Source organism: Gordonia prachuapensis (assembly GCF_036350515.1).
Classification (GTDB): domain Bacteria; phylum Actinomycetota; class Actinomycetes; order Mycobacteriales; family Mycobacteriaceae; genus Gordonia; species Gordonia prachuapensis.
Genome location: NZ_JAZDUE010000005.1, coordinates 1 through 230686, shown reverse-complemented (window position 1 = coordinate 230686; position 230686 = coordinate 1). Strand labels below are relative to the sequence as shown.

195 protein-coding genes, 4 tRNA genes, 1 pseudogene and 1 riboswitch (1 of these 201 cut by a window edge) are annotated in these 230686 nt (G+C 68.1%); of the genes and pseudogenes, 74 read left to right on the top strand and 126 right to left on the bottom strand.

Annotated elements, in window-relative coordinates; genetic code table 11:
• The 5 genes from V1Y59_RS08100 to V1Y59_RS08080 form a co-directional block, all read right to left on the bottom strand.
• Positions 1-161, bottom strand: partial view of a VWA domain-containing protein gene (locus V1Y59_RS08100; RefSeq protein WP_330504296.1) — the 5' end (the start) only. Its footprint begins 814 nt before the window's first position; only the first 161 of its 975 coding nucleotides appear in the window; its start codon is at positions 159-161; the stop codon falls past the left edge of the window.
• A gap of 7 nt (positions 162-168) precedes the next feature.
• Complete coding sequence (locus tag V1Y59_RS08095) at positions 169-1107, bottom strand: DUF58 domain-containing protein (protein ID WP_330504295.1); 939 nt, start codon at positions 1105-1107, stop codon at positions 169-171.
• A complete protein-coding gene (locus V1Y59_RS08090) occupies positions 1094-2287 on the bottom strand; it encodes an AAA family ATPase (protein ID WP_431309127.1) in 1194 nt (397 codons plus the stop codon). The genes V1Y59_RS08095 and V1Y59_RS08090 overlap by 14 nt, the downstream gene beginning before the upstream one ends.
• A gap of 317 nt (positions 2288-2604) precedes the next feature.
• A complete protein-coding gene (locus V1Y59_RS08085; RefSeq protein WP_330504293.1) occupies positions 2605-4113 on the bottom strand; it encodes an NlpC/P60 family protein in 1509 nt (502 codons plus the stop codon).
• A gap of 364 nt (positions 4114-4477) precedes the next feature.
• Positions 4478-5104: an Rv1476 family membrane protein gene (locus V1Y59_RS08080; protein WP_330504292.1), complete on the bottom strand. Its 627-nt coding sequence runs from the start codon at positions 5102-5104 to the stop codon at positions 4478-4480.
• Positions 5105-5505: 401 nt separating this feature from the next.
• On the opposite strand from V1Y59_RS08080, the gene V1Y59_RS08075 reads away from it, so the two are divergent.
• From V1Y59_RS08075 to V1Y59_RS08055, 5 genes are all read left to right on the top strand, one after another.
• A complete protein-coding gene (locus V1Y59_RS08075) occupies positions 5506-8322 on the top strand; it encodes an aconitate hydratase (RefSeq protein WP_330504291.1) in 2817 nt (938 codons plus the stop codon).
• Between the two features lie 34 nt (positions 8323-8356).
• Positions 8357-8923, top strand: a complete 567-nt coding sequence (locus V1Y59_RS08070) for a TetR/AcrR family transcriptional regulator (RefSeq protein ID WP_330504290.1) — start codon at positions 8357-8359, stop codon at positions 8921-8923.
• 75 nt (positions 8924-8998) lie between these two features.
• The gene (locus tag V1Y59_RS08065; RefSeq protein ID WP_330504289.1) at positions 8999-10600 is read left to right on the top strand and encodes a GMC oxidoreductase; all 1602 of its coding nucleotides are present in this window, start codon (positions 8999-9001) and stop codon (positions 10598-10600) included.
• Positions 10601-10699: 99 nt separating this feature from the next.
• Positions 10700-12313 (top strand): GMC oxidoreductase, encoded by a 1614-nt coding sequence (locus tag V1Y59_RS08060; RefSeq protein WP_330504288.1) that lies wholly within the window; start codon positions 10700-10702, stop codon positions 12311-12313.
• 112 nt (positions 12314-12425) lie between these two features.
• On the top strand, positions 12426-13973 hold the full coding sequence (locus V1Y59_RS08055; protein ID WP_330504287.1) for an acyl-CoA synthetase: 1548 nt from the start codon (positions 12426-12428) through the stop codon (positions 13971-13973).
• Here V1Y59_RS08055 and V1Y59_RS08050 read toward each other — a convergent pair whose 3' ends face one another.
• Entirely contained in the window at positions 13974-15602 is a 1629-nt protein-coding gene (locus V1Y59_RS08050; protein ID WP_330504286.1) for an ABC-F family ATP-binding cassette domain-containing protein, read from the bottom strand. It lies immediately after the preceding gene.
• An 84-nt stretch (positions 15603-15686) separates the two neighbouring features.
• Between V1Y59_RS08050 and V1Y59_RS08045 the strand changes: the two genes are divergently transcribed.
• The 6 genes from V1Y59_RS08045 to V1Y59_RS08020 all read left to right on the top strand — a co-directional run bounded on the left by V1Y59_RS08045 (position 15687) and on the right by V1Y59_RS08020 (position 23138).
• Positions 15687-16487, top strand: coding sequence for an SDR family oxidoreductase (locus tag V1Y59_RS08045; protein WP_330504285.1), 801 nt, complete (start codon positions 15687-15689; stop codon positions 16485-16487).
• 30 nt (positions 16488-16517) lie between these two features.
• Positions 16518-17657, top strand: a complete 1140-nt coding sequence (locus tag V1Y59_RS08040; RefSeq protein WP_330504284.1) for a lycopene cyclase family protein — start codon at positions 16518-16520, stop codon at positions 17655-17657.
• A 67-nt stretch (positions 17658-17724) separates the two neighbouring features.
• On the top strand, positions 17725-19791 hold the full coding sequence (locus tag V1Y59_RS08035; protein WP_330504283.1) for a glycosyltransferase family 2 protein: 2067 nt from the start codon (positions 17725-17727) through the stop codon (positions 19789-19791).
• A complete protein-coding gene (locus V1Y59_RS08030) occupies positions 19788-22034 on the top strand; it encodes a hypothetical protein (RefSeq protein ID WP_330504282.1) in 2247 nt (748 codons plus the stop codon). The genes V1Y59_RS08035 and V1Y59_RS08030 overlap by 4 nt, the downstream gene beginning before the upstream one ends.
• Position 22035: 1 nt before the next feature.
• Positions 22036-22224, top strand: a complete 189-nt coding sequence (locus tag V1Y59_RS08025) for a hypothetical protein (protein ID WP_330504281.1) — start codon at positions 22036-22038, stop codon at positions 22222-22224.
• Positions 22221-23138, top strand: a complete 918-nt coding sequence (locus V1Y59_RS08020; protein ID WP_330504280.1) for a glycoside hydrolase family 16 protein — start codon at positions 22221-22223, stop codon at positions 23136-23138. The genes V1Y59_RS08025 and V1Y59_RS08020 overlap by 4 nt, the downstream gene beginning before the upstream one ends.
• Before the next feature lies 1 nt (position 23139).
• On the opposite strand, the gene V1Y59_RS08015 is transcribed toward V1Y59_RS08020, so the two are convergent.
• Both V1Y59_RS08015 and V1Y59_RS08010 read right to left on the bottom strand, forming a co-directional pair.
• Entirely contained in the window at positions 23140-24423 is a 1284-nt protein-coding gene (locus V1Y59_RS08015) for a lipopolysaccharide biosynthesis protein (protein ID WP_330504279.1), read from the bottom strand.
• Positions 24420-25289 carry a glycosyltransferase family 2 protein gene (locus tag V1Y59_RS08010; RefSeq protein WP_431309126.1) on the bottom strand — a complete coding sequence of 290 codons (870 nt, stop codon included), beginning with the start codon at positions 25287-25289 and terminating at the stop codon, positions 24420-24422. Before V1Y59_RS08010 ends, V1Y59_RS08015 begins: the two co-directional genes overlap by 4 nt.
• 208 nt (positions 25290-25497) lie before the next feature.
• Between V1Y59_RS08010 and V1Y59_RS08005 the strand changes: the two genes are divergently transcribed.
• Genes V1Y59_RS08005 through V1Y59_RS07995 form a run of 3 tightly spaced genes read left to right on the top strand, consistent with a single transcriptional unit; the run spans position 25498 to position 30154 of the window.
• The gene (locus V1Y59_RS08005; protein WP_330504277.1) at positions 25498-27996 is read left to right on the top strand and encodes an AMP-binding protein; all 2499 of its coding nucleotides are present in this window, start codon (positions 25498-25500) and stop codon (positions 27994-27996) included.
• A complete protein-coding gene (locus V1Y59_RS08000) occupies positions 27993-28880 on the top strand; it encodes a beta-1,6-N-acetylglucosaminyltransferase (protein ID WP_330504276.1) in 888 nt (295 codons plus the stop codon). Before V1Y59_RS08005 ends, V1Y59_RS08000 begins: the two co-directional genes overlap by 4 nt.
• Positions 28874-30154, top strand: coding sequence for a lipopolysaccharide biosynthesis protein (locus tag V1Y59_RS07995; protein WP_330504275.1), 1281 nt, complete (start codon positions 28874-28876; stop codon positions 30152-30154). Before V1Y59_RS08000 ends, V1Y59_RS07995 begins: the two co-directional genes overlap by 7 nt.
• 19 nt (positions 30155-30173) lie before the next feature.
• Here the strand turns inward: V1Y59_RS07995 and V1Y59_RS07990 are convergent, their stop codons facing one another.
• The 4 genes from V1Y59_RS07990 to V1Y59_RS07975 all read right to left on the bottom strand — a co-directional run bounded on the left by V1Y59_RS07990 (position 30174) and on the right by V1Y59_RS07975 (position 33052).
• Positions 30174-31058, bottom strand: coding sequence for a glycosyltransferase family 2 protein (locus tag V1Y59_RS07990; RefSeq protein WP_330504273.1), 885 nt, complete (start codon positions 31056-31058; stop codon positions 30174-30176).
• 115 nt (positions 31059-31173) lie between these two features.
• Positions 31174-31335 carry a hypothetical protein gene (locus V1Y59_RS07985; protein ID WP_330504272.1) on the bottom strand — a complete coding sequence of 54 codons (162 nt, stop codon included), beginning with the start codon at positions 31333-31335 and terminating at the stop codon, positions 31174-31176.
• A 79-nt stretch (positions 31336-31414) separates the two neighbouring features.
• The gene (locus V1Y59_RS07980; RefSeq protein ID WP_488803373.1) at positions 31415-32467 is read right to left on the bottom strand and encodes a glycosyltransferase family 2 protein; all 1053 of its coding nucleotides are present in this window, start codon (positions 32465-32467) and stop codon (positions 31415-31417) included.
• 117 nt (positions 32468-32584) lie between these two features.
• Positions 32585-33052 (bottom strand): DnaJ family domain-containing protein, encoded by a 468-nt coding sequence (locus V1Y59_RS07975; RefSeq protein ID WP_330504269.1) that lies wholly within the window; start codon positions 33050-33052, stop codon positions 32585-32587.
• Between the two features lie 177 nt (positions 33053-33229).
• On the opposite strand from V1Y59_RS07975, the gene V1Y59_RS07970 reads away from it, so the two are divergent.
• Positions 33230-33856: an eCIS core domain-containing protein gene (locus tag V1Y59_RS07970; RefSeq protein WP_330504268.1), complete on the top strand. Its 627-nt coding sequence runs from the start codon at positions 33230-33232 to the stop codon at positions 33854-33856.
• A gap of 90 nt (positions 33857-33946) precedes the next feature.
• Here V1Y59_RS07970 and V1Y59_RS07965 read toward each other — a convergent pair whose 3' ends face one another.
• Positions 33947-34288 carry a hypothetical protein gene (locus V1Y59_RS07965; RefSeq protein ID WP_330504267.1) on the bottom strand — a complete coding sequence of 114 codons (342 nt, stop codon included), beginning with the start codon at positions 34286-34288 and terminating at the stop codon, positions 33947-33949.
• Between the two features lie 277 nt (positions 34289-34565).
• Here V1Y59_RS07965 and V1Y59_RS07960 point away from each other — a divergent pair, with 277 nt between their 5' ends.
• A complete protein-coding gene (locus tag V1Y59_RS07960; protein WP_330504266.1) occupies positions 34566-37817 on the top strand; it encodes a phage tail protein in 3252 nt (1083 codons plus the stop codon).
• Positions 37818-37837: 20 nt separating this feature from the next.
• Here the strand turns inward: V1Y59_RS07960 and V1Y59_RS07955 are convergent, their stop codons facing one another.
• The 7 genes from V1Y59_RS07955 to V1Y59_RS07925 all read right to left on the bottom strand — a co-directional run bounded on the left by V1Y59_RS07955 (position 37838) and on the right by V1Y59_RS07925 (position 44358).
• Positions 37838-38194, bottom strand: a complete 357-nt coding sequence (locus V1Y59_RS07955) for a metal-sulfur cluster assembly factor (RefSeq protein ID WP_330432055.1) — start codon at positions 38192-38194, stop codon at positions 37838-37840.
• Positions 38191-38646, bottom strand: a complete 456-nt coding sequence (gene sufU / locus V1Y59_RS07950; RefSeq protein ID WP_330504265.1) for a Fe-S cluster assembly sulfur transfer protein SufU — start codon at positions 38644-38646, stop codon at positions 38191-38193. The genes V1Y59_RS07955 and sufU overlap by 4 nt, the downstream gene beginning before the upstream one ends.
• Positions 38646-39926, bottom strand: coding sequence for a cysteine desulfurase (locus V1Y59_RS07945; protein WP_330504264.1), 1281 nt, complete (start codon positions 39924-39926; stop codon positions 38646-38648). The genes sufU and V1Y59_RS07945 overlap by 1 nt, the downstream gene beginning before the upstream one ends.
• Before the next feature lie 22 nt (positions 39927-39948).
• Positions 39949-40722: a Fe-S cluster assembly ATPase SufC gene (sufC, locus tag V1Y59_RS07940; RefSeq protein WP_330504263.1), complete on the bottom strand. Its 774-nt coding sequence runs from the start codon at positions 40720-40722 to the stop codon at positions 39949-39951.
• Between the two features lie 143 nt (positions 40723-40865).
• A complete protein-coding gene (gene sufD, locus V1Y59_RS07935) occupies positions 40866-42083 on the bottom strand; it encodes a Fe-S cluster assembly protein SufD (RefSeq protein WP_330504262.1) in 1218 nt (405 codons plus the stop codon).
• Entirely contained in the window at positions 42083-43546 is a 1464-nt protein-coding gene (sufB, locus tag V1Y59_RS07930) for a Fe-S cluster assembly protein SufB (RefSeq protein ID WP_330504261.1), read from the bottom strand. Before sufB ends, sufD begins: the two co-directional genes overlap by 1 nt.
• Positions 43543-44358 carry a helix-turn-helix transcriptional regulator gene (locus V1Y59_RS07925; protein ID WP_330432061.1) on the bottom strand — a complete coding sequence of 272 codons (816 nt, stop codon included), beginning with the start codon at positions 44356-44358 and terminating at the stop codon, positions 43543-43545. Before V1Y59_RS07925 ends, sufB begins: the two co-directional genes overlap by 4 nt.
• A 186-nt stretch (positions 44359-44544) precedes the next feature.
• Here V1Y59_RS07925 and mptB point away from each other — a divergent pair, with 186 nt between their 5' ends.
• The 4 genes from mptB (at position 44545) to V1Y59_RS07905 (ending at position 49246) form a co-directional block, all read left to right on the top strand.
• Positions 44545-46335, top strand: coding sequence for a polyprenol phosphomannose-dependent alpha 1,6 mannosyltransferase MptB (gene mptB / locus V1Y59_RS07920; RefSeq protein WP_330504351.1), 1791 nt, complete (start codon positions 44545-44547; stop codon positions 46333-46335).
• A 144-nt stretch (positions 46336-46479) separates the two neighbouring features.
• Entirely contained in the window at positions 46480-47418 is a 939-nt protein-coding gene (locus tag V1Y59_RS07915; RefSeq protein ID WP_330504260.1) for an ABC transporter ATP-binding protein, read from the top strand.
• A complete protein-coding gene (locus tag V1Y59_RS07910) occupies positions 47415-48209 on the top strand; it encodes an ABC transporter permease (protein WP_330504259.1) in 795 nt (264 codons plus the stop codon). The genes V1Y59_RS07915 and V1Y59_RS07910 overlap by 4 nt, the downstream gene beginning before the upstream one ends.
• Positions 48206-49246 carry a COX15/CtaA family protein gene (locus V1Y59_RS07905; RefSeq protein WP_330504258.1) on the top strand — a complete coding sequence of 347 codons (1041 nt, stop codon included), beginning with the start codon at positions 48206-48208 and terminating at the stop codon, positions 49244-49246. The genes V1Y59_RS07910 and V1Y59_RS07905 overlap by 4 nt, the downstream gene beginning before the upstream one ends.
• Before the next feature lie 32 nt (positions 49247-49278).
• On the opposite strand, the gene V1Y59_RS07900 is transcribed toward V1Y59_RS07905, so the two are convergent.
• Positions 49279-49656, bottom strand: coding sequence for a hypothetical protein (locus tag V1Y59_RS07900; protein WP_330504257.1), 378 nt, complete (start codon positions 49654-49656; stop codon positions 49279-49281).
• A gap of 99 nt (positions 49657-49755) precedes the next feature.
• On the opposite strand from V1Y59_RS07900, the gene V1Y59_RS07895 reads away from it, so the two are divergent.
• On the top strand, positions 49756-50724 hold the full coding sequence (locus V1Y59_RS07895) for a quinone oxidoreductase family protein (protein WP_330504256.1): 969 nt from the start codon (positions 49756-49758) through the stop codon (positions 50722-50724).
• Positions 50725-50766: 42 nt separating this feature from the next.
• On the opposite strand, the gene V1Y59_RS07890 is transcribed toward V1Y59_RS07895, so the two are convergent.
• Complete coding sequence (locus tag V1Y59_RS07890) at positions 50767-51693, bottom strand: heme o synthase (protein WP_431309130.1); 927 nt, start codon at positions 51691-51693, stop codon at positions 50767-50769.
• A gap of 496 nt (positions 51694-52189) precedes the next feature.
• Between V1Y59_RS07890 and tkt the strand changes: the two genes are divergently transcribed.
• From tkt to pgl, 5 genes are read left to right on the top strand one after another with little or no spacing between them, the layout of a single operon-like run.
• On the top strand, positions 52190-54286 hold the full coding sequence (gene tkt / locus V1Y59_RS07885) for a transketolase (protein ID WP_330504255.1): 2097 nt from the start codon (positions 52190-52192) through the stop codon (positions 54284-54286).
• Positions 54287-54290: 4 nt separating this feature from the next.
• Positions 54291-55409, top strand: coding sequence for a transaldolase (tal, locus tag V1Y59_RS07880; RefSeq protein WP_330504254.1), 1119 nt, complete (start codon positions 54291-54293; stop codon positions 55407-55409).
• A 5-nt stretch (positions 55410-55414) separates the two neighbouring features.
• Positions 55415-56953, top strand: coding sequence for a glucose-6-phosphate dehydrogenase (gene zwf / locus V1Y59_RS07875; protein ID WP_330504253.1), 1539 nt, complete (start codon positions 55415-55417; stop codon positions 56951-56953).
• Positions 56954-56990: 37 nt separating this feature from the next.
• Positions 56991-57908 (top strand): glucose-6-phosphate dehydrogenase assembly protein OpcA, encoded by a 918-nt coding sequence (locus tag V1Y59_RS07870; protein WP_330504252.1) that lies wholly within the window; start codon positions 56991-56993, stop codon positions 57906-57908.
• The gene (gene pgl, locus V1Y59_RS07865) at positions 57908-58642 is read left to right on the top strand and encodes a 6-phosphogluconolactonase (protein ID WP_330504250.1); all 735 of its coding nucleotides are present in this window, start codon (positions 57908-57910) and stop codon (positions 58640-58642) included. Before V1Y59_RS07870 ends, pgl begins: the two co-directional genes overlap by 1 nt.
• Before the next feature lies 1 nt (position 58643).
• Here pgl and V1Y59_RS07860 read toward each other — a convergent pair whose 3' ends face one another.
• The 24 genes from V1Y59_RS07860 to mihF all read right to left on the bottom strand — a co-directional run bounded on the left by V1Y59_RS07860 (position 58644) and on the right by mihF (position 85129).
• On the bottom strand, positions 58644-59408 hold the full coding sequence (locus tag V1Y59_RS07860; RefSeq protein WP_330504249.1) for an NAD(P)H-dependent oxidoreductase: 765 nt from the start codon (positions 59406-59408) through the stop codon (positions 58644-58646).
• 94 nt (positions 59409-59502) lie between these two features.
• Complete coding sequence (ppc, locus tag V1Y59_RS07855) at positions 59503-62355, bottom strand: phosphoenolpyruvate carboxylase (protein ID WP_330504248.1); 2853 nt, start codon at positions 62353-62355, stop codon at positions 59503-59505.
• 125 nt (positions 62356-62480) lie between these two features.
• Positions 62481-62714: a preprotein translocase subunit SecG gene (secG, locus tag V1Y59_RS07850; RefSeq protein WP_330504247.1), complete on the bottom strand. Its 234-nt coding sequence runs from the start codon at positions 62712-62714 to the stop codon at positions 62481-62483.
• A gap of 311 nt (positions 62715-63025) precedes the next feature.
• Positions 63026-63814 carry a triose-phosphate isomerase gene (gene tpiA / locus V1Y59_RS07845; RefSeq protein WP_330504246.1) on the bottom strand — a complete coding sequence of 263 codons (789 nt, stop codon included), beginning with the start codon at positions 63812-63814 and terminating at the stop codon, positions 63026-63028.
• Complete coding sequence (locus V1Y59_RS07840) at positions 63814-65025, bottom strand: phosphoglycerate kinase (RefSeq protein WP_330504245.1); 1212 nt, start codon at positions 65023-65025, stop codon at positions 63814-63816. The genes tpiA and V1Y59_RS07840 overlap by 1 nt, the downstream gene beginning before the upstream one ends.
• Positions 65026-65056: 31 nt before the next feature.
• Entirely contained in the window at positions 65057-66076 is a 1020-nt protein-coding gene (gap, locus tag V1Y59_RS07835; protein ID WP_330432077.1) for a type I glyceraldehyde-3-phosphate dehydrogenase, read from the bottom strand.
• Between the two features lie 159 nt (positions 66077-66235).
• Positions 66236-67213 carry a DNA-binding protein WhiA gene (gene whiA, locus V1Y59_RS07830; protein WP_330432494.1) on the bottom strand — a complete coding sequence of 326 codons (978 nt, stop codon included), beginning with the start codon at positions 67211-67213 and terminating at the stop codon, positions 66236-66238.
• Positions 67214-67448: 235 nt separating this feature from the next.
• Positions 67449-68465, bottom strand: a complete 1017-nt coding sequence (locus V1Y59_RS07825) for a gluconeogenesis factor YvcK family protein (RefSeq protein ID WP_330504349.1) — start codon at positions 68463-68465, stop codon at positions 67449-67451.
• A gap of 29 nt (positions 68466-68494) precedes the next feature.
• Positions 68495-69430, bottom strand: coding sequence for an RNase adapter RapZ (rapZ, locus tag V1Y59_RS07820; protein WP_431309125.1), 936 nt, complete (start codon positions 69428-69430; stop codon positions 68495-68497).
• Complete coding sequence (gene uvrC / locus V1Y59_RS07815) at positions 69427-71469, bottom strand: excinuclease ABC subunit UvrC (protein ID WP_330504244.1); 2043 nt, start codon at positions 71467-71469, stop codon at positions 69427-69429. Before uvrC ends, rapZ begins: the two co-directional genes overlap by 4 nt.
• A 21-nt stretch (positions 71470-71490) precedes the next feature.
• Positions 71491-71961 carry a PH domain-containing protein gene (locus V1Y59_RS07810; RefSeq protein WP_330504347.1) on the bottom strand — a complete coding sequence of 157 codons (471 nt, stop codon included), beginning with the start codon at positions 71959-71961 and terminating at the stop codon, positions 71491-71493.
• A gap of 47 nt (positions 71962-72008) precedes the next feature.
• Complete coding sequence (gene ribH / locus V1Y59_RS07805) at positions 72009-72497, bottom strand: 6,7-dimethyl-8-ribityllumazine synthase (protein ID WP_330504243.1); 489 nt, start codon at positions 72495-72497, stop codon at positions 72009-72011.
• Positions 72494-73792 (bottom strand): bifunctional 3,4-dihydroxy-2-butanone-4-phosphate synthase/GTP cyclohydrolase II, encoded by a 1299-nt coding sequence (locus V1Y59_RS07800; protein ID WP_330504242.1) that lies wholly within the window; start codon positions 73790-73792, stop codon positions 72494-72496. The genes ribH and V1Y59_RS07800 overlap by 4 nt, the downstream gene beginning before the upstream one ends.
• A gap of 35 nt (positions 73793-73827) precedes the next feature.
• Positions 73828-74499: a riboflavin synthase gene (locus V1Y59_RS07795; protein ID WP_330504241.1), complete on the bottom strand. Its 672-nt coding sequence runs from the start codon at positions 74497-74499 to the stop codon at positions 73828-73830.
• A gap of 65 nt (positions 74500-74564) precedes the next feature.
• A riboswitch (FMN riboswitch) is annotated at positions 74565-74719 on the bottom strand.
• 104 nt (positions 74720-74823) lie between these two features.
• The gene (gene ribD, locus V1Y59_RS07790) at positions 74824-75813 is read right to left on the bottom strand and encodes a bifunctional diaminohydroxyphosphoribosylaminopyrimidine deaminase/5-amino-6-(5-phosphoribosylamino)uracil reductase RibD (protein ID WP_330504346.1); all 990 of its coding nucleotides are present in this window, start codon (positions 75811-75813) and stop codon (positions 74824-74826) included.
• A gap of 65 nt (positions 75814-75878) precedes the next feature.
• Complete coding sequence (gene rpe / locus V1Y59_RS07785; RefSeq protein ID WP_330504240.1) at positions 75879-76577, bottom strand: ribulose-phosphate 3-epimerase; 699 nt, start codon at positions 76575-76577, stop codon at positions 75879-75881.
• Positions 76578-76626: 49 nt separating this feature from the next.
• Entirely contained in the window at positions 76627-77988 is a 1362-nt protein-coding gene (locus V1Y59_RS07780; protein ID WP_330504239.1) for an RsmB/NOP family class I SAM-dependent RNA methyltransferase, read from the bottom strand.
• A gap of 27 nt (positions 77989-78015) precedes the next feature.
• A complete protein-coding gene (gene fmt, locus V1Y59_RS07775) occupies positions 78016-78957 on the bottom strand; it encodes a methionyl-tRNA formyltransferase (protein ID WP_330504238.1) in 942 nt (313 codons plus the stop codon).
• A gap of 37 nt (positions 78958-78994) precedes the next feature.
• Positions 78995-80935 (bottom strand): primosomal protein N', encoded by a 1941-nt coding sequence (locus V1Y59_RS07770; RefSeq protein WP_330504345.1) that lies wholly within the window; start codon positions 80933-80935, stop codon positions 78995-78997.
• Positions 80936-81020: 85 nt separating this feature from the next.
• Entirely contained in the window at positions 81021-82232 is a 1212-nt protein-coding gene (gene metK, locus V1Y59_RS07765) for a methionine adenosyltransferase (protein ID WP_330432088.1), read from the bottom strand.
• 222 nt (positions 82233-82454) lie between these two features.
• Complete coding sequence (coaBC, locus tag V1Y59_RS07760) at positions 82455-83729, bottom strand: bifunctional phosphopantothenoylcysteine decarboxylase/phosphopantothenate--cysteine ligase CoaBC (RefSeq protein WP_330504237.1); 1275 nt, start codon at positions 83727-83729, stop codon at positions 82455-82457.
• 18 nt (positions 83730-83747) lie between these two features.
• Positions 83748-84047 (bottom strand): DNA-directed RNA polymerase subunit omega, encoded by a 300-nt coding sequence (gene rpoZ / locus V1Y59_RS07755; RefSeq protein ID WP_330432090.1) that lies wholly within the window; start codon positions 84045-84047, stop codon positions 83748-83750.
• Between the two features lie 65 nt (positions 84048-84112).
• A complete protein-coding gene (gene gmk / locus V1Y59_RS07750; RefSeq protein WP_330504236.1) occupies positions 84113-84769 on the bottom strand; it encodes a guanylate kinase in 657 nt (218 codons plus the stop codon).
• 45 nt (positions 84770-84814) lie between these two features.
• Positions 84815-85129, bottom strand: coding sequence for an integration host factor, actinobacterial type (mihF, locus tag V1Y59_RS07745; RefSeq protein WP_160902413.1), 315 nt, complete (start codon positions 85127-85129; stop codon positions 84815-84817).
• A 593-nt stretch (positions 85130-85722) separates the two neighbouring features.
• Here mihF and V1Y59_RS07740 point away from each other — a divergent pair.
• The 4 genes from V1Y59_RS07740 (at position 85723) to V1Y59_RS07725 (ending at position 89495) form a co-directional block, all read left to right on the top strand.
• Positions 85723-86019 (top strand): hypothetical protein, encoded by a 297-nt coding sequence (locus V1Y59_RS07740; RefSeq protein WP_330504235.1) that lies wholly within the window; start codon positions 85723-85725, stop codon positions 86017-86019.
• Positions 86019-87227: a DUF6973 domain-containing protein gene (locus V1Y59_RS07735; RefSeq protein WP_330504234.1), complete on the top strand. Its 1209-nt coding sequence runs from the start codon at positions 86019-86021 to the stop codon at positions 87225-87227. The genes V1Y59_RS07740 and V1Y59_RS07735 overlap by 1 nt, the downstream gene beginning before the upstream one ends.
• A gap of 43 nt (positions 87228-87270) precedes the next feature.
• Entirely contained in the window at positions 87271-87783 is a 513-nt protein-coding gene (locus V1Y59_RS07730; protein WP_330432094.1) for a hypothetical protein, read from the top strand.
• Between the two features lie 152 nt (positions 87784-87935).
• Positions 87936-89495: an MFS transporter gene (locus V1Y59_RS07725; RefSeq protein ID WP_330504233.1), complete on the top strand. Its 1560-nt coding sequence runs from the start codon at positions 87936-87938 to the stop codon at positions 89493-89495.
• Here V1Y59_RS07725 and pyrF read toward each other — a convergent pair.
• From pyrF to V1Y59_RS07675, 10 genes are all read right to left on the bottom strand, one after another.
• A complete protein-coding gene (pyrF, locus tag V1Y59_RS07720; protein WP_330504232.1) occupies positions 89459-90292 on the bottom strand; it encodes an orotidine-5'-phosphate decarboxylase in 834 nt (277 codons plus the stop codon). The two genes, V1Y59_RS07725 and pyrF, sit on opposite strands and share 37 nt — an antisense overlap.
• The gene (gene carB / locus V1Y59_RS07715) at positions 90292-93624 is read right to left on the bottom strand and encodes a carbamoyl-phosphate synthase large subunit (RefSeq protein WP_330504231.1); all 3333 of its coding nucleotides are present in this window, start codon (positions 93622-93624) and stop codon (positions 90292-90294) included. The genes pyrF and carB overlap by 1 nt, the downstream gene beginning before the upstream one ends.
• Positions 93624-94793 carry a glutamine-hydrolyzing carbamoyl-phosphate synthase small subunit gene (carA, locus tag V1Y59_RS07710; protein WP_330432098.1) on the bottom strand — a complete coding sequence of 390 codons (1170 nt, stop codon included), beginning with the start codon at positions 94791-94793 and terminating at the stop codon, positions 93624-93626. The genes carB and carA overlap by 1 nt, the downstream gene beginning before the upstream one ends.
• Positions 94790-95329: a PH-like domain-containing protein gene (locus V1Y59_RS07705; RefSeq protein WP_431309129.1), complete on the bottom strand. Its 540-nt coding sequence runs from the start codon at positions 95327-95329 to the stop codon at positions 94790-94792. The genes carA and V1Y59_RS07705 overlap by 4 nt, the downstream gene beginning before the upstream one ends.
• Before the next feature lie 5 nt (positions 95330-95334).
• The gene (locus V1Y59_RS07700) at positions 95335-96645 is read right to left on the bottom strand and encodes a dihydroorotase (RefSeq protein WP_330504229.1); all 1311 of its coding nucleotides are present in this window, start codon (positions 96643-96645) and stop codon (positions 95335-95337) included.
• A 31-nt stretch (positions 96646-96676) separates the two neighbouring features.
• Positions 96677-97621 (bottom strand): aspartate carbamoyltransferase catalytic subunit, encoded by a 945-nt coding sequence (locus V1Y59_RS07695; RefSeq protein WP_330504228.1) that lies wholly within the window; start codon positions 97619-97621, stop codon positions 96677-96679.
• Complete coding sequence (gene pyrR / locus V1Y59_RS07690; RefSeq protein ID WP_330504227.1) at positions 97621-98241, bottom strand: bifunctional pyr operon transcriptional regulator/uracil phosphoribosyltransferase PyrR; 621 nt, start codon at positions 98239-98241, stop codon at positions 97621-97623. The genes V1Y59_RS07695 and pyrR overlap by 1 nt, the downstream gene beginning before the upstream one ends.
• A gap of 171 nt (positions 98242-98412) precedes the next feature.
• Positions 98413-98880: a transcription antitermination factor NusB gene (gene nusB / locus V1Y59_RS07685; protein WP_330504226.1), complete on the bottom strand. Its 468-nt coding sequence runs from the start codon at positions 98878-98880 to the stop codon at positions 98413-98415.
• Positions 98881-98891: 11 nt separating this feature from the next.
• The gene (gene efp, locus V1Y59_RS07680) at positions 98892-99455 is read right to left on the bottom strand and encodes an elongation factor P (RefSeq protein ID WP_330432104.1); all 564 of its coding nucleotides are present in this window, start codon (positions 99453-99455) and stop codon (positions 98892-98894) included.
• Between the two features lie 48 nt (positions 99456-99503).
• Complete coding sequence (locus V1Y59_RS07675) at positions 99504-100640, bottom strand: aminopeptidase P family protein (protein ID WP_330504225.1); 1137 nt, start codon at positions 100638-100640, stop codon at positions 99504-99506.
• 109 nt (positions 100641-100749) lie between these two features.
• On the opposite strand from V1Y59_RS07675, the gene V1Y59_RS07670 reads away from it, so the two are divergent.
• Positions 100750-101241 carry a B-4DMT family transporter gene (locus tag V1Y59_RS07670; protein ID WP_330504224.1) on the top strand — a complete coding sequence of 164 codons (492 nt, stop codon included), beginning with the start codon at positions 100750-100752 and terminating at the stop codon, positions 101239-101241.
• 187 nt (positions 101242-101428) lie between these two features.
• On the opposite strand, the gene aroB is transcribed toward V1Y59_RS07670, so the two are convergent.
• The 14 genes from aroB to aspS all read right to left on the bottom strand — a co-directional run bounded on the left by aroB (position 101429) and on the right by aspS (position 122627).
• The gene (gene aroB / locus V1Y59_RS07665) at positions 101429-102535 is read right to left on the bottom strand and encodes a 3-dehydroquinate synthase (RefSeq protein WP_330432107.1); all 1107 of its coding nucleotides are present in this window, start codon (positions 102533-102535) and stop codon (positions 101429-101431) included.
• A gap of 28 nt (positions 102536-102563) precedes the next feature.
• A complete protein-coding gene (locus V1Y59_RS07660; RefSeq protein ID WP_330504223.1) occupies positions 102564-103118 on the bottom strand; it encodes a shikimate kinase in 555 nt (184 codons plus the stop codon).
• Positions 103115-104323, bottom strand: coding sequence for a chorismate synthase (aroC, locus tag V1Y59_RS07655; protein ID WP_330504222.1), 1209 nt, complete (start codon positions 104321-104323; stop codon positions 103115-103117). The genes V1Y59_RS07660 and aroC overlap by 4 nt, the downstream gene beginning before the upstream one ends.
• Before the next feature lie 76 nt (positions 104324-104399).
• Complete coding sequence (locus V1Y59_RS07650; RefSeq protein ID WP_330504221.1) at positions 104400-104783, bottom strand: prepilin peptidase; 384 nt, start codon at positions 104781-104783, stop codon at positions 104400-104402.
• Between the two features lie 105 nt (positions 104784-104888).
• Entirely contained in the window at positions 104889-105716 is an 828-nt protein-coding gene (locus V1Y59_RS07645) for a shikimate dehydrogenase (RefSeq protein ID WP_330504220.1), read from the bottom strand.
• A gap of 4 nt (positions 105717-105720) precedes the next feature.
• Positions 105721-107433: an endolytic transglycosylase MltG gene (locus V1Y59_RS07640; protein ID WP_330504219.1), complete on the bottom strand. Its 1713-nt coding sequence runs from the start codon at positions 107431-107433 to the stop codon at positions 105721-105723.
• Positions 107434-107533: 100 nt separating this feature from the next.
• On the bottom strand, positions 107534-107965 hold the full coding sequence (gene ruvX, locus V1Y59_RS07635) for a Holliday junction resolvase RuvX (protein ID WP_330504218.1): 432 nt from the start codon (positions 107963-107965) through the stop codon (positions 107534-107536).
• A complete protein-coding gene (gene alaS, locus V1Y59_RS07630; protein ID WP_330504217.1) occupies positions 107962-110634 on the bottom strand; it encodes an alanine--tRNA ligase in 2673 nt (890 codons plus the stop codon). Before alaS ends, ruvX begins: the two co-directional genes overlap by 4 nt.
• 89 nt (positions 110635-110723) lie before the next feature.
• Positions 110724-112175: a replication-associated recombination protein A gene (locus V1Y59_RS07625; RefSeq protein WP_330504216.1), complete on the bottom strand. Its 1452-nt coding sequence runs from the start codon at positions 112173-112175 to the stop codon at positions 110724-110726.
• A 7-nt stretch (positions 112176-112182) separates the two neighbouring features.
• Positions 112183-113343, bottom strand: a complete 1161-nt coding sequence (locus tag V1Y59_RS07620) for a hypothetical protein (protein ID WP_330504215.1) — start codon at positions 113341-113343, stop codon at positions 112183-112185.
• Between the two features lie 194 nt (positions 113344-113537).
• Positions 113538-114458, bottom strand: coding sequence for a transglutaminase family protein (locus tag V1Y59_RS07615; RefSeq protein WP_330504344.1), 921 nt, complete (start codon positions 114456-114458; stop codon positions 113538-113540).
• A gap of 32 nt (positions 114459-114490) precedes the next feature.
• Positions 114491-117256, bottom strand: a complete 2766-nt coding sequence (locus tag V1Y59_RS07610) for a circularly permuted type 2 ATP-grasp protein (protein ID WP_431309124.1) — start codon at positions 117254-117256, stop codon at positions 114491-114493.
• Entirely contained in the window at positions 117253-120723 is a 3471-nt protein-coding gene (locus tag V1Y59_RS07605) for a transglutaminase family protein (protein WP_330504214.1), read from the bottom strand. Before V1Y59_RS07605 ends, V1Y59_RS07610 begins: the two co-directional genes overlap by 4 nt.
• 86 nt (positions 120724-120809) lie before the next feature.
• A complete protein-coding gene (gene aspS / locus V1Y59_RS07600; RefSeq protein ID WP_330504213.1) occupies positions 120810-122627 on the bottom strand; it encodes an aspartate--tRNA ligase in 1818 nt (605 codons plus the stop codon).
• Between the two features lie 159 nt (positions 122628-122786).
• Here aspS and ypfJ point away from each other — a divergent pair, with 159 nt between their 5' ends.
• Positions 122787-123653, top strand: coding sequence for a KPN_02809 family neutral zinc metallopeptidase (gene ypfJ / locus V1Y59_RS07595; protein WP_330504212.1), 867 nt, complete (start codon positions 122787-122789; stop codon positions 123651-123653).
• Positions 123650-125326, top strand: coding sequence for a DUF885 domain-containing protein (locus tag V1Y59_RS07590; RefSeq protein ID WP_330504211.1), 1677 nt, complete (start codon positions 123650-123652; stop codon positions 125324-125326). Before ypfJ ends, V1Y59_RS07590 begins: the two co-directional genes overlap by 4 nt.
• Before the next feature lie 6 nt (positions 125327-125332).
• On the opposite strand, the gene V1Y59_RS07585 is transcribed toward V1Y59_RS07590, so the two are convergent.
• From V1Y59_RS07585 to V1Y59_RS07575, 3 genes are all read right to left on the bottom strand, one after another.
• A complete protein-coding gene (locus V1Y59_RS07585) occupies positions 125333-127189 on the bottom strand; it encodes an HNH endonuclease signature motif containing protein (RefSeq protein ID WP_330504210.1) in 1857 nt (618 codons plus the stop codon).
• 671 nt (positions 127190-127860) lie between these two features.
• Positions 127861-129126: a histidine--tRNA ligase gene (gene hisS / locus V1Y59_RS07580; protein ID WP_330504209.1), complete on the bottom strand. Its 1266-nt coding sequence runs from the start codon at positions 129124-129126 to the stop codon at positions 127861-127863.
• Positions 129123-129863, bottom strand: a complete 741-nt coding sequence (locus V1Y59_RS07575; protein WP_330504208.1) for an MBL fold metallo-hydrolase — start codon at positions 129861-129863, stop codon at positions 129123-129125. The genes hisS and V1Y59_RS07575 overlap by 4 nt, the downstream gene beginning before the upstream one ends.
• Positions 129864-130067: 204 nt before the next feature.
• Between V1Y59_RS07575 and V1Y59_RS07570 the strand changes: the two genes are divergently transcribed.
• Positions 130068-131003 carry a peptidylprolyl isomerase gene (locus tag V1Y59_RS07570; RefSeq protein ID WP_330504207.1) on the top strand — a complete coding sequence of 312 codons (936 nt, stop codon included), beginning with the start codon at positions 130068-130070 and terminating at the stop codon, positions 131001-131003.
• A gap of 201 nt (positions 131004-131204) precedes the next feature.
• On the opposite strand, the gene V1Y59_RS07565 is transcribed toward V1Y59_RS07570, so the two are convergent.
• The 9 genes from V1Y59_RS07565 to ruvC all read right to left on the bottom strand — a co-directional run bounded on the left by V1Y59_RS07565 (position 131205) and on the right by ruvC (position 141996).
• Complete coding sequence (locus V1Y59_RS07565; protein ID WP_330504206.1) at positions 131205-133691, bottom strand: RelA/SpoT family protein; 2487 nt, start codon at positions 133689-133691, stop codon at positions 131205-131207.
• A 116-nt stretch (positions 133692-133807) separates the two neighbouring features.
• A complete protein-coding gene (locus V1Y59_RS07560) occupies positions 133808-134401 on the bottom strand; it encodes an adenine phosphoribosyltransferase (RefSeq protein ID WP_330504205.1) in 594 nt (197 codons plus the stop codon).
• Positions 134391-136052, bottom strand: a complete 1662-nt coding sequence (locus V1Y59_RS07555) for an ABC transporter substrate-binding protein (RefSeq protein WP_330504342.1) — start codon at positions 136050-136052, stop codon at positions 134391-134393. Before V1Y59_RS07555 ends, V1Y59_RS07560 begins: the two co-directional genes overlap by 11 nt.
• 64 nt (positions 136053-136116) lie before the next feature.
• On the bottom strand, positions 136117-137349 hold the full coding sequence (gene secF / locus V1Y59_RS07550; RefSeq protein ID WP_330504204.1) for a protein translocase subunit SecF: 1233 nt from the start codon (positions 137347-137349) through the stop codon (positions 136117-136119).
• Positions 137346-138977, bottom strand: coding sequence for a protein translocase subunit SecD (gene secD, locus V1Y59_RS07545; RefSeq protein WP_330504203.1), 1632 nt, complete (start codon positions 138975-138977; stop codon positions 137346-137348). Before secD ends, secF begins: the two co-directional genes overlap by 4 nt.
• 169 nt (positions 138978-139146) lie before the next feature.
• Complete coding sequence (gene yajC, locus V1Y59_RS07540; RefSeq protein WP_330504202.1) at positions 139147-139563, bottom strand: preprotein translocase subunit YajC; 417 nt, start codon at positions 139561-139563, stop codon at positions 139147-139149.
• 155 nt (positions 139564-139718) lie between these two features.
• Positions 139719-140810 (bottom strand): Holliday junction branch migration DNA helicase RuvB, encoded by a 1092-nt coding sequence (gene ruvB, locus V1Y59_RS07535; RefSeq protein WP_330504201.1) that lies wholly within the window; start codon positions 140808-140810, stop codon positions 139719-139721.
• Positions 140807-141409: a Holliday junction branch migration protein RuvA gene (ruvA, locus tag V1Y59_RS07530; protein ID WP_330432131.1), complete on the bottom strand. Its 603-nt coding sequence runs from the start codon at positions 141407-141409 to the stop codon at positions 140807-140809. The genes ruvB and ruvA overlap by 4 nt, the downstream gene beginning before the upstream one ends.
• Complete coding sequence (ruvC, locus tag V1Y59_RS07525) at positions 141406-141996, bottom strand: crossover junction endodeoxyribonuclease RuvC (protein ID WP_330504200.1); 591 nt, start codon at positions 141994-141996, stop codon at positions 141406-141408. The genes ruvA and ruvC overlap by 4 nt, the downstream gene beginning before the upstream one ends.
• A 130-nt stretch (positions 141997-142126) precedes the next feature.
• Between ruvC and V1Y59_RS07520 the strand changes: the two genes are divergently transcribed.
• Complete coding sequence (locus V1Y59_RS07520; protein WP_330504199.1) at positions 142127-142747, top strand: nucleoside/nucleotide kinase family protein; 621 nt, start codon at positions 142127-142129, stop codon at positions 142745-142747.
• Positions 142748-142774: 27 nt separating this feature from the next.
• Here the strand turns inward: V1Y59_RS07520 and V1Y59_RS07515 are convergent, their stop codons facing one another.
• From V1Y59_RS07515 to thrS, 12 genes are all read right to left on the bottom strand, one after another.
• On the bottom strand, positions 142775-143527 hold the full coding sequence (locus V1Y59_RS07515) for a YebC/PmpR family DNA-binding transcriptional regulator (protein WP_330432134.1): 753 nt from the start codon (positions 143525-143527) through the stop codon (positions 142775-142777).
• Positions 143528-143623: 96 nt separating this feature from the next.
• Complete coding sequence (pdxT, locus tag V1Y59_RS07510) at positions 143624-144253, bottom strand: pyridoxal 5'-phosphate synthase glutaminase subunit PdxT (RefSeq protein WP_330504198.1); 630 nt, start codon at positions 144251-144253, stop codon at positions 143624-143626.
• On the bottom strand, positions 144250-145107 hold the full coding sequence (locus V1Y59_RS07505) for an acyl-CoA thioesterase (protein ID WP_330504196.1): 858 nt from the start codon (positions 145105-145107) through the stop codon (positions 144250-144252). Before V1Y59_RS07505 ends, pdxT begins: the two co-directional genes overlap by 4 nt.
• A 54-nt stretch (positions 145108-145161) precedes the next feature.
• Entirely contained in the window at positions 145162-145719 is a 558-nt protein-coding gene (locus V1Y59_RS07500; RefSeq protein ID WP_330504194.1) for a helix-turn-helix transcriptional regulator, read from the bottom strand.
• Between the two features lie 82 nt (positions 145720-145801).
• Positions 145802-146626 (bottom strand): PP2C family protein-serine/threonine phosphatase, encoded by an 825-nt coding sequence (locus V1Y59_RS07495; RefSeq protein WP_330504193.1) that lies wholly within the window; start codon positions 146624-146626, stop codon positions 145802-145804.
• A gap of 26 nt (positions 146627-146652) precedes the next feature.
• Positions 146653-147606, bottom strand: coding sequence for a pyridoxal 5'-phosphate synthase lyase subunit PdxS (pdxS, locus tag V1Y59_RS07490; RefSeq protein WP_330504192.1), 954 nt, complete (start codon positions 147604-147606; stop codon positions 146653-146655).
• A gap of 81 nt (positions 147607-147687) precedes the next feature.
• Complete coding sequence (locus V1Y59_RS07485) at positions 147688-148224, bottom strand: LemA family protein (protein WP_330504191.1); 537 nt, start codon at positions 148222-148224, stop codon at positions 147688-147690.
• Between the two features lie 40 nt (positions 148225-148264).
• Positions 148265-149389 carry a glycosyltransferase family 4 protein gene (locus V1Y59_RS07480; protein ID WP_330504190.1) on the bottom strand — a complete coding sequence of 375 codons (1125 nt, stop codon included), beginning with the start codon at positions 149387-149389 and terminating at the stop codon, positions 148265-148267.
• Positions 149386-150336: a phosphatidylinositol mannoside acyltransferase gene (locus tag V1Y59_RS07475; RefSeq protein WP_330504189.1), complete on the bottom strand. Its 951-nt coding sequence runs from the start codon at positions 150334-150336 to the stop codon at positions 149386-149388. Before V1Y59_RS07475 ends, V1Y59_RS07480 begins: the two co-directional genes overlap by 4 nt.
• A 28-nt stretch (positions 150337-150364) precedes the next feature.
• A complete protein-coding gene (pgsA, locus tag V1Y59_RS07470; protein WP_330504188.1) occupies positions 150365-151093 on the bottom strand; it encodes a phosphatidylinositol phosphate synthase in 729 nt (242 codons plus the stop codon).
• 34 nt (positions 151094-151127) lie between these two features.
• The gene (locus V1Y59_RS07465) at positions 151128-151706 is read right to left on the bottom strand and encodes an ATP adenylyltransferase (RefSeq protein WP_330504187.1); all 579 of its coding nucleotides are present in this window, start codon (positions 151704-151706) and stop codon (positions 151128-151130) included.
• Positions 151699-153777 carry a threonine--tRNA ligase gene (thrS, locus tag V1Y59_RS07460; protein WP_330504186.1) on the bottom strand — a complete coding sequence of 693 codons (2079 nt, stop codon included), beginning with the start codon at positions 153775-153777 and terminating at the stop codon, positions 151699-151701. The genes V1Y59_RS07465 and thrS overlap by 8 nt, the downstream gene beginning before the upstream one ends.
• Before the next feature lie 370 nt (positions 153778-154147).
• Here thrS and V1Y59_RS07455 point away from each other — a divergent pair, with 370 nt between their 5' ends.
• Entirely contained in the window at positions 154148-156271 is a 2124-nt protein-coding gene (locus tag V1Y59_RS07455; protein ID WP_330504185.1) for an FUSC family protein, read from the top strand.
• A gap of 12 nt (positions 156272-156283) precedes the next feature.
• Here V1Y59_RS07455 and V1Y59_RS07450 read toward each other — a convergent pair whose 3' ends face one another.
• Together V1Y59_RS07450 and V1Y59_RS07445 are read right to left on the bottom strand one after the other, a co-directional pair.
• A complete protein-coding gene (locus V1Y59_RS07450; RefSeq protein WP_330504340.1) occupies positions 156284-156700 on the bottom strand; it encodes a TIGR02611 family protein in 417 nt (138 codons plus the stop codon).
• Positions 156701-156742: 42 nt separating this feature from the next.
• Positions 156743-158149, bottom strand: coding sequence for a glycosyltransferase 87 family protein (locus V1Y59_RS07445; RefSeq protein WP_330504184.1), 1407 nt, complete (start codon positions 158147-158149; stop codon positions 156743-156745).
• A 151-nt stretch (positions 158150-158300) separates the two neighbouring features.
• On the opposite strand from V1Y59_RS07445, the gene V1Y59_RS07440 reads away from it, so the two are divergent.
• Positions 158301-158891, top strand: coding sequence for a TetR/AcrR family transcriptional regulator (locus tag V1Y59_RS07440; protein WP_330504183.1), 591 nt, complete (start codon positions 158301-158303; stop codon positions 158889-158891).
• Positions 158888-160159 (top strand): glycosyltransferase, encoded by a 1272-nt coding sequence (locus V1Y59_RS07435; protein ID WP_330504182.1) that lies wholly within the window; start codon positions 158888-158890, stop codon positions 160157-160159. Before V1Y59_RS07440 ends, V1Y59_RS07435 begins: the two co-directional genes overlap by 4 nt.
• Before the next feature lie 58 nt (positions 160160-160217).
• Here the strand turns inward: V1Y59_RS07435 and V1Y59_RS07430 are convergent, their stop codons facing one another.
• Positions 160218-160901: a hypothetical protein gene (locus tag V1Y59_RS07430; RefSeq protein WP_330504181.1), complete on the bottom strand. Its 684-nt coding sequence runs from the start codon at positions 160899-160901 to the stop codon at positions 160218-160220.
• 136 nt (positions 160902-161037) lie between these two features.
• Between V1Y59_RS07430 and V1Y59_RS07425 the strand changes: the two genes are divergently transcribed.
• A complete protein-coding gene (locus V1Y59_RS07425; RefSeq protein WP_330504180.1) occupies positions 161038-162579 on the top strand; it encodes an adenylate/guanylate cyclase domain-containing protein in 1542 nt (513 codons plus the stop codon).
• A 45-nt stretch (positions 162580-162624) separates the two neighbouring features.
• Here V1Y59_RS07425 and V1Y59_RS07420 read toward each other — a convergent pair whose 3' ends face one another.
• The 3 genes from V1Y59_RS07420 to V1Y59_RS07410 form a co-directional block, all read right to left on the bottom strand.
• A complete protein-coding gene (locus tag V1Y59_RS07420) occupies positions 162625-164778 on the bottom strand; it encodes an acyl-CoA dehydrogenase family protein (RefSeq protein ID WP_330504179.1) in 2154 nt (717 codons plus the stop codon).
• A 102-nt stretch (positions 164779-164880) separates the two neighbouring features.
• Complete coding sequence (locus V1Y59_RS07415) at positions 164881-166305, bottom strand: carboxylesterase/lipase family protein (RefSeq protein WP_431309123.1); 1425 nt, start codon at positions 166303-166305, stop codon at positions 164881-164883.
• Positions 166306-166369: 64 nt separating this feature from the next.
• Positions 166370-166444: transfer RNA gene (locus V1Y59_RS07410), tRNA-Val, on the bottom strand.
• Between the two features lie 232 nt (positions 166445-166676).
• Between V1Y59_RS07410 and V1Y59_RS07405 the strand changes: the two genes are divergently transcribed.
• From V1Y59_RS07405 to V1Y59_RS07385, 5 genes are all read left to right on the top strand, one after another.
• A tRNA-Gly gene (locus tag V1Y59_RS07405) sits at positions 166677-166749 on the top strand.
• 22 nt (positions 166750-166771) lie between these two features.
• Positions 166772-166845, top strand: a tRNA-Cys gene (locus tag V1Y59_RS07400).
• 16 nt (positions 166846-166861) lie between these two features.
• A tRNA-Val gene (locus tag V1Y59_RS07395) sits at positions 166862-166936 on the top strand.
• 120 nt (positions 166937-167056) lie between these two features.
• Positions 167057-167314 (top strand): hypothetical protein, encoded by a 258-nt coding sequence (locus tag V1Y59_RS07390; RefSeq protein ID WP_330504177.1) that lies wholly within the window; start codon positions 167057-167059, stop codon positions 167312-167314.
• Positions 167315-167489: 175 nt separating this feature from the next.
• Positions 167490-168395 carry a cyclase family protein gene (locus V1Y59_RS07385; protein WP_330504339.1) on the top strand — a complete coding sequence of 302 codons (906 nt, stop codon included), beginning with the start codon at positions 167490-167492 and terminating at the stop codon, positions 168393-168395.
• Positions 168396-168400: 5 nt separating this feature from the next.
• Here the strand turns inward: V1Y59_RS07385 and V1Y59_RS07380 are convergent, their stop codons facing one another.
• Complete coding sequence (locus tag V1Y59_RS07380) at positions 168401-169063, bottom strand: TetR/AcrR family transcriptional regulator (RefSeq protein ID WP_330504338.1); 663 nt, start codon at positions 169061-169063, stop codon at positions 168401-168403.
• Between the two features lie 37 nt (positions 169064-169100).
• On the opposite strand from V1Y59_RS07380, the gene V1Y59_RS07375 reads away from it, so the two are divergent.
• Genes V1Y59_RS07375 through V1Y59_RS07365 form a run of 3 tightly spaced genes read left to right on the top strand, consistent with a single transcriptional unit; the run spans position 169101 to position 170956 of the window.
• A complete protein-coding gene (locus V1Y59_RS07375; protein ID WP_330504176.1) occupies positions 169101-169667 on the top strand; it encodes a VOC family protein in 567 nt (188 codons plus the stop codon).
• Between the two features lie 46 nt (positions 169668-169713).
• A complete protein-coding gene (locus V1Y59_RS07370; protein ID WP_330504175.1) occupies positions 169714-170352 on the top strand; it encodes a carboxymuconolactone decarboxylase family protein in 639 nt (212 codons plus the stop codon).
• A gap of 43 nt (positions 170353-170395) precedes the next feature.
• A complete protein-coding gene (locus V1Y59_RS07365; RefSeq protein WP_330504174.1) occupies positions 170396-170956 on the top strand; it encodes a GNAT family N-acetyltransferase in 561 nt (186 codons plus the stop codon).
• A gap of 4 nt (positions 170957-170960) precedes the next feature.
• Here V1Y59_RS07365 and zapE read toward each other — a convergent pair whose 3' ends face one another.
• Complete coding sequence (gene zapE / locus V1Y59_RS07360) at positions 170961-171974, bottom strand: cell division protein ZapE (protein WP_330432157.1); 1014 nt, start codon at positions 171972-171974, stop codon at positions 170961-170963.
• A gap of 37 nt (positions 171975-172011) precedes the next feature.
• Here zapE and V1Y59_RS07355 point away from each other — a divergent pair, with 37 nt between their 5' ends.
• The 4 genes from V1Y59_RS07355 (at position 172012) to msrB (ending at position 176283) form a co-directional block, all read left to right on the top strand.
• Positions 172012-172803 carry a dihydrofolate reductase family protein gene (locus tag V1Y59_RS07355; RefSeq protein WP_330504173.1) on the top strand — a complete coding sequence of 264 codons (792 nt, stop codon included), beginning with the start codon at positions 172012-172014 and terminating at the stop codon, positions 172801-172803.
• A gap of 71 nt (positions 172804-172874) precedes the next feature.
• Complete coding sequence (locus V1Y59_RS07350) at positions 172875-174476, top strand: alpha/beta hydrolase (protein ID WP_330504172.1); 1602 nt, start codon at positions 172875-172877, stop codon at positions 174474-174476.
• 71 nt (positions 174477-174547) lie between these two features.
• Positions 174548-175843 carry a glycosyltransferase family 87 protein gene (locus V1Y59_RS07345; RefSeq protein WP_330504171.1) on the top strand — a complete coding sequence of 432 codons (1296 nt, stop codon included), beginning with the start codon at positions 174548-174550 and terminating at the stop codon, positions 175841-175843.
• Complete coding sequence (gene msrB, locus V1Y59_RS07340) at positions 175840-176283, top strand: peptide-methionine (R)-S-oxide reductase MsrB (RefSeq protein WP_330504170.1); 444 nt, start codon at positions 175840-175842, stop codon at positions 176281-176283. The genes V1Y59_RS07345 and msrB overlap by 4 nt, the downstream gene beginning before the upstream one ends.
• 680 nt (positions 176284-176963) lie before the next feature.
• Here the strand turns inward: msrB and hemQ are convergent.
• The 3 genes from hemQ to hemE are packed head-to-tail and all read right to left on the bottom strand — an operon-like array spanning position 176964 to position 180172.
• Positions 176964-177659, bottom strand: a complete 696-nt coding sequence (gene hemQ, locus V1Y59_RS07335) for a hydrogen peroxide-dependent heme synthase (protein WP_330504169.1) — start codon at positions 177657-177659, stop codon at positions 176964-176966.
• 51 nt (positions 177660-177710) lie between these two features.
• The gene (locus tag V1Y59_RS07330) at positions 177711-179105 is read right to left on the bottom strand and encodes a protoporphyrinogen oxidase (protein WP_330504168.1); all 1395 of its coding nucleotides are present in this window, start codon (positions 179103-179105) and stop codon (positions 177711-177713) included.
• Positions 179105-180172: a uroporphyrinogen decarboxylase gene (gene hemE, locus V1Y59_RS07325; protein WP_330504167.1), complete on the bottom strand. Its 1068-nt coding sequence runs from the start codon at positions 180170-180172 to the stop codon at positions 179105-179107. Before hemE ends, V1Y59_RS07330 begins: the two co-directional genes overlap by 1 nt.
• A gap of 68 nt (positions 180173-180240) precedes the next feature.
• On the opposite strand from hemE, the gene V1Y59_RS07320 reads away from it, so the two are divergent.
• Together V1Y59_RS07320 and V1Y59_RS07315 are read left to right on the top strand one after the other, a co-directional pair.
• A complete protein-coding gene (locus tag V1Y59_RS07320; protein WP_330504166.1) occupies positions 180241-180861 on the top strand; it encodes a DUF3000 domain-containing protein in 621 nt (206 codons plus the stop codon).
• Positions 180862-180879: 18 nt separating this feature from the next.
• Entirely contained in the window at positions 180880-182154 is a 1275-nt protein-coding gene (locus tag V1Y59_RS07315; RefSeq protein WP_330504165.1) for a ribonuclease D, read from the top strand.
• Positions 182155-182178: 24 nt separating this feature from the next.
• On the opposite strand, the gene dxs is transcribed toward V1Y59_RS07315, so the two are convergent.
• The 3 genes from dxs to V1Y59_RS07300 all read right to left on the bottom strand — a co-directional run bounded on the left by dxs (position 182179) and on the right by V1Y59_RS07300 (position 187661).
• A complete protein-coding gene (gene dxs / locus V1Y59_RS07310; protein WP_330504164.1) occupies positions 182179-184143 on the bottom strand; it encodes a 1-deoxy-D-xylulose-5-phosphate synthase in 1965 nt (654 codons plus the stop codon).
• Positions 184144-184317: 174 nt separating this feature from the next.
• Positions 184318-185652, bottom strand: a complete 1335-nt coding sequence (locus V1Y59_RS07305; RefSeq protein WP_330504163.1) for a class I SAM-dependent RNA methyltransferase — start codon at positions 185650-185652, stop codon at positions 184318-184320.
• Positions 185649-187661 carry an APC family permease gene (locus V1Y59_RS07300; protein ID WP_330504162.1) on the bottom strand — a complete coding sequence of 671 codons (2013 nt, stop codon included), beginning with the start codon at positions 187659-187661 and terminating at the stop codon, positions 185649-185651. Before V1Y59_RS07300 ends, V1Y59_RS07305 begins: the two co-directional genes overlap by 4 nt.
• A 259-nt stretch (positions 187662-187920) precedes the next feature.
• On the opposite strand from V1Y59_RS07300, the gene V1Y59_RS07295 reads away from it, so the two are divergent.
• A complete protein-coding gene (locus V1Y59_RS07295) occupies positions 187921-188586 on the top strand; it encodes a potassium channel family protein (RefSeq protein WP_330504161.1) in 666 nt (221 codons plus the stop codon).
• Between the two features lie 19 nt (positions 188587-188605).
• Entirely contained in the window at positions 188606-189268 is a 663-nt protein-coding gene (locus V1Y59_RS07290; protein ID WP_330504160.1) for a potassium channel family protein, read from the top strand.
• 63 nt (positions 189269-189331) lie between these two features.
• On the opposite strand, the gene V1Y59_RS07285 is transcribed toward V1Y59_RS07290, so the two are convergent.
• Both V1Y59_RS07285 and V1Y59_RS07280 read right to left on the bottom strand, forming a co-directional pair.
• Entirely contained in the window at positions 189332-190078 is a 747-nt protein-coding gene (locus V1Y59_RS07285; RefSeq protein WP_431309122.1) for a DUF3159 domain-containing protein, read from the bottom strand.
• Positions 190075-190452 carry an OB-fold nucleic acid binding domain-containing protein gene (locus V1Y59_RS07280; protein WP_330432173.1) on the bottom strand — a complete coding sequence of 126 codons (378 nt, stop codon included), beginning with the start codon at positions 190450-190452 and terminating at the stop codon, positions 190075-190077. Before V1Y59_RS07280 ends, V1Y59_RS07285 begins: the two co-directional genes overlap by 4 nt.
• A gap of 183 nt (positions 190453-190635) precedes the next feature.
• Here V1Y59_RS07280 and V1Y59_RS07275 point away from each other — a divergent pair, with 183 nt between their 5' ends.
• Positions 190636-191295 carry an alpha/beta hydrolase gene (locus V1Y59_RS07275; RefSeq protein ID WP_330504159.1) on the top strand — a complete coding sequence of 220 codons (660 nt, stop codon included), beginning with the start codon at positions 190636-190638 and terminating at the stop codon, positions 191293-191295.
• Positions 191296-191308: 13 nt separating this feature from the next.
• Here the strand turns inward: V1Y59_RS07275 and V1Y59_RS07270 are convergent, their stop codons facing one another.
• Both V1Y59_RS07270 and dut read right to left on the bottom strand, forming a co-directional pair.
• Entirely contained in the window at positions 191309-192073 is a 765-nt protein-coding gene (locus V1Y59_RS07270) for a DUF3710 domain-containing protein (RefSeq protein WP_330504158.1), read from the bottom strand.
• A 73-nt stretch (positions 192074-192146) separates the two neighbouring features.
• Entirely contained in the window at positions 192147-192611 is a 465-nt protein-coding gene (gene dut / locus V1Y59_RS07265; protein ID WP_330504336.1) for a dUTP diphosphatase, read from the bottom strand.
• A gap of 106 nt (positions 192612-192717) precedes the next feature.
• Here dut and V1Y59_RS07260 point away from each other — a divergent pair, with 106 nt between their 5' ends.
• Complete coding sequence (locus tag V1Y59_RS07260) at positions 192718-193305, top strand: DUF3093 domain-containing protein (protein ID WP_330504157.1); 588 nt, start codon at positions 192718-192720, stop codon at positions 193303-193305.
• A 152-nt stretch (positions 193306-193457) separates the two neighbouring features.
• On the opposite strand, the gene V1Y59_RS07255 is transcribed toward V1Y59_RS07260, so the two are convergent.
• A complete protein-coding gene (locus V1Y59_RS07255; protein ID WP_330432178.1) occupies positions 193458-193757 on the bottom strand; it encodes a DUF4193 domain-containing protein in 300 nt (99 codons plus the stop codon).
• Between the two features lie 410 nt (positions 193758-194167).
• On the opposite strand from V1Y59_RS07255, the gene cei reads away from it, so the two are divergent.
• On the top strand, positions 194168-194869 hold the full coding sequence (gene cei, locus V1Y59_RS07250; protein ID WP_330504156.1) for an envelope integrity protein Cei: 702 nt from the start codon (positions 194168-194170) through the stop codon (positions 194867-194869).
• Positions 194870-194883: 14 nt separating this feature from the next.
• Here cei and V1Y59_RS07245 read toward each other — a convergent pair whose 3' ends face one another.
• The gene (locus V1Y59_RS07245) at positions 194884-195789 is read right to left on the bottom strand and encodes an inositol monophosphatase family protein (protein WP_330504155.1); all 906 of its coding nucleotides are present in this window, start codon (positions 195787-195789) and stop codon (positions 194884-194886) included.
• Positions 195790-195957: 168 nt separating this feature from the next.
• Here V1Y59_RS07245 and ppgK point away from each other — a divergent pair, with 168 nt between their 5' ends.
• On the top strand, positions 195958-196737 hold the full coding sequence (gene ppgK / locus V1Y59_RS07240) for a polyphosphate--glucose phosphotransferase (protein ID WP_330504154.1): 780 nt from the start codon (positions 195958-195960) through the stop codon (positions 196735-196737).
• Between the two features lie 203 nt (positions 196738-196940).
• The gene (locus V1Y59_RS07235; RefSeq protein WP_330504153.1) at positions 196941-198380 is read left to right on the top strand and encodes an RNA polymerase sigma factor; all 1440 of its coding nucleotides are present in this window, start codon (positions 196941-196943) and stop codon (positions 198378-198380) included.
• Between the two features lie 127 nt (positions 198381-198507).
• Here the strand turns inward: V1Y59_RS07235 and V1Y59_RS07230 are convergent, their stop codons facing one another.
• Complete coding sequence (locus V1Y59_RS07230) at positions 198508-198870, bottom strand: DUF952 domain-containing protein (protein ID WP_330504335.1); 363 nt, start codon at positions 198868-198870, stop codon at positions 198508-198510.
• A gap of 297 nt (positions 198871-199167) precedes the next feature.
• On the opposite strand from V1Y59_RS07230, the gene V1Y59_RS07225 reads away from it, so the two are divergent.
• Together V1Y59_RS07225 and V1Y59_RS07220 are read left to right on the top strand one after the other, a co-directional pair.
• Positions 199168-200136, top strand: a complete 969-nt coding sequence (locus V1Y59_RS07225; RefSeq protein ID WP_330504152.1) for a sulfite exporter TauE/SafE family protein — start codon at positions 199168-199170, stop codon at positions 200134-200136.
• 247 nt (positions 200137-200383) lie between these two features.
• Positions 200384-200587: a DUF7455 domain-containing protein gene (locus tag V1Y59_RS07220; RefSeq protein ID WP_160902505.1), complete on the top strand. Its 204-nt coding sequence runs from the start codon at positions 200384-200386 to the stop codon at positions 200585-200587.
• Positions 200588-200827: 240 nt separating this feature from the next.
• On the opposite strand, the gene V1Y59_RS07215 is transcribed toward V1Y59_RS07220, so the two are convergent.
• A complete protein-coding gene (locus V1Y59_RS07215) occupies positions 200828-202570 on the bottom strand; it encodes a DEAD/DEAH box helicase (protein WP_330504151.1) in 1743 nt (580 codons plus the stop codon).
• A 502-nt stretch (positions 202571-203072) separates the two neighbouring features.
• Here V1Y59_RS07215 and V1Y59_RS07210 point away from each other — a divergent pair.
• Positions 203073-204275 carry a YihY/virulence factor BrkB family protein gene (locus tag V1Y59_RS07210; protein WP_330504150.1) on the top strand — a complete coding sequence of 401 codons (1203 nt, stop codon included), beginning with the start codon at positions 203073-203075 and terminating at the stop codon, positions 204273-204275.
• A gap of 40 nt (positions 204276-204315) precedes the next feature.
• On the opposite strand, the gene V1Y59_RS07205 is transcribed toward V1Y59_RS07210, so the two are convergent.
• Positions 204316-204585: a DUF3039 domain-containing protein gene (locus V1Y59_RS07205; RefSeq protein ID WP_330504149.1), complete on the bottom strand. Its 270-nt coding sequence runs from the start codon at positions 204583-204585 to the stop codon at positions 204316-204318.
• Between the two features lie 132 nt (positions 204586-204717).
• On the opposite strand from V1Y59_RS07205, the gene V1Y59_RS07200 reads away from it, so the two are divergent.
• Both V1Y59_RS07200 and V1Y59_RS07195 read left to right on the top strand, forming a co-directional pair.
• Complete coding sequence (locus V1Y59_RS07200) at positions 204718-205143, top strand: DUF3099 domain-containing protein (RefSeq protein WP_330504148.1); 426 nt, start codon at positions 204718-204720, stop codon at positions 205141-205143.
• A 157-nt stretch (positions 205144-205300) separates the two neighbouring features.
• Positions 205301-206320: a sigma-70 family RNA polymerase sigma factor gene (locus tag V1Y59_RS07195; protein ID WP_330504147.1), complete on the top strand. Its 1020-nt coding sequence runs from the start codon at positions 205301-205303 to the stop codon at positions 206318-206320.
• 44 nt (positions 206321-206364) lie between these two features.
• Here the strand turns inward: V1Y59_RS07195 and V1Y59_RS07190 are convergent, their stop codons facing one another.
• Together V1Y59_RS07190 and V1Y59_RS07185 are read right to left on the bottom strand one after the other, a co-directional pair.
• Positions 206365-209208, bottom strand: a complete 2844-nt coding sequence (locus tag V1Y59_RS07190; RefSeq protein ID WP_330504334.1) for a bifunctional acetate--CoA ligase family protein/GNAT family N-acetyltransferase — start codon at positions 209206-209208, stop codon at positions 206365-206367.
• A gap of 19 nt (positions 209209-209227) precedes the next feature.
• Positions 209228-210493 carry an acetoin utilization protein AcuC gene (locus V1Y59_RS07185; RefSeq protein ID WP_330504146.1) on the bottom strand — a complete coding sequence of 422 codons (1266 nt, stop codon included), beginning with the start codon at positions 210491-210493 and terminating at the stop codon, positions 209228-209230.
• Positions 210494-210654: 161 nt separating this feature from the next.
• Between V1Y59_RS07185 and V1Y59_RS07180 the strand changes: the two genes are divergently transcribed.
• Positions 210655-211338, top strand: coding sequence for an iron-dependent transcriptional repressor DtxR (locus V1Y59_RS07180; protein ID WP_330504333.1), 684 nt, complete (start codon positions 210655-210657; stop codon positions 211336-211338).
• A gap of 18 nt (positions 211339-211356) precedes the next feature.
• Here the strand turns inward: V1Y59_RS07180 and V1Y59_RS07175 are convergent, their stop codons facing one another.
• On the bottom strand, positions 211357-212460 hold the full coding sequence (locus V1Y59_RS07175; RefSeq protein WP_330504145.1) for a DUF4192 domain-containing protein: 1104 nt from the start codon (positions 212458-212460) through the stop codon (positions 211357-211359).
• Between the two features lie 107 nt (positions 212461-212567).
• Positions 212568-213164 (bottom strand): hypothetical protein, encoded by a 597-nt coding sequence (locus V1Y59_RS07170; protein ID WP_330504144.1) that lies wholly within the window; start codon positions 213162-213164, stop codon positions 212568-212570.
• A gap of 396 nt (positions 213165-213560) precedes the next feature.
• Here V1Y59_RS07170 and V1Y59_RS07165 point away from each other — a divergent pair, with 396 nt between their 5' ends.
• Complete coding sequence (locus V1Y59_RS07165; protein ID WP_330504143.1) at positions 213561-214538, top strand: proteasome assembly chaperone family protein; 978 nt, start codon at positions 213561-213563, stop codon at positions 214536-214538.
• Between the two features lie 41 nt (positions 214539-214579).
• Complete coding sequence (locus V1Y59_RS07160; protein WP_330504332.1) at positions 214580-216688, top strand: DEAD/DEAH box helicase; 2109 nt, start codon at positions 214580-214582, stop codon at positions 216686-216688.
• A 36-nt stretch (positions 216689-216724) separates the two neighbouring features.
• On the opposite strand, the gene V1Y59_RS07155 is transcribed toward V1Y59_RS07160, so the two are convergent.
• Positions 216725-217954, bottom strand: a complete 1230-nt coding sequence (locus tag V1Y59_RS07155) for an aminotransferase family protein (RefSeq protein WP_330504142.1) — start codon at positions 217952-217954, stop codon at positions 216725-216727.
• Positions 217955-218063: 109 nt separating this feature from the next.
• Here V1Y59_RS07155 and hrpA point away from each other — a divergent pair, with 109 nt between their 5' ends.
• Positions 218064-221972: an ATP-dependent RNA helicase HrpA gene (hrpA, locus tag V1Y59_RS07150; RefSeq protein ID WP_330504141.1), complete on the top strand. Its 3909-nt coding sequence runs from the start codon at positions 218064-218066 to the stop codon at positions 221970-221972.
• A gap of 21 nt (positions 221973-221993) precedes the next feature.
• Here hrpA and nrdR read toward each other — a convergent pair whose 3' ends face one another.
• Together nrdR and V1Y59_RS07140 are read right to left on the bottom strand one after the other, a co-directional pair.
• Positions 221994-222476 (bottom strand): transcriptional regulator NrdR, encoded by a 483-nt coding sequence (gene nrdR, locus V1Y59_RS07145; RefSeq protein WP_330504331.1) that lies wholly within the window; start codon positions 222474-222476, stop codon positions 221994-221996.
• Positions 222477-222579: 103 nt separating this feature from the next.
• Positions 222580-223209, bottom strand: coding sequence for a LysM peptidoglycan-binding domain-containing protein (locus V1Y59_RS07140; protein WP_330504140.1), 630 nt, complete (start codon positions 223207-223209; stop codon positions 222580-222582).
• A gap of 287 nt (positions 223210-223496) precedes the next feature.
• On the opposite strand from V1Y59_RS07140, the gene lexA reads away from it, so the two are divergent.
• A complete protein-coding gene (gene lexA, locus V1Y59_RS07135; protein ID WP_330504139.1) occupies positions 223497-224264 on the top strand; it encodes a transcriptional repressor LexA in 768 nt (255 codons plus the stop codon).
• 15 nt (positions 224265-224279) lie between these two features.
• On the opposite strand, the gene ptsP is transcribed toward lexA, so the two are convergent.
• Complete coding sequence (ptsP, locus tag V1Y59_RS07130) at positions 224280-225950, bottom strand: phosphoenolpyruvate--protein phosphotransferase (protein ID WP_330504138.1); 1671 nt, start codon at positions 225948-225950, stop codon at positions 224280-224282.
• Positions 225951-226121: 171 nt separating this feature from the next.
• On the opposite strand from ptsP, the gene V1Y59_RS07125 reads away from it, so the two are divergent.
• Genes V1Y59_RS07125 through V1Y59_RS07110 form a run of 4 tightly spaced genes read left to right on the top strand, consistent with a single transcriptional unit; the run spans position 226122 to position 230416 of the window.
• Positions 226122-226892, top strand: coding sequence for a DeoR/GlpR family DNA-binding transcription regulator (locus V1Y59_RS07125; RefSeq protein WP_330504137.1), 771 nt, complete (start codon positions 226122-226124; stop codon positions 226890-226892).
• A 52-nt stretch (positions 226893-226944) separates the two neighbouring features.
• Positions 226945-227970, top strand: a complete 1026-nt coding sequence (locus V1Y59_RS07120; RefSeq protein ID WP_330504136.1) for a 1-phosphofructokinase family hexose kinase — start codon at positions 226945-226947, stop codon at positions 227968-227970.
• A gap of 54 nt (positions 227971-228024) precedes the next feature.
• Positions 228025-230103, top strand: a complete 2079-nt coding sequence (locus tag V1Y59_RS07115) for a PTS fructose transporter subunit IIABC (RefSeq protein WP_330504135.1) — start codon at positions 228025-228027, stop codon at positions 230101-230103.
• Between the two features lie 52 nt (positions 230104-230155).
• Positions 230156-230416 carry an HPr family phosphocarrier protein gene (locus tag V1Y59_RS07110; protein ID WP_330504134.1) on the top strand — a complete coding sequence of 87 codons (261 nt, stop codon included), beginning with the start codon at positions 230156-230158 and terminating at the stop codon, positions 230414-230416.
• A gap of 70 nt (positions 230417-230486) precedes the next feature.
• On the opposite strand, the pseudogene V1Y59_RS07105 reads toward V1Y59_RS07110, so the two are convergent.
• A pseudogene (locus V1Y59_RS07105) lies at positions 230487-230686 on the bottom strand (IS110 family transposase); the annotation flags it as partial.

The window sequence follows — 230686 nt, the reverse complement described above, 5'->3', positions numbered from 1 at the left end:
AAGCGGTTGCGCTGTTCCGGCGCAACCCGGTTCAGCAGGTCGAGGTTGGCGAACCTGAGCGCCCGCTTGCGTCGCAGACGCTGGACGTAGATGTAGGCGGCGGCCAGGCCGGCCACGACCAGGAGCAGCAGGAGCCACCATGGGCTCGCGAGGAATGACACTCGCCGCTCACCCGACCCCGGCGGCCAGGCCGCGCCGACGCTGCGCGACGAACTTGACGGTGTCGGTGATCCAGTCCCGATCGGTGCGCAGACCCAGCACCGGGCCACCGCAACTGCGAATGGTCCGATGCACCTTCGCCTGATGGTCCCGCGCCGCGGCAGCGAAGTCGCGCCGGACCGCGGGAGTGATGGTGATGTCGCGTACTTCACCGGATTCCGCGTCGGCGAGACTCACCTCACCGACATCGGGCAGCGTGAGGTCACGCGGATCGAGTACCTCCACCGCGAGCAGTTCATGGTGGGCGCCGATCGCGCGCAACGACCGTTCCCAGTCGATCGGACCGAGGAAGTCGCTGATCACCACGGCCAATCCGCGCCTGCGCTGAGGTCGGCGCAGTGCCTCGATGCCCGCATGAAGATCTCCCCGAACGCCGGTCGAGGACCGAGCGGTGGTGGCGATCGCCTTGAGGAGATTCTGGGCGTGGGCGCGACCGCCACGAGCCGGCACACGAACCAGTCGGTCGCCGGTGACCACGATGGCGCCGTGCCGGTTTCCCCCGCCCGAGGTGAGATGAACGAGCGCGGCCGCGGCCGCCACCGCCAGGTCACGCTTCGTGCAATCGACGGTGCCGAAGTCGAGGCTCGCCGACGCGTCCACGACGAGCCAGGTCTCCAGTTCGCGGTCGGCGATCATCTGCCGGACGTGTGGCTGTGTGGTGCGCGCGGTGACCGACCACTCCATCCGTCGGATGTCGTCGCCGGGCTGATAGGCACGTGCCTCCCCCGGCTCGGACCCGGGTCCGGGGATCAGTCCGAGGTGCTCACCCTGCAGGACGCCGTCGAGCTTGCGACGCACGGTCAGCTCCAGCGTCTTCAACGCCGCCGTGAGCTGTGGCTCGGAGAGCAGCCCTGCGCCCAGCGACGGCAGATCCTTATTGGCCGGCATACCGAGGTGTCGTCTGATTCGCCGTCGTCTGGTTCACCTGGGTCTGGTTCACCGGGGCGCCGTTCTGACCCGGATACTGTTGCGGCGCCTGCACATTCGGCTGAGGCTGACCGGGGGCCGCACCGGGGTGTCCGCCCGCCGCGACCGGCTGCGCCCCGACCTGCGGCAGGCCCACGGTCTGCAGCACCCGGGTGATCACCTGATCGGCGTCGACCTCGTCGGCGAGCGCGTCGTAGCTCAGGACGAGACGATGACGAAGCACGTCCGGGATGATCTCGACGACGTCCTGTGGGATCACGTAGTCGCGTCCCCGGACGAGCGCCAGCGCCCGCGCGGCCGCGACGATGCCGAGGGTCGCGCGAGGCGACGCCCCATAGGACAGCCATGCGGCGACGTCGGACATGCCGAGTTCGGCGGGACGACGGGTCGCGTTGATGACGCGGACGACATAGTCGACCAACGCGTGGTGGACGAAGACATTGGCCGCGGTGCGCTGCAGTCGGATCATCGTCTCCGGGTCGAGCACCGGGGTCGCCGACGGCGGTACGTTACCCATCCGGTAGACGATCTCGCGCTCCTCCTCGACCGACGGGTAGTCGACGAGCACCTTGAACAGGAACCGGTCACGCTGCGCCTCCGGCAGCGGATACACGCCTTCGTTCTCGATCGGGTTCTGGGTGGCCATGACCAGGAACGGTTCCGGCATCGGGTAGGTGGTGCCACCGATCGAGACGTGACGCTCGGCCATCACCTCGAGCAGCGCGGACTGCACCTTCGCCGGGGCACGGTTGATCTCGTCGGCGAGCAGGAAGTTCGCGACCACCGGACCGAGCTCGGTGTCGAACTCCTCCTTGCCCTGGCGGTAGATGCGCGTGCCGATGAGGTCGGTCGGGACAAGGTCCGGGGTGAACTGAACACGGGAGAACGAACCCCCGACGACCGTCGCGAAGGTCTCCACCGCCAGCGTCTTCGCCACACCCGGGACACCCTCGAGCAGGATGTGCCCACGGGCGAGCAGACCGACGAGGATGCGTTCGACGAGCTGATCCTGCCCGACGATGACCCGTTTGACCTCGTAGATCGCCCGCTCGAGCAGTTTGACGTCACTGTCGGACAACATGACCGATCCGTCTGGGCCGGCTCCGCCCGCGGATTCGGCCGGGGGATGCGAAGAGGTCAAGCGGGTGCTCCTGTTCCGTCGACGTGCTGCGCAGGTCGGTTGTGCGTCAGCGGTGTCTGGGCGGCCTGTCGCTGCCAGCGTAGTCGCGTTCTCTGAAAAGCGGCCAAGAAGGGTCCCGCGTTGCGAACCGCGACGTGGCCGGTAGGTGCCCACACTATTTCGGGTAACGCGGGTCGTCTACGGTCACGCAGCTCGACTCGGTTGACGCTGGCCGTCGACAACCCGCGTGACCCGAACCGGCCCGCGTGACCAGAGCCGAACCGCGCACCGAGCAGAACCGCGCGGCCTGCGACGTGGCCCCGACATGGGCGACCCGATCAGAGCAGACGAACGACGTTGGGCATCGCGCCAGCGGTCCGCAACGGCGACACCTTGACCACGTCTCCCGATTGCGGGGCCTCGATCATCTTGTTGTCACCGAGGTACAGCGCGACATGCTGACTGGCGTTCGGACCGTAGAAGATCATGTCCCCACGACGCATCTGCGACAGCGGGAACTGTGGCCCCGACGTGTACTGATAGCCGGTGTAGTGCGGCAGTTCGATGCCGACCCCCGCGAACGCGTAGATCATCAGCCCCGAGCAGTCGTAACCGATCTTGTTGTAGTCACCGTGGCTGTCGGCGACACCGCCGTCGCGGATGCCGCGGGTCGGGCCGTTCGCGTCACCGCCTCCCCAGGCGTAGGGCACGTTCAGCTGCGACAGCGCCCGATTGACCACGATCTCCACGGCCTGCGGCCCCCGCAGGCCGGGGCGGACCATGCCGCCACCACCGCCGGAACTGCCGAACAACGACCCGAGACTGCCACTGCCGATCGCCGAACTCAGCGAATCGGGGCCGCTGCCGGTCATGTCGGTGCCCCCGACACCGAGTTCGTCGAGCAGTTCGGAATGGGGCAGTTGCTGCTGACCGACGAGACCGGCGAGGACCTGCTGTCCGACGTCGAGTGCGAGCTTCGCCGCCGCCTGCGCCGCCACGGCGAGCGCCTGATTGTCCCCGCCGGCGCCCGGCGCGGTGCCCGGGGGCGCGGCAGGTACCCCGGACGAGTCCGGGAACAGGTTCGCGAGCAGCTCCCCCGCCGACGGCCCCTCGGCCTGACGTTTGGGTACGACGCCGCGCAGCTTGTCCAACGAGGCCTGCACCTTGTCGCGCTTCTGGATCAGGGAGGAACGACGCTCCTGCTCCGATGCCACCGCGGACCGTGCCTGCGCGACCGCGGCCAGCGCGTCGTCCTTGCGGGTCGCGGCGCTCTGGGTGGCGAAGGCCGCCTGCCGCTGCGTCGCCTGGACGGCGGCGACACGATTGGCCTGCTGATTACGGGCGACGGTGAGACGCTCGATGGTGTCGCGCTGTTGTTTGCCGAGTCGGTCGATGACCGTCATGCGGTCGAGCACGGAGCCGGGGTCGTCGGAGGACACGTACTCCGCCATCGAGCTGCGCGCGCTGCCCTGCCGGTAGACGTCGCGGGCGAAGGTGTCGAACTCCTCCTGGGCCTGGGCGACCTTGCGTCGGGCCTCGGACAGCGAGCGCTTGGCCGACTTGGCCGCGACGGTGGCGAGTTGCTCAGCGGCCACCGAGTTCTGGTAGTCGACGAGGGCCCGGTTGACGTTCTCCTGCCGGACCGCGACCGCACTGTCGAGGTCCGCGATGTTCTGGTTCGCCTCCGCGATCTGATTGATCAGACCCGACACGCGCGAGGGCTGTCCGTTCTTCGGGGCCGCCTGGGCCTGTCCCACGCCCACCGCCCCCAGGACGCCGATGACCAAGAGCGCACAGAGCCGGGATCGCAGATTTCCGCGACCCGCTCCGACCGTAGCTCGCCTCACCAGTTCTCCCTCGTCGTTCGCGGCGTGCCCCGCCACGTCCGCACCGTGACGGTGTCGGTGCCGTCCGAACCCCCGAGACCCCAATTCGCGACTGCACCATGCATCACTTGTGGTGCCCTCCATCACTTGGACACCACACGCGACAACAGAACCGTACGTCACATCGAACACATCGGAAATCAGTAGTCACGAATTACATTGGCGTGATTACCAGGCAAAATGCCGTGAACTGGACGAAAGGCAACAGCGGGATCAAGGTCTCGAATTCGCAACGAAGGCGAATCTCGGGCGCGCCACATCCGGCGGGGCGCCGCGCTCCGTGTATCTGCGTCCGGAGGCCGCCGCCGACGATGCGGCGACGACCCTACGGGAGGTCGCGCGAGAGGTCGGTCGTCCCCGAACCGGCGGCAGACGTCCCGGCGGCAGATCCCGGCGCCGACGACCCGGCGTCCGGCGTGTCCGCGCGGTCGCCCGAGCGCGACCGGCGGGTCGATCGCAACCGGGCCAGAGCCGCACCCACGACGACCACGACGATCAGCGCGAGGCTGATGACGGTCCAGTTCAGCGACGGCTCGTTCATCTGGTCCCACATCTGCCGGGCGGCCAGCGGCGGGTTGGTGAGCGTGAGGTTGTCGGTGGCCTCTTCCTGCTGGACCCGACTGAAGTACGGGGAGGAGCTGCCCACGGATTGGGGTCCGAGCACGATCACGGTGCCGCCGACCTCGGACTGCACCTCGGTCGCGATGTCGCGGTAGTACTCGAACTTGATCGGCCGCTCGATCACCACGAAGCTGACCTCGTGGCCGTCCGCCTCGGCGTCGGCGACCACCGCACGAAGGCCCTCGACCTGGCCGGCGGGCGCGGCGACACCGTCGTCGCGGACATCGGCGAGTATCGCCGGCATGTCGATGTCCTCCGGGATGAGCGACGGCAACGGCAGTCCCATCGAGGGAAGGGCCAGCACCTGCTGTGTCGTCGCACCCGGACTCATCTGGCCATCCTCACATCATTCCGCACCGACTCCCGGCAACGGGTCGCGATGCGTGTCACGGGGTCACCGGCGAGGTTTCGCGAGCATTAAATTCACACTGACACCAGCAGCTCGGCAAACCTCCTGCAGCACCGTACGACAGAATGGACGAGTCCGGAGAATCGCGGGTCCGTGTCACAGCCCGGATGAACACGATGCGTCAGGCGGTTTGTTAACAGTACGTGCGTACTGTTAATATCGTGGGTGTCGTCACCGGTCGGCGAACAGCGCCCCCGCTGGTCGATCACACGGGCGGTGACAGCGATCGCAGCGAGATCACACGTTGCTGTAACCACCGACGCAGCCCGTCGGAGAAGCAGGCCGGCGCAGCCCGCCGGCACGTTGAGGAGAGTGGACAAGACGTGAGTATCGATTCCTTTGGCGCCCGCGGAACCCTTGAGGTGGGCGACAATTCGTACGAGATCTATCGACTGGGCGCCGTCGAGGGCACAGAGAAACTCCCTTACGCGTTGAAGGTCCTCGCCGAGAACCTGCTCCGCACCGAGGACGGCGCGAACATCACCAAGCAGCACATCGAGGCGATTGCGAACTGGGATCCGAGCGCCGATCCGAGCATCGAGATCCAGTTCACGCCCGCACGCGTGATCATGCAGGACTTCACCGGCGTGCCGTGCATCGTGGACCTCGCAACCATGCGCGACGCCGTCAAGGAACTCGGCGGCGACCCGGACAAGGTGAACCCGCTCGCCCCCGCCGAGATGGTCATCGACCACTCGGTGATCATCGAGGCGTTCGGCAACGCGCAGGCCTTCGAGCGCAACGTCGAGATCGAGTACCAGCGCAACGAAGAGCGCTACAAGTTCCTCCGCTGGGGCCAGGGCGCCTTCGACGACTTCCGCGTCGTCCCGCCGGGCACCGGCATCGTGCACCAGGTCAACATCGAGCACCTCGCGCGCTCGGTCATGGTGCGTGACGGTGTGGCGTATCCGGACACCTGCATCGGCACCGACTCGCACACCACCATGGAGAACGGTCTCGGCGTGCTCGGCTGGGGCGTCGGCGGTATCGAGGCCGAGGCCGCGATGCTGGGCCAGCCCGTCTCGATGCTGATCCCGCGTGTCGTCGGCTTCAAGCTGACCGGTGCCACCAAGCCCGGCGTCACCGCCACCGACGTGGTTCTCACCATCACCGACATGCTGCGCAAGCACGGCGTGGTCGGCAAGTTCGTCGAGTTCTACGGAAACGGCGTCGCCGAGGTGCCGCTGGCCAACCGCGCCACGATCGGCAACATGAGCCCCGAGTTCGGCTCGACCTGCGCGATGTTCCCGATCGACTCCGAGACCGTCAACTACCTCAAGCTGACCGGTCGCTCGCAGGAGACCCTGGACCTCGTCGAGGCCTACGCCAAGGAACAGGGCATGTGGCTGGAGAAGGATGCGGCCGAGGCGCAGTACTCCGAGTACATGGAGCTCGACCTGTCGACGGTCGTCCCGTCCATCGCCGGCCCGAAGCGTCCGCAGGACCGCATCGAGCTCTGGGATGCCAAGAACGCGTTCCGCAAGGACATCCACAACTACGTCGAAGAGGGCAACACCCCCGCCCACAACGGGGTCGACGAGGCCAACGAGGAGAGCTTCCCCGCCTCGGACGCACCGTCGGTGAGTCCCGACGCGGCCAAGCTGTCGTTCGCCGACGACGACGAACCCGCCCACAACGCATCGAAGGGCGCCGAGGGGCGCCCGTCGAAGCCGGTCAAGGTCTCCTCGCCCGAGCGCGGCGACATGGTTCTCGATCACGGCATCGTCACCATCGCGTCCATCACCAGCTGCACCAACACCTCGAACCCGTCGGTGATGCTCGGCGCCGGCCTGCTGGCGAAGAAGGCCGTGGAGAAGGGCCTCACCTCCAAGCCGTGGGTCAAGACCTCCATGGCCCCGGGTTCGCAGGTCGTGACCGGCTACTACGACAAGGCCGGACTGTGGCCGTACCTGGAGAAGCTGGGCTTCTTCCTCGTCGGCTACGGCTGCACCACCTGCATCGGCAACTCCGGTCCGCTGCCGGAGGAGATCAGCAAGGCGATCAACGACAACGACCTCACCGCCACCGCGGTGCTCTCGGGTAACCGCAACTTCGAGGGTCGCATCAATCCCGACGTCAAGATGAACTACTTGGCGTCACCGCCGCTGGTCATCGCCTACGCGCTGGCCGGCACCATGGACTTCGACTTCGAGACCGATCCGCTCGGTACCGATGCCGACGGCAACGAGGTGTTCCTGAAGGACATCTGGCCGTCGAACGAGGAGATCCAGGAGACGATCGGGTCGTCGATCTCGGCCGAGCAGTACGCCGCCGACTACGCCGACGTCTTCAAGGGTGACGAGCGGTGGCGCAACCTGCCCACCCCGGACGGCAAGGTCTTCGAGTGGGACGACGAGTCCACCTATGTCCGTAAGCCTCCGTACTTCGAGGGCATGCAGTCCGAGCCGGCACCGGTCGCCGATATCAAGGGCGCACGGGTACTCGCCAAGCTGGGTGATTCGGTGACCACCGACCACATCTCCCCCGCATCGACGATCAAGCCGGGTACGCCCGCCGCGCAGTATCTCGACTCGCACGGCGTGGCCCGCAAGGACTACAACTCGCTGGGCGCCCGCCGCGGCAACCACGAGGTGATGATCCGGTCGACGTTCGGCAACATCCGGCTCGCCAACCAGCTCGTGGACGTCACCGGTGGGTACACCCGCGACTTCACCCAGGAGGGCGGCCCGCAGTCGTTCATCTACGACGCCGCGCAGAACTACGCCGAGCAGGGCACCCCGCTGGTGGTGCTCGGCGGCAAGGAGTACGGCACCGGCTCGTCGCGAGACTGGGCGGCCAAGGGGACCCGTCTGCTGGGCGTCAAGGCGGTCATCACCGAGAGCTTCGAGCGCATCCACCGCTCGAACCTGATCGGTATGGGCGTCATCCCGCTGCAGTTCCCCGAGGGTGAGTCGCACAAGTCGCTGGGCCTCGACGGCACCGAGACGTTCGACATCAGCGGCATCGAGGAGCTCAACAACGGCAAGACGCCGAAAACCGTGCACGTCACCGCGACCAAGGAGGACGGCGCGAAGGTCGAGTTCGACGCCGTGGTTCGCATCGACACGCCCGGCGAGGCCGATTACTACCGCAACGGAGGCATCCTGCAGTTCGTGCTGCGGAACATGATCAAGAGCTGACACCCCAGCTTCGACGAGACAGGGAGCACGCTCAGTGCCCAAGGTCAGTGATGACCGGCTGGCCGCGCGTCGTCGGGAGATTCTCGACGGCGCGCGGCATTGCTTCGCCGAGTACGGCTACGACGGCGCGACCGTCAAGCGGATCGAGGAGTCGACGGGCCTGTCGAGGGGCGCGATCTTCCATCATTTCCGCGACAAGGAAGCGCTGTTCCTGGCGCTCGCCCAGGAAGATGCCGAGCGGATGGCCGACGTCGCCGCCGAGCAGGGCCTCGTGCAGGTCATGCGTGACATGCTCGCGCGCCCACAGGATTTCGACTGGCTCGGGACCCGTCTGGAGATCGCCCGCAAGCTGCGCACCGACACCTCGTTTCGGACCGCGTGGCTGGCGCACTCCGCCGACGTCGAGGCGGCCACCCTCCGGCGACTCGAACGTGGCCGACAAGCCGGCCGACTCCGCGACGATGTCGACACCGACGTCCTGGTGAAGTACCTCGACCTGGTCCTCGATGGACTGATCACCCGGCTGGCGTCGGGACAACCCACCGACGATCTGCACGCGGTCCTGGACCTGGTGGAGGAGTCGGTCCGCGTCGAGCGCTGATCTTCGCGCACCAGGCGCTTCGCTCCCCTATCGGAAGAGGTCGTCCGCTCGTACGATGAGCGGGTGGACCGTGCGATGTCGGGACGCACAGACATCACCCGCAGGACTTTGCTGCAGGGTGCTGCGGGCGTGGGTGCGCTCGGCGCAATCGCCGCGGTCTCCGCGCCCGGCAGTGCCGCGCCGTCCGCTTCGGCCATCGTCGTCGGCAGCGGATTCGGTGGTGCCGTTGCAGCTCTCCGACTCGGTCAGGCCGGAATCCGCACCATCGTCTTCGAACGGGGCCGTCGCTGGCCGATCCGCCCGGACGGCAACACTTTCGCCACGTTCACGAGCCCGGACAAGCGGGCCGCCTGGTTCAGTCCCACGGCCGGCATCTCCGGCATCATCCAGGTGCCGGTCGAGCCCTATCCGGGCGTGCTGGAGAAGGTGCAGGGCAACGGACTCGAGGCCGTGTACGGCGCCGGGGTCGGTGGCGGATCACTGGTCTTCGGCGCCTTCTCCGCGCAGCCGGACAAGGCCGACTTCGACCTGGTCTTCCCGGCTGGGACGAACTACGACGAGCTGGCGGCCACCTACTTCCCGCGGGCGCGGCGGATGATCCGTGCGGCGCCGTTGCCACCGGACATCCTCGCCCATCCGAACTATGTCGGTGCCCGATCCTGGATCACCACCGTCGACCGCTACGGGGTGGAACCGACATTCATCGACTACGCGGTGGACTGGGACATCGTCCGCCGCGAACTCGCCGGTGCCGCCCCGCCCGGGATCAGCGTCGGCGACTTGTCGTATGGCGTGAACAGCGGCGCCAAGACATCGGTCGACCACAACTACCTGCCGGCCGCCGAGGCCACCGGTAACGTGTCCATCCGGCCGATGCACGAGGTGTTCGAGATCCGCACCCGCAGTCGGCGACCCGGCTTCGTCGTGCGCGCGCGGGTCATCGACGACCAGCGACGGACGCTGCGGATCGTCACCGCGGAGGCGGACTACCTGTTCATGGCGGCGGGTTCGTTCCACACGACCTCGCTGCTGGTCCGCGCCCGCGCGCAGGGACACCTCCCGCGCCTCTCGCCGCGTATCGGGGACGGGTACGGGGTGAACGGAGATTTCGTCATCCTGCGAACCCCGCTTCGCGATGCGTACGGACCCATCCAGGGCGGGCCCGGCTACGGGCGGATCCGTGAGGATCGACTGCCCGGCGGGCCGGCAGCGATCGTCTATCAGGCCAGTCCGCTGCCGTCCCCTTTCGGCGGCGCCGCCACGACGCACCTCATCCAGGTGCATACCGACGAGCGCGGGACCATCGACTACGACCACTCGACGGGCGGAACACGGATGAACTATCCGTTCCCCGAGGGCACGAGCGTCCTCGACCGGCGTGCCACGGCTTTCGCCGGCCATTTCCATCACATGACCGAGGCGCGGCACGGCTATCCGCAGTTCGGCGTCCCTGTCTACAGCCGAGCATTCGGATTCGGTTCGGGCAGTACGTATCACGCGCTCGGTGGAGTTGTGGTCGGCCAGGCCGCGACCCCCGACGGCGCGGTTCGCGGCTACGACAACCTCTACGTCGTGGACGGCTCGTTCGCGCCGGGCGCGGTCGGCCTCGTCAATCCGTCGCTGACCATCCTGGCCATGGCGGAGCGCACCATGGACCGGTTCCTCGCTTCACGCTGATGCCCGACACGGTGACCACACCCAGGCACAAGGTGATCCAGATCACCCACAGTCCGGTAGGGTTGCCTAACCTAATTTAGGGCGGCTAACGTCCTGCGCGTGAACTCCGACATCCTGCGCACCTCGCCCTTGTCCCGACGAACCCTGATCCGATCGGCGGTCGGCCTCGGGGCGCTCGGAACGGTCGGAGCCGTCAACGTTCGTCCCGCCCACGCGGCGCCGGGCGGCAAGACCGCCATCGTGATCGGGACCGGATTCGGCGGATCGGTGGCGGCGTTACGCCTCGGGCAGGCCGGCTTCACGACGACCGTGTTCGAGCGTGGGCGCCGATGGCCCATCCGACCGGACGGTGACACATTCGCGACGTTCACGCAAACCGACGGCCGCGCAGCATGGTTCAGCGACAGCGTGGGAATCAACTCCACCATCGGCATTCCGGTGGACCACTACCCCGGCATCCTCGACCGGATCAAGGGCAACGGCATCGACGCCGTGTACGGAACCGGCGTGGGTGGCGGATCCCTCGCCTTCGGCGCCTTCACGCCCGTGCCCCGCAAGGAGGACTTCGAGCACGTGTTCCCGGGCCGTGCCGGATACGACGAGCTTGCCTCCACCTACTATCCGCGGGCGACGAAGATGCTCAACGCCTCCGAGCTCCCGGCCGACATCATGGCGCACCCTCGCTACATCGGGACCCGGTCCTGGCGAGAAACCGTGCGCCGGTACGGCAAAGAGCCGGTGAGCTTCAACTATGCGATCGACTGGGACATCGTCCGGGCGGAGCTCGACGGCAGGGTGAAACCCTCCATCATCACCGGCGAACTGGGCTACGGCGTCAACAGCGGCGCCAAGAACTCGACCGACCGCAACTACCTTCCGGCGGCCGAACGAACCGGGAACGTCACGATCAAACCGATGCACGAGGTCTTCGAGATCCGACCACGGGTGCGTCGCCCGGGGTTCGTCGTCAAGGCCCGCGTGATCGACTACGAGTACCGCACGGTCCGAGTGGTCACAGCCGAGGCCGATCACCTCTTCCTCGGTGCCGGTTCGTTCCACACGACTCGGCTGCTGGTCGAGGCGCGCGCCAAGGGCACCCTGCCGAAACTCTCGCCGCGGATCGGTGACGGATTCGGGGCCAACGGCGATTTCCTCACCGCCCGAACAGCTCTCAGCGACGACTACGGAGACATCCAGGGCGGACCCGGATTCGGTCGGCTCTACGAGGACGATCTCCCCGGCGGCCCGGCCTCCATCGTCTACCACTCCACACCGTTGCCGTCGCCGCTCGGCAAGGCCGCGACCACCAATCTGATCCAGGTTCACAGCGACGAACGCGGCACCATCGACTTCGATCACGCGTCGCGCACCGCCGAGATCAACTACCCGTTCCCGGAGGGAAGCAACCTCGACAGGCGCGGGATCGCATTCGCCGAAAGGTTCCGTCAGCGAGCGGAGACCCGGCATGGACGTCCCGGAGGCATCCCGATCTACTCGCGGGCAGCCGGCTTCGGGTCGGCCAGCACCTACCACGGTCTCGGCGGGGTGGTCATGGGCCGGGCGGCGGAGATGGACGGCGCGGTGCGCGGATATGACAACCTCTACGTCGTGGACGGATCGTTCGTCCCCGGTGCCGTCGGTCTCGTGAACCCGTCGTTGACCATCACCGCGCTGGCCGAGCGCACGATGGACAGATTCGTCGCGTCCCACTGACACCGGTTCCGCGACCGGCGTGGTCGTCGTGCGGTACTGTGAGCCAGGACACCGATCGATCGATCGGTAATACGGTTCGAAGTGCCGTCTATCTGTCAGAGGAGTACGAACGTTGTTCCCTGGAGTCTTCGCCAAGTCCACCCCGGACAAGCCCGCCGTCATCCGCGCCGCGACCGGTGAGCAGCTGACCTACCGCGAGTTGGACGAGAACTCGACCCGGATCGCCAACCACCTCGAGACACTCGGGCTCCGTCCGGGCGACACCATCGCGATGATCTCGCCCAACGACCTGCACATGTTCGAGGTCTACTGGGCCGCGCTGCGCAGCGGGCTCTACGTGACGGCGATCAACCATCACCTGACCGCTGTCGAGACCAACTACATCCTCGACGACTGCAACGCGCAGGTCGTGTTCGCGAGCGCGGCCGTCGCCGATGCCGTCGCGGAGACGACGTCGATCGCGGCACTGACGCAGGCGGGTCATCGGATCGCCTGGGGCGGCCGGCTCGACGGGTTCGATGACTACGACGAGGTGTTGGCGTCGGCTTCCGACGCGCCACGCACCGACCAGCCGCGCGGTACCGACATGCTCTATTCCTCGGGCACCACCGGACGCCCCAAGGGGATCCAGACGCCCCTGCCGCAGGGCCAGGTCGACGAGATCCCGGACACCTACACCGCGATCTTCGCCCCGATGTACGGATTCGACACCGAGACCGTGTACCTGTCCCCTGCTCCGCTGTATCATGCTGCGCCGCTTCGCTATTGCGGGACGACCAATTCTGTCGGCGGCACGGTGGTCTTCCTCGATCGCTTCGAGCCGGAGACCGCCCTGGGGGCGATCGAACAGTATCGGGCCACCCACAGCCAGTGGGTGCCGACGATGTTCATCCGGATGCTCAAGCTGCCCGAGGAGATCCGCGGAAAGTACGACGTCAGCAGCATGAAACTCGCCGTACACGCCGCCGCCCCGTGCCCGGTGGAGGTCAAGCGCGCGATGATCGAATGGTGGGGCCCGGTGATCCACGAGTACTACGCGTCCACGGAGGCTGCCGGCGCCACGTTCATCGGTCCGCAGGAAGCGCTGGATCACCCTGGTTCGGTCGGGAAGCCGCTGCTCGGGATCGTTCGCGTCTGCGACGAGGACGGCGCCGAACTGCCCACCGGCGAAGTGGGGCTCGTGTACTTCGAACGTGAGGAAGTGCCCTTCCAGTACCACAACGACCCCGAGAAGACCCGGAAGGCACAGCATCCCGAGCACGAGAACTGGTCCACCACAGGCGATGTCGGCTATGTCGACGACGAGGGCTATCTGTACCTCACCGATCGCAAGGCATTCATGATCATCTCCGGCGGTGTCAACATCTATCCGCAGGAGGCGGAGAACGTGTTGATCAACCATCCGGCCGTGTTCGACGTGGCGGTCATCGGTGTTCCGGACGACGACCTCGGCGAGGTCGCCAAGGCCTGTGTACAGCTCGCACCCGAGTACACGGCGTCGCCGCAGCTGGCCGACGAACTGCTCGACTACACGAAGGAGTCGATCGCCGCGTACAAGGCGCCACGTTCGGTGGACTTCGTCGGCGATCTGCCGCGCACTCCGACCGGCAAGCTGGTGAAAGGCGAACTGCGCAAGCAGTACTGGCCGCAGAAGGTCTGATCAGGCGAGTTCGATGAGTTCCTGATACTCGTCGGACCAGTGGTCCTCGGTACCGTCGGGAAGCAGGATCACGCGCTGCGGATCCAGTGCGGCGGCCGCGCCGGGATCGTGGGTCACCAACACCACGGCACCGGTGTAGCTGCGCAGCGCATCGAGAACCTGTTCGCGCGAGATCGGGTCGAGGTTGTTGGTGGGCTCGTCGAGGAGCAGTACGTTGGCCGCCGACGACACCAGCCCGGCCAGGGTGAGCCGGGTCTTCTCGCCGCCCGACAACGTGCCGGCCGGCTGGTCGAGCTGAGCACCGCTGAACATGAACGCGCCCAGCAGTCCTCGAAGATCCTGCTCCCCCGCGTCCGGCGCGGCATGACGGATGTTCTCCCACACCGTCGACATGTCGTCGAGCGTGTCGTGCTCCTGCGCGAAGTAGCCGACCTTGAGGCCGTAGCCGGGCTCCAGGGCGCCGCGGTCGGGCTTCTCGACCCCGGCGAGCAACTTGAGCAACGTCGTCTTGCCCGCGCCGTTGAGACCGAGAACCACCACTCGGCTGCCCTTGTCGATCGCCAGATCGACGCCGGTGAAGATCTCTAGTGACCCATACGTTTTCGTGAGACCACTGGCCATCAGCGGGGTCTTGCCGCACGTCGCGGGCTCCGGGAAACGGATGCGCGCCGTGCGATCGGCCACGCGCTCCTCGTCGAGCGCGTCGATCATCCGGTCGGCGCGTTTGAGCATGTTCTGCGCCGCGGTGGCCTTCGTCGCCTTGGCCCCGAGTTTCGCCGCCTGCGCACGCAACGCGCTCGCCTTCTTCTCGGCGTTGGCACGTTCACGCTTCCGCCGCTGCTCGTCGGTGGCCCGCGCATCGAGATAACGCTTCCAGCCCATGTTGTAGACATCGGCCTCGCCGCGGACCGCGTCGAGGAACCAGACCCGGTTCACCACGTCGGCCAGGAGGTCGACGTCGTGGCTGATCACCACCAGACCGCCCTCGTGGTTCTGCAGGAAACCACGAAGCCAGGTGATGGAGTCGGCGTCGAGGTGGTTGGTCGGCTCGTCGAGCAGAAGTGTGGTGTCCGACTTCCCGGAACCGTCGGACGCGGCGAAGAGGATGCGCGCCAGCTCGATGCGACGTCGCTGCCCGCCGGACAGCGTACGCAGCGGCTGGCCCAGTACGCGGTCGGGCAGGCCGAGGCTGTGGCAGATGCGGGCCGCCTCGGACTCGGCCATGTAGCCGCCGAGGGACGAGAACCGTTCTTCGAGTTGGCCGTATTTGCGGACCGCCTTGTCACGGATGCGATCGTCGGCGGCCTCGGCCATCAGGGCCTGTTGTTTCTCCATCTGCCGCAGAATCGAGTCGAGGCCCCGCGCCGACAGGACACGGTCCTTGGCGAGGACGTCGAGGTCGCCTTCCTTCGGGTCCTGCGGAAGGTAGCCGAGCTCTCCGCTGCGGATGATCTCCCCCGCGTAGGGGTCGGTCTCGCCCGCCAGAATCCGGAGTGTCGTCGTCTTGCCGGCGCCATTGCGGCCGACAAGTCCGATCCGGTCACCCGGCTGGATACGCAGCGCATCTCCGGGCGCCGCCAGCAGGGTCCGCGCGCCCGCTCGAACTTCCAGGTCGGTCGCGGTGATCACGGCGAATCAGTCTACCCGGCAGACGCCAGCGGATTTCCCGGCTGACCCGGCCCCAACCGGTGACCCGGCGGATACGGTGAGGGCGTGAGTGAACCGCAACGCACCTCGACACTGATCTCCCCGTCCGCCGACCTGACCGGCAAGACCGCCGTGGTGACCGGCGCCAGTCGCGGAATCGGCCTGGCCATCGCCACCGAACTGGCCCGACGCGGCGCGTCGGTCGTCATCACCGCCCGCAAACCCGAGCCCCTGGCGTCCGCTGCCGACGAGATCCGGGCAGCGGTCGAGGGAGCCACGGTCGTGGCGGCACCCGGCAATGCCGGTGACGAATCTCACCGCGCGGCGGCCGTCGCCGAGGCCGTCGCACTCGGCGGCATCGACATCCTGGTGAACAACACCGGCATCAACCCCATCATGGGTCCGTTGATGGATGCCGACCTCAATGCGGTCCGCAAGATCTTCGACGTCAACGTCGCCGGCACCCTCGGGTTCATCCAGGAGGCCTATCGGGCCGGGATGCGCGACACGGGCGGCTCGATCGTCAACATCTCCTCGGTGGCGGGACTCCGATCCACCGGTGCGATCGCCGCGTACGGGGCGTCGAAGGCGGCACTGATCCGGCTCACCGAAGAGCTCGCATGGGAACTCGGACCACGAATCCGGGTGAACGCGATCGCCCCGTCAGTCGTGCGGACGCAGTTCGCGTCCGGGCTGATCGCCGGTGAGAACGAGTCACGTGTGGCCGCCGGGTACCCCATGGACCGCATCGGCGAACCAGAGGACGTGGCGCGGGCCGTGGCCTTCCTGGCCGGCGACGAGTCGGCCTGGATCACCGGTGAGACCCTGCGTGTCGACGGCGGCATGATGGCGACCGGCGGCGCATGACCGGCTGCGGCGCATGACTTCTGACCGCAGGTGACCCGGCGCGTCACGGTTCTGGGGGCGGGGCCGGCGGGACGCGGCGTCGCCCATCGCATGATGGTCGCCGGCCTCGCCGTGACGGTTGTCGAGGCCCACCCGGACCGGGCATGGCACGCGACCTACGCCTGCTGGAGCGACGAGCTCCCGGCATGGCTGGATCCGACGGCAATCGGCGCCCAGGTCGACTCGGTACACGTGATCGGCACGACCGCCGTCGAGGTGGACCGCGGCTACACCGTGTGCGACACAGCGGCGTTGCAACGCACCCTCACCCTCGACGACGCGCACGTCGTCCAGGGACGCGTCGTCGCAGTCGACGGCGAGCGTGTCCGACTGGCCGACGGAACATCCGTCACCGGTGACGTGGTGATCGACTGCCGCGGCACCGCGATCAGAGACGCGCCGCGGCAGACCGCGTTCGGGATCGTCGTCGACGCGGCCACCGCCGAGAGATACCTGGACGGCGCGGCCGCGGTGATCATGGATTGGCGTGCCGGTCGGATTGTGAACCGCGACGAACTCCCGAGCTTTCTCTACGCCGTCCCGCTCGGCCACGGCGAGTTCCTCCTCGAGGAGACGTGCCTGGCCGGGCATCCGGCGCTGCCTCTCGACGAACTCGAACGGCGACTGTACCGCCGCCTCGGTTCTCTCGCGGACGGCGCACGTCGCACCGAACGCGTGACCTTTCCGCTCATCGCGTCCGGCCGGCGGCCGTGGCGACTCCGGCCGTTCCCGTTCGGCGCCGCCGGCGGATTCGTCCATCCGACGACGGGCTACAGCGTCGCCGCCGCACTGCGCACCGCCGATGACCTGGTCGGCGCGGTACTCGATGGCGCAGACCCCGCCCGTCGGGTCTGGTCGTCGTCTGCCCGTGCCGTCTATGAACTCCGGCTGCGCGGGCTGGGTGTGCTGCTGCGTCTGGACCCGGTCCAGACCACACGGTTCTTCGAAGCGTTCTTCGCGATGCCGGTCGCCCGACAGCGCAGCTACCTGAGCCACCGCGACGATCTGGCGGGAACACTCGCCGCCATGACCCGGGTATTCGCTCGCCTCGACACCTCGATGCGAGCGACCGTTGCGCGCGCGAGCGCGGCGTCGCCGAGCGCGAGCATCCCCGGTTGGGATGCCAACTGAGCGTCACCTACACTAGGTTAGCCTTGCCTCACACGGGGCTGTTCTTATCTTTCAGAGGAGACGATCGGTGCCCCCTCCCGCCGCCGGCGCCCACGGTCCCGTCACACCGCAGACTTCCGCCACCTGCGCTGGTTCGGTCAGTCTTTGCGTCGTGATCTGCTGCTACACCACCGAACGCTGGGACATCGCCTCGCGCGGGATGGACGCGGTCGCCCGTCAGCTCGGTGCCGACGACCGGCTGATCGTCGTTGTCGACCACAACGAGGACCTCCGCCGGCGCCTGGAGCGGCGATTCGACGGCGATGCCACCCCCGCGTTGCGCGCCGATCAGATCGTGATCGCCGACAACACGTTCGCGAACGGTTTGTCGGGCGCACGCAACGCGGGTTTGGCACTCGCGACCGAGGATGTCGTCGTGTTTCTCGACGACGACGCCGTCGCCAGGCCCGACGCACTGTCGGAGGTCCGGGCCGCCTTCGCCGACGACACGACCCTCGCGATCGGCGGCGGCGTGCACGCGGACTGGGCCGGCGCCACGCCCGGCTGGTTTCCCGACGAGTTCGGTTGGGTCGTCGGCTGCGACTATCGCGGGATCGCCGCCGACGGAGCCGAGATCCGCAACCCGATCGGCGCCGCCATGGCGGCACGCCGAGCCGAACTCACCAAGATCGGCGGCTTCGACAGCGAACTCGGCAGAGTCGGCTCCGTGCCCGCGGGCTGCGAGGAGACGCTGATGGGCATCGAGCTGGGCCGGGCGTTTCCCGACGGACACATCCTGCGACGGAGTGCGTTCGGCGTCGACCATCGCGTCCCGGAGAACCGGGCCGACCTCCGCTATTTCCTCTCTCGGTGCCGCCACGAGGGGCAGTCGAAAGCGGTGCTCAGCAAGCTGGCAGGGCCGTCCAGCGCGTTGTCGGCCGAGGTCACGTTCCTTGCGACCACCGTGACGACGGGCATCGCCCGCTACCTCGGCCAGCTGGTCCGCGGAGACCTGACGGCAGCTGCGCGCCTGGCGATGCTGCTCGTCGGGGTCGCGATGACGGTGCTCGGCACCGCAGTCGGGAGCGTGACCGGCCGCGCGTCGAAGGCGACCGAGCCGGCCACTCCCCCGAGTGATCCGGTGTCCGTCGACGATCTCGTCTCCGTCGTCATCCCGACAGTGGGCCGGGACTTCCTGCCGTCCACGGTGCACGCCGTCCTGGCCCAGGACCACCCGAACCTTCAAGTCATCGTCGTCGACAATCGTCCGGAGCGGGGAGATGCGCGCATGCTGGTGTCCGGCATCACCGACGCCCGCCTTCGTGTGGTCGATCAGCCGCACCCGGGTGTGTCCGCCGCCCGCAACGCGGGTATCGCCGCCGCGAATGGTCGGGTGATCGCGTTCACCGACGACGACGCCATCCCGGACATCGACTGGGTGACCCGGATCGTGCAGACCTTCGCCGCCGACACCACGGGCACCCTCGGCGTGGTCAGCGGCCGGGTGTTCACCGCCGGGTCGACCAACGAGATCCAGGGCTGGTTCGAGGCGACCGGCATGTTCGACAAGGGCCCCGACCCCACCGTGTGGTCCATGAATCCCGCGGCAGCGCATCAGGTCCTCGGCGACGAGGGACCCACGGGCGTCTTCTTCCCCTACGTCGCGGGACAATTCGGGTCCGGCAACAACATGGCCTTCACTCGGGAGGCGCTGGAGTCCATCGGCGGCTTCGACGAACGACTCGGAACCGGCACACCGTCAAGGGGTGGCGAAGATCTCGACAGCTTCCGAGCCGCGATCCTCGCCGGATGGACGATCTGCTACCGCCCCGAGATGATCGTGCGGCATCATCACCGGGACACCATGGCCGCGCTCCGTGCCCAGTGCTACGGATATGGCACCGGCATGGCGGCGTCGTTGACGAAGGTTCTGGGATCGCGTCATGCGCTCGGTGTCCTCAAGTGCATGCCCCTGGGTTTGTGGCTGGTGTTCTCCCCCAAATCGTCCCGCAACGAGATCTTCCCGGACGCCTGGCCCCGGCATCTGCGCGTGATCGAGCAGTTGGGCTACCTCGCGGGCCCGCTGCTCTACCTGCGAACCCACGCACGGTTGCGCAACCGACGCCGGTGCAGCACACCGAGCGGAAAGCCGTGAGCCTCACGGTTTCCGATCGCGCCGACGCACCGGTCAAGGAGTCGCCGATCGCCTACGGCTGGTCGCCGCGCTTCGGATTGACCTTCAGTGTCGTTCTCGCCTGCGCGTCACTCGTCCTCACGCTCCTGCAAGCGGCGGCCCCCGACGGCCTCCCGCCCACCGCGATCAGGGTCGTGGTGGTCGTCGCAGCGGTACTGTTCCTGCCGGGCATCCCGCTCGTCGTGGCGCTCCGCATCCCGGGGAGGGCGCTGAGCACCGTCCTCGCGGTCTCGGTGTCGGTGTCGGTCAATGCCCTTGCGACACAGGTGAGCATCGTCGCCGAGTGGTGGAGCCCGCTGCGCACTCAGACCGTTCTTCTCGCCGCCAGCCTGGTGGCCTGCGCGCTCGCGCGTCGCACGGTCGCCGACCGCACCGTCACGGGTCGCACCGGACTGGGTCGCGGCAGCTGGACCGGCCGGCGGGGCGTCGAGTTGCTCGTCCTGGCCGTCGCCGTGGTGCTGTTCGTCGCGAGTGCACGACAGATCGACGTGCTCGACGCCGGCCGATTCGGGGTCATCACCGAAGTCGGTCCGTGGTACGTCCTCGGACTCATCCTGATCGCCGGTGTCGTCGTGTCGGCGCTGCGCGCTCGGCGACTGGACACCGTCGTGCTCAGCGCCGCGACCACTGTCATCATCACCTACAACACGATGCTGGTCGGAATGGCGACCGGGCACACCTCGATCCCGACGTCCTTCGTGCACCGAGGCTTCATCGCGACGCTCGCCGAATCACATCACCTGCCGGCACAGATCGATGCGCGCTTCAGTTGGGCGGGCTTCTTCTCGTTGAGCGCGCACGTACAGACCCTCACCGGCCTGCCCGACATCACGGACCTGATGGTGTGGGCACCGTTGGTGTCCGGGGTGATCTTGTCGTTCGGGCTCTACGCCGTCGCCATCGCGATCACCGGGCGGGCACGGATCGCTTGGCTCGCGGTGTTCCTCTATCACGGCACGAACTGGTACCAGCAGGACTATTTCGCACCACAGGCGATGGCGATGATCGGTTACACGGCGATCATCGCGACGCTGTTCTGGCAGTTGCGCAGAGCTCCGCTCCCGCCCCTCGACGGCACCACCCGCATCGCACGTGTCCGTCAGTCCCTCGCCCGCACGCCGGGTCTCGTGCCCGGCTTCGGGCCCGGCCGGACCCTGGCCATCGGCGCCGTACTGCTGTTGATCATCACCGCCAACACGGTGTCACACCAGATGACACCCATGCTGACCATTCTCGCTCTGGCCGCGTTCGCCGCCGCGGGCGCAACTCGCTACCGAACCCTCTGGCTGGCAGCAGGTCTCATCTTCGCCGCGTGGTTCACCTACGGCGCGACGGATTACTGGTGGGGCCACCTGCCGGCGGTCGTCAGCGAGATCGGCCAGGTCGGGCAGTCGGTGAACGCCGGCGTCGGCGACCGTCTCAGCGGCGACCCCGTCTATCAACGCATGCAATACCTGCGGATGGCCGCGTCCGGCGGTTTTGTCCTGCTGGCGTTCTTCGGGTGGTGCGTGTGGCGTCGCAAGCGCGCCTGGGCGGTCGGCGGCCTGGTCTGCGCGGCGCCGTTCGTCCTGGTGTTCCTGCAGAGCTACGGCGGCGAGATGATCATCCGCGCATTCCTCCTCGCCTCCCCGACCGTTGCGCCGTTCGCCGCACTCGCGCTCGCGCTGATCGCCCCGCGGGTGCGCTCGTGGTATCGACCGGCCGCGGTGACGGTGGCCGTCGTCGCAGTCACGCTGGTCGGATTGGTGGAGACCACCAACCGCGGCCTCAACACCGCCTTCGAGGCGTCGACGCGCGACGAGGTGGTCGTGACCGATGTGCTCGTCGATCAGGCGCCCCCCGAGACTCGGGTCATGAGTTTCGGTTACGCACCGCAGAGCGTGGGCGTCCGACGCATCCTGGATCCGAACGGTCCCGAGTTCTTCTCTGTCGACAGCTACTCGTGCCTCGACGACCTGTCCGTGTGCTCGACAGAGCGGATGCCCGACTACATCTACATCCCTCGTCAGGGCCTGCAGATGATGGCGCTGCAGTACGGGGTGTCGCTGTCCGAAGTGCACGACGAGATCGACGCGATCATCGCCTCCGGTGATTACATGACGGATGTCAGCACACCGTCGGTGACGGTCCTGCGGCACACCACCGCACCGTCGATCGACTATTCCGACGTCCTCGGCGCCAACTACGAACGCGAATGGAACTGACATGCCGACCTTCTTCTTCGTCACCGCGGGTCTGCTCCTGCTGTGCGCAGATCTCTTGCGCGAGTTCGAGGTCGGCTCAGCGGGAACAATCGGCCGCAGTGCCGCGGCGCACCGGCTGACGATCGCGGTGGCGGTCTGTACCGTGATCACCGCCTACTTCACCCTCATGCGACTCTCCGAGGCACTGTGACCCCACTGCGACCGCAGCGGCTTCTGCGTGCCGCCCTGGTGACGGTGGTCGCCGCGGTGTCCGGTGCGTGCACCACCATGTCATCGGCGGACGACCGCCCTGGCGAACCCGAGCCCACGTCGACCTGCGTGGCCCCGGGCGCGGTCAGCGGTGTCGGCGCTCCCTCCTCGGCCGGTCCGGCCTGGCAGCAGACATTCGTCGACGAGTTCCACAGGTGCGCGCTCGGTGACGACTGGGGAACCTATTCGGGCAGTCCGGGCGGCAATCCGGTCGGCGAGTGGGATGGGTCGATGGTGTCGGTGGTCGACGGGACGTTGCGCCTCGGTGCGGAGCGCACGTCCTCCGGATGGGTCACCGGCGGGGTCTCCAACTATCCGGTGACACAGACCTACGGTCGATGGGAGGTGCGGATGCGCGCCGACCGCAGCGCCGACCTGTCGTATCACCTGCTGCTCTGGCCGAAGAACGAACAGTGGCCACCCGAGATCGATTTCGCGGAGTCGGTGTCGCCGGAGCGAACCGAGATGTCGGCGTTCGTGCACTGGAAGCAGGACGGGGAGAACCGAAAGGCGAACGCCGACACCGACGGCCGTTTCGCCCAGTGGCACACCGTCGGGGTCGAATGGCTTCCCGGGCTCATCCGGTACCTGCTCGACGGCAAGGTCTGGGCGGAGGTGCGGTCGTCGACGATGGTGCCGAGCACACCGATGTGGCTGGGCATGCAGGTCGAGGCCGGAGCATGTGAGCGCCGTGAGGACTGGGGAATGTCACCGTGCGCCAACGACGAACCGCGGCCACAGAGCGCTGCGGTCGAGATCGACTGGGTGGCCGTCTATCGACCGAGTGCGGACTTCGCCGCCCACGCCGGCGAGTACTTCCTCCCGACACCGGGAGCGATCCAGATCAGCGACTGAATCAGCTGTGCTGCACCTGATCCTGATCCTGGTCGGCCCACCGGCGGTCCCGGCCGCTCAGAATGCGGATCAACGGGATCGCCACCACCACCGTCGTCAATCCCTCGGCGACGATGAGGCCCCACCCGGCCCCCTGCAGTCCGTGGCGCGAGATCCACACCGTGCACAACGTGAGCATGACCGTGGCATTGAGAACTTGGACGAGCAGAGCCGGCAACAGTTTCCGGCGAACCCGGCAGATCGCCGTGAAGGCGAGTCCGGCCACGGCAAGTGGCAGCGCGAGGGCCGCCAGTCGCATCAGTGGTGTTCCCGCGCTTGCGTACCCGGGCCCCGCGAGCTGCAGCAGAAACGGCCCGACGGTGAGAAGGCCGATCGACGAGACCCCGGCGACCAACGCGAGGATCCCGACGAACCGACGGGTCAACGACACGACGTCGCCCGGTTGTGCCGACGCGGCCGCCACGTAGGGCCCCATCAGCATGGTCATCAACACGATCACGGCGCTCACCAAGGACCAGACGATGGCGAAGTACGCGTTCTCCTCGGCGCCGACCAGACCGATCACCACGGGCGGCAGAATCAACGGGGTGAGCGCGGTGGCGACGTAGATGCCGAAGTTCCCGGCGATGAACCGTCGCTGATCCGACCACGGTGGCATGGTCACACTGTCGGTGGGTGGTGTCTGCGCCGCGACCAGCAGTGCGCGCCGGATGACCACCCACAGGACGACTGCCAGGACGATCGCGGTGAGCACCCAGCTCAAGATCATCCCGAGTCGCCCGGCGACCGACGCGACCCCGGCAGCCACGAGCAGCTTCAGCACGGCGTGTGCGATGTTCTTGCGCGCCGCCCAGTCGGCGCGCTGCATTGCGATCGATACGTGGTCGAGCAGGGCGAAGCCCGACAGGACGACGACCACCACCGGGAACAGCGCCATCTGAGCGGACGTGGCGAACATCTCGTCGGTCGGCCCAACCACCAAGAAGCCCAGCGAGAGAACGGCTCCGACCGTCGCGCCGACGACGAGGCCCCGCGTGGGCAGGCTCAGGCTCTGCGCACCTGCGACCGGGAGAAATCTCTCGAAGTAGGCGCCCAGGCCGAGATTGCCGAACGCCGACAACACCGTAGCGGTGGTGATCACTGCCGCCGCAGCGCCCACTTCCGTCGCCGGGTAGAGCCGGCCCATGACGATCCAGTACACGAGCCCCACACCGGCGGTGACCACACCGGAGACCGCAAGGGCCAGTGAGTTGCGCTCGATCCCAGGAGCGGCGGACGTCCTCACCCGGCGAGTTCGTCGGCCGGTTCGACCGTCACACCACTGCCGGCCCGAACCCCATGGCGCTGCGCCGACGAATGGGCCCTCCAGTGCTGCCATTCCTGATTGATGGTGCGCAACACCCGCATTCCGTCGCTGTAGGCGTTGAGATTGCTGCGTCCGTGCAGACGCGGGCCCTCGAAACTGCCGACCTCGGTGATCGCGAGTCCGGCCGTTGCCATCCGGACGTTGATGACCGTCTCGATCTCGAAACCGTCACCCCATTGCGCGCGCCGGTATCTGGTGGGTGGGAGTTCCATGCATTCGGCGTGACGTGCCCAGAATGCATTGTAGCCGTAGCAGAGATCGCTGAACTCGGTGCGGAAGACCGCGTTGACGATGCCGTTGAGCACCTTGTTCCCCGCGCGGCGCAGAGCGGTGATGTCGGTGCTGCCGCCGGCACCGACGAATCGGCTTCCCTTCGCCAGATCGGCACCGTCGACGAGCGCCTGCACGAACAACGGGATCTCGGCCGGATCGGTGGATCCGTCGGCGTCGATCATCACGATGATGTCGCCGGTGCAGTGCTCGACACCGCAGGCGATCGCATTACCTTTGCCGGAGCGTGTCTGCGTGACGAACGTCGCGTCCGGCCACAGTCGACGTGCCACGGCCACCGTGTCGTCTGCGGAGTTTCCATCCACGAAGACGATCTGGTCGACCGCGTCGTCGGGCATCCGGAAGGCCACGTATGGCAGGTTCTTGGCTTCGTTCATCGCCGGGATGACGACCGACACCGTCGGCCGTGGTTTCGTCGGATCCGTGACCGAAGGATTGTTCGTCGTCCCGGTCGCTGGAAATGCTCCCGATGCATCACCGTGCGTATCGTGCATCGCTGCCCCATCATCGCCTGTAGAAGTCGCTATGCGACCGTCGTCGACGGCCGCATGAATAAGGTAACCCTTACCAAACTTTCCGTCCACAGCAGGGTGCGACGGTGGGCCGCCATCAGCGCCCGGGAGCCGCCCTCCGGTCGCTCTATGTAACACTAGGCTAACCTAACCAACCGCTCGTCGAGGGGCGCAGACGCAGGAGAGCACGATGATTCCGCCGACGCATGTCCTCCGCGACCGCTGGTCCACCGTCATCGCCGCGAACGGTGAGCGCGTGGCAGTGGACTCCGGGTCGGCGGCGTTGTCCTACACCGAGTTCGGTCGGCAGGTGGAGTCGCTGGGTGATCGACTCACAGACATCTCTGCGGGCCGTCCGGTGGCCGTGGTGCTTGACGGCTCGACCACCTCCGTGTCGGCGCTGCTCGCCGTCCTGATGTCCGGCCACCCCGCGGTGCCCATCGATGCCGCGTTGCCTCGCGATCGGATGATGACGATGGTCGAGGCGGTGTCGGCATGCCCGTTTCCCGGTCTCGACACGAGCATTCCGGCTGTCGATGCCGGATCGGACGGGTTTCCCACAGCGCCCGACTGCCTGATGATCGCTTTCACGTCGGGCACGACCGGACGGCCCAAGGCCGTGCTCCATCCGGTGGATCTCTGGCTCAACCAGATCGACGAGCTCGGTCACGAGCTGGGTCTGCGGCCGGGACACCGTGCCGCTCAGGCGCTTCCGGTCGGCTACGGCGGTGGCCTCGACATCACCCTCAGCACACTGTTCAACGGCGCCACGCTGTACCTCGTCGATCCCCGCCACGACGGGGTAACCGACACACTCCACCGGGTGGCCCGGTCCGCGCCTGATTCGCTGCATCTCACGCCGGCCCTGTTGCGGGCCATCTGCGCGCAGCCCGAGGCCGGTCCCGCCCTGCGCTCGATCGAGACGATCGCTACCTGCGGCGAGGCCGTCGATCCGGCCGATATCGCTGCGCTGCGGTCGCTCGCCCCATCCACGACCTACATCAACCGGTCCGGTTCGTCGGAGACGGGCAACCTCGCGTGCAACGTCTTCGCCCCCGCGCGTGTGGTGCCGTCCGGTCCGGTCATCGCGGGTCGCCCGGCACGCCACAAGGCGGTGCGGATCGTCGACGACAGCGGGGTCGCCCTGCCCGACGGCGAGATCGGACGCGTCGAGGTCACCTCCGGACACATCGCGCTGGGCTACTGGATCGATGGCCGGGTGCAGGCGTTCGGAGACGTCGGCGATGGGCGACGTCGACACGTCCTCGGTGACCGAGGTGTGCTCCGAGACGGCGAACTGCATCTCGTCGGCCGCTCCGACGACACGGTGAAGGTGCGGGGATACCGGGTCGACACTGCCGAGATCATCACCGCTGCAAGGGCTGTGGTCGGCATCACCGACGCCGCGGTGACCGTCCACCCGGATCGGGGCGCCGGTGAGATCGTCGCCTACCTCGCCGCCGGCGACGATCGACCCCCGTCGGTCGCCGACATCCGCAGGTCGCTGGCCGCGACGTTGCCGGCGTGGATGCAGCCGACACATCTCGTGGTGGTGCCCGCACTCCCCCGCACCCGAAACGGCAAGGTCGACCGCGCGGCCCTGCCCGAACCGGTTCAGCGCCCGGCGCGAGTCGCTCCGGCGAGTCGGACCGAGCGGCTGCTGGTGCCGATGTGCGAGGATCTGCTGTCGCTCGACGACATCGGCGTGACCGACGACTTCCTGGCACTCGGTGGAGACTCGCTGACCGCGGTCGAACTCGTCCGCCGCATCGACGACACGTTCGGCGTCCGGCTGTCCCCATCGGCCGTGTTCACAGGTGGCGACCTCCGGTCGCTGGCCGAGCAGATCGACGCGGTCACACCACCCGAGCACGTCGATGTCCTGGTGGAACTGTCACAACCTTCCGGTGCAGCACGGAATGTCCCGATCGTCTTCGCATTCGCCGGCGCCGGCGAGGCCGCACTCGCCCTGGCGCCGCTCGCGCGGCGCCTCCCCGCCCACCGGGTCGTCGGGCTGCAAGCCCATGCCCTGGAGACCCGCGGCGTGCCCGATTGGACACTGACGGCCGCTGCGCGGCGTTGCGTCCGCCACATCACGGCCATCGATCCCACCGGGCCGTATGTGTTCGTCGGCCACTCGATCGGCGGTGTGATCGCGATGGAGGCAGCACGGATTCTCACCGACTCCGGACGGCAGGTCGAGCACGTGGTCTGCCTCGACACCATTCTGAGCGGGCCGCTGAGGCGCAGGTCATCGGTGCAGTTCTCGACTTCGAACGTCTCGGCCGCCGGTTCCCGGAGCGGTGACGCACCTGTGCGATCCGATGTCGCTGTCTCCGAGCCGACTCCTCGGTTGTCGGTGTGGTCCACGCGTGCGGCGCTGCTGACCGCCGGGTGGCGGCCACGCCCGGCCGAAGAGCAATGGGCGCTGTTCCACGAGCTCGGGCGTCGTTCGGCGATGATGCATCGGCTTCGTCGATTCGATGGTCACCTGACCGCGATCCTCGCCGAGGACAACCCCGATCCGAGCGAGTGGTGGCGCGACGTCGCGCCGAACTGTGCCGCCGTGCATCGGGTCGGCGGCGACCACAACGGTATGTTGCGAGCTCCGCACGTCGACCGCACCGCCGAGCTGGTGCGTTCGGTCCTGGCCGACGTCGGCGCGCGACCCAGTGGACTCATCGCATGAGCTGGCCGACGTCGGCCGACACACCGCGGTTCGCGGTGTACATCCTGGCCCACGACAAGCCGTGGCTCTTCGCCGATCTCGTGCACTCGCTCCAGCACGAGCAGATCGACGTGTTCGTGCACATCGACGCCGGCGTCGACCAGCGGCCATTCGAGCGGGCGCTCCGGTCTGGCTCTGCTGCGCACTTCGTGCCGGCGTCGCGGCGGGTCCGAGTTCAATGGGGAGGCTTCAGCCAGCTCGACGCCACTTTCGCACTCCTCGATCTGGCGACGGCGAATGACAAACGGTATCACCGCCATTCGCTGTTCTCGGGTACCGATGTCCTCCTCCGTCCGATGTCGGATCTGATCGCGACATGGGCGGACGACCGCGAACTGATCCGAATCGACCGGCGGATCGGCGACGCTACCGACCCGATGGCAGCGAAGGTGTTGCGGCTGCATTTCCCGGATCACCCACAGCTTGATCGGCTACGACTCTCGGGCCGGATACCCCGGCGACTGAACACGACGGTCCCGCTCTACCAGGGGTCGCAGTGGTGGTCGCTCACCGATGGCGCGCTCGGCGCGGCACGAGCGGTGATCGCCGAGAACCCGAGATGGCTTCGACAGCATCGCCTCTCGCTGTGCCCGGACGAGTTCGTCCTTCACTCGGCGTTGATGAGTACGGCCTTCGGCGCGAAGGTGGAGCAGAACTACGCCGGCCTCTCCGGGGAGCCGGACCGGACGGTACACGGCCAGCACTTCATCGACTGGTCGGATCCCGAGGGGATTCGCCCTCCCGAACTCACCGCCCAGTCGCTGGCACAGGCACTGGCCGGCCCGGCGATGTTCGCGCGCAAGGCGGGCCCGGACTGGACCTGGCGGGCGGAACCCGCGTGTTGAGCCGGACACGCTTCGCCGGAAATCGGTTGGTGGTCAACGCGGGTGCGCTGATGATCTCCTCCCTGGCCACCGGATTGTTGGGTCTCGTGTACTGGGTGGTGGCCGGCCGCTGCTTCCCGGCCGCCGATGTCGGGCAGGCCTCGGCGGTTATCAGCACGGCGACCGCGCTGGCGTCGCTGTCGTGCCTGTCGCTGGGCGGCGCGTTCCAGCGCTTCCTGCCGATCGCCGGCGGGCGGTCGTCCGGATACGTCGTGGGTGGATACCTGGTCGTCGGTGCCGCAGCCGCAGCCCTCGGGTCGGGGTTCGTCCTCTTCGGGTTCGGTGACCGCATCCTGTTGTCGTCGACGGAGCGGGTCACGTTTCCGCTGGTCGTGGTCGTCTTCGCCATCTACGCGTTGACCGATCCGATCCTCACCGGCCTCCGGCAGGCACCGGCGGTGGCCGTCAAGAACGTCACCCTGTCGGTCGTGAAGATCGTCCCTCTGTTTCTCTTGGGCGGGACCGCCTCGGCGCTGTCGATCACAGGGTCCTGGACGATCTTGGCGGGGATTGTCACGGTCGTCTTCGTGATCCACGCGCTCCGACGCGCGGCCGGGCATCGTGGGGAGAGCAGCAGCGAGCTGCCCGCTCCCCGGGAGATGCTGGCCTTCCAGGGCGCGTTCTTCACCATGATGCTGGTCAGTTCGACGATTCCGTTGGTCTTGCCGCTCCTCGTCGTCAACCAACTCGGCACGACGGAGAACGCCTACTTCAATCTGGCATGGACGATGTGCACGGCGGCCGGGCTGCTACGCAGCGCGGTCGGCTCGGCGTTCGTCGTGGAGGCATCACAGCCGAACGCCCGGCGACCTGAGTTGCTGCGCAATCTCCGCCGCATGCTGATCGGGGTCACCTCGGTCACCGTCGCCGGAATCGCCCTCGGCGGGCCCTTCGTCCTGTTGATCGCGGGCCGCGAGTACTTCGAGTCGGCCGGATGGTTGATGGTCATCATGGCCGGGACCGCAGTCATCGAGACCATCGTCGTGACGTACTTCCTGATCGCGCAGCTACAACGCCGGATGCGGCTGATGCTGGTCACCCAGATCGTGATGGTGGCCCTCACGGTCGGCGGCACCGTGGCGCTCATCGGCCCACTCGGGCTCACCGGCGTGGGTGTGGCGTCGCTGCTCTCGTCGGGCGTCGCACTGATCATCGTGATCCGCCCGCTGGTCAACGGTGTCCGGGAAATGATGAGCGAGGCTCGCGAACCGACCGCTCAGGTGGTCGTCGGCTGATCGGCCGTGCGCCAGTTGGTCAGCTCTTCGCCGCCGACAGCGCGGCCTCGACGACCCGCCGACCGGTGAACCGAGCGGTCTGGATACCGGGGCGTCGCCGCAACGCTTGTGCGGCCGCCCCGGCGGTGACCAGGGTCGCCCGGGCGACCCCATCAGTCTCGGGCCACATGATCTTCCGCACCACATCGTCGGAGAGCGGCGGCATCCCGATGCGCGCGGCATACCGTGCCGCGACCCGGAGGTGGACCGAGCGCTGTACATCGACATGCCGTGAACTGACCTGATCGTCGTGCATGCGGTAGCGATAACCCACCATCGGCACATTGCCCAGTTCCCCGTACGCCGCGAGTCGGGTGAAGAACTCGTAGTCCTCCGCGTGCGGGAAGTCGGGGTCGAATCGCAGCCTCGCGGTCTCGACCACTGTGCGGCGCAACACAACCGAAGCTCCGCAGTGACAGCTCCCCAGCAATAACCGCTCCCGACAACCGCGGTCCGTGCGGGGCAACCGGACCCGGCCGGTGACAGCGCCGAACATCTCGTAGTCGGTGCCGCAGGCCACCGCGCCCGGCCGGTCCTCGAGCCACCGCACCTGCGCCGCGATCCGGCCCGGCACCGACAGATCGTCGGCGTCCATGCGCGCCAAATAGGTCCCTCGCGCCTCGCCCAAGCCGGTGTTGAGAGCGGCGACCAGCCCGGAGTTCGGCTGACTCACCACTCGGATCCGTTCGTCTTGGAGGGAGGTCAGTTCCGCGACGGACTCGTCGGTCGACCCGTCGTCGACCACGAGCAACTCGAGGTCGTCCACCGGCTCGGCGAGAATCGAGCGAGCGGCATCGGCGACGTAACCAGCCGCGTTGTACACCGGCATCAGCACGGTGACCTGCGGATTTCGTCTCGACGGCATAGCGCAGGTCCACCTCGCTCACGACGATCAGATACAGAACTTAGGATAGACTAAGTCGCTCTGATCGATGGCTACGGGTTGGCCCTACGGAACGGCCCTGCGCGGCGAACGTGCGTCAGTGACGCTGGTCTGGGCTGACCGGCGCCATGACCTCCGACTCGTCGTCGACGTGGTCATGCGGGGTCGCGGGATACTCCTCGTCACCGGTGTCGACTTCGATCGACTGTTCGAGGAAGTCGGCGTCGTCGGCCGACGGGATCGGATCGTTGACGGTCATCGCGCACCTCTTTCGAAACTCGCGTTGTTCCGTGCCAGACCAGCCTAGCAACAGTCGGCGTATCCCTCATCCGCCCTGTTCATCGCCAACGGAGGATCTCGGAATACAGTGCGGGCGCGTATTTCACGCCGACACCGAACACCACCTCGCGGTAGTGCCGCCCGCGGAACAGGACAGGGATGTCGCGCAGATCGATCGTCCGCCGTACCCGAGTGATCGCCTCGCGGGTCAGGGGCGACCGGCGGCCGGTGGCGTGCTGCTCGCGCATCGCGAGGTAAGCGATCGATGTCAGCACCTCTCGGTACCGGAATCCGGTGAATTCGAGTGACCACTGCGCGGTGAGCCCGGCGTCCGCGATCAACTCGCAGATCTCCGCCTCGACCGCGAAGAGGTCGAATGTCGCCGGCGACAGCGCGGTGGAGATGGAACCTTCTCGATAGAGGTAGTGATACAGCGGAGCATTGACCATGGCGACCTTGTCGGACGACAGCGCGACCCGGAGGCTGGTCGCGATGTCCTCATACGCCTGATCCTCGGCCCAGGGACGGTCCCCCAACACATTCCGCCGGAAGAGCTTGGTGCACGCGTACCCCTTGGCACGGCCCGTGACGAGTTCGCGGGCGTACTCGACCCCAGTGACTATCGGCCCCGGGATGGGCGCCTCGTCGACCTGCAACAGACGACCTTCCGGGTCGACCCGTCGGGTTCGTGTCACCGCGAACTCGGCTCCGGCAGCCTCGAGCGCATCGTGCAGTACTTCCACGAACTCCGCTTCCACCCAGTCGTCGCTGTCGAGGAACCACACGAGATCTGTGGTCAGCGCCGCCAGTCCCGAGTTGCGGGCGCGGCCGAGACCTCCGTTACGGGGTTGGGTGACCAGCGTGAACTCACGCCCGTGTTCGGTCAGCACCGCAGTCGCCACGGCAACCGATTCGTCGCCGCCGCAGTCGTCGACCAGCACGATTTGATCCACCGGGTGCGTCTGCGCGACAACGGATTCGAGACATACTCGAACGAAGGGAACGCACCGATACACAGGGATGACCACCCCTACCGTCGGCATAGAACCCTCACTCGTCCGTCGAACCACGACGGATATTGAGGATAGCCTAACTTCACATACGGGACACAAGAGGCCCTGTTGTGTGCACGAATGCGCAGCTTTCTCCCAGACGCTCAGGTAGCAGCAGCCTGGGCGTGTGGGAGGAACGTGCGCTTTCTCCCACGGGAACCGGCCGGTCGGGGCCGGTCAGGAACGCAGCAACCGCCACTTCTGGATCATCTCGTCGACATCGACGGTATGGGCTGTGACGAGGCTCGGCATTCCGGCCCGTGAACTCAGATGCGCCTCCCGGACACGGTGATTGAAGTCGGTCAGGATCTCCCTCACCGCGTCCTCGTCGGCGATTCGCCGCAACGACTCCGGAAATCCCTGCGCCTCCTTGCGCAACTGCAGCGGCATCGGCAGCAACGCGGACGAATCCAGGTTCTCGTCACGGATCTTTCGTTTGACCCACCAGTCCGGGTCGTCGGCGTCTGTGAGATCGAGCGGCTCGCCCATCCCGGGCAGATTGTCGAACTCGCCGCGTTCGGTGGCCTCCCGGATCATCTTCTCCACACGCGATTCGTAGCGCGGGGGCTGCCATCGCCGGATCCGCCGGAATCGACCGTCGCCCGGCGGGGTCTGCGCCGGGCCGTCGTCCCCTGAACGATCCATGACTCGGTTCTACACCGTCGACTGAACCGGCGCGGTCCGGGCAGGGATCGGCCCGCCTGCCCTTCTGGGCAGCCGACACGGCCCGAACAGGCACCCATCGAGGCCTTCCGCGGACCTCCGCCGACAGGGATCGTGAATGTCACCCATCGTGGATGTCACATCGAGGGAGGTCAGCGCATGCGCGGCCACGACACCGACCGCACCGTCGATAGCGCTCGCGGCAAGGTCACACAGTCTGAGCGTCTTCATCCGCCCGCGGTGAGCGCCGCTCTGTCGAGCCGATGGGAGGCCACCGCGCCCGCCGACCTCGTCGAGTTGCAGCGCCTGGCCGGCAACTCGGCGACAGCCGGCCTGATCGCCGGTCCACGTTCACCGGTCCACGACGTGGTGGCCTCGGCCGGCGCCCCTCTACCCGGCGACGTGCGCGCCGACATGGAAAGTCGATTCGGCCACGACTTCGGCGATGTCCGTGTCCACGACGACGCGGCAGCCCACGACTCCGCGGCAGCGGTGAACGCGCAGGCCTACACGGTCGGATCGAACATCGTATTCCAAAGGGGCAGCTATGATCCCGGCAGCCACCGTGGCCAGCACATGATCGCGCACGAGCTCACCCATGTCGTGCAACAGCGTAGTGGTCCGGTCGACGGTACCGACGCCGGCGGCGGCATCCGGATCAGCGACCCGTCCGACCGATTCGAACGCGAGGCGGTGGCCAACGCCGACCGCATCATGGCGGTTCCCGGCGTGCAACGTGCCACCGGAGGGCCCCGCGACGATCACACCGGAGTGGCGAAGGGCTGACATGCGGGACCGGGAGGCGCAGGCGGCGGCCACGTCGAAGGACGTGGCGGCGCATCCCGCACGCGTGCATCCGAACGGTTTCGTCGCGCTTCAACGCGCCGCCGGCAACAACGCCGTCGACGCGCTTCTCCTGGGGCGGTTCCGCGCGCCGGGAAGCCGGCGGATCCAGGACGCCCTCCACGAGATGCACGCCGACGAACCTGCACTCGACACCGTCGAGCAGGGACTGAAGGCCGCACAGGCCGTCGGGGTGCCGGTCGAACTGGAGGGCCCCAAGCCGCCGTCTTCGGCGCTCGCGGTGACCACCACCGGGTTCGGGCCGTCGGCGGTCGCGCCGAAGAAGTCGGTGCCGCCCCCGAAACCGGTCCCGGCGAAGAGCCCCCTCGGCACCGCCGCAGCCGCGCGAACCGCGCAGAAGCCGCGCAGCTCCACCGGTCCGCGGGGTACCGGAGTGATTCGGGACGCTCCCGCAGCGCGGGGGGCCACGACGCTCGGTCCCGACCAACTCGCCCGGCCGCCAGTCCCGCCGACGCGCATCGCACCAGAACGGGACTCGGCCTTCCGCGCAGTCGCCACCGGTGTCGGTGCGGTCGCTGCGGCGAAGCGGTCGCACCCACCAGCGGCCGCCAAAGCGAAGGAGGCCCAGGACGCCGCCGTCGCGCCGGCCGACGATGTGGCCGGACAGGCCAAGGCGGCCAAGGTGGATTCGATGGACGCCCAGCAGGCGGGGGCGTTCGACAAGAAGGCGTTCATCGCGGCGGTGAAGGAAGCGATCGAAGCAAAATCTCCGAAGACGTTGAGCGAGGCCGACAAGTTCGCGGAATCGGGGAAGGCGGGCGAGGCCAAGAGCGACATCAAGGGGCTCGTGTCACAGGGAAAACAGGGGCAGGCGAAGGACATCACCGCGGCCACCGCCGCACCGCCGGATTCCTCGGTCGCCGTGCCGAAGCCGGTCACCCCGATGGAACCGGAACGCCAGGACGCAGCGCCGCTGATCCCGTCGGGCGGTGCGGCGCCGAAGCCCGCCCCACCCGAGCAGCTCAACCTCGAAGCAGGCAAACGCCAGACCGATCAGGAACTGTCCGATGCCGAGGTCGACGAGCGCCAGCTCGCCGAATCCAACGAACCGCAGTTCCAGCAGGCTCTCGTCGACAAGAAGGAGGCGGCCGCACACGCCGATACCGCCCCATCGGCGTTTCGTGCGCACGAAGCCGATGTGATCGCGGCGTCGAAGGCGAACGCCGCCGGCCAGACCAAAGCCGGCATTCTCGGAATGCAGGGAACGAAGGCCGCATCCCTGGCCGGTCTCGTCGCGGCGAAGGCAAAGACGAAGTCGAAAGACGAGACCGAGCGCGCCGCTGTGACGGCGCGCGTCCAGGCGATCTTCACCGCGACCGAGAATGACGTCAAGAAGCTGCTCGACGGTATCGATCCCAAGGTCGAGAAGGCGTTCGACGAGGGCGAGGCGACGGCGCGACGACGCTTCGAGACATTCGTCGCGGCAAAGATGTCGGCGTACAAGAAGGACCGGTACAGCGGATGGCTCGGCGGATTACGTTGGGCCAAGGACAAACTCGTCGGGATGCCGGACAAGGTCAATCGATTCTACGAAGCCGGCCGCGAGCTGTACCTCAAGCAGATGGATGTCGTCATCTCCGGGGTCGCCGACATCGTGGGCAACGACCTGGGGGCCGCCAAGAAGCGGATCGCCGCCGGCAAGGCGCAGATCGCCTCCTACGTCAGGAGTCTGCCGTCGAACCTGCGGAAAGTTGGGGCCGCCGCGACCGCCGAGATCAACGACAGGTTCGAACGACTCGAAGACGACGTGAACGCGAAGAAGGATGCTGTGGTCGACACGTTGGCCACGAAGTACGTCGAAGCGCGCAGTGGTCTCGACGAACGCATCGAAGAACTGCAGGCGGAGAACAAAGGGCTGGTGGACAAGGCCATCGGCGCCATCAAGGCGGTAATCAACACAATTCGCAAGCTGGCGTCGATGCTGATGAACACACTGGCGCGGGTCGCCCACGTCGTCGGGGACATCATCAAACACCCGGTCCGGTTCCTGGGCAATCTGATCGACGGGGTGAAGGGCGGCATCCTGCGATTCAAGGAGAACATCCTCGACCATCTGCGCAAGGGACTCATGAACTGGCTGTTCGGTGCCCTCGCCGAGGGCGGCGTCGAACTCCCAGATTCTTTCGACCTCAAGGGGATCGTCAAGCTTCTGGCGTCGATCTTTGGACTGACATGGCGCAACATCCGTACCCGTCTGGTGAAGCAGATCGGCGAGCCCGCCATGGGGGCCGTCGAGAAGGGCGTCGACGTCTTCCGCACCATTGCCACCGCCGGCGTCGCCGGTCTGTGGCAGCTGTTGGTGGACAAGCTCGGTGACATCAAGGAGATGATCCTCGAGCACGTCAAGGATTTCGTCGTCACCCGCGTGATCACCGCGGGGATCACCTGGCTGATCGGGCTGCTGAATCCGGCGGCCGCATTCATCAAGGCCTGCAAGCTGATCTACGACATCGTGATGTTCTTCGTGAACAACGCCGAGCGGATCCTGGCGTTCGTGAACACCGTGATCGACTCGGCGGCGGACATCGTCCGCGGCAACGTCAGCGGGGTCGTCGCGAAGATCGAGGATGCCCTGGGGCAGATGGTGCCTGTCCTGATCGGATTCCTCGCGAGCGTGATCGGCCTCGGAGGTATCGGCCAGAAGATTCGTAGCATCATCGACCGCCTCCGCAAACCCGTCACCAAGGCGCTCGACGCCGTGATCGCCGGCGGCCTCAAACTGGCCCGACCGATCATCGCCGGACTCAAGGGAATCGGCGGCAAGGTGAAGGGGAAGGTGGCGGCGGGTCGGGAGTGGGTGAAGGGAAAGTTCACGAGCGGTAAGAAGTGGGTGAAGGACAAAGTCGAAGCTCTCACCGAGAGATATCAAGCATCTTTTGTGGTGCGTCGTCCGCAGGGCGTCACGGAGAAGCACACGGTAACCACGACCGTTGGTAGAGATGGGCGCGTTCAGACCGTGGTTGCGAGCGATCCGACCCCCATCGACCGCCTCGTCGAATTCTATCGAAGCAGATCGGATCGATTGCCGGACAAGGCGCGACGGGCAGCCACGCGAGCAATAGCCGGGATCGAAAGGTGGACAGCACACTTGTCGGCACCGAACCCGTCCGTATCGCGTGAGCGGGCAACGAATGAGGTCCGGTACAACTTGAGGGATCTACTGGAAGTCCACGCAAAGTACGGACAGCCTGAACGCCGTCGCATGGCGGAGGAGCCGCGCGCAGGACAACAGATGACGGTGCGAATCACGGTGCTCGTACCGCCGGGAGGCCTCCCGCTCGAGAAGGATGGTGCCTCGCATAGGGGTGCGGGGACGACGTGGCAACCGAGGGGCAAGCGCAAAGACTATGAGCTGTTCGACCGCGACGAGGCCTTGCCCACAGAATCCAGCACCAAACCACGCGGTGGCGTCTATGCGGCCGCCGCCGGACGGACCAATACGACTGACATCGTTCAACAGCGCGAGATCGTGACCCACGGATGGGCGGGAGGCGGGAGGGGATACTTCGAGAACGCCACCGGGCATACCGAGTCACAGTTCATGCTCTTTCTCAAGAGGCAAGGCGACGCCTTCCTTGCTCGCATCTGCGCGATCGAGATCAAGAGTCACTACAGCGCATGCGGGGACTGCACCCACACGCTCATGACATTGCGCCACATGCTGGACGAGCATCGAGCCCCAAGAAATCCAAGCGACCCCGAAGGCCCGAAGATCCAGCCAGCGCTTCTGACTTTCGCCTTTGACGAGCCATTCCAGCCCGCTGAAGACGTCAATCTACCCAATCGCCAAGTCCTGCAGACCAGACAGCACCACCTGGACGAACTGCGCAAAGGCCATGCCTGGTTTGTCAACGGACCGGCACTCAGGGCGCCTCAGGACTAGCGCCCCGGGACGGGATTGCGCTAGACCGTGAACCCCAACGCCCTCAACTGCTCGCGGCCGTCGTCGGTGATCTTGTCCGGGCCCCACGGCGGCATCCAGACCCAGTTGATCTCCAGGTCGGTGCACAATCCACTGTTGACCAGGGCGCCACGGGACTGGTCCTCGATGACGTCGGTCAGCGGACATGCCGCCGAGGTGAGCGTCATGTCGATCTTGGCGACCGCGTCGTCGGTGACCTCGATGCCGTAGACCAGGCCGAGGTCGACGACGTTGATGCCGAGTTCTGGGTCGACGACGTCGCGCATCGCCTCTTCAACATCTTCGAGTTGAGGCAGCGACGTGTTCGGCGCCTCCGGGGTGGTCGTTTCCTCGCTCATGCTGACTCCTTTGCGTCGACCGTCTGAGACAACGCGTCCTTGAAGGCCATCCATCCCAGCAGAGCACATTTCACCCGTGCCGGGTACTTGCTGACTCCGGCGAAGGCGATGCCGTCGCCGATCATGTCCTCGTCACCCTCATCCGCCCCGCGCGAGGTCATCATCGTGTTGAACGACTCCACCGTCGCCAGGGCGTGATCGACCGGCTCGCCGACGAGTTGGTCGTAGAGCACCGAGGTGGCGGCCTGAGAGATCGAACAACCCTGACCGTCGTAAGAGATGTCGTCGACGGTGGTCCCGTCGGCCGAAACCGAGACCCGCAACGTGACCTCGTCACCGCAGGTCGGGTTGACGTGATGTACCTCGGCGCCGAACGGCTCCCGCAGTCCACGGCCGTGCGGGTGCTTGTAATGATCCAGGATCACTTCCTGGTACATCTGCTCCATCCGCATCAGCGCACCCCGAAGAAGCTCTGCGCCTTCACGATGGCGTCGGCGAGCACATCGATCTCGGCGAGCGTGTTGTAGGCCGCAAACGAGGCGCGCGCGCTCGCCGCCACGCCGAACCGGCGGTGCAGGGGCCACGCACAGTGGTGGCCGACGCGGATCGCCACGCCCTCGTCGTCGAGGATCTGTCCGAGATCGTGCGCGTGCACACCCTCGGTCAGGAATGCGACCGCTCCCCCGCGATGGTCGGCGTCCGCCGGCCCGACGATGCGCAGACCCTCGATCTCCCCGAGGCGTTGCAATGCATACTCGGTGAGACGATGTTCATGTGCCGCAATGGCATCCATGCCGATCGTGTTGAGATAGTCCACGGCCGCACCGAGCCCGACGACCTGCGAGGTCATCGGCACCCCGGCCTCGAAGCGTTGTGGTGCCGGCGCATAGGTCGACGACTCCATCGTCACCATCTCGATCATCGATCCGCCGGTGACGAAGGGCGGCAGCGACTCGAGGAGCTCCGGCTTGCCATAGAGCACACCGACACCCGACGGGCCGAACATCTTGTGGCCGGAGAAGGCGGCGAAGTCCACGTCCAACGCGGAGAAGTCCACCGGTGCATGCGGCACCGACTGGCACGCATCGAGCACCACACGCGCTCCGACGGCGCGTGCGCGGCGCACGAGTTCGTCGACGTCGGCAACCGCACCGGTCACATTGGACTGGTGAGTGAACGAGACGATCTTGACGGTCTCGTCGAGTTCCAGCGAATCCAGATCGATCCGGCCGTCATCGGTCACCCCATACCACTTCAAGGTGGCACCGGTACGACGGCACAACTCTTGCCAGGGAACGAGGTTGGCGTGGTGTTCGAGCTCGGTGATCACCACGGTGTCCCCGGGACCCAGTGTGTGTCCACCGAGCACCGCGGCCGAGCGGTCGTCGCCGAGTGTGTAGGCGACGAGATTGATCGCCTCGGTCGCGTTCTTGGTGAACACGATGGTGTCCGGGGTGACACCGACGAAGCCCGCGATGGTGGCGCGGGCCGCCTCGTAGGCGTCCGTGGCCTCCTCCGCGAGCTGATGCGCCCCACGGTGGACAGCCGCGTTGTGGGTCGTGAGGAACTCACGTTCGGCGTCGAGAACCTGAACGGGGCGTTGCGATGTCGCACCCGAGTCCAGGTAGACCAGCGGCTTTCCGTCCCGCACGGTGCGCGACAGAATGGGAAAATCTGCGCGCAGACGGTCGACGTCGACAGGTTGCGACACCACACCGGTTGAGAGCGTCACGACAACACCTCCTTGACCGATATCAGCCTGCGGCGGCCGCCGAGGTGAACCGGACGTAACCGTTCTCTTCGAGTTCATCGGCGAGTTCGGGTCCGCCGGACTCGACGACCCGCCCGTTGACGAACACATGCACGTAATCGGGCTTGATGTAGCGCAGGATTCGCGTGTAGTGGGTGATGAGCAGGACACCGCCGTGCTCTTCTTCCTTGTATCGGTTCACGCCGTCACTCACGACCCGCAGGGCGTCGACGTCGAGGCCGGAGTCGGTCTCGTCGAGGATGGCGATCTTGGGCTTCAGCAGATCGAGCTGCAGAATCTCGTGGCGCTTCTTCTCGCCACCGGAGAAACCCTCGTTGACGCTGCGCTCGGAGAACGACGGATCGATGTCGAGCGCGGTCATGGCCTCCTTGGTCTCCTTGACCCAGTGGCGAAGCTTCGGCGCCTCACCCCGCACGGCGGTGGCGGCAGTGCGCAGGAAGTTCGACATGGAGACGCCCGGTACCTCGACGGGATACTGCATCGCGAGGAACAGCCCGGCGCGAGCGCGCTCGTCGACGCTCATCGCGAGAACGTCTTCGCCGTCGAGCGTGATCGAGCCCTGCGTCACCTCGTACTTGGGGTGACCGGCGATCGCATAGGACAGCGTCGACTTCCCGGAGCCGTTGGGGCCCATGATGGCGTGGGTCTCGTCGGAAGACACCGTGAGGTCGACACCCTTGAGGATGTGGATGGGCTCGGCGTCGGTGTCGGTCTGCGCGACGTCGACGTGGAGGTCGCGGATTTCCAGTGTGGTCATGTGGTGTGTTTCTTTCTAGGGCTGGTGATCTCGATACGTCCTCGGCTAGCGCCTCGGACTACTCGATCAGCGGGTGATGTCTCGGTGTACTCGATCAGCGGGTATGGCGTCGGCCGGTTTCGCATCGCTGTCACCGGGATATGTCAGGCGCCGGCGAGTTCGAGTTCTTCCTCGATGGCGGCCTCCAGTCGTTCGCGCAGGTCCGGCACGCCGATCTTGGCGATGACCTCGCCGAAGAATCCGCGGATCACCAGGCGTCGCGCCTGATCCTCCGGGATGCCGCGGGCCTGCAGGTAGAACAGATGCTCGTCGTCGAAACGGCCGGTGGCGCTCGCGTGTCCGGCGCCGACGATCTCCCCGGTCTCGATCTCGAGGTTCGGCACCGAGTCGGCGCGGGCGTTGTCGGTGAGCACCAGGTTGCGGTTGAGCTCGAAGGTGTCCGTGCCTTCCGCTTCCGCCCGGATCAGGACGTCACCGATCCACACGGTGTGGGCTTCGCGGGTGCGATCGCCGGTCGTATCACCTTGCAGCGCACCCTTGTACACCACATTCGAGCGGCAGTGCGGCTGGCTGTGGTCGACGAGTAGACGCTGCTCGAGGTGCTGGCCGGCGTCGGCGAAGTACAGACCCCACAACTCGACGTCGCCGCCCGGTCCGTCGTAATGAACCACCGGGGACAGTCGAACGAGGTTGCCGCCGAGGCTGATCGCGAAATGCCGGATGGTCGAGTCGCGACCCGCACGCACATGATGGGCGGCGACATGCACGGCGTCGTCCTCCCAGTCGTGCACGTTCACCACGGTCAGCGACGCCTGGTCGCCGACGACGAACTCGACGTTCTCGGCGTAGGTGCCGCTGCCCTTCTGGTCGAGCACCACGACTGCGCGCGCGAACGGTTCGAGCCGGATCTGGATGTGACCGAAGGCCACCTCGTCGACGCCCGGCCCGGTGACGGTCAGCGTGATCGGGTCGGTGTGATCGACCTCCTTGCCGACGGTGACCACGGTCGCCTGCGTGAACGACGTGTACGCCTGGGCCGCGACGCGGTCGAACGGCACACCGCCGTCACCGAGACGCGAGTCGTCGCGGCTGACCGTCTCGACGCTCACGCCGTCCCCGGCGCCCTCGACACTGACGTCGGCCTCGGCAGTGCGGGTGGCCTTGCCGTCGTGCAGTCCGCGCAGGCGCCGGAACGGGGTGAACCGCCAGACCTCTTCTCGCGGGCTCGGGATCTCGAACGCGTCGACGTCGAACGAGGTGAACATCTCACCCTTGTTGACGGCCGTCGTGGTCAGTCCGGGGGTGCCGGCAGTGCTGTTCGTTGCCGGGCTGCCGGTCGTCGGAATAGTCGGATCGGCCATCAGCCGACGGCTCCTTCCATCTGCAGTTCGATGAGTCGGTTGAGTTCGAGGGCGTACTCCATCGGGAGTTCCTTGGCGATCGGCTCGACGAATCCGCGCACCACCATCGCCATCGCCTCGTCCTCGGTGAGGCCACGGCTCATCAGGTAGAAGAGCTGATCGTCGCTCACCTTGGACACGGTCGCCTCGTGCCCCATGGTCACGTCGTCCTCACGGATGTCGACGTACGGGTAGGTGTCGCTGCGGGAGATCGTGTCGACCAGCAGCGCATCGCATTTCACCGTGGACCGACTGCCGTGGGCACCGTTGTTGACCTTGATGAGGCCGCGGTACGAGGCTCGCCCGCCGCCGCGCGCAACGGACTTGGAGACGATGTTGCTCGACGTGTTGGGCGCCAGGTGCACCATCTTGGAACCGGTGTCCTGATGCTGCCCCTCGCCGGCGAACGCCACCGAGAGCACCTCGCCCTTGGCGTGCTCACCGGTCAGCCAGACGGCCGGGTACTTCATGGTGACCTTGGAACCGATGTTGCCGTCGATCCACTCCATGGTGGCGCCGGCCTCGGCCTTGGCGCGCTTGGTGACCAGGTTGTAGACGTTGTTCGACCAGTTCTGGATCGTGGTGTAGCGGCAGCGGCCGCCCTTCTTCACGATGATCTCGACGACCGCCGAGTGCAGCGAGTCGGTCTTGTAGATCGGCGCGGTGCATCCCTCGACGTAGTGCACGTAGGCACCCTCGTCGACGATGATGAGGGTCCGCTCGAACTGGCCCATGTTCTCGGTGTTGATCCGGAAGTAGGCCTGCAGCGGGATGTCGACGTGGACACCCGGCGGCACGTAGATGAACGAGCCGCCCGACCACACCGCGGTGTTCAGCGCGGAGAACTTGTTGTCCCCGGCCGGGATGACCGAGCCGAAGTACTCCTGGAAGATCTCCGGATGCTCCTTGAGCCCGGTGTCGGTGTCCATGAAGATGACGCCCTGCTCCTCCAGGTCCTCGCGGATCTGGTGGTAGACCACCTCGGACTCGTACTGGGCGGCCACACCGGCGACCAGACGCTGCTTCTCGGCCTCCGGGATGCCCAGCTTGTCGTAGGTGTTCTTGATGTCCTCGGGCAGGTCGTCCCAGCTGGCCGCCTGCTTCTCGGTGGATCGCACGAAGTACTTGATGTTGTCGAAGTCGATCCCGTCGAGGTCGCCACCCCAGTGCGGCATCGGCTTGCGATCGAAGATGCGCAGGGCCTTCAGTCGCTGCTCGAGCATCCACTCCGGCTCGTTCTTCTTGCCGGAGATGTCGGCGACCACGGCATCGGACAGACCGCGCTGCGCGCTGGCGCCGGCGACGTCCGAATCGGCCCAGCCGTAGCCGTAGTTGCCGAGCGACGCGATGGTCTCCTCTTGGGTCAGCGGAGCAGGCTTCGTCGGCGTTCCGGTATCGGTTGCGGTCGGGTCGGTCACTGTCATCGCGAGGCCTTTCGACTCGTCTTCTTCGTGGCGGCGGATGCGGGCTGTGCATCGCCGGTGATCGTCAGGGTGAGTCCCGACGGACTCTGTGTCCCGCTCGGCGGCGGGTGGAGCGGCACGTGGGTGGTGCAGGCGCAGTCGCCGTTGGCGATCGTCGCCAGACGCTGTACATGCGTACCGAGCAGCTCCGTGAACACCGCCGTCTCGGCCTCACAGAGTTCCGGGAACTCCGCGGCGACGTGGGCGACCGGGCAGTGATGCTGACAGATCTGCATCCCGGTGCCCACCTCGCGGGTGTTGGCCGAGAAGCCTGCACTGGTCAGGGCGTCGGCGATCTCGTTGACCGTGTCGGCGACCGAAGCGGGGTCCTGAGCGGGTGTGACGTCGGCGACGATCTCCTCGACGCGGTCGCGGGCGAACTCCTCGACCGCGGCCTCACCGCCGACCGCGCGAAGCTTGCGCATCGCGGCGCCGGCGAGATCATCGTAGGCGTGTCGCATCTTGCCCCGCCCGGTGGCGGTGAGCTGGAACCACTTGGCCGGACGGCCGCGACCACGCTGACCGCGACGTCCGAACCCCGACGACGAGGTCTCGACGTCGCCGATCTCGGCCAGCGCGTCCAGATGCCGTCGCACACCCGCGGCACTGATCCCGAGCCGGTCGGCGATCTCGGTCGCGGTGAGCGGACCGTCTTCTACCAGTAGCGAAACCACGGCGGCACGGGTCTGCCCGTCGTGATGACCGGCAGCGGCTACTCCCCCATCCGAGGGGCCGGCATGCGCGCCTGATGGCAGCGCTGTATCGCTCCTCATGGTTTTCACAACACAAGTGTGACGTAATTGATTCCGGCATGCCAGCAAGGGTCCCCTTAGTGTGGCCGGGTCGACGCGCGCGCATGGCGGCTCCACGGGCAGTTCCCGGCCGATTAGAGTCGTGGCGTGCCAGACACCACAGTGACGGGTGGTCGGGCCCGCTCGCTGAACTCCCGCCTGCGAGATATGGCGGAGTATCTCGGCCTGCGCCGGGCCGGCCCGCAACGCGACAACGACGACGTCGAGATCGACGACACCGAACGCCGCGGCGACTACGGCCGAGCCGTTGCTCGCCTACACGACGACGAGCGTGAGGTCGGCCCGCTCAACGACGCCGAGAACCGGCGGCTGTTCCGTATCAAGCTGTTCGGCGCCACCGGGTCGGTGCTCCTGCTGATCGGCTCGCTCGGCACCGGCGCGATCCCGGTGCTGCAGAACCCGGTCGCGGGAATGCGGGTGCTGTCGCTGCCCTCGCGGATGTGGAGCACTGCGCTCACGCTGTCGATCGGCGGCACGATCATGCTCGTCGTCGCGTGGCTGTTGATCGGGCGATTCGCCGTCGGACGCTTCGGCGTCGAGGTGCTGCACGGACGCAGCCCCGAGCGGCGGATGACCCGACGGCAGGCCGACCGCACCCTGATGTTGTGGATCGCGCCGATCATCGTCGCCCCGCCGCTGCTGTCCAAGGACATCTACTCGTATCTGGCGCAGAGTGCGATCGCCTTCCGGGGGATGGACCCGTATGTGATCAGTCCCGTCCGTGGGCTCGGCGTGGACCATGTGCTGACCCGCTCGGTTCCGAATCTGTGGCGCGACACCCCGGCCCCCTACGGCCCGCTGTTCCTGTGGCTGGGCAAGGGCATCACCGCGATCACCGGGGAGAACATCACCGCGGCGATCTTCCTGCACCGCCTGCTCGCCCTGGTGGGCATCGCATTGATCGTGTGGGCGCTGCCGCGACTGGCCCGCCGGTGCGGGGTGTCCTCGGTGGCGGCGCTGTGGCTCGGCGCGATGAACCCGCTGGTGATCCTGCACCTCGTCGGCGGCATCCACAACGAGGCCCTGATGCTGGGCATGATGCTCGTCGGCCTCGAGCTCAGTTTTCGGGCCATCTACGGCGAGCATCGATTACGTAGGCCCGGATCGTTCTGGCCGTCGTCGTCCGGCTGGATTCTGATCGCCGGTGCGGCGGTGATCTCCGCGTCGGCGATGGTGAAGGTGACGTCGATGCTGGCGCTGGGCTTCGTCGGGATAGCGCTCGCCCAACGGTGGGGCGCCACCCTGCCGGCCCTCCGACACGCGCCGATCCGCCAATGGTGGGATCGGTCGCGCCGATCCATGGCCGCGTTGGCGGCCGCTGCCGCCTCTCTGGCCGGGGTGCTCGGGGTGGTCATGGTCGGCATCTGTGTCGGCACCGGACTCGGCTTCGGCTGGACCAGCACGCTGTCCACCGGCGATGTGGTCCGATCCTGGATGTCGATGCCCACGCTGCTCTCAGTGACGACCGGCCGGATCGGTGTCACCCTCGGACTCGGCGACCAGACCCAGGCCATACTGGAAGTCGGTCGGCCGCTCGGTCAGTTGATCGCCGCCGCATTCATCATCCGCTGGATGCTGGCCTGCCTCGCCGGTCGACTGCATCCCCTCGGCGCACTCGGTGTGTCAATGGCCACAGTCGTGGTGTTCTTTCCGTTCGTCCAGGCCTGGTACCTGCTGTGGGCCGTCATCCCACTCGCCGCGTGGGCGACGCGCCCGTGGTTCCGCATCACGACCATCGCGGTATCCGCCATCATCGCCATCGTGGTGATGCCGACCAGCTCGAACACCAGCGGAGTGGTTCTCGCCCAAGGCCTTCTGGCCGGTGTGATCATGGTCGCGGTGATGACCGCGCTGTTCTTCGAGGATCTACCGATCCAACGCTGGTGGCGAGCGAAACGAGGACGGCAACCCAGCCGCGACGATGCGCACGCAGGCTGAGCGCACCGTCCTTCAGGCGCTGCCGCAATTTTTGGCGCGCGGCCCCCGCCGCATAGTCTGGCCAGTGTGCACGGCACGACGACGCGGGAGCGGTACCACGGCGATGATCGACGAGATGATCATCGGCCGACCGACGGACGCGCCGTGACCGACGGAGTCGCCACCACGCCGGCATTGCAGGTCTCGGGCCTGGTCAAGCGCTATGGCGGACGCACGGCCGTGGACGGCCTCGACCTCGGCCTCGCCGCCGACTCGATCCTCGCGCTGCTCGGTCCCAACGGCGCCGGCAAGACGACCACCGTCGAGATCTGCGAGGGTTTCCTCACCCCGGACGCCGGCTCGGTCCGGGTGCTCGGACTGGACCCGATCGCCGACAACGACGCCCTCCGCCGACGCGTCGGTGTGATGCTGCAGGGCGGCGGTGCGTACCCCGGTGCGCGCGCCGAGGAAATGCTCCGGCTGTGCGCTGCTTACAGCGCCGATCCCATCGACCCGCGGTGGTTACTCGATGTCCTGGGGCTGGCCGAGTCCGCGCGCACCCCGTTCCGCCGCCTGTCCGGGGGGCAGCAGCAGCGGCTCTCGTTGGCCTGTGCCATCGTCGGTCGCCCGGAACTGGTGTTCCTCGACGAACCGACCGCGGGCCTGGACGCCCATGCGCGCATCCTCGTGTGGGAGCTGATCGACCGGCTGCGCAGCGACGGGGTGTCGGTGTTGCTGACCACCCATCTGATGGACGAGGCCGAGGAGTTGGCCGACAACGTCGTGATCATCGACAACGGCCGTGTGGTGGCGTCGGGGACTCCGGCCGATCTCACCAGCCGCGGCGCCGAGAACGAGCTCCGCTTCTCCGCTCCCCGCGGACTCGACATGTCGCTGTTGCTGCTCGCGCTTCCCGAGGACTATCTCTGCACGGAAACCGCACCCGGCAGCTACCTGGTCCGGGGGCCGGTCACACCGCAGGTGCTGGCCACCGTGACCGCCTGGTGCGCCAAGATCGACGTGCTCGCCACCGACCTGCGGGTGGAGACACGCAGCCTCTCCGACGTCTTCCTGGATCTCACCGGGCGGGCACTGCGCTCATGACCGCACCCGTCAACCGGTTCGCACCCGGCACATTCGCCCCCCGCCCGCGCGCGGCGTCCCTGCCGGCGATCCTTCTCGCGCAGTCCCGGATGGAACTGACGCTGTTGCTGCGCAATGGTGAGCAGCTCCTGCTCACCATGTTCATCCCGATCACCCTGCTCGTCGGCCTGTGCCTGCTCCCGACCGACACCGACCTCGGCGCGTCCAACGCCGAACGGGCCACCACCTTCGTCCCGGCGATCATGACGGTCGCGGTGATGTCGACCGCGTTCACCGGTCAAGCGATCGCGCTGGGTTTCGACCGCCGGTACGGGGCGCTCAAGCGGTTGGGTGCGACACCGATCCCCCGCTGGGGGATCATCGCGGGCAAATCGATCGCCGTCGTTCTCGTCGTCGCCCTGCAGGCACTGATCCTCGGTGGCATCGGCCTCGCGTTCGGGTGGCGTCCGTCCGCGCTGGGCATCGTTCTCGGGGCGGTCGTCATCGCGATCGGTACGGTCACGTTCTCCGCGCTCGGGCTGTTGCTCGGAGGCACGCTCAAGGCCGAGGTGGTCCTCGCGCTGGGCAACCTGTTGTGGTTTGCCCTCGTGGGTGTCGGCAGTCTCGTGGTCATGGCCGAACGCGTCCCCGACGCAGTGCTGTGGATCGCCCGGTGCCTGCCCTCCGGCGCCCTGACCGAGGCGTTGGGGCGGGCGACGGAGGGGTCGGTCGACCTCTTCGGCATAGGTGTGTTGCTGGCATGGGCGGCCGTCGCCGCCGTGCTCGCAGTGAGGTGGTTCAAGTTCGAATGACAACGTCCAAGACGCGGCCGACGCCGCCGGACGCAGACAGGCCGGCCGACCGATCGGGCCGGTTCTCCCGCGTGCCCGGATTCGGGACGCCGTCCGCCCGCTTCGTCTGGCTCTGGAGTATCGCGCTGCTGGTCGCCAACGTCGGCATCGTCGCCACGGGCGGAGCCGTACGGCTCACCGGGTCCGGCCTCGGCTGTCCCACCTGGCCGCGCTGCACCGACGACTCGTTTGTCCCGCACGGTGAGCTCGGTTTGCACGGGGCGATCGAGTTCGGCAACCGACTGCTCACGTTCGTCCTCATCGTCGTCGCCATCGCGACATTCGTCGCCGTGGTGCGATATGCCTCGGCGACCCGACGCGATCGCTGGCTCACCGCGCTCATCGCCCTCGGCATTCCCTTCCAGGGCGTGATCGGCGGGATCACCGTGCTCACCCAGCTCAATCCCTGGGTGGTCTCGCTGCACTTCGTGCTGTCGATGATCCTGGTGTCGGCGGCGACGGTCCTCGTCTATCGGCTTCGTCCGCATCCCCGCGCAATGCCGCCGGCGGACACCGCCTCGAGGCTCGGCCGACGCCTGGCATGGCTGCAGTACGCGGTGACGTGGGCAGTCGTGTATCTCGGCACCGTCGTGACCGGTTCGGGCCCGCACGCCGGGGACGCCGACGCTCCCCGGAACGGACTGGCCCCCGACAACGCCACGCAACTCCACACCGACGGTGTGTTCCTGCTCGTCGGCCTGGCCATTGCGATCGCGGTGGTCACCCATCTGCTGCGGATGCCGGAGAAACGGACCGCCGACATCATCCTGGGCATCATCGCCGTGCAGGGCCTCATCGGCATCGTCCAGTACAACACCGGCCTGCCGATCGCCCTGGTGATCGCGCACATGACGATCAGTGCGGTGATGATCATCGCGGTGACCTGGATGGTGGTCGAGTTCGGCAACCGCGCGCACTCGGTCGACGACGACGCCGACGCAGAGGTGTCGGCGACTGCGGGTTCCCTACGGACCGAACGCGGGCCGCGAGGTCGGTGAACCGCCCCGCCGAGCGGAACGGCGGGCGGGACCTACAGGATCGAACGGTTGCGGGGCTTCGGGAACCGCTTCTGCTTGGCGACCCAACCGGCCATCTTCCGGTAGTGCGCCGGCGAGACGTTCGCGGCCGACGTGAGGTCACGATCCCACTCCGCGGTCTCCAGACCCTCGACCGCTTCGACGACCGCCTCGGCCACCGCGTTGTCGGCGACCACCTGGTCGCCGAGGATGCCGCCGGTCTCCCCGACGAGCGTGATGCGCACGCCGGCATCGCCGATCGGCTGCAGCACTGCCTTCGCCGAACCGCCCTCCCGGGCGATGAAGCTGGTGATGGCGGCGACCACACCACTGGGCACCTCTACTGCCGGCGCGGGAGTGTCGACGGATTCTGGTGTGGTCTGCTCGCTCATGGTGCACGAGCATACCGGTGGCGCGACAAGCCGGTTCGAACCGCTCCCGCGGCCGACGGTGACGGTTTTACCCGGCGCTGCATGCGGTAGAACAGTGCCATGCGCGCAATCCAGGTGGTTCGGCACGGCGGACCCGACGTCCTCGACTACGGCACCGTCGACGACCCGATTCCCGCCCCCGGCGAGGTCATCGTCCGGACGTCGGCGATCGGGGTGAACTTCATCGACACGTATCTGCGCCGCGGCCTCTATCCCTCGGTGCCGCCCTACATTCCGGGCGCCGAGGGCGCCGGCGAGGTCGTCACGGTTGGGGCCGATGTCGACAGCGTGCAGGTCGGACAGCGGGTGTGCTGGGTGGACGTTCCCGGAAGTTACGCGGAGCTGGTCGCGGTCCCGGCCGCGCGTGCGATCCCGGTTCCCGACGGTGTCGACGACGATGTCGCGGGGTCGGCCATGCTGCGAGGACTCACCGCGCACTATCTCCTCGACGGGAGTGCTCACCCGGTCGCCGGGGACACCGTGCTCATCCACGCCGGGGCCGGCGGTGTCGGGCTGATCCTGACCCAGCTCGCGAAGCGTCGCGGGCTGCAGGTGATCACCACCGTGTCCAACGACGAGAAGGCCGGGTTGTCGGAGTCCGCGGGTGCTGACCATGTGCTGCGGTACAGCGACACGCTGGCCGAAGAGGTGCGCTCCCTCACCGACGGGCGCGGCGTCGCCGTCGCCTACGACGGTGTCGGTGCCGACACTTTCGAGCAGTCGCTCGCGTCAACCGCGGTCCGCGGCACGATCGTGCTGTTCGGCGCGTCGTCGGGACCTGTGCCGCCGTTCGACCTGCAGCGGCTCAACCCGGCCGGATCGCTGTCGGTGACACGGCCCACGCTCGGCCACTTCATCGCCGAGCCGGACGAACTGCGGTGGCGGGCCGCGGAGTTCCTCGGTGCGATCACGGATGGCGCCATCGATGTGCGGGTGGGCCAGCATTTCCGTCTCGCCGACGCCGCCGAGGCGCACATCGCCCTGGAATCCCGCGCAACCACGGGCGCCACGGTGCTCGACCCGTCATGACCCATTCGCCCAACGCTGAGCGAGAAGCGGGACCGAGGTGAATCAGAAGTAGCTGGTGACCAGTGGCAGATTGACCACGGCGTCGATGGCCAGGCCGCAGAACAGAATCGCCAGATACTCGTTGGACTGCAGGAAGATCTTCAGCGGCGCGACCTCGGCGCCCGCGCGGGTCTCCTTGTAGAGCTTCTGCACGCGGCTGGCGAACCAGCCGCCCGAGGCCAGCGCGACCGCCGCGTAGATCCAGCTGGTGCCCGCGATCAGGATGAGGGAACTGACGACGGTTGCCCACGTGTAGTAGACCATCTGCCGCGTCACGCGTTCCTCGGTCGCGATCACGGGCAGCATGGGGACGCCGGCCGCCCGGTAGTCCTCCTTGTAGCGCATGGCCAGCGCCCAGGTGTGCGGCGGTGTCCAGAAGAAGATGACGAGGAACAACACGATCGGCTGCCAGCCGATGGTCCCGGTCACCGCGGCCCACCCGACCAGGGTCGGCATGCATCCGGCAGCACCACCCCACACCACGTTCTGCCACGTGCGGCGCTTCAGGATCATCGTGTAGACGCCGACGTAGAACGCGATCGTCGCCGTGACCAGCAGCGCGCTGAGTAGGTTCGCCGCCGTCCAGAGGACCGCGAACGAACCGATCCACAACAGGATGCCGAAGATCAGCGCGCTCCGGGTCGAGACGGCGTGACGTGCCAGCGGTCGGCGCGCGGTGCGCTTCATCTTCTGGTCGATGTCGGCGTCGGCGACCATGTTGAGGGTGTTCGCACTGCCGGCGCCCAGCCAGCCACCGAGCAGGGTCGCCGCGATGAGGGCGATGTCGACGTGCCCGCGGTCGGCCTGCAGCATGACCGGGATCGTCGCGACCAGGAGCAATTCGATCACGCGGGGTTTGGTCAGCGCGACATATGCGAGCACCGTGGCCTTCGACCGCGACAGTAGCGAGTCTCCGCTGGTCGTCGTCATCGTCTCGGTCGAGCCATGGGTACCGCGGGATGCGGCGGACAGATCTCCGCTCACACGTTCCCCACTTCTCACGGCCTCTCCTCGTCTGCCCGGGCTCTGTCGGAACGGCAGATCGAAGACGACGGCGTCGAACACGACGGCGCAGAACACGACAACGCAGAACGCGACATAGGGCTACTACAGAGCATGGTAGACGGTGGGTTCCGGGATCGAAGAATCGAGTCCTGACCCCTGTTCGGTGTCACTCGACGCGCGACGGCGCATCGCACGCGACTACTCTGTAGGCCGTGGCTGCCGTATCTCCCATCGGTGATCGACAGCGCGCGGCTGCACCGGGACCGATGGTCCGCAGCGACCCTGGCACCGGAGCCGCAAGCATCACACTCTCGAGCACACTGTGGACTCGTACATACTGTGGATTGCACGAACAGACGACCTGCGATCGCGATGACCGACCGGGCGCTCGCACCGACAAGGCACAGGAGACAGCACAATCGTGGCGCTGACAGATGACATCACTGCGTTGACCCAGCCGGCCTATCCCGACGACTGGTCCGAGGTGGACACCCGCGCCGTCGACACCGTCCGAGTGCTCGCCGCCGACGCCGTCCAGAAATGCGGGAGCGGTCATCCCGGCACCGCCATGAGCCTTGCCCCGCTCGCCTACACCCTGTTCCAGCGGGTGATGCGGCACGATCCGGCCGACACCCACTGGGTGGGGCGCGATCGCTTCGTCCTGTCGTGTGGCCACTCCAGCCTGACCCTGTACATCCAGCTGTACCTCGGTGGATTCGGACTCGAACTCGCCGACCTCCAGGCTCTGCGCACCTTCAAGTCCAAGACGCCCGGGCATCCCGAGTTCCGTCACACCCGCGGCGTCGAGATCACCACCGGCCCGCTCGGTCAGGGGCTGGCCTCCGCCGTCGGCATGGCGATGGCCGCGCGCCGCGAACGCGGTCTGTTCGATCCAGAGCCCGCGTGGGGTGACAGCCCGTTCGACCACTACATCTATGTGGTCGCCTCGGACGGCGACATCGAGGAAGGGGTCACCTCCGAGGCATCGTCGCTGGCCGGCACCCAGCAGCTGGGCAACCTGATCCTGTTCTACGACGACAACAAGATCTCGATCGAGCACGGGACCAGCATCGCGCTGTCGGAGGACACCGCCAAGCGTTATGAGGCCTATGGCTGGCACGTCCAGGTGGTGGAAGGCGGCGAGGATGTCGCCGCCATCGAAGCCGCTGTCGCCGAAGCCAAGTCGGTCACCGATCGCCCGTCGATCATCGTGCTGCGGACCATCATCGGCTATCCCGCACCCACCAAGATGAACACGGGCGGGGTGCACGGCTCCGCGCTCGGCGACGACGAGGTCGCCGCGACCAAGAAGATCCTTGGCTTCGACCCCGACAAGACCTTCGAGGTCAGCGACGAGGTCATCAGCCACACCCGCGCTCTCGTCGACCGTGGACGTGAGGCTCATCAGGCATGGGAATCGTCGTTCAACGATTGGGTCGCGCGCGAACCCGAACGCAAGGAGCTCTTCGATCGCGTCAGCCAGGACAAGTTGCCGCCCGGCTGGGCCGACGTGCTGCCGAGCTGGGAGACCGGGAAGTCGGTTGCCACACGATCGGCCTCCGGCGAGGTCCTTAACGCGGTCGCACCGGTGCTGCCCGAACTCTGGGGCGGTTCGGCGGATCTGGCCGGCAGCAACAACACCACCATGAAGGACGCGAAGTCCTTCGGCCCGACGTCGATCTCCAACGAGGACTGGGACGCCGAGCCGTACGGCCGGACGCTGCACTTCGGCATCCGCGAGCACGCCATGGGATCGATCCTGTCCGGCATCGTGCTTCACGGCCCCACGAGGGCGTACGGCGGTACCTTCCTGCAGTTCAGCGACTACATGCGACCCGCGGTACGCCTGGCCTCGCTGATGGACATCGACCCCATCTACGTGTGGACGCACGACTCGATCGGGCTCGGTGAGGACGGCCCGACCCATCAGCCGATCGAGCACCTCGCCGCCCTGCGGGCGATCCCGAACCTCAGCGTGGTCCGCCCGGCCGATGCCAACGAGACCGCGTTCGCGTGGAAGACCGTGCTGGAGCGGTCGAGCAGCAGCGGTCCCGTCGGCCTGTGCCTGACGCGACAGAAGATCCCGGTGCTCGACAACACATCGGCGGCCGGGGTCGAGAAGGGCGGCTACGTCCTGGTGGAGGCCTCGACCCCGATCCCCGACGTCATCCTGATCGCCACCGGCTCCGAGGTCGAGATCGCCGTGGCCGCAGGCCAGAAACTCGAAGCCCAGGGCATCGGCGCTCGCGTCGTCTCGATGCCGTGCGTCGAGTGGTTCGAGAGCCAGGACCAGAACTACCGCGACCAGGTCCTGCCACCCACCGTGAAGGCCCGCGTCTCGATCGAGGCCGGCATCGCCATGCCGTGGCACAAGATCGTGGGCGGCTTCGGTGAGAGCGTTTCGCTCGAGCACTACGGGGAATCCGCCGACTACCAGACGCTGTACACCGAGTTCGGCATCACACCCGACGCCGCCGTCGCCGCCGCACAGCGTTCGATCGCCAATGTGAAGGGATAGCAGAATGACGCAGAATCCGAAACTCGCCGAACTCTCCGCCGCCGGGGTCTCGGTCTGGCTCGACGACCTGTCCCGCGACCTCATCGGCTCCGGCGACCTCGCCGGTCTGATGGCCGAGAAGTCGGTGGTCGGTGTCACCACCAACCCGTCGATCTTCCAGGCCGCTCTGTCCAAGGGCACCAGCTACGACGATCAAGTCAACGAACTCGCCGCACGCGGAGCGGATGTCGACGCGACCATCCGAACGGTCACGACTGACGACGTGCGCAACGCCTGCGACGTGCTCGCGCCGGCCTTCGAGGCCTCTGACGGTGTGGACGGCCGCGTGTCCATCGAGGTCGATCCCCGCCTGGCCCACGACACCGACGGCACCGTCGCGCAGGCCGTCGAACTGTGGAAGATCGTCGACCGGCCGAACCTGCTGATCAAGATTCCCGCCACCAAGGCCGGGCTCCCTGCCATCACCCGCACCCTCGCCGAGGGCATCAGCGTGAATGTCACGCTGATCTTCTCGGTGGAGCGCTACAAGGAGGTGATGGACGCCTACCTCGACGGCCTCGACGCCGCCGCGGAGGCCGGGCACGATCTGTCCACCATCCACTCGGTCGCGTCGTTCTTCGTCTCCCGCGTCGACTCCGAGGTCGACAAACGTCTCGACGCCATCGGCACCCCGGAAGCCACCGAACTCAAGGGCAAGGCGGCACTGGCCAATGCACGCCTGGCCTACCAGGCGTATCAGGAGATCTTCGAGGTCGAGTCCCGATTCCCCGACCTGCTTGCCAAGGGGGCGCGTCCGCAACGTCCGCTGTGGGCGTCGACCGGAGTGAAGAACCCCGACTATCCCGACACCCTCTATGTCAGTGAACTCGTCGCCCCGAACACGGTGAACACCATGCCGGGCAAGACCATGGACGCCTTCGCCGACCACGGGTGGGTCAACACGGGGTCAATCGTCGGCCTCGCCCCCGAGTCGCAGGAGGTCTTCGACAAGATCGCCGCACTCGGCATCGACTTCGTCGACGTCTTCAAGGTGCTCGAGGACGAGGGTGTCCAGAAGTTCGAGGACGCCTGGATCGAGTTGCTCGACGCTACCGCCGAACAGCTCTCGGCCGCGAAGGGCTGACCCGAGTGCCCCGCGGCGGTACCGATTGGAACAACCCGCTCCGTGACCCCCGGGACAAGCGGCTGCCACGGATCGCGGGTCCGTGCAGCCTGATCATCTTCGGTGTCACGGGTGACCTGGCGCGCAAGAAGTTGATGCCCGCGGTGTACGACCTGGCCAACCGGGGTCTGCTCCCCCCGTCGTTCGCGCTCGTCGGCTTCGCGAGGCGCGACTGGGACGACGAGGATTTCGCCAAAATCGTCCACGACGCCGTCCGTGATCACGCCCGCACCGGTTTCCGGGAAGAGGTGTGGGAACGGCTGGCGGAAGGGTTCCGATTCGTCCAGGGCGCTTTCGACGATGACGCCGCGTTCGACCGGCTCCGGGAGACACTCGACCGGTTGGACAAGGAACGCGGCACCGACGGCAACCACGCTTTCTACCTGTCGATCCCGCCGAAGGCCTTCCCCACCGTGTGCGAGCAGTTGGAACGCAGCGGGCTGGCCAAGGAGGAAGGCGATCACTGGCGGCGGGTGGTCATCGAGAAGCCCTTCGGTCACGACCTCGAGACCGCCAAGGAACTCAACGCGATCGTCAACAGCGTCTTTCCCGAGTCGTCGGTGTTCCGGATCGACCACTACCTCGGCAAGGAAACGGTCCAGAACATCCTCGCGTTGCGGTTCGCCAACCAGCTGTTCGATCCGCTGTGGAGCTCCCACTACGTCGACCACGTGCAGATCACGATGGCCGAGGACATCGGTCTCGGCGGCCGTGCCGGCTACTACGACGGGATCGGCGCGGCGCGCGACGTCATCCAGAACCACCTGCTGCAGTTGATGGCGCTGGTGGCGATGGAGGAACCGATCTCGTTCGAGCCCAAGCAGTTGCAGGACGAGAAGATCAAGGTGCTCGCAGCCACACGCAACATCGAGCCGTTGGACGAGAACACCGCCCGCGGGCAGTACGGGCCGGGTTGGCAGGGCAGCCAGCAGGTGCCGGGCCTCCTCGACGAAGAGGGTTTCGCCAAGGACTCCACCACGGAGACGTTCGCCGCGATCGCGTTGGAGGTCGACTCACGGCGCTGGGCCGGGGTGCCGTTCTATCTGCGCACCGGCAAACGACTCGGGCGGCGCGTCACGGAGATCGCGTTGGTGTTCAAACGCGCGCCGCATCTGCCGTTCGACCAGACGATGACCGAGGAGCTCTCGCAGAACGCCCTGGTCATCCGGGTGCAGCCGGACGAAGGCATCACCTTGCGCTTCGGGTCCAAGGTTCCCGCGTCGAGCATGGAGGTGCGCGACGTCAACATGGACTTCAGCTACGGCACGGCATTCACCGAGGCGTCGCCGGAGGCCTACGAGCGCCTGATCCTCGACGTGCTGCTCGGTGAGCCGTCACTGTTCCCGGTCAACGAAGAGGTCGAACTCTCCTGGAAGATCCTCGACCCGGTGATCGAGCATTGGGCGGAGGCCGGGAAACCCGACACCTACGAGTCAGGAACGTGGGGGCCCGCCTCGTCCGAAGAGATGCTCGCACGTACCGGACGCTGTTGGCGCCGACCATGACCGTCGCCGCCCGGAACAACCGAGAGGATGTCAGAGGATGATCGTCGAACTGCCCGACACCTCCACTGTGACCGTGGCCAAGAAGATCGTCGAGGTCCGTGAGTCCGGTGGCGCGGTCAGCCTCGGTCGCGTGTTGACCCTCGTCGTCTGCGCCGAGCACGGTGAACCCACCGAGGGTGCGATCGAGGCCGCCGTGGGAGCCAGCAGCGAGCATCCGAGCCGGGTGATTGTCGTGGCCAGCGGATTCCGGGACGACACCCCGCGCCTCGACGCCGAGATCCGTGTCGGCGGTGACGCGGGAGCGTCGGAGGTCGTGCTGTTGAGCCTGCACGGCGAACTCGCGAACCACCCACGTTCGGTCGTGATGCCGTTCCTGCTCCCGGACACGCCGGTGGTGACCTGGTGGCCGGGAAAGCCACCGGCGAACCCGGCGACCGATCCGATGGGCACGCTTGGCCGCAGACGCATCCTCGACGCCACCAAGTCCGGCGACCCTCGCACCGTTCTGGAACGCCGGCTCGCCACGTACGCGCCCGGCGACTCCGATCTCGCGTGGACGCAGATCACCCCGTGGCGTGCGCTGCTGGCGTCGGCGATGGACCGGCCGCCCCATACCCCGGTCATCGGGGTCGAGGTGACCGGTCCCAGCGACTCCCCCAGTATCGATCTGCTCGCCGGGTGGCTGCACTCGGCGTTGCAGGTACCCACGCGCCGCGAGGTAGGGAGTTTCGAGGTCCGGATCCTGCGCGAAGACGGTCCGACGATCCTCGCGCTCGACCAGAACAACAACGCGGTGATCTGCATGCCCGGCAAACCGGATGGTCGTGTGGCGATGAGCCGACGCGAACTGCCCCTCTTGCTCGCCGAGGAACTACGACGCCTCGACACCGACGACACGTATGAGAGCGCCCTGAAGGGGGTGGCCGAGATCAACACCACCAGTAGGGTGGCGTGATGACCCCGGAAACGCTCGTGTTCGACGACAAGGACGCGCTCGTCGCGACGGCGGCCAGCCGGTTCGTCGACCTGGTGACACATGCGCAGGCCGACCACGGCGTGGCGAGCATCGTGCTGACCGGGGGCAGCAACGGGATCGCGATCCTGCGGCACCTCGCCTCCGACAGCGGTGACATCGACTGGTCGCGGGTCGAATTGTTCTGGGGCGACGACCGGTTCGTGCCGGCCGACGACCCGGAGCGCAACTACGGGCAGGCACGTGAGGCGCTGCTCGACAAGGTTCCGGTCGATCCGGCCCGAGTCCATCCGATGGCAGCGTCCGACGGCGATTTCGGCGACGACATCGAGTCAGCCGCCGCGGCGTATGCCGAGGCCCTCGCGCATATCGGCGCCGGGCAGGTGCCGCACTTCGACCTCCACCTGCTCGGCATGGGTGGTGAGGGGCACATCAACTCCCTCTTCCCGCACACCGCGGCGACCGCGGAGTCCGAGAAAACGGTTGTGGCCGTGGAGGATTCCCCGAAGCCGCCGCCGCGACGGATCACCTTGACGCTCCCGGTGGTCAACCGGAGCAAGGCGGTGTGGTTCCTGGTCGCCGGAGAGGACAAGGCCGAGGCGGTCGCTGCCGCCCACACCGGCGCTCACGCCGCCGACTGGCCGTGCGCCGGCGCGCACGGCACCGACGAGACCGTGTGGTTCCTGGACCGCGGCGCCGCGTCACGCCTCACTTGAGTCAGGTGGCGAATCGGTGGGCGGCGTTGCCCGAGACGTCGGGTGCGACGTCTGGGCACAGCGCGATCGAGTGGTCGTAGAAGCGTTCGTCGAGCGGAAGGAACGGAATCGGCGACTCGTCCGTGACACCGCGAAGCCGATCGGCGAGATCACGCTCGACCTCGACGATGGTTGACTCGTCGACGTCGCGCGCACGGGTGACGAGGTGTGGCCGCAAGGTTTCCATCCCCGTGTACCAGAGCGTTCCGTGCAGCGTCGTCCACAGCACGTCCTCGATGTCGCCGCTGATGCCCCGCGGACCCAGGCTGCCGGGACGGTCACCGGCGGTGACGATGGTCAGCGCGCGGCGTCCGACAAGTCCTCCGTCGCCGTATTTGCGGGCCCGACCCGTGGCGGGATCGATCACGTCGTAGGCGAATCCGCGCTCGAAGACGCGGTCCACCCAGCCCTTCATGATCGCGGGCATCCCGTACCACCAGAGGGGGAACTGCAGCACGACCAGGTCGGCATCGCGCAGCTTCTGCTGCTCGGCCTCGACGTCGTCCCCGCCTTCCTCGCGCAGCACCGGATCCCACTGCATCGCATACAGATCGGACTCGAGAACCTGCCAACCCTCGTCGCGAAGCACCTGCGCGCCGAATCGATGCAGATGTCGGTTCAGAGAGCTCGGGTCCGGATGTGCGACCACCCACAAAGCCTTCATGGTGCGTGCAACGTCGCCACGGGTCGTGCGCATTCCGGTCGCGGCGCGACGCGGAAGGGACACCAGCCCTACCCAGTCGACGGCAAATGGCGCCCAGTCGACGGGAAATGGCGCCCAGTCGACGGGAAACGGCGCCCGGTCGACGGGAGGAGGAAACCTAACCCGAGTTACGCAGCGCCGTGGCCAATCCGTTCATCGTCAACTGGATGCCACGCCGGATGCGGGGTTCGTCGTCGCCGGCACGGAACCGCCGCAGCAACTCGACCTGCAACAGGTTGAGCGGCTCGAGGTACGGGAACCGGTTGTAGACCGAACGTTTGAGCGCGGCGTTGTCCGACAGCAGGTCGTCGGTGCCGGTGATCTTGGAGTACATGTCGATGGTCCGCTCGTGTTCGTCGACGATCATGCCGAACACGGTGTCTCGCAGTTCCTCGTCCGGGACCAACTGCGCATACCGGTGTGCCAGCCCCATGTCCGACTTGGCCAGCACCTGCGCCATGTTCGACATCACCGTCCGGAAGAACGGCCACTTCTCGTAGTAGCGACGCAACGTCTCGAGGCGCTGCTGGTCGTCGGCGACCCACTCCTCGAAAGCCGAGCCGGTGCCGTACCAGCCGGGCAGCATCACGCGGGACTGGGTCCACGACAACACCCATGGGATCGCCCGCAGATCAGAGATCTTCTCGGTCTGCTTTCGTGACGCCGGACGGCTGCCGATGTTGAGGGCACCGATCTCCGACAACGGCGTCGATGTGGTGAAGTACTCGACGAAGCCCGGTGTCTCGTGCACGAGTTTGCTGTAGGCCGACCGCGCCAGACCGGCGATCTCGTCCATGTTGCGATAGGCGTCCTCGGACTCGTCCCCGAGTCCTTCCACGTCCAGGAGCGACGACTCGATTGTCGCGGCCAGCAGGGTTTCCAGGTTGCGTTGGGCCAGAACGGGTTCGGCGAACTTGGCGGCGATGATCTCGCCCTGCTCGGTGAGTCGGAGTGATCCCTGTACCGCGCCGGGAGGTTGAGCGAGGATCGCGTCGTAGCTCGGTCCCCCGCCACGGCCGACGGTACCGCCGCGGCCGTGGAACAACCGCAACCGGATTCCGGCCTTCTTCGCCGCCTCGACCAGGTCCAGCTCACCGCGGTACAGCGCCCAGTTGGCCGCCATGTAGCCGCCGTCCTTGTTCGAGTCCGAGTAGCCGAGCATCACCTCCTGCATCCCGGCCTGCCCGTCGACGAGGTCGCGATACAGCGGAATGTCGAGCGCCGCGAGCAGCGTGGCCGCACCCTGCTGCAGATCCTCGATGGTCTCGAACAGCGGGACGATCCGGACCGAGCACACCAGCTTGCCCGACTCGGCGTCGATGTCGATCAGTCCCGCTTCCTTCAGCAGGATCATCGGTTCCAGCATGTCGCTCACCGAGGTACACATGCTGATGACGTAGTTCGGCACCGCCTCGGGGCCGAAGGTCCGTACCGCTGCAGCGGCCGCGCGGACGATCCCGAGTTCCTTTGTCGCGAGCTCGCTCAGGTCGGCATCCGGTCGGGTCAATGGGCGCCGCGCGGTCAGCTCGCTGACCAGGATCTCCACCCGCTCGGCCTCACCGAGTGACGCGTAGTCGGGGTGCACGCCGGCCCAGGCCAGCAGCTCACCGACGACCTCCTCGTGCATCTCCGAGTTCTGTCGCATGTCCAAACCGGACAGGTTGAACCCGAAGGTGCGGACCGCTTCCCGGAGTCTCAGCAGCCGATCGTCGGCGATGATGTCGTCGTGCGTGGACCGCAGTCCGGCGTCGACGACGTCGAGGTCGGCCAGCAGGTCGCCGGCCCCGGCGTATGGTTCCGCGCCGTCGATCATGAACAGATCGGAGGTCTTCATGACCTCTTCGCCGAACATGTCGGCGGCGGTGGCGACGAGGCGGGACCGGATCTTTCGCAGGGCGACGCGGAAGGGTTCGTCGGCGGCGGGGTCGTCGCGGTCCACACCCGCCAGCTCATAGACGGCGTCGTCGGGCGACATCAGGCGCGTCGACATACTCAGTTCCTCGGCGAGCAGCCGCAGCTCGGACAGGTGATGGCCGATCGCCGTCCGGGCTGCGAGCGTTGTCGCCATCTCGACGATCTCGCCGGTGACGAACGGGTTGCCGTCGCGATCGCCACCGATCCACGACCCCATCCGCAGCATCGGATCGTCCTTCAGTCCCGCGTCGGGATAGGCAGAACGCAGTGCGGCACGAACCCCCGTGTTGATCTTCGGCACCACCTCGAAGAACGACGCGTCGTAATAGCGCAGACCGGAACGGATCTCGTCCTGGATGTTGAGCCGTTCCAGCCGGATCAGGGCGGTTTGCCAGAGGGTCAGGATCTGCCGGCGCAGACCTTCCATGACCTCGGCATCCTCTGCGGGTGTGAGCTCGGTCCGGCTGCGGAAGCGCATCAACTCGGTGATTCGGTTCTGCGCTTCGAAGACGGTACGGCGACGCGTCTCGGTGGGATGGGCGGTGATGACGGGCACGACCGTCGCATCGGCCAGCGCACGACCCACGTCGGCGTCGGTGAGACCGGCCTGCGCGAGCTTGGCGTACGTCGCCTCCAGCGTGCTGTCCTGCGGCGGATCGCCGGCCCGGACGTGGAGGGCACGGCGGCGCTCCCGATGGATATCCTCGGCGAGGTTGGCGAGTAGGGCGAAGTTGCAGAATGCGCGGATCACCGGCATGGCGACGGAGAGGTCGAGGTCGACGAACATGTCTGCCAACGTCTCGCGGTCGATCTCGGCGCGCCGAATCCGAAAGGCCGCGATGCGTGCGTTCTCGACGAGGTCGAAGACCTCGGTACCGGAATGTTCACGGATCATGTCGCCGAGCAGACCACCCAGCAACCGGATGTCCTCGCGCAACGGTTCGGTCAGCGCCCGGCCCTCGTCATCGATGATGATGTGATCGGCGATCGTCATCGTGGGGCGCCACGCGGGCGCTCCGGCGGACCGATGCTGCTCAGACGAGTTCGATTCGCTCATACGGTCAGTATTCCGGTATTCGCAACCTGTGGCATCTCGGGGCGGCGCCCGAACGTCAAACGGCGACCCTCACCTGCCGTGAGGCAGACGGGTCGCCGCAGACGAAGCAGACCGGTCGGTCGGCGTCAGGAAAGTTTGATGTCGACGCCGATGCCGATGATGAAGATGAACCAGATGATGCCGACGAAAATGGTCAGGCGGTCGAGATTGCGCTCGACCACGCTGGATCCCGACAGCGACGACTGGACACCGCCGCCGAACAGCGACGACAGACCGCCGCCCTTGCCGCGATGCAGCAACACCAGCACCACCATCAGCAAACTGGTGATGACCAATCCGATGTCGAGTGCGAGCTTCACGTGTAGTCAGTCCTGTTCGGTCGGTGCAGACAAGTGTGGCAGGCTGCGCCGACGGCTCGGAGCCGTCCGGGCACAACCTGCCACAGTCTACGCGCCCTTCGACGGGGCTCAGGGAACGGGGTGAACGGGATCAGTGAACGGGCCGGCCACCCCGACCCCGAGGAGGCCCGGAGCCTGCAGAGCCCCCGGCCACCCGACCCCCGAGGAGGCTCGGAGCCTGCAGAGCCCCCGGCCACCCGACCCCTGAGGAGGCCCGGAGCCTGCGGAGGGCCGTCACGAAGGGGTTCGTGACGCTCGGCTGGGAGCAGCAGTCACGGAAGGGGTCCGCCGGCGGCGATGGCCGACAGGCTCGCGAACTCGTCCGATTTCAGCGAGGCCCCGCCGACGAGGGCACCGTCGACGTCGGTCTGGCCGACGATCTCGCCGACGTTCTTGGCGTTCACCGAACCGCCGTAGAGCACCCGGACCGAATCCGCGGTCGCGGCGTCGGCGATCTCCGCGAGTGTCTTGCGGATCGCGCCGCACACCTCCTGCGCGTCCTCGGCGCTGGCCACCCGACCGGTACCGATCGCCCACACCGGCTCGTAGGCGATCACGACGTTGCCGATCTCCTCGGCCGAGAGCCCTGCCAACGAGCCCTTCAGCTGGGTGACGTTGTAGTCGACGTGCTCGCCGGCCTCCCGGATGTCGAGCCCCTCCCCGATGCACACGATCGGCGTCAGACCGTGCTTGAGCGCGGCTTTCGTCTTCGCGAGCACCACGTCGTCGGTCTCGGCGTGCATCGTCCGTCGCTCCGAATGGCCGACGACCACGAAGGTGCACCCAAGCTTCGCGAGGAACGCACCGCTGATCTCACCGGTGTATGCACCCGAATCCTGCGCCGACAGGTCCTGCGCCCCGTAGGTGAGCAGCAGTTTGTCGCCGTCCACGACGGTCTGCACGCTGCGGATGTCGGTGAACGGCGGGATCACCGTGACGTCGACCTTGTCGAAGTACTTCGCGGGCAGCGCGAACGCGATCTTCTGGACGAGCGCGATGGCCTCCAGATGATTCAGGTTCATCTTCCAGTTGCCCGCGATGAGCGGCTTGCGACTCGCCATCAGCTCTCCAACACCTTCAATCCGGGGAGTTCCTTGCCCTCCAGGTATTCCAGCGACGCCCCGCCGCCGGTCGATATGTGCGAGAAGTCCGAATCCGGCAGTCCGAGCGTCCGGACAGCCGCCGCGGAGTCGCCACCACCGACGACCGTGAACGATCCGCCCTTGGTGGTCGCCGCGATCGCCTCGGCGACGCCCCGGGTGCCCGACGAGAACTTCTCGAACTCGAAGACACCGGATGGCCCGTTCCAGAACACGGTCTCCGCACCGGACAGGACCGCGGAGAACCGCTTGACCGATTCGGGCCCGATGTCGAGCCCCATCCAGCCGTCCGGGATCTCCTCGACCGGCACCGTCTTCGCATCGGCATCGGCCGCGAACTTGTCGGCGACGACGACGTCGACCGGCAACCGGATGACGTCGCCGAACTGCTCGAGCAGCCCCTTGCAGACGTCGATCTGATCTTCCTGTAGCAGCGAGTTGCCCACCGAGTGCCCCTGCGCGGCAAGGAAGGTGAACGCCATCCCACCGCCGATGACCAGGGTGTCGACCTTCGGCGCAAGCGCTTCGATGACGCCGAGCTTGTCCGACACCTTCGACCCGCCGAGCACCACCGCGTACGGCCGGGCGACCTCGTGGGTGAGTTTGGACAGCACGTCCACCTCGGCCGCCACGAGCTTGCCGGCGTAGTGCGGCAAGAGCTTCGCGACGTCGTACACCGATGCCTGCTTGCGATGCACCACACCGAAGCCGTCGGAGACGAAGGCACCGTCGTCGCCGACCAGCTCGACGAGCGCCTTGGCCAGCGCTTCCCGTTCGGTCTCGTCCTTGGAGGTCTCGCGCGGATCGAAACGCACGTTCTCCAGCAGCAGGACATCGCCGTCGGTGAGGCCTTCGGCGCGCGCCAGCGCATCCGAACCCACCACATCACCGGCGAGCTGGACGTTGCGCCCGAGTTCGGCGCCGAGTCGCTCGGCCACCGGGGCCAGCGAGAACTTCGGATCCGGTTCGCCCTTCGGACGACCGAGATGCGCGGTGATGATGACCTTCGCACCGGCATCGACCAGCGCCGACAAGGTCGGCAGGGAGGCCAGGATGCGGCCCGGGTCGGTGATCGTGGTTCCGTCGAGCGGAACGTTGAAATCCGACCGGACCAGCACTCCCCGACCCGAAACGCCTTCTTCCAGAAGGTCTTTCAGTGTGGGTACGCCCATGGTGGCGTTGCTCCTAGTGGCTCGAGGAAGGTTACAGCGACTTGCTGACGAGACCGGTCAGGTCGACGAGGCGGTTGGAGTAGCCCCACTCGTTGTCGTACCAGGAGACGGCCTTGACCTGGTTGCCGATGACCTTGGTGAGCCCCGCGTCGAAGAGCGACGAATGCGGGTCGGTGACGATGTCGCTGGAGACGATCGGCGCATCGTAGTACTTCAGGATGCCCTTGAGCGGCCCCTCGGCGGCGGCCTTCATGGCGGCGTTGACGTCATCGGCCGACGGTGCCTTCTCCAGGATCGCGGTGAGGTCGGTGACCGAGCCGGTCGGGATCGGCACACGCAGGGCATAGCCGTCGAGCTTGCCGAGCAGTTCCGGCAACACGAGGCCGATGGCCTTCGCCGCACCGGTGGAGGTCGGGACCACGTTGAGCGCGGCGGCGCGGGCGCGACGCAGATCCTTGTGCGGGCCGTCCTGCAGGTTCTGATCCTGGGTGTAGGCGTGCACGGTGGTCATCAGACCGGAGACGATGCCGAACTCGTCGTTGAGCACCTTGGCGAACGGGCCGAGGCAGTTCGTGGTGCACGACGCGTTGGAGATGATGTTCTGGCTGCCGTCGTACTTGTCGTCGTTGACGCCCATCACGATGGTGATGTCCTCGTTCTTGGCGGGCGCCGAGATGATGACCTTCTTGGCGCCGGCGTCGAGGTGGCCCTTGGCCTTGGTGCCGTCGGTGAAGATGCCGGTCGACTCGACCACGACATCGACGCCGAGATCGCCCCACGGCAGCGCCGACGGGCCTTCCTTGATGGCCATCGCCTTGATCTTCTTGTCGCCGACGACGATCGTGTCCTCACCTTCGAGCGAGACGTCATCGGAGAGTCGGCCCAGGATGGAGTCGAACTTGAGCAGATGGGCGAGCGTCGCGTTGTCGGTCAGGTCGTTGACCGCGACGATCTCGATGTCCGTGGTGCCCAATGCCTTCTGCGCTTCCACTGCGCGAAAGAAGTTGCGGCCGATCCGGCCGAATCCGTTAACGCCTACCCGAACAGTCACTGTGGTGCTCCTTACGGTATTCATCGTCGAGGCTTGCGGCCGGTTACGCAGGACGATCATGTTGGTGACGGTGATGCGCGACCCACTTCAGCCTAGTAGGACCGGCCAGACGCAGCATGCGAAGGGTCCGATTCGTTCACCTGTTGTTCCGGGTCGACCTCACGCCTCGTCGAGCAAGTCCGAGGTGACAGCCGACTCCGTGTCCGGGATGCCCTCGGTGCGCGCCTTCTTGTCAGCCATCGAGAGCAGGCGCCGGATCCGTCCGGCCACCGCATCCTTCGTCATCGGCGGGTCGGCGAGCTGCCCCAACTCCTCGAGGGACGCCTGCCGGTGGGTGATCCGCAGCTGGCCGGCGGCGATGAGGTGATCGGGCACGTCGTCACCGAGGATGTCCAGGGCGCGCTCGACACGTGCAGCCGCGGCCACCGCGGCTCGCGCCGAACGACGCAGGTTGGCGTCGTCGAAATTGGCGAGACGGTTGGCCGTCGCACGGACCTCGCGCCGCATCCGGCGCTCCTCCCAGACCAGCCGCGTGTCGTTGGCGCCCATCCGGGTCAGCAGGGCTCCGATCGCCTCACCGTCACGGATCACCACCCGGTCTGCCCCACGCACCTCACGCGCCTTGGCGGACACCCCGAGACGGCGAGCGGCCCCGACGAGAGCCAGGGCGGCCTCCGGTCCCGGACAACTGACCTCGAGCGCCGACGAACGGCCCGGTTCGGTGAGCGAACCGTGAGCGAGAAACGCACCGCGCCAGGCGGCTTCCGCATCGGCGACACTCCCGCCGACGACCTGCGCGGGCAATCCCCGCACCGGACGTCCACGCAGGTCGAGCAAACCCGTCTGACGGGCCAGACCTTCACCGTCCTTGGTGACACGCACGATGTAGCGCGCGCCCTTCCGGATGCCCCCGCTGCGCAGGACGTGGACATCGGAGTTGTAGCCGTACAGGTCGAAGATCTCGCGTCGCAGCCGCCGGGCCACATTGCCCAGGTCGACCTCGGCCTCGACGACCACGCGGCCGGCGACGATGTGCAGTCCCCCGGCGAAACGCAGCAGCGCCGACACCTCGGCCTTGCGGCAACTCACCTGGGTCACGGTCAGACGGGATAGCTCATCCTTCACCGCCGCGGTCATCGCCACCGGTCCCTGCCCTCCTGTCACGGTCCTCCTGTCGGGTCGCACAGTCCTACGGCCAGGAAGCCGGTACCGCCACTGGCTCGCCTCACCGCTCGCGAATCCCCCGGCACGGAGGCCGTCACCCCCGCGAACGGAGTCGTGGCGTCGGCAACCGCACCGCCCGGGCCGGTGTCACCGCGTCAGCGGTGGCTCCCGACGATCATGTGGGCGCAGTCGGATGCACACGACTCACTCACGATTCTTGCGCCCGGACAGCGTATCGACTCAATTCACCTTCGCACAGTTGGTTCACCAGGGTGGCGACTTTCTCGGGGTCGTGCACGTGCCTGCCGGGAACCGCGAGGTCACCGACATGCAGACGTGCGCCGAACAACTCAGCCGCCCGGATCAGGTGATCCCGCTCACGCCCCGCGGGAACAGACGCGGCATCCACCACGACGTCATCCACACGGAGGACATCGGCGTGGGCGTGTAGCACGTGCAGATGCCGCTCGACCGAGAATCCCGTCGTCTCACCGGGTTCAGGAGCGAGGTTGACGAACAGCATCTTGCGGGCCGAGGTGTCGCGCAGCGCCGTGAGCTGCTCGGGCACCAGGACGTGCGGGATCACGCTGGAGAACCAGGAACCGGGTCCCAGCACCACCAGGTCGGCCGACCGGATCGACTCGAGAGCTTCCGGACAGGCCGGCGGGTCGGTCGGCAGCAAACGGACCCGACGCACCTTTCCGGGGGTGGTCGCGACCGCCACCTGCCCGCGGATACAACGACTGATCCGAGGGTCGCTCTCCAGCCCGGACACGTCGGCCTCGATGTCGAGCGGTACCGCCGACATCGGCAGGACGCGTCCGTCGATGTCGAAGACGGCCACGAGTTCGTCGAGCGCCGCGACCGGGTTGCCGGTGACCTCCGTCAGCCCGGCCAGCAGCAGATTGCCGATGGGGTGGCCGGCGAGAGCGCCGCGACCACCGAACCGGTGCTGAAACGTCGTGGTCCACAGCTCGTGCGCGGACCGACCGAGTGGGGTCGGCCCGTCCGATCGCTCGTCCAACGCGGCCGGCGCGGACATCAACGCCGAGAGCGCCATCCGAAGATCGCCCGGCGGGATGACACCGAGTTCGGCGCGCAGCCGACCCGAGGAGCCGCCGTCGTCGGCGACGGTCACCACCGCGGTGACGTCCCGACTCAGGTACCTCATCGCGGTGAGCGTGGCGTGCAGTCCGTGCCCGCCGCCGAGCGCGGTGATCCGCATCTGCCGGTCCGCGGTGCCGTCGGTGCCCGTCACTCGCGCCCCAGGTCTCGATGGATCACCCGGACATCGAAGCGCGGCGCGCCGCGTTCGTCGAGCATCTCTCCCAGTCGTCGGCCGATCTCCTCCGAGATCGCCACGCTGCGATGTTTGCCGCCGGTGCAGCCGATGCTGATCGTCATGTACCGCTTGCCTTCTCGGAGGTAGCCCGGTGCAACCACCCCCGCCATGCCGAGTTGGAGATCCACGAACCGGGCCGCACCATCCTGCCCGAGCACGTAGTCGCGGACGTCGTCGTCGCGACCATTGTGCGCCCGCAACTCGGGTATCCAGTACGGATTGGGCAGAAATCGCACGTCGGCGACGTAGTCGGAGTCGATCGGCAGACCGTACTTGAAGCCGAACGACTGGACCGCGACGCTGAGACGGTTGTCGGTGTCGTGCGGGTACACACCCTCGACCACCTCACGGAGTTTGGCGGCGGTCAGGGCCGAGGTCTCCACGACGAGGTCGGCCGAGTTCTTGATCGGCGCCAGGATCACCCGTTCGCGGGCGATGCCGTCGACCAGGGTCTCGCGGCCCTGCAACGGATGACGCCGGCGGACCTGTTCGAAGCGGCGGACGAGGACATGATCGCTGGCGTCGAGGAAGAGCAGTTTGGTGCGGGCACCAGCCGCCTCCAAGGACTTTCGCAGATCGTCGAGCTGCCCACCGATTTCGTCGTCGGACGCACGTAGCACCATCGCGAGCCGTGCGACAGCGGGATCACTCTCCCGGACCGTCCGCACCATCGTCGCGATGAGCGACGGCGGCACGTTGTCGGCGACATACCAGCCGTCGTCCTCCAGGACGTTGGCAGCGGTGGAACGACCCGCACCGGACATGCCGGCGACGAACAGGACGGTGTAGTCCGGTGGCGGCCCCGCGATGTCCGTGGTAGTGCCGTCCGTATCGGGTTGGTCGGTCACCGGTCCTCTCCTCCAGTCGGGGCCTGCGTCGGAACGGGTATCTGGTGGGCGTCGGTGCGTTCGGGTTCTGTGGGCACGGCGTCGCTGCGTTCCGGAGATGCGTCGTCGGCGAGCGCCGCGGCGACGGCCCGCGCGGTGGCCATGCCGATCCCGGGTACACCAGAGATGTCGTCGAGTGACGCCTCCCGCAGGCGGGCCACCGATCCGAAGTGCGTGACGAGTGCGGTCCGCCGCGTGCGACCGAGACCGGGGACCCCGTCGAGGACCGATTCGGTCATCCGTTTGCTGCGCTTGCTGCGGTGGAAGGTGATGGCGAACCGATGTGCCTCGTCGCGCACGCGCTGAAGCAGGAACAACGCCTCGCTGGTCCGGGGCAGGATCACCGGTTCATCATCACCCGGAATCCACACCTCTTCCAGTCGTTTGGCCAGGCCGACGACCGAGACATCGGTGACGCCCAGCTCGTCGAGAACCGATGCTGCCGCGTGCACCTGGGGTGAACCACCATCGACGACGAAAAGGTTTGGCGGGTAGGCGAACTTACGCGTGCGACCGGTGTCCGGGTCGATCGCGGACTCGGTGGTGATCTCCTGGTCCTGCCGATGCCGCAGGAACCGACGGCGGGTGACCTCCGCGATCGAGGCGACATCGTCGGACCGTCCATCGCCGGCGGCCTGACGGATGGAATAGTGCCGATAGTCGGACTTGCGCGGCAGTCCGTCCTCGAAGACCACCAGTGACGCGACCACGTCGGTGCCCTGGACGTGCGAGATGTCGATGCACTCGATCCGCAGGGGCGCCTGATCGAGGCCGAGCCCCTCCTGCAGTTCGGTGAGCGCAGCCGAGCGGGTGGTGAGATCCCCGGCGCGGCGCAGCTTGTGCTGCGCCAATGCTTCCGAGGCGTTGCGGGTCACCGTGTCGAACAGTGCCTTCTTGTCCCCGCGCTGTGGCACCCGGATCGCCACCCGACTGCCGCGCAGATCCGACAACCACTGCTGCAACTCCGCATGGTCGTCCGGCAGATCGGGGACGAGGACCTCACGCGGGACCGAATCACCCCGGGCCCGGTCGTCACCGATTTCCACCGACGCGTCGAGATCCACTTGCGCACCGTAGAACTGGGTGACGAACTGTCCCACCTGTTCGCCGACCGAGTCGTCGTCGGAGCGCTCGACCACCCAGCCCCGCTGTCCGCGGACCCGGCCGTCACGGACGTGGAAGACCTGGACGGACACCTCGAGTTCGTCGCCGACCATGCCGACGACGTCGGCGTCGGTTCCGTCCCCGAGGACCACCGCCTGCTTCTCCATCGCCCGGCGCATGGCGCCCACGTCATCGCGCAGACGCGCCGCCCGTTCGAAGTCGAGGTCCTCTGCAGCAGAAGTCATCTCGCGCTCGAGCCGACGAATCATCTGATCGGTCCGGCCGGCCAGGAAATCGCAGAAATCGTCGACGATCTCCCGGTGCTGTTCGGCGGTGACCCGACCGACGCACGGCGCCGCACACTTGTCGATGTAGCCCAGCAGACACGGCCGGTCGATCTGCCGGTGACGTTTGAACACGCCGGTCGAGCAGGTACGTGCCGGGAACACCCGGGTCAGCAGATCGACCGTCTCCCGAATCGCCCAGGCATGTGAATAGGGCCCGAAGTACCGCACCCCGCGTCGTCGCGGGCCGCGGTAGACGAACAGTCGCGGGTACTCCTCGTTGAGCGTCACGGCGAGGACCGGGTAACTCTTGTCGTCGCGGTAGCGGACGTTGAACCGCGGGTCGAATTCCTTGATCCAGTTGTACTCGAGTTGGAGCGCCTCGACCTCGGTCCCGACGACCGTCCACTCGACCGCGGCGGCGGTGGTGACCATCTGCCGGGTGCGTGGATGCAACCCGGCCAGATCTGCGAAGTACGAGGTCAGACGCGACCGGAGATTCTTGGCCTTGCCGACGTAGATGACACGACCGTGGGCGTCGCGGAACTTGTAGACGCCTGGCTCGGTCGGGATCGTGCCCGGGGCGGGACGATACGTTGTCGGGTCTGCCACGCAGTCCAGGCTAGTGCCTGACTACGACCGTCCGTCCTGACCGGTGCCGCCCGGGCCGTTGTCGTCCGAGCCGTTGTCGTCCGGGCCGATGTGGGGGTGGTAGCGCTGTTCCAGTTCCCGAAACGCATTCATCGCCGCCACGGCACGGTCGGAGTCCCAGGCCTGCACGGCGAGCACCGGCACGTGTTCGTCGTCGGGCAGCAACAGCCGCGCCGAGAAACCCTTGTCCGGGTAGGTCATGCCGCGCACCCGATCCCACTCGAACAGGCGCTCCCCGGTGAGATTGCGCACGCCGACACCAGTACGGCCGACGCGCAGGCGCGGGCGGGTGAACAACAGGATGAGCGCGGCCTCGACGACACCGATCAAGGCGAGACCGAGTTGGTCCGACCCGCCGATCTCGACACCGGTGTCGGAGATCGTCAGCAACGCCGCAAACGTGATGTGGATCGCCACCACCACCGCTGCAACGACGATCGCGATGCGGGGCATCCGACGGGGGCGGTACTCGAGGTCCCACTGCACGGTCGTGGAGGTGCTCACCGGAGTTCTTCGCCGCGGGCCAGCGCCCGTAGGGTCAACGCGGAGTCCAGCGCGGCCGACGTGGCCTGGGCGCCCTTGTCCTCTTTCGACTCGGGCAGTCCCGCGCGTGCCAACGCCTGTTCCTCGGTCAGTGTCGTCAGCACCCCGTTGCCGACGGGGGTGGATTCGTCCAGTGACACCCGCGTCAGCCCGGCGGTCACCGCGTCGCAGACGTACTCGAAATGCGGTGTCTCCCCCTTGATGACGACGCCGAGGGCGACCACCGCATCGTGGGTGCGGGCCAGGGCCTGCACAATGACCGGCAGTTCGATCGCGCCGGCGACTCGGACCACGGTGGGGTCGGCGACACGATGTTCGGCCGCGACCCGCAGTGCGCCGTCGAGCAGCGCGGTGCAGATGGTCTCGTGCCACTGGGAGGAGACGATCGCCAGCCGCAGCACGCTCGCGTCCGCCAGGTCGAGTGTCGGTTCGCCGTGTCCACTCACGCCGGGTCCGCCTCCCCGTTGCGTTCCACCCATTCCTCCAGGCCGACGAGGTCGTGGCCCATCCGGTCCCGTTTGGTGCGCAGGTAGTGCAGGTTCTCCGAGTTGGCCCGCACCGGCATCGGCACCCGGTCCACGATCTGCAGGCCGTAGCCGTCGAGACCGACCCGTTTGGCCGGGTTGTTGGTGAGCAGGCGCATCGAGCTGACACCCAGGTCGACGAGGATCTGCGCGCCCAGCCCGTAGTCACGGGAGTCCGCGGGCAGGCCCAGGCGCAGGTTGGCGTCGACGGTGTCGGCGCCGGAATCCTGCAGCTGATAGGCCTGGAGTTTGTGCAGCAGTCCGATGCCGCGACCCTCGTGACCCCGCATGTAGAGCACGACGCCGCGACCCTCGCTCGCGACCATCTCCATCGCCGCGTCGAGCTGCGGACCGCAGTCGCAGCGCAGCGAGCCGAAGACGTCGCCGGTGAGGCACTCGGAGTGCACCCGGACCAGGACGTCGTGTCCGCCCCGGTCGCCGCCGGCGATGTCACCCTTCACCAGTGCGACGTGCTCCACGTCGTCGTAGATGCTGGAGTACCCGACGGCACGGAAGTCACCGTGGCGGGTGGGGATCCGCGCCTCGGCGACCCGGACCACGTGCTTCTCGTGCCGGCGACGCCAGGCGATCAGGTCGGCGATCGAGATGAGCGCGAGGTCGTGGTCATCGGCGAACACGCGCAGCTCGTCGGTCTGCGCCATCGAGCCCTCGTCCTTCTGGCTGACGATCTCGCAGATCACGCCGGCGGGCGCGAGACCGGCCAGGCGTGACAGATCGACGGCGGCCTCGGTGTGGCCGGGGCGGCGCAGCACGCCACCCTCTTTGGCACGTAGCGGCACCACGTGGCCGGGCCGGGTGAAGTCGACGGCGCTGCTCTTCGGGTCCGCCAGCAACCGCATCGTGGTGGCACGATCGGCGGCGCTGATGCCGGTGCCGATGCCCAGGCGTGCATCCACGGTCACCGTGTACGCCGTGCCGTGCTTGTCCTGGTTCATCGAATACATCGGCGGCAGACCGAGCCGGTCGCAGTCCTCGCCCGCCAGCGGCACGCAGAGATATCCGGAGGTGTAGCGCACCATGAACGCGACCAGTTCGGGAGTGGCCTTCTCCGCGGCGAAGATCAGGTCGCCCTCGTTCTCGCGGTCCTCGTCGTCGACCACGACGACGGCCTTACCGGCCGCGATGTCGGCGATCGCTCTCTCCACCGAATCGAATCGCACCTGCTCGCGCACCTCGGGATCTGCCGGACCCGTCATGTCGTCACCGCCTACCGTTGCACTGCTCACCATGTCTACTCCGCTCCTGTCCCGCCCCGGACACCACGGTCGCTCACGCCCGGCAGGTTCGGGGACCCCGATTCCTGCAGAGCGGGATGAAGGCGTTCGACGTACTTCGCGATCACGTCGACCTCGAGATTGACGGGATCGCCCACCGTCGCACCGCCCAGGTTCGTCTCGTTGAGGGTGGTGGGGATGAGCGAGATGTCGAACCACGGGTCGCCGGGGTCGGCGCTCAACGCGGCGACCGTCAACGACACCCCGTCGACGGTGATCGAACCCTTCTCGACGATGTACCGGCTGAGGTCGGCGGGCACGGCGATCCGCACGACGGTCCAGTGCTCGGAGGGGGTGACCGCGACGATCCGGCCGACGCCGTCGACGTGGCCCTGCACGATGTGACCGCCGAAGCGCCCGCCCGCGGCCATGGCTCGTTCCAGGTTGACCCGACTGCCCGCACCGAGATCGGCCAATGAGCTGCGGCGCAGCGTCTCGGCCATGACGTCGACGGTGAACTCGCCCGCATCGTGTTCGACGACGGTCAGGCACACGCCGTTGACCGCGATGGAGTCGCCGAACCGGGCGTCACCGGTCACCAGGGGGCCGCGGACTCGTAGCCGGGCGGCATCGGACAGGTCGTCTCGACGGACGATGGTGCCGAGTTCCTCGACGATGCCGGTAAACACTGCGCGCTCCTCGTGTTCTCGCTCGGAGCGCGTGCATGTGAGCATGAGGACGGCCGGGAGCCGGCGTCCGTTCTCTCACATCCGGACTCTGACCGTCGGCTCCGGATTCACACCGGATCTGCTGTCCCTGCCAGGTGGCAGGCGCTCGCGGGCTCGACGCCCACATCTGTGGGTCACCATCACCGCCGGTGGGGAATTCCACCCCGCCCCGAGAACTCTGCCATCGAAATTAGCACGTCCGAACTCGGCACGGCATCCGCCCGTCGTCCGATGAGTTCACCGTCACCTCGCGAGGCCGCACAGAACCCCGGCAGGTGTCGCATGTCATCCGACGTCAGCGGCGAGGCGGATCAGGACGTCGTCGCCGAGTGTCTCGACCGACACCAGTGAGAACCTGTTCGCATCGGCGAGCGACTCGACTCCCGGGACCTCGACCGACGCGGCGCCCGCACCGAGCACCAGGGGTGCGAGGTAGACCTCGATCTCGTCGACGAGGCCGGCCGCCAGGAATGCCCCGATGACCGACGGTCCACCTTCGACCAGCACCCAGAGGGCGTCCTCGAGTCCGGCGAGCACATCGGCTGGTTCATGAGTCCGGAAGTGGCGCGTCGGTGCCGCGTCGTCGGCGATCCGGGCCCCGGCGGGCAGGTCACGAAATCCCATCACCACGCGCGCGGGCTGGTGCGGCAGCAGCCCGCCGTCCTCGTCTCGAGCGGTGAGCGCGGGGTCGTCGCGCCAGACGGTGCCCGTGCCGACGACGATCGCATCCAGTCTCGCCCGCTGACGGTGTGCGCGGCGACGCGCCGGCTCCCCGGTGATCCATTGACTGGTCCCGTCGGGTGCCGCGACCCGACCGTCGACGCCCGAGGCGATCTTGGCGGTGACCATCGGACGTCCGGTTCGCTGCCGGAACAGCCAGGGACGCAACGGCCCAGCCGCTACGGCGGCCGCTTCGACACCGCCGACCACTCGCAGACCGGCGTCACGAAGGGTGCCGGCGCCGCCGGCGGCGCGGGGATTCGGGTCGTCGATCGCGTAGTACACCGCGACGACGCCCGCGTCTCGCAAGGCAGCGGTGCATGGGCCGGTGCGGCCGGTGTGGTCGCACGGCTCCAGGGTGACCACGGCGATGGCGCCGCGGGCGCCGGCGCCCGCCGAAGCCAACGCCATCACCTCGGCGTGCGGACCGCCCGGCGGCTGGGTGAATCCGCGCCCCAGCACGGTCCCGTCCTGCGCGATGATGACCGCCCCCACGGGCGGATTGGGCGAACTGATGCCTTGCGCACGACGGGATTCGTCGATGGCCAGGTGCATCGCGCCTGCGACGTCGACTTCCCCCGCGGCGTCGACGTCCGCGGCCGCGTCGTCGGACACGGCGATCAGTCCACCGGAGTTCGTGCGGCAGCCGCCTGCTCGCGGAGCGCGTTCACGGCCTCGCCCGGGTCCTGGGCACCGTAGACCGCCGAACCCGCCACGAAACAGTCGATGCCCGCTGCGGCGGCCTGCTCGATGGTGTCGGCGTTGATCCCACCGTCGATCTCGACGAGCAGGGTGAGATCCTCGGCGTCGATCACCTTGCGGAGGGTCCGTGCTTTGGCGAGGACCTCGGGGATGAACTTCTGCCCGCCGAAGCCCGGCTCGACACTCATGATCAGCAGGGTGTCGAACTCCCGGATGATTTCCAGGTAGGGCTCGAGCGGGGTACCCGGCTTGACGCTCAGGCCGGCCTTGGCCCCGGCCGCCCGGATGTCCCGGGCGACCGCAACCGGGTCGTCGGTGGCCTCGGCGTGAAAGGTCACGTTGTGGGCGCCGGCTTCCGCGTACGGCGGCGCCCATCGGCCGGGCTGCTCGATCATCAGGTGGCAGTCCAGCGGGATGTCGGTCGCCTTGAGCAGACTCTCGACCACCGGTAGGCCCAGGGTCAGGTTGGGCACGAAGTGCGCATCCATCACATCGACGTGCAACCAGTCGGCACGTCCCGGACCGGGCCCGGCCACTGCCCGCGCCTCGGCGGCGAGATTGGCGAAGTCGGCGGAGAGGATGGATGGGGCGATCATCGGGGTACCGGTGGCGCACATGAGCACTGATTGTAGGGCGCGCGGAGCGGGGCTCGTCTCGACGTCGCGGTCAGCGACGCAGCGCCGCCAGGAACATGGCGTCCGTGCCGTGGATGTGCGGCCAGAGCTGGACGTGTGGCCCGGGGCCGGCCTCAGGGACGGGGACGAGCGGGCGCGCATCGACTTGTTCGGCGTCCGGATGCTGTGCGAGCACGTCGGCGACGACCTCGACGGTCTCCGCAGGGTGCGGCGAACACGTCGAGTACACGACGACGCCGCCGGGCCGGAGCAGCCGGAACGCCTCGGTGAGCAGCTCACGCTGCAATGTGACCAATCCGGGCACGTCCTCCGGCCGGCGACGCCAGCGCGCCTCGGGACGACGGCGCAACGACCCGAGGCCGCTGCATGGCGCATCGAGCAGAATGCGGTCGAAACCCGCCTCGAGCCCGCTCGCCCGCGCGTCGGCGACGTGCACCTCGACCGGTAGATCGCGGACCACCTTGCGGATCAGCTCGGCCCGGTGTTCGGAGACCTCGACGGCGTCGAGGTGTGCTCCGTCGATGTCGGCGATCGCCGCGACGAGTGCGGCCTTGCCGCCGGGGCCGGCACACATGTCCAGCCATCGCCCGGCGTCGTCGGCGACGTCGGCGACCGTGAGAGCGCGTCCCACCAACTGACTGCCCTCGTCCTGCACACCGGCATACCCTTCGCGCACCGCGTCCAGATCGCCCGGATCGCCGCCCGGCAGGTAGACGCAGTACGGCGAGTACCGTCCCACCTCGCCACCACTGACCAGGGCGAGCTCCTCGGCGGTGATCAGGCCCGGCCGCGCCACCAGATGCACCGGCGGACGATCGTCGTCGGCGGCGAGTGCGGCCTGCAGTCGACCGGCCGACCCACCGAGCGCCTCGTCGAAGACCTCCGCGATCCACCGCGGATGGGCGTATCGGAACGCCAGGTTTCCGATGACGTCGTCGGCGATGGAGGGGGCCAACTCGTCGATCCACAACTCCTCGTCGCGCTGGGAGACCTTGCGCAACACGGCGTTGACGAATCCGGCCGGCCCCATCCCCATCTCGGATCGGATCAGGTCGACCGACGTGGACACCGCCGCGTGGGCGCCGATCCGGGTGCGGAGCAGTTGGTAGGCGCCGAGTCGTAGGACATCCAACACGTCCCCGTCGATCTCGTCGACGGGCCGCCGGGCCGCAGCGGCGATGACGGCGTCGAGCAGCCCCTGCGCGCGGGAGGCCCCGTAGGTCAGCTCGGTGGCGAGCGCGGCGTCGCGGCCGGTGATGGCCCTGTCGCGCAACATCTTCGGGAGCACCAGGTTGGCATAGGCGTCGCGTGTCCGGACCGCGCGCAGGGTGTCCCGGGCCGCGGCCCGGACCGGATCGACCGCCTTGTCGCGGGTCTTGGGTGACCTCGTCATGCGCTCACCTTCGTCTCGGCGTGCTGCTCATCCGAGCACGGTGTCGTCGGTGAGCCGGGCGCCGCGCGCCCAGTCCGCCGCGGGCATGGCCTTCTTGCCGGGTGGCTGAACCCAGGACAGGCGCACCGGTTCGGTCGTGGTCGTGACATCCACGGTGCGCTTGGTCACGCGCAGCGACCCGGGACTCGGTGCGGCGACATCGGACGCGAGTGGTTGCGCCTTGCCGACCGGACCGATCTTGATCCGCGCACCGTCGAGGGTGGTCCACGCACCGGGCGCAGGTGTGTGCGCGCGGATCCGGCGCTCGACGATGTGGGCAGGCAGATCCCACCGGATGCGGGCGTCGTCGACATCGACCTTCGGTGCGTGTGTCACCCCTGCGCCGGCCTGCGCCACCGGGGTGAGCGACCCGTCATCGATTCCGTCGAGCGTGGACACGAGGAGTTCGGCACCGCTGTCGGCCAACCTGTCCAGCAGGTCGCCACTGGTGTCGGTTGCCGTGATGGTCTCGGTGATCACGCCGTACACCGGGCCGGTGTCGAGCCCCTCCTCCAGCCGGAAGGTACTCGCGCCGGTGACCTCATCGCCGGCGGCGATCGCGTGCTGTACCGGCGCGGCGCCGCGCCACGCGGGCAACACCGAGAAGTGCAGATTCACCCAACCGTGCGTCGGCAGGCCGAGCAGGCCGGGTGGCACCAGTCCGCCGTAGGCGACCACCGCGCCACAGTCGGGGCGCCAGGACCGGAGCTGGTCGAGGACACCCGCATCGGTGAGCCGGCGAGGCGTCATCACCTCGATGCCGTGCTCATCGGCGAGTTGGGCTATCGGCGACCGCACCAGGCTGCGACCGCGCCCGGACGCCGCATCGGGGCGCGAGATCACCCCGACGACGTCGTGGCGTGGGGAGTCGAGCAGCAGGCGCAGCGACGGCACCGCCACCTCCGGGGTTCCGGCGAATACGACCCTCATCTGATCCTTTCGTGCCGGACGACCGACTTGTCCACGCTCATCCGATCGTAGGGGGATCGACCTGGACGCGGATCGGCCCGGTCTCGTGCTGCGCGTTCCGGCGGACCTGAGCCGCCACCAACGACTCGGCCAGGAGCCTCCCGTCGCGTCGCGGCACCCTCAGCAGCACCCGCTCGACGTCTCCGTCCAGGGCCTCGCCGCTGCCGGCCGGCGGGCGGACGCCCGGCGGGAGCGGGACCGGCCCGAGCATCTGCCCGCCGTCGGGCAACTCCACGGACTCGACGAACGCAGACACCGTCCGCGCCGTCCCGTCGACGGATGCCATCGTCACCGCCGGCGGGAACCCGAGCTCCACGCGTTGGGCGAGCTCCTGATCAGCGAACCCGACCGGGTCCCAACGGATCATCGCCTGCACCGGGGTCAGGGCCGCGTCGGCGACGATGACGAGTGTGCCCCCGTCCTCGTGCGCCCGCACCAGCGATCCCACGGCCATCCACCGGCGCACCGCATCCTCTGCGGCCCGGAGGTCGGCCCGGTCCAGCTGCGCCCATGTGTCGAGCAGGACAGCCGCGCCGTAGCCGCCCTCGGCCCGCGGCTCAGCGCCCGGCGTCGCGACGACGATGCGTGCGCCGCCGTCCACGTCGGCGGAGATGGTGGCGCCGCCGGAGGTGGTGATCGGTACCTCCGAGAATGCTCGACTCAGTTCCTCCGCGGTGCGGCGGGCACCGGTGGTCAGCGCCCTCACCTCGCCGCCGCCGCACTCGGCGCACCGGAAGTTCGGTTCGGGTCGCCCACACCATCGACACGACACGGTCTCGGCGGAATCCAGCTGCAGCGGTCCGTGACAGGCACGGCACCGGGCATGCGCGCGGCACCGGGCGCACGCCAACGACGGGAGGTAACCGCGCCGGGGCACGCTGAACAGCACCGGCAGGTCGGCGGCGATCGCCTTGCGTGCGGCGTCGAACGCGACTCCGGGGATGCGGGCCGACCGGGCCAATGGATCGCCCGCCACCCGTCGGTCCTCGGCGCTGAGCGCCACCACGCGAGCCGTGCGCGCACGTACCGTCGGACGGTCGGCGACGAGGTCGTGCGCCCACCCGGACGCAACCAGCGCGTGGGCTTCGGTGGTGCGCGCGAACCCGCCGATCACCAGCGCGCAGCGCTGTCGATGGGATCGGAGGACCGCGACCTCGCGCGGATGTGGGTACGGCGCGCGTGGCTCGTTGAGGCTGTCGTCGCCGTCGTCCCAGATCACCACGAGACCGAGGTCGTGCACCGGCGCGAACACGGCACTGCGCGTCCCGAGAACGACGTCGGCGGCACCGCGCCGCACGGCGAGCCAACGCCGATATCGCGCCGTCGGGCCGAGCCCGGCCGCCAGTGTCACGCAGCGATCCCCGAACACCGGCGCACAGGCACTCTCCAGCCGGTCGAGATCGCGCTGGTCCGGCACCACCAGGATGGAACCGCGACCTGCCGCGGACGCAGCCGACGCGAGTTCGGCCAGTCGGGCCGGCCAGTCCTCACCCGCGGTCGCCTGCCAGACGGCCCGCGGATGCCCTTCTCGCATCGACTCGACGAACGACGCGGCCGCCGGATAGGCGGACCACCCGGTCAGGTCGGGTGCGGTCGGCGCAGCGGTTCCCGGGGCCCCGGTCTGCTCCTTCTCCGTGCGTGCGTGTCGGGGCGGTATCGCGAGCCGGATCACGTCGGACATCGTGCCGGCGTAGCGGTCGGCCACCGCGCGGCACACCGCCGCGAGATCCGGGTCGAGGACGGGTTCGGGAGACACGACGCGTTCGAGCCAGCCGAGGCGGCCCGGGTGGTCACTCTGTTCGATCCGGTCGAGCAGGACACCGTCGACCAGGCGACCCGAGAACCGCACCCGAACCCGAACACCGGGCTGCGCCATCTCGTCCTGCTGGTCGTCGATCAGGTAATCGAACGGACGGTCGAGGTGGGCGAGCCCGAGCATCGGCAACACCTTGCCGACGGGTTTGTGCGGCGCGGGCACGCGAGAGCCGGCCCGGTCGGACACAGCGATCTGCAGGTCGGATCGATCAGAGACCGGCAGCGGCGCGCAGTTTCTCCGCGCGGTCGGTGCGCTCCCACGGCAGGTCCACGTCGGTCCGGCCGAAGTGCCCGTAGGCCGCGGTCGGGCCGTAGATCGGACGCAACAGGTCCAGGTCTCGGATGATGGCGAGCGGCCGCAGGTCGAAGACCTCGGAGATCACCTTCTCGATCACCACGGGATCGACACGCTCGGTGCCGAAGGTCTCCACGAACAGTCCCACCGGGGCGGCCTTGCCGATGGCGTAGGCGACCTGCACCTCGATCCGACCGGCGAGTCCGGCGGCCACCGCGTTCTTGGCCACCCACCGCATCGCGTACGCCGCGCTGCGGTCGACCTTCGACGGATCCTTGCCGGAGAACGCACCGCCCCCGTGCCGGGCCATGCCGCCGTAGGTGTCCACGATGATCTTGCGACCGGTCAGGCCGGCGTCACCCATCGGCCCGCCGAGGACGAATTTTCCGGTCGGGTTGACCAGCAGACGGACTTCGGAGGTGTCCAGGCTCGCCAGCCCGATCTCCGCGAGGACCGAGTCGACGACCTTGCTGCGGATGTCCGGCGTCAGCATGTTGTCGAGGTCGATGTCCGCGGCATGCTGCGTGGAGATCACCACGGTGTCGAGCCGCACCGGCTTGTCACCGTCGTACTCGATGGTCACCTGGGTCTTGCCGTCCGGCCGCAGGTACGGCAGCACACCGGTCTTGCGCACCTCGGTGAGGCGACGCGACAGGCGATGCGCCAACGCGATCGGCACCGGCATGTACTCCGGGGTCTCGTCGGTGGCGTAACCGAACATCAGACCCTGGTCGCCCGCACCCTGGCTGTCGATCTCGTCCTCGGAGATACCGCTGCGGCTCTCGTGCGAGTTGAACACGCCGCCGGCGATGTCGGGTGACTGTGCGCCGATGGCGACGTTCACACCGCACGACGCGCCGTCGAAGCCCTTGGTCGACGAGTCGTAGCCGATGTCGAGGATCTTCTTGCGCACGATGCCGGGGATGTCGACGTACGCGGTCGTCGTGACCTCTCCGGCGACGTGCACCTGACCGGTGGTGACCAATGTCTCGACGGCGACGCGAGCCTTCGGATCGTCGGCCAGCATCGCATCGAGGATCGAGTCGCTGATCGCGTCACAGATCTTGTCGGGATGCCCCTCGGTGACGGATTCACTGGTGAACAGGCGTGACGCAGAGGTGGTCATCTGATCCTCTCAGGGTCTTCGCGCGGCCCGGTCCCGGGCGGCGTGGGCGACGACGTGTGTCGTCCATTGTCTCTACTGCTCAGCTTTGTCTCTACCGCTCAACACTGTCTCTACCATTCGCCGACCGCCACCCTGAGGTGGGCGTTCCCGGCCGCGCTCGGTGCGAACGCGTTCCAAACTACACAGGGCCTGCGACGGCGGCGCCCGCAGGCCGTCGTGCCGTCAGACCGGATTGTCGCCGTCGGTCAGCAGTTCGCGGACCTCGTCCAGAATCCGGCTCGACATGAGGGTCTTCGAACCGAGCGGGAGCGCCGTCTCGGTCCCGGCCGCCGACAACAGCCAGCCGGTGTTGTCCTCGGTGCCGAAGGCCTTGCCCTCCCCCACGGCGTTGACCACCAGGAGATCGCATCCCTTGCGGCGGAGTTTCGCGCGGCCGTGGTCGAGGACTCCCCCGGTCTCGTCACCGGTCTCGGCGGCGAATCCGACGATGACGGTATCGGCCGGGATTCGCCCCGCCTCTCGTCCGGTCACCAGTCCCCGGAGGATGTCGGGGTTGGTGGTGAGTTCGATCGGCGCGGGGCCGGAGTCGGTCTTCTTGATCTTGGATTCTGCGAAGGCGATCGGGCGGAAGTCGGCGACCGCTGCGGCCATGATGACGACGTCGGCCTCGGCCGCCCGCTTCGTCATCTCGTCGGCGAGGTGCTGGGCGTTCGACACCCGGACGATGTCCACCCCGGCGGGGTCGCCCGGGTCGGCGGTCGATCCGGCGACCACGGTCACCGTGGCGCCGCGTTGCGCGGCCGCCCGCGCCAACGCGAATCCCTGTTTTCCCGAACTGTGATTGCCCAAGTAGCGAACCGGATCGAGCGGCTCACGCGTGCCACCGGCGCTGATCACCACCCGGACTCCGGCGAGGTCATACGGCAGCGCATCGGGACGTTCGAGCAGCAGTTCGCCGATCATCGCGATCTCCTGCGGGTCCGGCAGTCGGCCCGCACCGCTGTCGGTCCCGGTCAGCCGACCCGATGCCGGCGTCATCACCGTGGCGCCGTGTGCGCGCAGCGTGGCCACGTTGGCCTGGGTCGCGGGGTGCTCCCACATCTCGGTGTGCATGGCCGGAACGAAGACGACCGGACATCGGACCGTGAGCAGGGATGCGGTCAGCAGGTCGTCGGCGCGGCCGGATGCGGCACGCGCCATCAGGTCCGCGGTGGCCGGGGCGATGACCACCAGGTCTGCGCCTTGGCCGAGGCGGACGTGTGCGACCTGGTCGACGTCGTCGAAGACGTCGGTGCTGACCGGATTACCCGACAGCGCCTCGAACGTCGCGGCACCGACGAACTTGAGGGCGGCCTCGGTGGGCACGACCCGGACATCGTGACCGGTCTCGGTGAAATGTCGGATGACCGAGCAGACCTTGTAGGCGGCGATGCCGCCGCCGACACCGATCAGGACCCGACGCCGGGCGCCGGGTGTGGCTGCGCGCGGTGTGACCATCCCCCGGGCCCGCGGCTCTTATTCGCCTTCGGTGTGCTCGAGGAGGTCGGAATGGATCTCCCGCATCGCGATCGACAGCGGCTTCTCCTGCAGACCCGGCTCCACCAGCGGGCCCACGTACTCGAGGATTCCGTCGCCGAGCTGGTTGTAGTAGTCGTTGATCTGCCGGGCACGCTTCGCCGCGTAGATGACCAGCGCGTACTTCGACGACGCGCGCTCGAGCAGCTCGTCGATCGGCGGGTTGGTGATCCCCAGCGGGGTCTCGTAGGCCGGTGCGTCGGCAACTTCGGTCAGGTCGAAATTCGTCGGGGTGCTCACGCAAACTCCTGCATCGCTGTGCTCTGGTGGCGACGTCCTGCCCTCGTCGGCAGGCGCCGGCGGTCTCAAACGTCTGAGGTCGGCTGTCGGGTGGGCGTCGGCGCGGACTCGTCTGCGGTCGACCCATCGGACCCGACCAGCAAGGATACCAACTCGGAGGCCACCTGGTCGACTTCGCGGTTGACCAGCACGTGATCGAACTCGTCCTGGGCGGCCATCTCGGTGCGCGCCGTCTCCAGACGACGAGCGACCGCATCGGCCGATTCGGTGCCGCGGCCGCTGAGACGCGCGACCAGGTCGTCCCAGGTGGGTGGTGCCAGGAAGACGCTCGTCGCCTCCGGAAGTCGGCGCACCACGTTGCGCGCCCCCACGAGGTCGACCTCGACCAAGACCGGAAGACCGCGTTCCATGGCCTCCAACACCGGACTCTTGGGTGTCCCGGAACGTTGCAGGCCACCGTGGATCTCGGCCCATTCCAGCATTTCGTCGTCGGCGATCATCCGGTCGAACTCGGCACTCTCGACGAAGTGGTAATCGCGGCCGTCGACCTCACCGGGCCGCGGATCACGAGTAGTCGCCGAGACGCTGAAGAACATCTCCGGGAGCAACTCCCGCACCTTCGCGACCACCGTCGACTTACCCACGGCCGAGGGGCCGACCAGAACCACCAGTCGGCCCCTCGGAGGCGTGGATCGCGGCGGTTCGGGTGTCGGGCGGGTCACCGCCGAACCTGTGCCGTCATCACGCGCGTGTCGCTCGTGTGCTCGTCAGGAGCTGAACTTCTCGAGCAGCGCCTTCCGCTGCCGATCGCCGAGGCCACGCAGGCGGCGGGTCGGGGCGATCTCGAGCTCGGTCATGATCTCCTGCGCCTTGACCTTGCCCACCTTGGGCAGGGCCTCGAGCAGGGCGGAGACCTTCATCTTGCCCAGGATCTCGTCATTCTCGGCATCCTTGAGCACCTGCTCGAGGTTGGTGCCGCCGCGCTTCAAGCGCTCCTTGAGCTCGGCGCGGGCCCGCCGAGCGGCAGCTGCCTTCTCCAACGCGGCAGCGCGCTGCTCGTCTGTCAACTGCGGAAGGGCCACGGGTTCCTCCGTCTTTCCTAGTCTTCGATTGGACTGTCATCAGTCGCGGGGTGCTTCTGATGGCGGTTGGTCGCCTGCGCGACCGTGGTGGTCGCTGTCAGCCGGCCGGCCACCGCCGCCGAATGGTGCGGCGAAAGCGACCGTACCCACGTGAGCAGGCATTTGCGAGTGCCACCCCAGCGAATCCAGCGGATTCAGATGTTGTAGCGACCTCGCCTCCCGAACGTAGCGCACCGCGGTGACACGACGGCGCAGCAGGCCGCTGACTACGCATTTTGCGTCAAAAGTCCAGGTCAGCCACCCGCCGGGCACGGACCGCCGTTCAGCGACGTCGGTCTCGCCCGATTCGTGCTGCTGCCTGCGGTGATACGTGTGTGACACGAGTGGCGTCCGGGCATTCTTCGGATCCGGTTTGCTCTCGCGCGTGTCGCCGTCCGATCTGTCTGAACCGGGTCGACCCACGCGAGTCGATGTGTCCGCAGCGGCAGGATTCGCCTGATCCGCTAACCTCGCGAAATCTGCGGGAACCAGTTGGGTGTTTCGTGCGTCCAATCTCGTGGACGTGTCGGATGTGATGAGGATTCGGGGGGAAGATGTACGTAGATCCACCGCGTGTACATGCATTGGCGGGACGCACCCGGGGGCATGCCGAGGACATCGGCGCGCAGTCGCCGGTCGCCGGCGGGGTCGTCGCGGATCAGGGAGCCGGAGAGTCCGAGATCGCGCGAGTTCTCCGGGACTCCGCGAAAACCATCGACACTGTCCTGAGCTACCACGCGCAGCGCCTGAACCATTTCGCAGACCTCGCCGACAAGGGTGCGCGCGAGTACGTCCGCACCGACGCCGCCGGCGCGCACCGCCTGGTGCAGCCCGGAACGGCTCCGGGCTGATGTCGGACAGTGACCGCTACACCGTCGACACTGTCCGCGCCTGGGACTTCACTTCGGCGCGGTCGGTGATCACCAAGATCGAGGCCTCGAGTGCAGCCGTGGGCAGGTCGGCCCAGGCCACCGCGCGCGACTTCGACGGCTCCACCGACTACTGGGACGCCGTGGGCGGCGACGCGGCTCGTAATCTGTCGCTGATGCACAAGAGCGACCTCGTCCGCTCGACCGCGGTCATGGACACGGTCGCCGAACGCTCCGCGTCGAAGCTCGACGAGATCCAGGGATACATCGACGTGCTCAACGCGAAGGTCGGCGAGATCAAGGCCTCGGAGTATCAACTCGCCTACCACCCGGACGGCGGCGTGTACTCGCTGAAGTCCAACGCCGAATGGGCCGACGAGTGGGGCTGGAGGACGCCCTTCAAACTCGTCGACAAGGAGGCCGACGAGTTGGGCTTCACCCTCGCGCTGCGCACTGCGCTGGCACAAGTGCAGACCATCGATCAGGCGGGTGCCGAAACTGTGCGCGGAACGTTCGAGAGCCTGGCACAGGGAGTGAAGGAAGGCGCGGTGCCGACCCCGGGCGACCCTCGGCTGCAGGAGATTCTGCGCAACTATCAGACCGAGAAGTCGGACGGCCAGGCGACGCTGTGGCCGGACGGGACGCTGCTCGCCGCCATCCGTGCCGTGCATCCCGACTTCGACCCCCGCCTGATGACTCCCGAGGAAGTCGCTTCCGTGGGATTGCTCCTCGCTCGCGAGGGCGCCAGTCCGGTCGCCCAGGCCAACGCGGTATACCGCTGGTACAACGCGATGTCGGCGGCCGACCAGGCGGCCAAGGATCGGTTCCCGCGCGAATCCCTCAGCGACGGTCACGGCGACGCCTTCCGGCATGCCTACTGGAATGCGTTGTTGACCAAGGAATTCGGCGCCGAGTGGACCGAGCAGTACACGACCGCCCACGAAGGACTCGGCGGTAACCCGGCCAATCGCGAAGCGATGGATCTGTACAACAACGAACTCGGCCGCAGCGTCGCCGAGGCGAACCCCGACGCCAGCGCCGAAGAACTGGCCGATCTGATCGCAGCCGAGGTGTCCGACGGAAGAACCATCGTGATCGGCGGCGACGGGGCCATAGATTGGAGCAAGAATGTCAAGGTCGGGGAGACAGGGCAACCCGGAACCGTCGGAGTTCCCCTGCCCGCCAACTGAACTGTCACGCCGCATCCGCCGACTGGCGGGAACTGTTGCACTGATGACCGTGCTCGCCACGGTCGTCAACGGGTGTGCGGTGTCGCCGTTCGCTGGCGACGACGAGGAGACATGTAGCTCTGAGTTCGACCCACGCGCCGCAGGTGAACCCTTGGGTTCGAGCAACCGCTTTCTACACGTGAGCGCAGCGGCGGGTGCGACACCGGGTCTGACTACGACGCTGGCCGAGTTGACCGCACAGGCCGGTTGGGCCCAGTCCTACGACCAGATGATCAAGCAGTTCGACGGAATGAGCGACCCGGAGATCAACGAGCTGGCCGGGACGGGAACAATCTGCTGGCAGGTCCCCCACGGGGCCCCTGACGTCGGCGCCACGGGGTCATACATCTTCCTCAAGGCCCGAAAGCCGGTGCAGGCCGTGCGTTGGGATGCCGCGGGCGATCGCGACCCGATCTCGCTCCTCGACACACCCGGCGGCATCAACCCGGACACTGCACTGACCTCGAGGCCGGGTGTGAACCCACGGCTCGTCGTCGCCGCCCCTATCGAGGGTTGACGGCAACGCGAACTTGATCGCGAGGAGATCTCGGCCCGGTGAATCGTCGGTGGGATTCGCTGCGCGTGCCACGGGGTCGGCGGACAATGACAGCGCGCTTGCTGTCCCGCCGATCACCGCTCCGGCGGTGGTAACCCGTCGTAGGGAGAACCGTGTCGACCGCAGATCCTCAGTACTCCACCCAGGACCCGACCGACCCGGACCGAACTCCCGGCGACTCGACGAACAGCGCACGCACCGTCCAGCAGTACATCGACGAGCGACCGCTCTGGTCGGATGGGACCGATACCCCGCACGTGCCGATGACAGGCATGCAGTGGCGGATCTGGTGGCTGGCGGCTGCCGGCAAGTTCTTCGAAGGCATCATGATCTTTATGACAGGGGTTGCACTGCCCCTGCTGACGATCGACTTCGATCTCAACACCACCCAACAGGGCTTCGTGACCTCGGCCTCGTTGGCCGGCATCCTCGTCGGCGCGACCGTGCTCGGCAGTCTCGCCGACCGGTACGGCCGCAAGCGGATGTTCATCGTCGAGATGGCCGTCTTCGCGGTGTTCGTCGCCGGTACGACCTTCGCGCCGAACCTGGTGTTCCTCGTCATCTGCCTGTTCGGCGCGGGCATCGCCCTCGGCTGCGACTATCCGACCGCGCACATGGTGATCTCCGAGAGCGCACCGACCGTTCGACGGGGTCGGCTCGTGTTGTCGGCGTTCGGATTCCAGTCGCTCGGCGCATTCGCCGGCACGTTCCTCGGATTCCTCATCCTCTACGAGAACCCGGCAGTCGACGCGTGGCGATGGATGTACGGCGCGGTGATCATCCCCGCGGTCCTGGTGCTGATCGGGCGGTTCTTCGTTCCCGACAGCGCACACTGGCTGATGGCCCGCGGGCGCACCCACGAGGCCGAGTCCGAGACCGAACGACTGCTGACCCGCGAGCCCGCCTACCCGACGAATGTCACGCTGCGGCGCGGTGCAGACGACGAGGTCACCACAGCCGCGTCGGGCAGCTACCTCGACCTGTTCCGCGCCAAGTACCGCCGTGTCACGATCTTCGCCTCGGTGCCGTGGGTGCTGCAGGATCTGAGCACCTATGGCGTCGGCATCTTCACCCCGGTACTGCTCGCCACCATCATCGGCCAGCAGTCGGAGGTCAACGATCTGCACGACGTGATCCACAACGACATGCTGGGCGCCGAGGGCTCCGCCCTGATGGACATCGTGTTCGTGCTCGGCATCGTCGCCGCGATCTTCCTGGTGGAGCGGTTCGGCCGGATTCGCCTGCAGATCACCGGGTTCATCGGTTGCGCGCTCGGCCTGTTCCTGGTGGCGATCGCGTCCCTATCGCCACCGGATTACAGCATCCCGCTGCTGTTCGCCGGTTTCATCCTGTTCTACTTCATGAACAATCTGGGGCCGAACTCGATGACGTATCTGATCTCGGGTGAGGTCTTCCCCACCGAGATCCGCGGCAAGGGAGCGGGATTCGCGGCATCGATCGCCAAGGTCGGTGCGGTGGCCGCGGCCTTCTTCTTCCCCATCGTCCAGGACGCGATCGGGACGAGCACCCTGCTGTTCATCCTCGTCGGGACGGCCTTGCTCGGCGTCGTCGTCACCATCCGGTATGGCGTCGAGACCACCGGCGTCAGCATCGAGTCCATGTCGACAGCCGACCCTCAGGACAGCGCGGCCTCCACGGCATCGCGGGTGTGAACGAATGCGTCACGCACGGCGCCGACCTGCGGGCCGGCACCGAGCACCGCACGACTGCTGGCCGGGAGGACCCACGACCGGTCGGCACCGGCGAACACCTCCGGCAGGTCTTCTGCGGTCGCGCCCTGCGCGCCGAGCCCCGGCGCCAGAATCGGACCGTTCAGCCCAGCGAGGTCGAGACCGTGCTTGCGGGTCGCGCCGACCACGAGGCCGATCGTCGCGGTCCCGTCGGCGTTCGCGTCCGCGGCGTCGTCGACGATCGTCTGTCCCACGGTCCGTCCGTGCGCGTCCGCGAGTTGGATCCCCGCACCGTCCGGGTTGGACGTGCGTGCCAATACGAACACCCCGCGGTCGGCGGCGCGGGCTGTCTCGAAGGCCGGCGTGAGAGATCCGAACCCCAGGTAGGGCGAGACGGTGACGGCGTCCGCGCACAACGGAGAGGCGTCGTCGAGCCATGCCGTCGCGTACGCGGCCATCGTCGATCCGATGTCGCCACGTTTGGCGTCGGCCAACACGACCGCACCGGCGGCCCGACAGTCCAGGATGACCCGTTCGAGGACCGCGACACCGGCCGCGCCGAACATCTCGAAGAACGCCACCTGCGGTTTGATGACCGCGGCGACGGGAGCCAACGCCTCCACACAGATGTCGGCGAACCGAGCGAGTCCGTCCGCCGTGACCTCGAGCCCCCACTGTTCGAGCAACTCGGCGTGCGGATCGATCCCACCGCACAGTCGACCGCGCGCGGAGACCGCAGCGCGGTACCGGGCGGCGAATCCGTGCGGTTCGGACGTCATCAGCGGTTCACCAGCACCGCGTGCCGGCGCTGCAGCGACTCGACACCCATCTGACCGTTGATCGCGGCCTCGATGCCCTGCACAGCGGCGCTGGCACCCTGCACGGTCGTGATGCACGGGATGTTCACCGACACCGCGGCACTGCGGATCTCATAGCCGTCGACGCGCGGTCCGGAGTTGCCGTACGGGGTGTTGATGACCATCGACACCTCACCACCGCGGATGATGTCGACGATCGTCGTGTGCCCCTCGGCCGACTCGTAGTGTTTGCGTACGGTTCGGCAGTTGATCCCGTTGCGCCGCAACACGTCGGCGGTGCCCTCGGTCGCCAGGATCTCGAATCCGAGGTCGGCGAGGTGTTTGACCGGGAAGATCAGTGCCCGCTTGTCCTTGTTGGCCACCGATACGAAGATGGCCCCGCTGGTCGGCAACGATCCGTACGCGGCCGTCTGCGATTTCGCGAACGCCTTCCCGAAGTCGGCGTCGATGCCCATCACCTCGCCCGTCGACTTCATCTCCGGGCTGAGCAGGGAGTCCACACCGGTACCGTCGTGGCGCCGGAACCGGTTGAACGGCAGCACCGCTTCCTTCACCGAGATCGGCGCCTCGGCCGGGGCCTCGCCGCCGTCGCCGTCGGCCGGCAGCACGCGCTGGCCGCGCAACTCGGCGATGGTCTCACCCATCATGACGCGGGCACAGGCCTTGGCCAACGGCACCGCGGTGGCCTTGGAGACGAACGGCACCGTCCGGCTCGCACGCGGATTCGCCTCGAGGACATAGAGGATGTCGTCCTTGAGGGCGTACTGCACGTTGAGCAGCCCACGCACCCCGATCCCCTTGGCCAGCGCCTCGGTCGACGCACGCACCATCGCGAGATCGGACCGCCCGAGGGTGACCGGTGGCAGTGCGCAGGCCGAGTCACCGGAGTGGATACCGGCCTCCTCGATGTGTTCCATCACGCCGCCGATGTAGACCTCGTCGCCGTCGCACAGGGCGTCGACGTCGATCTCCACCGCGTCCTCCAGGAACCGATCCACCAGCACCGGATGGTCCTCGGTGAGCTCGGTGGCGCGGGAGATGTAGTCCTCCAACGATTTCTCGTCGTAGACGATCTCCATGCCGCGCCCACCCAGAACGTAGGAGGGACGCACCAGAACCGGGTAGCCGATGCGGGCCGCGGTCGCACGCGCCTCGTCGAAGCTGGTCGCCGTTCCGAACGCGGGCGCCGGCAGCCCGGCAGCGGTCAGGACCTTGCCGAACTCCCCGCGGTCCTCGGCGAGGTCGATGGCCTCCGGGCTGGTCCCGACGATCGGTACGCCGGCAGCGGCGAGCCGGTGGGCGAGGCCGAGCGGCGTCTGGCCGCCGAGCTGCACGATGACGCCGGCGACGTTGCCCGAGATCGACTCGGCGCGATAGACCTCGAGCACATCCTCGAAGGTCAGCGGCTCGAAGTACAGCCGGTCGGCGGTGTCGTAGTCGGTGGACACCGTCTCGGGGTTGCAGTTGACCATCACGGTCTCGTAGCCCGCTTCCGAGAGCGTCAGCGCGGCGTGGACACACGAGTAGTCGAACTCGATGCCCTGACCGATGCGGTTCGGGCCCGATCCGAGGATGAGTACCTTCGGCCGATCCGGTTGTGGGGCAACCTCACTGGTGGCCGACGGGTCGAGTTCGTAGGTGGAGTAGTGATACGGCGTCTTGGCCTCGAACTCCGCCGCGCAGGTGTCGACGGTCTTGTAGACCGGATGCACCCCGAGACCGAGCCGGAATGACCGGACCGCCGCCTCATCGGCGAAGTCCGCACGCAGAGCAGCGATCTGACGGTCGGAGAACCCGGTGCTCTTCGCCTGCCGGAGCAGTCCCTCGTCCAGGCTGTCCGCGTCTCGGATCTCGGCGCCGAGTGCCGCTACCCCGCCGATCTCGGCGAGGAACCATGGGTCGATCGCGGTCGCCTCGTAGAGTTGCTCGACGGTCGCGCCGGCCTCGAACGCGAGCATCAACCCGTAGATGCGACCGTCCTTCGGGGTCCGCAACGACTGCAGCAGCTCCTCGAGGTCGAGGGTGGCGGGATCGGGCCGGTTGGGTTCGGTCCAGAAGCCGGCGGCCTTGGTCTCCAGGGAGCGCATCACCTTGCCCAATGACTCGGCGAAGCTGCGTCCCAGCGACATCGCCTCGCCCACCGACTTCATCGTCGTGGTCAGGGTGTCGTCGGCGCCGGGGAACTTCTCGAACGCGAACCGGGGTGCCTTGACGACGACGTAGTCGAGCGTCGGCTCGAAGCAGGCCGGGGTCTCCTTGGTGATGTCGTTGACGATCTCGTCGAGGCTGTAGCCGATGGCGAGCTTCGCGGCGATCTTCGCGATCGGGAAGCCGGTGGCCTTCGACGCCAGCGCCGACGAACGCGACACGCGTGGGTTCATCTCGATGACGACGAGCCGTCCGTTGCTCGGATCCTGCGCGAACTGGATGTTGCACCCGCCGGTGTCGACACCGACTTCGCGCAGGATGGCGATCGAGAGGTCGCGCATGATCTGGTATTCGCGGTCGGTCAGCGTCATCGCGGGCGCGACGGTCACCGAATCGCCGGTGTGCACACCCACCGGGTCGACGTTCTCGATGGAACAGACCACCACGACGTTGTCGCGGTTGTCGCGCATCAGCTCGAGTTCGTATTCCTTCCAGCCCAGGATCGATTCCTCGATGAGCACGTTCGCGGTGGGTGAGGCCGCGAGGCCGCCACCGGCGATCCGCTCGAGATCGTTGCGGTCGTAGGCCATGCCGGAGCCGAGTCCGCCCATGGTGAACGACGGACGCACCACCACCGGGTAACCGAGATCGTCCACGGTGTCGTAGACCTCGTCCATGGTGTGGCAGACGCGCGACCGTGCGCTCTCCCCGCCGACCTTGGCGACGATGTCCTTGAACATCTGGCGATCCTCGCCGCGCTGGATGGCGTCGAAGTCGGCGCCGATCAGCTCGATCCCGTACTTCTCCAACGAACCCCGGTCATGCAGGGCCACAGCGGTGTTCAGCGCGGTCTGCCCGCCGAGTGTGGCGAGAACGGCATCGATGGGGTGACCTGCGTCGCGTTCTGCCTCGATCACCTTCTCGACGTATTCGGCGGTGATCGGCTCGATGTAGGTGGCGTCGGCGAACTCCGGGTCGGTCATGATCGTCGCCGGGTTGGAGTTGACCAGGCTCACGCGCAGGCCTTCGGCCTTGAGCACGCGGCACGCCTGGGTGCCGGAGTAGTCGAACTCGCATGCCTGGCCGATGACGATCGGCCCGGAGCCGATGACGAGTACGTGGGAGATGTCTTCGCGGCGTGGCATCAGGCGCTCGTTCCTCGTGCACGGTCACCCTCGAGTTGGGTGACGAACTTGTCGAACAGGTAGGCGGCGTCGTGCGGGCCGGCCGCCGCCTCCGGGTGGTACTGAACCGAGAAGGCTTGTCCCGACAGCAGTTCCACACCTTCGACGGTTCCGTCGTTGGCGCAGGTGTGGCTGACCCGCGCACGACCGAAGTCGGTGTCGAACTCCTCGCCGGCCTCGCCGTCGAGGGCGAACCCGTGATTCTGCGCGGTGATCGACACCGTGCCGGTCGCGTGGTCGATCACCGGGATGTTGATCCCGCGGTGGCCGAACTTCATCTTGTAGGTGTTGCGGCCGAGGGCGCGCCCGAGGATCTGGTTGCCGAAGCAGATACCGAACAGCGGCAGGCCTGCGCCGAGCACCGCCCTGGTGAGCTCGACGGCGTCGTCGGCGGTCGCCGGGTCGCCGGGCCCGTTGGACAGGAACACGCCGTCCGGCCGCAGGTCGGTGATGGCGTCGAGTCCGACGGTCGACGGGAGGACGTGCACGCGGACGCCGCGCTGCGCGAACATCCGGGGGGTGTTGGTCTTGATGCCGAGGTCGATCGCGGCGACCGTGAACCGCGTGTCGCCGTCGGGTTCGACGGTGTAGGACGCATCCGTGGTGACCTCGCCGGCGAGGTCGGCGCCCTTCATCGGCGGTTGGTTGCGCACGCGCGCCACGAGTTCGTCGTCGGCGGCGAGCGCGGCACCGGAGAAGATCCCGGCACGCATCGACCCGTGGTCGCGCAGGATGCGAACCACGGTGCGGGTGTCGATGCCCGCGATCCCGACGACCTCCTGGCGCTGCAACTCCTCCTCGAGCGAGGTGGTCGCCCGCCAGTTCGACACACGGCGGGTGGGATTGCGGATGGCGTAGCCGGCGACCCAGATCTTCCCGGAATCGCCGGTGGCCGAATCGCTGCCGGCGCTGCCGGTGCTCTCGCCGTCCTCGGTGTTCCAACCGGTGTTGCCGATCTGCGGAGCGGTGGCCACCACGATCTGCCGGTGATAGCTCGGGTCGGTGAGGGTCTCCTGGTACCCGGTCATCGCCGTGCAGAAGACCGCCTCGCCGAGCGTCTCGCCGACCGCTCCGTACGGCAGTCCACGGAACACCTGTCCGTTCTCCAGCACCAGAACCGCTGTGCTCATTGATCTTTCCTCTGTTCGGCGTCGTCGGGGGCCGGCTCCGCCGAGGCGCGCTCGGCCTCGGCGAACTCGTCGACCCATCCCGGATAGACGGTCTTGTCGTCGGCGCGGAGTCCGGAGTCGATCTCGGTACCGGTGGGCAGCACCCAGCGGATCACGAGGACACCGTCGGCGGTCATCACCTTTCCGGCGAGTCCGCGCTCGGTACGGACGGCGGTGATCGACGAGCGTGGAATCCAGATCTCGGACGCCCCTTGCCGTTCGATCAGGATCCCCTCCGGGTAGGCCGCGATGGACGCCGCGGCGCGGTCGCCCAGATCGCCGACGGCGACCCGGTCCTGCCAGCTCGGCGCCATGGTGCTGCCGACGTAGAGCCCGGTGTCCGGTCCCCGGGTGGGCGTCGGCAGGTCGTCGGGCCGCGGAGGTGGTGTCCCGATGGTCTCCGCCTGCCGTCGGCCCCGGTTCCGCCAGCCACGCAGGACGAGCGCCACCAATCCCAACCAGACGACGACCACCACGACGACGACAGCGATCTCCATGCCGCTCACCGGGTCACCTCGCCGTCACGCGCGGTGATCACGCCACGCAGAACGGTCGCGGTGACCGTCGCCGGCATCGTCATCTCCTCGTACGGTGTGTTGCGCGACAGGCTCGCGAGGTCGTCTCCACGCACGATCCACGACCGGTTCGGGTCGACGAGAGTCAGCGTGCCGGGCTCGCCGACCTCGATGGGCCGGCCCTGATCCGGCAGGCCCACGATCTGCGCCGGACGTTCACTCATCACCCGCGCCACCCCGCGCCAGTCGAGCAGGCCCGGATTGACCATGGTGTCGACGACGATCGGCAGCGCTGTCTGCAGGCCGAGCATGCCTGGTCGGGCCTGAGCGAACTCACAGGCCTTCTCCTGGGCCGCGTGCGGCGCATGATCGGTTGCAACACAGTCGATCACGCCATCCGCGAGTGCGCGGCGCAAAGCCTCTTTGTCGCGCGTCTCCCGCAGCGGCGGGTTCACCTTGTTCACCGGGTCGTACGTCGCCAGCCGCGAGTCGTCGAGCAGCAGGTGATGCGGGGTGACCTCGGCGCTGATCGCGATGCCCTGGCCGCGTGCCCACCGCAGCAACTCGACGGTGCCCTCGGTCGACGCGTGACAGATGTGCACCCGGGTGCCGGCATCGCGGGCCAGCAGCGCATCGCGGATGACGATGGATTCCTCGGCGGCACGCGGCCATCCGGTCAGCCCCAGCCTGGCGGCATTGGGCCCTTCGTGCGCGATGGCGCCGACCGTGAGTCGGGGTTCCTCGGCGTGCTGCGCGATGAGTACATCGAGGCTTTTCGCGTACTCCAGCGCGCGACGCATCAGCAGTGGGTCGTCGACGCATTTGCCGTCGTCGCTGAACATCCGCACGCCGGCGACACCGGCGTTCATCATGCCCATCTCAGCGAGCTGTTTGCCCGCGAGGCCGACGGTGACCGCACCCACCGGGTGCACGTCGACGAGGCCGATGTCGCGTCCGGTTCGCCACACGTTGTCGGTGATCGTGGAGTTGTCGGCGACCGGATCGGTGTTGGCCATCGCGAACACCGCGGTGTATCCACCGAGCGCGGCGGCCATCGATCCGCTGCGGATCGTCTCGGTGTCCTCACGTCCCGGCTCTCGCAGGTGCGTGTGCAGGTCGACGAACCCGGGCAGCAGCACGGCGCCGCCACCGTCGATGTGATCGGCCCCGTCGGGAGCGGTCAGATCCGTACCGATCTCCGCGATCCGACCGTCGACGACGAGCACGTCGACGGGGTCACCGTCGCCGTACGGTCGGACGTCGGCGATCAGGACCGATCCGGTTGTGGGGGTGCTCATGTCGCCGTCTCCACTGGCTGCGATCTCCTCATCACAAAGTTCCCGGGCTGTCCGTGCCGACGAGCAGCCGGAACAGCACCGCCATCCGTACGTGGACGCCGTTGCGTACCTGCTCGAGCACAGTCGCGCGCGGCGAGTCGGCCACCGAGTATCCGATCTCCATGCCGCGCAGCATCGGTCCCGGATGCAGGATCACCGCGTTGTCGTCGAGCAGGGCGAGTCGTCGGTCGTTGAGTCCGTACCGCACGGAGTACTCGCGTGCGCTCGGGAAGAATCCGCCGTTCATCCGCTCGGCCTGCACCCGCAGCAGCATGACGGCGTCGATGGTAGGCAATTCGGCGTCGAGGCTGTGCGACACCGTCACCGGCCACTCCGACACCCCGACCGGCAGAAGGGTCTGCGGCGCGATCAGGACGACCTCGGCGCCGAGTGTGGCCAGCAGGTGCGCATTCGAGCGAGCCACCCGGGAGTGCAGCACGTCGCCGACGATGCCGATACGACGGCCGTCCAGCGAACCCAGTCGCTGACGCAGGGTCAATGCGTCCAGCAGCGCCTGCGTCGGATGCTCGTGTGTCCCGTCGCCCGCGTTGATCACGGCAGGTCCGGCGCCGCCGTCGTCGGTCCAGGACGCGATCTGGTGTGCCGCACCGGAAGCCGGATGCCGGACGATCAATGCATCGGCACCCGCGGCGTGCAGGGTCTTGACCGTGTCGCGCAGCGACTCACCCTTGCCGACCGAGCTGCTCGACGCGCTCACGTTGATGACGTCGGCGCTCATCCACTTGCCGGCGACCTCGAACGACACCCGGGTACGGGTGGAGTTCTCATAGAAGACGGTCATCACCGTGCGACCACGCAGGGTCGGCAGCTTGCGGACCTCGCGGCCGGTGAGCGCCTGCTCGAACCGCTCTGCCTCGTCGAGGAGCTCGGTTGCCTCGTCGACGGACAGATCCTGGGTCGACAGGAGGTGGCGCATCAGTCCTCGCCTCCCGGCTGCGGCTCGGCGCGGGATACCGCAGCGCTCAGGACCACCTCGTCGATTCCGTCGTGCTCTTCGAGATGCACCGACACATTCTCGTCGCGGGAGGTGGGGATGTTCTTGCCCACGTAGTCGGCGCGCAACGGCAACTCGCGGTGGCCCCGGTCGACCAGAACGGCGAGTTGGACGGCCGCGGGACGACCGAGATCGCGGAGCGCATCGAGCGCGGCGCGAACAGTGCGCCCCGAGTAGAGGACGTCGTCGACGAGGATGACGACGGCGTTGTCCACACCACCCGCGGGCACCACGGTCCGTTCGAGTGGCCGATGTGGTTTCGCGCGCAGGTCGTCGCGGTAGAGCGTGATGTCGAGGTACCCGACCGGCACGTCGGTACCTGCGAATTCGTTGATCCGCGCCGCCAGGCGTGACGCGAGATACGTTCCGCGAGTGGGAATCCCGATGATGACCACGCGCGGGCCGCCGGGCGCGTCGAGTGCGGTCTTCTCGATCACCTCGTGGGCGACGCGGGCGATGGTGCGGGAAACGTCGGAATCGTCGAGCAGAACCCGGCCGCCGGGCCGGGAACCTTCGGTTGGCGGGGCACCATCTGCTGACATGACCAAGCCGACCTCCTTCTCCGCCTCGCGGGACGGATCGTTAAAGGATGTCTGTCCCGGATGACTCTACACGGGCCCTCCTCGTGGAACCGAGGCAACGCGATGTGGGCTTCGTCAAAAAATGTGTGTCAGCCGGCGAGTTCGTCGACGTGTCGCCGCGCCGGCTGTGGGTCAGTCCCCGTGCCGCGGCTCGTCTGCTGCAGCGGCGGCCCGCACCTGCGGCGCGAGATCGGCGATTCGGGCGAGCACCCCGTTGACGAACGCCGGCGAGTCGTCGGTGGAGAGCTCCTTGGCCAGTTCCACCGCCTCGTCGACGATCACGATGGGGTCCACGTCCACGGAGTGGAACAGTTCCCACGTGGCCAGCCGCAGGATCGCGCGGTCCACGGCGGGCAGCCGCTCCAGCGTCCAGCCGCGCAGGTGGGAGGACACCACCGCGTCGACCTGCGGGAGGTCGGCGGCGAGGCCCTCGATCACCATTGCCGTGTAGTCGTGGATGGTGCCGACGCTCTCGTCGTCGCGCACGTACTCGCGTCGCTCCGCGACCAGCTGATGCGCGCTGACGTTCTTGGCCTCCGCCTCGAACAGCAGATCCACCGCACGGCGGCGGGCTTTGTGTCGGGTACCGGGTTGTTTCACGGGTCGAGCGATCAGGCGTTGACGCGACCGAGGTAGCTGCCGTCGCGCGAGTCGACTTTCAGCTTGTCGCCGGTGTTGATGAACAGCGGCACCTGGATCTCCGCGCCGGTCTCCATCGTCGCGGGCTTGGTGCCGCCGGTGGACCGGTCGCCCTGCAGTCCCGGGTCGGTCTGCTCGACGAGCAGCTCGACGGTGACCGGCAGTTCGACGAACAGCGGATTGCCCTCGTGCACGGAGACCTGAACGGTCATGTTCTCGAGCAGGAACCGCGCGGAATCGCCCATCGTCGCCGGTGAGATCGAGATCTGCTCGAAGTCCTGGGCATCCATGAACACGAAATCGGTGCCGTCGTTGTAGAGGTAGGTCATGTCGCGACGGTCGACGGTCGCGGTCTCGACCTTGACGCCGGCGTTGAACGTCTTGTCGACGATCTTGCCCGACATCACGTTCTTGATCTTGGTACGGACGAAGGCCGGGCCCTTGCCGGGCTTGACGTGCTGGAATTCCTGGATCTGCCAGAGCTGGTCGTCCATGCGCAGCACGAGGCCGTTCTTGAAGTCGGCGGTGGTCGCCATGTGGTGTTCTTCCCTTGCAGTCGTCGTTGGGTGTGCCGAAGCGGACCGTCAGATGACGGTGAACGTCTTGTCGGTGGCGGTCAGCAGTTCCGGTGCGCCCCCGGCCTCCGGGCCGACGACGACGAGAGTGTCCTCGATCCTGACGCCACCTCGTCCGGGGAGGTAGACGCCGGGCTCCACGGTCACCGCTGCGCCGCATGGCAGTGTACCCGTCGCCAGCGCGCCGATTCCCGGTGCTTCGTGGATCTGCAGCCCCACCCCGTGACCGAGGCCGTGCACGTAGTGCTCCCCGTGGCCGGCATCGGCGATGACCGACCGCGCGGCCGCGTCGACACCGCGCAGGTCGGCACCGGGCCGCAGAGCGGCCCTACCTGCGGCCTGCGCCGTCGCGACCAGATCGTAGATCTCGCGCTGCCAATCGGCGGCGCGCCCCAGGACATAGGTGCGCGTCATGTCGGAGTGGTAGCCGCCGACGACCGCGCCGAAGTCGATCTTCACGAAGTCCCCGTCGGCGAGGGTTGCCCCGGTGGGACGGTGGTGAGGGACCGCGGAGTTGGCGCCGGCCGCGACGATCGTCTCGAAGGCGATGTCGTCGGCGCCGAGGGCATACATCTCCCATTCCAAGGACCGGGCGACCTCGCGCTCGGTGGCCCCGGGCCGGATGACGCCACGCTCGATGATGGCGCCGAGCGCCTTGTCGCCGATCGCGCACGCCTGCCGCAGCAGTTCGACCTCACCGGCGTCCTTCACCATCCGCAGTCGCTGCACAGCCCCGACCAGGGGGACGAGTGTCGGGGCGGCATCCACACCCTCGGCCAGACGGGCCGCGAGCGACCGATGCGACGACACCGTGACCGCGTCCGCCTCGAATCCGATCGACGCCGCACCACCGTCCCGGGCGTGCAGCGCGAGTTCCGTCAAGCAGTCGCGGGCGATCAGCGCCTCGAGGTCGCCGGCCTGCTCGCCGACCTGCGTGCGGTAGCGGCCGTCGGTGCAGATCCGGTCGGCCGACGACTCGGCGCCGATGAGCACCGCGCCGTTCGAGCCGGTGAAGCCGGACAGATAGCGCACGTTCACGAGGTCGCTGACGACGACGACCTCCGGAGGAGAGGCCAACTCGGTGATCTCGGCTCGCAAGCGGTCGCGGCGGGCACGGTAGTCGCTGGTCATGGCGTTGACAGGCATCCTTCCACGCTACCGCGCCGGGCCGGGATGCCCGTCGAGCCGGTGACGCGGACCGTCGCACACCGGGATGTGTTTTCGAACACGTTCACCGTTGCGTACCCTGTCCGCTATGTCTTCGTGGTTGCCGCGCGGTCTGGTGATGACCGCAGTCCATGTCATCGCCCGCGTTCTGCTCGGTGTGGCGGTCGTCGAAGCGCCGTTGAACACCACGGTGTGGAAGACGCTCGCGATCGGCGCGGTCGTGTTGATCGCCCTCATCTGGGGCGGCATCGACGGGGTCGCCGATGCGCGCGCCAACCCCGATCCCGACGACTACGCGGACCTGACCGTGCGATGGCTGCAGGCCGGTTTGCTCGCCGGCGTGCTCGCCGGACTGATCAGCTGGATTCTGGGTCGCTCTGTTTTTGCGGGCATCGGCGAGGCGAGCCTGTTCATCGAACTCATCGCGGGCGGTTCCTTCACCGCGCTTCTGGTGTTCGTGCCCGCGTTCATGGGTGCCGCAGTCGGCCGGTGGATCACCCGCCGCGATCAACGCAAGAACGACGCCGACGACGACTGGTCGGTACACCCGGACCGCGACGCCGAGCACGTCGCGAGCTGATCGCGGCCCCCTGCTCCCTGAGGAGCTTCGGAGCGCTAGCGGAGAAGCGTCACGAAGGGCGGCCCTTCGTGACGCTCGGCTAGCGCCTCGCTCCTCAGGGAACAGAGGGTGACGCTCGGCCAGCGCCTCGCTCCTCAGGGAACGAGGGGGAGGCTCGCTCCGCAGGGACCAGCCGGTGACGGGGACGTCAGAGCAGCACGCCACCCGACGACGGTGTCTCACCGGCGATCGCGGAGTACGCGGCAGCGATCAGGCCGGGGTCGGGTCCCTCGAGGCGTCCCGGCTTCGCCAGGCCGTCGAGAACGACGAACCTGAGCACACCGGAACGGTTCTTCTTGTCCCCGGACATCGCCTCGAGCAGATCGGCCAGCGCGTCCGCGTCGTAGCTGGTCGGCAGGCCGACGAGTTCGAGAACGGAGCGATGCCGGTCGGCGGTGTCGTCATCCAGTCGTCCGGCCAGGCGGGCCAGCTCGGCGGCGAACACCAACCCGACGGACACGGCGGCACCGTGACGCCAGCGGTAGCGCTCGCGTCGCTCGATCGCGTGCCCGAGTGTGTGTCCGTAGTTGAGGATCTCCCGCAGCGACGACTCCTTGAGGTCGGCGGACACCACGTCGGCCTTCACCTGCACCGACCGACGGATCAGTTCCGGGAGAACGGTGCCGCTGGTGTCGACGGCGGCTGCCGGGTCCGCCTCGATGAGGTCGAGGATGACCGGGTCGGCGATGAACCCGGTCTTGATCACCTCGGCGAGTCCGGCGACGACCTCGTTGTGGGGCACGGTTTCCAGCGTCGCGGTGTCGATGAGCACGGCGTCGGGTTCGTGGAACGAGCCGACCAGGTTCTTACCCGCGTCGGTGTTGATCCCGGTCTTTCCGCCGACCGCGGCGTCGACCATCGCCAGCAGCGTGGTCGGGATGTGGATGACGCCGATGCCGCGCATCCATGTCGCGGCGACGAAGCCGGCGAGGTCGGTGGCCGCTCCCCCGCCCAGGCTGATCACCTTGTCGTTGCGTTTGAGTCCGATGCGGCCGAACACATCCCAGCAGAACGCCGCCACCGAGAGGTCCTTGCCCGCCTCGGCGTCCGGGATCTCCACGCGGTGGGCGTCGAATCCCTTGTCGGCGAGGAACGCCCGGATCTGTTCGGCCGTCTGCGCCAGCGTCGGCTGGTACAGGATGGCGACCCGGTCGGCGCCGGTAGCGGCGATCGCGACGTCGTCGAGCAGGCCACGGCCGATGATGACGTCGTAGGGCGATCCAGCGTTGACGGTGATCGCGGTCGGCTCCGTCATCCTCGGTTCCCCTTCGTCTTCTGGCTGGTCATGTGGATGCCACCCTTTCTCCCACGAGCGCGCGGGCCAGGTCGGCGAGAATGGCGTCGGCGACCTCGCCGGGATCACCGGCACCCGCGTCGACGACGAATGTGCCGGCACGAGTGTATGTTTCATCCCGCTGGGCGAGGAGTTCGCGGTAGCGCCCGGCCGGATCCTCGCCGGCGATCAGCGGCCGGTCGCTGTCGGCGACGCGGGCGAATCCCGCGTCGGCATCGATCCGGAGGTAGACGACCCGCTGCCCGGCCAGGGCGGCCTCGATCGCCGGCGTCATCACGGCGCCACCGCCGAGTGCGATCACCCCGCGATGGGACTCCAGCACGTCCAGCACGACGTCGCGTTCGATCTCGCGAAACCGCTGTGGTCCGTCGGTGGTGAAGATGTCGGGAATGCTGCGGCCTGTCGTCTGCGCGATCACGGTGTCGGTGTCGACGAAGTCCACGCCGAGCCGATCCGCGAGCACGCGCCCGACCGTTGACTTCCCGGCCCCCATGAACCCGATCAGGACGGCTGACGGGCCGCGTTTGGTGGCGTCGGGGGTCATGAGCGAGGCGGGCGGGTGTCGATGCGTTTGCGGTAACCCGCGAGGTTCTCGGTGGTCTCGGCGACCGAGTCGCCGCCGAACTTCTCCAGCGCCGCCTGCGCGAGCACGAGCGCCACCATCGCCTCGGCGACGACACCGGCGGCGGGCACCGCACAGACGTCGGAACGCTGGTGGATCGCGACGGCCTCGTCGCCCGTCGACATGTCGATCGTGGACAGTGCGCGGGGCACGGTCGAGATCGGCTTCATCGCGACCCGCACCCGCAGATCCTCGCCGTTGGTCATGCCGCCCTCGAGGCCACCCGCCCGGTTGGTGGAGCGCAGCACCCCGTCGGGACCGGGCACCATCTCGTCGTGTGCCTGACTGCCGCGGCGTCGCGCGGTGGTGAATCCGTCGCCGACCTCGACGCCCTTGATGGCCTGAATCCCCATCAGGGCCCCGGCCAGGCGGGCATCGAGGCGGGTCTCACCGCTCACATGCGAGCCGAGTCCCACCGGGACGCCGGTCGCGACGACCTCGACGACGCCGCCGAGCGTGTCGCCGTCCTTCTTGGCGGCCTCGATCTCGGCGATCATCTGCTTCTCGGACTCGGCGTCGAAGGCCCGTACCGGGCTCTCGTCGATGCCGGCGAGGTCGGTGAACCGCGGGCTCGGACCGTCGTAGGGCTCGCTCGCGCCGATCGAGATGACGTGTGAGAGCACCTCGATCCCGAACACCTGACGCAAGAAGTTGCGCGCCACGGTGCCGGCGGCGACGCGAGCGGCGGTCTCCCGAGCACTGGCGCGTTCGAGCACGGGCCGCGCATCGTCGAAGCCGTACTTGAGCATGCCGGAGTAGTCGGCGTGCCCGGGCCGCGGGCGCGTCAGCGGGGCGTTGCGGGCGCTGCCCTCGAGTTCGGCGGGATCAACCGGGTCGGCGGCCATCACCGTCTCCCACTTGGGCCACTCGGTGTTCGCGATCTCCACCGCCACCGGACCACCCATGGTCCGGCCGTGGCGCAGTCCGCCGACGACGGTGATCTGGTCAGCCTCGAACTTCATCCGGGCGCCGCGACCGTAGCCGAGTCGCCGTCGGGCGAGCTGTTCGGCGATGTCGGACGAGGTGATCTCCACTCCTGCCACCATCCCCTCGACGAGGGCGACCAGGGCCGGGCCATGCGACTCTCCGGCGGTTATCCAGCGCAACACAGTGTTCGATTGTTCCATGACGGGTTCGGCGGACGATGTCCGCGTCCCACCCGTCGTCGAGCACCGTGTCCAGCGGTCCGGCGATCTCCACGTCTCAGGTCAGGGCCAGTCCGCAGATGGCCGCGGCGACGAGGGCGGGAGCGTGCGGCCGTGGACCACGGGACCGGGCGAGGGCATGACCGGCCGCGCCGAGGATCGCGGCCAGCAGGATGACCAGAAGGGCGACGGCGGGGTCGGCGAGCAGGCCGCCGAGTGCGAAGGCGAGCTTGATGTCTCCGCCCCCGCCGAGGCCGGCCACGGCGGCGACCACATAGGGCACGGCCGCGACGCCGGCCGATGCCAGGATTGCCGGATCGTGCGCGGCCATTGCCACGGGCGCGAGGACGCCCGGCCACACCGCGCTGTTGGGGATCCGGCCCGTCCTCCGGTCGTGGACGGCGATGCCGGACAGCCAGACGAGAACGATGAACGACGACACCGGTCGAGCGTGCCGGACCGGATCGCATCAACGGCCGGATCTCGCGCGGGCTGTGGACAGATCGTCTGCTGTGGAATCCGGGCTCGACGTGCTGCGGACGATCGGCTAACCGCGGTCGAGCGCCGCGGCCATCACGTCGCGGGGCGCCGGCCGGCCGGTGAACTGCTCGACCTGACTGAAGGCCTGATTGAGCAGCATGACCAGTCCCCCGACGACCTGTCCGCCTGCGGCGCTCACCGCGGATGCCAGCGGCGTGGGCCACGGGTCGTAGATGACGTCCACCAGGCGCGCCGTGGCGGCGAGCGAGTCGACGAGGACCGCCGCGGCCGGCGCGGGAACCGTGGAGACGACGACACCTGCTGCTCGAGCGCGTCTGTCGAGTTCGGGGGCGACCTCGAAGGCGATGACCTCCGCCGACATGCCCAGCGCGGCGGCCACGTCGATGACGCCGGTGGCCTTCTCGGCATCGCGGGCGACCACCGTCAGTCGGGTGAACCCGGCATCGGCGAGGGCGGCCACGGTGGGCAGTGCGGTGCCGCCCGCGCCGACGACCACGGCTGCGGGATTCGTCGTCGCGTCGACGCCGACCTCACGCAATGCGCCGCTCATCCCGTCGATGTCGGTGCAGTCGGCGCGCCAGCCCTGCCCGGTGCGCACCAGCGTGTTGGCTGACCCGACGAGTTCGGCTCGCGCGGTGCGCTCGTCGGCGAATGCCAGGGCGGCCAGTTTGGCGGGCATCGTCACCGACAGCCCGACGAACTCGGGTCCGAGCTGCGACACCAGCGACGGCAATTGCTCTGCGGTGCAGTCGATCCGGTCGTAGGTCCAGTCGTCGAGTCCGAGTGCGCGATAGGCGGCCAGATGGATCCGCGGCGAACGCGAATGGCTCACCGGGGACCCGAGCACCGCTGCCCGGCGTTGCGATCCTGCCATCTGCTCAGCTACACCCGGTGCTCAACAGCTCGTTCTCACAGGCCCTTTCGCGGTTCTGTGTGTGCTCCTCGAACGTCTCGGCGAAGAGCGTGGTCCCGTCGCGGTCGATCGTCACGAAATACAGCCAGTCCCCGGGTGTCGGGTTCTCGACCGCGGTCAATGCCCGCTCACCGACGGCACCGATCGGCGTGGCCGGCAGGCCCTCGATCCGGTAGGTGTTCCATTCGTTGTCTGCCCGATACGCCTCGCCGTAGACGTCGATGTTGGTGACGTCGGCGGTGTAGTTGGTGGTGGAGTCCATCTCCAGCCGCTGGCCCTCGTCCAGCCGGTTCAGGATCACCCGCGCGACCTTGGCGTAGTCGCCCGGATTGGCGACCTCCCGCTCGACGACCGATGCCGTCACGAGCGTCTCGTACGGGGTCAGCCCCGAGTCGTTCGGTGCGAGCAGACCCCATTCCTCGAACCGGGCGGCGCTCGCCACGATCAGATCGTGGAGGATCTGCGTGGGCGAGTGGTCGGGATCGATCGACTCCCACGTGCCGGGTGCGATGAGTCCCTCGATACGACGGTGATCGCCGTCGAGGTTCTCCACCGCGGACCGCGCCCACTCGGGCACACCGAGCTGTTCGGGTGTCGAGTCGGCCGCCGCGGTCTCGAGTGCGGCGACGTCGGTCCCGATCTGCTGACCGTTCACGGTGATCGAGGTGGCGTTCTCGATCATCTGGAAGATGCCCGGGGTGATCTTGCCGTCCACGCCTTCTTTGTTGTCGAGTTGTAGGCCCTCGGGCACGACCATGCGCCCGACCCTGTTCGCGTTGCCGTCGGTCATCATCTCGACCGCGGTGGCTGCCGGGATCTGGGTCCGCAGCTTGTAGAAGCCGCCCGAGATCGGCTGGCCGTCCGCGGCGTCCACGAAGGCCTGCACACTGCCGACCACATCGTTGCTCTCCAGGATCACACCGAAGTCCATCAACGTGGAGTCTTGCGGGATGTCGACGACGACGTCCGCGGTGCCCGCCGCGTTGGTGTAGTCGGTGGTGTCCACGGACGGACCGAACACACCCACCGCACGCAGCCCGACCACCGCGACCCCGACGACCAGCACGAGCATGCAGGCCAGCGCGACGCCCAGGACGATGCGCCGACGCATGATCGTGCGGCCGTTCGGTCGCGGCTGACGCGCACCACCCCGCCGGCGGGTCCGTCGGTCTCGGGGTGGGCGACTGTCGGTGGGCGTGTCCTCGAGGGCGAGATATCCCTCGGCGTCGTCGTCGGTGGCGTAGCCGGCGTGGGTTCGTTCGTCCTCGATCACGTCGGTCGCGGCGGCCTCGGCGGCCGGCCGGACGCGATGCGGCACCGCTCGCCGTCGGGGGTCCTCGTAGTCACCGGCGCGCGGCCCCGGCCGGTCGCGATCCTGGAACTGTTCGGCGGGCGGCGGCACGTAGGCGGGCATCACCCGTTCGGGAGGCCGGCGTCGCGGTGGCGGCGGCGTCGGCGCCCCCCATGTGCCGGTCGCGGGCCCCGGGGGGCCCGATTCGACCCGCGGTTGCGGCCCGGTGATGGTCGGGTCGGTCGATGTCTCCCGGCGTCGCCGGTGCCGGGTCGTCGGTTTGCCGTCCGCGGGCTGCGTGAAGTAGCGCAGGCGCTCGAGATCGAGCTGCTCGGTCGGCTGATCGGACAGGTCGTGCCGTCGGGGTCGATGGCGGTCGTCGGTCACCGAGCGGTTCCTCTCAGATTCCCGCACGATTCGCCCACGCGATATGGACTGTTCGCGATCGCGAATCGCGTTGTGCGGTCTGGCTGGACGCATGCGGAAGTCATCGTCGCGAATCCAGCCACCCCTGCAGGATAGCGACCGCGGCGGCCTGATCAATCACGGCGCGCGAGGACTTGGCCGAGATTCCGCTGTCGCGCAGTGCCTGCGTCGCGGTGACCGTGGTGAGGCGTTCGTCGTGATACTCCACTCCGACCGGGTCGATCCGCGCGGCCAGCCGGTCACCGAACTCGCGGGCGAGTTCGGCCGCGGTACCGCTCTCGTTGCGCAGGGTCTTGGGCAGGCCGACGATCACACCCACCGCCTCGTATTCGTCGACGAGGGCGGCGATGCGTCGGATGTCGTCGTCGGCGCGCGGTGTTCGACGCACCGTCTCGACCGGCGTCGCCAGGATTCCGTCGGGGTCGCAGACGGCGACACCGATCCGCACCGAGCCGACGTCGACACCGAGTCGGCGTCCACGCGCCCAGGTCATCGGTCGCGGACGAGCTCGCGGATGCGGGTCATCGCCGGCTCGACACCGTCTGGGTCCGACCCCGCACCCTGCGCCAGGTCGGGCTTGCCCCCGCCGCGTCCACCGACGAGGGGCGCCACGTCTTTCACCAGGTCGCCGGCCTTGATACCGAGGCCACGGGCGGCGTCGGTGGTGGCCACCACGAACGGCACCTTCGTCGCGTCATTGCTCGGCGAGAACAGGGCGATGACGGCCGGGCGGTCGGCGACCTTGCCCCGCAGGTCGGTGGCCAGACCGCGCAGGCCGTTTCCGTCGAGACCGCCAGGGACCAGGCCACCCACGATGAGCGTGCCGCCTGCGGTGGTCGCCGATTCGATCAGGCCGCCCGCGGCCGAACGGGCCGCGTCGGCGCGTAGGCGTTCGACCTCACGTTCGGCATCTCTGAGCCGGCTCACGAGCTGCTCGACGCGACCGGGGACCTCGTCGGACGGGACCTTCAGCGACGACGCGAGACCCGCCATCAGGGCGCGTTCCTTCGACAGGTGGCGGAACGAGTCCATGCCGACGTAGGCCTCGACGCGGCGAATTCCCGAACCCACCGAGGATTCGCCGATCACCGTCACCGGACCGATCTGCGCCGACGAACCGACATGCGTTCCGCCGCACAGTTCCATCGAGAACGGGCCGCCGATCTCGACGACCCGCACGACGTCCCCGTAGTTCTCGCCGAACAGGGCCAGCGCCCCCATCGACTTCGCCTCCGTGAGCCCCGTTTCGAAGGTGTGCACCGGGTAATTGGCCTCCACAGCCGCGTTGCTGATCTCCTCGATCTCACGACGCTGACTCTCCGACAAGCCTTTTCCGGAGTGGAAGTCGAACCGAAGATAGCCGGGCCGGTTCAGCGAGCCCGCCTGCGTGGCCGTGGGGCCGAGCACCTGCCGAAGTGCGGCATGGACCATGTGGGTACCCGAATGTCCTTGGGTGGCACCGTGTCTCCACGACTGGTCGACCGCGGCGATGACCTCGTCGCCCTCGGCGACCTCACCTTCGTCGACCGTGACCTTGTGCAGCCACACCGACTTGCCGGCCTTCTGCACGTCGGTGACCCGAAGGCGCACACCATCTCCCGTGGTGATGGTGCCGACATCAGCCATCTGTCCACCGGATTCGGCGTAGAGGGGCGTGCGGTCGAGGACCACCACGAGCTCCTGGCCGGGGGTGGCGGTCCGGACGCGGGCGCCGTCGGCCACCAGCCCGAGCACCTTCGCCTCCGACACGAGTTCGTCGAAGCCGGTGAACATGGTCGGGCCGCGGTCGAGGAACTCCCGATACACCGACAGGTCCGCGTGCCCGGATTTGCGCGCGGTCGCGTCGGCCTTGGCACGCTGCTTCTGCTCGGCCATCAGGGCGGTGAAGCCCTCCTGGTCGACGGACAGACCGGCCTCGGCGGCCATCTCGAGCGTCAGATCGATCGGGAAACCGTAGGTGTCGTGCAGTGTGAATGCGTCGTCGCCGCTGATCGTGGACGCCTGCGACGCCCTGGTGGCCGCGGCGGCATCGGCGAACAACTTGGATCCCGCGGCGAGGGTGTTGCTGAACGAGGCCTCCTCGGCGACGGCGACGTCGACGATGTGCTCACGCTGTTCGGCGAGGTTCGGATACGACGGCGCCATCGTGTCGATGACGAGGGAGATGAAGTCGTCCATCGTGGGCTGGTCGGCCCCGAGGAGGCGCACCGACCGGACGACCCGCCGCAGCAGCCGCCGGAGCACGTATCCACGGCCGTCGTTGCCGGGCAGCACGCCGTCGCCGATGAGCAATGCCGAGGTGCGGGCGTGGTCGGCGATGACGCGGAACTTCACGTCGTCGTCGTGATTGCCTGCGCCGTAGGCGCGGCCCGTCAGCCGGGATGCGAGGTCGATGATCGGCTTCATCAGATCGGTCTCGTAGACGTTGTCGACGCCCTGCAGGATGCATGCGACACGCTCGATGCCCAGGCCGGTGTCGATGTTCTTCTTCGGCAGCGGGCCGAGGATCTCGTAGTCCTCCTTGCCGCCGCCGGGCCCGCGGATGTTCTGCATGAACACGAGATTCCAGATCTCGATGTAGCGGTCCTCGTCCGCCTCGGGACCTCCTTCGACGCCGTAGGCGGGGCCGCGGTCGTAGAAGATCTCCGAGCAGGGTCCACAGGGTCCGGGCACACCCATCGACCAGTAGTTGTCCTTGAGCCCGCGTCGCTGGATGCGTTCGGCGGGCACGCCGATCTCGTCACGCCAGATGGCCTCGGCCTCGTCGTCGTCGAGGTACACCGTCGGCCACAGCTTCTCCGGTTCGATCCCGTAGCCGCCGTCGGCGACGCTGTTGGTGAGCAACGACCAGGCGAAGCCGATGGCCTCGCGCTTGAAGTAGTCGCCGAAGGAGAAGTTGCCCGCCATCTGGAAGAACGTGTTGTGGCGGGTGGTGATGCCGACCTCGTCGATGTCGAGGGTGCGCACACACTTCTGGACGCTGGTCGCACGGTCGAACGGCGGGGTCTGCTCACCGAGGAAGTACGGCTTGAACGGGACCATGCCCGCATTGACGAACAGCAGGTTCGGATCGTCGAGGATCAGCGAGGCACTCGGGACCTCGGTGTGGCCCGCCTTGATGAAGTGATCCAGGAAGCGCTGCCTGATGTCATGCGTCTGCACTGAGTTCGTCCTTGAAGTGGTGGTCGGTCACGCGGTCGACGTGCCGCTGCCCCGGTGATCATCGTGTCCGGGCTGGTCGACACACCAGCCTACCGTCGGCGTGCCCGGCTGGTGACACCCCGCACGATGGAGCGCAGCTTGCCCAGTCGAGCGCCGATCTCCCGCTCGTGGCCGTGGTCGGTCGGGTGGTAGTAGTCGACGCCGACGAGATCGTCGGGGGCATACTGCTGCGCGAGGACTCCGTCGGGGTCGTCGTGGGGATACCGGTAGCCGATCCCGCTGCCCAGAACCTGTGCCCCCGCATAGTGACTGTCCCGCAGATGGGCCGGCACCGCACCCGACTTGCCTGCTTCGACGTCGGCGATTGCGGCGCCGATCGCGGATACCACTCCGGCGGATTTGGGCGCGGTCGCCAGGTGGATCGTTGCCTGGGTGAGCGCGAGCTTCGCCTCCGGCATCCCGACCAGTGCGACGACCTGCGCCGCGGCGACGGCCGTCTGCAACGCGGTCGGGTCGGCCATGCCGATGTCCTCACTGGCGTGGATCATCAGGCGGCGAGCGATGAACCGCGGGTCCTCCCCCGCGACGATCATGCGGGCCAGGTAATGCAGGGCGGCGTCGACATCGGAGCCGCGGATCGACTTGATGAATGCGCTGGTGACGTCGTAATGCTGGTCGCCGTCGCGGTCGTAACGCACGGCGGCACGGTCGATCGCGGCCTCGACGTCGGCGACGTCGAGCAGTGGCGGCCCAGCCGGTTCACCCGGGTCGTCGGGCGGCTCGCCTTCGGTCGATTCCGCGTCGGTCGGCTCGCCGACGTCGTCTCGCAGCGCGGCATCGGCGCTGGCCTCCAGTGCGGTGAGCGCGCGGCGCGCATCCCCACCGGCGACCGCGACCAGGTGATCGAGCGCCGGGTCGGTGATCCGGACGCGGCCGTCGAGACCACGCGGATCGGCGATGGCCCGCTGCAGTACCTCCCGGATGTCCTGTTCGGTGAGTGACCGGAGTCGCAGCACCAGCGAACGCGACAACAGGGGCGCAACCACCGAGAACGAGGGGTTCTCGGTGGTCGCGGCGACGAGCAGCACGATGCGGTTCTCGACGGCGTCGAGCAGGGCGTCCTGCTGGGTCTTCGAGAAGCGGTGGACCTCGTCGATGAACAGCACTGTCTGTTGTCCGTCGACCAGCCGTCGCCGAGCGACATCGATCACGGCACGCACTTCCTTGACGCCCGCGGACAGCGCCGACAACGCCTCGAAGCGACCTCCGGTTGCGCGCGAGATCAGCGCGGCCATCGTCGTCTTCCCGGTGCCCGGAGGTCCGTAGAGCAGCACTGATGCGGCTCCGGAGCCACTGATGAGGCGTCGCAGCGGCGAACCGGGGCCCAGCAGATGCTGCTGTCCGACGATCTCGTCGAGCGTCTGCGGCCGCATCCGGACGGCGAGCGGTGCGGTCGTCGGCGCCACCGAGGTCAGTGACAAGCCGTTCACACCCACCCCGGCAGGGGCCGCGCCGGCGGGTGGGTCGAAGAGCCCATCCATCGCGCTGTCAGGTCAGCCAGGATCGCTGCAACGCCGCGCCGACCCGCGCCGCGAACTCCGCGACCACCTGATCGCCGCCGCGGACCGCCGCGGCGGACAGATCGGTCCAGCGCGCCACGACGACCCGCGGGTCGTTGGTGTGCAGCGCCCAGTCGTGTGTGTAGCCGGCCGGGCTGACCTGCGGCACCTCGACGGATGCGACGCCGTCGTGGGCGGGCAGCATCCAGATCGTGGACAGCCACGTCCACAGCAGCCGCGCGGTCAGGATCTTGCGAGAGCTCTCGCCGTTGTGCCCCAGAGCGGGCCAGATCCCGTGTACTTCCGACCGCCATGCGTCGACCATCGCTATCTCGAGGTCGGTGCGATGGCCGCTGTTGACCGTCGACAGCTGCGCGCCGCACGTCACCAGGGCGTAGGCGATGTCGAGCGTGGCGTCACGAAAACCGCCCCACTCGTAATCCATGAACTGGACACCTTCGTCGTTGAGCATGATGTTCTCGGGTCCGACGTCGGACGGGCTGAACGCCCGGTGGTCGCCCTCCGGGAACAACAGGCATGCCGCAGCGAGCCGATCGTGCACGTCGGAGGGCAGGTCGACGCCCAACCGCTCCAATTGGGCGGATGCGTCGGCGACCGCGCGGACGGCGGACTCACCGAGGATGTCGCCGTCGGCGGTGCCGGCGTCGCGGCGCAGGATGGCCCGGAAGTCGAACTCGCCGCCCACGGTCGCGGCGTGCATCCGGCCGAGCGCCTGGCCCCACGCGCTGACTGCGTGGGATGCCTCGATCGCGTCGGTACCCGACAGCAGCGAGTTCATCGACCGGCCGTGCCCGAGGTCGGTGAGCACCAGGACACGGATCTCCGGGTCGGAGGCGATCAGCTGCGGGCCCGGCCGCGACTCGTTGGGCAGGGCGGTGGCGTACTTGTAGGAAGCGAGTTCGCGATGGAAGGCGCGCGGGTCCTCGTCGGCGGGCAGCGCCTTGATCACCAAGGTGCGGTCCATCGACAAGGGGTTGGCCAGCACCCGTGCCCGTACGACGACCGTGCGGCCGCTGCCGCCGAGATCCTCGGGATCGGCGAGGGTGACGGAGGAACCGGCCCGATGCGAGAGAACCGCCTCGGCCGCGCGCACCACACCGGCGATGCGACTCTCAGTTATTACCGTCATGTCATCAACCAACCTACCCAATCCAGGATCGAGGCGTCACCGTCTTCATCCTTCTGCAACCGAGTTACCGCCCGTTGCGTCGACGCTCAGCCAGATCCTGTCTCGCACAACAAGGATCGCGCGCGTCCGGCGTGTCGTCACGCGCCGTCATCCATTCGGACCACCTTCGCCGCGGGTCCGTGACCTGCGCGCGATCAGTCCGTGGCCTGCGCCTCGACCTCTGATTCGGCCCCCGAATCAGACCCGGTGGCCTCATCGATCGGACTGACGTCGACCGACACGTCGATCCGACTCTTCTTCGACTCGGTGTAGATCACGCCACGTAGCGGCGGGACGTCGTCGTAGTCGCGCCCCCAGGCGACGGTGACGTGGCGTTCGTCGACGAGTTTGTCGTTGGTCGGGTCGAAGGCCACCCAGTCGTCGCCGGGCAGCCAGACAGCCGCCCAGGCGTGGCTCGCGTCGGCACCGAAGATCCGTTCGGCGCCCGGCGGCGGGTCGGTGGCCAGGTAGCCGGATTCGTACCGGGCGGCGAGGCCGACGGACCGCAGACACGCGATGGCGAGCCGCGCGAAGTCCTGGCAGACCCCCATACGGCGTTCCAGAACCGTGTCCACCCGCGTGCTGATGGCGGTCGAACCCGATTTGTAGGTGAAGTCGCGGAAGATCCGGCCGGTGAGGTCGGTGACCGCCTCGATCGTCGGTCGACCCGGCGTGAACACGCCTGCGGCGTAGTCGCGCACCGCGTCGGTGATCTCGGGCGGATACAGGTCGAGGGCGAACTCGGTCGCGGCTGCCCCGGCGACGCCGACCGCGGCAGGGCGGGCAAGCTCCCACGGCCCGAGGGCGGCCGGGGACAGCAACACCCCGGCATCGGGCGGGTCGACCTCGACGACGGAGTTCGCGGTGACGGTGAGCTCGTCGTGACTGCTGCGGACGTGGAAGTAGGAGTCGCTGTTGCCGTACACGTCGACGCCGGTGGACCAGTCGTCGGGTTCGGGTTCGATCCGCACGTCGGCGGAGATCACCCGCTGACCGGGTAGGTCCCGCGGAGTCAGATAGCACCGGCCATAGGACGACGAGACGACGTCGTCGTACGTATAGCAGGTGCGATGCATCACGCGGTAGCGCCGGGTGCGGCCGGGCTCGGTCACGGCGACACACCTCCCCCACCCCAGATCGGCTGGGCCTGGCGAGGCGGCGCGAAGCGGGTGCGATTGAGCACATCGGACAGATCCCGGACACCGGTGCCCAGCGCCGTCATCAGATCATCGAGGTCGCTGCGGTGACCCGCGGTGTCGACGGTGGCGAGATCGTCGGGGTCCGAGCGCCGCAGTTCGGCGACGAGTTCCTCGACGATGCGCTCGGCTGCCGCGGACCGCAGCGCGTCCGGCAGTGCCGCGAGGTTCTCTTGCATGCGGCTGAACTGGAAGGTCAGCGAACGTGGGTTGGACTCGTCGAAGAACAACAGCTCCGCGACGGCGTCGAGTTGGTAGAGGCCGCGGTTGCGTCGCCGGTAGATCACCGACGACTCGTTGGCCACGAGATAGGACTCCAACAACGCCTGCTCGATCTCTCGGTCGCGGTGGTCGGCGAACAGTGCACGGGTGAGGTCGACGAGGGTCACGGCCCGCTCGATACGCCGGCCGATGTCCATGTAGCGCCAGCCGGCGTCGTGCACCATCGATTCGGCCTGCAGTCCGGCCAGCGCCAACACCCCGTGCAGCACCTCGTCGTGGGCGTGGCCGAGTTCGGACCCGAGGTCCAGCGCCGAGTCCGTGGAGTCGTCGCCTGTATCTCCCGACTCGCGCGCCGTGCGGACCTGCGTGGTCAGTTGCTCCAGGGCCCGTTCCACGGGCGCCAGCACCATCCAGGTGCTCGTCGACATCTGGTCACGCACTGCGCGTGCGGACGCGACGAGGCGTTCCACGGAATGCGCGATGGTGCCCGGGATGAGGCGTGCCGCCGTGAGGTCGGTCAGCTTGGCGATCGCGTCGGCGACGCGTTCCGGGCTCGGCGAGCTGTCCTCGCCCGAGATCAATTCGTCGGTGCGCAGATAGGTGGCGGTGCCGGTGACGAGTCCGGTGGCATGCAGCACGAGCGGAACCGCGGCCGTACCGCTCATCCACGGCCGGTACTGCACCTCCTGGTATCGCTCACGGGCCACCTTGGCCAGCCGGGTGGTCGCCTCGGTTCGTTCTCCGTACCGGCCGAACCAGAACAGGTCGGCGAGCACACGGGGGCTGGCCGCGGCGGCGACGTCCGAGTACTCGAGCGTGCGGGCGGGCCGTGTCGCACCACGCGCCACCGCCTCGTCGACGGCACCCGCAGTGGTCGTCGATCGTCGGGAGACGTGTCCCCCGACATCGGCGCTGGTCACCCAGATGTCCTTGGCGGCGACCGTGCGGACCGCGGAACCGGCCGGGCCGTCGGCCAGCACGGCGCCGAGGCCGCCGGGCATCACCGCGTAGGTCGGGCCTTGCGCGACGCTGAACGCGCGGATGCCCACCGGCGCGGCGCGGAGTGCGGCGGTCCCCGGTCCATCTGTTCGGCCGGGGGTCATGGTCGGTGCCACGGAGTACGGGCGCAGCTCCCGGCCCACCCACTGCCACGTCTGCGCCTCGACGCGGGCGGCGAGCTCGGCGCGGGCGGCGGCGTCGACGAGCGGAACCACGACCTCTTCGCCGGATCGGACGTTGCTCAGGACCATGCTGTCCATATCGGCGAGGATCTTGCCGCGCTGCAGATCGTCGCCGGCCCAGTAGGTGGGCACCGACGGCAGGGCGAGTTCTTCGTCGATGAGCACCGGTGCGAGCTTCTCCAGGACGGTGTGCATCGCCGGGCTCTCGACGACGCCGGCGCCGAGGGTGTTCACGACGGTCACCGTCCCACGCGAGATCGCCTCCACGAGGCCGGCGACACCGAGGCGGGAATCGGTCCGCAGGTCCAGCGGGTCGGCGTACTCGGCGTCGATGCGGCGCAGCAGCACGTCGACCCGCTTGTGCTTGCCCAGCGACCGCATGTAGACGACGCCGTCGCGGACGGTGAGGTCGTTGCCCTCCACAAGCGGGAAACCCAGGATCGAGGCCAGATGGGCCTGGTCGAACGCGGTCTCCGACATGCTGCCCGGGCTGAGCACCGCCACGGTGGGGTCATCGACACCGGGCGGCGCGTAGTCGAACAGGGCGAGGCGCAGTGTCCCCACGAAGGTGGTCACCGGCCGCGGCGCGCAGGTCTGGAAGAGCTGCGGGAAAGTTCGGGAGAGGAGTCGCCGGTCGATCATCGCGAAACCGATACCCGACGGCGCCTGCGTGCGGTCGGCGAAGACCTCGAACCGACCGTCCGGGGCGCGGCCGAGGTCGATCGCGTGCAGGAACAGCGCGTGCGGCCCGGGCACCTCCAGTCGTACGGCCTTGCGGATGTAGGCGGGGTGTCCGAACACCATCTCGGGCGGGATCAGACCGCTTCGGATGGTCTTCTGATCCCGATAGAGGTCGCGCAGCAGCAGGTCGAGCAGGGTCGACCGCTGGATGATCGCCTTCTCCAGATCCGACCACTCGACACCGTCGACGAGCAGCGGCACCGGGTCGACCTGCCAGTCGCGGGCCACCGTCGTCGACCCGACGACCTCGTTGTAGATCACGCCTTCGTCGCGGATCGCGGTCGCCAGACGCGTCGCCGCGGCGCGCAGTCGCGGGTCACCGCGCAATCCGTAGCCCGCCACCAGATCGGTCCAGGCGGGCCGGACGCGGCCGGAGCCATCGATCATCTCGTCATAGGGGGTGGGCGTTGCAGTGCCCGCCGCATCAGCGGTGGCGAGCCGCTCCACGTCGAACAGGGCGGAACCGTCGGGGCGATACCGGTCGAACACCGTCGGCAACCCGGTGCCGGCGGTGTTGCCGGACGAAACAGTCACCGGAGAACTGTACGTGCCCGACGCAGATCGAGGATGGCCGGTACCCCGGTGTCGGTGGCGATCCGCGCCTGTCGTTCACGCAGGAGTCCGACGTCGACCGACCCACTGGTGTGGCCGGCCGCCTCGAACCGTCCGTTGCGGCGTGACTCGGCCTCGACCGCGTTGACCGGTGGGCGGTCGTACGCCCGTCCGCCGGGGTGGACGATGTGGTAGGTCGCGCCGCCCACCGACCGTTCCGACACCGTGTCGACGAGATCGAAGGTCAGCGGGGTGTCGACGGTGATGGTGGGGTGCAGCGCACTCGGCGGTTGCCAGGCGCGGAACCGGATTCCGCCGACCTGCTCGCCGGTGCGGCCGGTCGGACGCAGCGGGATCGGGTAGCCGTTGCAGGTGAGCAGGAACCGGTCGTCCTCGCCGCCGAGGACGCGGACCTGGACACGCTCGATCGACGAGTCGACATAGCGGGCGGTACCCATTCCGGTCGACTCCTCGCCCAGGGTGTTCCACGGTTCGATGGCGCCACGCAGTTCCACCTCGTGGTCGCGGATCTGGACGGTGCCCAGCCGCGGGAAGCGGAACTCGGTGAACGGGTCGAGCCACGCGGTGTCGAACGGGTAGCCCGCGGCGCGCAGTTCCTCGGCGACCGCGGCGATGTCGGCGATCACGTAGTGCGGCAGGAGGTACTTGCCGTGCAGGTCGGCGCCGTGGCGGATCAGTCGTCCGCGGTAGGGCTGCTCCCAGAACCACGAGACAAGCGACCGCACGAGCAGGGACTGCACCATCGCCATCTGGTGATGGGGCGGCATCTCGAAGGCACGCAGTTCCAGCAGGCCGAGTCGGCCGCGCGGCGAGTCCGGGCTGTAGAGCTTGTCGATGCAGAACTCCGCGCGATGGGTGTTGCCGGTGATGTCGGTCAACAGGTGGCGCAGTGCCCGGTCGGTCACCCAGGGGTTGGGCGGCGCGTCGACCCCTTCTGCCCCGCCGGCCTTGACCGCGAGCCGATCGATCTCGGCGAAGGCGATCTCGAGTTCGTACAGCGACGATTCCCGGCCCTCGTCGACGCGCGGCGCCTGCGAGGTGGTGCCGACGAACCGACCGGAGAACAGGTACGACAGCGCCGGGTGGCGCTGCCAGAACGTCAGCATCGACACCAGCAGATCCGGTCGGCGCAGCATCGGCGAATCGGACGGGGTCGGCCCGCCGAGAGTGATGTGGTTGCCGCCGCCGGTGCCGCCGTGGCTGCCGTCGAGGTCGAACGTCTCGGTACCCAGCCGCACGCGCCGCGCATGGTCGTAGAGCGATTCGAGGAGTTCGGATTGCTCGCCGAAGCCGTTGGTGGGCTGGATGTTCACCTCGATGACGCCGGGGTCGGGTGTCACGGTGAGAGATGTGAGACGGCCGTCTGCCGGTGGCCCGTAGCCCTCGATGACGACCGGTGTGTCGATGGCCGCGGCGGCGTCCTCGACCATCTCGACGATCGCGAGGAACTCCTCCAGTGTCCCGGTCGGCGGCAGGAAGACGTACAGCACACCCCCGCGCATCTCGGCGACGACGGCGCTGCGGGGCACGAACGCGGCCGGGTCCATCTCCTTGACCGACCAGCCGAGGGCCTGCGCCGGGTCCTCGGGAAGCGGCTCCGGTCGCGCTGAGGGATCCGACTCGAAGAGTGTCGGCGCCGGCCCCCAGGACAGCGAGTTGAGGGGCAACCGCAGGCCGGCCGGCGACGTGCCGGGGGTGAGCACCAGGCGGCCGCGGCGAGTCGTCCAGCGGGCGCTCTGCCAGGCGGTCTCGTCCTCAGAACGGCTCAGCGGCAACACGTAGGCGGTCGGCGCGGTCACCGCCTCGTCGAGCTTGGCCAGCAGTGCGCGACGGGCCGGGGTCGAATCCGCGGGCGGCTCGAGGTCCTCGTCCGCATCGGCGGCCTCGACGGCGGCCTCGGCGAGCTGCGCGGAGACGAACGTCCGCAGGGTCGGGTCGGCGCCCGGATCGCCGGGCGGCAACGCCGCGAGGTCACGCATCCGCAGCAACGGATCCTCGAACGCCGGCATCACCTGGGACAGCGGCAGCCCGAGCCGTCCGGCGAAGGCGGTGAGAAGTTTCTGTGCTGTCTCCGACGACCCTCGGGTGCCCGGCGCCGGTCCGCTGGTCTCCACCTCGATGCTCGCCTGCGCCTCGGCGCGGCTCGCCCAGGGGTCGGCGAGGAGTTCGGGGCGACGCCAGATCGGCCGGCCGTCGGTGCGCCACGTCAGCGCGATCTGCCAGCGCGGCAGGGGTTCACCCGGATACCACTTGCCCTGGCTGCGCTGGACGAGGCCGGCGGGTGCGTATTCCGTCTTGAGTCGGCCCGCGAGTTCGGAGGCGAGGGCGCGCTTGTGGGGGCCGTCGGCCGCGGTCGTCCACTCGGGGTCGGTCTGGTTGTCGATGGAGACGAATGTGGGTTCGCCGCCCATCGTCAGCCTGACGTCGTTGGCCGTCATCTTCTCGTCGAGGGCGAGGCCGAGCTCCTGCACGCGTTCCCACTGCGACGGCGTGTACGGGAGGGTGACGCGCGGGTCCTCGTGGAAGCGGGTGACCGTGTTGGAGAAGTCGAGCGTGGCGTGGCACGGTCCGGTCGCCCCGGTGATGGGCGCGGCGCCGCCGGGATTCGGGGTGGCGGCGAGCGGGATGTGGCCTTCGCCGGCGAACAGCCCGGATGTGGGGTCCATGCCGACCCAGCCGGCACCGGGGAGATAGACCTCGGTCCAGGCGTGCAGGTCGGTGAAGTCGGCGTCGGGTCCGGACGGGCCGTCGATCGACTTGATGTCGGACGTCAGCTGCACCAGATAGCCCGACACGAAACGGGCCGCGAGGCCGAGTTCGCGGAGCACCGCGACGAGCAACCATGCGGAGTCACGGCAGGAGCCGATCCCGCTGGCGAGGGTGTACTCCGGCGTCTGGACACCCGCCTCCAGGCGCACCGTGTAGCCGACGGCCTGCTGCACGGCCTGGTTGAGGGCGACCAGGAAATCGATGATGCGGATCTTGCCGGTCGGCTTGTGCCTGGCGGCGAACTCCGCGACCGACGGATGCACCGGGGCGCCGGTGAATTCGCCCTCGGTCACACCCACCGGCCGAAGGAAGATCTCCAGATCGTTGCGCAGTTCGTCGGGATACACGAAGCCGTAGTTTTCGGCCCAGTCCTCGATGAAGAAATCGAACGGGTTGATCGCGGTGAGATCGGCGATGAGACTCACCGTGATCGACAGTGTCGACGACGGCTCAGGGAACACCAGCCGCGCCATGTAGTTGCTGAACGCATCCTGTTGCCAGTTCAAGAAGTGTTCTGCGGGTTCCACTTTCAGCGAGTACGCCTCGATCGGCGTCCGCGAGTGGGGCGCGGGCCGCAACCGCACCACGTGCGGGAAGATCTTGGCCGATCGATCGAATGCGTAACTCGTGCGATGCTCGAGGGCCACCTTGATCGTCATGGTCAGAAATCACATCACAATTAGCGACCCGATGCCGAGTATGCGGGCGGCGTCACCCGCCCGCATGGACCGCGCCCGGTGCGAGGTCAGGCACCGCCCGGCGCGGCATCGGCGGGCGCACCCGCATCCCCCTGCTGCTTGCGGGGTACCGGCTTGGCGTCGATACCGGATTCCTTGCGCTGGGCAGCCGTGATCGGTGCCGGCGCGTCGGTCAGCGGGTCGACGCCGCCGCCCGACTTGGGGAAGGCGATGACCTCACGGATCGAGTTCTCCCCGGCCAGCAGTGCCGTGATGCGGTCCCAGCCGAAGGCGATGCCACCGTGCGGGGGCGCGCCGAAGGCGAAGGCGTCGAGCAGGAACCCGAACTTCTCCTGCGCCTCGTCGTGGCCGATCCCCATGATCTCGAAGACCCGCTCCTGCACGTCGCGGCGATGGATACGGATCGAGCCGCCGCCGATCTCGTTGCCGTTGCAGACGATGTCGTAGGCGTAGGCCAGTGCGGCGCCCGGGTCGGATTCGAGGTGCTCGAGCGACTCCGGTTTCGGGGCGGTGAAGGCGTGGTGCACGGCGGTCCACGCGCCGGAGCCGACTGCGACGTCGCCGGACGCGGTCGCATCGTCGGCCGGTTCGAACAGCGGGGCATCGACGACCCAGGTGAACGCCCAGTCATCGGGCTTGATCAACCCGAGTTTCGACGCGATCTCGCCGCGCGCGGCGCCGAGCAGCGCACGTTGGGCCTTGGCCGGGCCGGCGGCGAAGAAGATGCAGTCGCCCGGTTCGGCGCCGACGTGTGCGGCGATCCCGGCCCGCTCGGCGTCGGAGAGGTTCTTGGCCACGGGCCCGCCGAGTTCCCCGTTCTCGCCGACCAGGATGTAGGCCAGCCCCTTCGCGCCGCGTTGCTTGGCCCATTCCTGCCAGGCGTCGAGTTGACGGCGCGGCTGAGACGCTCCGCCAGGCATGACGACTGCACCGACGTAGGGTGCCTGGAACACCCGGAACGGGGTGTCGGCGAAGAACTCTGCGCATTCGACGAGTTCGATGCCGAACCGGAGATCCGGCTTGTCGGAGCCGAACCGGCGCATCGCGTCGGCGTAGGTGATCCGCGGGATGGGCGTGGTGATGTCGACGCCGATGAGCTTCCACAGGGCGACGAGGATCTTCTCGGACAGGGCGATGACGTCGTCCTGGTCGACGAAGCTCATCTCGACGTCGAGCTGGGTGAACTCGGGCTGGCGGTCGGCGCGGAAGTCCTCGTCGCGGTAGCAGCGGGCGATCTGGTAGTACCGCTCCATCCCGGCGACCATGAGGAGCTGCTTGAACAGCTGCGGGCTCTGCGGCAGCGCGTAGAACGTGCCCGGCTGCAGACGGGCCGGCACGAGGAAGTCGCGTGCACCCTCCGGTGTCGAGCGCGTCATGGTGGGGGTCTCCACCTCGACGAAGTCGTTTTCGGCGAGCACGCTGCGCGCGGCGGCGTTCACCTTGGACCGCAGGCGGAGGGCGTGCGCGGGGCGCTCGCGCCGCAGATCGAGGTAGCGGTGCCGCAGGCGCGCCTCCTCGCCCGGGTTCTCGTCGAGCTGGAACGGCAACGGGGCGGACGCGTTGAGCACGTCGAGGCCGACGGCGTTGATCTCGATCTCGCCCGACGGAAGGTTGGGGTTCTCGCTGCCCTCGGGGCGCACCTCGACGACGCCGGTGACGGCGACGCAGAATTCGGCGCGCAGCCGGTGTGCGGCCTCGGCGACGGCTTCGTCGCGGAACACGACCTGGACGAGACCCGAGCTGTCACGGAGGTCGATGAAGACGACGCCCCCGTGGTCACGACGACGCGCCACCCAGCCGGCGACGGTGACGGTCTGCGAGGCGTCGGCGCGGCGCAGCGAGCCGGCGAGATGCGTGCGGAGCACTCAGGGGTCCTTCCAGGGGGATCGAAGCGAATCTCGGCTCATCCTACTGACGTGACCTGGACCGAACCCCACCCGGGCAGCCGGGCGAATATGCTCGACCGTGCCGACTCCGGCGCGCCGCCGGGCCGATCGGATGTGGAGCCGGGACAAGGAGCGAGGATGGTTTTTCAGGGCGACGGTCCCCTCGACACGGGCTCGGTCTCCGGCGGCGGTGGCGGCGGCGGTGTGGGACGGATCGCCGTCGGAGGTGGCGCCGGACTGATCATCACCATCGTCGCCCTGTTCCTCGGCGTCGATCCGGGATCGCTCACGGGTGGGACGTCGTACGGCGGCGGCACATCCAACAGCCAGGACGTGGCGCAGATCAACGAGCACATCCAGTCGTGCACCATCGAGAAGGCCAACGTCGACACCATCTGTCGTATCGTCGCGACCACCAACAGCCTCGACGACGTGTGGTCGGACCTCATGCCCGGGTACACGCCCCCGAGCACGAAGATCTTCACCGGCGCGGTCACCACCGGCTGCGGACCGGCATCGTCGGCGACCGGGCCGTTCTATTGCCCGGCCGACCAGACCGCCTACTTCGATCCCTCATTCTTTGCCCAGTTGGAGCAGATGGGCGGCAGCGACGGTCCTCTCGCGCAGGAGTATGTGGTCGCGCACGAGTACGGCCATCACGTCCAAAACCTGACGGGCGCCCTGCAGCGGGGCAACCAGATGGGCTCGCAGGGTCCACGATCGGGGTCGGTGCGCGTCGAGTTGCAGGCCGACTGCCTCGCCGGTGTGTGGGCGTTTCACGCGGACAAGGGCCCGGACGCCATGCTTGAACCGTTGACCCAGAACCAGATCGACACGGTGATCCAGACCGCGAAGGCGATCGGCGACGACACCATCCAGGGCGCGAACTCCAACCCGGAGGGCTGGACGCACGGCTCGGCCGAGCAGCGCTCACGCTGGTTCACCATCGGGTATGACTCCGGCAACCCCAATCGATGCGACACGTTCGCGACCAACGACCTATGAGCAGCGAACCGAGCGGTATGGCCGCGTCGTCGCCGCGGACGCCGAGTGTGGTCGACCGGATCGCGGAGCGATACCTCGCGGATCAGGCGGCGCTGGATCCCCTGTTCGCGACCGAGGTCGGGTTGCCGGGTCACGATCACCTGCTGACCGACTTCTCCCCCGCCGCCTGCGCCGCGCGCACGGCCGAGGCGCGCGCCACCGTGCATGCGCTCGGTGAGGCGCACGTCGTCGACGACGTCGATCGCGTCACGGTCGCCACCATGTCGGCGTCGCTGCGTCGTGAGATCGCCCTCGCGGAGTCGGGTGAGCGGGTCGGCGACTGCAATGTGATCGCGTCACCGCTGCAGGCCGTGCGCGACATCTTTGATCTGATGCCGACCGACAGCGCGCCGGAACGCGCGGTGTTCGTGGAACGGCTACGAGCGCTGCCCGAGTGTGTCGACACGATCATCGACGGACTGCGGCATCGGGTGGCGCACGGTCCGCCGATCGCGCGACGCCAGGTCGAGTTGGTCGCGGCGCAGGCGGACGGGGCGGCCGAGGCGATCGCAAGCAACACCGTGCCGATTGCCGATGACCCGGCGCTCTCGGGGCCGCTCGAGGTGGCGCTGGGCGATGTGCGCGTGGCGTTCGGTGCGCTCGCCGCCGTGCTGCGGGCGGAGGTGGCGCCGGTGGCGGTGACGAGGGACGGGATCGGCCGGGAGCGCTATCTGCGTCATCTGCCTGCGTATCTGGGGGCCGATGTCGATCCGGACGAGGCCTATGCCTGGGCCCTGGACCGGCTCGCCGCGATTGTCGCCGAGCAGGCCACGCTTGCCGACGAGCTGCTTCCCGGCGCGACGGTACCGGAGGCGATGGCCCATCTGGACACGTTGCCGCGCTACGCCATTCACGATCGGCACGAGTTCGTCGCATGGATGCAGGAGCTGTCCGACCGGGCGGTGGAGGGTCTGACCGGCACACATTTCGACATCCCGTCACGGTTGACGCGGCTGGAGTGCCGATTGGCGCCGTCGTCGACGGGGATCATCTATTACACCCAGCCGAGCGCCGATCTGTCCCGGCCCGGCCGGATGTGGTGGTCGGTGCCGCCCGAACAGGACGTGTTCCACACGTGGCAGGAGACCACCACCGTGTTCCATGAGGGGGTGCCCGGTCATCATCTGCAGATCGGGGCGGCGATCGTCAGTGACGATCTGAACGCGTGGCGCAAGCTCGCCTCGTTCACATCTGGGCACGGCGAAGGTTGGGCTCTGTACGCCGAGCGGCTCATGGCGGACCTGGGGTGGCTCGACGATCCGGGAGACCGGATGGGCATGCTCGATTCGCAGCGTCTGCGGGCTGCGCGTGTCGCCGTCGACATCGGAGTGCACTGCGGTCTTCGGGCGCCGGCGGCACTTGGTGGTGGTACGTGGGACGACGAGAAGGCATGGCAGTTCCTGACCAGTTCGGTGGCGATGGACCGGGCGGTGCTGCGATTCGAACTCAACCGCTATCTGGGGTGGCCGGGACAGGCACCGTCCTACGCTCTCGGACAACGGGTCTGGGAAGAAACCCGCACCGCGGCACTCGCCGCCCATCGGGACTGGACCCTCAAGGATTTCCACACTCGGGCGCTCGCCCTCGGTGGGGTCTCGCTCGACGTACTCGCCGACGAACTCACCGAGCAGTGACCGCCGTCAGCGCGGGTGGGTGATGATGATTTCGCCGGTGCGCAGGTTGCGCCACGTGATGGTGCGGTCGGTGTGCATGGTCGGTACCCAGCCGCCATCGTGTTTGCGATGGTGATCGGGGCGGCAGAGCGGTGCGAAGTTGAAGGGCACGCTCCAGCCGCCGGCCAGCGGGTCGGCATGGTTGAACTTCACCAGGTGGTCGAGCTCGCACTCGTGGGACGGTCGGCTGCAGTACGGGTAGCGGCAGCGCCGATCAAGGTAGGTGATCTCGGCGCGTAGCCCGTCAGACGGTCTGTATATGAGAGCTCCGGGTGGTGGGATGTCGAATCCGCCGTGCCCGGTGGGGTCGATCGGTGGTGCCAGGGCGCGGTCGCCGACGACGATCAGTCGGCTGGCCGGCTTCGGGGTGGTCAGGGTGGGGACGGTGATGATCTTCGCCCGTTGCGCCAGATCGGCGGCGTGAGCTGGATCGATGGCCCCGTAGCCCTGCAGGCGGGTGGGTTCGGTGCCGGTCGGGTCGTGCAGCAGGGTCCAGGCGGGCACCGAGTCGGTGTGGCCGGTGTCGCCGGCGTCCTCAGTCGCGTCGGCGCCGGTCTCGGTCGTGTCGACATCGGCAGTGCTGTCGACAGTGGTGATGTCGTCGGCGGCGGGCTCGCTGCTGGTCTCGGAGACGTCGTGGTTGTCGGTGACGTCGGCGGTGTCGGCGGGCGCACTGATGAACGAGCTGCTCGACCGATCGTGGTCCTCGTCCTCGTCATTGTCGTTGCTCGGGTCGGCCTCGTGATCGGACGTGTCGTTGGTGTTTGCGGCCGTGGCCGACGGGTTGTCGTCACCCTGGTCGCCATTGTTCGCCGATGAACTGTTCGTGTCCATGTCCGCGTCGGTACTGGGCGCCGTCCGCTTGCTGCGCTTGGTGCGGGTCTTTCCGGCGGTGCAGGTGTCCTCGCCGCATTCACAGGCCAGGGCGGCGCCCGGGATGCCCACGATCTCGCCGAACGCAAGGATGCGCTGCCGGCCGAGGGTGCGTGGGTCGTTCTTGCACACGCGTACCGCAACGAGCGCGCTGATGCGGTCACGCAGGTGCACCCCGTGTTCAGCAGGCATGCAGGCATCGAGATTCATGTGCCCGCCGGCTTCGTTGCTGAAGGTGATGTTCTCGAACGCTTCGGCGATCGCATCCCGGGATTCGGCCGCACCGTCGGGGTCGAGGCTGATCACCGCGTCGGCGAGATCGTCACGCAGGGCGGTGTCGGTGGAGGCCCGATTGCTCAACTCGAGGGCGAGGTCTTCGAAACTGACCGGCTCATCCTGGTCGGGTTGCGGTTCCGGTTGTACCTCGGCATCCGGATCGGTGTCGTCGGCCTCGTCGTCGAGGAGGTCGTCGAGGGTCGGGTCGGTCGGCTCGTGTGCCGGCTCGTCGCTGTCGGTGGTGTCGTCGGGGTTGGGCAGTTGGTCGCGAAGGTCACCTTTGGGGGCGATGTCGGCGGCGTGCACCATCACCGACATGCGATGGGTGCTGAATTCGCCGGCCAGATAGGCCATCCGGATCTTCGGGTACTCCTGTAGCGACGCGCCGAGCGAGTACCATTCGCCGGCTTTGGTTTTGTTGATCCGCAACGCCAGGGAGATCTCTCCGACCGCGGCGTTGCGGGCGGTCTGGCCGAAGATCATGCGGTGGCGGCCGTCAGCACCGAACAGCCGCTCGTTGTAGGCTCTTTCGCCGATGCGGTAGGCCATCAGTAGTGCGCGGGCTTCGGCTTGTCGACTCAACCGCAACGCATCGCGCGCGAACGCCCCCAACCCCTCGGCACCCACCGACGACAACAGCGTGTCGTCGGCGGTGGGGTCGGTGTAGGTGAACACGCCAGGCCTTTCACGAGTGGGAGATGCTGTGCGGGACCGAAACTGATATCAGAGTATCGGGTGGGTACGACAACTTCGGTTGCTGATCCGGAGCCTGTGGAAAACGGTTCTGCTGCGGTTTCTGGTTGGGTTCAGGATATCGCAGGGGTGTGACAAGATCTGTGGTGCAGTGGGATTGGTGGGTGTCGGAGGTCTCGATTACGTCCTCGCCTAGCGGCTCGGACTACTCGACCACCGGCGGGGGTGCGGCTCGGACTACTCGACCCGCGGGGGGTGCGCCTCGAACTAATTGACCGACGGATAAAGCTGTGTCGTAGTAGTGGAACTGACAACAGATTATCGGTTGGGTCTGACGATTCTGATGCGTGAGCCGCGGCCTGTGGATAGCGGTTCGGTGTGCGGTTTCTGATTGGGTTCAGGATATCGGCCAGGTATGACAAGTTCTGTGGTGCAGGAGGTCTCGCGAGTTCCGAGGTCTCGATTTCGACAGGCTCAATCCGGCGGATACGCCCTCGCCTAGCGGCTCGGACTACTCGACCAACGGTAAGGCGCGGCTCGGACTACTCGACCAACGGGCGGGTGGCGGCTCGGGCGACTCGACCAACGGGGTTGGGGGGCGGCTCGGACTACTCGGCCAACGAGATGGGCGCAGCGGACTACTCGACCACCGCTCAGCCGAGCAGCTTCCGAACCTCATCCACGATCGCATCGAGCGACACCTGGTGTTGCTCACCGTTGGTGAGGTCCTTTATCTCCACCCGCCGTTCCGCGAGTTCCCTGTCCCCCAACACAAGTGCGAGTCGGGCTCCGGAGCGATCGGCTGCCTTCATCGCGCCCTTCAGGCCGCGGTCGCCGTAGGCGAGGTCGACGCCGATCCCCGCCGCACGCAGTTGTCCTGCGACACCGACCAATTCGGCCTTGGCGTCGGAGCCCAGCGGAACTCCGAACACCTGACACCGCGCGATGTCCGCGTGCGCGACGCCCTCCGCCTCCATGGCCAGCATGGTGCGGTCGACGCCGAGGCCGAAACCGATCCCGGACAGATCCTGCTTGCCGCCGATCTGTTGCATCAGCCCGTCGTAGCGCCCACCGCCGCCGATGCCGGACTGTGCGCCGAGCCCGTCGTGCACGAACTCGAAGGTGGTTTTCGTGTAGTAGTCCAGTCCGCGCACCAGCCGTGGGTTCAGTTCGTAGGGAACCCCGAGCCGTTTGAGATGGGTCAGCACCAGATCGAAATGTGCACGGGCGTCGTCGGACAGGTAATCGATGAGCAGCGGCGCATCCGCGGTCGCAGCCTTCACCTCGGGGCGCTTGTCGTCGAGCACCCGCAGCGGATTGATCTCCGCCCGACGTCGCGTCGCCTCGTCCAGATCGAGCCCGAAGAGGAACTGTTGCAACGCTTCCCGGTACGGCCCGCGGCTCGCGGCATCGCCGAGCGAGGTGAGTTCCAGTCGGAAACCCGACAGACCGAGGCGCCGGTAGCCCTCGTCGGCAACCGCGATGACCTCGGCGTCGAGCGCGGGATCGTCGACCCCGATGGCCTCCACGCCGACCTGCTGCAGTTGACGGTAGCGGCCGGTCTGGGGCTTCTCGTACCGGAAGAAGGGTCCCGCATAACACAGCTTCACCGGGAGTTGACCCCGGTCGAGGCCGTGCTGGATCACCGCACGCATCACACCCGCGGTGCCTTCCGGCCGCAACGTCACCGAGCGGTCACCGCGATCGGCGAAGGTGTACATCTCCTTGCTGACCACGTCGGTCGACTCACCCACGCCACGCGCGAACAGCGCGGTCTCCTCGAAGATCGGCAACTCGATGTGGCCGTAACCGGCCCGCCGCGCCGCATCGGTCAACGTGTCGCGCACCCGTCGGAAGTCGGCGGAGGCAGGCGGGAAGTAGTCCGGCACACCCCGCGGCGCGGCAAACTCGGCGCTCACAGTCCGAAACGTCCCTTCTTCGGAGTGGAGTCCTCGCGACCCGGCAGGTCGACGAGGAACGGGTTGCTCGCACGCTCGGCGCCGATCGAGGTCTGCGGCCCATGTCCGGGCAACACCTGGGTGTGATCGGGAAGCGGCAACAGTTTGTCGGCGATGGAATCCAGCAACTGTTGGTGGTTGCCACCTGGTAGGTCGGTCCGGCCGATCGACCCCGCGAACAGGACATCTCCGGAGAAGCACACCGGCACGACGTCGACCGATCCGGCCGTCTCCCCCGGCTCGGTCTCGACGGGTACATCGACGCCGAGCAGCACCGACCCCTGCGTGTGGCCGGGCGCCAGGTCGACCGAGATCCGGATGCCGGCCAGTTCGACATCCTCGCCATCGCTGAACTCGACCACCTTCTCCGGCTCGCGGAACTCCATCGCGCCGATCAGGCCGCCCAGCGCCCGCCCCAGACCCATACCGGGGTCGGCGAGCATCGGCCTGTCATCGGGATGGATGTAGGCCGGGATGGAGAACTCGTCGCACAATTCGGTGGCGTTCCACGTGTGATCGAGATGCCCGTGGGTGAGCAGAACCGCGACCGGCGTCAGGTCATGCTCGGTCAGCAACTCGCGGACCCGCGCCGCAGCGTCCTGCCCGGGGTCGATGATGACCGCCTCCGACCCTGCCTCGGTGGCGAGGAGGTAGCAGTTGGTCTGGAACATCCCGGCCGGGAATCCGGTGATCAACATCCATCCATTGTGACAAAGCACCTCGCCACCTCCACTCGCGCCTGCCCCGACATCACCCGCCCCGACCATGGAACTCTCAGGTTCGGCTGGCACACTGGCCTGTCGATGTAGCATCAGCGCCGATTGACGTGCCCGAGACCGCACGTACCGCATGCCATCCCCCGGGGGGAGCCACGGCACACGAGTTCAGGAGGATCCAACCGCGTGTCCAGCAACGAGGAACGTCGCGAGGCAGCCAAGCGCAAGCTCGAGGAACGCCTCGAGCGGGAACGGCAGGAGAAGCGGCGCCGCAAGATCATCATCGCCTCGGTGTCCACAGTTGTGGTTGTCGCGATCGTCGCCACCGCGACGACCCTGATCGTGAAGAAGATCCTCGATGACCGCGAGGCCGCCCGTTGGACCGCCTGCTCCTACGAGGATCAGCCGAACCGTTTCGACGAACTGCCCGCCGAGGTCCCGCCGGAGGTCCCGGCCGACCAGCGGGCACAGGCGCAGACCTACCTCGACGAGATGCGCGCCGGAGAGTCGAAGCAGCGCACCGCCCCCAAGCCGGACGACCGGCAACTCAAGGAGGGCACCGCGAATCTGGTCCTCGACACCAACCAGGGCGCCATCCCGGTCACGCTGCACCGGCAGGGCGCCCCGTGCAACACCGCTGCGGTGATCTCGTTGGCCGAGAACGACTTCTACGACAACACCCCGTGCCACCGCCTCACCAACAGCGAATCGCTGAAGGTGTTGCAATGTGGCGATCCGACCGGAACGGGAGCGGGCGGTCCCGGCTGGTCGAGCCCTGACGAACTGCCGACCGACCTGGCGCCCGCCGGTGAGGCCGACCCGATGTCCGGGACCGCACCGGTGACGTATCCGCGCGGAACGGTCGCCATCGCCAACAGCAACAACCCGCAGATGGCGCAGAGCAACACCGGTTCCAGCCAGTTCTTCCTGGTCATCCAGGACAGCCAGCTCGCCCCGAACTACACGGTGGTCGGCAACGTCGATCCCGACGGACTCGCCGTGCTCGACAAGATCTCGGAGAACGGTCTGACGCCCGGCCCGAACGGCAATGCAGAGGACGGCCGCCCGGCACAACCGGTGGACATCACGTCCGCGACGGTCGAATCGGAGACGCAGGACTGAGCTACGCCGGTACGTAAGGGCTGAGCTGCGGCGGGTGGCCCTTCGTGACGCCTCGCTCGTTCCTCGCGACGCTCCTCAGGGACCGGGCCGACGCCTCGCTCGTTCCTCGCGACGCTCCTCAGGGACCGGGCCGACGCCTCGCTCGTTCCTCGCGACGCTCCTCAGGGACCAGGATGACGCCTCGCGTGGCGTCGCGGGCCCTCAGGCGGCTGAGGTCACCCGGTACACGTCGTAGACGCCCTCGACGTTGCGGACCACGTTCAGCACGTGCCCGAGATGTTTCGGATCGCCCATCTCGAAGGTGAACTTGCTGATCGCGACCCGGTCGCGACTGGTGGTGACCGACGCCGACAGGATGTTGACGCGTTCGTCGGCGAGCACCTTGGTGACGTCGGACAGCAGCCGGTGCCGGTCGAGCGCCTCGACCTGGATCGCCACCAGGAACACCGACGACGGCGACGGCGCCCAGGAGACCTCGATGATCCGTTCGGACTGCTCCTTCAGTGACGACGCGTTCGTGCAGTCCGTGCGATGCACGCTGATCCCGCCGCCGCGGGTGACGAACCCCATGATCTCGTCGCCGGGCACCGGCGTGCAGCATTTGGCGAGCTTCGCCATCACGTTGTCGAGCCCTTCGACGACGACCCCGGCGTCACCGCCCTGTCGCGTGCGTGTCGGCAACGTCGACGGCGTCGACCTTTCGGCGATCTCGTCGACCGCGTCGTCGAGTCCGCCCAGCGAGGCGACCAGCCGGTTCACCACATGCCGCGCGGAGACGTGGTTCTCCCCCACCGCCGTGTACAGCGCGGTCACGTCCTGATACCGCAGTTCCTTGGCGATCGTCGCCATCGACTCGGCACTCATCAAGCGCTGCAACGGAAGTCCACCACGGCGGACCTCCTTGGCGATGGCCTCCTTGCCGGTCTCGAGCGCTTCCTCACGCCGCTCCTTGGCGAACCACTGCCGGATCTTGGCCTTCGCACGCGGCGACACGACGAAGTTCTGCCAGTCCTTCGACGGCCCGGCATTGGGCGCCTTCGACGTGAATACCTCGACGACCTCACCGTTCTCGAGTGTGCGCTCGAGCGCGACGAGCCGACCGTTGACGCGGGCGCCGATACATCGGTGCCCGACCTCGGTGTGCACGGCGTAGGCGAAGTCGACCGGTGTGGAACCGGCGGGCAACGTGATCACGTCCCCCTTCGGGGTGAAGACGAAGATCTCCTGCACGGCCAGGTCGTAGCGCAGCGACTCCAGGAACTCTCCCGGGTCGGCGGCCTCCCGCTGCCAGTCGAGCAGTTGACGCATCCACGCCATGTCGTCGATCTCGGCGGAGTCGGACTTGCGCGGACCCTTACCCTTCCCGCGGCTCTCCTTGTACCGCCAATGCGCGGCGATGCCGAACTCGGCGGTGCGGTGCATCTCGTGGGTGCGGATCTGCACCTCGAGCGGTTTACCCTCCGGCCCGATGACCGTGGTGTGCAGCGACTGGTAGACCCCGAAGCGGGGCTGCGCGATGTAGTCCTTGAACCGGCCGGCCATCGGCTGCCACAACGAATGCACCACGCCGACGGCGGCGTAGCAGTCGCGCACCTCGTCGCACAGAATCCGGATGCCGACCAGATCGTGGATGTCGTCGAAGTCGCGGCCCTTGACGATCATCTTCTGATAGATCGACCAGTAGTGTTTCGGCCGTCCCTCGACGCTCGCGGAGATCCGGGCGCCGCCGAGAGCGTTGTTGATATCGGCCCGTACCCGGGCGAGGTAGGTGTCGCGTGAGGGTGCCCGATCGGCGACCAGCCGCACGATCTCCTCGTATCGCTTGGGGTGCAGGATCGCGAACGACAGATCCTCCAACTCCCACTTGACGGTCGCCATTCCCAGCCGATGGGCCAGCGGCGCAATGACTTCCAGGGTCTCGCGGGCCTTGCGGGCCTGCTTCTCCGGCGGCAGGAACCGCATCGTCCGCATGTTGTGGAGGCGGTCGGCGACCTTGATGACCAGCACGCGGGGGTCGCGGGCCATCGCGATGATCATCTTTCGGATCGTCTCGGCCTCGGCCGCGCTGCCCAGCGCCACCTTGTCCAACTTCGTCACACCGTCCACGAGATGGGCGACCTCGGCACCGAAGTCCTTCTCCAGGGCTTCGAGGGTGTAACCGGTGTCCTCGACGGTGTCGTGCAGGAGCGCCGCCACCAGCGTGGTGGTGTCCATCCCGAGGTCGGCGAGGATCGTCGCGACGGCCAGCGGATGGGTGATGTAGGGGTCGCCGGATTTCCGGGTCTGGCCGGTATGTCGTTCGTCGGCGATGTCGTAGGCGTGCTGCAGCAGCGCGACGTCGGCCTTCGGATAGATCTCGCGGTGCAGGGTGGCCAGCGGCTCGAGCACCGGCCGTACCGGGCTGCGGGTCGCGGTCATCCGCCGCGCGAGGCGGGCGCGGACACGACGCGACGCCGACGTCGAGGGCGCGGCCAGGGTCTCCGTCTTCGCGGCCGCACGCTCGGCACCGTTCGCGCCGGTCGTCGGTGGTGTTCGTTCGTCGGGTCGCGGGTCGGGCCTTTCGGCGCCGTCACGTCCCGGCCGCCCGGCCGTCGCGGAGCCCGAGGTTTCACGGGGAGGCCGTGCCTGCTGACCCGACGACGCCACCTCCCCCTTCCGGGTGTCGGTGTCGACCTCATCGTGCATCATGACCTCCTCTCCGCCGGCCGTGTCACCGGATATGAAACACCGGATGAGGCGAGTCTAGTCCGCCCGGCGAAAGCGGACCGCGGATCGATTCGTCGCTGACGGAAAGGACCGGCACGTCATCCGGTGGTCACGGCATGTACAGGCACGTGTGTCCCGAGGCCGTCGGCGATGGTCACGCGCCCGGGGAGTCCGTCGAGTTCCATGATCACCGCGACCCCGACGACCTGCGCACCCGCCCGGGCCAACAGATCCGCCGCGGCCACAGCGGTGCCGCCGGTCGCCAACACATCGTCGACCAGCAGGACCCGCTGCCCGGTGATGTCGATGCCGCCGGCCGGTATCTCGAGGCTCGCGGTGCCGTACTCCAGGTCGTAGCTGACGCTGTGTACCGGCGGTGGAAGCTTGCCACCCTTGCGCACCGCCAACACACCGACGTTCAGTTCGCGCGCCACCGCCCCGCCGAGCAGGAAGCCACGCGCATCGATACCGGCCACCAGATCGACCTCGGTGCAGCCGTGCGTCAACGCGGTCACCACCGACGACAGCCCGACCGGGTCGGCCAGGACGGGCGTCAGGTCCTTGAAGGCGATTCCCGGCTTGGGGAAGTCCGCGACGAGTCGTGCATGCTCGGCGATCGCCTGTCGCGCGCGGGCCAACGCCCGTTCGGTGGTCTCGTCCCCGCCGGGCAGATGTTCTGCGTCAGTCACCATGTGCCGTCCACCGATCCATGTTCCATCCGGTCCCGTTGCGGCCCAGTCCGGCCACCACATTATCGACCCCGGTGCCCCACACCTGCATCCGCGGCGCAGCGAACAACGGGATCGACGGCAGTGTCGCCCATGCGGTGTTCTCGATGGTCCGGACCAGGTCGAGGCGGTCGGCGGCCAGATCCGAGGCCACCAGCCGGTCGACGGCACCACTGACGCGTGGGTTCCGATACCCGTTGATGGCCAACGGGTCTCCGCCACGCAACGAGAAGGCGTCCCGGGACGGGTTGGCGGATCCGGCAGCGGCGAACGACGCGCCGTTGGCGACGATCAGCACATCGACGTCGCGCCCCAGCGCTGCGGGGGTGATCTCGGCGGACCCGGCGTCCACCACCTCGATGCCACTCTGCTCACACGACTCCGCGATCGCCGCCACCATCTGACGACGACGTTCCATCGGCGCGAGGTACCCGATCCGGACGGTCATCGCCTCACTGCCGGCCGAGTCGTTGCTCAGTGTCCGTGCCCGGGCGATGTTGGGACGCGCATATGCCCGGCCGAACGCCCCGTTGAGCTGACCCGCCAGGTTATCGGCCGGGGCCAGCACCCGCAGGTTCCAGATCTGGGCGCCCTGCCCGAACTGGCGGGCCAGACCGTCGCGGGGCACGCAGGACGCGAATGCCTGCCGGGCTCGCAGGTCGGCGAACACCCCGCGCTGTGCCAGCACCAGTTCCTCCACCGCGAGTGCGCGATTCGGTTGCGGCAGCGGCTGTTGGGCGACCTCTGTTCCGGCCGGGACGATGTCCTCGCCGATCATGCCCGACCCGACGTCGGCGACATCGAAGTTCCCCTCCGGCAAGCGGCGCGTCGCGTCGGTGCCCCGTCCCCACACGACCACGCGCGACGCCGCCGGGGCATCGCCCCACCAGGCCTCGTTGGCGACGAGCTCGAGGCCACCCGACTGCGAGTACCGGTTGATCCGGAACGGTCCCGACGCCGGGAACCGAGGTTGGTCGACGGGACCGGGAGTGAGATCGAAGCCGGTGTTCCAGGCGTCCGCGATGCCCTCCAGTGCGGCGCCGTCGTCGGAGCGGATCGGTTCGACGACATCGCCGACTCCCGCCAGCCGCGCGACGACATGTGCGGGCAGCAACGTGCCGGCACCGAACAACGAGAGCCAATCCCGGTAGTCGCGGCCCTGGGTGAACCGGACGGTCGCCGTCTTCTCCCCCGGCGCGCAGTCGACCGACTCGATGTCGCGGTAGCCGGCGGTCGTCGCCGGGCGGAACCCGGGAAAACGCCCGCTCATGGCCGCCCAGGCGAGCACGAGGTCGTCACAGTCGAGCGCGGTTTCGTCGGAGAAACGTGCGGCGCGGGTGAAGTCGTAGCGCAGGGTGAGACCGGAGCCGGGAACCGGTGTCACCGTGCCGATGTCGCGGTCAGGGGTGACCTGCCCCTGGGCGCCCAGATAGCTGAAACCGGGCAGCATGCGGGTGGTGGCCATCAGCGCTCCGCCTGCGTTGCCGTCGACGGTGTTCGCGTTGTAGGTGTCGATCCGGGCGTCGACGACGTAGTCGACCGTGGGCGGGCCCTCCTCACCGCACGCGGTGAGGAGGCCGGCCGCCACCAGGATCACGGCCACCACCGTCGACATCGTCACGGGCAGGCCGCTTCGTCGGCGGGCGCCCGACCCGCTCCGCACAGTCACGACCCGTAGACTAACGCGCCCTGCGAGCTTTCCCCGTCGGGGTGCGGGGCGCGTCGTCGGCTGCACCGCGGCGCCGTCGGCCGGACGGGCGGCCCCGAGTCGGCCGCGGGAGATCGGAGAGATCCTCGCCGGCCTCCACCCGGGCACGGCGGTCGAGCACCTGCTTGGTGTGGCGCGCGATCTCCGGCCTGCGTTCCTTCAAGGTGGCCAGCAGCGGTGACGCCAGGAAGATCGACGAGTACGCGCCGACGACGACACCGACGAGCTGGATGAGTCCCAGATCCTTGAGGGTGCCGACGCCGAGCATCCACACGGCGATCACCATCAGCGCGATGATCGGCAGCACCGAGATGACGGTGGTGTTGATCGATCGCATCAGCGTCTGGTTGACCGCCAGGTTCGCCTGCTCGGCGTACGTACGGCGGCTGGTCTGCAGCACCGACCTGGTGTTCTCCGACACCTTGTCGAACACGACCACGGTGTCGTAGATCGAGAAGCCCAGAATGGTGAGCAGACCGATGACCGTCGCGGGGGTGACCTCCCAGCCGACCAGCGAATAGACGCCGGCGGTGACGATGATGTCGAAGAACAGCGAGACGAGCGCCGCGACCGACATCTCCCGGTCGAACCGCACCGTGATGTAGACGAACACGATCACCAGGAAGACCGCGAGCGCGATCAGCATCTTCTCGGTGATCTCGCCGCCCCACGTCGAACTCACGTCCGATGAGCTGACATCAGCGGTCGTCAGCTCGGGACCGAACTCATCCGCGAGCGCCCGCGTGATCTGCTCGGTCTGCGCGGCGGTCAGCGTCTCGGTGCGGACCTGCACGGTCTCCGCATCGCCGGAGCCTGCCGTCTGCACCGTCTCCGGTTCCTCGCCGAGCGTCTCGGCGAACACCGTCTCGACGGCATCTGCGGTGACCTCGGCCGACGCCGGGACGGACACCTGGGTGCCGCCCTCGAAGTCGATGCCCAGGGTGAACCCACGGATGCCGATGGAGGCGATACAGATGGCCAGGATCACCGCCGTGACGATGTACCAGGTGCGACGATGCGGGATGATCCCGAACGCACCGGTGCCGGTGTACAGCCGGGACAGGAACGAACGCTGCTTCTCCGCGACGTAGTTGGCGTCGGACGGTCCGGCGGGCTCCGGTGGCGTCTCGGGCGCGGTCGTCTCGGACACCACCGTGCTGCGTCCACCGCCGTCGCGGCCGGAATTGGGGCGTTGTGTGGTCATCGCGCCGATCCTTCCGTTTCCGGGACGCGTGCGGATCGTTCGGCCTCACGGCGCTGTCGGGCGACCTCACTGACCGCGCCGAGCCCGTTGACCTTCGGACGGGAGAGGAATTCGGAGCGGCTGGCCAACACCACCAGCGGGTGGGTGACCAGGAACACGACCACGACGTCGAGGATGGTCGTCAGCCCCAGGGTGAACGCGAATCCGCGCACCTCACCGATCGCCAGCACGTAGATCACCGCCGCGGCGATGAAGCTGACGGCGTTGCCCGACCAGATGGTGCGCCGGGCGCTGGCCCAGCCACGTGGCACGGCGGACCGGAAACTTCGGCCCTCACGCATCTCGTCCTTTATTCGTTCGAAGTAGACGACGAACGAGTCGGCGGTCATGCCGATACCGATGATGAGGCCGGCGATGCCCGCGAGGTCGAGGGTGAAGCCGATCCACCGGCCCAGCAGGACGATGATCCCGTACACCATCGCGCCCGACAGGATCAGCGACAGCATCGTGAGGATGCCCAGCATCCGGTAGTAGAGCAAGGCGTAGAGTAGCACCGCGATCATGCCGACCGCACCGGCGATCAAGCCGGCCTTGAGCGACGACAGACCCAGCGTGGCCGACACCGTCTCGGCGTCGGACGCCTCGAACGACAGCGGCAGCGACCCGTATTTCAGGACGTTGGCCAGGTCCTTGGCGTCCTGCTGGGTGAAATCGCCGCTGATCTCGGTCTGTGGTGTGGTGATGGCGCTCTGGATCTGCGGCGCCGACACGACCTTCGTGTCCAGCGTGAAGGCGGTTTGCTTGCCGATGTTCTGGGCGGTGTAGGTCGGCCAGAAGTCGCGGGCCTCGTCCTTGAACTCGACCTGGACGATCCAGGATCCGGCCTGCTGGGTGGTCCCGGCCGAGGCGTCTGCGATGTCGCGGCCGTCGATGATCTCGGGTCCGAGCAGGTAGACCTGGCTACCGTCTTCCGAACACGCCACCAGGTACTGGTCGGGAAGGTCGTTGCCCTGCAGCGGGTCGTAGTGGTCGGGCGAGCAGTTCATCCGCGCCATCTGCTCGTTCAGCGGGGCGAGGTCGGCACCCTCGGGCGCCTGTCGCAGCCGGCGCTGCTCCTCGATCATCGCGGCCTGCGTCGCGTCGTCCTCGGCGCTGTCCTGTCCGGTCGAGCCCGGCTCACCCGAATCCTCGGCGTCCGGTTCCTCCGGTTGCGGGGTCGCGGGTACGACGTTCTCCACCGGCCGGACGAACAGCCGTGCGGTCTGGCCGAGAGTGCGCGCCTGGGCGCCGTCGTCGCCGGGGACGGTGATGACCAGGTTGTCGCCGTTGACGACGACCTCGGATCCCGAGACACCGAGACCGTTCACGCGCTGCTCGATGATCTGCTTGGCCTGATCGAGCTGCTCGTTCGTCGGCGGCTGGCCGTCCACGGTGCGCGCGGTCAGCGTCACCCGGGTGCCGCCCTGCAGGTCGATACCGAGCTTGGGTGTCGGTGAGCCGCCGCCGGTGAAGAAGACCAGTCCGTAGACGACGGCCAACAACGCGAGGAAAGCGGTCAGGGGTCTCCACGGCGGAATCTCACGCGGAGGTCCCGACCGCTTCGCCGACGCCCGGCGAGGTGTGGTCACTGCTGTTCTGGTCTCCTAGGCGAATGCGCGTGCGGACACGACGGGTCCGCACGCGCGCACGAGCCGGTCGGTGGCTCACTCTACTGACTGCGCGGTAAGCACTGCGTCGGCGGTGGTCACCGCCGGATCGGTGGGGCGGATCGCCGGTGATGGGCGATCCGCTGCCGGGTCACCGGTCCTCGGTCGAACCCTCGGGACGGTCGGCGGAGTAGCTGTCATCGGCGCGCGAACCGGCGGACGAGTCCGTGTCGGTGTCCTGCTGGGGTTCGTCGTCGAGGCCCTCGGGACGTGCGGTGAGCGCGCCCGGGTAGGTCTCGGCGGCCTCGTCGGTGGGCACCACCCGCACGATGGCCTGGCGGCTGAACCGGGTGATGACGCCGGTCGCGATCTCCAGATCCACGTAGTCCGACGACGAGTCGTCCACAACCGTCGCGTACAGGCCCGCGGTGAGCTGGACCCGCACACCGGTGCTCACGGAGTTCTGCATCTCCTGCATCTCGTTCATGCGCTTCTTCTGCTTGCGGATGCTGAGGAACATGAAACCGGCCAGCAGGGCCAGCAGGAGGGGGAAGAAGAGGGCGTCCATGACGGAAACAATCCTTGTCGGTCGGTCGTGGTGATTTCGGTGTCTCATCCGGTTCGGCGCAGGTGGGGGCCGATCGCAGGCACGCTCGGACACACCAACTCATCCGGCGGCTGTAACCAGTGTGCCATGCCGGTCCCGAGAGCCGAATTCTCCGGTCAGAGATCGTCGAACAGACTTTCGGTCATCGTGTCGCGACTGCGGACGCCGAAACTGGCGTTCATGGCGCCCGCCGGCGGCGTCAGGCCGAGGTGATGCCAGGCGGCGGCGGTCGCCACCCGACCGCGGGGGGTGCGCGCCATCATCCCCGCCCGCACGAGGAACGGCTCACACACCTCCTCCACCGTGGTCGGCTCCTCCCCGACCGCGACGGCCAGGGTGGACACCCCGACCGGGCCGCCGCCGAAGCCCCGCACCAGCGCGCCGAGAACCGCGCGGTCGAGCCGGTCGAACCCGAGTTCGTCGACGTCATAGACGGCGAGCGCGGCGCGCGCGATGTCGGTGGTGATGATCCCGTCGCTACGCACCTCGGCGTAGTCGCGGACGCGGCGAAGCAGGCGGTTGGCGATGCGCGGTGTTCCCCGCGACCGGCGCGCCACCTCGGTGGCCGCGTCGTCGCGCAGTGCGATGCCCAGGATGCCCGCCGATCGCCGCAGCACCCGGACGAGTTCGTCGGTCTCGTAGAACTCCATGTGTGCGGTGAAGCCGAACCGGTCGCGCAGCGGGCCGGTCAGGGAGCCGGACCGCGTGGTCGCACCGACCAGGGTGAACGGTGCGACGTCGAGGGGGATGGAGGTGGCGCCGGGCCCCTTGCCGACGACGACGTCGACCCGGAAGTCCTCCATGGCCAGATACAGCATCTCTTCGGCGGGGCGGGCGATGCGGTGGATCTCGTCGATGAACAGGACGTCGCCGTCCACCAGGTTGGACAGCATCGCGGCGAGGTCGCCGGCCCGTTCCAGGGCGGGCCCGGAGGTGACCCGGATCGCGGCGCCCATCTCTGCGGCGATGATCATCGCCAGCGAGGTCTTGCCCAATCCCGGCGGCCCCGACATCAGGATGTGGTCGGGGGTGCCGCCACGCCCCTTCGCTCCCTGCAGGACGAGCTCGAGCTGCTCGCACACCCGCGGCTGGCCGATGAAATCGGCGAGTGAACGAGGACGCAGCCCGGCGTCGAAGTCACCGTCGGAGTGCAGTTCCGCGGCGCTGACGTCACGGTCGGCCGGGTCGGGCATCGGGGTCTCGGTCATGCGGTCTTCCCCAAGAGTGCCAACGACTTCCGCAGCACGGTGGATGCGTCGGCGTCGGGTTCGTCGGTCAGGATCGCGGTCACCGCCTTGTCCGCGGGACCGGTGGTGAAGCCGAGCCCGACCAGCGCCTCGGCGACCTGATCGCGGATGGTCCCGGGGACGGGCGCCACCACCGCACCATCCGGCCGTGCGGTCGTCGGGGCATCGACCTTGTCGCGCAGTTCCACCACTAGTCGCTCGGCGACCCGCTTGCCCACGCCGGGCACGGCGGTCAGGGCCTTGACGTCGGAGTCGGCCAGCGCACGGCGCAGCGCATCCGGTTCGAGCACGGCGAGCGTGGCCATCGCGAGCCGCGGGCCGACGCCGGTGACGGTCTGCAGCAGTGTGAACAGGGACCGCGCATCGGGTTCGGTGAACCCGTACAGCGTCATCGAGTCCTCACGCACGATCATCGACGTCAGCAGCGTGGCCTCCTCGCCGCGACGCAGCGACCCGACGGTCGCCGGTGTCACCAGCACCCGATAGCCGACGCCCGCACAGTCGATGACCACATGATCGAGCGCGACGTCGACGACGGGCCCGCGCACCGACGCGATCATGCCGCTCCCCCCTTGCCGGGCCGTGGACGGCCGGCGCCTGCCGCGGCGACCCGCGCCCGGTGGCGACTCGCCAGCTCGTCGGCGCGACGTTGCGCCTCGGCCATCTTCTCCGTCATCGGGCCTCGCCAGCAGTGGCAGATGGCCAACGCGAGGGCATCGGCCGCATCGGCGGGCCTGGGTTTGGTCTGCATGCCGAGAATGCGGGTCACCATCGCGGTGACCTGCGCCTTGTCCGCGCGACCACTGCCGGTCACCGCGGCCTTGACCTCCGACGGGGTGTGGAATCGCACCGGGACGTCGCGTTGTCCGGCCGCCAGCGCGATGACGCCACCGGCCTGCGCGGTGCCCATCGCGGTGGAGACCTGGTGCTGGGCGAAGACACGTTCGATCGCGACGACGTCGGGTTGATGCACATCGAGCCAGTGGCAGGCCGCCGTGTAGATGGCCATCAGACGATCGGCCAGTTCCTGGTCGGCCGGTGTGCGGACCACGTCGACGTCGAGTGCCGTCACGGTCCGCCCCCGACCGGACTCGACCAGCGCGATCCCGCATCTGGTCAGACCGGGGTCGACTCCCATCACACGCACGCACCCTCCTCGGGACAGCGACAGCCGAACAGTTGTTCGAGATTCTATCGGTCCGGTCCGACGCCGCGGCCGAGCAACACACCCCGCCGCACCGGGTGGTCCGCCGAGAGCGCGCGACAATGAACACGCCATGCCGACCTTCTCCCCCATCACCCCGGACGGTCTCGTCGAGCTCGGTGCCGAACTCGCGACACGGCGGCCACAACGGCGGGTGGTGCTGCTCGTCGACGGTCCCGACGCCGCCGCACCGACCGACCTGGCCGATCGGATCGCGGAGCGTCTGACCACGCTGGGACGTCCCGCCGCGGTGGTGTCCTCGGCCGACTACCTGCGGCCGGCGTCGTTGCGTCTCGAGTACGGGCACACCGACACCGAGAGCTATCGAACGATCTGGTTCGACTTCGACGCCATGCGGCGCGAGGTGATCGACACGCTGCGCGATCGTGGGCAGTGGCTACCGCGACTCTGGGATCCGCGCCGCGACCGGTCGTTCCGGGACCGACCGCGTGAGGCGGCGCCCGATCAGGTGCTGCTGGTGGCCGGGCCGATGCTACTCGGCAGCGGCCTACATGCCGATGCGACGCTGGCGCTGCGGCTGACCGCCGGCGCACTGCATCGTCGTACCCCGGACGATCAGTCCTGGACGATTCCCGCGCTGCTGGATCACGACCGCGACGCGCCGGCCCCGGATGTCGAGGTCCGGTACGACCACCCCGACCGGCCCGCGGTCCGGGCAGTCCTCCAGCGGTGACCGGTCAGCCCGTCGACGACGTGGCCGTCAGGCGTCGAGTTCGGCGAGGACCTCGTCGCTGACGTCGACGTTGCTGTAGACGTTCTGGACGTCGTCGGAGTCCTCGAGGGCGTCGATGAGCTTGAACACCTTGCGCGCCCCGTCGGCGTCCACCGGGACCTCGACCGATGCGCGGAAGTCGGCCTCCGCGGAGTCGTAGTCGATTCCCGCGTCGACCAGCGCCGTGCGCACCGCGACGAGGTCGGTGGGTTCGCTGACGACCTCGAACGACTCACCGAGGTCGTTGACCTCCTCGGCACCGGCGTCGAGCACCGCCATCAGGACGTCGTCCTCGGACTGCCCGTTCTTCTCCAGCGTGACCACGCCCTTGCGGGTGAACAGGTACGCCACCGACCCCGGGTCGGCCATGTTGCCGCCGTTGCGGGTCATCGCGGTGCGGACCTCGCCGGCGGCCCGGTTGCGGTTGTCGGTGAGGCATTCGATCAGGATCGCGACACCGTTGGGGCCGTAGCCCTCGTACATGATGGTCTGCCAGTCGGCGCCGCCCGCTTCTTCACCGCCGCCGCGCTTGCGGGCGCGTTCGATGTTGTCGTTGGGCACCGACGACTTCTTGGCCTTCTGGATCGCATCGTAGAGCGTCGGGTTGCCGGCGGGGTCGCCGCCGCCGGTACGCGCGGCCACCTCGATGTTCTTGATGAGCTTGGCGAACATCTTGCCGCGCTTGGCGTCGATGACCGCCTTCTTGTGCTTGGTGGTGGCCCATTTGGAATGGCCGCTCATGACACTCCCGCATCCGTCTAGACGTCAACTACCGACGTGACCGCCCGGTGGCGATCCGCCCAACTCCTCGATCTTACCGGTGCGCGATGAGGCGCCTCACACTCCCGATGTGCGCACCATGTCGACGAAGTAACGGTGCACCCGCCGGTCGCCGGTCACCTCCGGGTGGAACGACGTCGCGAGCACGTTGCCCTGCCGCACCGCGACGATGCGGTCCTTCGCGGGGCCCTGCGGTACGCGGGCGAGCACCTCCACATCGGGACTGATCGATTCCACCCACGGCGCGCGGATGAACACGGCCCGCATCAGCGGGTCGCCGGCCCGGTCGGTGACGCCGGTGAACTCCAGGTCCGTCTCGAAACTCTCGACCTGGCGACCGAAAGCGTTGCGCCGCACGGTGATGTCGAGCGCGTCGAGGTGCCGCGCGTCGGGACGGGTGTCGAGAATCGTGGTGGCCAGCATGATCATGCCCGCACACGATCCATACGCGGGCATGCCACCGGCCAGCCGTTCGCGCAGCGGATCGAACAGGTCGAGAACACCGAGCAGGTGACTCATCGTGGTGGATTCCCCGCCGGGGATCACCAGCGCGTCCGCCGCGTCGAGTTCGACCGGACGGCGGACCGTGGCCGCCTCGGCACCCGCGTCGGTCAGCGCGGCCAGATGCTCGCGGACATCACCCTGCAGTGCGAGAACACCGATCCGCGGGCTGCGGACGGCAGTCACCGATCCGTCCGTGCGGTCGGGTCGGCCGACGTGTCGCGACTGACGCGACTCAGCCCTTCCTGCGTGACGGCCGCGACCATGCGGCCCTGCAGGTCGAAGATGCGGCCCTGTGTGAGGGCACGTCCGGCGGCCGCGGACGGGGACGTCTGGTCGTAGAGCAGCCATTCGTCGGCGCGGAACGGCCGCATGAACCACATCGCGTGGTCGAGGGAGGCCGCCTGCTTGATCTCGGTGTCGGGGTGGGGCACCCGCGACGATCCGAGGAGGGTCATGTCGCTCATGTAGGCCAGGGTTCCGACGTGGAACACCTGGTCGTCGGGCAGACGGCCGCGGTGGCGGAACCACACGCGCTGTTGCGCGGCGAAGTAGCTCGATTTCGCGAGCTTGTCGTGCGGGACCATCCGCAGGTCGAACTGATGCCATTCGCGGAAGATCGCCCGCGCCTCCTCCGGCAGTTCGTCGACCCGGTCCTGCAGTTCGTCCGGCGACGGGACCGGCGGCATCCGATCCTGGTGTTCGATCCCGACATCTCCGGTGACGTGGAACGACGCCGACATCATGAAGATCGCCTCACCATCCTGTACGCCGGTGACGCGGCGAGTGGCGAAGGAACGTCCGTCGCGGATGCGGTCGACGAGGAACACCGCAGGCTTGTCCGGGTTGCCCGGGCGGAGGAAGTAGCCGTGCAGGGAATGCACCGCGTACTCGTCGGAGACGGTGCGGGTGGCCGACATGAGCGCCTGTCCGGCCACCTGGCCGCCGAAGGTCCGCTGGAAGAGACTCGGAAATGCGGGTCCCCGGTAGATGTCGGTCTCGATCGCCTCGACCTGAAGGATCTCCTCGATGGTTGCCACGGGAGAACAGTATCGCGCCGGCGTGTGACCCCACCCGGATGCGGTCGGGCGCCGTCAGAGTTCGTCCAGCGCGACCAGCCCGTCCTGCACCGCACGAGCGACCAGCGCAGCCTTGGTGGGCGCCGGGCGGCCGATGTCGGCGTACTTGGCGCGTATCCGTGTCAGATGGGTGTTCACGGTACCCAGCGAGATGTAGAGCTCTTGCGCCACAGCTGGTTTGGTGTCCACCTTGAGCCAGGTCCGTAGCACTTCGACCTCGCGGGTGGTCAGTGCCGGCCGATCGAAGTCGGGTGCATCACCACGGCAGGTGCATTGTTCCGGGCCGGCGTCCTCGTCGAGGGGCGACGTGACCAGGGTCATGCCGGCACCGGCGCCGGAACCGTCCGGCTCGGCGAGGGGGTGCTCGGCACCATACGCACCCCACGGCGCACCCGGCAGCGGCATCCGACGTTGGGCGAGGCGGGCCAGTGCCTCCTGACGACGCCGGGCGGCCTCGTCCTGACGGCGGACCTCCCGCGCGGCCGCGACCCGGTCGACGACGCGGGAGGCGCGGTGGGCGCCGGATCGAACAGCAGAGTGATGCCCTGGGATCTGGTGGGAGATGACGGTCATGGTTGTCCTCACTCGTCGAGGCAGGCGATCGGTCCGGCCCGCTGTCATGAGTTGGACGCGACGACTCGGCGTCAGGTTCCCGTCAATTTATTCCGTTCTCGCGATCTGTTCCGTTTTCGATGGCCTCGTCCCCCACCGCGACGACCACCACCGTGACGTTGTCATGGGCGCCGAGCGCCAGCGCCCCGTCGACCAGGGCGTCGGCGGCCTGCTCGGCGTTGTCGGCGCCTGCAAGGATGTCGGCGATCTCCTCGTCCGGGAGTTCGCCGGTGAGGCCGTCCGAGCACACCAACAGGACGTCGCCCGGCAGGGCCGGCATGGAGAAGAAGTCGGCCTCGGGCTCCACCATGCCGGCCCCGAGGGCGCGGGTGATGACGTTGCGCCGGGGGTCCACCCGGGCCTCCTCCGGCGTCAGGAATCCTGCGTCCACGAACTCCTGGACCTGCGAGTGGTCCACGGTGAGTTGCGCGAGGACCCCGCTCTGCAGGCGATACGTGCGGGAGTCACCGATGTTGAGCACCAACCAGTGCGGCACACCCTCGTGCGTGACGAGTACGGCACCGGTCGCGGTGGTCCCCGCACGTCGCGGGGATTCCGTGGCGATCTCGCCGATCCGGTCCTGGGCCTGCGTCAACGACTCGATCAGCGCCAGCTGGGTCTCGGTCTGATCCTGCAGACTCGCGACATCCGCCAAGGTCAGCAGCGCGGTCTCGCTGGCCACCTCGCCGCTGTCATGGCCACCCATGCCGTCGGCGATCAGGTACTTGCCGGGAGCCACCAGCGCAGCGTCCTCATTGGCTTCCCGGACACGTCCGACGTTGCACACGACGGCCCAATCGAGCCGTAGGCCTGCGAGGATGTCGGTGCCGCAACGGGATGCGTCCCGCACGATGGTCGCCGAGTCCATGATCAGCAGATCCTACGGCAGATCGGCTACCAGCCCCGTTCGGCGAGGCGGTGTGGCTCCGGGATGTCGTCGACGTTGATGCCGACCATCGCCTCACCGAGGCCGCGCGAGACCTTGGCCAGCACGTCTGGGTCGTCGTGGAAGGTGGTGGCCTGCACGATCGCCGCCGCCCGCTGCGCGGGGTTGCCGGACTTGAAGATCCCCGACCCGACGAACACACCCTCGGCACCGAGCTGCATCATCATCGCGGCATCGGCAGGGGTGGCGATCCCGCCCGCGGTGAACAGCGTGACCGGCAGCTTGCCGGCCTGCGCGACCTCGGCAACGAGCTCGTAGGGTGCCTGGAGTTCCTTGGCCGCCACGAACAGTTCGTCGGACGGCAGCGACGTCAGACGCCGGATCTCGTAACGGATCTTGCGCATGTGCGTCGTCGCGTTGGAGACGTCACCGGTTCCGGCCTCGCCCTTGGACCGGATCATCGCCGCGCCCTCGGTGATCCGACGCAGCGCCTCACCGAGGTTGGTGGCACCGCACACGAACGGCACGGTGAACGCCCACTTGTCGATGTGGTTGGCGTAGTCGGCCGGCGTCAGCACCTCCGACTCGTCGACATAGTCGACCCCGAGGCTCTGCAGGATCTGCGCCTCGACGAAGTGCCCGATGCGGGCCTTGGCCATCACCGGGATGGACACCGCGGAGATGATCCCGTCGATCATGTCCGGGTCGCTCATCCGCGAGACACCGCCCTGGGCGCGGATGTCGGCCGGGACGCGTTCGAGCGCCATCACGGCGACCGCGCCGGCGTCCTCGGCGATCTTGGCCTGCTCGGGGGTGACCACGTCCATGATCACGCCGCCCTTGAGCATCTCGGCCATGCCGCGCTTCACGCGCGCAGTGCCCTGCCCGACGGTCGGCCCGGTGCCGTTGAGGGTGTTCGGGGCATCCGGTCCGGGAGTGCTCCCTGACTGGAACTGACTCACTTGATGTCTCCTGATGTCGTCAACCCGGCAGGACATGCCGGGGTCCGCGTGACGCGGGCTGTCCCCCAAGTCTAGGCGAGGTCAGGAACCACTCCCCGGGGTGACCCGTTCGACGATCTCGAAGAACTGCGGCAGCTCGGCGGTGCCACCGAGATGGAGCCACGCCACCAGTCGCCGCTCGGCGAGGCTGCGGGTGTCGCGGACGGCGTCGTTGTAGAAACGTCGGGCCATCATGATGCGGGTCTCGGCGTCCGCGAGTTCAATGACGAGGCCCTGTGGCCGGGACTGGGTGTCGAGCTGCGCGAGCAGGGTCGACACGGTGTTCTCGGCCTGTTCGCGGGCGTCGGGTGTGGCCCGTTCGGCCTGGTCGGCCGCCACGGTGAGACGTTGCCCCGCCTCACGTGCCGCGTCGTCGTAGCTCACGATCATGCCTGCGGCGATCGCTCTGGCCACCACCGCTCGGCGCGCCAGGGCGGCGTCGAGCGCCTGTCGTGCCAGATCGACGCGGACGTTGAGACGGTCGAGTCGGTTCGCGGTCTGATAGGCCCAGCCGGCCGCGAGGACGACGAGCAACACGATCAGCGCGATGATCGCCACCGTCAACCCCGAGATCGTCATCGCCTCCCCCTCCGCGTCTGCGTCTGCGTGTCTGTCGGCACTACTCGGCCACCACGACCGGGCTCGCACCGACCGTCACGGTCTCGTACACCCGCAGGATCTGATCGGCCACCCGTGACCAGTCGTACCGGTCGGCGCGTCGACGACCCGCCGCCACGAGTTCGGTACGGGCGTCGTCGTCGGACAGCAGGTCGATGAGCGCCTCACCGAGGTCGTCGGACGACCCGGTGGGCACCAGGCGTCCGGACCGCCCGTCGTCGAGGACCCGCCGGAACGCGTTGAGGTCGCTGGCCACCACCGCCGCCCCCGCGGCCATCGCCTCCACCAGGACGATCCCGAAGCTCTCGCCACCCAGGTTGGGCGCGCAGTACACGTCGGCCGAACGCAGCGCCCGCGCCTTCGTCTCGTCGTCGACCTGACCGAGGAAGACGAGATGGTCGGCCAGGGCGCCGGCGCGTCGGCGCAGCGCGCGCTCGTTGCCGCCGCCGACGATGAGGACGCGAACGTCGGGAAACCGGACGACAATCGCCGGCAAGGCGCGCATGAGGATGTCGATGCCCTTGCGGGGTTCGTCGTAGCGGCCGAGGAACAGGATCGTGCGCCCGGGCCACGGATAGCCCTCCAACGGTGCGGCCCCGGCGAATCCGGCGGCGTCGATTCCGTTCGGGATCTCCACCGCATCGGAGCCGAGGGATTCCATCTGCCAGCGCCGTGCCAGCTCCGAGACGGCGATCTTGCCGGCGATCCGCTCGTGATAGGGCCGCAGGATGCCCTGGAACACCGACAGCCACATCGACCGGGTCGTGGACGTGTGGAACGTGGTGACGATCGGCCCGGAGGCGACCATCAGCGACATCATCGACAGGCTCGGCGCATTCGGCTCATGCACGTGCAACACGTCGAAACGACTGTGCGCGAGCCAATCCCGCAGCCGCAGATAGCCCGTTGGACTGAAGTTCACCCGCGACACCGACCCGTTGTACGGGATCGCCAGGGCCGGACCGGCCGAGACCACATAGTCCGGCAGCGGGGTCTGCGGCGCCGACGGGGCCAGCACGCTGACCTCGTGGCCGCGTTCGATGAACACCTGCGCGAGCTCGACCACGTGGGCCTGCACCCCACCGGGCACGTCGAACGAGTACGGACAGATCATCCCGATCCTCATCGGCCCAACTCCCCCGGCGGCGCGGAACCCTGCGCCCCGTCGGTGCCGATGCGCGCCCGGCGGGCCTGCGACCAGTCCGCCTCCCACAACGGCTGCAGCATGTGCCAGTCCTGGGGATGGGCCGCGATGTTGGCGGCGAAGGCATCGGCCAGAGCCTGGGTGGCCGACTCGACACCACCGGAGACGTCGATCGGTGCCCCGCACGACACCAGCGACGTCGGCGCCTCGGTGAACCAGTGATGCACCGGCAGCAGCGCGGCACCGGTTTCGATGGCGAGTCGGGCGGATCCGGCGGGCATGCGCGTCTTCTCGCCGAAGAAGGTCACCGGGACGCCATGACGTGCCAGGTCGCGTTCGCCCAGAAGACAGACGATGCCGTTGTCACGTAGCCGCTGCGCCAGTTGACCGAAGGGAGGTTGCTCGCCGCCGCTCAGCGGGAAGATCTCGAAACCGAGCGACTCGCGATAGGCGACGAACCGTTCGAACAACGATTCCGGTTCGAGGCGTTCGGCCACCGTGGTCAACCTGCCGTAATGCTGCACCAGCCAGACACCGGCCATGTCCCAGTTGCCGGTGTGCGGCAGCGCCAGCACGACTCCTCTGCCCCGCGCGATCGCCGCATCGAGGTTGGCGCGGTCGGCGGCGGGAACGGTGACGGTGGCGGCGGTCTCGGCCAGGTCCTGGGCGGGTAGCCGAAACGCTTCACACCAGTAGCGCGCGTAGGAGCGGACTGCTGCTGCGACGAGGTCATCGGGCACATCCGCCGGTGAGGTCCCGACGACTCGGGCGAGGTTGCGCCGCAATTGATCCGGCCCGCCGTTGCGTCGTCCGACGAAACCACCGGCCCGGTCGAAAGCGGCGCGCGCCCACCCCTCCGGGGCGTGACGAACGGCCGCCCACCCGGCCGCGTACCCCAGATCCGACAGTCGCGACGTCAGCGAGCTCATCGGGTCCTTTTCGCCGTCAGCATGGCTGTCAGTGTGCCCCGGCCTGGCGCTGTGTGCCGGTCGGGGGTTCCTCGTCGCGGCCCTCCGGCGTGTGCTCACCCTCGTCGGAGTCCTCGGCGTCCTCGGATTCGTTTGACCCGAGCGGGATCAGCTCACGGGCGCCGGGTGATTCGTGTATCGACCACATCCGCTGTCCGACCGTGATCACCGACAGCACGGCCAACGGCCACATCGCCACGTGGATCGCCCAGTCGAGGCCGAGACCGGTGAGGCCGGCGCCGACCAACACGATGATCAGACGGTCGGGTCGCTCGATCCAGCCGCCGTCGCCGTTGAGCCCGCTGGCCTCCGCACGCGCCTTGGCGTACGAGATGACCTGCGAGGTCACCAGGCAGATGAGAGTGGCCACCAGCAGCAGATTGTGGGGTTCGGTGATCGCGCACCACCAGGCCAGCCCGGCGAAGATCGCGCCGTCGGCGACCCGGTCGCAGGTCGCATCGAGGACCGCTCCGAACCGCGTACCACCGCCTCGCGCCCGGGCCATCGCGCCGTCGAGCATGTCGAACATCACGAACAGCCAGATCACCAGCGTCCCGACGAACAGGTGCCCCATCGGGAACAAGGTCAGTGCGGCAACGATGGTCGCGGTCGTGCCGATGAGCGTCATGAGGTCCGGGGTGAGTCCGGTGCGCAGCAATGCACGGCCCAGCGGCAAGGTCACCTTCGACACCGAGGCACGGCCCCGGATGCTCAGCATCTGACCGCTCCTTTCCTCCCCCGACCGACCGGTATCACGACTGTTCGTGCCACGCCGCGGCGAGCAGCGAACGGGTGTCGCGCAGCAACTGTGGCATGACTTTCGTCTCGCCGACAACCGTGATGAAGTTCGCGTCGCCGATCCAGCGCGGCACGATGTGCTGGTGCAGGTGCTCGGCCAGGGAGCCGCCCGCCGCGTACCCGAGATTCAGGCCCACGTTGAACGCATTCGGGTTGGACACGGCCTTGATGGTGCGGATCATGCGCTGCGTGAACGCCATCAACTCCGCGGATTCCACCGCGGTGAGCGCTTCGAGATCGGCGACCTGCCGGTACGGCACGATCATCGTGTGGCCGGGGTTGTACGGGTACAGATTGAGCACCGCGTACACGGACTCACCGCGCGCGACCATCAGGCCCTCTTCGTCCGACATCGTCGGGATGTCCAGGAAAGGATGCCCGGTCGACTTCTCCGACGGTGGTGGGTCGGCGGTGATGTAGGTCATCCGATGCGGACTCCACAACCGCTGCAGGCGGTCCGGGTCCCCGGTTCCGCAGTCACGGATCTCGCCGTGCGGCCGGTTCTGGTCGGGGTTGTGGTCGGGTTCAGCCATCCGTCGTGTCCGATCCGGCGACGACACCGGGATCGATGACCTCCGCCGTCGGGGAATCGTTGCGTCGCGACTCGACCCAGTCGCCGATGATGTCGACCACGGCGTCCACGGGGACGCCGTTCACCTGGGTGCCGTCCCGGAACCGGAAACTGACGGCGTTCGCGCTCACGTCGCGCTCGCCGGCGAGGAGCATGAACGGCACCTTCGCCTTGGTGTGGGTGCGGATCTTCTTCTGCATGCGGTCGTCGGAGAAGTCGACCTCCGCACGAATCCCACGTCGGCGCAGCTCGGCGATCACACCCTGCAGGTGATCGCCGAATGCCTCGGCCACCGGGATGCCGACCACCTGCACCGGCGCCAGCCAGGCTGGGAACGCCCCGGCGTAGTGCTCGGTGAGTACCCCGAAGAACCGCTCGATGGAGCCGAACAGTGCCCGGTGGATCATCACCGGGCGATGCTTGGCGCCGTCGGCGCCGGTGTACTCGAGTTCGAATCGTTCGGGCAGGTTGAAGTCCAACTGGATGGTCGACATCTGCCAGGTACGTCCGAGGGCGTCCTTGGCCTGGACGGAGATCTTGGGTCCGTAGAACGCGGCGCCACCTGGATCCGGCACGAGATCGAGTCCGGACTTGCGTCCCACCTCGGCCAAGGTCCGGGTCGCCTCTTCCCACACCTCGTCGGAGCCCACCGACTTCTCCGGGTCCCGTGTCGACAGTTCGAGGTAGAAATCGTCGAGGCCGTAGTCTTTGAGGAGCGACAGCACGAACTCGAGGATCGAGGTGAGTTCCTCGCCCATCTGTTCCCGGGTGCAGTAGATGTGCGCGTCGTCCTGCGTCATGCCCCGCACGCGGGTGAGTCCATGGATCACCCCGGATTTCTCGTACCGATACACCGACCCGAACTCGAACAACCGGATCGGCAACTCGCGATAGGAACGTCCGCGCGCGCGGAAGATCAGGTTGTGCATCGGGCAGTTCATCGGCTTCAGGTAGTAGTCCTGGCCGGGTTTACGGAGCTCGCCTTGCTCGTCGTACTCGGCGTCGACGTGCATCGCAGGAAACATCCCCTCGCGATACCAGTCGAGATGACCGGACACCTCGTAGAGATGGCCTTTGGTGATGTGCGGCGTGTTCACGAACTCATAGCCGGCATCGATGTGACGCTGCCGGGAGTAGTCCTCGAGTTCTTTGCGGATGATGCCGCCCTTGGGGTGGAAGACCGGCAGGCCGGAGCCCAGTTCGTCGGGGAAGCTGAAGAGGTCGAGTTCGAGGCCGAGCCTGCGATGGTCACGCCGCTCCGCCTCCGCGAGAAGCTCGAGGTAGGCATCCTGGGCCTCAGACGATTCCCAGGCGGTCCCGTAGACCCGCTGCAGGTCGGCGTTGCTCTGGTCACCCCGCCAGTACGCCGCCGATGACCGGGTCAACTTGAACGCAGGGATGTACTTCGTCGTCGGTACGTGCGGCCCGCGGCAGAGGTCGCCCCAGATACGTTCGCCGGTGCGCGGATTGAGATTGTCGTAGGCGGTGAGTTCGCTCCCGCCGACCTCCATGATCTCGCTGTCGGCAGCCGCGCCTTTGTCGTCGATCAGTTCGAGCTTGTACGGCTCGGCGGCCAGGTCCATGCGCGCCGCGTCGGCAGACGGGTACACCCGCCGCGAGAACCGCTGCCCCGATTTGATGATCTGTTTCATCTTCTTCTCGAGGGCCGCGATGTCCTCGGGAGTGAAAGGTTCGGCGACGTCGAAGTCGTAGTAGAAGCCGTCCTTGATCGGCGGACCGATGCCGAGCTTGGCCTCGGGGAACAGTTCCTGAACCGCCTGGGCGAGCACGTGGGCACACGAGTGCCGGATGACGCTGCGTCCGGCCTCGGTGTCGGCCGCCACGGGTTCGACGTCGGTGTCGAGGTCGGGCACCCACGACAGGTCACGGAGTTGCCCGGCCGCGTCGCGGACCACGACGACCGCCTCGGGACCCTTGTTGGGCAGGTCATGGTCGCGTAGCGCAGTGCCCGCGGTAGTCCCAGCTGGCACACGGATCGTGGCGGGGCTGGTCACCATCACATCGTCGGGCACGAAACCGCTCCTCTGGTGGTCGTTCGGGTTGCCTGCAGGCACACCGGATCAAGGCTGTTGTGGCAGCACGATCGTATCCGGGTGGCGGATACGCATCCGCACCGGCGCACACCGGATCAGGGTATCGGGCCGACCGACCGAACGGCGTCGATGTCCACCTAGCCTGTCACCCCCTCCGGCTCTCCACCCACCGTCAGCGGCGTCGCAGGTATCCGGCCTTTTCGGGGTCCTCCCGATGGCCGGCGTGCGCAGTACGATTGCGGGGTTCGAGCGGCCGCGGGCTGCAGGGCCGGGCGATACCTTCCACGAACCCGTCGACAGGGAGGCCGGGACGGTGAATCGAAGCGATCGATGCCCGCCTGGTGCGGCGGTGACCCGACAGGACCCGGTGGCGGCTGACGTCGTCGGGGCACTGCGCGCTCACGTGCACGCCCATGACCCGGAACACGACGCCCTCCGTCGTGCCGTGCGCGCCTGCGCATTCATTCCCGCGACCTTCGCCATCGCCTTCTACGTCTTCGGTGGCACGCAGACTCCGGTGTTCGCGGTGTTCGGATCGTTCGCACTCCTCGTCTTCGTGGACTTTCCGGGTGATCGCCGAACGCGGACGATGAGCTACCTCGGGCTGGGGGTGGTGGGCGCGGTGCTGATCACGCTGGGCACCACGCTCTCCGGGATCGCATGGGCGGCGGTGCTCGCGATGTTCGTCGTCGGCAGTCTGGTCCTGTTCAGCGGCGTCGTCAGTGCGGCATTCGCGGCGGCGGGGAGATCGGTCCTGCTCACCTTCGTGCTGCCGGTGGCCGTCCCCGCACCCATCGGCGCGGTGCCCGACCGACTGCTGGGGTGGGGGCTCGCCGTCGCCTGCTGCGTGCCCGCCGCGTTGTTCGTGCTGGCACCGGTTCACCATGACCGGCTCCGCGAACGCGCGGCCCGCAGTTGCCTGCTTCTCGCCGAGTTCGTCGAGGGCACGGGTGACGCGATGGCGGTTCGCGCCGCCGCCGCGGAACTCCAGAAGAGCTTTCTCTCCGGCGCCTGCCGTCCGGTCGGCCTGTCCGCAGGCAGCCGCGCGCTCGTCCGGGTGGTGAGCGAGCTGCAGTGGCTCACCGATCGGCTCACCACCGCGCGCACGTCGGCGCGCGGATCGTCGTCGACGATCCGAGCCGGGTTGTTGCGAGCGGCCGCAGCGACCCTGAACGCCCGGACCGCGTCCGATCGTGAGCGTTCGCGGACAGAGCTCGAGAGACTCGTCGCTGAACTCGACGTCGAGCGCGACCGGTGGTTCGCCGACTTCGCCGAAACCGTCGATCATCACCGCGCAGCCGCTGTCCTCGAGTCGCATGCGGTGGATTCGGCGGTCATCGCGGTCGGCCGGATCATCGCGTGGTCCGGCGCTGCCGACGCGCGCCCGGTTCGCGACCGAATCTTGGGACGCGGGCTCCCGGCCGTGTTCGCCGACGGCCGCCCGGCCCCCACACCGCTCACCTCACCCAACTACCTGCGGGGTTATCTGCGGTGGGGATCGGTGTCCCTGCGGGACAGCGTGCGCGGCGGGCTCGGGCTGGCGATCGCGGTCGGCGTGACCGAGCTCTTCCCTGTCCAGCACGGATTCTGGATCGTGCTCGGCACGATGTCGGTGTTGCGCAGCTCGGCGCTGACGACCGGTTCGTCGGTGCTGCGGGCGTTGGTCGGTACGTTGTTGGGCTTCGGGTTGGGTGCCGCGCTGCTCATCGCGGTCGGTACCGGACCGGTCGCCCTGTGGATCGCGCTCCCGCCGGCCGTGTTCCTCGCCGCCTACGCACCCGAGGTGATCTCGTTCCTGGCCGGGCAGGCCGCGTTCACGCTCGTCGTCGTGCTCTTGTTCAACGTGATCGCACCGACCGGATTCGAGGTGGGCGTGATCAGGGTCGAGGACGTGGCGATCGGGGCAGCCGTCGCCGCCGTCGTCTCGCTGGCCCTGTGGCCGCGCAATCCCATGATCGCGTTGCGTCGTCAACGCACCGAGGCCGCCGGGTCGGTCGCAGATCTGCTGGCCGCCGCCGTCCGGAGGGTGACACGTCACCGTCCGGTCGAGGCGGGCCTGGAGGTGGATGCTTCGCGGACCATCCGGACCTTCGAGGACGATGTCCGCAGGTACCTCACCGACCGAGGGGGCACTCCCGACGACATCGACGCGGTCATGGCCTCCTCGTCGCGCATGCTGCGGACCATGCTGGCGGCCGAACGGATCGCCCAGATCCCACTGCGCGGATCATCGACGTCGGAAACCGCGGTCCGTGACGCGCTCGAACAGCACGCCACGTCGGTCGGAGCCCGGCTGGACGGTGACCCCGGCGGGCGAATTTCGGCGTCGGTGGCGGCCGATGTCCTGGACGCCCGCACCACACCCACCGTTCCCAGCGACCTGCTGTGGGCCGCCGCCTATCTCAACGATCTCGAACAGATGTGGGGCCATCCGACACCTGCCGCGCCACACTCCCCCAGCCCGTCCGAATGACTCGGCCGTGGGTCAGGACAGGATCGGGCTTTCCAGCCAGGCGGCGTCGATGCCCACCCAGCCGGCGACGAGGGCGAGGGCGCCGAGCAGCCACAAAGTCACGACGACGACGGCGGCCGTGCCCAGCCAGACGATGGCCTGCACCGACCAGTGTTGTCGCCCGATCCAGTCGATCCACAGGTCGTACTTGCCGCGGCCGAACTTGAGGAGGCGATGGGCCCAGGTGAACTCCGATGCGAGGATGCCGAGCCCCAGGAACACGGTCAGCCAGCCAGGTCCCGGATACGGGATCGTGATGATGCCCACGAGCAGCACGATGGTGCCCACGACGCCGACGGCCATCCGATAGGTGAGGTAGAGCCGGGGGTTACGGCGAATGAGGTATCGCTTCTTGCGCCACCACAGTCGCAACTGCTTCCAGCCCGACATCGTCCTCGTTCCCACCCCTGTGACCGTTTGTGCCCGACCAGCCTAGCCGACCGGTGTGACCACCTCGGTGGGCCGATCGAGCGTCGACACGCGATGGGCGCGAGGCCGGCTCACCCCGGTGACCAACGTCACGATGATGGTCACGAGCAACACGAGCGGATAGCAGCCGGAGTAGAAGACGACCGTCAGTCGGTCGAACCATTGCGGGTCGGGCCATCGCGGCATCATGAAGAGGCCCAGGGCGATCGCGTGGTCGGAGCCCAGCCGGGGCCCGCTGTCCCACCAGTGATACCACCAGGTGAACGAGATGGTGACGATGCCGATCGGCCCGAGCCACCGCCACCAGACCACCCACCCGTGGTCACGCGAACCGCGATAGGCGACGTCGAAGGCCACCACGAACAGTGGGACGAACCAGACCCAGTGATGGCCCCAACTGAACGGAGACACGGTCGCCGCCGTCATCCCGACGATGCACACGGCGAGCAAGTCCCGGCCGCGCCGATGAGCGACACATCCCGCCCAGACGCCGAGCACGGCGGCGATCGCGGCGAAGGGCATCCAGAGCCACCAGGGCGCCTCGTATACCCGGATGCCGTCCACCGGGTGAGCGAACCGTCGGATGTCGAAGTAGGCCAGCAGCTGTGACACGAAACCGTTGACGGACTGATTGGCGGGTGAGTCCACCGGTCCGACCCGCGCCGTCCCCGCCACCGCCTGCGTCCAGTACGTCCACGAGTCGCGAGGAACCGCCAGGAAGCCCACGACGACGGTCGCGGCGAACACGCAGAGAGCGGTCACCAGTGCGCGCCACTGCCGGATCGCGGCCAGGTAGATGAGGAAGAAGGCGGGGATCAGCTTGAGGCCGGCGGCCAGCCCGACACCGACGCCCTTGAGCCGGGAACCCGGGCGGACCAGATCGAGCAGCACCAGGTCGACCAGGATCAGGGTCATCAGCACGATGTTGATCTGGCCCAGCCAGACGGTGGTGCGCACCGGTTCGAGCGCGGTGGCGCAGACCGCGAGCAGCACCGCGAACGCATACAGCCGGCCGTCACACCGATAGCCCAGACTGCGGAAGCCGAGCACGAACACGCCGACGAGCATGCCCAGCGTGGCAGTCGACCAACCGAAGGTGGCCAGCCCCTCGGCGACGAGGGCAACCGGAACGAGAATGACCGCGGCGAACGGCGGGTAGGTGAACTCGAGATGCCAGAGGACCGGGCCCGCATAGAGCGCTTCGCCGTCCAGAATCCTCTGCCCACCAGCGCGATACACCTTCAGGTCGGTGTAGTTGGCGAACAGGCCGTAGAACGGATTCCCGAGCGGCACGGCGGTGACGTGCCACGCGACGACCCCGATGGCACACACGGCGGCCAGCGCCACCAGTCCCCAGGTGATCGGGGGCGCAACCGACCGCTCCCGATCCGGGGCGGCGGCTGCGCACACAGGGCGAACATACTCGCCCCCGACCTCGGCGACGCGGAGAATCGCCGTGGGAGTGCGACATTCGACGCCTCATCGAGTGGTCGGTCATTCGGCAGATGCACGGGGAATTTCGCTTGACCGTCACTCAAATCAGTGCTTGAGTAATGGTCAAATGAAAACGACACGTGCCTACGCCCAGTCCGACCGTGCCGACAGCACCGTCGCCACCCGCGACCGAATTCTCGCCGCGGCGACGGAACTGTTCCTCGAGAAGGCCTTCGAGGATGTGACGCTCGCGGCGATCGCCAAGGCCTCGGGCGTATCGCATCAAACGGTGCTCAATCATTTCGAGTCCAAGGCGGGCGTCGTGGTCGGCGTGACCGAGGTGCTGGCCGAGGAAACGTTCGCCGCGCGCGCAGCACGCCCCGGTGACGTGGAGGGCGCCATCAGCGCACTCGTCGGGAACTACGAGCAGATCGGCGACGCCAATGTCCGCTGGGCGATGGCCGCGGATCGATTCCCCGAACTCAGCGCACAGTTGGGTGTCGCGCGCGCGGGTCACCGCACGTGGCTGGCAACGATTTTCGCCGACAGCATCCCCGCGAATCCGAAACGCCGCGAACAACTCCTGGACGCGCTGCACGCGGCCACCGACGTCTACATCTGGAAACTGCTTCGACGCGACCTGGGGCGCAACCGCGCAGAGACCGAGAAGACCATGGCCGGCCTGGTCGCCGGCATCCTGACAGGACACTCACCATGACCACTCGCACATATCTGTTCGCGCTCGTCGACGGCGGTGGCACTGTTCCGCCGGAGCTCAGGATAGTGCGCCGACTCGTCGAGCGAGGGCATCACGTCACGGTGATCGCCGAAGCGTCGATGATTCCGGATGTGGCCGCCACGGGTGCAGATCACCTGCCGTGGACGACGGCCCCGAATCGTGCGTCGCGACTACCGGAGGACGCATACTACCGGGACTGGGAGTGCCGCAATCCGTTTGAACTGTTCCGGATGCTGCTCGACCACCAGTTCATCGGTCCGGCACCGGGTTATGCGCGGGACACCGTTGCGGCGATCGACACCGTGCAACCCGACCTCGTCGTGTGTTCGTTCTTCGCGGTCGGCGCGATGGTGGCCGCGCAGGCGCGGGGTGTTCGGTTCGATGTCCCCTTCCCCAACACCTACCTGCTGCCCGTCGACGGAATGCCGCCTGCGTGTCTCGGCCTGATGCCCGCCCACGGCCCCCTGACCCGACTGCGGGACCGCATTGTCCGCCGGGTGACATTGCGGCAGTGGAACAAGGGAGTCGCGCGCCTCAACGCACTCCGCGAGACGTACGGCCTGCCGCCGGTCGCCGAGTTCTTCGACCAGGTCCACCTCGCACGCAGACACCTTGTGCTCACATCGCGGGAGTTCGACTTCCCCGCACAGATGCCGGAACACGTCCGCTACGTCGGCGCGGTGCTCGACGACCCGGACTGGGCGACCACCACATGGACGCCGCCCGCGGGTGACGAACCGCTGGTCCTCGTCGCACTGTCGTCGACGTTCCAAGATCAGACGGCCTGCCTGCAACGCGTGATCGACGCGCTGGCGGAACTACCGGTGCGCGGCGTCGTCACCACCGGTCCAGCCCTCGATCCGTCCACCCTGACGGCACCCGACAACGTCACCGTGGTCGCGGCGGCACCCCATTCGGCGATCCTCCCGCACGCGAGTGCGGTCATCACCCATGGCGGCCACGGCACCGTGGTTCGCGCTCTCGCCGCCGGCACGCCGATCCTCGCACTCCCCCACGGCCGCGACCAACCCGACAACGCGATTCGGGTGAGCGCCCGCGGAGCCGGGATCACGCTGTCGCGCAAGTCGAGTCAGCGCAAGATCGCCGATGCCACGCAACGCCTGCTGGACGATCCCACATTCACCGACGCGGCGCGGCGACTCGGCGCGGTCATCGTCCGTGATGCCGATTCGGGTGAGCTGATCGCCGAGCTCGAGGCGCTCGAGTTCGGGGGCGCCCGAACCTAGCAGGGACCCTCCGTCGGCTGCCGCACCACCACCATGGTGATGAGGGTGCGAGTCGCCATCACCCGGCAGTGTTCGACGACGAGCGCGGCGCGTTCACCGTGGCCTCCTCCGCGGTCACCCACAGCATCCACAACCCGTAGATCACGAAGCCCAACAACGGGAAAGATGGTGTGGCCCACTGCAGGATCGATACCTCCGACAACAACCACCGCCCCACCTGATACGCCGCCGCGCCGAACGCATACGTGGTGATGCTCGCCGCGAACCACCACGGCCATCGGGTGGTGTGGCCCCGCAACGCGCCGGCCTGGGAAAGGCCGATCAGCGGGCCGAGGACGACCGCTTGGACGAACCCGTCCCGGAATGCCATCAGCGTCTCGCCACCGTCGGCGAGCATATCGACGGCGGCCGGCGCGATCACCAGCAACCAGACGACGAGCGCGGGCATGAACGTCGCGATGACCCATCGGCGCATCGCAAGTCCCGGAACCCGTGTCACCAGAACGCGCCACTGCCACCGGCCGAGTACGGCCCCCTGCACCGCCGCCCCGATGATCGCGACAAGCAGGATCGCCCACCCCCGATGATCGACGGCGAGGCCGAGCGTGACCCCGGAGGCGATCTGCTCGAGCGAGGCACCTCCGACCACGATCACCGCATACGCGAGACCGTTGATCAGCATCCAATGCCCGAACAGACGCCGATCCCACCATCGGTGTCCCCGGGCGCCGGGAGTCGTCACGACCTCCAATCTGACCGCACGCACGCACCGCGTCAACAGCGCGCCGAACAGCGCCGCCCCGGGCACGATCCGGCCCGGCGCCGACGAGGTCGTCGGATGCTTCTCCTGGAGATCCCCTGAGCCGTATCGTCGACACGTGCAGGAAACGTCGTATGCGCGGTGCGGCGATCTCAGCCTGGCGTACCGAGTATTCGGCGACGGGCCCATCGAACTCGTGTTCGTCGGCCCGATGGTCACCCACCTCGAGTTGTTCTGGACCGTCCCGGAGTTCAAGTCCTTCTTCGATCACCTGGGTACGTTTTGTCAGGTCCTGCTCTTCGACAAGGCCGGAGTCGGCTTGTCGGATCCGCTCCCCCGCGTCCGCACGATCGATGACCGGGCCGCAGAGATCGAGGCGGTGATGGACGCCGCCGGATTCACCGACGCCGCACTGTTCGGTATGAGCGAAGGTGGTGCGCAGTCGATTCTGTTCGCAGCACGACGACCTGAGCGTGTGCGGGCACTGATCCTGTTCGGGTCGTTCGCGTTTCTCGCCGGGGCGGATTGGAATGCCTTGGAAGGCGATCCGACGCAACTTCAGGCACGTCAGCGAAGTGAGCTCGGTGAGGCGTACACGCCCCCGATCGAGAAGATCATCGGTCTCCAGGAGTTTGCGCGGGCCGCCAAGAACGCGTGGGGAACGGGTGCCGCGAGCAAGCGCCTGTTCCCGTCGACCCAGTCGATGCGCCAGCTCGCACTGGTCGAGCGGATGTGCGCGAGCCCAGGGATGGCGCGGGCGACGATGCAGTCGAACCTTGCGATCGACGTCCGGGCGATCCTTCCAACCCTCGCCACACCGACCCTGGTGATCCATGCCCGCGACGACACGATGCCCGTGCAGTGCGGCCGCTATCTCGCCCACCACATTCCCGGAGCCCGCTGGCTGGAGGTCGACGGGATCGACCACGCGCCGTGGGCCACCGAGCCAGACCGCATCCTGACCGCGATCGAGGAGTTCCTCACCGGAAGCCACGCTGCGCCACCGCAGTCGCATCGCGCGCTGCGCACCGTGCTGTTCACCGACATCGTCGCGTCGACGCGGCACGTCGAGGAGGCAGGCGACGAGCGCTGGCGAGCGGTGCTGCATCGCTTCGCCTCGATCACCGCAGAGGCGACCGAACGTTTCGGTGGCACGGTGGTGAAGAACACCGGCGACGGACATCTCTCGACATTCGACGGTCCGACTCAGGCCATTCGCTGCGCCGAAGCGCTACGGACCGAGACCGAGATGATCGGCGTCGAGATCCGGGCCGGGATTCATGCCGGTGAGTGTGAACTGATCGGCGACGACATCGGCGGAATCGCCGTGCACATCGCCGCACGCATTCTCGGGCAGGCCCAGCCGGGCGACATCCTGGTGTCCCGCACCGTCCGCGACCTGGTCGTGGGTTCAGGGACCGGCTTCGCCGACCGCGGCATCGTCGAACTGCGCGGCGTGTCCGGAACCTGGCAGCTGTTGGCGGTCGAGCGGCACGGAGCACAGGCCGGATCGGCCGAGGCGGATCTGATTGCCACGCCGACACCCGGTCCGCGCGCCGCGATGCGCGGCGCGGACCGAGCGGTCGGACTGATGGCGCGGCGGGCGCCGTGGGTTCTTCGGGGTCTGGCCCGCCTCGGGCCGTCGAACGGAGGACGGTGATACCGGCTGGAGTCGCGGCTGCCACGCGGCTCCGTGCCCACCGCGTCACCGGATGAGCGGATCGCGAGGCAGTCCGAGGATACGTTCGGCGATCTGGTTGCGGGTGATTTCCGAGGTACCGCCGGCGATCGTGATGCCGCGGGCGGCGAGGACCAGCAGACCTGCCATCTGTCCGGCGCCTGATGTGTAGGCGATGTCTGGACCGAGCAGTTCGGCCGACAGCCGCGCGCGATCGCCGATGTGTTCGGCGAGAAGGAGTTTGGTGACATTGCCTTCCGGTCCCGGCTCGGCGCCGACCACCGACCGAGCCGCACGACGCAGGTTGAGCAGCCGCAGCGCGTTCTCGACGGCGAGAAACTCGCCGATCCTCGCGCGCGAGCCGTCCACGCGATGTGCGTAACGTTCGGCGAGGCCCAGGATGTATGCGACCGTGTCTTCGCCGCCGGAGCCGCCGCCGATGCTGACCCGTTCGTTGCCGAGGGTCGCCCGCGCGACCGTCCAGCCCTCATTCGGCGTGCCGACGACGTCGGCGTCGGGAATGAAGACATCAGTGAAGAACACTTCGTTGAACTCGGCCCCGCCCGTGATCTGCCGCAGCGGTCGGACCTCGACACCCGGTGCCGACATGTCAATGATCACCGTGGTGATGCCCTTGTGCTTGGGTGCATCCCGGTCGGTACGGACGGTCGCCAGACCCCGCTTGCACAGGTGTGCGCCGCTGGTCCACACCTTCTGCCCGTTGATACGCCAGCCACCGTCCTCGCGGACGGCGCGGGTCTTGACCGCGGCCGCATCAGAGCCGGCATCGGGCTCCGAGAACAACTGGCACCACACCTCGTCGCCGCGCAGCGCCGGCTTCACGAATCGGTCGATCTGATCCTGCGTGCCCTGCTGGATGAGGGTGAGGATGACCCATCCGGTGATGCTGTAGTCCGGACGTTTGAGTTCGGCCGCGGTCATCTCCTCTTCGATGACCAGTTGTTCGACGGCGTCCGCTGCCCGTCCCCACGGCCTGGGCCAGTGGGGCATCACGTACCCGGTCTCGATCAGCTTCTCCCGTCGCGCGGTGTCATCGTCGATCGCGGCGATTGTGCGAATGTCGGCGCTGATGCCCGCACGCATCTCCTCGGCCTCGGCGGGAAGATCGAGGCTGTTGGCGCGGATGGGCCCGGTGGCGGTGAGGTCGAAAACGTTCCGCGCCGGCGACTGCCCACCGAAGAGCCCTTTCAGGACTGTTGCGCGTCGAAGGTGCAGATGGGCGTCGTGCTCCCAGGTGAAACCGATACCGCCGTGAACCTGGATGTTGAGTTCGGCGTTGGCGGAATACGCCGGCAGAGCCAACACGGCTGCCGAGGCAGCCGCCAACGCGAATGCGTCGTCTTGCTCGTCGGCTGCCCGTGCCGCATCCCATACCGCCGCAGTCGCCGTCTCCGCGCCGACGAGCATGTTGGCGCAGTGGTGCTTGACCGCCTGGAACGAGCCGATGGTTCGGCCGAACTGTTCGCGGACCTTCGCGTATGCGACGGCAGTATCGAGCGCCTCCCGGGCACCGCCGACCGCTTCGGCGGCGACCAGAGTGCGCGCGAGCGCGAGTGCGGTCGAACCCAGTCCCGCCAGAACGGTCACCGTGGCGTCGGACAGCGACACTTTCGCGCATCGACGTGTCGGATCGAGGTTGGGTCGGGCGTCGATGCCCACCCCAGTGTCCGACGCCTCGACCAACAGAACGTCGTCGTTGCAGACGACCAGGATGATGTTCGCCAGCGGGGCACCGAGAACGTTCCGGACCTCGCCGGCAACGGATTCCTCGGAGACGTTCAGGTCGGACGAGAGACCGATCCCGGCGGTGATCGAGCCGTCGGCGAGCTGCCGTAGCCAGCGGCCCCGCGCTGGGTCGTCGGCCTGACCGACGATCGCCGAGGCGATGACGGTCGGCAGGAACGGTCCGGGCGCGACGGCACGTCCCAGTTCTTCGACAACGACGACGAGTTCGGCTATGCCGTAACCCGATCCGCCGAATTCCTCGGGGACATGAAGCCCCAGCCATCCGAGGTCTGCCATGTCCTGCCAGAAAGGGGGAAGTGGCTCGTCCTCAGAGTCGAGCAGGGTACGTGCCTCCGCGCGAACCTTTCGTTCGACCGTGAAATCACGAACCACCGAAGCCAATTCGATGTGGTCTTCGGTCAAGGCGATGCTCATGCCGGTCAGCGTAGTGACGCGGGGTTGATACGTGAGCGCTTTTCGCACACACGGGAACGTGCATGCGGTGACTCCGTGTGGTGTTCGACGACCCCGGGGATGTCAGCCGAAACGATGAGCACGCGCGCCGTCGGCGTATGCGGCCCACCCGCATATGCCCGTGGTGGCGAAATCCACCCACGCCCGGTGCATGTCATCGGCGATGCGCTGGTCGGGTTGCGGACCGACCAACGCGTGAGCTGCGTCGAGGTGATCGAACACGAACGGGATCTCGACGGCGTGTCCGGCCGCGATATCGGCTTGTGGACTGCGGTAGCCGAACTCGTAGAGGAACGTCGATCCGGGCGGACGGGAGAGCGCGATCCTCGTCGTCGGCGCCGAGAAGGCTCGAGCGGTGAGCGCCTCGGCCAGTGCGTCTCCCGGCGTCACACCAGCTTCCAGTCGGCCGCGCAGAAAGTCCAGGCCGCCCGGTGCCCGCCCCAGCACCGCTGCCGCGCCGTCCTCGCTGACCGCAGCGGCACCGCCGGTGGCCACCATGAAGAAGCGGTACTCGTCGGCGTTCCACCCGGCGATCAATGGAATGTCCGCGCCGGCGCCGTCGGCGATCGCCATGTGCGGAACGCTGGTCAGCACCTCGCCGTCGATCACGGGGAACTGGGACGTGATACCCATTCCCACGTCGATCACCGATGCTCCCCACAGCGCGGGGTCGGGATTGGTCATCACCTCCAGCGACATCTGCGTCTGCGCGGTGAGTAGTTGCGCGGCGTCGACGCGGCCCAGGGCCTCGATCGTTGGTTCAACGCCCAGTATCGCGGCGATTCGCTCGGTCACCTTGCGTGCGTCGGACACATCGGCCGCGGCCGAACCGTTGCCACTCTGCATGATCGCCCGGTGGAACAGACCTTCACCCAGGGGTGAGGCGATCAACGACGCCACGCTCATCGCGCCCGCCGACTCCCCGAAGACGGTCATGTTGTCGGGGTCGCCGCCGAACGCAGCAATGTTCTCGTGTACCCACTCCAGCGCTGCGAGCTGGTCGCGAAGACCGCGATTCTCCGGCGCGCCGTCGATCGACGCGAAGCCCGCGGTCCCCAGCCGGTAGTTGATACCGACGCACACCACGCCGTCACGGGCGAACGTGTCGCCGGCGTAGGTCTCTATCCGATTGGAGCCACGGGTGAAGGCACCCCCGTGAATCCACACCATCACCGGCAGTCCGGCACCACCGGGGTCGGGTGTCCAGACGTTGAGGTTCAGATAGTCGTCGCCGGGCACGATCACGTTGTCGAGGAGGGCGGCGATGGGGGCCGGGTACGGTACCTGAGGCGCCGTCGGCCCGTACTCGGTGGCCGCCCGCACACCATCCCATTCCGACGGCCTGGTCGGCGCAGCGAACGCGGCCGCCCCCACGGGCGGTGCCGCATAAGGAATCCCGAGAAATGACGAGATCCCGTCGACGGTGCGGCCGGCAACTCGACCGGCGGTGGTGCTGACGACAGGACTACTCACGTAGGCACGAGTCACAGATTCCGACCGTACAAGACGCTCCGCGATGGCGAGCCGATCCGGCGAACCCGAAGGATGGAGATGGTGGTCCCGGCTGGGATCGAACCAGCGACCTCCCCGGTGTGAACGGGACGCTCTTCCACTGAGCCACGGGACCGTGTTTCGGCGCGAGGCGCGCCGGTGCACGAGGAGGAAGGTTACACGGAGTTCCGCGTCTACCCCAAATCCGCGTACTCGGGCCGTGTCGACATCGTCGGGCATCGCCCCCAACTGCACATCCTCGTGATCGCAACGCCCTGACCAGGCGATTTGGCGTGTTGCGAGTCCGTCCGATAGTGTTCTGCTTCGCGTCGAGAGCACAAAAGATCCACAAGATCGCTCCCGACCATGCGGATGTAGCGCAGCTGGTAGCGCATCACCTTGCCAAGGTGAGGGTCGCGGGTTCGAATCCCGTCATCCGCTCGGCGCGAGTCCTCTCGCATCTGGTGGTGTGGCCGAGTGGTGAGGCAACGGCCTGCAAAGCCGTGTACACGGGTTCGATTCCCGTCGCCACCTCCACACCAATTGCATACCCGCGCGATTAGCTCAGTGGGAGAGCGCTTCCCTGACACGGAAGAGGTCACTGGTTCAATCCCAGTATCGCGCACCATTGTTATTGCAGGTCAGGCGCCCTTTACGGGCGCCTTTCCTGCTCTCACGACGTGGTGATCTAGAAGCGCTTCGACGGAAAGTGACATACGCGAAGCCAACTCTTGTTTCGATCAGCAACATGTCGACACTTCTCACCTCCCCCGAGCTCGATATCCAGCTGCTCTTCACCGAATCCGTGCCCGAGGTCACCGAGTTCCTCCGGGATGTGGTCCGCAAGCAGGAACCCATTGCGGTGACCGTCGGCGACCCCGAGCCCACCGCATACTTCGTGAATGTCGCCCGCCTGACGCAGTTCACTCTGACCGATCACGAGCCGGATCAGGGCGACGATGGCACGGTCACCGTGTTGTTGTCGGTCGCGCAGGTGCGGGAGTAGCGCCAGACCGCCTGTTGACTTGACGCAGTGCCTCACGTCACAATCACGACCGGAACATGACACATATGTCATGTTCCGCTTGGTTTGATGAGGGTGCAGCTTTCGTGGCTCCCTCGCCGATCGGGCCTGTCATCGACGAGGAGGTCACGTGACGACATCGGAATCCACCACCGACATGCGCGAACTCGGTGCACGAGTACGCAACTGGGGCCGTTGGGGCGCCGACGACGAGCGCGGGACCACCAACCTGATCACGCCCGAACGGGTGGCCGCCGCAGCCGGCCTGATCCGCACCGGAGAGATCTTCGACCTCGGCATCCCCCTCGACGCCGACGGTCCGCAGCCCGGCGGCCTACGCATGAACCCCATCCGGCTGATGTCGGAGAACGGACAGGAACAAGTCCTGCCCGGTGGCTTCAAGTGGGCCGACGACTACGTCTTCATGCCGCTGCAGGCCGGCTCGCAGTACGACGCCCTGGCCCACGTCCACTACGACGAGAAGCTCTACAACGGCCATCCCGGCGACGGGGTCACCATCAAGGGCGCGGACAAGTGCGGCATCCACACCCAGGGCAACGGGATCGCCGGTCGCGGGGTGTTACTCGACATCGCCCGCCACCGCGGGGTCGACTGGCTGGAGGCCGGGTCGACGATCGGCGCCGACGAGCTCGACGCCGTGGCCGCCGCGCAGGGCGTCGACGTCGGGACCGGCGACATCCTGCTGTTCCGAACCGGCTGGCGCGCCAAGTTTCTCGCCGAGCGTGACCCGCACGGATTCATGGCCGGCGAGCCCGGCCTGGCGCTGAGCAGCGCACAGTGGCTCCGCGACCGTGACGTCGCGGTCGTCGGCTCCGACAACTGGGCCATCGAGGCGATCCCGGGCGAGAACCCCGGCGCACTGTTCGAAGTGCACATGGTGTTGATCCGTGACATGGGTATGACGCTTGCCGAGATGCTCGACTTCGAGGAACTCGCCGAGGCCTGCGCCGCCGATGGTCGCTACGACTTCTTCTTCGCCGGGCCGCCACTGAAGTTCACCCGGGGTGTCGGCTCCCCGATCAACCCATTGGCGATCCGCTGATGGACTCAGCCGGCATCGAGACCCAGTGCGCCGACGCACATCTGGTCCAGCGTCGTCAGCAACAGCTCCTCGTCGGCGTCCTCCCCCTGCACCAGCCACAGGTAGAGCGTGTGATCGACCATCGCCGCCATCGCCCGCGCCGCCATCACCGGGTCGAGCGCGACGCTCGCGCGGCCGTCGGCCTGCCACCGGGCGATGGCCGCAGCGGTTCGATCGATCCATTGCGCGCGGTGCCGGTGCCGCAGCTCCCGGAACTCGGCGTTGAACGTCGCGACCTGTTCGACGATCGCCATCATGCGCGCGTTGCGCCGATACGCCTCGTAGTAGGAACGGTTGGCCGCGACAAGTCGCTGCGAGGCCGAGAGGTCGGGCGACGACGGCTCCTGCAGGTGCACCTCGGCGAATAGCCGAGTGCTCAGCTCACGAAAGACGTCCTCCTTGGACACAAAGTACCGATAGAACGTCCCGTACGAGACCGACGCCTCCTGCGCGATCAGTTCGACGCGGGCATCAAGGAACCCGACCCGCTCGAACACCCGTTGCGCGGCGTCGAGAACCGCGTCGCGGGTCGCCCGGCCACGTCGAGACAACGACTCGACAGGAGCGGGCACCGATGAACTGCTGACCGACGACTTCGCCACCTCCAGAACCATCCACCAGGCTGACATGACCGTCAAGTCATACCCACCTCGACAAGGAGTTCCGATGTCCCCCCAGAACACCACGTTCGAACTACGCGGAATCAACCATCTGGCCCTGGTGTGCGCCGACATGCGCCGCACGATCGACTTCTATTCCGGGGTCCTGGGCATGCCGCTGGTCAAGACCCTCGACCTGCCCGCCGGACTCGGTCAGCACTTCTTCTTCGACTGCGGCGGCGGCAACACCGTCGCGTTCTTCTGGCTGGCCGATTCCCCCGACGCCGCACCCGGGATCGCCGCGCCCAAAGGCCGCCCGGATGAGGGCGAGCTCGCCAGCGCCGTGGGTTCCATGAACCACGTCGCGTTCGCCGTGCCCCCAGAGGAGTTCGACAACTACCGCACCCGCCTCGAAGCGGCCGGAGTCGCGGTCAGCCCCGTTCTCAACCACGACGACAGTCCCGCCGGAGTGTCCCGACACGTCCACCCCGGCACGTTCGTCCGGTCCTTCTACTTCCAGGACCCCGACGGTGTACTGCTCGAGTTCGCCTGCTGGACCCGAGAATTCACGGCCGCCGACGTGGCCCACGAACCCAAGACGGCAGCCGACCGCCACGCCCACACCGCCCCCTGACCCGCACACGCCCTGACCGGCACGATCGATCATCCGAGAGGAACAGATGCCACGCCTTCCCGAAGTCCACCGAGCCGACGTCACCGACGAGAAGATCCTCTTCTTCTACGACCGGCTTTTCGGCCCGGACAAGGACCCGGCGGTCGACCACGGCACGATCCACGCGACGCCCGGCGACTGGTGGACCGTGTTCGCCAACGACCCAGACGTCTTCGGGCATGCCGTGCGCGGATTCGCCCTCTATCGGGGTGCCACCGTCGACCCGCTGCTGCGCGAACTCGGTCAGGGCCGTGCGGGTTTCGCGCGCGGCAGTCAGTTCGTCTTCTCCCAACACTGCAAACAGATGCGGTCGCTGGGCATGCCCGAGGAGAAGATCGCGGCCATCCCGGCCTGGCAGGTCAGCGACCTGTTCACCCCGCTCGAACGCGCCGTACTGGCCTACACCGACGGGCTCGTGCTCGACGGGGGACGCGTCCCAGACGGGGTGTTCGAGGTGCTGCGCGAACACCTGCCGCCGGCGGAGATCCTCCAACTCACCTACATCACCGCGATGTACGACATGCACGCGACCATGTGCAAGGCCCTGCGTCTCGAATTCGACGACGTACCCGAGCGCATCGCGGAGGTCGAGATCCCAGACGACGTGCAGGTCGCCGATCTTTCCGCGGACCTCGCCGGCGAGTGACGCCGGCCGGCGCCTGCCCGCGCCGGCGGCGTAGGCTGCGGGCGTGCCAGAGCCCGCGCTGATCGAGATCGTCACCGACGCCGTGCACGCTCCGGATGTCGCGGCGTTGGCGGCGGCCACGTTCCCGCTGGCGTGTCCACCGCACTCGACCGCCGAGGACATCGCCGCGTTCGTCACGTCGAACCTCGATGCGGACAGCTTCGCCGGCCACATCGTCGCGGCCGATCGTGATGTGCTCGTGGCACGCGACGGCATCGGCGGCGACGTGATCGGTTACTGCCTCGTCGTGCACACGGCACCCACGCACCCGGATGTGGCAGCGGTGGTGACCCGACGGCCGGTCACCGAGGTCTCGAAGATGTATGTCGCGGCCGATCATCACGCACGCGGCCGCACCTCACCCCCGTCGCACGCGCTGATGGATGCCGCGCTCCGACTCGCCCGAGAGCGTGGCAGCGTGCTGGCCTGGCTCGGCGTGAATCAGGAAAACGAACGCGCGCAACGGTTCTACGAGAAGATGGGATTCCGTCGGTCGGGTGTCAAGACCTTCGACCTCAACGGCAGCATCGAGCACGACTACATCTATGTGCAGCCGTTGGACTGACCGATCAGACCGCGGACTCCGCGAACCGCGACAACGCCAGCAGGCGTGACGTCGCGCGCAGGTACTTCTTGCGATACCCGCCGGCGAGCATCTCTTCGGTGAAGATCTCGTCGAGCTTGTTGCCGGACACGGTGACCGGGATGTTCGCGTCGTACAGACGGTCGGCCAGCACCACGATGCGCAGCGCCACCGACTGATCCTGCGCCGGATGCACATCACGGATGCACACCAGAGACACCCCGTCGACGAGGTCCTTGTACTTCGACGGATGCAGGGTACTCAGGTGCTCGCACAGTTCGTCGAAGCCGTCGAGCGTTGCGCCCTGGGTGGCGTCGGCCAACTCTTTCAGTTCGGCGTCGGTGCGCGGTTCCGGCGCCGGCGGCAGATCACGGTGACGATAGTCCGGGCCGTCGACACGAATGGTCTCGAACACCGACGACAGTTTGCGGATCTCCCGCAGGAAGTCCTGCGCGGCAAACCGTCCCTCGCCGAGCTGCCCGGGCAACGTGTTCGACGTCGCGGCAATCGACACCCCCTTGGCGGTGAGCTCGGTCAGCAGCCGCGACACCAGCATGGTGTCACCGGGGTCGTCGAGTTCGAACTCGTCGATGCACAGCACGGTGTGTTCCGACAGGCGTTCGACGGCGTTGACGAATCCGAGCGCACCGACCACATGGGTGACCTCGACGAACGTGGCGAACGCCTTCGGCTCCGGAAGCGAGTGGTAGATCGAGGCCAACAGGTGGGTCTTGCCGACACCGAATCCGCCGTCGAGGTAGAGCCCGATCCCCTGCCCCGTCGACTTGCGGGAGAACAGTCCACGCTTGCCGCCGCGGACCTTGCCCGCCCGGGCGACGAAGTCACGGGCCTTGGCCACGGCCTCGGCCTGGGAGGGTTCGGCCGGGTCGGGGATGTAGGAGTCGAAGCTGACCGAGTCGAACGTCGACGGGGGCACCATCTCGCCGATGAGCGCCTCGGGTGCGACCGTCGGGTTGCGGTCGCATAGTCGTGCGGTCATAGATAGGCAGCGTATCGACCTCGGCCATGATGGACGCATGTTCGGTCTACAGAAAGCGACCCAACTCACATCCGCCGACGACGAGGCCGCGACGCTGCGGTGGCTCGCCGAGCAGTACGCCTACCCACCGCGACCGTCGTCGCCCCCCGGCCTGCCGCGGCCCTGCGTTCGGGCGAACATGGTCAGCTCGATCGACGGCGCGGTCACCGTCGACGGCAGGTCCGGCGGCCTCGGCGGACCCGGCGACAAGGTGGTGTTCCGCGTGTTGCGGGCGCTGGCCGACGTCGTCCTGGTCGGTGCGAGCACCGCGGTCACCGAGGGGTATCGCCAGCCCTCGCCCGACGACGCGTTCGCCACCGACCGCGCGGCCCGCGAACAGGCCCCTGCGCCAGCGCTCGCCCTACTGTCGAGATCGCTGTCGATACCCGACGACTATCCCCCACTGGCACATGCGGACACGGTGGTCCTGACCTGCGAGTCGGCGCCCGCCGATCGCCGGTCGGCGCTGGCCGACGCGGGCGCCACGCTCATCGACTGCGGCGCGGACACCGTCGACGTGCCGACGGTGCTGGACGTGTGCGCCGAGCGTGGGTGGATTCGCGTATTGAGCGAGGGCGGCCCGTCGCTGCTGGGGGCGCTGGTCGCCGCTGATGTGCTCGACGAGTTGTGCGTCACCACCAGTCCCACTCTGGTCGGCGGCGACGCGGGGCGGATCATCGGGGGCGACGGGCCGGCCGAACTCCGTCGGATGCGGCCGGACTCGTTCATCACCGACGACGACGGGTTCGTGTTCACCCGCTGGGTCCGGGCGAGCGCCGACGATGCGTGACGCCACTGGATCGAACTGTGCGCCGCACCGGCTCGGTCGCGGCACCGGAACCGTTGACTAGGCTCGCGGTCATGCGACGAGCACCCCGGCGGAAGGCCAGTGGTCGGTGGCGCGCCGCGGTGCTGTCGGTGGCCGCGGCGACCGTGACCATCGTCGGCGTCAGCTCGTGCGCGGTGGGCCCGGACCCCGGACCCGACGTGGTCACCGGCGGCGACGGTGCCGCCGAGGCGCCGACGTCGTCGTCGGCGCCTGCCGGACCGCCACCGATCCAGGCGCCCCGCAACGAACTGGACTGGACCGACTGCGCGCGGGAGTCCGCCGGACGGTGGGGCATCGATGCGCCGGGCGGTGTCTCCGTCGAGTGTGCGGAGCTGAGCGTCCCGGTCAACCCGTACCGCCCGACCGGCGACACCCTCACCGTCGCGCTCACCCGCGCACGCGTCGAGGCCACTCCCGCCGACGCGCCGCCGCTGGTGCTCACATCCGGGTCCGACGTGCCGTCCTCGCGGACGCTGATGATGCTGGCGACCAGTCCCGGCCGGTCCGTGCTGGCCCGGCATCCGGTGGTCGCGGTCGACCGACGTGGCAGCGCGGCGAGCAGCGAGATCGACTGCATGACGCGGTTCGAGCGCGCCGCGATGCTCAGCAACGGGTTGGCCGAGGGGCCGGCGTCGCAGGAGCAGCGGGTCGACCGTCTGGCACGTGCCGCGTCGTCGGCGTCCGACGGCTGCACCGAGACGCTCGACCCGCACCAGCTCGACTTCGGCGAGGCGTTCGCCGCTGCCGACATCGAGGCGCTGCGCATCGCCTGGGGCGTCGACCAGCTCGCGCTCGTCGGCGTGGGCGAAGGGTCCGACGTGGTTCTCGCCTACGCCGGCAACTTCTCCGGTCGCGCCGGACGGATCATCCTCGACACCCCCACTCCGTTCGGCGCCAACGCCCGCGACCGTGCCGCGTTGCGCGCCACCGGCGTCCAGGCAGCGCTGCGGACTTTCGCCCAGCGCTGCAACGCGACCGGGTCGTGTCCGCTCGGTGCCGACGGCACCGCCCGGATCGCCGGCGTCCTCGCCAAGGGGCGCGCCGGTGATCTCGGCGGACTCTCGGACACCGAGGCCCTGTCCGCGATCACCACGTCGCTGGCCCTGGCCACCGACCGGCCGGAATCGGTAACCGAACTGGCGGCAGCCATCGCCGCCGCCGACCGCGGCGACGTCGGGGCACTCACTCGGCTCGCCGACCGGGCCGCGACGCTCCGCATCACCGACGGCCAACTGGTGTCGCGCTGCAACGACGTCAGCGGTCCGGTCGGCCAGAACGAGATCCCCGGCCTGATCGACTCGTGGTCCCGACAGAACCCGTTGACCGGCGCGGACAGCGCCCTGTCGCTCATGCGATGCAACGCCTGGGCGTCGTCGACGCCGGTGAATCCGCCCAGCGCGCTCCCGGTGGATCCGTTGCTGCTCGACGGTGCCAACGACCCGATCAACGGGGGTGGCGGCGCCGAGGCGCTCGGCGGTCTGTTCATCAAGGCAGGCACCACGCCGACGCGGGTGACCTGGAACGGGCTCGGCTATTCGGTCCTGGCGCGCAGTGCCTGCGCGGCCGAGATCGTCGCGCAGTATCTGGGCGACGAGCCGCTCGGCGAACCGACCGACCGCGGCTGCCCCAGCTGAGCGTCGGCAAAGCCTGCGGAAACGTCGCACGGCATGCGGATCCGGCACCCCGCACGTAGTACGGTTCGCGAGTGGCGATTCTCGACAGGTACCTCCATCCGCAGATGACCTTTGAGCGGATCATCCCGATGGTGCTGTGGCCGATCTCCATCATGATGATCTTCCAGCGGTCGGTCATCCTTGCCGTCAACGGCGACCGGACCGACGACTTCCGGCCCGTGTACCAGGCCGCGTTGCAGTTCCTCAACGGTCAGCCGGTCTATGCCGAGAATCTCGACACCGTCGATCCGCACTACCTGTACCCCCCGTCCGGGACTCTGCTCATGGCACCGATGGCCGTGATCGACCCGGAACGGTCGCGGTGGATCTTCATCGTGCTCAGCGTTGTCGCGTTGGTCGCGTCGGCCTTCCTGCTGGCCAAGCTGTTCGGGTTCTCCGCGCGTTCGTGGGTGGTCCCGGTGATCCTGTTCTTCTTCTTCAGCACCGAGACGGTCTCGCACACCCTGATCTTCACCAACTTCAACTCGTTCGTGCTGCTCGGGATGCTCGCCTTCATGCTGTTGATGATGCGCCGCCGAGACCTGTGGGCCGGGGTTCCGATCGGCCTGGTCGTCGCGGTCAAGCCGGTGCTGATCCCGCTGCTTCTGCTGCCGCTGCTCAATCGGCAGTGGCGGGTACTGATCACCGCGATCGGTATCCCACTGATTCTCAACATCGTCGCGTGGCCGCTGATCGCCGATCCCGGATCGTTCGTGACGCGGACCGTGCCGTATCTCGGCGAGGCGCGCGACTACTACAACAGTTCGATCGCGGGCAACGGCGCCTACTTCGGCGTCGCCGACTGGCTGGTGCTGCTTCTGCGGATCGCGTTCGTGGCGATGGCGATCTTCGGACTCTGGTTCCTGTACCGCTACTACCGGCGGACCGACGAACTGCTGTGGCTCGCCACGTCGAGCGGCATCCTGCTCGCCACCCAGTTCCTCGTGGGTGCGCTCGGCCAGGGCTACTACTCGATGCTGCTGTTCCCGCTGTTGATGACCGTGTTCCTCCCTGGCTCCACGATGCGCAACTGGCCGGCCTGGCTCGGCGTCTACGGGTGCATGACCTTCGACGCGTACTACTCCGAGGAATGGATCGCGTTCGGCCGGATGCTGGAGTACAACAAGGTGACCTGGGGCTGGTCGCTGCTGATGATCGCAATGTTCTGCTCCCTGCTGTTCCGCTACCTGGACATGCGCCGCGACGGTGTCACGTCGCTCTCCGGCGACGCCGGCGGTGGGGCTGCCGATCCGGCGCTGACCGACCGTTCGCGCGACGGTGGCGACGGTGGCGACGGTGTCGATGCAGTGGCTACCGTGGAGAAATGAGTCCGAACACTCCCGCCGAATCCGAGTCCACCGACGCCCGGTCGATCAGCGACGACCAATGGCGTGAACGGCTGACACCGGCGGAATACCGGGTGCTGCGGCAGGCCGGCACCGAGGCCCCCTTCACCGGCGAGTACACCGACACCACGACCATCGGTGTCTACCGCTGCCGTGCGTGCGACGCCGAACTGTTCCGCAGCGAGCAGAAGTTCGAATCGCACTGCGGGTGGCCGTCGTTCTTCTCCCCGCTCGCCGGCGACGCGATCATCGAACGCGCCGACAACTCGCTGGGGATGCGCCGCGTGGAGGTACTGTGCGCCAACTGCGGCAGTCACCTCGGTCACGTCTTCGAGGGTGAGGGCTACGACACTCCCACCGATCTGCGGTACTGCATCAACTCGATCAGCCTGAAGTTGGAGCCCGCGACCCCCGACCGCTGAACGAGTAGCGGAGCACCCCGACCGCTGATCGAGTAGCCGGGCACCTCAACCGCTGATCGAGTAGCCGGCACGCCATCCGCTGATCGAGTAGCCGGCGAGCGACAGCGAGTCGGCGTATCGAGATCACCCGCACCAGGTTTCGATACGCGCCGGGCTCGCACGCTCGCACGCCGCTACTCAACCAGCAAAGCAGACACCCTCGACACCCCCCCCAACCGCTGATCGAGTAGCCAGCGAGCGACAGCGAGTCGGCGTATCGAGATCCCCCACACCAGGTTTCGATACGCGCCGGGCTCGCAAGCTCGCACGCCGCTACTCAACCAACGACGGGTACGCACGCCCCAACCGCTGATCGAGTAGCCAGCGAGCGACAGCGAGTCGGCGTATCGAGATCCCCCACACCAGGTTTCGATACGCGCCGGACTCGCAAGCTCGCACGCCGCTACTCAACCAGCGAGGGGTACGCGCGAGTCCCATCCGCCGATCGAGTAGCCGGCGAGCGACAGCGAGTCGGCGTATCGAGATCACCCACACCAGGTTTCGATACGCGCCGGGCTCGCAAGCTCGCACGCCGCTACTCAACCAACGGGGGGTACGCACGCGACCACTCAACCCAGCGAGGGGTACGCACGCGGCCACTCAACCGGGGTACGCACGCCGCTTCTCAACCGGCGCAGGCGTCAGGGCAGCGAATCGATCAGCGCGGTCGGTTCCACCCGCGGGCCGGTGAAGAACGGGGTCTCCTCGCGCACGTGCAGCCGCGCCTCGGTGGCACGCAGGTCACGCATCAGGTCGACGATGCGGTGCAGTTCGGGGGCCTCGAACGCGAGCAGCCACTCGTAGTCGCCGAGCGCGAACGACGACACCGTGTTGGCACGGACGTCCTTGTAGGCGCGCGCGGCCTTGCCGTGGTCGGCGAGCATCTTGCGGCGTTCCTCGTCGGGCAGCAGGTACCACTCGTAGGACCGCACGAACGGGTACACGCAGATGTAGTTGCCCGGTTCCTCCCCCGCCAGGAACGCCGGGATGTGGCTCTTGTTGAACTCCGCCGGACGATGCAGCGCCACGTTGCTCCACACGGCGTCGCTGGCGCGCCCGAGAACCGTCTCCCGACGGAACCTCGCGTAGGCGGCCTGCAGCTGCTCGAGTTCTTCGGCGTGCCACCAGATCATGTAGTCCGCGTCCGCGCGCAGACCGGAGACGTCGTAGACGCCGCGGACCACCACACCGGAGTCCTCGAGCGACTTGAAGAAGTCCGTGGCGTCGGCCTTGGCCTGGTCACGGTCGGTGCCGAGTTCGCCGGGGCGGACCGCGAACACCGAGAACATCAGGTAGCGGATGGTGGCGTTGAGTTCTGCGTAGTCCAATCGGCTCATGGGTTCATGGTGCCACCGCGACCGTGCGAACGATCAGTCAGGTCAGGTCGGTCAGACCAGATCACCGAGCAGTGCCGACACCGCCCGCCCGGCCTGCCCGATGCAGGCGGGCACCCCGACACCGGCGTAGGCCGAGCCGGCGAGCACCAGGCCGGCAGGTCGCGCCGCCTCGACGGCGGCCATCGACGCCAGATGACCGGGGGCATAGACAGGTAGACCGTTGGTCCACCGCTGGACGTAGGTGGCGCGCACTCTCCCCGACGGCGCCCCGACCCCGGCTGCGGCGCACACGGCGTCGAGATCCTCCAGCGCCTCGGCGCGGATTCTGTCGTCGACGCCCTCCTCGATGCAGTCGTCGGGGATCGGCGCCCGATACCGGCCGAAGGACGCGCGCACGGACACCGGACCGTCGTCGGCGAGATGGGCCCACTTCCGGGAGCTGAAGGTGAAGGCCTTGGCCCGCAACGTGTCCCCAGTCGCCACGAGGACCCCGGAATGGTCCGGCAACTCCGTGCCGGGCTCCAGCGCGATCGACACCATCAGCGACGATGCGCGCGGTACGGCCTGCAGAGGCGCCGCCATCGCCGGCGCTGTCCGGCGCAGGAGGTGACCGGCCTGCCAGGCCGGCACGGCGAGCACCACACCGTCATAGTGGACGTGGCGGTCGCGTTCGACCTCCAGACTCCAGCCACCGTTCTCCGGGGCCAGTTCGCGGATGTGGCGACACATCTGCGGTTGGACACCGGCTGCCTCGGTCAGTGCGTCGAGCAGCACCGCATACCCACCCACCAGCGTGCCGAACACCGGACCGGCACCGGTGGCCTTGGCCGTGAGATCCGCCACCGCGGCCGTCAGGTTGGCCGCACCCTGATCGAGCGCCGCCGACAACGCCGGAAGGGCTTCGCGCACGCCGATGTCGGCGGCCAGACTCGAATAGACCCCGCCCAGCATCGGGTCGACGCTGCGCGCCACCACCGATGGTCCGAACCGGTCGGCCACCAGCTCGCCGACCGACGGGTCGTCGCCGGCCCGCCACGACAGTGGCCGCGTCGACTCCTGCGCCATTCGCTCCAGGTCCGCGGGCTCCACCAGGTCGGACACGGCTTCCGGGGTGGCCGGGATGCCCATCAATGCGGGTGTCGGCAGCCGATGAAGGCGACCGTTCGACCACACCGCCGGGCGCCGCGAGGTCGGCGAGACGACCCGGTCGGCCAGGCCGAGTTCCCGGATCAGTTCGAGTGCCTCCGGCCGGCGCACGATGAACGCTTCGGCGCCCACGTCGACCATCCGCCCGCCGACGTCGACGGTGTGCAGGACGCCGCCCACGCGGGGTCCGGCCTCGTAGACATCGATGTCGGCGTCGTCGCCCAGCGCACGACGCAGTCGATAGGCGGCCGTCAGACCGGAGATGCCACCGCCGACGACCGCGATGCGCCGAGCCGGCATCAGAGGCTGTGGATCAGCTCGACCGCTCGGGTGAGCACTTCGGGGTCGGTGCCCGGCAGGACGCCGTGACCGAGGTTCATGATGTGTCCGGTCGCGCCGGCGCGCACCGCACGGTCACCATCGGCGACGACGCGCCGGACCTCACGCTCGACCACCTCGGGTCCGGCGAACAGCAGGGTCGGATCGAGATTGCCCTGGACCGCCTTGCCCGGGCCGACTCGACGGACCGCCTCGTGCAGCGGGACGCGCCAGTCGACACCGATCACGTCGGCGCCCGCATCGGCCATCGCGCCGAGCAGTTCGCCCGTGCCGACGCCGAAGTGGATGCGCGGGACGTCGTGGTCGGCGATCTCGGCGAACACGCGGGCGCTGTGCGGGGCGACGAATGTCTGATAGTCGGCGAGCGACAGCATGCCCGCCCAGGAGTCGAACAGCTGCACCGCGTCCACCCCGGCCTCGAGCTGGACCCGCAAGAAGGTGATGGTGATGTCGGCGAGACGCCCCATCAGCGCATGCCACGTGTCGGGGTCGCCGTACATCAGCGCTTTCGTGCGCTCGTAGTGCCGGCTCGGGCCGCCCTCGATCAGATAGGACGCCAGGGTGAACGGCGCACCCGCGAACCCGATGAGCGCGGTCCGGTCCGGCAGTTCGTCCAGCAGCAGACCGATCGCGTTTGCGATCGCACCCACCGAATGGTCATCGAGGCGAGGCAGATTCGCGACGTCGCCGGCCGTACGCACGGGATCGGCGATCACCGGCCCGGTGCCGGCCACGATGTCGAGGTCGATGCCTGCCGCCTTCAGCGGAACCACGATGTCGGAGAACAGGATGGCGGCGTCGACGTCGTGACGTCGGACCGGCTGCATCGTGATCTCACAGACCAGCTCCGGGTCGAAGCACGACTCGAGCATGCCGTGGTCGGCGCGAATGGCTCGGTACTCGGGCAACGACCGGCCGGCCTGTCGCATGAACCACACCGGGCGCCTCTCGGGGCGGCCGCCGGTGGCCGCGGCGACGAGCGGGAACGGGTGCGCACGGCGCGCGCGGGATCGCATCATCTCGGACATCACCCCTACTCTGCCACGTCTCGGCGCGCCTCCGACCACGGTGGGGTGGCCGGACCTACCGTCGAACCGTGTCCTCTCCTGGAGCTCCGACAGAGCCTGCTGACTTCCGCGCCGCGGTGTCGTCATTGCATGCCGCGCGGATCCGGCCGGAGATCGAGGTCGGGCCCATCCGTCCGCCGCAGCGTCTGGCCCCCTACAGCTATGCCGTCGGCGCCGAGGTCCGCAGCGGCGACGACGCGGATGATGTCCCGGTCGACTCCGCCGGCAGTTCCTTCGGCAGGCTGATCCTGCTGTACGACCCGGCCGGCCAGGACGCCTGGAACGGCACGATGCGCCTGGTGGCGTACGTGCAGGCCGAGGTGGAGGCGGCGCTGGCGATGGACCCGCTGCTGCCCGAGGTGGCCTGGAGTTGGCTGGCGGATGCGCTCGGGGTCCCCGCGGGCGAGACCTCGGGTACGTCGCCGGCGAGCGGAGTGATGGTGAAGGCCCTGGGCGGCACCGTCACCTCGACGACGTCCGTGCGTTACGGCGACATCGCCGGCCCTCCGCGCGCCCACCAACTCGAACTGCGGGCGTCGTGGACGGCCGACGGACTCGACCTGGCCGGTCATCTCGAGGCATTCTGCGAGGTGTTGTCGTCGGCGGCCGGCCTGCCGCCGGCGGGTGTCACCGATCTGGGTTCGGCCTGAGCCGGCGGCGGGTGTCGGATGAGTGACGGTGACGGTGACGACCGGTCCACCGGACCGCAACCGGACCCGGCGCCCCAGGAGGAGCCGACCACACCGCTACTGGCACCGGCCGGAGGCGTGCCGCCGGTGCTGGTCACCGCGGCCGAGTTCGCCGCCGCTGCCGAAGCGATCGCCGCCGCCGACGGGCCGATCGCGGTCGACACCGAACGCGCGTCGGGATACCGCTATTCGCAACGCGCCTACCTCATCCAGATACGGCGTGCCGGCGCCGGCACGTTTCTGCTCGACCCCGTCGAGGACCCCGCCGGTCTCGCGCCGGTCATCGCCGCCCTCGACGGACCCGAGTGGGTGCTCCATGCGGCCGACCAGGATCTGCCCTGTCTACGCGAAGTCGGCTTCGTCTGCCGCGAGCTCTACGACACCGAACTGGCCGGCAGACTACTCGGTCTGAATCGGGTGAATCTCGCCGCGATGGTCGCGCAGTTCCTCGGCCTCGGACTGGTCAAGGGTCATGGGGCCGCCGACTGGTCGCGCCGCCCGCTGCCCGCGGACTGGCTCAACTACGCGGCGCTCGACGTGGAAGTGCTCATCGAACTCCGCGATGCGATGGACGCGGCACTCGTCGAGGCCGGGAAGGATCGGTGGGCCCGCGAGGAGTTCCAGTTCGTGCTGGACCGTCCGCCGCCACCACCGCGGCCGGACCGGTGGCGCAAGACGTCGAACATCCACACGATCAAGAACACCCGCACGCTCGCGGCGGTCCGCGAACTCTGGACCGCCCGTGAGGAAGTCGCGCAGCGCCGCGACGTGGCGCCGGGCCGGGTGCTGCCGGATTCGGCGATCGTCACGGCGGCCACCGCGAATCCGGCCACGCATGCCGAACTGACCCGGCTGCCGGTGTTCGGCGGCCCACGGCAACGGCGTCAGGCCCGGATCTGGCTGGGTGCGCTCGAGCGGGCCCGCGACCTGTCCGATGCCGAGTTGCCCCCACGCAAGTCGCCGACGATCGGTCTGCCGCCGATCAACCGGTGGGATCAGCGCAACCCGGAGGCGGCCGCGCGCGCGGCGCGGGTGCGGCCGGTGATCAAAGAGATCGCCGAGGCCAATGCGCTGCCGGTGGAGAATCTGCTCGCCCCGGACGTCGTCCGTCAATTGTGCTGGGAGGGTGTCGATCTCCCCGCCTCCCCCGAGGCCGTCGACGCCCGACTGGCCGCCGAGGGAGCGCGACCGTGGCAGCGCGACCTGACCGTCGACGCCCTCGCCGCCGCGCTCAACGAAGTCGAGACCGGCTGAGCCGGTACGCGGAGGCCGAGCCGGTCAGTTGTCGCCGTCGGGTGCGCTCGACAGGTCCGGACTCGAGAGGTCTGCGGTGTCGTCGGGGTCGGTCGCCGAGTGCATCTCCGCCACCGTGGCGGTGATGCTGCGGGCGAGATCCTGTGCGGTGAGCCCGAATCCGGTCAGGATCTGCCCCCGGGAGGCGTGGGCGACGAACTCCTGCGGGATTCCGCGGTGCTGCACCGGCACGGTCACCCCGGCCTCGGAGAGCGCCGCGCTGACCGCGGATCCGACGCCGCCGCGTACCCCGCTGTCCTCCAACGTGACCACCAGTCGATGCCGGGCCGCCAGCGTCGCGATCGACTCGGGCACGGGCAGCACCCACCGCGGGTCCACCACGGTCGTGTCGATGCCCTGACGACCCAGGCGTTCGGCGGTGTCGACCGCCAGTCCACAGAAGGCACCGACACCGACGATCAGCACGTCACCCGCCGCGGCACCGACCCCAGGGGCGGCGCGGTGCAGCACGTCGACACCGTCGTCGAGCCGCTCGACTGCCCGGATGTCCTCGGGCACTGCGCCTTTCGAGAAACGAACCGCAGTAGGGCCGTCGTTGACGCCGAGGGCCTCGTCGAACTCCTCCCTCAGGCGGACGGCGTCGCGGGGTGCGGCGACCCGGAGTCCGGGCACCAGCGACATCAGCGACAGATCCCACATGCCGTGGTGGCTGGGGCCGTCTGGTCCGGTGATGCCGGAACGGTCCAGCACGAGGGTCACCGGCAGCTTCAGCAGGGCCACGTCCATCAGCAGCTGATCGAACGCGCGGTTGAGGAACGTCGAGTAGATCGCGACGACCGGGTGCAGGCCGCCGAGTGCGAGACCCGCCGCGGACGTCACCGCATGCTGCTCGGCGATGCCGACATCGAACATACGGTCCGGGAATTTCTCCCCGAACGGGGCCAACCCGGTCGGGCCGGGCATGGCCGCGGTGATCGCGACGATGTCGTCGCGACGCGAACCCGCTTCGACGATCGCCGCCGAGAACACCGACGTCCAATCCTGCGGCGCGACGCTGGTGGCGCGACCGGTGCGCGGGTCGATGACACCCGTGGAGTGCATCTGGTCGGCCTCGTGATTCTCCGCCGGCGCATACCCCATGCCCTTGCGGGTGACCGTGTGCACGATCACTGGTCCTCCGAAAGCCTTGGCGCGCCGGAGTTCCGACTCCAACGCGCCGACGTCGTGGCCGTCCACCGGACCCACGTACTTCAGGCCGAGATCGGTGAACATCGCCTGCGGTGCGATGAGGTCCTTGAGTCCGCTCTTCATGCCGTGCAGCACCGCGTAGGCCGGCTGGCCGACGACCGGGAGTTGCTTGACGGCGCGCCGACTCTCGTCCAGGAACCGCTCGTAGCCCGGCTGCAGTCGCAACAGCGACAGGTGACGGGCCAGACCGCCGATGGTCGGCGCGTACGAACGGCCGTTGTCGTTGACCACGATGACGACCTGCCGGTCGCCGGCCGCGATGTTGTTCAGCGCCTCCCAGCACATACCGCCGGTGAGGGCACCGTCGCCGACCACCGCGACGACCGTGCGGTCGTCCTGTCCGGTCAGCTCGAAGGATTTGGCGAGCCCGTCGGCATACGACAGCGCCGCCGAGGCATGCGACGACTCCACCCAGTCGTGTTCGCTCTCCGCACGTTCCTGGTAGCCGGTGAGACCGCCCTGCTTACGTAGGTCGTCGAAGCCGGCACGCCGACCGGTGACGATCTTGTGCACGTAGCTCTGGTGGCCGGTGTCGAAGATCACCGGGTCCCGCGGCGACTCGAACACCCGGTGCAGGGCGAGGGTCAACTCGACCACACCGAGGTTGGGTCCGAGGTGTCCACCCGTCGCCGACACCTTGTCGATGAGGAATTCGCGGATCTCGGTGGCCAGCGCCTCCATCTCCTCGGACGACAGCGCAGCCAGGTCGGCCGGCGAACCGATCCTCTCGAGCACGCCCATCAAGTCCTCCATCACTGTCGTCGAATCCGGATCGGCGGCACGCCGGGCTGATGGCGTGCGATCCGCATCGGGCCCCCGGCCGCGATCGGTGTTTCCCGACAGTCTACGGACCGACGGAAGCCGACCACCCCGACGACCACGGCGCCCCGCGTCGAGTTGGTCACACGCCGCGTGTCACATTCCCCGTCGAGCCGGCACGAGGCAGGCGATCGCCTCGACGTGGTGGGTGAGCGGGAACGCGTCGAACGCCCGGATCTCACGTACCCGGTAGCCACGGTCGACGAACATCGACAGGTCGCGCGCGAATCGGCCGATGTCACAACCCACGTGGACGATCACGCCCGGGTCGGCGTCGGCCACGGCGTCGATGACCGTGGCGCCGGCACCGGTGCGCGGCGGGTCGAGCACCACGACGTCGGGCGACGGCAGCCGGGCGGCCGCGGCCGCGACCTCGCCGCGATGCAACTCGACCGGGTCGTCGGCAAGGGTGTCAGCGGCCGCCGCCAGCGCCGAGGTGTCGGACTCGACGACGTGGACGACCTCGGGTCGCCCACCGCCGGCACCCGGATCGGGGGTGGCGTCGAGAAGGGCGGCGGCGAACACGCCTGCGCCGCCGTAGAGGTCCCAGGCGACACCGCCTGGCGAGCTGCCGGACGCGGCGATCATCTCCACCACGGCTCGCGCGTACTCGGTCGGCGCCGCGCGATGCGCCTGCCAGAACCCGGCGACCGGAATCTGCCAGGTCCGTTCCCCCACGCGGTGCGCGGCCGTCGCCTCGCCCTCGAGGACGCGCTCGGCCCGTGGCTGCTCGCGGCGTCGCCGCGCTGCCTGTGCCCGGCCCCGGGCGGCCCGACGCGACCCGGCACGAACGGGTTTCGGCGGCGAGAGCTCGGTGATGTGGCGTCGACCGTCCACGTCGGACATGACCACGAGGTCGCCGCCCGGGGTCAGGGCGAGGTCATCGAGACCGTCCAGCATGCCGGTCTCCGGCGCCACGCACTGGTGACCGGCGACGATGCCCGACCCGTGCGCGGCGTGCATGCCCGCGCGGCCGTCGGCGTCGATGCCGAGGCGTGTGCGCACCCGCCAGTGCGTGCCGTCGTCGCCGAGGCCGGTCACCACGCCCGGGTCGACGCCGAGGTCGTCGAGCTCGCCGCCGGCAAAGCCACCGATCCGTGTCAGCGCGTCACGCAGGATCTCCGCCTTGAGCTCCCGGGCGTGCGCGGGGTCGATGAAGCCCAGGTCGCAGCATCCCGCTCCGTGCCGCGCGGCGTCGCACGGCGATGCGACCCGATGTCGCGACGGTTCGACGATCTCGACGGCGTCCGCCCGGGCGAATCGGCTCTGACGGTCGTCGACGATCCGCGCCCGGACCAGCTCACCCGGGATGGCACCCCGCACGAAGACGACGCGCCCGTCGACACGCCCCACGGCCTCGCCGCCGTTGGCCGGACGGTCGGGCCGCAGCACCACCTCGTCGTGGTCGCCGCCGGACGCAGGCGTGCTCACCGCTCGTCCGGATCGCTTCCGAGTGCACGTCGAGTGTCACCGGGAGCCGTGTATTCGAAGTCTCGATTCTTGAGGCGATCCGAGGAATTGAGCTGCCAGGGCACCGATGTGACCATCACCCCCGGTTCGAACAGCAGGCGTGTCTTGAGCCGCAGCGCGGATTGATTGTGCAAGATCTGCTCCCACCAGTGCCCCACCACGTATTCGGGGATGAACACGGTGATGACGTCGCGCGGCGATTCGCGGCGCACCCGGCGCACATAGTCGATGACCGGACGGGTGATCTCGCGATACGGCGACGCGATCACCTTCAACGGCACCGAGACGTCGCTGGCCTCCCACTGCGACACCAGCTTGCGGGTGTCGCGGTCGTCGACGTTGACCGTGATCGCCTCCAGCACGTCGGGCCGGGTCGCGCGGGCGTACAGCACGGCTCGTCGGGTGGCGAGATGCAGGGTGGAGACCAGCACGATCGAATGGGTGCGGCTCGGCAGCACCGATTCCTCGTCGGCCCGTTCGAGTTCGCGCTGCACCGTCGAGTAGTGCAGGTGGATCAACTTCATCAGGATGAACAAGGCGACCATCGCGATGATCGCGATCCACGCACCTTCGCTGAACTTCGTGGCCAGCACCACCACGAGCACCGTGGCGGTCATCACCAGGCCGACACTGTTGATCGCCCGCGACTGCTGCATCCGCCGGCGAGCACTGGGATCGGTCTCGGTGCGCAGGTGCCGCGTCCAGTGCCGGACCATGCCCGTCTGGCTCAACGTGAACGACACGAACACGCCGACGATGTAGAGCTGGATCAGCGAGGTGACCTGGGCGCCGAAGGCGACGACGAAGGCGGCCGCGGCGAGCGCGAGGAACACGATGCCGTTGCTGAACGCGAGCCGGTCGCCGCGGGTGTGCAGCTGACGTGGGAGGTAGCGGTCCTGCGCGAGCACCGACCCGAGCACCGGGAATCCGTTGAACGCGGTGTTGGCCGCGAGGATCAGGATCAGCGCCGTCACCGTGGCGACGAAGTAGAACCCGGGAGTGAACGTGTCGAACACAGCATGTGCGAGCTGCGCGATCATCGACTTCTGCTGATAGCCGTCGGGTGCGCCGACGAGATCCTGCTCCGGGTTCTCCACGTACTTGGCGCCGATCTGCTGCGCCAACAGCACGATGCCCATCAGCATCGTGATCGAGAACGTCCCCAGCAGCAGCAGCGTGGTCGCGGCGTTGCGCGACTTCGGTTTCCGGAAGGCCGGGACGCCGTTGCTGATCGCCTCCACACCGGTCAACGCGGCACATCCCGACGAGAACGCACGCGCCACCAGGAACACGAACGCGATACCGGCCAGGTGGCTCTCCTCGGCGCGGATCTCGAAGTCCGCGGTCTCGGACTGCACGTCCTCGCCGAGCACGAAGATCTCGACGAATCCCCAGACCAACATGGTCACCACGCCGAAGATGAACGCGTAGGTGGGGATGGCGAGGACGGTTCCGGACTCCTTGATGCCGCGGAGATTGACCGCCGCCAGCAGCAGGATCACCCCGACGCTGAACAACACCTTGTGGTCGGAGACGAACGGAATCGCCGAGCCGACGTTCTCCGCCGCCGACGCGATCGACACGGCGACGGTCAGCACATAATCGACGAGCAGGGCGCTGCCGACGGTGAGCCCGGCGTTGGGCCCGAGATTCACCGTCGCCACCTCGTAGTCGCCGCCCCCGGACGGGTAGGCGTGCACATTCTGCCGATAGCTGGCGACCACCACGATCATGACGACGCAGACCGCCACCGCCACCCACGGCGTGAACACCAGCCCGCTCAGGCCGGCGATCGACAGGACCAGGAAGATCTCCTGCGGTGCGTAGGCCACCGACGACATCGCATCGGACGCGAAGACCGGCAGGGCGATGCGCTTGGGCAACAACGTGTGGCCCAGTCGGTCACTGCGGAACGGGCGGCCGAGCAGAATCCGTTTGGTCGCTACGGACACCTTGGACACGGTGGACACCAGGCAACACTAGAGCGTGTAGTAGACATTGACCACAAGGGGCGACGGCAAGTCCCGGTGCCACGCACCGACCTCGTTCGTCGGTCCGGTAGCGGCCTCGACGGCGGCGCGCGGCGGTGTGTACGGTCACCGCCCGGCGGGACCGCCTCCGGGGTAGGTTCGATGCGTCCGATGCCTCCGCAGCGGCCGCCGCCGGTCTCCACCGGCACGTGTGCCGGGAGCGATCACGGCGGTATCGGCAACAGGCGGAAGGGTGCAGGTGCAGGTAGTCATCATGGGGTGCGGCCGGGTCGGGTCGTCGTTGGCCATGGCGATGCAGAAGCGCGGACACGACGTCGCGGTGATCGACCGGGACGAGTCGTCGTTCATCCGGCTCAACCCCCAGTTCCGCGGCACCACCGTCGTGGGGGTCGGGTTCGACCGGGATGTGCTGACCCGCGCGGGGATCGAGCGGGCGGACGCGTTCGCGGCGGTCTCCTCCGGCGACAACTCGAACATCATCGCCGCGCGGGTCGCCCGTGAGACGTTCGGGGTGGACCGCGTCGTCGCCCGGATCTACGACGCCAAGCGAGCGGAGGTCTACGAACGCCTCGGCATCCCCACCGTCGCCACGGTCCCCTGGACGACCGAGCGCTTCGTCTCCGCCCTCGGCGAGACATCGACGACCATCGAATGGCGCGATCCGTCGGGCACCTTGGTGATCGCCGAACTCGAGGTCGACGAATCGTGGATCGGGGTGAAGGTGACCAAGTTCCAGGAAGAGACCGGTGGCCGTGTCGCCTTCTTGAACCGTCTCGGCAAGCCGATCCTGCCGGACCCGAAAACGGTTGTGCAGCAGGACGACCTCATCTACGCGGCAGTGCCGGTGGACCTGCTCGACGAGGCGCGTGCCACCGCCCGCACACCACGCACCACGTCCGAGTGAGCGAGGCAGGGAGAACACGATGAAGGTTGCCATCGCCGGCGCCGGGGCCGTCGGCCGCTCGATCGCACGCGAATTGATCGTCAATCACCACGAAGTGACCCTGTTCGAGCGCAACGTCGCGCACATCGACCCCGACGCGGTGGAGCATGCCGTCTGGGTGCAGGCCGACGCCTGCGAACTGAGCAATCTCGAGCGTGCCGACCTGCAGACCTTCGACGTGATGGTCGCGGCGACCGGCGACGACAAGGCGAACCTGGTGGTGAGTCTGCTCGCCAAGACGGAGTTCGCCGTGAACCGGGTCGTCGCGCGCGTCAACGATCCGCGCAACGAATGGCTGTTCGGCGAGGACTGGGGCGTCGACGTCGCGGTGTCGACACCGCGCATCCTGGCGTCGCTGGTCGAGGAAGCAGTGTCCGTCGGGGATCTGGTGCGCCTGATGACGTTCCGGCAGGGCCAGGCGAACCTCGTCGAGCTCACGTTGCCGCCCAACACCCCACTTGCGGGCAAACCCGTACGGCGCCTGACCCTCCCCCGTGACGCCGCGCTGGTCACGATCCTGCGTGGCGGACGGGTCATCGTCCCGCAGAGCGACGACCCGATCGAGGGTGGCGACGAACTGATCTTCATCGCGCCCGCAGAGGCCGAACCCGCGCTGCGTGAGGCGATGCAGATCGCTCATTGAAATCCGCATCGGCTGTCGGCGCCCGCGGAGCCGTCCGGACCAGCCGTCAGCGAGATCGGGGCGTCAGAGCCGGTCGGCGTGCGGCCCGGCCGACTCCACGTCACCGACGTCGACGGCCAGCCGGTCCTCTTCCTTGCTCGCCCGCCGGACGAGGAGCACGGTTGCCAGGACGGCGAGCGCGGTCAGCGGCCACCCCATGCCGATCCGGGCGACCGCGAGCCAGCCGGTGCTGCCGTGGTCGTACAACTCGGACTGGGTGAGATAGCGCGCGGCGAAGACCAGCGCCCAGAAGGCGGTGGCCAGGTCGTAGGCATGCAGCGTCCGGCGGTGCTTACGCCACCGGGTGCCGTCACCGCTGATCAGGTTCCAGATGACACCGACCAGGGGCCACCGCACGACTATCGAGGCCACAAACACGATTGCGTACACGAGCGTCGTCCAGATGCCGAACAGGAAGTAACCCTTCGCATCACCCACGCGGTGGGCGATGAAGACACAGATCGCGACGCCGATGAGCCCGGAGATGGCGGGGTTGAGCGGCTCCCGACGGACCAGCCGGACGACGAAGATGGCGACGGCTGCGACGAGCGCGGCGACGATCGCGGCGGTGAGACCCCACACGGAGTTGACCGGGACGAAAACCACGATCGGGATGGTCGAGTAGATCAGTCCGGTGGGACCGCCCATCTGCTCGAGCATCGATGGCGTGCCGCGCTCGGTGGTCGATTCCGCCGGAGCCGACGGTGTCGTCGCCGGGTCACGGTCGCCTGACGCGGTGTCGCTCCCGGCCGGCTCGTCCGGCGACGTCATTCGTCGTCGGGGCCCTGGAGTTCGTAATACGGGTTGTAGATGATCTTGGTGCCCTCGTGCTCGGCGAGGCGGCCACGCACGGTGACCTTGCGGCCCGGTTCGATACCCGGGATGCGGTTGCGTCCGAGCCATTTGAGAAGCACGGTGTCCGAGCCGTCGAAGAATTCGGCCTTGACCCCGACCTTGGCGGTGCGCGAACACGTCTCCACCGACCGCAGCTCGCCGTGCATGGTGACCTCGTCGCCGCGACAACACTCGGCGGCACGCTGGGCCCCGGTCGCCGCCGATTCCTCGGCGATCTCCACAGCATCCGCCTCGCCGAGATCCTCGGTCAACCGGCGGGTCAACCGCTTCAGATAGCCGGTGGTAGGCATGTGCACCCTCCTGGGTGACTCGTCTCTGGTCGAGACGCTCGGTGAGACATCGGGCGGGTTCGCCGCCCCTGCTTGCAGTCGCCAGCGTAATCCTGCCGCTGCTTCCCATACAACGTCGGGCATGATCATTGCATGCCCGGGCGGTATACGACGGACAGGCCTGTGCCGACGACCCTTGTCGCGATGCCCGGGACCGGCTCCGACGCCGATTACGTGCGTCGCGCGTTCGGTCCGGCGGCCACCGCACTCGGTGTGACATTGATCGCTCTCGACCCGCAGGCATCGCTGGTGGCGGGCCATCGTCGATGCCTCGACCAGATCGCGCAACGGTCGGGGCCGATCCTGGTCGGTGGCGTGTCCATCGGGGCCGCCGTCGCGGTTGCGTGGGCGCTGGAGAATGACTGCGCCGGTGTGTGGGCGGCCTTGCCCGCGTGGAGCGGGGACCCGGAGAACTCTCCCGCCGCATGGAGCGCGTCGACCACCGCGGCGGCACTCCGGACCGACGGGTTGGAGGCGACGCTCGCCTCGATGGAGGCCTCGAGCCCACCGTGGCTGGCCGCCGAGCTGGGCAGGTCGTGGCGGTCGCTGCATCCCGCTCTCGTCGATCAGCTGGGCGAGGCCGCCGTGTTCCGCGCGCCCGAGGTGACCGACATCGCGCGTCTGGCGGCGCCACTGGCGGTCACCGCGGCCACCGACGATCCCGTGCACCCGTATGAGGTCGGGCGGGCCTGGTCGGCCGCAGCGCCCCGTGCCGCACTGACGGAGGTCACCCTCGATGAGTGGGGAAATGACCCGTCGGCGCTCGGATTCGGTTGTGCGCGAGCCTGGCTGGCGATCCGCTGAGCGGACCGCCGATTCAGCCGCGCTGGTCGCGGCGGAAGCGTTGCATCGCCGAACCCGACGACCGCGGGGTCGGTTCCTGTTCGTCGTCGGCGGCCACGGTCGGTGGTGCTGATTCGGGTCCGGCCGTGTCGGGAGCACCGGCGGGACCCGAAGCACCGGCTCCGGCAGCCGGGTCGCCCTGGGCCGCACCCTGACCGTCCTGCATCTGCTGCTGCGCCGCCGCCACCTGTTCGGCCAGCACAGGTGGCAGGACCACCGGCAGTGGATCGCGCGGCGGGAAGGGGTCGCTGCCCCGACGGATCACCGACTCGGCGAGCACTGCCCGCGCCAGCCGGGCGAGTTCGTCGGCCCGGTCGTCGGGGCCGCTCGCGACGCACCGCACCATCCACCGCGGACCGTCGACCCCGAGGAAACGGTGCTCACCTCCGGGCACCACGGCGACAACCTCTCGGCCCCAGTGGCCGTCCTCGATCGAGACCGTGGCGCCTTCGTCCCGCAACGACTCGGCGAGTTCCCGGACCACCTCGCGCCACTGCCCCGGCGACTTCGGCGCGGCGAAGGCGGTCACGTTGATCCGGCCGTGCGGGGTGACCAGATACACGGCCTGCGGTTGATGGTCGGCCGACATCTCGACGGTCACCTGACCGCCCTCGACCACCGGGACCAGGACCGATCCGAGGTCGAGATGGGAGTTGCCGAGCTCCTCGGCGGGGGTCTCCAGCGCGTCGATGTCGTACGGGCCCTGCGCGGTTCCGATCCGCAACGGTTCGGTGGCCATCTCGTGTCTGCTCCTTGACATGTGTGCGGCGAGGGACTGTTCCGTTCGCTGCGCGGTTGGCGGGTACTGCCGATCAGCTCTCGGCGTCGGGCGCGGACTCTGTGAGCATCACGTGCCCGCCGCTGGACCCGTACCCACCGGCACCCCGGCTGGTGTCGTCGAGCTCGTCGACCTCGACGACGTCCGGCAGCTCGACGCGTTGTACGAGCAGCTGCGCGATCCGATCCCCACGCGAGATGGTGATGGGTTCGTCCGGGTCGAGATTGATCAGGCAGACCTTGATCTCGCCCCGGTATCCGGCGTCGACCGTCCCGGGGCTGTTGACGATGGACAGGCCGGCCCGGGCGGCGAGCCCGGACCGTGGGTGGATGAGACCCACGGTGCCGTGCGGCAGCGCGACGGCGATACCCGTGCCGACCAGCTGGCGGCGTCCGGGCGGCAGCTCCAGATCGATCGTGGAGCAGAGGTCGAGTCCGGCGTCGCCGGGATGTGCCCGGGTCGGCAGTGCGATGTCCGGGTCGAGACGGCGAACGGCGATCGACCCGACCCCGGTCCCGCTCGACGGTGTCGCGGTCGTGGAAGTCGCGGTCGTGGATGACGTAGTGGGAGAATTCGGCGCCACGAGGGCAGACTACGCTGGTCGCGTGACTCCCCCTGCATCACCTGAGAATCCGGCCGGTCGTCCTTCCGACGACGACGCCGCCGGTTCGAACGGCGACGCGAACAGTGCGGCGCCAGAACAGAACTCGGCGTCGGACCGATTCAACGAACGACTGAGGGTCCCCTGGTGGTGGTGGCTGGCCGCTGCGGTGGTGACCGGCGTCGTCGGATACGAGATCCAGCTGTCCGCACACGGCTCGGCGTGGAGTGTCGTCGGGTACATCGTGGTCGGTGTGCTGTGTGCGGCGATCCTGTGGTCGCTCGGACGAGTTCAGGTCCGGGTCAGCGGCGACGGTGAACTGCACGCCGGTCGGGCGCGGCTGCCCCGAGCGGTCATCGCACGGGGGGCGACGGTGCCGGCCACCGCGAAGAGTGCCGCGTTGGGCCGCCAGCTCGATCCGGCCGCATTTCTCGTGCACCGCACGTGGGTGAAGACGATGGTCTTGCTTGTGCTCGATGACCCGGACGATCCGACGCCCTACTGGCTGGTCTCGACGCGCGATCCCGCAGGTGTACTCGCCGCGCTCGACCTGCCCGATGCGGCGGCCGACGCCGGGATCGCGGAGCAATAGCCGGGTCCGATCGGGCGTCTCCAGATCAACGTCCCTGGATGAACGGCCCCAGATGAACGACCCCAGACAGACGACGGGGCGGGTTCGACATCGTCGACCCGCCCCCGTCTTTGTCGATGCGCATCAGGGCTGTGCGCAGGTGGACCGAGCTCTCAGGCGCAGTCGACGCAGATCTTGGAGTTGCCGTTCTCGCGCGCCAGCCGGCTGCGGTGGTAGACGAGAAAGCAGCTGGTGCAGGTGAACTCATCGGCCTGCTTGGGGATGACCCGCACCGACAGCTCTTCGCCGGAGAGGTCCGCGCCGGGCAGTTCGAACGATTCCGCGGTGTCGCCCTCGTCGACGTCGACGGCCGACGACTGCGCTTCGCTGCGGCGGGCCTTCAGCTCCTCGAGAGAGTCCTCGTTGAGATCCTCGGTATCCGTGCGTCGTGGCGCGTCATAATCAGTAGCCATTGTGTGCCTTACCTATGTGAGAGTGTGAGGGGCGCTCTCGGTTGCCGCGGCTTGTGGCCGGACAAGCGTAGGTGCGCGATCCCGCCGGGATTGTCTTGCCGTCGGGCGTCACTTCAACGTCATGACCGGTGCAATTCGTTACCCAGGACCCTGCGGACCGGCGTGATTTTCATCACATCCGGCTCGCATGCCTCCCGACTGCTTTGGAGGGCGGGCGCCCGAAGCCTAGTGCACCCGTGCGGCTGAGTCAACGACTTCGTCATCCGGAACATTCCCGGGTGTGTCGAGTCCCCTTGAAAGTCCGGCAACACCACCAACCGGCGGGGCCGGTCGGCCTGCCTGCACTCCGCTCGGACGAGGACCCTTTAGAGTGGTGCCGCAGGTTCGAGGCGAGAAGGAGCCGATTCGCGGTGGTGGCGCAGATAACCGGGGGCTCGTCGGTCGACGCCAAGGGGCGACCTTTCCGGCGGCGCCGTGCACGGCCGGCGATCATCGCGGCGGTCGTGCTGCTGGTCGCCGGATTGGCGGCCTGGGCGGTCGCGTTGAGCGAGTCCGGGCCCACCCCGGTTCCGACTGCCTGCAACCAGCCGATACCGGCGTCTGCGGATCCCTCGGCACCGGCACCGGCGACACCGCCGCCACCACCGCCGGAACTCGTGGCGGTCGACCGCGACGAGATGCTCGAGGTGGCCCCCGCCGCCCTGTCCACCTTCCAGGTCCGGGTGCTCAACGCGTCGTCCCTGCGGGGCGCGGCGCGGTCGGTCTCCGACGACCTCACTGCCCAGGGGTTCACCCCGGCCGTCGACACCCCGTACGCCGACGACACTGTCTACGCGAACCGCGATCTGGCGTGCTACGCGCAGATCCGGTTCGGCCCGGCCGGGCGGTCGAGTGCCGCAGCCGTCTGGTTGGCGTTGCCGTGTGCACAGCTCGTCGACGACGGCCGACAGGGCACCTCGGTCGACGTCGCGCTGGGTGAGTACTACGAGGCGCGCGAACAGTCGCAGGACGCCCAGGCGGCGCTGGAGGCGTTGCGGACGGCGGACCCGCGCAACCCCGAGACGGGCGCAGATCCCAGCCTTGTGGAGGCCGTGCACGCGTCGTCCTGCTGACCGGGTCCGGCGTCTCAGTCGGACGGGATGGAACGACGCGCGCCGAGATCATCGAGGAGCCGCACGAACCGATCCGCGATCCCGGGCGCGCATGCGACGGTCACATGGCCGTCGGAGGAACGCGAGTCCGGCGGCGGGGTGTGCACCACCGCACCGGCCTCGGCCGCGATGAGCCCGCCGGCCGCCCAGTCCCACGGGCTCAGACCGTGCTCGAAATGCGCATCCACCGCACCACTGGCGACCATGCACAGGTCGAGTGCGGCAGCCCCGACCCGCCGGACATCACGTATCCGGGGCAACAGCTCAGCCACGATCGACCCCTGCTCGGCCCGGCGCCCGGAGTCGTAGGAGAAGCCCGTCGCGACCAATGCGAGGTCCACCTGGTCGATCGGGTTGCACCTCAACGGGACCCGCCCCTCACCCGCATCGAGGTGGGCCCCTCGGCCGGCGGCGGCCGAGTAGGTGATGCCGCGCGCGACGTCGACGACGGCACCGGCCACCGACCGACCGTCGACCTGCGCCGCCACCGAGACGGCGTAGGCCGGGATGCCGTACATGAAATTGACCGTGCCGTCGATCGGATCGACCACCCACCGCACACCCGACGGGACATCGACCGAGCCGCCGGCTTCCTCGCCGAGCACCTCGTCGTCGGGACGGCGCGCCCGCAGCTCGGAGCGGATCAGGTGTTCGGTCTCGGTGTCGGCGAGCGTGACCGGGTCGGTCGGTGTGGATTTGGTGGTGACCGCCGGCGCCGCTCCGGACGCGGCGAGCGCGGGGGCCGGGCCCACCGCGTCGGGGTCGTGCCCGGGCCGCGGACCGAACAGCTCGGGACGTCGGGCGCGGACATGGGCCGCAGCGCCGCACGCCACGTCGATCGCGACACGTTCGAGTTCGTCGAGGCCCGGCTCTTCCGTCACGCCACTATGTCAGCACACCGTCGCCACCCACGCCGCGCCGGGATTGGCGTGTGAACGTCGGCGCCGCCACGGGTGACGACTTGGTGTCGACTCCAGCAACACGCCGCGGCGCTGGATAGCCTGGGTCGCACATCATTGACGAGGGTTGGACCAGAGAGGACACCCCACATGACCGACGCCGAGACAGCGACCACCGCAACCAACCTCGGATTCGGGGTCGACGTCGGTGGTTCCGGGATCAAGGGCGGCATCGTCGACCTCGACAGCGGCGAGCTGGTCGGCGAGCGGTTCAAGGTGCTGACGCCGCAGCCGTCGACACCCGAGGCCGTCGCGGGCGGGGTGGCCGAGGTCGTCGACCACTTCGACTGGACGGGCCCGATCGGGATCACCCTGCCGGGCGTCGTCACCGACGGCATCATGCGAACCGCGGCCAACATCGACAAGGGCTGGATCGGCACCGACGTGTACGACCTGTTCGGCGCACACCTGGGCGGGCGGGAGCTCTCGGTGCTCAACGACGCCGACGCCGCCGGGGTCGCCGAGGACCGCTACGGCGCGGCGGCCGATGTCGCCGGGGCCGTGATGTTGCTGACCCTCGGCACCGGGATCGGCTCCGCGATCCTGATCAACGGCACGCTCGTGCCGAACACCGAGCTCGGTCACATGATCATCGACGGCAAGGAGGCCGAGCACCGGGCGTCGTCGAAGGTCAAGGAGGACAAGGGTTGGTCATACGAGAAATGGGCGGGCAAACTCTCGAAGGTTCTCGAGGCCTACGAGGTGCTGTTCTGGCCGAAGGTCTTCGTCATCGGCGGCGGGATCAGCCGCAAGGCCGACAAGTGGGTGCCCTACCTGACGAACTCCACGCCCGTCGTCCCCGCGACCCTGCAGAACACAGCAGGTATCGTCGGCGCGGCGATGGCGGTGACCACCGGTCTGCGTCCCTGATCGTCCTACCCGGTGCGCAACGTTCCGGGTAGGCGACCATGAGCGTTATCGATATCCTCCTGACCAGGGCTTTGCCACATGGGGCGTGTCGATGTCGTTACAATGGTGCACACCGGTCATCGCGCACCGAGAAATCAAGCCCCTGATCCGCGTCGGCGTGTGGCGCCGTGCGGGATTCACGAGTCAGTTCCGAAAGGTTGTACGTGGCAGCCACCAAGACCCGACAGGCCGACGTCGACGAATCGACAGACGCGACTACCGCCACGGAGCCCGCGCCGGCCAAACGGACCGCCAAGAAGGCCGCGAAGAAGGCCACCGCACGCAAGGCGACCGCCAAGAAAACGGCAGCGAAGAAGGCCCCGAGCAAACGCGCCGGGAAGAAGGCCGAGAAGCCGGACGACGACAGCGCCGATTCGACCGACGATCTCGAAGACGGCGGCTCGATCGATGACATCGACGGCCCCGACTCCGAACTCGACGACGACGTGGAGATCGACGACGACATCGAGGTCGATGACGACGCCTCCGACGACAGCAGTGACGACGAGGACGAGTCCGACGACGACTCGGAGGAGACGTCCGAGGCCACTGCCGCCGAGGGTGCCAAGGCAGTCGAGACCAAGCCCAAGGAAGAGACCAAGGAGAAGACCTCCGGTGACTTCGTCTGGGACGAAGAGGAATCCGAGGCCCTCCGTCAGGCCCGCAAGGACGCCGAGCTCACCGCCTCCGCCGACTCGGTCCGCGCCTACCTCAAGCAGATCGGCAAGGTGGCCCTCCTCAACGCAGAGGAAGAGGTCGAGCTGGCCAAGCGCATCGAGGCCGGGCTGTTCGCGACGGAACGACTACGGCGCATCGTCGACTCCGGCGAGAAGCTCAGCACCGCCTCCAAGCGCGACCTGAACTGGATCTCTCGCGACGGCAACCGCGCCAAGAACCATCTGCTCGAGGCGAACCTGCGTCTGGTGGTCTCACTCGCCAAGCGCTACACGGGCCGCGGCATGGCGTTCCTGGATCTGATCCAGGAGGGCAACCTCGGTCTGATCCGTGCGGTGGAGAAGTTCGACTACACCAAGGGCTACAAGTTCTCCACGTATGCCACCTGGTGGATTCGTCAGGCGATCACCCGTGCCATGGCCGACCAGGCCCGCACCATCCGCATCCCGGTGCACATGGTGGAGGTCATCAACAAGCTCGGCCGCATCCAGCGCGAACTCTTGCAGGATCTGGGCCGCGAGCCCACTCCGGAAGAGCTGGCCAAGGAGATGGACATCACGCCGGAGAAGGTGCTGGAGATCCAGCAGTACGCGCGTGAACCGATCTCGCTCGATCAGACCATCGGTGACGAGGGCGACAGCCAGCTCGGTGACTTCATCGAGGACTCCGAGGCAGTCGTCGCCGTCGACGCGGTCAGCTTCACTTTGCTGCAGGACCAGCTGCAGTCGGTGCTCGAGACCCTGTCCGAGCGCGAGGCCGGCGTCGTCCGGCTGCGATTCGGGCTGACCGACGGACAGCCGCGGACGCTCGACGAGATCGGTCAGGTCTACGGAGTCACCCGTGAGCGCATCCGTCAGATCGAGTCGAAGACGATGTCCAAGCTGCGCCATCCGTCGCGTTCGCAGGTGCTGCGCGACTATCTCGACTGACGTAGGTCGGCTGCGGCCCTTCGTGACGGTCGCTCGTTCCTCGCTCCCTCCTCAGGGGCCGGGTCGGTGCCCCCGACCCGGCCCCTGAGGAGTTCCGGAGCTTGCGGAGGAACGTCACGAAGGGCACTCACAGATCGGGCGTTCCGAACGCCCCGTCCGCGTCCGGTCGATACTCGATCACATCCACCACCGCGTCGACCGGCAACGGCCCGTACAGGTGCGGGAAACGCATGCCGCCCGGGTCGGGTGGATCGCCCGGCTCCCACGCCACCGGCGATGACAACCTGTCCGCGTCGATCACGAGCAGAAGCACATCGTCGCGCCCGGCGAACAGGGCGTTCGCCGGTAGATGCACCTGATGCGGGCCGGACAGATGGATGAATCCGACCTCGGACAACGACGGCGGTTCATGACTTCCGGCGCGGAGTGACGCCGCCCACTCGGCTCGGCCACACAGGTGCAACAACACTCGCTCGGCACTGCTCGGGATCACCCGAGCTGCATAACCATCATCGGAACAACTTGTCAAGGGTTGCGCTCTAACGGATTCGGCGACCGCGTCGGATGCGGGTCCGCGACGTCCCTCGCCTTACGATTCTCGTCATGCTGGTGACCCGACGACCCATCGACCTCCTGCGGGTGGCGTCGATGCTGTGTCTGCGGCGTCGCGGCCGACTCGCCTGATCGACCGCCGCGACGCGTACACGACCGCGCGACCGACAGGGGATGTCCCCGGTCATGCGCGTGTCCCGCCTCCCCGTCACCTGAAACGAAAGTCCCCCTCCGCATGCGCACCATCGTTCTGATCGGCTTCGTCGGCCTTGCCGCACAGCTCGTCGACGGCAGTCTGGGAATGGCCTACGGCGTCACGACGACCACTCTGCTGTTGGCGATCGGATCCAATCCCGCCGCGGCGTCGGCGACCGTCCACCTCGCCGAGATCGGCACCACGCTCGTGTCGGGGGTCTCGCACTGGCGTTTCGGCAACGTCGACTGGAAGGTCGTGCGCCGCATCGCCATACCGGGTGCGATCGGCGCCTTCCTCGGTGCGACGGTACTGTCGAATCTGTCGACCGAGGCGGCCGCACCGCTGATGGCGATCATCCTGCTGCTGCTCGGTCTCTACATCCTGGCCCGGTTCACCTTTGTCGGTATCTCCCGCGAACACCTCGGGAAGCCGCTGCGCAAGCGCTTCCTGTCCCCGCTCGGTCTGGTGGCCGGTTTCGTGGATGCCACCGGTGGCGGCGGCTGGGGTCCGGTGGGTACCCCGGCGATTCTCGCCAGCGGCCGGTTGGAGCCCCGCAAGGTGATCGGCTCCATCGACACCAGTGAGTTCATCATCGCGGTGGCCGCCAGCCTCGGCTTCCTGGTGAGCCTCGGGTCCCAGGGAATCAACTTCGCCTGGGTCGGTGCGATCCTCGTCGGCGGCATCATCGCGGCGCCGATCGCGGCGTGGCTCGTGCGGCACGTCCCGCCGCGCCTGCTCGGCGCCTCCGTCGGCGGTCTGATCGTGCTCACCAACGCACGCAGCCTCATACGCAGTGACCTCGTCGATCTGCCGTCGCCGGCCCAGACCTCGATCTACGTCGCCATCGTCGTCGTGTGGGTGGCAGCGTTCGCGTACTCGCTGCGGGAGTACCTGCGCGATCGGGAGAACGAGTCGTCGGACGCCGTCAGCAGGGTGCGCGAGGAACAGGCCAGGGCTGAGCAGGACGACACCCAGACCACCGTGCCCGCCGCGACACCGACATCCTGACGCAGCCCGGTGATCGATCCACCGTTGTGATTCGGGTCTCGAAAGACGTAAACCCGCATTGAGTGCGTGTTGCCGTTCATGTGGCACGTGTTAACGGTGAGTGACGACACACCCGGGCGACCCGCGGAACAATACGAAAGCCCCAAACGTCTGAAAGGGTGAGGGTGACGCATCAGACCGATGTGTCGGCTCACGAAGGGAAAGGCGACCGGCAACGACGCCAACGCCGGACCGGGACGGAGGAATCATGTCAGACACCGCCACCACAGCCCCGATCTCCATGCCGCTGACCGCCGCCGATCGCTGTGATCGCTGTGGCGCCGCCGCCAAGGTGCGGGCCGTGCTGCCCGCAGGTGGAGAGCTTCTCTTCTGCCGCCACCACTTCAACGAGCACGAGGCCAAGCTCGTGGAGTTGTCCGCGGTCGTGGAATCGTCGGAAGAACTGGTCTGAATCGTCCACACGACCTATGCGACCCGGCCGGGTTTTCCGGCCGGGTCGCGTCGTATCCACGGTCGACTGGGCGCTGTTTTCCGTCGACTGGGCACCAATTGGCGTCGACTGGGTGCGCGTCACCGAGACGCGCACCCAATGAACGTGAATCAGCGCCCAGTCGACCGAAAACGGCGCACAGTCAACGAGAAGTGGCACCCAGTCGACCAGGCGTCGGCCCGGACGACGTCCGCGCCGAGCTCAGCGCCACTCCCGCAGCGCGGTGATCCGTTCCCGTAGCTGATCGGCGGTGGCCATCGCCGTGGGTGGCCCGCCGAGCCGCTCCCGCAGCTCGTTGTGGACCATGCCATGTGGCTTACCGGTCCGGTGATGATGCATCGCGACCAGGGTGTTCAGTTCCTTGCGCAACGCGTGCAGGTTCTCCCCCGCCGGCCGTGCCGGTGGCGCGGAGGTCTCGATGATTTGTGCCGGGCCCGCCGCCGAGCGCTGCGCAACCTGATCCGCCTGCCGTTTACGCAGCAGCTCACGCACCTGGTCGGCGTCGAGCAGCCCCGGTAGCCCGAGATAGTCCTCCTCCTCGGTGCTGCCGGAGAACGTCGCCGTGCCGTAGGACGCGCCGTCGAAGATCAGCTGATCCAGCTCGGCGTCGGCATGCAACGACTCGAACGCCTTCTCGTCCTCCCCCGGCTCGTCCTTCTGCTTGTTGGCGTCGATCAGCGCAGCATCATCGAGACCATCGCTCTCCCGGTGCGGTTTGCCCAGCACGTGGTCGCGCTCGGCCTCCATCTTGCTGGCCAGATCGAGCAGGACCGGCACCGACGGCAAGAAGACGCTCGCGGTCTCCCCTGGACGCCGTGATCGCACGAACCGGCCGATCGCCTGCGCGAAGTACAGCGGTGTCGACGCGCTGGTCGCATACACACCGACGGCGAGACGCGGCACGTCGACACCTTCGGAGACCATGCGCACCGCGACCATCCATTCGTCGCGTGACGCGGCGAACTCCGCGATCCTCGACGACGACTTCGGGTCGTCGGACAGCACCAACGTCGGGCGAGTACCGGTGATGGCGGTGAGCAGTTCGGCATAGTCGCGGGCGACGGTCTGATCGGTGGCGATCACCAGTCCGCCGGCATCCGGCATGCCCCCGGCGCGGAGCTGCCGCAGCCGGGTCACGGCCGCCTCCAGCACCGCGGGAATCCAGTCGCCGTGCGGATCCAGGGCCGTCCGCCACGCGCGGGCGGTGTGCTCGGCCGACAACGGTTCGCCGAGCCGAGCGGTGAACTCTTCACCCGCACTGCTGCGCCAGCTGGCCTGCCCGCTGTAGGCGAGGAACATCACCGGACGCACGACGCCGTCGGCGAGCGCGTCGGCGTATCCATAGGTGTGATCGGCCTTCGAGCGCAATACGCCGCCGGCCTCCGGTTCGTAGGTGACGAACGGGATCGGCGAATCGTCGGAGCGGAAGGGCGTGCCGGTGAGCGCGAGCCTGCGGGTGGCATCGGAGAACGCCTCCCGGATCGCCTCACCCCACGACTTGGCGTCGCCGCCATGGTGGATCTCGTCGAGGATCACCAGGGTCCGGCGGTTCTCGGTGCGGACCCGATGGCGGGTCGGGTGGGCGGCGACCTGGGCGTAGGTGAGGGCCACGCCGTGATAGTCGGAACTGGTCTGCCCCACCGAGTTGCTGAATCTCGAGTCGACCGCGATTCCGACGCGGGCCGCCGCCTCGGCCCACTGGTGTTTGAGATGTTCGGTCGGGGCGACGATCGTGACCTGGTCGACGGTGCGGTCGTCGAGCAGTTCACGCGCGACCCGGAGGCCGAACGTGGTCTTGCCCGCGCCCGGTGTGGCAACTGCCATGAAGTCCACCGGACGTTTTGTCAGGTACTTGGTCAGGGCCCGCCGCTGCCACGCACGAAGCGGGGGTCCCGGAGGTATGACTGCCTCTTCGGCTGCCGCGCCGTCGGCTGCTGAAGTCACTCGTGCACTGCTCCTGACATCTGGTCTGATGCTGGCTGTTCGCTCGGACGCCACTCGGGGGCATGAAAGGTCCCCTCGCGGATCGAACCGTCCGAGGGGACCCGGCCATGGTACCCGGGGGCGGCGTCCCGCCTCTCCCCCGACGCGCCCTCACCCGCACCGGGCGCACGGGTCGCGACGGCGCACCCGGTGGGGACCGGTCGCCCCGTTCGGACCTGCGATCAGGGATGCTAGAGCCATCAGTCGCCGCAATCGGAACCCAGCGCCCCTCACCGAGGACCATGTGTCGTCGGGCGGTTCCGCACATCCGAGCGAATCCCCGGCCGACGCCGCCCCCGGACAGGGTGCCCCGCCGGTGACTCACCGTGCCGAACGACGACGGCCCGCGCCCACCCCGACTGCGTCCACCCCTACTGCGTCCACCCCTACTGCGCCCATCGACGACTCGACGCCGACCACGCCGCTGCCACCCCGCGCATCGACTCGTCCACCGATCCGGCCGATGCCTGCGCCGCCAGGTCCCCCGCCACCACCGACACCTCCCACGTCTGCCCATCCGGCGAGCGCGGAGCGCGACGTCACCACACAGACGGCGGACGACGACTCGGCATTGACGACGTCGTCATCGGCCGCATCGGCGGCGGACCAGGGCGTCGACGACCCGGCCGGGGAACCCCGTCCGGAAAGCCGACGACCGGTGCTGCGCAATCTGCACCGACTGGTGTGGCGCACCATCGTCAAATCCTGGGACGACGGAATCATCGGGATGGCGGCACAGGCCGCGTTCTGGCAGGCGTTGTCGCTGCCGCCACTGCTCCTCGGTCTGCTGGGCAGCGTCGGCTACATCGCCGGTTGGTTCGGACCCGACACCGTGGACGTCATCTACGAACGGATCGTCGTCTTCGCCGACCGGACGTTCTCCGAGAACGTCGTCGACGAGATCATCATCCCGACAGTCGAGAACGTGCTGGGCCGCGGCCGGGTGGTGGTCATCTCGGCCGGCTTCCTCATCTCGCTGTGGGCGGGTTCGTCGGCCGTGTCGTGTTTCGTCGCCTCGATCGTGCGAGCGCACGGTCAACACGAGGTCCGGAACCCGGTGTGGCAGCGCTTCTTCGCTCTGTTCCTCTACATGGGATTCCTGGTCGCGGCGGTGTTCGTGCTGCCGCTGGTGGCGCTCGGACCCAACTATCTGCACGAGATCGTGCCCGATTCGTGGGATCCCGTCGTCACGCATCTGATCGACTTCGGCTACTTCCCGTTCGTCGCCGTTCTGCTGCTGGTGGTGTTGACCACGCTGTACCACCTCGCGCTGCCGAACCCGCTGCCGTGGCACCGCCTGGTCGGCGGCGCCGTGGTCGCCGGGATCTTCTTCTGGGTGGCCAGCTACGTCCTGCGCATCTACCTGACCGAACTGACCCGCGCCGGCTACAGCTACGGCGCGCTGGCCACCCCGGTGGCGTTCCTCCTGTTCGCGTTCTCGCTGGGATTCGCGATCGTCGTCGGCGCCGAGTTCAACGCCGCGGTGCAGGAATTCTGGCCCGCCAAACCGCCGGTGTCGGCACAGATGCGCGACTGGGTATCGACGCAGACGGCCGAGATGACCGGCCAGCTGCGGACCCTGCCCGACCGCCTCGCGTCGGGGCCGATCCGACGCAATCGACCCCCGGCGCCGCCCCGGAGACCGCCGCCGGCCCCACCCGAATGACCGCGGCCGAGCGGCGCGGCATCCCGGCCCGGGGGAATGCTCAGCCCTTGCGCATCCGGTTGTAGATCTTCTTGCACTTCGGGCAGACCGGTGAGCCGGGTTTGGCCGATCGCGTCACGGGGAATGTCTCCCCGCACAACGCCACGACGTGATTGCCCATGACCGCGCTCTCCGCGATCCTGTCCTTCTTCACGTAGTGGAAGAACTTGGGGCGGTCGTCGTTGCCGTGATCGGTGGTGTCGGCGTCCGGCCGTTCGTCGACGTCGGTCCGCTCGTCGAGGTCCGGCCGCTCGATTGTCTCTGTTCCCATGGAGACCATTGTGCGCCACGACAACGCCGGAAGGGATACGGCTCCGAATGACCTGTGTGAGACCTCGACAGTCGGGTTCGGATCACGGGGGCCATGAGTGCATCCCGGGCGGCGAAGTGGGATGGTGGAAGCATGAGCAGAGAAGGATCGAGGGGGCACGCCAACGACCCCCAGGCCTTTCTGATCACCGGTGCGCAACAGTCGCTCGACGACCAGCATCGGGTGCGTGTGCGCAAATATCTGACGTTGATGGCCTTCCGCGTTCCCGCGCTGGTGATCGCCGGCTTCGTCTACAGCGCGACAGGCAACGGGCTGCTGGCGCTGGCCATCGTCGCGGCGTCCATCCCGATCCCGTGGGTGGCGGTCCTGATCGCCAACGACCGGCCGCCCCGCAAGCGCGGCGAGGTACCCCAATACCGGTACGGAACCGACCATTCGGTCGTCGGCCCCCCATCGCTGGACGGGACGCGGCGAGCGGTCGACGGTCGCATCGTGGATTCCACGACCGACGACCCGTCCGGCGACGAGCGCATCGACCGCGAACGTCGTTCCCGCTGAGCCACACTCTCAGCAACTTCTCATGTAGACGACTGCATCTGTCGGCAAACCGGCAGCTCAGTCCGTATCCGGGCGATGGACGCACCGGACGCTCCCGGGAACTTTCGCCCATCTGTTCGCGTTGAACCCGGTGTACGCACTCAAGTCAGGAGGCCGAATGTCACGCTCGACAGTTGCACGCCCGACCACGACTATCGGAGTCGCAGACGATCCCGCCACAAGCACCCTTCGCCCCGCGATGACGGAGCAGGATCTCGACGCCCAATCCCCGGCCGCCGACCTTGTCCGCGTCTATCTCAACGGCATCGGCCGCACCGCTCTGCTCAACGCGGAGCAGGAGGTCGAACTGGCCAAGCAGATCGAGGCGGGCCTCTATGCCAAGCACCTGCTGGCCACCAAGAAGCGGCTGTCGGCGACCAAGAAGCGTGACCTCGCCGTCATCGTCCGCGAGGGCGAGTACGCGCGTGCACATCTGCTCGAGGCCAACCTCCGCCTCGTCGTCTCGCTCGCGAAGCGCTACACCGGTCGCGGCATGCCCCTGCTCGACCTCATCCAGGAGGGCAACCTCGGCCTGATCCGTGCGATGGAGAAATTCGACTACGCGAAGGGCTTCAAGTTCTCGACCTACGCCACCTGGTGGATCCGTCAGGCGATCACCCGCGGCATGGCCGACCAGAGCCGCACGATCCGCCTGCCCGTCCACCTCGTCGAGCAGGTCAACAAACTGGCCCGCATCAAGCGGGAACTGCACCAGCAGCTCGGCCGTGAGGCCACCGACGACGAACTGGCCAACGAGTCGGGCATCCCGGCCGAGAAGATCGCCGATCTCCTCGATCACAGCCGTGATCCGGTCAGCCTCGACATGCCGGTGGGCAGTGACGAGGAGGCACCGCTCGGCGACTTCATCGAGGACGCCGAGGCCACGTCGGCGGAGAACGCGGTCATCGCCGGACTCCTCCACTCCGACATCCGCTCGGTGCTGTCCACTCTCGACGAGCGTGAGCAGCAGGTGATCCGGATGCGCTACGGCCTCGACGACGGTCAGCCGCGAACACTCGATCAGATCGGCCGGATGTTCGGGCTGTCGCGCGAACGTGTCCGGCAGATCGAACGCGAGGTCATGGGCAAGCTACGTCAGGGCGAACGCGCGGAGCGCCTCCGCGCCTACGCCAGCTGATCTCCGGTCCTGGTGCCGCGCGTCGGTGCCAGGTCAGTCGGTGACTAACTCAATCGTCTCGGTCCGGTGTCCGCACGTGTGGGCACCGGACCGACGCGTATCACCGCACTCAGCACGGCCACACCGTCCGGGGAGGCCAGGATCGGATCGCAGTGCACCTCGCGGACCTCGGGGATGTCGTCGACCAATGTGGAGATCCGCGTCAGCAGATCGGTGAGGGCGGCGCGGTCGACGGGCGGCTCCCCCGCGTAGCCCGTGAGCAGCGGCGCCGACCTCGGCTCGTCGAGCAGTTCGGTGGCGTCCAGTGGCGACAGCGGAATCGCCCGATACCCGTGGTCACCGAGCAGTTCAAAGGTGCGTCCGGACAGACCGAACGAGATCAGCGAGCCGAACGACTTGTCGTCGCGGACGCGGACGGTGGTCCCGATCCCCTTCGGAGCCATCTTCTGCACGTGGAGCACGCTGTCGCCGGTGAGGCCGCTCAGCTCGGAGAACGCCGTGATCACTGCCGTCGCGTCCGGGAGGTCGAGCCGGGCGCCCTCACGGTCCAGCCGGCCGCGCCAGGTCTCCGATGTCGCCTTCACCGCCACCGGGAATCCGAGGCGGTCGGCCGCGGCGGCGGCCTCGTGCATGGTGCCGACCTCCTCGAACGGCACGACGCCGATGCCGTACCACCGCAGCAGCGTCGCCGACTCCCGCGGTCCGAGCGTGCGGCCAGGTCCGGCGGACGGATCGTCGGGCGCATCGGCCATGACCTCCCGGACGAACGTTCGCGCGGCCTCCGGGTCGGTGCCGTCGGGCCGATGGACCTCCGACTCGGGACGCTGCGTCCAGCGGGCGTACTGCCAGGAGCGCGCCAGCGCATTGGCCGCCCGCTCGGGGCTTCCGTACGACGGAATGGAACCACGCTGCGGCAACCCGTTCGGCCCGGGCTTCATCAAACCGGGCGGTATGCCCTCGACGGCCAGGAACGTGGTCACGATCGGTTTGGGTCCGTCGGCATCGGGTGTGGTGGCCGCCGCCATCAGCGCCCGGGCATGCCAGTCGGCGTCGACTGCCACAGGTGGCACGAACACCACGAGCACCGCATCCACCTCGGGATCGCGCATCGCCGCGGTGACAGCGGTCTCGAACTCGTCCTCGGTGGCACCGGCCCCCAGGTCGATCGTGTCGGTGACCTCGAGGCCGCCGCTGCGTGCCGTGTCGGCGGCCAGGCTGCCCAGCACCGACGAGTTGCCGATGATGCGGGTGCGCGGTCCGCGCGGGATCGGCTGGTAGGCGAAGATCGTTGCGCAGTCGAAGAGTTCGGAGATGGTATGGACCTGGATGACACCCGCCTGATCCAGCACCATCTGGGCGATCTGGTCGTCGAGGTTGGCCGCCGACGACCGCTCGGCACGGGCCGCGGTCATCGCGCCCTTGCCCGCCTTGACCGCGACGATCGGTTTCGACCGCGAGACCCGACGGGCGATCCGGGAGAACTTGCGCGGGTTACCGAAACTCTCCAGGTAGAGCAGGACGACGTCGGTGTCGGTGTCGGTGTCCCAGTACTGCAGCAGGTCGTTGCCGGACACGTCGGCGCGATTGCCGGCCGACACGAACGTCGACAACCCGATCTGACGACGAGCGGCGGTGTCCAGGATCGCGATGCCGAGCGCGCCGGACTGGCAGAAGAAGCCAACGCGCCCCGCGGCCGGGATGCGCGGCGCCAACGTGGCGTTCAAGGCGATCGACCCGCTGTTGTTGGCCACCCCGAGTGCATTCGGACCCACGAGGCGCATGCCGTGCTCGCGGATCTGCTCGAGCAGCCGACGCTCGCTCTCCAGGCCCGCCTCACCGCTCTCGCCGAAACCGGACGAGACGACGACGAGGGTGCGTACACCCTTGACCAGACAGTCGTCGAGCACGTCGTCGACGATCGCGGCCGGCACCGCCACCACCGCGAGGTCGACTGGGTCCGGGACATCGCGGACCGTGCGATAGGCCCGGATGCCGCGCACCGACGGCGGGCGTGGGTGCCCCCGACGCTGCGCCGGTGACGATCGTCCGGGACCCGAGCCGCCGGGCCCGCTGCCCGGGTCCTCGGCCGCGTCATCCGTCGGGGCCGGGCCGTTCACCGGGAACACCGGACCGGTGAATCCACCGGCGATGATGTTGGCCAGCAATGCGTTTCCGACCTTCTTCGGGTCGGTCGACGCCCCGATCACGGCGACCGACGACGGCCTGAGCAGATTGGCGACGCTCCGCGCCTCGGAGGCTCGCTCCCGCCCGTTGCGCACCGACATCAGCGCCTCGGTCGGGTCGATCAGGAACTCGACGTGCACCGTGCTGCCGTCGAAACTCCGGGACAGTTGATACCCGGCGTCCCGGAACACCGCGACCATGTTCGGGTTCTCGCTGAGCACCTCGGCCTCGAATCGGGTGAAGCCGTTCTCGGCCGCGGCCCCGGCGAGGTGCTCCAGCAGGATGGGACCCAGCCCCCGGCCCTGATGGTCATCGGCGACGACGAAGGCCACCTCCGCCGATTCCGGCTTGCCGTCGAACCCCAGTCCCTCGTAGAGACCGATGGCGATGATGTCGCCGCCCAGCACGGCGACGAGTGCCACCCGCTTCTGGTAGTCGACGGTGGTCATCCGCGCCAGTTCGCGCGGCGGCAGGGTGGGGGTGGGTCCGAAGTAGCGCATATAGCGCGTCCGCTCGGACAGGCTGGAGTGAAACCGCACCACGCGGTCGGCATCGTCGGGCACGATCGGCCGCAGATGCACCACTCCGCCGTCCGAGGCGAGGACGTCGGCGATCCAGTGCCGCGGATAGTCCCAGGGATCGCGCGGCCGCGGCTGCTCGGCCACCGCACCCGGATCCGCCGATGCCGCATCGGCATCCGGCACCTTCTCGGTCTGGTCCTGGTCAGTCACGAGGATCCTCCGGGTCGAGACCGTGCAGCGGGTACACCGCTCGCCGGGTCGCCAGTATCGCGCGGTCGGTCTGACGTTGCGCGGAGCCACTCACACCGTCGGGTGGGTCCTGGCCGGTGTCACCATCCCAGGCGACGTAGTCGACGTCACCACCGTCACCCATCACCCCGACCGGCGCCCGTGAGTAATCGGAGTGCACGGTCTGGGCGATCTGCCCGGCTGTGGCACACCACGATTCGTTGATCTCGGTGTCCACGGCCACGTCACGGTCCAGCACGACGGCCAACAGATGGGTCCAGCTGCGCGGCACCACGTCGACCACGCCGTACCCACCGCCGCCCACCGCGATCCATCGTCCCTCGCAGTACTTCTCGGCCAGGTCGCGCATCGCCTGCATCGCCGCGCGCTGGCCGTCCACGGTGAGTGACAGGTCGGTCAGCGGGTCCGCCCGATGACTGTCCACGCCGCACTGGCTGATCAGGATCTGCGGCCGGAACTGGTCCAGAACCGACGGGACCACCGCGTGAAAGGCCCGCAGCCACAGACGGTCGGCCACATCCGGCATGAGCGCGACGTTGACCGCGGTGCCGGCGGCGTCTCCGTCACCCACCTCGGTCGGCCACCCCGTACCCGGCCACAACGTCGCCGGGTGCTGGTGCAGCGACACCGTCAGCACGCGCGGGTCCGCAGCGAACTCGACCTGCACACCGTCGCCGTGGTGGGCATCGATGTCGACATAGGCGATCCGGTCGAATCCGTTGTCGAGCAGCCAGCGGATCGCCACCGCGCAGTCGTTGTAGATGCAGAAGCCCGCCGCCCTGGCCTTCATGGCGTGATGCATTCCGCCGCTGATGTTCACGGCTCGCCGCACCGAACCCGACCCCACCGCCTGCGCCGCCGCCAGGGTTCCACCGACGAGCAGACGCGCCGCCTCGTGCATGCCGTCGAACACCGGGTTGTCGGCGTCGCCGAGGCCGAAGAGACGCTCGAGCAGCGGGCCGGACAACGACGCGGTTCCCGATCCGACCGCCCGCACGGCGTCGATGTACTCGGTCGAGTGCACCACGGTCAGCGCCGAGTCGTCGATGTCGAGCGGCGCCCGGCTGTCCACGCCGTCGAGGATGCCGAGACTCTGCGCGAGTGTCATGGTCAGGGCCAGTCGGACGGGATTCATCGGGTGCGTGTGGGCCCACTTGTAGCTCAGGAAGTCCTCGCTCCAGATGACCGCCGCCGCTTCGTCGCTCGTGCTCGGAGTCACGGTCCCAGGCTAGTGCTTCCGCCCACGAACCGGCTGGGTTCGCCGACACGCCACGGTTCGCCTCCCGGGGCACGTCCTGGGCTGCGGATTCGCGACACGCTGGGGGCGTGGGACACCGGGACGTCAAGGTACCCTTGGTGGAGACGAAGGGACTGCGTACCGTGAACGATCTGGTCGACACCACCGAGATGTACTTGCGGACGATCTATGACCTCGAAGAGGAAGGCATCGTCCCCCTGCGCGCGCGTATCGCCGAGAGGCTGGAGCAGAGCGGCCCCACCGTGTCACAGACGGTGGCCCGCATGGAGCGTGACGGTCTGCTGCACGTCGCCGGGGATCGCCATCTGGAATTGACCGACAAGGGTCGCGAACTGGCGATCGCGGTGATGCGCAAGCACCGCCTCGCCGAGCGCCTGCTGGTCGACGTCATCGGCATGCCGTGGGATCAGGTCCACGAGGAGGCCTGCCGCTGGGAGCACGTGATGAGCGAGAACGTCGAACGACGCCTCCTCACCGTCCTGGACAACCCGACCACGTCGCCCTACGGCAACCCGATCCCCGGACTCGATCAGCTCGGTGTGGCCCATGCCCCGGCCACCGACGGCGCCACCCGCCTGTCCGACCTGCCGCAGGGCGCGCCGGTGGTCGTCATCGTCCGACGCCTGTCCGAGCACGCTCAGTCCGACGCCGCTCTGATCAGCGAGCTACGCGAGGCGGGCGTGGTGCCCAATGCCCGCGTGACGGTGACCATCAGCCCCGGGCGCGCGGTGGTGAACTCGCCGGGCCACGAAGGCCTCGAACTCGCCGAGGAGATGGCGCACTCGGTGTTCGTCGAGAAGGTCTGATCCCGCGACGAGGGGATCTCAACCCACCTCACGCTCCACACTCGGGTCGGGCATCACCACACCGAGAGTCGTGGCGACGTCACGGCACATGGGGATCATCGCGCGCATCGAATCGGGAGGTAACCCGCCGCGTAGCGCCCGGTCGAGCAGGATCGCCAGCGACCACTCCGGGTCGGCGTTCAGCGCGCAGTCGAGTGCGACCCCGGCGTATCCCCCTTCGCCGTCGACGTAATGCTGGTAGGCGAGCATCGTCGCCGCACTTGCCCGGCTCCGCCCGGTCAGGCGCCGGGCGAGCTCGCGCCACAGCGATTCCGCCGCGTGGCGCAGGTCGGTGTCCGCGAACGACATCGCCGCATCCCTGACCGGCAGCCGTAGCAACGCCTCGCCGAGGCGGGTGACCGTGGCGCAGTCGAGGTCCGGTACCGCCGACGGCACGGCCCGCGCAAGCACCTGATCGAGGATCTCACGCAGCAGGACCCCGTCGTCGGGGTCGTCCACGACACGCAGGCGCGCCGGGCTCCCGCCGCCGTCGTGCGGACCGACACAATGCGGCAGCGGCCGCAACATCTCCTCCATCTCCTCGCGATGAGCCAGCACCCGGCGCCCGGTCCGCACCGTCCGTCGCACCGCCGTCGGACTCGTGTGCGGGTCCCCGATCCGGCCGCTCGACAGATCCGACGGCGAGACCGGCGAGATGGACGGTGCTGCTCCCGCGGTGACCCATACCCGTTGCCAGCGCGCGTTTTCGGCGACCGTGCCGACGACGAATCCGGCGCAGATGCCGCCGACAGCGGCGAAACGTGCATCGGCGACCTCGCAGACGCGCCGGTACCGGGCGTCGGAGATCGGATGGCGATCGTCCACCACGACGGCGACGACGGACCGCACCTCGTTGCGCAGGCACACATCGGCGAGCCCGTCGAGCACCGAGACCAGGGCGTCGACGAGCTCGCCGTTCTCGTCGAGGATCAGGTCGTGGCGCATCGACGTATTGATCGTCCCGGGGTCGTCGCCGAATGCCAGCAGGATCAGGGACCGTTCGGGGATGAAGCCGATCATGCCCGGCAGCGCCGTCAACAGCGCCGACGGATGCAGTGGACGGGAGCGTGCGGAAGGTGACATACGCCCATCCTCGGGTCCAGGACAACCCACGCCATCCCACGAATCGGGGTGTGGACAACTCCGGTCGGCGATCCACAGTCTGCCCTGGGCCGCCTGACCGTTGCCGGTCAGCCGAACGCGGCGGTCACCGCCCTGTCGAACAGCGCATCGAGCTCTGCGCCGGTCTCGGCAGTCATCGGCCCGGCACCCTGTTGCCGGTACTCGACGATCACCCGGATTCCGTCCTGCTGGGCCAGCAAGGTGGTGGTGGCGGTGATCAGCGGCGCCTCACCGCCACCGGTCGTCAGCCGTCGGCGCAGGGCCGACGTGTCGACCGACCCGCGGTCCGGTGCGGGCATCACCTCGGTGAGCACGGTGGACGTCGCGGTCGGGGCGGCACCGGTGGTGGTGCGCGGACATCGGCCCGCCAGCTCCGTGACCTCCGCGAGTCTGTCGTCGACGTGGACCACAGCCGCGGTGAATGTCGCCGTGGACGTCGCCGGGTCCGGGCCGACGAGGATCGCCGCGCCATCGGCGGGCACCTCATGTGGAGTGCAGTCGGCCGGATCAACACTGCCGTGCAGCGGACGGCCGGTGAGGTCGGCCAGCGCAGCGGGGACGGCCGGCGCGGGTAGGCGTGTCGCCGTGCCCGCCGGGAAGTCCGCGGGTGCGACCGCGAGCGGCGACAGGTCCTGGCGGCCACCGGAGGTCGCTTCACCGTCCACGGAACAGCCTCCCACCAGCAACGACAGCGCGACGATGAGGGCCGGCCCCCATCGCGTCGGTCGGCTTGTCCTCGTCAGCATCGGGTGCCGCGGCAGTTTCGGACGCCTGCCACCCCACGACATCCCGACCTCACGGCGCACGGATCCGATCACAACGGTCTACTGTGCCACCGATCGCGACGCGCCCGGGTCACGACACCCCGTCGAGCGGTCCGGCGGCGCCGGTGATCTCCGGCTCGGTGATCAGAGGCTCGTGATCAGGAGCTCGGGAATCGACCTCGAGGCGAGGTTGTTGAAACGATCAGACCTCGCGTCGGCACTGGATGAGGCGGCGGATTGGCCCCGCACACCACCGATGCGAGAGAATCGACAGACCCGACACGAGGAGGCACGACCATGGACGAGCGGTCCGCCGAGCACAGCGCGCTGTACTCGCTGGAATTTCCCGCCCCCCAGGTCTCGAACGAGGAGGGCGCGGGACCGGTACTGGTCCACGCCCTGGAGGGATTTGCCGACGCGGGGCATGCGGTGGCCCTGGCGGCACGCCACCTGCGTGACGCGCTGGACTCCGAGCTCGTCGCCACGTTCTCCACCGACGAGCTGGTCGACTACCGGTCCCGGCGACCCACCGTCAGCTTCGACGGGAACACGTTCACCGACATGGAGATGCCCTCGCTGACCATGCACGCGGTCCGCGACACCGCCGGGCGGCCGTTCCTGCTGCTGGCCGGCGCCGAACCGGATCTGCGCTGGGAGCAGTTCGTCGAGGCCGTTCGTCGGCTCGTCGAGCATTTCGGCGTCACCGACGTGATCGGACTGAACGCGATCCCGATGGCGGTGCCGCACACGCGTCCCGCGTCGATCACCGCGCACGGCAACGACATCGAACGTCTCGGCGACCTGCCCCGGTGGGGTTCGGCGATGAAGTTGCCGGCCAGTGCGTCGATGCTGCTCGAACTGCGGATGAGCCAACGCGACTACCACGCGGCCGGCCTGTCGGTGCATGTGCCGCACTACCTCTCGCAGACCGACTACCCCGCGGCGTCGGCCCGGCTGCTCAGCGCCGTCGGCGAGCTCACCGGCCTGCAGATCCCCGTCGCGGCCCTCGACAACGCCGCCTCGAAGGTCCGTGAACAGGTCGACAAGGAGGTCGAGGGCAACACCGAGATCGAACAGGTGGTCGCGGCCCTCGAGTCCCAGTACGACACCTTCACCCAGGCTCAGGCCGAGCGGTCGTCCCTGCTGGCCGCCGAGGCCGATCTGCCGACCGGCGACGAACTCGGCGCCGAACTCGAACGGTTCCTCGCCGAGCAGACCCGCGACGACGACTCCGGCGACGGCGACGAACCGGGCGGTTCGCCATCACCGACCTGAGTGGGCCGGACCTGGATGACACCGGAACGGGTGCAGCACATCTGAATCCGGGGCCGACCGGTCCCGGTCACCTCGTCCCGGTCGCGGAAGAGGACGCCGCCTTCGACGTCTTCACCGGCTGGTGGAACGACCGCGGCATCGAGCTGTACCCGCATCAGGAGGAGTCGCTGCTCGAACTGATCGCGGGCAACAACGTGATCCTGGCGACCCCGACCGGCTCGGGCAAGTCATTGGTCGCCGCAGGCGCCATCTACTTCGCGCGCTGCCGCGGTGAGCGCGCCTACTACACGGCTCCCATCAAGGCCCTGGTCAGCGAGAAGTTCTTCGACCTGTGCGCCACCTTCGGCGCCGAGGAGGTCGGCTTGCTGACCGGCGACGCCGCGGTCAACGCCGACGCACCCATCATCTGCGCGACCGCGGAGATCGTGGCCAATCTGGCGCTGCGCGACGGCAGTCGCAGCGACATCGGGTCCTTGGTCGCCGACGAGTTCCACTACTACGGCGAATCCGACCGCGGGTGGGCGTGGCAGGTGCCGCTCATCGAGTTGCCCCACACCCAGTTTCTGCTGATGTCGGCCACTCTCGGCGACACATCGTTCTTCGTCGACGACCTGACACGACGGTCCGGGCGCGACACCGCTGCCGTCACCGGCACCGAACGCCCCGTCCCCCTCGACCACAGCTACGCGATCACCCCGATCCACGAGACCATCGAAGAACTCATCGCGGCCGGTCGGGCACCGATCTACGTGGTGCACTTCACCCAGGCCGCCGCGGTCGAGCGGGCGCAGGCCCTGACGTCGGTCAAGATCGCCGACAAGACCGAACGCGCCGCGATCGCCGACGCCATCGGAGATTTCCGCTTCCACACCGGTTTCGGCGCCACCCTGTCGAAGCTGCTGCGGGCCGGTATCGGCGTCCACCACGCCGGGATGCTGCCGCGGTATCGGCGGCTCGTGGAGCGGCTCGCGCAGCAGGGGCTGCTGAAGGTGATCGCCGGCACCGACACACTCGGGGTCGGCATCAACGTACCGATCCGGACCGTCCTGTTCGCGGGCCTGAGCAAGTACGACGGGACCCGGGTACGCCGGCTGCGTGCGCGCGAGTTCCATCAGATCGCCGGACGTGCCGGACGAGCCGGATTCGACACCGTGGGTTACGTCGTCGTGCAGGCGCCCGAGCACGACGTCGAGAACGCGCGCGCGGTCGCCAAGGCCGGCGACGACCCGAAGAAGCTGCGCAAGCTGGTGCGCAAGAAGCCCCCGGAAGGTTTCGTGTCGTGGGGTGAGAAGACGTTCACGCAATTGGTCGACGCGCCGGACGAACCGTTGCGCTCCCATTTCCGCATGACCACGGCCATCCTGATGGAGGTGTTGGCGCGTCCGGGTGACTGTTTCGCCGCGGTGCGACACCTCCTGGAGGACAACCACGAACCACGCAGCCGCCAGCTCCGGCACATCCGGCACACCATCGAACTGTTCCGCGGTCTTCGGGATTCGGGGATCGTGGTCCAGCTCGACGCCCCGGACGCCGACGGCAAGAACGTCACGCTGTCGGTGGACATGCCGGAGAATTTCGCGCTGACCAACCCGCTGTCGTCGTTCGCGCTCGCGGCCTTCGGGATCCTCGATCCGGAATCGTCGTCCTATGCCCTCGACGTCGTCTCCGTCCTCGAATCGACACTCGAGGATCCGCGCCCGTTGTTGTTCGCGCAGCGCAGGTCGGCGCGCGACGCCGCGTTGGCCGAGATGAAGGCCGACGGGGTCGAGTACGAGGAGCGAATGGCCCGACTCGAGGAGATCAGCTGGCCGCGACCACTGCTCGACGAGATCGAGTTCGCGTTCTCCGTCTACCGCCGTGGCCACCCCTGGGTGAGTTCGTACCCGCCCTCCCCCAAATCGGTGCTACGCGAGATGCTGGAACGGTCGATGACGTTCACCGAACTCATCTCCGTCTACGGACTCGCCCGCAGCGAGGGCGTGCTGTTGCGGTATCTGTCGGACTGCTACCGCGTACTGCGCCAAGGACTTCCGAACACCGTGCTGACCCCGGAGGTCGCCGAGATCACCGAGCACGTCGGTGCCATGGTCCGCGCGGTGGACTCCAGCCTGGTCGACGAATGGGAACAACTCACCCACGCCGACGTGTGACACAGCGGTCACCGCGCTGGAACCGTGCACCGGCGATCAGCTCAGTGCGGCCCGCATCCTCGCGGCCAGCTCACCGACCTCGTCGGTGGTCATGACGAACGCCGGCGATATCTGCAACGCCCCCTGCCCGGCGGCGCGCCCACTCACCCCGTGCTCACGCAACCGGCCGATCATCGCGGGCGCCTGAGCCGGATCCGCGAGTTGCACCGCGGTCACCGCACCCAGGCCGGTCCGGACCTCGGCCACCGAATCCAGCTCCGCCAGCGGCCCCAACGCCGTGGCGAGGTCGGATTCCAGGCGAGCGGCCTCGCCCAACAGGCCCTCCCGCTCGATGATGTCGAGGTTGGCCATCGCGGCAGCAGCAGCGCCGGCGTGCCCGCCGTAGGTGTACCCGTGCCGCCACCAGACCCCACCGGCGTAGAACGGCTCGGCGATGCGCGGGGCGATGAACACTGCGCCCATCGGGACATACCCGGAGGTCAGACCCTTCGCGGTGGTCATCATGTCCGGCTGCAGATCGAAGCGGGCGGACGCGAACCAGCTGTCGCCGCCGATGCGGCCGAAACCGGTGACCACCTCGTCGGCCACGAACAGCACGTCGTGGTCACGGCAGATCTGACGCACCTCGGCGAGGTAGCCCTCCGGCGGCAGGTAGATGCCGCCGGCACCGATGATCGGTTCGCAGAAGAACGCGGCGATGCGATCGGCACCCAGTCGCTCGATCAGTCCGAGCAGGCTCTTGGCGTTGTCCCACTCCACGGACTCGGCATCAGGCATCAGCTCTCCGTAGCCCTCACGGTTGCCGGGGATGCCCGCCAGGGCCGTCCCGGCGACATGCATCCCGTGATAGGCCTTGGTGCGTCCGACGATGATGTTCTTGTCCGGCTTGCCGACCTCGTGCCAGTAGCGCCGCGCCAGTTTCGCCGCTGTGTCGACGGAGTCGCTGCCTCCGGACGTGAAAAAGATCTTGCTGTCGGCGACCGGCGCGATCGAGGCGAGCCGATCCGCGAGCTCGGCGGTCACATCAGCGGTGAGGTCGCCGAAACCCGAGTAGTGCGCAATCCGCCCGAGTTGATCGGCAACCGCCTGCGCCACCTCGGTGCGGCCGTGCCCGATGTTGGTGAACCACAGGCCCGCAGTCGCGTCGAGGTATTCACGACCTGTCGAGTCCCAGATCCGGGTGCCCTTGCCGCGGGTCACCACGAACGGTCCGTTCGCGGTGACCGATCCCATGTCGGCGAAACCGTGCCAGAGTGAACCTGCCATGCGCCAATGATGCCGGGCGCCACCGACGTCCCGAGAACCAGGTCGCCACTCGCGGCGCACAAGGATGTGGTCGGGGCCACTGAACACCACCGCATATCCTGGACAGATCATGTCCGCCCCGACCGCCGCCGACCGTCGCGCCCTGCTCGAGACGCTCGACGACCTCACGATCGTCGATGCGCACAAGCTTCGTCGTCGCCTCGACAAGCTGGGACGGCGGCCCGCACCGGCGGCGTGGGATCGGCTCTGTGCGGACGTGGCCACGGCCCGCTCGCGGATCGAACGACGCCGGGCGACGATCCCCGCCCTGGAGTTCCCGCCCGAGCTCCCGGTGTCGGATGCGCGGGACGAGATCGCCGCGGCGATCGCCGAGCATCAGGTGGTGGTCATCGCCGGCGAGACGGGTTCGGGAAAGACGACACAGCTGCCCAAGATCTGCATGCAGATCGGGCGCGGCGTGCGTGGCGCGATCGGTCACACCCAACCGCGACGGATCGCGGCGAGTTCGGTGGCGCGCCGCATCGCCGACGAGACCGGCACCGAGGTGGGCGACGCGATCGGCTTCTCGGTGCGGTTCACCGACCGTGCCGGCGCCGACACCCTGGTCAAGGTCATGACCGACGGCATCCTGCTGCGGGAGATCGGCACCGATCCCCTGCTGCGCCACTACGACACCCTCATCATCGACGAGGCGCACGAACGCAGCCTCAACATCGATTTCATCCTCGGGTATCTCAAACGCCTGCTTCCGCGTCGGCCCGATCTCAAGGTGATCATCACCTCCGCGACCATCGAACCGGATCGCTTCGCCCGCCATTTCGCCGATGCCGTCGGCGGTGCCGAGGTCCCCATCCTCGAGGTCTCCGGCCGCACCTATCCCGTGGAGGTCCGCTATCGCCCGTTCGGCGATGCCCGCGACCCCGACAACGACCACCGCGATCTCGACCAGGCGCAGGCGATCGACACCGCCATCGGTGAACTGTGGTCATCACATCGCAGCGGCGACATCCTGGTGTTCCTCCCCACCGAACGCGACATCCGGGAAACCGCCGACGCCCTGCGACACCGGGCCTCGGCAGGTGCCGAGATCGTCCCGCTGTTCGCCCGGTTGTCGATCGCCGATCAGCAGCGGGTGTTCTCCCCCTCCTCCGGACGCCGGATCGTGTTGGCCACCAACGTCGCCGAGACGTCGCTCACCGTCCCCGGCATCCGCTACGTGATCGACACCGGGACCGCGCGCATCTCGCGATACTCCACGCGCTCCAAGGTGAACCGGCTCCCGGTCGAACCCATCTCGCAGGCGAGCGCCCGACAGCGTGCCGGCCGATGTGGCCGCGTCGCCCCGGGCGTCTGCATCCGCCTCTACGCCGAGGACGACTTCGACACCCGGACCGCATTCACCGACCCGGAGATCCTGCGTACCAACCTCGCTGCGGTCATCCTGCAGATGGCGGCGCTGAAGCTCGGGGACGTGTCGCAGTTCCCGTTCGTGCAGCCACCGGACGCGCGCGCGATCCGGGACGGCATGGCGGTCCTCGCCGAACTCGGCGCGATCCGGGAGACCCGGCGCGACGACCACGAGCCCGTTCTCACACCCATCGGCCGCCAGATGGCACGGATCCCGGTGGACCCGAGACTCGCCCGCATGCTCATCGCCGCGCATGACGGAGGATGTCTCGATCACGTCCTGGTGATCGCTGCCGCACTGTCCATCCCCGACGTGCGCGAGCGCCCGTCGGAACATCGGGAGGCCGCCGACGCCGCCCACCGGCGGTTCGCCGTCCCGGGTTCGGAATTCCTCGCCTACCTCGAGCTGTGGGACTACTTGGCTGAGAAGCGTAAGGAGTTGTCCGGCAACCAGTTCCGCCGCAATTGCGAACGCGAGTTCCTGCATTTCCTGCGCATCCGCGAATGGCAGGAACTCCACCGGCAGCTGTCCCGCATCGTCGGCGACCTGGACTGGACGACCACCGCCACCGAGCGCGACGCCGACGCGATCCACCGCGCCATCCTCGCCGGCCTGCTCGGCAACATCGCCGCCCGGCAGGGTGATTCGCGAGATTTCCTGGGCGCCCGCAACACCAGCCTGGCGATCTTTCCCGGCTCGGCGCTCGCCCGCAAACCTCCGCCGTTCATCATGGCGGCCGAGATCGTCGAGACCTCACGGCTGTTCGCACACACGGTCGCGGGTGTCGACCCGCTCTGGGCGGAGAAACTGGCCGGCGACCTGGTCCGGCGAAGCCACAGCGAACCGCACTGGTCGGCCAAACGCGGATCGGCGATGGCCTACGAACGGGTGACGCTCTACGGAGTCACGCTGGTCGCGAAGCGGCGAGTGCAGTTCGGCGCGATCGATCCCGCGACCTCGCGGGAGATGTTCCTGCGTCATGCCCTCGTCGAAGGCGACTGGCGCACGGACCACGCCTTCTTCCACCGCAATCGGGAACTCCTCGAGGCGGCGGCAGATGTGGAACACCGTGCCCGCCGCCGGGATGTCGTGATCAGCGAACAGCAACTTTTCGACTTCTACGACGCCCGCGTCGGCGACGATGTGGTCTCTGCGCGGCACTTCGACACGTGGTGGAAGAAGGCCCAACGCGAGAACCCCGAACTGCTCGACCTGCACCCCGAGGACGTCGCGACCGACGTGGCCGTTGCCGACACCGATTTCCCCGGCGCGTGGCAGCAGGGTGACACCCGCCTCGAGCTGCGCTACCGATTCGAGCCCGGTGCACCGGACGACGGGGTCACCGTGGTGATCCCACGGCCGCTACTCGACCATGTGCGGACATCGGGGTTCGACTGGTCGGTGCCGGGACTGCGGAGCGAACTGGCGACGGAGCTGGTGAAATCGCTACCCAAGGCGCTCCGCAAGTCGATGGCGCCCGCGCAGCGATTCGCCGACCTCGCCCTCTCCCGGCTCACACCCCGATCGGAGCCACTCATCACGGGACTGGCCCGGGAGTTGTCCGCCATCACGACCATGACGGTGGCCCCACGCGATTTCGCGCCCGACCGGATCCCACCGCACCTCACCATGAACTTCGCGGTCGCTGATAGGAACGGCGCCGTGCTGGCGAGCGGAAAGTCGCTGGCCGCGTTGAAGAAGCGGTTCGCCGACGACCAGAAGCCCACGCCCGTCCGGATATTCACGGAGTGGACGGCCGACGGCATCGGCGAGATCGCCCCCACGGACACCGCCACCGTGGCTGGGCAGACGGTCACGCGGCACACCGGCCTGGAGGTCGCGCGCGACGGCGACGGCCACCCGATCGGGGTGATCCGCACCGACGTCGCCACCGCGGGCGAACGCAACCGACGGCACGCCGAGGCGGTGGGGGTACTGCTGGACAACGCTCTTCCCGGCCTGACGCGCAAGATCACCGCAACGCTCGACGCGCCCGGTCGACTCGCGTTGAGCCAGAGCCCGTATCGGCACCCTGACGACCTGGTCGCCGACTGCACCCGTCGCGCGATCCGCGACGTCGCCGCCACCGATCGTCTCGAACGCGTCGGGTCGGCCGCGGAATTCGATCGTCTCCGCGACGAGCTGCGACCTGCGGTGAGCGACGCGGCCCCCGACTACTTCGTGCTCGCCACCGACGCGCTCCGGCGAGTGGCACCCCTGCGGGCACAGATCGATCGACTGAGCGGATCCGTTGCCGCCGATGACGTCGCCGACCAGCTCGAGAACCTCGTCTTCGACGGCTTCGTCGCGGCCACCTCCCGCGACCATCTGGTCCACGTGCCCCGGTACCTCGACGCGGCGATCGAACGCCTCACCGAGCTGCCGGCCGCCGCTGCACGTGACCGCGACGGCCTGGCCGCCGTCGACCGCGTCGTCGCGCACTGGAACCAGCGCGGCGCGCAGCTATCACCCGGACGTCGTGCCGCGCTCGACGAACACGCCCACTGGCTGGTCGAGGAGTTGCGGGTCGGACTGTTCGCACAGCGACTCGGCACCGCGCGGCCGATCTCGGAGAAACGCGCCATCCGGGCACTGGACGCGTTCAGATGAGCCGCGCCGGCGGTCTCGTGACTATTCGGTCACCGAGGCCCGCGACGTCTTCCGGTGGGTGAGATCGCCTTGTAGATCATCGATCTCACGCTGGAAGTCCTCGAGCGAATCGAACGACCGGTACACCGACGCGAAGCGGAGATAGGCGACCTCGTCGAGGTCGCGCAGCGGCCCGAGGATGGCGAGCCCCACCTCGTTGCTGGGGATCTCGGCAGATCCAGATGCCCGGACCGCGTCCTCGACCTGCTGTGCGAGTTGCGCGAGCGCATCCTCGGCGACGTCTCGGCCCTGGCAGGCGCGTCGGACACCGCGCATCACCTTCTCGCGACTGAACGGCTCGGTGACGCCGTTGCGCTTCACCACCGACAGCACCGCGCTCTCCACCGTCGAGAATCGGCGACCACAGCTCGCGCACGACCGGCGCCGTCGGATCGCCTGCCCCTCGTCGGCGACACGCGAGTCGACGACCTTGGTGTCTTCGTACCTGCAAAACGGGCAGCGCATGTCGTCCTCACGCACGTCTCGGGACACAACGGCGCACCGGATACCCGCCACGCCGTGCCGGTTCCCGGCCGGACCCTGTGCCATCGAGGATACCGCCCGGGTCTCAGCGGTACGCGGGGGCGACCAACGCCTGCCCCACACGCAGGCCCGAACTCGACAGATCGTTGCGCTCGACGATCTGCGCGATCACCGCGTCCCGTGGCACACCCGGGGCGACCCGGTCCGCGATCGTACTCAGCGAATCGCCTTGCCGGACATGCACGACCTCGGTACCCACCGGGGCCGGCTCGACCGAGGCCGCGTAGTCGGAGCCGACGATCGCGACGACCCACACCATCAGCGCGAGTGCGGCACCGACGAGGACGGAAGCGGCTGTGGCTCGTCGGCGCGCGATGACGGTCCGGTCCACCACCGGTGCGTCACAACGCGTGCCGGCGACATGCGTCCCCGGACGCGCCGGCTGACCGACGGGTCGGCGATCGGCCGGACGAACCGGCGTGTGAGCGCCCCGTCGCGGCGGGCGGGTGACCGGCGCCCCGACCCGGCCCGCACGGTGCGGGTTCCCGACGGACTGCCGGCCGGGCTGAATCAGTTCTGTCGTGCTGATCGTCGTGGTGCTGATCGTCGCGGTGCTCATCGAACGTGTCCTCCTGATCGAGTGCGGATACGGATCGGGCCCCACCGGCTCACCGGGATCGACATCGTGATCGATCACGTGTTCGATGGAACGCATGTTCGAAACCTAACACGACACTCCGACAAAGTCTCGACACACGTCGAACACATGTTTGAACAACCGGGAATGTTCGATTACTGTCGGCAGCAGGAACAAGACAGCAGCACACACAAAACAGCGGGACACAGAACAGCAGCCGGGTCTCGATCAGCGGGATCGAACAGTGCAACCGAACAGTGCAACCGACCAGTGCAACCGAACAGTGGCATCGAGGAGTTCGCCCCGAAGCGTCCGGAACCGCAGTGCCCGGCACCGCCGGGTGCTCGACAGAAAGGACTACGCAGATGACTGACAGGGCCGGTGGAAACAGGTCCGGTGGACGGCGCGGCGCCGCCCGCGGGATCGATCGACCCGACACGGCAACCGGACCGTCGGATTCCGACCCGGCTGTCGACCCCGCGGCCGCGGAAGCGAGCCTCACCCCCCGCCAGCGCGGGGTCCTCGAGTACATCCGTGCGTCGGTCCGCGAACGCGGCTATCCGCCGAGCATCCGCGAGATCGGGGACGCCGTCGGACTCACGTCGACGTCCTCGGTCGCACACCAGCTGCGCACTCTCGAACGCAAGGGCCTGCTCAAACGCGATGCCAATCGGCCCCGCGCGGTCAACATCCAGGACGGCGACCAGCACGTCCCGCCGGGCGGCACGTCTGCTGCGGCCGAGAACGATGACCTGCCCACTCCGACGTTCGTCCCGGTACTCGGACGAATCGCGGCCGGCGGCCCCATCCTCGCCGAAGAGGCCGTCGAAGACGTGTTCCCCCTCCCCCGCGAACTCGTCGGCGAGGGGTCGCTGTTCCTGCTACGCGTCGTCGGCGAGTCGATGATCGACGCGGCGATCTGCGACGGGGACTGGGTGGTCGTCCGGCAGCAGAGCGTTGCCGACAACGGCGACATCGTCGCCGCGATGATCGACGGCGAGGCGACGGTGAAGACGTTCAAGCGCAAGGACGGTCACGTCTGGCTCATGCCGCACAACGAACTCTTCGAACCCATCCCCGGTGACGATGCCGCGATCCTCGGCAAGGTCGTCACCGTGATGCGCCGCGTCTGAGGTCGCGCCCGGCGGTCAGCTCTCCAGGGCCGCGGTCGCAGCCGCCCGCGCGGCCGCCGGGTCCGAGGTGGCCAGCGCCGCGTCGGCGGCGGCCCGGCACTGTTCCGTAGTGGTCTGCGCCAATCGTGCGCCTACTGCCGCCGCCGCTGCGGGCGCCGACGACAGCGACGTCACACCGAGTCCGACGAGGACACAAGCGAGTAGCGGATCGGCGGCCGCCTCGCCGCACACGCCGACCGGCTTGTCGACCTCCTGGCCCGCTCTTGCCACCCGCGCGATGAGCGCGAGAACGGCCGGCTGCCACGGGTCGGTCAGGGCCGCGAGTTCCGCCGACATGCGATCCGCCGCCATCGTGTACTGCGTGAGGTCGTTGGTCCCGATCGAGACGAAATCCACCTCCGCGAGAATGGCTTCGGCGAGGATCGCCGCAGCGGGCACCTCCACCATCACCCCGGCGACCAAGCCGCGCTCCCGGACGGGCGCGGCGAACTCGGCGGCCTCCGCGGCGGAGGCGATCATCGGCGCCATGACCCACGGAATGGGCTCGCGGCCCTGCGCGGCCGCGGCGATCGCATCCAGCTGGGCCGTCCGGATGTCCGGATGCTCACCGGCGATCCGGTTACCGCGGACGCCGAGCGCCGGGTTGGCCTCATCGAGTTGCGTGACGAACTTCAGCGGTTTGTCGGAGCCGGCGTCGAGCGTGCGGATGACGACCTTCTGCCCGGCAAACGCCTCGAGAACCTCACGGTAGAGACCGGTCTGCTCCTCCACCGACGGCGCATCCGAGCGATCCAGGAAGGCCAGCTCCGTCCGGAACAGACCGACGCCCTCGACCGGATACTTCATCGCGGTGCGCGCCGACGTTCCGTCGGCGACATTGGCGAGCACGCTGACGTGCCGTCCGTCCGCGGTCTGCCCGGGCCCGGACCAGTTCGCGACGAGTGCCGCCATCCGCCGGCTCTCCTCGACCTGCGCTGTCGCCTCGGCGGCATCCGGTTCGACCTCCAGGGTGCCGGCCGTCCCGTCCACGAGCACGGGGGTCCCCGCAGCCACCTCGGCGAGGCCCGAAACCGCCACCACGCAAGGGATGCCGAGCTGGCGGGCGATGATCGCGGTGTGGCTGGTGGGCCCGCCCAGCCTTGTGACGAGCGCGGTGATCTTCGCGGGGTCCAGTCCCGCGGTGTCGGCCGGTGCGAGGTCGTCGGCGAGAAGGACCGACGGCTCGTCGGGTTCGGGGACACCGGGCTCGGGGACGCCCAGCAGTTCGGCGACGACGCGGTCGCGGACGTCGTTCAGATCGGTGACCCGCTCGGCCATCAGGCCACCGAGCTTGGTGAACATCGCCGCGAACTGCTCGGTGGCGAGCACCGCGGCCGCCGGTGCCGTGCTCCCCTTGGCGATCAGCCCCGATGCCGCGCCCACCCAGCCACGGTCCTCGGCCAGGCCGGCAGTCGCCGACAGCACCTCCGCCGCGGCACCGGACGCATGAGATGCCCGCTCCCGCAATCGTGCGGCCACTGTGGCCGCGGCGTCGGTGAACCGTTTGGTCTCCACTTCGCGTTCCTCGTCGGGGACCGGTGCCGCAGTCGCCGGGTCGTACACGGGTCGTTCACCGGGCCACACGGTCGGCGCATAGGCATGTCCTGCGACTACCGGTGTTCCGCTCAATACGTGTGTGTGCTCCACCGAAATCCTCACTGTGGTCGACGGGCGTGACCCATCAATTATGCGTCTCAGCCGCCCAGAGTCTCCGTTGTGATTCAAGTTACAAGAAACGCTTGACTTGTCAACACAAACAGGCGTAAACACAGATACATCAACATCACAAACGCAGGAAAACCAACAGGTGAGGGTCACGTGTACGCCGAGGAACGACAGCAGGCGATCGCCGATCGGGTCCGCGTGGACGGCCGCGCGTCGGTCGCCGAACTGACCGCGCTGTTCGACGTCACCAGCGAGACGGTCCGGCGTGACCTCGCCGCGTTGGAACGCACCGGTCACGTGCAGAGAGTCCACGGCGGCGCCGTCCGACCGGGCGCCACACCGGTCACCGTCGAGCAGGGCATCGATGAGCGGCAGAGGTCGCACACCGACCAGAAGCTGGCAATCGGACGCACCGCCATCCGATTCCTCCCCGAGGCCGGCGGTTCGGTCTTCTTCGACGCGGGAACCACGACCTATCAGGCGGCGCTTGCCTTTCCGCGGGATCGCCGGCTGACCCTGGTCACCCACAGCATCCCGATCGCTGCCTCACTGGCCGGCCTCATGGGCGACAACCTGCACATCCTCGGCGGGCGGGTACGTGGACTCACCCAGGCCATGGTCGGCGCCGCAACCGTCGAGGCGCTGGCCCGACTGCGCGTCTCGACCGCATTCGTGGGAACCAACGGGATCAGCACCGCGCACGGCCTGTCCACCCCGGATCCCGACGAAGCCGCTGTGAAGGCGGCGATCTGCCGCAGCGCCGATCGCGTCGTCGTGCTCGCCGACTCGTCGAAGTTCGGGCACGAGGACCTGATGTCGTTCGCCGACCTGACGGACATCGACGTGCTGATCACCGACCGGGGCATCGACTCGGCGACCACCGCTGAGCTCACCGACAAAGGGATCGAAACGGTGATCGCATGACCACGCGACAGCCAGAAGAGCCACTGCACGACCGTCCGACGAGAGGCACCTCATGACCGCATCCCGGCCCGACCCGTTCGCTCCCGTCTCCGCCGACGCCGACGCGGCCCCGACGATCCTCACCGTCACCGCGAACCCGAGTCTCGACCGCACGCTGGAGTTGTCGGCGCCACTCACGCACGGCGCCGTGCAACGCGCCCGGACGGCGCTTGCCGAGCCGGGCGGTAAAGGTGTCAATGTCGCGCGGGTCGCCGCCGCTGCCGGAGTCCCGACCCGCGCGATCCTGCCGGCACGCGCCGGCGACCCGCTGCTCACCGCGCTCGACGACGTCTCTCTCCCCTACCTCGCCTTGCCGATCGACGGGGAGGTCCGTTCGAACATCACGGTGGCCGATCCCGACGGCACGACCACGAAGATCAACGCCCCCGGCTTCGTGCTGGACGACACCCAGGCACGCCGACTCGCCGACCTCGTCCTCGAGAACGCCCGGGGGGCACGATGGGTCGCCCTGTGCGGTTCATTGCCGCCCGGATTGCCCGCCAACTGGTACCGCACCGTCGTCGACGCCCTGGCCGATTCGGGATGCCTTGTGGCCGTGGATACCTCGGGTGCACCCCTGGCAGCGGCGGTCACCGGCCGGGTCGACCTCCTCAAACCCAACGACGAGGAACTCGCCGAGGCGGTCGGCGCCGACGCTGCACAGCTCTCGGCGGCTACCGCTCAGGGCGACCACGCCCCACTGATCGAGGCCGCCGGCCAACTGGTGGAGCGGACCGGCGCGGCGATCCTCGCGACGCTCGGCGCGGCGGGCGCTCTTCTCGTCACGGCGACCGGTTCGTGGTTCGCGGCCCCGCCCCCCATCGTGCCGCGCAGCACTGTCGGCGCCGGCGATGCCGCGCTGACCGGATATCTGATCGCCGAGAGTCGTGGCGCAGCGGAACCCGAGCGTCTGCGCACCGCGGTCGCGTACGGCTCGGCGGCGACCGCCCTACCCGGCACACGACCGCCGGCGCCCGAGCAACTCGACCTGTCCCACGTCCATGTCACCGAGCTCACCGGGTCACCTCGCGCCGGCTGACCCGCACCCTGCCACCACCGATTCCCCAAGGAAGACCCCGAGAAGGAACCCCCGATGTCAGAACAGATCATCACACCTCAAACGGTGCGACTCGACGTGGATGCCGGCGAGGACCCGGCAGCCGTGATCGGCTACCTCGCCGACGCGCTCGCCGACGCCGGCCGCACCACCGATGCGGCGGTGCTCGCCCGCGGCGCCCTCGAACGCGAGGCGAAATCGGCCACCGGGCTTCCCGGCGGCATCGCCATCCCGCACGCCCGGGCCGAGTCGGTGACGGAGGCCGGCCTCGCGATGGCGCGACTGTCGCACAAGGTCGACTTCGGCGCACCCGACGGTCCCGCCGACCTCGTGTTCTTGATCGCCGCGCCCGAAGGCGGGGCATCCGAGCATATGAAACTCCTGAGCTCCCTGGCACGTTCACTGGTCCGGCCCGACTTCGTCGCTTCGCTGCGCGAGGCCGAGACCGACGAGCGCGTCGTGCAACTCGTGGACGAGGCCATCAATCCCCGGCCGGCGGAGTCGGAGCAGGCCCCTGCCGCGGCCGGCGCGGCCGCGACCGGCGCGGGCTCGGCAGGTGCCGCAGCGACGGATCAGGGTGCGAAGCGTCGTTCGGTCGTGGCGATCACGGCGTGTCCGACGGGCATCGCGCACACCTACATGGCCGCCGATGCGCTCAAGTACGCAGCAGAACGGGCCGACGTCGACTTTCATGTCGAGACACAGGGTTCGTCCGCGACCACCGCGTTCGATCCGCAGGTCATCGCCGACGCCGACGCGGTGATCTTCGCGACCGACGTCGGTGTGAAGGGCAAGGACCGATTCCGCGGCAAACCGGTAATCGCCTCCGGGGTCAAGCGGGCCATCAACGAACCCGACGCGATGATCGCCGAAGCCGTTGCCGCATCGCAGAATCCGTCGGCAACGGTGGTCAGTGGCGGTGACGACGACGGTACCGCCGACGCAGCGGCGACCGGCGGCGGGGGCGTCGGCCTCGGCGGACAGACCCGCCAGGCCCTGATGACCGGCGTCAGTTACATGATCCCGTTCGTCGCCGCCGGCGGGTTGCTGATCGCGCTGGGATTCCTGCCGTTCCTCGGTGGGTACGAGATCGCGAACAGCACCCTCGACGCCGAGGGCGGGATGAGTGACGGCGCCTTCATCGCGCTCAACAACAGTCTGTGGGATCTACCGGCCGGCGGGCTCGGGCAGTACATCGGCGCCGTGCTGTTCGCGGTCGGCTCCCTGGCCATGGGCATGCTGGTGCCGGTCCTCGCCGGCTACATCTCGTTCGCGATCGCCGACCGCCCCGGCATCGCACCCGGTTTCGTCGCCGGTCTGGTGTCGGTGGCCGTCGGCGCCAGCTTCATCGGCGGCCTGGTCGGTGGCCTCATCGCCGGCGTGGTTTGCCTGTGGATATCACGAATCCCGTTGCCGCAGTGGGCACGCGGACTACAACCCGTGGTCATCATCCCACTGATCGGCAGTCTGGTGATCGGCGTCCTGCTGTACATGCTGCTAGGCAAGCCGCTGGCGTGGGTCACCGAACAGATGACCGACGGCCTCAACAGCATGTCCGGCGGTTCGGCCGTCGTTCTGGGCGTCGTTCTCGGCCTGATGATGTGCTTCGACCTCGGCGGACCGGTGAACAAGGCCGCGTACCTGTTCGCGACGACGGGCCTGGCGATCGGCGGCGTCGCCCAGCTGCAGATCATGGCGGCGGTCATGTGTGCCGGTATGGTCCCGCCATTGGCGATGGCCCTCGCCACGGTGCTGCGACCGAAGTTGTTCACCGAACCGGAACGCGAGAACGGCAAGGCCGCCTGGCTGCTCGGTGCGTCGTTCATCTCCGAGGGCGCGATCCCGTTCGCCGCCACCGACCCGTTCCGGGTCATCCCCTCGATGATGGCCGGCGGAGCGCTGGCCGGCGGACTCGTGATGGCGTTCGGCGTCGAACTACGCGCGCCACACGGCGGCATCTTCGTCTTCTTCGCGATGAACAACTGGGTATTGTTCCTCGTAGCGCTCGCGGCAGGGACCGCGCTGGGTGCCTTCGCCGTGATCACCGCCAAGCAATGGCATGTGAACCGGCAGCACGCAGCCGGCTTCGAGGAGGTCGAAACCGTTCCCGCCTGAGCGGTTTTCGGACAGACTGGATCAGCACGACGACAACCAAAGGAGACATCTCATGCCCAGCACCACCGTCACCGTCGGGTCCGCCGTCGGTCTGCACGCCCGGCCCGCGACGATCATCGCCGAGGCGGTCACGGATTCGGGCGCCACGGTCACCCTGGCACTCGAGGGCGGCGACCCGGTCGACGCCGGTTCGGCGCTGATGATCATGACCCTCGGGGCGGAGAAGGGCACCAACGTCGTGGTCACCGCAGACGACCAGGGCACGCTCGACAGCATCGCCGCGCTCGTCGCAAAGGATCTCGACGCGGAGTAGCCGAGTCGATCACCACAGGCAACGACCGGAGCGTTTTCCCGCTGATCGAGACATCCCTGAAGGTTTGATGTCAAGCCGCGGCGGGGGTTTGGTCCTTCCATGCGGTGGCGGGGTCGTAGGGGATACCGCGGGCTAGGCAGCCATGGAGTATGCCGACGAGGCGGTTGGCGAGTTGGCGTAGCGCGGCGTTGTGGTCGACGTCTCGGGCTCGTTGTTTGCGGTAGTAGGCGCGGGCGCCGTCGTCGTGCATGAAGGCTCCGTGGGCCTGGG

Bases quoted from the DNA above. Each gene is read 5' to 3' on its own strand.
- V1Y59_RS08095 (WP_330504295.1), bottom strand. From the start codon at position 1,107: ATGCCGGCCAATAAGGATCTGCCGTCGCTGGGCGCAGGGCTGCTCTCC.
- V1Y59_RS08080 (WP_330504292.1), bottom strand. From the start codon at position 5,104: ATGAGTCCGGGTGCGACGACACAGCAGGTGCTGGCCCTTCCCTCGATG.
- V1Y59_RS08065 (WP_330504289.1), top strand. From the start codon at position 8,999: ATGTCGGGACGCACAGACATCACCCGCAGGACTTTGCTGCAGGGTGCT.
- V1Y59_RS08025 (WP_330504281.1), top strand. From the start codon at position 22,036: ATGCCGACCTTCTTCTTCGTCACCGCGGGTCTGCTCCTGCTGTGCGCA.
- V1Y59_RS08010 (WP_431309126.1), bottom strand. From the start codon at position 25,289: ATGCACGATACGCACGGTGATGCATCGGGAGCATTTCCAGCGACCGGG.
- V1Y59_RS08005 (WP_330504277.1), top strand. From the start codon at position 25,498: ATGATTCCGCCGACGCATGTCCTCCGCGACCGCTGGTCCACCGTCATC.
- V1Y59_RS08000 (WP_330504276.1), top strand. From the start codon at position 27,993: ATGAGCTGGCCGACGTCGGCCGACACACCGCGGTTCGCGGTGTACATC.
- V1Y59_RS07990 (WP_330504273.1), bottom strand. From the start codon at position 31,058: ATGCCGTCGAGACGAAATCCGCAGGTCACCGTGCTGATGCCGGTGTAC.
- V1Y59_RS07985 (WP_330504272.1), bottom strand. From the start codon at position 31,335: ATGACCGTCAACGATCCGATCCCGTCGGCCGACGACGCCGACTTCCTC.
- V1Y59_RS07975 (WP_330504269.1), bottom strand. From the start codon at position 33,052: ATGGATCGTTCAGGGGACGACGGCCCGGCGCAGACCCCGCCGGGCGAC.
- V1Y59_RS07970 (WP_330504268.1), top strand. From the start codon at position 33,230: ATGCGCGGCCACGACACCGACCGCACCGTCGATAGCGCTCGCGGCAAG.
- V1Y59_RS07960 (WP_330504266.1), top strand. From the start codon at position 34,566: ATGGACGCCCAGCAGGCGGGGGCGTTCGACAAGAAGGCGTTCATCGCG.
- V1Y59_RS07955 (WP_330432055.1), bottom strand. From the start codon at position 38,194: ATGAGCGAGGAAACGACCACCCCGGAGGCGCCGAACACGTCGCTGCCT.
- sufU (WP_330504265.1), bottom strand. From the start codon at position 38,646: ATGCGGATGGAGCAGATGTACCAGGAAGTGATCCTGGATCATTACAAG.
- sufC (WP_330504263.1), bottom strand. From the start codon at position 40,722: ATGACCACACTGGAAATCCGCGACCTCCACGTCGACGTCGCGCAGACC.
- sufD (WP_330504262.1), bottom strand. From the start codon at position 42,083: ATGGCCGATCCGACTATTCCGACGACCGGCAGCCCGGCAACGAACAGC.
- sufB (WP_330504261.1), bottom strand. From the start codon at position 43,546: ATGACAGTGACCGACCCGACCGCAACCGATACCGGAACGCCGACGAAG.
- V1Y59_RS07925 (WP_330432061.1), bottom strand. From the start codon at position 44,358: ATGAGGAGCGATACAGCGCTGCCATCAGGCGCGCATGCCGGCCCCTCG.
- mptB (WP_330504351.1), top strand. From the start codon at position 44,545: ATGGCGGAGTATCTCGGCCTGCGCCGGGCCGGCCCGCAACGCGACAAC.
- V1Y59_RS07910 (WP_330504259.1), top strand. From the start codon at position 47,415: ATGACCGCACCCGTCAACCGGTTCGCACCCGGCACATTCGCCCCCCGC.
- V1Y59_RS07905 (WP_330504258.1), top strand. From the start codon at position 48,206: ATGACAACGTCCAAGACGCGGCCGACGCCGCCGGACGCAGACAGGCCG.
- V1Y59_RS07900 (WP_330504257.1), bottom strand. From the start codon at position 49,656: ATGAGCGAGCAGACCACACCAGAATCCGTCGACACTCCCGCGCCGGCA.
- V1Y59_RS07895 (WP_330504256.1), top strand. From the start codon at position 49,756: ATGCGCGCAATCCAGGTGGTTCGGCACGGCGGACCCGACGTCCTCGAC.
- V1Y59_RS07890 (WP_431309130.1), bottom strand. From the start codon at position 51,693: ATGACGACGACCAGCGGAGACTCGCTACTGTCGCGGTCGAAGGCCACG.
- tal (WP_330504254.1), top strand. From the start codon at position 54,291: ATGACGCAGAATCCGAAACTCGCCGAACTCTCCGCCGCCGGGGTCTCG.
- V1Y59_RS07870 (WP_330504252.1), top strand. From the start codon at position 56,991: ATGATCGTCGAACTGCCCGACACCTCCACTGTGACCGTGGCCAAGAAG.
- pgl (WP_330504250.1), top strand. From the start codon at position 57,908: ATGACCCCGGAAACGCTCGTGTTCGACGACAAGGACGCGCTCGTCGCG.
- ppc (WP_330504248.1), bottom strand. From the start codon at position 62,355: ATGAGCGAATCGAACTCGTCTGAGCAGCATCGGTCCGCCGGAGCGCCC.
- tpiA (WP_330504246.1), bottom strand. From the start codon at position 63,814: ATGGCGAGTCGCAAGCCGCTCATCGCGGGCAACTGGAAGATGAACCTG.
- V1Y59_RS07840 (WP_330504245.1), bottom strand. From the start codon at position 65,025: ATGGGCGTACCCACACTGAAAGACCTTCTGGAAGAAGGCGTTTCGGGT.
- whiA (WP_330432494.1), bottom strand. From the start codon at position 67,213: ATGACCGCGGCGGTGAAGGATGAGCTATCCCGTCTGACCGTGACCCAG.
- V1Y59_RS07825 (WP_330504349.1), bottom strand. From the start codon at position 68,465: ATGCGGATCACCGCGCTCGGCGGCGGGCACGGACTGCACGCCACGCTC.
- V1Y59_RS07810 (WP_330504347.1), bottom strand. From the start codon at position 71,961: ATGCCCCGCATCGCGATCGTCGTTGCAGCGGTGGTGGTGGCGATCCAC.
- V1Y59_RS07800 (WP_330504242.1), bottom strand. From the start codon at position 73,792: ATGACGGGTCCGGCAGATCCCGAGGTGCGCGAGCAGGTGCGATTCGAT.
- ribD (WP_330504346.1), bottom strand. From the start codon at position 75,813: ATGCACCTGGCCATCGACGAATCCCGTCGTGCGCAAGGCATCAGTTCG.
- rpe (WP_330504240.1), bottom strand. From the start codon at position 76,577: ATGTGCGCCACCGGTACCCCGATGATCGCCCCATCCATCCTCTCCGCC.
- V1Y59_RS07780 (WP_330504239.1), bottom strand. From the start codon at position 77,988: ATGACGAGGTCACCCAAGACCCGCGACAAGGCGGTCGATCCGGTCCGG.
- fmt (WP_330504238.1), bottom strand. From the start codon at position 78,957: ATGAGGGTCGTATTCGCCGGAACCCCGGAGGTGGCGGTGCCGTCGCTG.
- V1Y59_RS07770 (WP_330504345.1), bottom strand. From the start codon at position 80,935: ATGCTCGGGCTCGCCCACCTCGACCGTCCGTTCGATTACCTGATCGAC.
- metK (WP_330432088.1), bottom strand. From the start codon at position 82,232: ATGACCACCTCTGCGTCACGCCTGTTCACCAGTGAATCCGTCACCGAG.
- coaBC (WP_330504237.1), bottom strand. From the start codon at position 83,729: ATGGTCACACCGCGCGCAGCCACACCCGGCGCCCGGCGTCGGGTCCTG.
- V1Y59_RS07740 (WP_330504235.1), top strand. From the start codon at position 85,723: ATGTACGTAGATCCACCGCGTGTACATGCATTGGCGGGACGCACCCGG.
- V1Y59_RS07735 (WP_330504234.1), top strand. From the start codon at position 86,019: ATGTCGGACAGTGACCGCTACACCGTCGACACTGTCCGCGCCTGGGAC.
- V1Y59_RS07730 (WP_330432094.1), top strand. From the start codon at position 87,271: ATGACCGTGCTCGCCACGGTCGTCAACGGGTGTGCGGTGTCGCCGTTC.
- pyrF (WP_330504232.1), bottom strand. From the start codon at position 90,292: ATGACGTCCGAACCGCACGGATTCGCCGCCCGGTACCGCGCTGCGGTC.
- carB (WP_330504231.1), bottom strand. From the start codon at position 93,624: ATGCCACGCCGCGAAGACATCTCCCACGTACTCGTCATCGGCTCCGGG.
- carA (WP_330432098.1), bottom strand. From the start codon at position 94,793: ATGAGCACAGCGGTTCTGGTGCTGGAGAACGGACAGGTGTTCCGTGGA.
- V1Y59_RS07705 (WP_431309129.1), bottom strand. From the start codon at position 95,329: ATGGAGATCGCTGTCGTCGTCGTGGTGGTCGTCGTCTGGTTGGGATTG.
- V1Y59_RS07700 (WP_330504229.1), bottom strand. From the start codon at position 96,645: ATGAGCACCCCCACAACCGGATCGGTCCTGATCGCCGACGTCCGACCG.
- V1Y59_RS07695 (WP_330504228.1), bottom strand. From the start codon at position 97,621: ATGCGCCACCTCCTGTCGACCCAGGATCTGTCCGTCGACGAGGCAACC.
- pyrR (WP_330504227.1), bottom strand. From the start codon at position 98,241: ATGTCAGCAGATGGTGCCCCGCCAACCGAAGGTTCCCGGCCCGGCGGC.
- efp (WP_330432104.1), bottom strand. From the start codon at position 99,455: ATGGCGACCACCGCCGACTTCAAGAACGGCCTCGTGCTGCGCATGGAC.
- V1Y59_RS07675 (WP_330504225.1), bottom strand. From the start codon at position 100,640: ATGCCTGTCAACGCCATGACCAGCGACTACCGTGCCCGCCGCGACCGC.
- V1Y59_RS07670 (WP_330504224.1), top strand. From the start codon at position 100,750: ATGTCTTCGTGGTTGCCGCGCGGTCTGGTGATGACCGCAGTCCATGTC.
- aroB (WP_330432107.1), bottom strand. From the start codon at position 102,535: ATGACGGAGCCGACCGCGATCACCGTCAACGCTGGATCGCCCTACGAC.
- V1Y59_RS07660 (WP_330504223.1), bottom strand. From the start codon at position 103,118: ATGACCCCCGACGCCACCAAACGCGGCCCGTCAGCCGTCCTGATCGGG.
- aroC (WP_330504222.1), bottom strand. From the start codon at position 104,323: ATGGAACAATCGAACACTGTGTTGCGCTGGATAACCGCCGGAGAGTCG.
- V1Y59_RS07645 (WP_330504220.1), bottom strand. From the start codon at position 105,716: ATGGCAGGATCGCAACGCCGGGCAGCGGTGCTCGGGTCCCCGGTGAGC.
- ruvX (WP_330504218.1), bottom strand. From the start codon at position 107,965: ATGACCTGGGCGCGTGGACGCCGACTCGGTGTCGACGTCGGCTCGGTG.
- V1Y59_RS07625 (WP_330504216.1), bottom strand. From the start codon at position 112,175: ATGGATGGGCTCTTCGACCCACCCGCCGGCGCGGCCCCTGCCGGGGTG.
- V1Y59_RS07620 (WP_330504215.1), bottom strand. From the start codon at position 113,343: ATGACGGTAATAACTGAGAGTCGCATCGCCGGTGTGGTGCGCGCGGCC.
- V1Y59_RS07615 (WP_330504344.1), bottom strand. From the start codon at position 114,458: ATGCATCGCACCTGCTATACGTACGACGACGTCGTCTCGTCGTCCTAT.
- V1Y59_RS07605 (WP_330504214.1), bottom strand. From the start codon at position 120,723: ATGACGATCAAGGTGGCCCTCGAGCATCGCACGAGTTACGCATTCGAT.
- ypfJ (WP_330504212.1), top strand. From the start codon at position 122,787: ATGGTTTTTCAGGGCGACGGTCCCCTCGACACGGGCTCGGTCTCCGGC.
- V1Y59_RS07590 (WP_330504211.1), top strand. From the start codon at position 123,650: ATGAGCAGCGAACCGAGCGGTATGGCCGCGTCGTCGCCGCGGACGCCG.
- V1Y59_RS07575 (WP_330504208.1), bottom strand. From the start codon at position 129,863: ATGTTGATCACCGGATTCCCGGCCGGGATGTTCCAGACCAACTGCTAC.
- V1Y59_RS07565 (WP_330504206.1), bottom strand. From the start codon at position 133,691: ATGATGCACGATGAGGTCGACACCGACACCCGGAAGGGGGAGGTGGCG.
- V1Y59_RS07560 (WP_330504205.1), bottom strand. From the start codon at position 134,401: ATGGTGACTGACGCAGAACATCTGCCCGGCGGGGACGAGACCACCGAA.
- V1Y59_RS07555 (WP_330504342.1), bottom strand. From the start codon at position 136,052: ATGTCGACGGTGGTGGCCGTGATCCTGGTGGCGGCCGGCCTCCTCACC.
- secF (WP_330504204.1), bottom strand. From the start codon at position 137,349: ATGACCACACAACGCCCCAATTCCGGCCGCGACGGCGGTGGACGCAGC.
- yajC (WP_330504202.1), bottom strand. From the start codon at position 139,563: ATGGACGCCCTCTTCTTCCCCCTCCTGCTGGCCCTGCTGGCCGGTTTC.
- ruvB (WP_330504201.1), bottom strand. From the start codon at position 140,810: ATGACCGAGACCCCGATGCCCGACCCGGCCGACCGTGACGTCAGCGCC.
- ruvA (WP_330432131.1), bottom strand. From the start codon at position 141,409: ATGATCGCGTCGGTGCGCGGGCCCGTCGTCGACGTCGCGCTCGATCAT.
- V1Y59_RS07520 (WP_330504199.1), top strand. From the start codon at position 142,127: ATGCCGACCTTCTCCCCCATCACCCCGGACGGTCTCGTCGAGCTCGGT.
- V1Y59_RS07515 (WP_330432134.1), bottom strand. From the start codon at position 143,527: ATGAGCGGCCATTCCAAATGGGCCACCACCAAGCACAAGAAGGCGGTC.
- V1Y59_RS07500 (WP_330504194.1), bottom strand. From the start codon at position 145,719: ATGACCGTCATCTCCCACCAGATCCCAGGGCATCACTCTGCTGTTCGA.
- V1Y59_RS07495 (WP_330504193.1), bottom strand. From the start codon at position 146,626: ATGGACTCGGCGACCATCGTGCGGGACGCATCCCGTTGCGGCACCGAC.
- V1Y59_RS07485 (WP_330504191.1), bottom strand. From the start codon at position 148,224: ATGACGATCTCGGGGTTGACGGTGGCGATCATCGCGCTGATCGTGTTG.
- V1Y59_RS07480 (WP_330504190.1), bottom strand. From the start codon at position 149,389: ATGAGGATCGGGATGATCTGTCCGTACTCGTTCGACGTGCCCGGTGGG.
- V1Y59_RS07475 (WP_330504189.1), bottom strand. From the start codon at position 150,336: ATGAGCTCGCTGACGTCGCGACTGTCGGATCTGGGGTACGCGGCCGGG.
- pgsA (WP_330504188.1), bottom strand. From the start codon at position 151,093: ATGCTGAGCATCCGGGGCCGTGCCTCGGTGTCGAAGGTGACCTTGCCG.
- V1Y59_RS07465 (WP_330504187.1), bottom strand. From the start codon at position 151,706: ATGGCTGAACCCGACCACAACCCCGACCAGAACCGGCCGCACGGCGAG.
- V1Y59_RS07450 (WP_330504340.1), bottom strand. From the start codon at position 156,700: ATGTCGGGCTGGAAGCAGTTGCGACTGTGGTGGCGCAAGAAGCGATAC.
- V1Y59_RS07440 (WP_330504183.1), top strand. From the start codon at position 158,301: ATGAAAACGACACGTGCCTACGCCCAGTCCGACCGTGCCGACAGCACC.
- V1Y59_RS07435 (WP_330504182.1), top strand. From the start codon at position 158,888: ATGACCACTCGCACATATCTGTTCGCGCTCGTCGACGGCGGTGGCACT.
- V1Y59_RS07420 (WP_330504179.1), bottom strand. From the start codon at position 164,778: ATGAGCATCGCCTTGACCGAAGACCACATCGAATTGGCTTCGGTGGTT.
- V1Y59_RS07390 (WP_330504177.1), top strand. From the start codon at position 167,057: ATGTCGACACTTCTCACCTCCCCCGAGCTCGATATCCAGCTGCTCTTC.
- V1Y59_RS07385 (WP_330504339.1), top strand. From the start codon at position 167,490: ATGCGCGAACTCGGTGCACGAGTACGCAACTGGGGCCGTTGGGGCGCC.
- V1Y59_RS07380 (WP_330504338.1), bottom strand. From the start codon at position 169,063: ATGTCAGCCTGGTGGATGGTTCTGGAGGTGGCGAAGTCGTCGGTCAGC.
- V1Y59_RS07375 (WP_330504176.1), top strand. From the start codon at position 169,101: ATGTCCCCCCAGAACACCACGTTCGAACTACGCGGAATCAACCATCTG.
- V1Y59_RS07370 (WP_330504175.1), top strand. From the start codon at position 169,714: ATGCCACGCCTTCCCGAAGTCCACCGAGCCGACGTCACCGACGAGAAG.
- zapE (WP_330432157.1), bottom strand. From the start codon at position 171,974: ATGACCGCACGACTATGCGACCGCAACCCGACGGTCGCACCCGAGGCG.
- V1Y59_RS07355 (WP_330504173.1), top strand. From the start codon at position 172,012: ATGTTCGGTCTACAGAAAGCGACCCAACTCACATCCGCCGACGACGAG.
- V1Y59_RS07350 (WP_330504172.1), top strand. From the start codon at position 172,875: ATGCGACGAGCACCCCGGCGGAAGGCCAGTGGTCGGTGGCGCGCCGCG.
- msrB (WP_330504170.1), top strand. From the start codon at position 175,840: ATGAGTCCGAACACTCCCGCCGAATCCGAGTCCACCGACGCCCGGTCG.
- hemQ (WP_330504169.1), bottom strand. From the start codon at position 177,659: ATGAGCCGATTGGACTACGCAGAACTCAACGCCACCATCCGCTACCTG.
- V1Y59_RS07330 (WP_330504168.1), bottom strand. From the start codon at position 179,105: ATGCCGGCTCGGCGCATCGCGGTCGTCGGCGGTGGCATCTCCGGTCTG.
- hemE (WP_330504167.1), bottom strand. From the start codon at position 180,172: ATGTCCGAGATGATGCGATCCCGCGCGCGCCGTGCGCACCCGTTCCCG.
- V1Y59_RS07315 (WP_330504165.1), top strand. From the start codon at position 180,880: ATGAGTGACGGTGACGGTGACGACCGGTCCACCGGACCGCAACCGGAC.
- dxs (WP_330504164.1), bottom strand. From the start codon at position 184,143: ATGGGCGTGCTCGAGAGGATCGGTTCGCCGGCCGACCTGGCTGCGCTG.
- V1Y59_RS07290 (WP_330504160.1), top strand. From the start codon at position 188,606: ATGAAGGTTGCCATCGCCGGCGCCGGGGCCGTCGGCCGCTCGATCGCA.
- V1Y59_RS07285 (WP_431309122.1), bottom strand. From the start codon at position 190,078: ATGACGTCGCCGGACGAGCCGGCCGGGAGCGACACCGCGTCAGGCGAC.
- V1Y59_RS07280 (WP_330432173.1), bottom strand. From the start codon at position 190,452: ATGCCTACCACCGGCTATCTGAAGCGGTTGACCCGCCGGTTGACCGAG.
- V1Y59_RS07275 (WP_330504159.1), top strand. From the start codon at position 190,636: ATGCCCGGGACCGGCTCCGACGCCGATTACGTGCGTCGCGCGTTCGGT.
- V1Y59_RS07270 (WP_330504158.1), bottom strand. From the start codon at position 192,073: ATGGCCACCGAACCGTTGCGGATCGGAACCGCGCAGGGCCCGTACGAC.
- V1Y59_RS07255 (WP_330432178.1), bottom strand. From the start codon at position 193,757: ATGGCTACTGATTATGACGCGCCACGACGCACGGATACCGAGGATCTC.
- ppgK (WP_330504154.1), top strand. From the start codon at position 195,958: ATGACCGACGCCGAGACAGCGACCACCGCAACCAACCTCGGATTCGGG.
- V1Y59_RS07225 (WP_330504152.1), top strand. From the start codon at position 199,168: ATGCGCACCATCGTTCTGATCGGCTTCGTCGGCCTTGCCGCACAGCTC.
- V1Y59_RS07220 (WP_160902505.1), top strand. From the start codon at position 200,384: ATGTCAGACACCGCCACCACAGCCCCGATCTCCATGCCGCTGACCGCC.
- V1Y59_RS07210 (WP_330504150.1), top strand. From the start codon at position 203,073: ATGCCTGCGCCGCCAGGTCCCCCGCCACCACCGACACCTCCCACGTCT.
- V1Y59_RS07205 (WP_330504149.1), bottom strand. From the start codon at position 204,585: ATGGGAACAGAGACAATCGAGCGGCCGGACCTCGACGAGCGGACCGAC.
- V1Y59_RS07200 (WP_330504148.1), top strand. From the start codon at position 204,718: ATGAGCAGAGAAGGATCGAGGGGGCACGCCAACGACCCCCAGGCCTTT.
- V1Y59_RS07195 (WP_330504147.1), top strand. From the start codon at position 205,301: ATGTCACGCTCGACAGTTGCACGCCCGACCACGACTATCGGAGTCGCA.
- V1Y59_RS07175 (WP_330504145.1), bottom strand. From the start codon at position 212,460: ATGTCACCTTCCGCACGCTCCCGTCCACTGCATCCGTCGGCGCTGTTG.
- V1Y59_RS07165 (WP_330504143.1), top strand. From the start codon at position 213,561: ATGGACGAGCGGTCCGCCGAGCACAGCGCGCTGTACTCGCTGGAATTT.
- V1Y59_RS07155 (WP_330504142.1), bottom strand. From the start codon at position 217,954: ATGGCAGGTTCACTCTGGCACGGTTTCGCCGACATGGGATCGGTCACC.
- hrpA (WP_330504141.1), top strand. From the start codon at position 218,064: ATGTCCGCCCCGACCGCCGCCGACCGTCGCGCCCTGCTCGAGACGCTC.
- nrdR (WP_330504331.1), bottom strand. From the start codon at position 222,476: ATGCGCTGCCCGTTTTGCAGGTACGAAGACACCAAGGTCGTCGACTCG.
- V1Y59_RS07140 (WP_330504140.1), bottom strand. From the start codon at position 223,209: ATGCGTTCCATCGAACACGTGATCGATCACGATGTCGATCCCGGTGAG.
- lexA (WP_330504139.1), top strand. From the start codon at position 223,497: ATGACTGACAGGGCCGGTGGAAACAGGTCCGGTGGACGGCGCGGCGCC.
- V1Y59_RS07120 (WP_330504136.1), top strand. From the start codon at position 226,945: ATGACCGCATCCCGGCCCGACCCGTTCGCTCCCGTCTCCGCCGACGCC.
- V1Y59_RS07115 (WP_330504135.1), top strand. From the start codon at position 228,025: ATGTCAGAACAGATCATCACACCTCAAACGGTGCGACTCGACGTGGAT.
- V1Y59_RS07110 (WP_330504134.1), top strand. From the start codon at position 230,156: ATGCCCAGCACCACCGTCACCGTCGGGTCCGCCGTCGGTCTGCACGCC.